This window comes from Streptomyces sp. NPDC055966 (genome assembly GCF_042269865.1).
Lineage (GTDB): Bacteria > Actinomycetota > Actinomycetes > Streptomycetales > Streptomycetaceae > Streptomyces.
The window spans coordinates 57,672-288,357 of record NZ_JBHJYK010000012.1 but is presented as its reverse complement, the minus strand read 5'-3'; the positions used below and the strand labels follow the sequence as shown (position 1 = coordinate 288,357).

Below are 230,686 nucleotides of genomic sequence, written 5' to 3'. Positions count from 1 at the left end.
TCGACTGGTCGGACAGCCCGAATGGCTCCGTGCTGCTCGGGCACTTGAACCGGGCCAATCCCCACTGGCAGGCGCTGCGTACCGGCGATGCCGTCCTTCTGGTGTTCACCGGTCCGCACGGGTACGTGTCGCCCGCGGTGTACGACGTGACGCCGGCCGCACCGACCTGGAACTTCACTTCGGTGCATGTGCACGGTGTGATAGAGAAGGTCTCCTCGCTGGAGGAGACGCTCGACGTCGTGCGGGCCACGGCACAGACTTTTGAAAGCCGTTTCGGTTCTGGATGGGATCAGTCAGAATCGATCGACTACTTCCGCAGTATCGTTTCCGGCGTCGGGGCGTTCCGCGTCACCGTGACAAGCGCCGAGGGCATGTTCAAGCTCAGTCAGGAGCAGCCCCCCGAGGTCCGCGAACGGGTAAAGCAGTCGTTCAGCCGGCGCGCCTGCAGTCGACACCAGGAAACCGCTGAGCTCATGGGCCGGCTTCCCCAGAACGGGCAGATGAACAGGGCAGGTGGATGAGCGGCATGACGCGTCCCACAGACCAGGGTCCGCGGATATCGACAAGGGTTGCGGAACTGCCGGGAAACAGCCTGGGGGAAATATTCCTCATGGCTCGTGAACGCCAGGGAATCGATATGGCGCTCGGCACTCCCGGATTCCCCGAGACCACGGTCGACATCATCGGGGCAGCCCACGACGCGATGCGCGCGGGGAAGAACCAGTACGTCTTTCCGCCGGGTGATCTGCGGCTGCGGGAGCGCATCGCCGCCGCGCTCCCGGTGCCGAGCGACCCGGAGACGGAGCTGACCGTCACCGTCGGAGGCACCGAGGCGCTGTTCCTGGCCCTGCACACGTTCATCGACCCCGGCGACGAGGTCGTCCTGCTCGATCCCGGCTACGAGCAGTTCAGGTCGACGGTCGCCTTCGCCGGCGGCGTGCCCCGGCACGTCCCGCTGCACGCGCCCGACTGGCGGTTCGACCCGGACGAGCTGGCGGCGGCCTTCACCGCGCGTACCCGGGTGGTCCTACTGAACTCGCCCGGCAATCCGACGGGCCGGGTGCTGACCCGTCAGGAGCTGGGCCGGATCGCCGAGTTGGCCGAGCGCTGGGATGCGACGGTCATCTGTGACGAGGTGTACTCCAGCTTCGTCTTCGACGGCCGGGAACACCTCTCCATCGCCCAGGTCCCCGGCCTCGCGGAGCGCAGTGTGCTGGTCGGCTCGCTGTCCAAGAGCCATGCGATCAGCGGGTGGCGGCTCGGCTTCCTGCGGGCGGACGCCACGCGCACCGCGGCGATGCGGCGCGTGCAGGAAATCACCACCAACGGCGCCCCGGGCCCGCTTCAGCTGGCCGTCGGCCACGCGGGCGATGCCGCGGACACGCAGGCGGCGTCCCAGGAGATGGGCCGCCGCCGCGACTTCGCCCTGGAGATCTTCACGGGCCTGGGCATGAAGATCTCGCCCCCGGAAGGGGGGTGCTTCCTGCTGGCGGACGTCGGCCCGCTCACCGGAGGCCGCGGTGACGGCCGCTCCTTCACCCTCGAACTCCTCGACGCGACCGGGGTCGTGGTCGTCCCCGCGGCGCCCTCCTTCGCCGATCCCGGCCGCGGGGCCCCGTACGTGCGCATCGCGTTCAACCGGCAGTTCGAGCTGCTGCACGAGGTGGAGCGCCGAGTCCGCGGCTTCCGGCCGTCCGGCCAGTGACGGGGGTTTCCCGATGACCGAAACCACGATCGACCAGTTGGGGCCGCTTCCCGGCATCCTGCGTCCCGGTCCCGAGGATGTCGTACGTGTGGTCGGCCACACCGGCGACCCGTTCTGGCTCGTACGCAGCTACACGCTGGGGCGGGCGGTTCTCACGGACAAGAGGTTCAGCCGGGCCGCCGCGCTGCGGCCCGGTGCCCCGGCGTTCAATGACGCCCAGCCCGCCGCGGATTCCATGATGAGCATGGACGGCAACCGGCACGCCCGGCTGCGGCGCCTGGTCAGCGGCGCGTTCTCCACCGGCCGGATGGCCAGGATGAGCGACTTCGTCACGGACCTGACGGACCGCCGGCTGGACGTGATCGCCGGGATCGGGAACGGCGCCGACCTGATCGAGCACCTCGCCCGGCCGCTGCCGCTGTCCGTGCTCACCACCATGCTCGGCATTCCCGAGGAGGACACCCCCCGCTTTCGCGGATGGGTGGACGTGCTCTTCGACCTGGAGGTCACCAGCCCCCGCGAGAAGGCCCGGCGGCGCATCGAACTCATCGAGTACATGCGGGAGTTGATGGACAGCAAGCGCCGCGAACCGCGCGACGACCTGCTCAGCGACCTGACCGTCGCGCAGGACGAGGGCGAGCTGTCCGAGAACGAGCTGCTCACCCTGGGGCTCACCCTGCTGATGGCGGGCTATGAGACCACCACCGGCCAGATCGGTCTCTCGCTGCTGGCGCTGCTGACCGACCGCAGCGCCTATCAGGTGCTCCTGGCTCATCCCGAGTACGTCAAGAACGCGACGGAGGAGCTGATCCGGCTCACCCCCGCCACTCCGCTGACCTTCGTGCGGATCGCCACCGAACCGGTGCGGCTGGGCGATGTCACCGTGCAGGAGGGTGAGGGGATCGTGGTAGCCCCGCTCCACGGCAACCGCGACGCCAGGGTGTTCGACGACCCGGAGTCCATGAACCTCGCCTCCGGGCACGACTCCCCGCCTCTCACGTTCGGCCACGGTGTGCACCGCTGTCTGGGGGCGCCGTTGGCGAGGCTTCAGCTGCGCATCGTCCTCGAACGGCTCCCGCCGCGCTTTCCCGCGCTGCGGCTCGCCGACGTTGCGGAGCCGGTCGTCTGGAAGGACGGCCTGGGCATACGCGGCCTGGCACGGCTGCTGGTCGACTCGGATTGAGGGAAGACATGTCAGTCACGGACACCCGCGCGTTCCCCGGACCTGATCCGACGGGCGGCATGCGGCACGAACCGATCGTCATCGTCGGGATGGCCTGCCGCTTTCCCGGAGGCGTGAGCTCTCCTGAGGACCTGTGGCAGGTGGTGGCCGACGGCGTCGACACCGTCGGCCCGTTCCCGCGCGACCGCGGCTGGGACCTCGACCGCCTCTTCCACCCCGACCCCGACCACCCCGGCACCGCCAGCACACGCGAGGGCGGATTCCTCTACGACGCCGCCGAGTTCGACCCCTCCCTCTTCGGCATCAGCCCCCGCGAAGCGGTCAGGATGGACCCCCAGCAGCGGCTCGTCCTGGAAACCAGCTGGGAGGCCATCGAGCGCGCCGGCATCGACCCCACGGCGCTGCGCGACACCCGCACCGGCACCTACTGCGGTGTCATGTACGCCGAGTACGGGACCCACAAGAAGGAAGCGTTCGCCATCACCGGCAGGCTGCCGAGCGTACTGTCGGGCCGCGTCGCTCACGCACTGGGCCTGGTGGGTCCCGCCGTCAGCGTCGACACCGCGTGCTCCTCCTCGCTGGTCGCCATCCACCTGGCCGCCCAGGCCCTGCGCAACGGCGACTGCGATCTGGCCCTGTCCGGCGGGGTCACCGTCATGGCCAACGCCGCGCCCTTCGTCGAGTTCAGCCGCCAGCACAGCCTGGCCCCCGACGGCCGCTGCAAGGCGTTCGCCGCCGCCGCGGACGGCACGGCCTGGTCCGAGGGCGTCGGCATGCTCCTCCTGGAGCGCCTCGGTGACGCCCGCCGCCAAGGCCACCCGGTCCTCGCCGTCATCCGGGGCTCGGCCCTCAACCACGACGGCGCCGGCAGTCGCCTCACCGCCCCCAACAGCCCCTCCCAGCAAGCTGTCATCCGCGCCGCACTCGCCGACGCCGGCCTGAGCCCCGACGCCGTCGACGCCATCGACGCCCACGGCACCGGCACCGTCCTCGGTGACCCCATCGAGGCCCATGCCCTCCTCGCCACCTACGGCGCCGGCCGCGCCCCCCGCCACCCCCTCCACCTGGGAACCGTCAAATCCAACTTCGGCCACACCCAGGCGGCCGCCGGAGTCGCCGGCGTCATCAAGATGACCCTGGCCATGCGGCACGGCCTCCTGCCCAAGACCCTCCACGCCGACCAGCCCTCGCCCCGTATCGACTGGTCCGAGGGAAGCCTCGCGCTCCTCACCCGGGCCCGGCCGTGGCCCGAGCGCGCCCGGCCGCGCCGAGCCGCCGTCTCCTCCTTCGGACTCAGCGGCACCAACGCCCACCTCATCCTCGAACAGCCGCCGCTCGAGTCCGCCGTGCCCGGCGGCTCGGACGCGGACAGCTCCTTTCCCTGGCTGCTGTCCGGTCAGACCGAGCAGGCCCTGCGGGCCCGGGCCGCCCAGCTGCACGACCACCTCACCGCCCACCAGGACCTGGCCGTCGCCGACATCGGCCACTCCCTGGCCACCACCCGCACCACCACACTCCCCCACCGCGCCGCCGTCCTCGTCACCGGGCGTACCGAGGTCCTGCACAGCCTGCGAGCGCTGGCCGACGGGGACACGACGCCCCAGGTCATCTCCCGTACGAGCACCACGAACGACTGCACGACCGCCTACCTCTTCCCCGGCCAGGGCAGCCAGTACCCGGGCCTCGGCCGCGACCTCCACGGCCGCTTCCCCGCCTTCGCCCGCGCCCTGGACGAGGCATGCGCCCATTTCGACGCGCACCTGGAACACGCCCTCAAGGACGTCCTGTTCGCCGAGTCCGGCACCCGCGTCTCCGCGCTGCTCGACCAGACCGCGTACACCCAACCCGCCCTCTTCGCCGTCGAAGTCGCGCTGTTCCGGCTGCTCGAGCACCACGGGGCCGCCCCCCACCTGCTGCTCGGCCACTCCATCGGCGAGCTCGCGGCCGCCCATGTGGCCGGTGTCCTCGACCTGGCGGACGCCTGCACCCTCGTCGCCCACCGGGGCCGCCTCATGCAGAGCGCCCCCGCGGGCGGCCGCATGGTGGCCGTCGAAGCGAGCGAGGAGGAGATCCGCCAGGCTCTCGTCCCCTACAGCGGCCTGCTGGATCTTGCCGCCGTCAACGGGCCGCGGAGCGTGGTCGTCTCGGGCGACGCGGAGGCCGCCGCGCAGCTCGCGCAGGCCTGGCAGGCCAAGGGGCGCACCGCCGAGCTGAAGGTCAGCCACGCCTTCCACTCCCCGCACATGGACGGCGTACTGGAGGAATTCCGGGACGTGGCCGCCGGACTGACCTACCGCGAACCCCGCATACCGGTCGTCTCCGATCTCACCGGCCGCCTCGCCACCGGGGCGATGCTGCGGGACCCGGACTACTGGGTGCGCCAACTGCGCGGCACCGTCCGCTTCCGCGACGGCATGCGCTTCCTGGAATCCCGTGGTGTCACCGAGTACGTCGAGTTGGGGCACGGGGTGCTGGCCGCCCTCGCGCGCCGCAACCAGGACCCCGACTCGCCAGGTGTCGTGACCCCGGTGCTGCGCCGTGGCCAGGACCCGGTCGGCAGCGTCAGCACCGCCCTCGCCCGGCTCGCCGTGAACGGCGCCCGCCTGGTGCCGGGTGAGTCCTTCCCCGGCGGCCGCCGGATCGCGCTGCCCACCTACCCCTTCCAGCGTCAGCGCTACTGGCTGAGCGCACCGGCCGCGGACCACGCCACCGGCCGGTCGCACCCGGTGCTCGACGAGGGGCTGGAACCAGCGGACGGCAGCGGGCTGGTGTTCACGGGGCGTCTCGACGCCGAGGACCTGCCGTGGCTGGCCGACCACTGCGTCGACGGGACCCCGGTGCTGCCCGCCGCGGGCATCGTGGAACTCGCGCTGAGTGCCGCCCGGCGGGCCGGTGCGCGCCAGGTGGCCGAACTGGACCTGGAAGAGGACCTGCCGGTCGCCGGGCCCACCGACATCCAGCTGATCGTCGGTGCCCCCGACGAGGCCGGCAGCCGTCCGCTCGCGGTCTACGCCCGTACGGCGGACACCCAGGGTGCCGCGTGGACCCGGCACGCCACCGGCACGCTGTCCGCCGCGCGCCCCGCGCAGGTGGCGGGAGTGACGTCATGGCCACCGGCCGGGGCCCGACAAGTCGCGGTCGACGACCTGTACGCACGGCTCGCGGAGGGCGGCCACGCCTACGGGTACGCCTTCCGCGGACTGCGCGAGCTGTGGCGCGACGGCGACGATCTCTACGCGGTGGTCGCGTCGCGGGCGAAGGGGAGCCGGGACGGCTTCCGGCTGCACCCCGCCGCCCTGGACTCGGCCCTGCACGCGCTGGCCGCCGCCGACGGGGGCGAACCCCGGGTCCTTGTGCCCCGCACCTGGCGCAACGTGACGCTTCATGGGCCCAGCAACGGCCCGTTCCGGGTCCGGCTGCGGCGTGGTGCGGACGGCTCCTGCGCGCTGCTCGTCGCCGACGACACGGGGGCCGCGGTACTGAGCGCGGACCAGCTCGTGCTGCGCGCGCCCGCGTCGCCCGACCGTGCAGCGCAGGACGACGCGCCGCTGCTCGCCCCGGTGTGGACCGAACTCGCCCTCGGCACACCGCTTCCGGGCGGCACCTGGGCCGCGGTGGGCACCGGGGCGGTGCCCGGCCTCATACCACCGGACGGCACCGCGGTACGCGTCCACGCCCACATCGACGAGCTGCTCCGCGCCGTCGACGCGGGCGCCGCGGTCCCCGAGGTCGTCGTCGCCTTCGTGACGGCCGCCCCGCCCGGCGATCCCGGGCCGGGGGCTTCGCAGGCCGTCCGGGAGAACCTGCTGGAGGTGCTGTACGCGGCCCAGCGCTTCCTGGGCGACGAGCGCTGGGACGCCTCCCGGCTGGTGGTGGTCACCCGGGGCGCGGTGGCCGTGGAGGCCAAGCAGGACCCCGACCTCCGGCCCGGTCACCGCGCCGTGTGGGGACTGATCCGGTCCGCGCAGGCCGAGCATCCGGGCCGGTTCGTCCTGCTCGACGAGGACGGGGTCGCCGCGTCCCGCGAGGCGTTCGCCGGCGCGCTCGCCACCGGCGAGAGCCAGTTGGCGCTGCGGGACGGGACCGTGTACCGGCCGGCCCTCGCCAGCGGGGGCGCCGCCCCGGCCCCCGGGGGTTCCTGGGATCCGTCGAGGGCGGTGCTGATCACCGGTGGGCTCGGCTGGCTGGGACGGATCACGGCCCGGCATCTGGTGGAGCGGCACGGGGTGCGGCAGCTGGTCCTGATGGGGCGCTCCGCCCCCGGGCCCGACGCGGAGCGCGTCATCGCCGACCTGCGGGACCTCGGCGCCCGGGTCCGTACGGTGGCCTGCGACGCCGCCGACCGCGAGGCGCTGGCCGGGGCTCTCGACAGGCTTGCCCGCTCCGGTGTCCGCATCGGCGGTGTCGTCCATGCCGCGGGTGTCCTTGAGGGCGGTCTGCTGACCGACCTGACGGCCGACGACATTGAGCGGTCGCTGCGGCCCAAGGCCGACGTGGCGTTCCATCTGCACGAACTGACCGCCGGCCTGGACCTGTCCGCGTTCGTCGTCTACTCCTCGGTGGCCGGCACGCTCAACTCGGCGGGGCAGGGCGCCTATGCCGCCGCGAACGGGTTCCTGGAAGGCCTCATGGAGCAGCGGCACGCCGCCGGCGAGCCCGGCGTGGCCATCGTGTGGGGCCAGTGGGACGTGTCGGGGGGCATGGGCGGCACCCTCACGAAGGCCCAGATCGACCGGATGGCCCGGGCCGGCATCCTGCTGATCCCCATCGAACAGGGCCTCGGCTTCCTGGATGCGGCGGTGCACGGCAGTGAGCCGGTGGCCGTGGCGGGACGCTGGGATCGCGACGCCCTGGCAGCGCAGCACCGCGGCGGCACCCTCCCGCGCATCCTGGAGTCGCTGCTGCCCGAGGGCGCGGGCGAGCCGGCGGGCGGTCAGCGGCCGCCGTCGGCCGCGCCGCCGCACGGCGACGCAGAGCCGGCGGGCACGGAAGCGGACGGAGCGGACACGATGCTGGACCGGCTCCTCGCCGAGGTCGCCGGAGTGCTCGGGCACGCCTCACCGGACGCGATCGACCCGAACGTGGCCTTCGACCATGCCGGCATGGACTCGCTGGGAGCGGTGGAGCTGCGCAACCGGCTGATGGCCGGCTTGGGGCTGCGCCTCCCGGCCACCTTCGTCTTCGACTGGCCGACGCCCCGGCTGCTGGCCGACGTCCTCGGCCAGCAGCTGCCGTCGGACGACCGGACCACCACCGAGAACGGAAACGGAACCCCGACGCCATGACCGAGCACACCCGCACCGCCGACCAGGCCGGGCCGACGAGCCCCTCCGACCTGGTGCGCGAGATCTATCTGGCGGGCCCTGAGGGCCGTAAGGGCCAACTCACCACCGATCTGACGGCGTTGGAGGACGCGGCCCGCCAGGTCCTGCCGCCCGAGGTGTTCGGCTTCGTGGCCGGCGGCTCCGGAACCGGGGCCACGGGACGCGCCAACCGGGACGCTTTCGACCAGTGGCGCCTGCTGCCCCGGATGCTCCGCGGCTGCACGCGGCGCGACCTGACCGTGGACCTGCTCGGCCAGTCCCTGCCCGCACCGCTGCTGTTGGCGCCGATCTCCGCGCAGACCAGCGTGCACCCCGAGGGTGAGATCGCCACGGTGCGGGGCGCGGCCGACGCGGGGCTGCCGTTCGTGCTGTCCTCCTACTCCTCGCACAGCCTGGAGGAGGTGGCCGCGACCGCCGGACCGGGGCCCCGCTGGTTCCAGCTGTACTGGCCCTCGGACGACGAACTGGCCGCGTCGCTGGTCCGCCGTGCCGAGGCGAGCGGGTACACGGCGCTGGTCCTCACCGTCGACAACCCTTCGGTCGGCTACCGGCCCGCGGACCTCGACCACGGGTACCTTCCGCTCGTACGCGGCACAGGTCTGGCCAACTACACCAGTGATCCCGTGTTCCGGGCGGCGCTGCCGCCGGATGCCGGCCCCGAGGCGGTCGTCCGGCACTGGGCGCAGGTCAACGGCAACCCGTCGCTGGTCTGGGAGCGGCTGAGCCGGCTGCGCGAATGGACCGGGCTTCCTGTCGTGGTCAAGGGAGTCCTGCGTCCCGACGACGCGCTCCTCGCGGTGGCCAACGGGGCGGACGGCGTGATCGTCTCCAATCACGGGGGACGTCAGCTGGACGGCGCGGCGGCTTCCCTCGACTGCCTGCCCGCGGTGCGTGCCGCGGTCGGTGGCAGCGTCCCCGTGCTGCTGGACTCCGGTGTCCGCACCGGCACCGACGTCGCCAAGGCGCTGGCCCTGGGCGCGGACGCCGTGCTGCTCGGTCGGCCGTATCTGTACGGGCTGACGCTCGACGGGCGGGCCGGTGTGCGGCATGTCCTGCGGTGTCTGCTCGCCGAGCTGGATGCGGCGCTGACGCAGCTCGGCTGCGCCAGCGCCCGCTCGCTGGGCCCGGAGATCCTGGTCGCGGCCGGGCCCTTGGGCGGGCCGCGGCCGACGGTACGTCAGGATCGTTGACGGTGCGTCAGGATCGTTAGGGGTTCACGATCTGTTCCAGGTCGCGGATGACCTCGGCGGGAGAGGGCTGGGCCGCCAGTTCCTCGCCGAGCCGTGCGGCGGCCTCCTTGAACGACGGCTCCTCCAGCAGCCGCACCACCTGCTCCCGCACCCGGCTGCCGTCCAGTTCCTCCGGGGCATCCCCCCGGAGCCACAGGCCGGCGCCGGACCGCTCCAGCCGCGGGCCGCGCTCGCCGATATCGGTCATGGCGCGGCCGATCACCAGCTGCGGCACCCCGTGGGCGATCGCCTCCAGGAATCCCGGCACACCGCCATGGTGGATCACGGCCGAGCACGACGGGACGACGGCGTGCAGCGGGACGAACTCCACCAGCCTGACATTGCCGGGCACCCGCTCCAGCTCCCGCTGGAACCGCTCGGGCAGCGTCACCACCAGCTCGATGTCCACATCCGCCAGCGCGTCCAGCATCCCCTGCATCTGCTGCAGGGAGGTCGCGGCCGTCGCCGGGTCCGTCGCCAGGCTCAGTCCGAAGGTGGCGAGGACCCGCGGCCTGTCCGGGTCGCGCCGGGCCCAGTCCGGCACGACCGACGGCCCGTTGTAGGGAACGTAGCGCAACGGCAGATGCGGCAACGGCGACTCCAGCCGCAGCGACCCGACCATCTGCTCGATCACGAACCGCCCCGTGACCATCTCCTCGCCGAACTCGCCCCCGACCTTCCGCGCCCACTGGCCCAGCCAGTCCGCCAACGGGTCCTCGCGGTCCTCGGGCCGCTGATCCTGACGCACCCTCAGGAAGTGCCGGCGGGCCCGGTCCTCGACGGCCAGCTCGGTGCGCATGCGCCCGTGCGGGGCGCCGATCGCCGTGGCCGCGACCGCGCCCGCGTGACTGAGCCAGTCCCACAGCACCAGATCCGGCTGCCACCAGCGGCAGTACTCCACCAGCTCCTCGACCATCGCGTCGTTGGAGGCCCGTGTGGTGGCGGCCAGGAATCGGCTGCCCCATCGCAGGCGCTCCCAGGTGAGCACCTCTTCGCGGTCCTCGCACACGTCGACGAGGATGTCGTTGTGCTCGCCGTGGGCTTCGACGAGCTTGTGGTAGAGCTCTGCTTGCTCGCGTTCCACTCTCTCGAAGACGGGCTCGTCGGGGCCGACGGGCACGGCTGGCAGCCCCGATGCGGTGACGGCGTCCGTCAGCTCCGGGCCGCTCGCGACGCGGACCTCGTGCCCCGCCGCCTGCAGCGCCCAGGCCAGCGGCACCATGTGCTGCAAGTGGGTTCGCCAGGGAAAGACTACGAACAGGACGCGCATGGCGCTTTCTCCTTCGGAGGTGACCTCGTCACGAGGTCGCCGGCGTGAGCTCAGGCGGTGATCAGTTCGAGCTTCGAGACCGCCAACAGGTCGTCCAGGCCCAGGAATTCGGGCCGCCCGTCCGGGTCCGCCCGCACGTCGGGGTAGCGGTCCAGGAGTATCCGCAGGCAGACACTGCTCTCCAGGCGGGCGAGCGGCGCGCCGATGCAGAAGTGGATTCCGCGGCCGAACCCGAGGTGCGGATTGGGGTCGCGGCCGGGGTCGAACTCGTCGGGACGCGCGAACACCCGCTCGTCCCGGCTGCCGGCGCCGAGCCAGAGCCGCACGAGGCTCTTCTTGGGTATTTTGACGCCGGCCAGCTCGGTGTCCTCGGCCGTCGCGCGGACGGAGGCCGCGAGCGGGCCGAGGAACCGCAGGGTCTCCTCGACGGCCCCCGGGATCAGGTCCTGGTTCGCCCGCAGCCGGGCGAACTGCTGCGGGTGGGCGTCCAGGCACAGCAGCAGGTTGGCGATCGTGGCGCTGGTGGTGAGGTGTCCTGCGACCAGCAGCTCCCTGGAGAAGTTCACCACCTGGGTGTCGCTGAGGCGCTCGCCGTCGACCTCCGCCTCGACCAGCTTGGTGAGCAGATCATCGCGCGGCGTGCTGCGCCGGTCGGCGGCGTGCGCGCGCAAGTACTCCATCAGCTCGGGCACTTGGCCCATGGCGGCCGCGACGTCGGCGTCGTCGCGGCGCGTGCCCGCGCCGTCCTTGACCGCGTCCTCGACGTTCACGTCCCCCGCGGCGGAGAGGATGGTGTCCACCCAGTGCTTGAACAGGTCCCGGTCGCTGCGCGGCACGCCGAGCATGTCGGCGATCACCATCACCGGCATCGGGTAGGCCAGGTCCCCGACCAGTTCCAGGCGCCCCTTGCCCGCCGCGTCGTCGAGCAGCTGACCGGTGACGTCGGCGATCCCCTGTTCGAGGCCGGCCACCAGCTTGGGGGTGAACGCACGGCTGACGATCTTGCGCAGTTTGGTGTGCTGGGGCGGGTCGGCCGCGCTCAGCGCGCCCTCGCTGTGGGCCTCGCCCTCGGGCGCCCCGAACAGCAGGGCTTCCACGTTGGACGAGTACGTCCGCGGGTCGCCGTAGACCTCCAGGATCTCGGCGTGACCGTAGACATGGACCACTCCGCTGTCATCGACCGTGACGGGCTGCTGGGGTCTGCGCCCCCACATCCAGAAGAACGCCGGGTTCACTCCCCAGCGGTCGGCCAGCTGCGTCATATCCATCCTTCTTTCGTTCGGTGCGGGCGCGGGTCCTAGTCGCCCATGGCCAGGCGCAGGCTCTTGGGCCGCAGGTCGGTCCAGTTCTCCTCGATGTGGGCCAGGCACTTCGGCCGGTCCTCCGGGCCGAAGGCGATCCGCCAGCCGTCGGGGACGTGCGCGAACGACGGCCACAGGGAGTGCTGTTCCTCGTCGTTCACCAGGACGTAAAACGTGCCGTTCTCGTCGTCGAAGGGGTTCGTGGTCATGCGGTCTCCTCAGTCACGGAGGTAGCGGTTGACGATGGCGCAGATCTCGGCCGCGGCCTTCGGTTCGGTCAGGCCGAAGTGCGTGGCGTCGATGTCGAAGGTGTGCAGTTCGCCGTCGACGTACGGCTCCCAGAGCCCGGGCCGCACTTCGGGGCTCTGCGTCGCGCTGAAGAACAGCACGCTGCCGCGGTAGGTGGGCGGAGTGAACTCCGCGACCATCCGGGAGTGTTCGACGATCACCGTGGCGCCGTTCTCGACGATGGTGCGGCGGTCGTCGTCGCGGACGTCGCCCGGCAGGTAGTCGTCCAGGAAGTCGCGCGCCTCGGAGCGGGTGAGGTGGGCATCCGCCAGCTGCCCGAACCCGCTGCTCGGCACGGCGTCGAGGAGCGCCACCAAGGACACCTCGCGGCCGCGCCGCTGGAGTTCGGCGCCGACGGCGTGGGCCAGGGAGCCGCCCAGCGAATGCCCTGCCAGCTGGTACGGGCCGTGCGGCTGCACGGCGAGGAGCTGCTCCGTGTAGTCGGTGACCATGGCGGCGAAGTCGGCCGGCAGCGGCGCGCCGTCGAAGCCGCGCGCCTGGATGCCGTACACCGGGCGGTCCCCGACCTGGGTGGCCAGCCCCAGGTAGGACCAGCACAGGCCGAATCCCGGGTGGAAGAGCCACAACGGCGTGCCGCTCCCGCCGGTCCGCAACGGCAGCAGGGTGTCGAAGGGGCCGCCGTCGTGGGCGTCGTGGAGGCCCCCGGTGAGGTGCTGCACCAGTTCGGCGACGGTCGGCGCCTGGAACACCGTGCGGATCGGGACCTCCGCGCTGAGCACCGTGCGGATCCGGCTGATGAGCCGGGTGGCCAGCAGCGAGTGGCCGCCCAGGGCGAAGAAGTCGTCGTCGATGCCGACCCGTTCCACTCCCAGGACCTGCGCGAACACGCCGGCCAGGAGCTCCTCCTGGGCGTTGCGCGGAGCGCGGTAGGCGGTGGGGCTGAGGAACTCGGGCACGGGCAGCCGACCGCGCTCGACCTTCCCGGTCACGGACAGCGGCAGCCGCTCCATGACCACGATCGCCGAGGGCACCATGTGCTCCGGCAGCCGTTGCCCGGCGAAGGAGCGCAAGGCGTCCGGATCGGGCCGCTCACCCTCGGTGAACGTGACGTAGGCGACGAGGTGCCTGCCGATGCCCGGCTGGTCCCTGGTGATCACGACGGCCTGCGCGACCCGCGGATGGTCGGCGAGCACCGCCTCGACCTCGCCGAGTTCGATCCGGAAGCCCCGGACCTTGACCTGGTTGTCGACGCGGCCCCGGAACAGCAGGCGGCCCTGCGGCGTCCAGGCCGCCAGGTCTCCGGTGCGGTACATCCGCTCGCCCGGCTCGCCGAAGGGGCAGGCCACGAAGCGTTCCGCGGTGAGGCCGTAGCGGTCCAGGTAGCCGCGGGCCAGCCGGTCGCCCGCGACGTACAGGTCGCCGACGCTCCCCACCGGTGCCGGCCGCAGCGCCGCGTCCAGCACGTACAGGCGGGTGTTGTCCATGGGGCGCCCGATGGGTACGGCCTCGCCGAGGTCGTCCGTGCCGGTGATGACGTGCATGGTGGTGGCCGCGGTGGTCTCGGTCGGGCCGTACCCGTTGACGATGGTCAGGCCGGCGCATGCGGCCATGACCCGTTCCAGGGCGGCCGGGGTCACCACGTCTCCGACCGTCCACACCTCGCGGGCGCCGCGGAACGCCTCGGGGGCCTCGTCGGCGAAGGCCATGAACTGGCCCGCGGGCATGATGAGTCCGGTGACCCCCTGTTCGGCGATCGCACGCGTGAGGCCGGCCGGGTCCAGTCGGCCGGACGGGAGGACGACGACGGCGCCGCCGCGCAGCAGGGCGGCCCACAGTTCGTAGGTGAAGGTGTCGAACGCCTGCGTGTGGTGCATGAGGACCCGCTCCAGGCGGCTCTCGTCATAACTGCGGTCCGCCAGCAGCACCGCCAGCGCCCGGTGGGAGACGCCCACCGCCTTGGGCCGGCCCGTGGAGCCGGAGGTGTAGACCACGTAGCAGAGTTGGTCCAGGTGCGCACCCGAGCCCGCCCCCAGGGGCTGTGCCGGGGCCGCCGCGATCTCCTGGGCGGCCCGGGGCTCGTCGATGACCAGGACCTGGCAGTCGCTGTCGGGCAGCGCGGCAGCGGTCCGCGTATCGGTCACCACGAGGTCGGGTCCCGCGTCGCTGAGCATGAAGGCGATCCGCTCGGCCGGGTAGGCCGGGTCGAGGGGCAGATACACGCCGCCCGCCTTCGCGATGGCCAGCACGGCGACGATGTACTCCGGTGAGCGCGGCAGGGCGAGCCCGACCGGCGACTCCTGGCCCACACCGCGCGCCGCGAGCACCCGCGCCAGCCGGTTGGCCCGCTCGTCGAGCTCCCGGTAGGTGAGGGTGGTGTCACCGTACACCACGGCGTCCGCGTCGGGGCGGCGGGCGGCGCGCTGCTCGAACCACGCGGCCACGGTGGCCCCGGGGCCGTCGACGGCGGTGTCGTTGAACTCGCTCAGTACGCGTTCACGCTCGGCCGGTGCCAGGGGGTCGATCCCGCTCACCGAGGTGGCGGGGTCTGCCGCGATGGCTTCCAGGATCCGCGTCAGGCGGTGCGCGAGGCGCTCCACGGTCGCGGAGTCGAAGGCGTGGTCGCGGTGGCCCAGCATCAGCTGGAGGTCCGGGTTGGCGGTGGCGAACAGGGCGAGCGGATAGTGCACGGCCGCTTCCCAGTCCATGCCGGTGATCGCGAAGCCGGCCGCGCTCAGCGTCTCGCCGAGGTCGTCCCCGTCGGCCGGGTAGGACTCGAAGACCACGACCGAGTCGAAGAGCACGGGCAGGTCGACGGCCCGGTGGATCTCGGCGAGGCCGAGGTGGTGGTGGTCCATCAGCGCGGCCTGCCGCTCCTGGAGGTCGGCCAGCAGCTCGGCCGCGCTCTGTCCGGCGCTCGTGCGCACCCGGACCGGAAGGGTGTTGATGAACAGGCCCACCATCTCGTCCATGCCCGCCACCTGCGGCGGGCGGCCCGAAACCGTGGCGCCGAACACCACGTCCTGGCGGCCCGTGTGGCTCGCGACGAGCAGGGCCCAGGCGCCCTGCACCAGGCTGTTGAGGGTGATGCCGAGTTCGGCGGCGCGGCGCGTCAGGCGGCGCGCCGTGTCGCGGTCCAGCTCGACCGGTGTCCTGCCGTGGGCGCCTCCTTCTTGCTGCCCGCCGCGCGGAGCCACCAGCGTCGGCTCGTCGAGCCCGGCCAGCTCGGCGCGCCAGGCCTGTGCCGCACTCTCCTTGTCCTGGTGCGCAAGCCACTCGAGGAAGTCGCGGTAGGGGCGCACCCGGTTCAGCGGTCCGGCGTCCCCGAAGGTGGCGTACAGGTCCAGCAGGCTCTTGAGCACGAGCGACGACGACCAGCCGTCGTACACGATGTGATGGACCGTCATCACCAGCTCGTGGTGCTCGGCCGCCCGCTGTACGAGGGTCAGGCGCAGCAGGGGCGGGGCGGCCGGGTCGAAGGGGGTGGCCCGGTCGCGCTCGCGCAGGTCGCGCAGCCGCTCCTCCTGCTCCCGCTCGGGAAGGCCGCTCCAGTCCAGGGCCTGCCAAGGGAGTTCGACGCGGTCGAGGAGCAGTTGGACGGGTTCGCCGGCTGCGGTGGTCACGAACGCGGTGCGCAGGCTGTCGTAGCGGTCGAGCAGTGCCTGCCCTGCCGCCCTCATCCGCGCCGGGGCCACCCGTCCGGTCAGGTGGAAGACCAGCTGCACCTGGTAGGCGTCGAACTCGGCGCCGTCCAGCTGGCTCTGGTACAGCAGACCGGACTGCAGCGAGGTCAGCGGCCACACGTCGGCCACGCCCGGGTAGCGCTCCTCCCACACGTCCAGGTCCCGCTGGCGCACCCGCACCAGCGCTACGTCCGACGGCGTCAGGCCGCCCGCTCGCGGAGCGGTGGCGTGCCCGGCCAGGCCTTCCAGGGCCGTGCGCCACCGGTCCGCGAGCTCGCGCACCGCTTCTTGGGACAGCACCCCTGTGGCGAAGGCGAAGTCGGCGGTCAGCCGCGGGCCCTGCGCGGTCTCGGCGCAGAAGGCGGTGATGTCCACCGCGGCCAGGGCCGGTGCGTTCGGCTCGGGCGCGAGGCCGTCCAGGCCGCCGGACATCGTCCAGGCCGCGGCGCCCTGCGCCGGGGCGGAGGCGGCCGTGCCGAGCCGGCCGAGGTAGTTGAAGGCGACCTGCCCGTCGCCGTACTCCTTGAGGATCTCGGCGGTCTTCGGGTTGAGGTGGCGCAGCAGGCCGTAGCCGATGCCCTTGTCCGGAATCGCGCGCAGCTGCTCCTTGACGGCCTTCACGGCGTATCCGGCGGTGCGGCCGCCCGCGACGGCGTCCGCCACGTCGATGCCCCCGATGTCGAGGCGGACAGGGTAGATGCTGGTGAACCAGCCGATGGTGCGGGTGAGGTCGGCGCCGGACACCGCGCCTTCCTCGCGGCCGTGTCCTTCGAGGCGGATCAGCGCCGGGTGTTCGTCGGTCCCGCGGGCCCGGTGCCACCCGGCCAGGGCCAGGGCGAGGGCGGTGAGCAGGCCGTCGTCGACGCCGCTGTGGAAGGCGGCGGGCAGGGTGGTCAGGAGCGCTTGGGTGGTCCCGGGGTCCAGGGTGACCCGCACCGTGTCCACGGTCGCCCGCACGTCGAGGTCCGGGTCCAGTGGCCGGGCACCGAGCGGCGGCTCGGGCTGGTCCAAAAGGTCCCGCCAATAGTCGAGTTCGGCGACCCGCTCGGGGCTACCGGCCGCCTGCACCAGGCCGTACGACCAGCTGCGCAGCGGGGTGGGCACCGCGGCCAGCCGTGGCGGCCTGCCCTGTCGCACGGCGTCCCAGGCCTGGGCGAGGTCGGACAGCAGGATGTGCCAGGAGACCCCGTCGGTCACCAGGTGGTGCAGGACGATGATCAGCTGCCCGGCGGTGTCCGGGCCCGCGTCGCACCAGATGAACCGGGCCATCCGGCCTGCCGCCGCGTCCAGTTCACGGGCGGCGGCGGCGAGCTCCGCCCGGGTCCGCTGCCGCCAGGCGGGGTCGGACCAGTCGCCGGCGCAGGGCCTGCGGCGCAGGAGCGACGCCACGTCGACGGTGCCGGGCGCGGCCGCCTCCAGGCCCTGCTCGCCGGCGTGGACGCGCAGGCGGGAGCGCAGCATGTCGTGGTGGTCGACGACCGCGGCGAGGGTGGCGACCAGTGCGGCCTCGTCGATGCCCGCCGGCAGCTCCACCGCCGTCGACATCGTGAACCCGTCGTGGTGGCCGATGTGTTCGCGTATCTGCCGCATCACGGGAAGCAGCGGCATCCAGCCGAGTCCGCCTCCGGTGGGCTCGCGGCGGTCGGTGTCCGACTGCCCGCCCACGGTGGCGGCCTCGGCGAGGGCGGCCACGGTGCGGTGCTTGAACATGAGCCGCGGCGTGATCACCACGCCCTGCTCGCGGGCCCGGGAGACGACCTGGATGGAGCGGATGCTGTCGCCGCCGACCACGAAGAAGTCGTCGTCGACGCCGACGCGGTCCCGCCCCAGGATCTCGGCGAAGATCGCGGCGAGCGTCCGCTCCGCCTCGGTGCGGGGAGCCTGGTAGTCGCTCGCCGCCGTGGTCGGTGGTGCGGGCAGAGCGGTCTTGTCGAGCTTGCCGTTGGGCGTCAGCGGCACGCTGTCGAGCTGCAGGAACACCGCGGGCACCATGAACTCCGGCAGCCTCTCCGACAAGAAGGCGCGCAGCTCGTCGGCGTCCGGGCGGCGGCCGCCCTGCGGGGCGGGCACCGCGTAGCCCACCAGGCGCTGCCGGCCGTCCTCGTCCCGGTGGGCGGTCACCACGGCCTGTCCGACGCCCGGGTGCGCTTCCATGACCGCGGTGATCTCGCCGGGCTCGATGCGCAGCCCGTTGATCTTGACCTGGTCGTCGCTGCGGCCGACGTAGTCGAGCTGCCCGTCCGTGCCCTGGCGCACGATGTCGCCGGTGCGATACATGCGCGTTCCTACGGGTCCGAACGGGTCGGCGACGAAGCGTTCGGCGGTGAGGCCGGGGCGGTTCAGATAGCCCCGGGCCAGGCTGGGGCCCGCGATGTACAGCTCGCCGGGGACGCCCGGTTCGACGGGGGCGAGCCACTCGTCGAGGACCCGCAGCGTGTTGCCGTCCACCGCGGTGCCGATGGGGGTGCGGCCGGTGCCCAGGGGGGCGCTGACCGCACCGCACACGGTGGTCTCGGCGGGGCCGTAGGCGTTGACGAACCGGCGTCCGGGCGCCCAGGCGGCGGCCAGCGCCGGCGGGCACGCCTCGCCGCCGACGGTGACGGTGCGCAGCCCGGTCAGGGTGCCGGGCGCGCCGGCGGGGAGCGCGGCGAGCACGCTGGGCGGCAGCATGACGTGCGTGATGCCGAGCCCGGCCAGGTTGCGGGCCAAGTCCTCGCCGACGAGGCGCTGTTCACGCGGGACCACCAGGGTGGCGCCGGTCGTGAGGGTTTGTACGTACTCCCACACGGCGGCGTCGAAGCTGGGCGCCGCCACCTGGATGACTCGGGAGTGCGGGCTCAGCGCGAGGCGGTCCTGGGTGGTGCGGCTGAGGGCCGCGATACCGGCGTGGGTGACGACGACGCCCTTGGGCCGCCCGGTCGAGCCGGAGGTGAAGATGAGGTACGCGGGATGCCCGGGGGCCGGCACGACGTCCGGGTCCGTGGCCGGGCCGTCCCGCCAGGCCTGGGCCATGTCGGGGGCGTCGACGGCCACCGCTTCGGTGCCCGGGCGCCGCGGCAGCCGCCTGGCGATGCCCGTCGTGGCCAGCAGGACGGCGGGGGCTGCGTCATCGAGCATGAACCGGATGCGATCGGACGGATAGTCGGGGTCGACGGGCAGATAGGCCGCGCCGGCCTTGAGGATGCCCAGCACCACGGCGACCTGGTCGGCGCCGCGCGGCAGGGCGACGGCGACCGCCTGCTCGGGGCCGATGCCCCGCGCGATCAGCCAGTGCGCGATCCGGTTCGCCCGCTCGTCCAGTTCCCGGTACGACCACACGTGGCCGTCGAACTCCACCGCCGGTGCCTGGGGGTCCCGCAGCAGCTGGTGCCTGAACAGTTCGGGGAAGGTTGCCGCCGCCACCTCGGTTCCGGTTGGCCGCTCACCCGTGAGCGGCGTGCCGCGCTCCTCGTCGGCGGGTTCGCCCGCCCCGCGGATGGGCTGCGCGGGGTCCTTGACGGCGGCGGCGAGCAGCCGCTGCCAGCGGGCGATGACCATCTCGATCGTCGAGGCGTCGAACAGCTCCGTGGAGTACTCGACGGCGATGTGGATGCCGGCCGGCGCGGTGCGGTCGCCGTACCGCTCGGTCAGGCTCAGCGTCGCGTCGTAGCGGGAGGTTCCCGTGCCCGCGCCCTCGCTCGTGACCCGCATCCCTGGCAGCTCGAAGTCGGCGTCCTCGGTGTTCTGCAGGATCAGGGCGACCTGGAAGAGCGGGTTGACCGACGCCGAGCGGCGCGGGTTGAGCTTTTCCACCAGGGCCTCGAAGGGGATGTCCTGGTGGGTGTACGCGGCCAGGCTCGTCCGGCGTGTGCGGTCGAGCAGTTCGGCGAAGGTCGGGTCGCCCGAGGTGTCGATGCGCATGACCTGCACATTGACGAAGAGGCCGATCAGGTCGTTCAGGCTCTGGTCGATCCGGCCCGCGATGCCGCTGCCGAGCGCGATGTCGGTGCCCGCGCCGAGCCGGGTGAACAGGGCGGCCATGGTCGCCTGGAGCACCATGAACGGGGTGGTGCCGGTGGCGCGGGCGAGCGCGACGATGTCCGCGTGCAGGGTCGCATCCAGGGTGAACTCGAGCAGGTCGCCGCTGCGGTCGAGCTCGGCGGGGCGCGGCCGGTCCGTCGGGAAGGTCACGGTCTCGGGCAGTCCCGCCAACTGCCGCGACCAGTAGCGGCACTGCCTGCTGAACAGGCTGTCCGGGTCGTCGTCACCGCCCAGGAGTTCTCGCTGCCACAGGGCGTAGTGCGCGTACTGCAGCGGCAGCGGTGCCCACCGGGGGGCTTCGCCCCGGGCGCGGGCTTCGTAGGCGGTGGCCAGGTCCTTGGCGAGGGGGGTCGCGGACCATCCGTCGGCCGCGATGTGGTGGATCACGAGGACCAGGGCGAACGCGTCGGGGCGGGTGCCGAACAGCGCGGCCTTGACCGGAATCTCGGCGGCGATGTCGAAGGGGTGGCGGGCGACCGCGTCGATGGCCTCGCCCAGCTCGTCCTCGCCGGCGACCGGGCGCACGGGCAGGGCGATGCGGGCCTCCTGCGGCCCGAGGATGTGCTGGTGGGGCCGCCCGTCGACCTCACGGTAGACGGTGCGCAGGATCTCGTGCCTGGTCACGAGGTCGTTGACCGTCTCCTCCAGGGCGCGCACGTTCAGCTCCCCGCTCAGCCGCAGGACGATCGGCATGTTGTAGGTCGCCGCGCGGCCCTCGAACTTGTGCAGGAACCACAGCCGTTGCTGGGAGAAGGAGAGCGGGATCCGCTCGGGCAGCTGTGCGGGCGGCGCCAACGGCGCGCGGGCGGCCCCTGCCCGGTCCAGGTACGGGATGAGTTCGGCGACGGTCGGGGCGGTGAAGAGGTGACGCAGCTCGAGCTCGGCGCGCAGCACCGACCGGATGCGGTTGACGAGCTTGATCGCCATGATCGAGTGGCCGCCGAGCGCGAAGAAGTCGTCGTCGACCCCCACCCGGTCGACGTGCAGGACCTCCGCGAACAGCTCGCACAACAGCTCCTCTTGAGGAGTGCGCGGTGCACCGCCCTCGGCGGTCGCGGCGAAGTGCGGTGCGGGCAGCGCCTTGCGGTCCAGCTTGCCGTTGGCGGTCAGCGGAACTTCGTCGAGGGTGACGACGGCGGTGGGCACCAGGTGGGCGGGCAGCCGCCGGCGCAGATGGCCGCGCAGGGTGGCGGCCAGGCCGGTGCCGTCGGCGCGCAGGGCGGCCGGCACCACGTAGGCGACGAGCTGCGCCTCGCCCTCCTCGGCGGTGTCACGGGCGATGACAACGGCCTGCGCGACATCGGGGTGCGTGGCCAACGCGCGCTCGATCTCGGCGGGTTCGACGCGGACACCGCGGATCTTGACCTGGTTGTCGTCGCGGCCGATGTACTCGAGTTGTCCGTCGGCCGTCCAGCGGGCCAGGTCTCCGGTGCGGTACATCCGCGCGCCCGCGGGGCCGTAGAGGTCGGCGACGAAGCGCTCGGCGGTCAGGACGGGCCGGTTCGCGTAGCCGCGCGCGATGTCCCCGGCGACGTACAACTCGCCTGTTACGCCGGGCGGGACCGGGGCAAGGCCGGGCCCGAGGACGTAGGTGCGCAGGTTTCCGATCGGCGTGCCGATCGGGACGCTGCCGGTGTCCCGGCGGGGCTGGTGCGCGGCGACGTCGTACGTCGTGGCGTAGAACGACTCGGTCTGCCCGTAGGCGTTGACGATGCGTACGCCGGGCCGCTCCCGCCGGATGGCGTCGACCAGCCCGGTCGGCAGCTTCTCCCCCGCGAAGACGAGGGTGGCCCGGTCCGGGAGGGCGGGTGTGCGGCCGCCCAGCGCGGCGAAGACGGAGGGGACCGTGCTGATCACGTTCGCCGTCGTCGTCTCGCGCTCGGCGAGCACGAGGGCGTTTCCCGCGACCTCGACCCGGCCGCCGCGCGCCAGCGTGGTGACGGTCTCGAAGACGGACACGTCGAAGTTGATCGAGGCGCCCGCGAGCATGCGGGTGTCCGCGTCCACGCCCACCCGCTCGGCGAGCCGCGTGACCCCGTTGACGACGTTGGCGTGGCTGACCACCACGCCCTTGGGGATGCCCGTGGAGCCGGAGGTGAACATCACGTAGGCGGCGTGCTGCGGCCGCAGTCCCTTCGCCCGCCCCGTGACCGGGCCGTCGGCGGCGAGGTCCACGTCGTCGAGGAGCAGGGTCGGCACCTCGGTGACGCCCGGCAGCCCGCCGGCGGCGGCGGGCCGGGTGAGCAGCAGCTGAGGCCGGGCGACGCTCAGCATGTGCTCCACCCGGGAGCCGGGGTGCTCCGGGTCGATGGGCAGATACGCGCCGCCGGCCTTCCAGATGCCGAGCAGGGTGGTGACGAGGTCGGCCGTGCGGGGCATCGCCAGGGCGACGACGGTCTCCGGGCCGACCCCACGGGCAGCCAGCGCGCTCGCGAGGCGGTCGGCGCGGGCGTTCAGCTCCGCGTAGGTCAGCGTGACGTCGCCGCAGGTGACCGCGGGCCGGTCCGGTGTCCGCGCGGCCTGCCGCTCGAACAGGTCGGCGATGGTCGCGTCGGGTGTCTCGGCGGCGGTCCGGTTGACGACGACGAGGACGCGTTCGCGCTCGGCGGGCTCCAGCAGGTCCACGCCGCTGAACGGCAGCTCCGGGTCCTCGGCGAGGCGAGCGAGGATCCGGCCCAGGCGCCGGGCGATGACAGCGGCCTGCTCCGGGGCCACGAGGTGGTGCTGGTACTGCAGGGCGAGGGTCAGATGCGGCTCGGCGGAGGCCATCACCACCAGCGGGTAGTGGGTGCTGCTGAGCGGGCTCAGCCCGGTCACCCGGATTCCGGCGGCCGCGTAGGCGTCGTCCAGTGCCGCGCTGTCGATGGGGTACGACTCGTAGACCACCAGGGTGTCGAAGAGCGTGCGCACACCGGTGAGCCGGTGCGTCTCCAGGAGGCCGAAGTGGTGGTGGTCCAAGAGCGCGCTCTGGCGTTCCTGGAGGCCGGTGAGCAGGGTGCGCAGGGAGTCGCCGGGGGCGCAGTCCAGGCGGACCGCAAGGGTGTTGATGAAGGCGCCGACCATCTCGGACACGCCCTCGACCTGCGGCGGGCGCCCCGAGACCGTGGCCCCGAAGGTCACGTTCCGCTGTCCGGTCAGGGCGGACAGGAGCATGCCCCACGCTCCTTGGACCAGCGTGTTGAGCGTCAGGCCCAGTTCACTGGCGCGGCGGGAGAGCCGGGCGGACTGCTCCGGGGTGAGCGGCACGTCCAGCTGTCCGACTCCGGCAGATTCGCCCGGCCCGGCGGGGGCGTCGGGAACCAGCAGCGTGGGCTCCTCGACGCCGTGCAGCTCCCGCTCCCAGGCACGGGCCGTCGCCGTGTGGTCCTGGTGGGAGAGCCAGGTCAGGAAGTCGCGGTAGGCGGGCGTCCTGCTCAGTTCCGAGGCGTCGCCGTGCGAGCGGTACAGGCGCAGCAGGTCCACCATCAGCAGGGGGACCGACCAGCCGTCGAAGAGGACGTGGTGGGCGATGAGGACCAGGTCGTGGCGGTCGGCTGCCAGTTTGACGAGCGAGAGCCGCACCAGCGGCGCCCTGGCCGGGTCGAGGTGGTCGCTGTGCTCCGCGGCGAGGAAGCGCCTGCGGTGCTCCTCCCGCCGGGGTTCGTCCAGGGCGGCCAGGTCCAGCTCCTGCCAGGGCAGTTCGACGCCGTCCTGGACGATCTGGAACCGGTCGCCCGCGCTGTCCGTGACGAACGCCGTCCGCAGCGTGGGATGGCGGTCCAGCAGCGCCTGCCCGGCCGCTCTCATCCGCTGCGGTTCGACCTCGCCCGTCAGATGGAACGTGAACTGCATCTGGTAGACGTCGACGGCCGTGCCGGCGAGTTCCGCGTGGAAGAGCAGTCCGTCCTGCATCGCGGTGACGGGCCAGACGTCGGTCATGCCCGGGTACTGCTCCTGCCAGCGGTCCAGCTCGCCCTGCCCCACCGTGACGAGGGGCACGTCCGAAGGCGTGAGGCCGCCGGCGTCCGGCTGCTCGACGTGCCGGGCCACGCCTTCCAGGGCGGTGCGCCACAGGTCGGCGAGTTCCCGTACGTCCGCCTCGGCCAGCAGCCCGGACGGGTAGTCCAGGCTCGCCTCCAGACGCGGGCCCTGATCGGTGTCGACGACATGCGCGCTGACGGCCAGCGCGGTGAGCGCGGACATGTCCCCGTCCAGCGCGGGCGTCAGCGTGACCGTGTCCTCGACCTGGGTGAAGCCGAGGCCGCGCAGGTCCTGGGGCATGTTGGCCGAGCCCGTGTAGCGGCCCAGGTAGTTGAAGACGATCTGCCCGGATCCGTGGCGTTCCAGGACCGCCCCGGTTTCGGCGTTCAGATAGCGCAGCATGCCGTAGCCGATGCCCTTGTCCGGGACGGCGAGCAGCTGCTCCTTGATGGTCTTGACCGCCGCACCCGTCGCCGTACCGCCCGCGAGCGCCTCGTCCAGGTCGACCCCGGACACGTCGAGGCGGACGGGGTACATGCTGGTGAACCACCCCATCGTGCGGGAGAGGTCGGCGCCGGGGACGGCGTCCTCCTCGCGCCCGTGGCCCTCCAGGCGGACCAGCGTCGAGGGCTCGTCGACGCCGCGCCGCCTGCGCCACAGGGCGACGGCGAGGGCCAGCCCTGTCAGCAGGCCGTCCTGGACGCCGCCGCGGTAGGCGGCGGGCAGGGCGGTCAGCAGGGACCGGGTGATCCCGGTGGGCAGGTCGAGCCGGACCCGCTCGACCGTGGCGATGGTGTCGACGGCCGGGTCGAACGGCCGGGCGCCCAGACTCGGGTCGGGTCCGCCGACCGTCCGGCGCCACAGGTCGAGCTCCGCCGCCCGCTCCCCGGCCGCGGCCTCGGCGAGCGCATGGGTCCAGCGGCGGACCGAGGTGCCGGTCCCGGGCAGCCGCGGGGTGTCGCCGGCGCGGATCTGCCGCCAGGCCGCGGCGAGGTCAGGCAGCAGGATGCGCCAGGACACGCCGTCGACGACGAGGTGGTGCAGCACCAGGCTGAGGCGTCCCGCGGTGCCCGCGCCCGCGTCGTACCACACGAACTGCGCCATCACGCCGCGCGCGCTGTCCAACCGGCCTGCCGCGGCGTCGAGTTCGCGCTGGGCCCGCTGCCGCCAGGCATCGTCCCAGGTGCCGTCGCAGGCCACCCGGTGAACGAGCGGGCGCACGTCGGTGGTACCGGGCACGGCCACCTCCAGCCCCGCCGCCGGGCCCGCGGCCCGCCGGGAGCGCAGGATGTCGTGGCGGTCGAAGGCCGCTGTCAGCGTGCGCAGCAGGCCGTCCCGGTCCATTCCCGCCGGCAGGTCCACCGTCATCGCCATGGTGAACCGGTCGGCGTTCCCGCCCAGTTCCTCCAGGTAGTGGCCGACGGGTGGCAGCGGTACGAAGCCGACGCCGCCGCCCGGCAGCTCCTCCAGTTCAGGTTGCGTGCGGCTCCCGCTGGTGGCGACACGCGCGAGTTCGGCCACGGTGCGGCACTCGAAGATCTGCCGGGGCGTGACCTCGATGCCCTGGGCCCTGGCCCGCGCGACGACCTGGATGGAACGGATGCTGTCTCCGCCGAGTGCGAAGAAGTCGTCGTCCACCCCGACCCGGTCCACCCCGACCACGTCGGCGTAGACCCGGGCGAGTATCTCTTCGCAGGGCGTGCCGGGGGCCCGGTAGGCCGAGCCGGTGAACTGCGGCGCCGGCAGCGCCTTGCGGTCCAGCTTGCCGTTGGGGGCCAGCGGCATCCGGTCCAGCAGGACGAACACTGACGGCACCATGAACTCAGGCAGCCTGGAGGACACGAACGTACGCAGGTCGCGGGGCGAGACCGTGGCCGTGAGGTCGATGTCGAGGTCGCCCAGGCTCGCCACCGCCGACGGCCCCGGCTCCCGCCCGGCGGTCGGCACCACGTAGCCCACCAGGTGGTCGCGGCCTTCGTGCCGGCAGGTGGTCACCAGGGCCTGGGCCACGGCGGGGTGCGCGGTAAGGGCGGTCTCCACCTCGCCCGGCTCGATGCGGAAGCCGCGTACCTTGACCTGCTCGTCGGCGCGGCCGACGCACTCCAGTTGGCCGTCGGCACCCCAGCGGGCGAGATCGCCGGTGCGGTACATGCGGGCGCCAGCCGGGCCGAAGGGGTCGGCCGTGAACCGTTCCGCGGTGAGCCGGGCCCTGCCGAGGTAGCCGCGCGCCACGTTTCCGGCGACGTACAGCTCCCCGACGACGCCCGGGGGCAGCGGCTGGAGGCCGGGGCCGAGCACGTACGCGCCCATGTTGGCCAGCGGGACGCCGATGGGCGCGGTGGCCGCCGGTGCCGTCCAGGTCTCGTCGGCGGTGAAGGCGGTGGCGTAGAACGACTCCGTCTGGCCATAGGCATTGACGACCCGCACGCCCGGAAGGGCGTCCTGGACCCGCTTCACCAGCGCGGCGGGAAGGGCCTCGCCGGCGAAGACCACCGTCTCGGCCCTGATCATCTCCCCCGCCTGGTCGAGGAGTTCGGCGAAGACCGAGGGGACGGTGCTGATGACACCGCCGGACCAGCCGCCCCGTTCGCCGATGACGAGGATGTCGCGGACCACTTCCAGGACGCCGCCCTTGGCCAGCGTGGTCACGGTTTCGAAGACGGACACGTCGAAGTTGACCGACGTACCGGCGAGCACGCGGGTGCCCGCGCCGATGCCGACGATGCCGGCCAGCCGCAGCACCCCGTTGACGACATCCCGGTGGGTGATCACCACTCCCTTCGGTGTGCCGGTCGACCCCGAGGTGTACATCACGTACGCGGCGTGCGCGGGCAGGCCGACAGCCGGGGGCGCTGCGGGGCCGGCCGCGTCGAAGTCCACCTCGTCGACGCACAGGCGGGGGATGTCCGCCGCCGGCAGCACCGTCGCGTGGGCGATGTCGGTCAGCACCAGGTCCGGGTCCGCGTCGGACAGGATGTGGCCCAGGCGGGCCCCGGGGTAGCGGAGGTCGATCGGCAGGTAGGCGGCGCCAGCCTTCCAGATCGCGAGCATGGCCACGATCAGGGAGGCCGAGCGCGGCAGCGCCAGGCCCACCAGGTGCTCCGGCCCGATCCCGCGGGCGGTCAGCTCCCGTGCCAGGCGCCCGGCCCGCGCGTCGAGCTCGGCGTAGCTCAGCTGCTGCTCGCCGTCGATCACGGCTGTCGCATTCGGGGTCGCCGTCACCTGACGCTCGATCAGGGCGGCGGCGGTCAGCTCGGGGGTGTCGGCTGCCGTGGCCTCGACGGCGCGCACGGCCGTCTTCCGTTCGCCGTCCGTCAGTACGTCCGCCAGCGCGACGGCACGGGACGGCTCGTCGAGCAGATCGCCGACCAGCCGCACCAGGCGATCCACCAATCCCTGCGCCGTGCTCCGGTCGAAGTGGTCCGTGGCGTATTCGAGGTAGATGGACAAGCCCGGTGTGCCGGGCTCGCTGAAGAAGCTGAACTCCAGGTCGAACTTGGCCATCGACGTCCACAGGGGGGCGATGCGCGCCAGCACGCCGCCCGGCAGGGCGAACTCCAGGCGGGCGCCGGTCGACCAGGTGAACATCACCTGGAACAGCGGGTGGTAGGCGCTGGAGCGCTCCGGGTTGAGGGCCTCCACGACCCGCTCGAACGGCACGTCCTGGTTGTCGTACGCCGCCAGCGCCCTCTGCCGCACCTGTGCGAGGAGCTGGTCGAAGGTGGGCCGGCCCGACAGATCGGTGCGCAGCACCCAGGTGTTGGCGAAGAAGCCCACCAGGTCGGCCAGTTCCGGGTCCGGGCGGCCGGCGACGGTGGACCCGAGCGCGATGTCCTCCCCCGCGCCCAGCTGGTGCAGCAGTACAGAGAGGGCGGCCTGGAACACCATCGGCACCGACGACCCGGTGCGCCTGGCCGCCTCCTCCGCCCTGGCCAGCAGCTTCTGGCCGACGGTGCCTGCCACGACATCGCCGCGGCGGCTCGGCAGCGGACCCCGCGGCCGGTCCATGGGCAGCCGGGTCGGCTGCTGCAGGTCCGTCAACGCGCCGCGCCAGTAGTCGAGTTGGGTGGCCAGGAGGCTGTCCGGATCGTTCTCGTCGCCCAGCAGTTCGCGCTGCCAGAGTGTGTAGTCGGCGTACTGGACGGCCAGTTCGGGCCAGTCCGGGTCACGGCCCTCGACCTGTGCGGTGTAGGCGGCGGTCAGGTCCCGCACGAGCGGGGCGATGGACTCGCCGTCGCAAGCCATGTGATGGATCAGCAGCAGCAGGTGGTGTTCCTCGGCGCCCGTGCGGAAGACGACCGCGCGTACCGGGATCTGTTCGAACGGGGTGAGGGTGGCCGCGGATGCCTCGCGCACCGCTTGGTCCAACTCGTCCTCGGCGACGTCGATCAGCCCGATGTCCAGCCGTACGTCCTCGGCCGGCACCACCTGCTGGGCGGGGACGCCGTCGGCGCTCTCCACGATCAGGGTCCGCAGACTCTCGTGGCGCGCCACCACGGCGCGCACGGCGGCGGTGAGTGCCGCGGTGTCAACCGCTCCCGTGAGCCGGATGAGGAACGGCACGGTGTAGATCGCCGACGGCCCCTCGATCCGGTCGATGAACCACAGGCGCTGCTGCGCGAAAGACAAGGGGATCATCACTCAGCACTCCTGTAAGTCCTGTCCACGGGCGTGGTCGATTCACCACTGATTGCGCATGCGAACATTTTTTGCGGCTGCTCGGATCCGGGGCAGCCCGGGGCGGGCAGCTGGTTGCCGGGCGGGCCCTGATGATCGGGCGGCGGCTGGTTCAATCGTCCGCCGCGGCCGCTTCGACGGAAATCTCCGGCACTCGTTTGCGAGCCAATGGAACACACATTAGGTAACCACGTCGACCTAATAACGTGTCAACCATGGCCGGGCTGGCCACCGGAGAGCGAAGATGTCCCGCCAACAGGACACCGAAGTCTGGGTTTCCGTTGACTCACCTCCCGGGGATGCGAGGTATGTTCGGCACACCTCCGGCACATTCCGCCGCACCGCCTTCCATTAATCTTTGTACTCCTTTCACCCTTTCAAAAAAAATAGGAGTTCACAGCATGCGGCTTGATATCTTGGGGCCAGTCCGTGTCGCTAACGAGAATTCCGTCGAGGTAATAGGGGCGCAGAAGGTCGAGATTCTCCTTGCGACTCTCGCCATCCGCTCCGGCCAGGTGGTCAGCGTCGACCAGCTCATCACCGAGATCTGGGGCGACGAGCCACCGCGCAGCGCCATAGCGAGCCTGTACGTCTACGTCTCGCAGGTGCGGAAACTTCTGCGCAGGCCCGGGGCGGCGGCGAGCCCCGTCGCCACCAGCCCTTCCGGATACATGCTGACGCTGGGGCCGGGCGAACTCGACTTCCACGACCTCACCCGTCTGGTGAAAGAAGGCCGGGTCCAGCTCAGGAACGGCGCGCACGAGGACGCGGCCCGCAGCTTCGAAGAGGCGCTCGCACTGTGCCGGGGGCCGCTGCCCACCGCGGCGCGCGGCCCCATCCTGCAGGGGTTCCAGGCCTGGTTGGACGAGATCCAACTGGAGTGCAGGGAGGGTCAGATGGAGGCGCGGATGGCCCTCGGGCACCACCGCGAGCTCGTCAGTGACCTCTATCTCCTCAGTACCGAGCACCCGCTGCGCGAGGTGTTCCACCGGCAGCTCATGCTGGCGCTGCATCGCAGCGACTGCCGGGGCGACGCCCTGCTCGCCTACCACCACGCCTGCCGGACCCTGCGGGAACAGCTGGGCGTCGAACCCGGTCCCGCGCTGAAGGACATCCAGCGTTCGATCCTGATGGACAACGGCCGCTGACGGGCGGGCTGAAGGCCGGCCGTCAGCGCGAACCGGAGCGGGCCACGATCTGTTCCAGGTCGCGGATGACCTCGGCGGGAGAGGGCTGGGCCGCCAGTTCCTCGCCGAGCCGTGCGGCGGCCTCCTTGAACGACGGCTCCTCCAGCAGCCGCACCACCTGCTCCCGCACCCGGCTGCCGTCCAGCTCCTCCGGGGCATCCCCCCGGAGCCACAGGCCGGCGCCGGACCGCTCCAGCCGCGGGCCGCGCTCGCCGATATCGGGAACGGCGCGGCCGATCACCAGCTGCGGCACCCCGTGGGCGATCGCCTCCAGGAATCCCGGCACACCGCCATGGTGGATCACGGCCGAGCACGACGGGACGACGGCGTGCAGCGGGACGAACTCCACCAGCCTGACATTGCCGGGCACCCGCTCCAGCTCCCGCTGGAACCGCTCGGGCAGCGTCACCACCAGCTCGATGTCCACATCCGCCAGCGCGTCCAGCATCCCCTGCATCTGTTCCAGAGAGATGGCCTGGTGCCTGTCCGCCTGCTCCAGGCTCAGTCCGAAGGTGGCGAGCACCCGCGGCCTGTCCGGGTCGCGCCGGGCCCAGTCCGGCACGACCGACGGCCCGTTGTAGGGAACGTAGCGCAACGGCAGATGCGGCAACGGCGACTCCAGCCGCAGCGACCCGACCATCTGCTCGATCACGAACCGCCCCGTGACCATCTCCTCGCCGAACTCGCCCCCGACCTTCCGCGCCCACTGGCCCAGCCAGTCCGCCAACGGGTCCTCGCGGTCCTCGGACCGCTGCTCCTGACGCACCCTCAGGAAGTGCCGGCGCATCCGGCCCACCACGTCGAGTTCGGTCAGCATGCGCCCGTGCGGGACGCCGATCGCCGTGGCCGCGACCGCGCCCGCGTGACTGAGCCAGTCCCACAGCACCAGATCCGGCTGCCACCAGCGGCAGTACTCCACCAGCTCCTCGACCATCGCGTCGTTCATGGCCGCCTGGGTCCGCTGCGTCATCCGGTAGGCCCACCGCAGGCGCTCCCAGGTGAGCTCCTCCTCGCGGTTCTCCGCCAGGTCGGCCAACAGGTCGCCGCGCTCGGCGAGTTCCTGGACCTTCGCCAGCACCTCAGGGACCAGCAGCGCGTCGAGCTTGGCCATGACCGGCTCGTCGGAGCCGACGGGCACGGCCGGCAGCCCCGATGCGGTGACGGCATCCGTCAGCTCCGGGCCGCTCGCGACGCGGACCTCGTGCCCCGCCGCCTGCAGCGCCCAGGCCAGCGGCACAAGCGCCTGGAAGTGCGACCGCCAGGGAATACAGGTGAACAGGACTCGCATGCCGATCAGCTCCTTCAGGAACTCCGCACCCAGCCGGACGCAGCGACCCTCACCCGGCCACCTTGGGCCGGTCTTGGCCCGCTCTTGATGTCCCGGGCCGGGCGGCCCCCTCGAAGTCCCCGCGCTCCTCGTCGGCCCCGCTCCCCCAAGACGCGCATTAGACCGGCTTAGGACGGGCCCCCGACGATGCGGACTCACCGATCACGAGGGGGCGTGGAGCGCATGAAGGGGATCATTCTGGCGGGCGGCAACGGCACCCGCCTGCAGCCCCTCACGTTCGCGGGTTCCAAACAACTCGCTCCTATCTACGACAAGCCGATGATCTACTACCCGCTCTCCGTGCTCATGCTGGCGGGCATCCGGGACATCCTCATCATCACGCGTCCCGCCGACCTCCCCGCTTTCCAGGCGCTGCTGGGCGACGGCCGCCAGCTGGGGCTGTCCCTCGACTACGCCACGCAGGACGAGCCGCGCGGCATCGCCGACGCCTTCCTCGTGGGGGAGAACCACATCCGCGGCGAGCAGTGCGCGCTGATCCTCGGCGACAATCTCTTCCACGGCGCCAACCTGCCCACCATGCTGCGGCGTACCGCGCTCAAGATGGGCGGCTGCGTGCTGTTCGGACACGAGGTGGCCGACCCGGAGCGGTTCGGAGTCGCCGAGATCGACGCGCGGGGCGAACTCGTCTCCATCGAGGAGAAGCCCCTCAAGCCGCGCTCGAACCTCGCCATCCCGGGGATCTACTTCTTCGACGCCCAGGTCGCGGACATCGCCAGAGACCTGGAGCCGTCCTCCCGGGGCGAACTGGAGATCACCGACCTGCTGCGCGTCTACCTGAAGATGGGCACCGCCGAACTGGTCTGGCTCGGCAGGGGCGTCACATGGCTGGACACCGGCACTCATGAATCCCTGCTCGAAGCGGGCACCTTCGTGAGGGACACGCAGCGCCGACAGGGCACCCGGCTGGGCTGCATCGAGGAGATCGCCATGCACATGGGATACATCGACCCGGACGACTGCCAAGCGCTGGGTGCGACCATGGGCAACTCGCCCTACGGCGAGTACGTCATGGAGCGGGCGCGCCTGTGCAAGGCGGGCGTGCTGCCTCCGCTTCCTTCGGAGGGGCTGTGAATCTGCTGGTCACCGGCGCCGCCGGTTTCATCGGCTCCGCGTATGTACGGATGCTGCTTGCGGGCGACACCGCACAGCGCGGCGGGGTGTCCCAGGTCACGGTGCTGGACAGCCTGACCTACGCCGGGAGCCTGGCCAACCTCGATCTCGGCGATCCCCGGCTGACGTTCGTCCGGGGCGACATCTGCGACGCCCCGCTCGTCGACAAGCTGATGCAACAGGCCGGCCAGGTGGTGCACTTCGCCGCCGAGTCCCATGTGGACCGCTCGATCGCCTCCGCCGACGCTTTCGTGCGCACCAACGTCACGGGCACCCAGACCCTGCTGGACGCCGCGCTGCGCCACGGCATCGACCGCTTCGTGCACGTGTCCACGGACGAGGTCTACGGCTCGGTCGAGAGCGGCTCGCGCACCGAGCAGGACCCCCTCGACCCCAACTCCCCCTATGCCGCCTCCAAGGCGGCCTCGGACCTGCTGGCCCTGTCGTACCACCGCACCCACAGCCTCGACGTGCGGGTCACCCGGTGCAGCAACAACTACGGGCCGCGGCAGTTCCCCGAGAAGATCATCCCGCTGTTCCTCACGACGCTGCTCGACGGCGGTGACGTCCCGCTGTACGGCGACGGGCTCAACCGGCGCGACTGGCTGCACGTCGAGGACCACTGCGCGGCCATCGAGCTGGTCCGCGCCGGCGGTGTCGCGGGCCGTGTCTACAACATCAGCGGCGGCATCGAGCTGAGCAACCGGGAACTGACCGCCCGGCTGCTCGCGGCATGCGGCGCGGACTGGGTACGCGTACGGCACGTACCGGACCGCAAGGGCCACGACAGGCGCTATGCGATCGACTGCACCAGGCTGCGGACCGAGTTGGGCTACAGCCCGCGGCACGACTTCGAATCCGGGCTGGCCGAGACCTTCGCCTGGTACCGCGACAACCGGGACTGGTGGGAGCCCCTCAAGCGCCGTCGGTCCGCGTGAGAGCGCGGACCGACGCGCACGCGGCGCCGGCCACGGGGCCGCGGGGCGGTCTGCCCGCATGACCGCGACTACTGCCCGCGGACCCCGTGCCGGCTCCGGTGCGGCGGCTACCCCGCCAGGATCTCCTCGGCCGCGCTGTCGAGCGTGACGAGCACCCACTCGTCGAGGTCGATCCCCGCGTGCGACGCGGCACTGTGCCACCGCCGCATACGGCCGACCGGAACGGCGAGCCGCTGGGTCGGTTCGGTGCCCTGGCTCTCGTCGGCGATCTCGTCGTCCTGCGCGAGACGCACCGCTTTGCGCAACTGCTTGGTGCTCCACTCGTGGGCCTCGCACTGGTCGAGCCAGTGCTCCTGCTCCGCCTCCGGCAGCGAGGCGACCTCGGCATGGTGCTGGAAGCTGAGCGAGGCCCGCCGCCGGTCTATGGCGAAACAGCGGGAGACCCAGGCGTAGTTACGCAGCGTCTGATACCGGAGGCCGACAGCGCGAATCCCCCGCTCGTATCGATCGCAGTAGTGGTCCTTCCCGTATATCAGCCAGTCACCGAGCCACCAGGAAGACGAATTCAGGATCCCGGAAAGCTTCCGCCCCGTGTTCTCCCAATTCTCGAAGGACAGACCGGCAGGGATTTGAAGGCCGACGTTCGTCGTCAACACCTGGCTGCGATGCGGGTTCTCGGCCGGAGCCCTATGATGCCCCACGTCCGTCTCGACATCATTCGGGCGATTTAACGCAGTTCTTTTCTCAGGCCGTACTGTAGCCATATTTCCCCCTGTAGGACGTGTTACGGGCCACGCACGAGTCAGGTGTCGAGCCTGCCGCAACACCTTAGTTCGACGGACAAGTACATCCCATGGCCGTGGACCGGGCAAGGGTTTACCTGCCATCGCCGGGCACCGTTCCCGGGCATGATCGGCCGGCCCGGGCAGACACCACACGAGCCACATCCGCATGACCTGCACCACCTCCGCTTTGCCCATGGAACCGCGCCGGAGCGCCGCAGTTCCAGCAACGTGCAGACGGACCGCGTGGTTCCTCGACCGGGGCGGCAGGACGAATCTTCCTCGCGCCAACCCGGGTTTCGCGGGGGGAGTTTGCAGCCGCACTCGGGGAGCCTCTAGTGATTGTCTAGTCGCCAGGACAGGACCGGGAGCGCCGGGAGGCCAAGTGCCTCTCTTTCACGTGCCATTGAGAACCGCGCAACGAGCCGAATCCATCGACGTAGAAGAAGGAGCATGGAGTGACGAGCACGCGCAGCCGCGGCGGCTGGATACGCCAGTACCACTCTCCGAGGGGCGATGCCCCGACCCTGGTCTGCTTCCCGCACGCGGGAGGCTCCGCCTCGGCGTACTTCGCCCTGTCGGCCGCCCTTTCCGAGGGAGCCGAGGTGCTGATCGTGCAGTACCCCGGCCGGCAGGACCGCCTGGACGAGCCCGCCCTGAAGGATCTGGGAGAGCTGGCGGACGGAGCCGTCGCGGCTCTGGGGCCTTGGTCGGACCGCCCGTTGACGTTGTTCGGGCACAGCATGGGGTCCGTCGTGGCCTACGAGGTCGCGCGCCGGCTGGAGCGGGGGCTGGGGCCCGGCCCGGCCGGGCTCATCGTCTCGGGCAACATGGCGCCGTCCGTCGAGCGGGACCAGGGCATCCACCTGATGGACGACGAACAGCTGATGGCGTGGATGTCGGAGCTCGCGGGCACGCCGCCGGCCGTGCTGGCGGACAAGGAGCTCCTGGCCACCGTCGTGCCCGCGCTGCGCGGTGACTTCACGGCGCTGGAGAGCTACCGCCACCCTGAAGGCAGCTCCGTCGCGTGCCCCATCAGCGGCTACGTGGGCGATCGCGATCCGCATGTACCGCGGGACGGCCTTCTGCGCTGGGCCGAGCACACGACGGCGGAATTCACCGTGCAGGTCTTCGAGGGCGGCCACTTCTACGTCGAGGACCAGGTGCGGAACGTGGCCCGGAGCATTCTGCGGGACCTGTCCGCGTTCGTCTCGCGGCCCCCGGTGCGCCACCCGCTCGCCTGAAAGCCCGGCCGCGCTCTTGGCCGGAACCCTCGCCTCCAGCGCGTCCGCCGCGCCGCCGAGCGGTGCCACCGTCGAACAAACGTAAGGATAAATCAGGCATAAGAACTCATATCGTCCACCGGGCGCCCGGGCCGCCTCGACCGATTAAGACATATCTCGATGGTTGACACGCGTTATATCGCGTGCCACAGTCCGAGGCAGGGTCCGGTCGCAGGTCCAGCCTGCGTCGCCGAGTGCCCCCCATGTCTACGATCCTCAGACCACAGGAGTGCTCTATGCCGGAAGCCATCCATGCCGAGGGACTGGTGAAACACTTCGGCGACGTACGGGCGGTGGACGGTGTCGACCTGGACGTCCCGCAAGGCACCGTGCTCGGCCTGCTGGGCCCCAACGGCGCGGGCAAAAGCACCACCGTACGGATCCTGACCACGCTGCTCATGCCGGACGCCGGGCACGCGACCGTGCTCGGTGCCGATGTCGTCAAGGACCCGGACGCGGTGCGTCGCTCGCTGGGCATGGCGGGGCAGTTCGCCGCGGTCGACGAGTACCTGACGGGCCGGGAGAACCTCCAATTGATCGGCCGGCTTTACCAGTTGAGGAAGCGCGACGCCGCGGACCGCGCCGCGCAGCTGTTGACGCTGCTGGACCTCACCGACGCCGCCGACCGGCCCGCCAAGACCTACTCCGGCGGCATGCGGCGCCGGCTCGACCTCGCGGCGGCCATGCTCATGAAGCCGCCGGTGATGGTCCTCGACGAGCCCACCTCGGGCCTGGACCCCACCAGCCGCCAGGTGCTGTGGGACATCATCCGCGCGATGGTCGCCGACGGTACGACGCTCCTGTTGACCACGCAGTACCTGGAAGAGGCCGACCAACTCGCGGACTCGATCTGCGTCATCGACCACGGCCGGGTCATCGCCTACGGCACGGGCGACGAACTCAAGGCGCGCGTCGGCAGCGATCGGGTCGAGCTGGTCCTGCCCGAGGGCGAGGACTTCACGGGCGCCAGCCTGGTGATGGCCTCGGAGGGCCAGGGCGACGTGTCCATCGACGAGCGGGCCCGCAAGCTGATCGTGCCGGTCTCCGGCGGTTCCCGCTCGCTCGGCTGCATCATTCGCAGGCTGGACGAACTGGGCGTCCCCTTCGATGACGTCGCCCTGCGCCGTCCGACCCTGGACGACGTATTCATCACCCTCACCGGTCGCTCCGCCGACACCGGTGAGTCAGCCGAGGACGTTCGAGTGAAGGAGTCCGTGAAGTGACCGTTCTGCCCCCGCCGCCCGCTGTCCGGCCGCCCACGGCGGGCGCCATCGGCCAATCGATCCGTGACTCGTTCATCATCGCCGGCAGCGGGCTGCTCCGGGTCAAGCGTGCCCCGGGCATGATCTTGTTCATGCTGATCCAGCCGACGATCTTCATCGTGATGTTCACCTTCGTGTTCGCCGGCTCGGTCAACATCGGCGGCACCACGGACCGTGCGGCCTTCCGCGAGTTCAACGTGGTCGGCATCATGGCCCAGACCGTCATCTTCTCGGTCATCGCGACCGCCGCGGGCGTCGCCGACGACATGCGCAAGGGACTCGTCGACCGGTTCCGCTCGCTGCCGATGGCACGCGGTGCGGTGCTCACCGGGCGCACGCTGTCCGACGCGGTGACGATCGGGCTCATCCTGATCGTGCTGGGCTGCGTCGGAGCGGCGGTCGGTTGGCGCTTCCACGAGGGCGTTCCCAAGATGCTGGCCGGCTTCGCGCTGATGTTCCTCCTGGGATACGCCTTCACCTGGGTCGGCGCGCTGACCGGACTGGCCGCGCGCTCCCCGGAGGCGGCCTCGTCGGCTCCCATGCTGTGGATCCTGCCGGTGTCGTTCATCTCCAACGCCTTCGTGGACCCCACTCGGATGTCGACGCCCTTGCGGTACATGGCCGAATGGAATCCGTTCAGCGCCACCGTGCAGGCCGCCCGCACGCTGTTCGGCAACCCGGGTACCGGCGCGCGAAGCGCATGGCCGATGCAGCACCCGATCGAGGCGTCGCTGATCTACTCGGTCATCATCATCGTCGTCTTCCGGACCTTGGCCGTGCGCAAGTACCGGCGCACCGCCAGTTCCTGACGAACCATCGACACGCGCACGAGGGGACGGCGCGAGGGACGGATCTGCGGATCCGAACCTCGCGCCGTCCCCTCGTGCGCGTGGAGGTGCGCGTTACGTCATCCGTCCGCGGCCGCCCCCTGCGCGTAGTACGGCACATAGGTGTCCAGGAGGTCGTCCAGATAGCTCTCCGCGCTGTGCAGCCCGGGGCGGAAGTCCGGAACATGGCTCCGCAGGCGGCTGACCGAGACGCGGGTGACGGCCGTGGCGCCGGGGACGTGGGTCCGGATCGCGCTCGTGCCCAGCCGTTTCTCGATGCCGTCCACGATCGCCTCGACGGGCTGCGGCAAGCCGGACGCCGCGTTGAGGACCTCGTCCCGCACTCCCTGGTCCAGCAGCCGCCCGATGACCTCGACGAGGTCCCGTACGTCCAGCAGGTCCCGGTGAACGCCCTGGCGCACGCGCACGGCGCCCGCCCGTACCTGCCGCGTCAGTCCGGGCAGCAGCTGGTGGGCACGCTGGTGCCGGCCCACCAGATGGCTCAGGCGCAGGATCAGATGAGGGAGTCCCGCATCGCGGACCGCCGACTCCAGCGCCAGCTTGTTCCTGCCGTAGCCCGCAGGCGGTGCCGCCAGATGGTCCTCTTCGGCGCAGAGGGCACCGGTAGCCCCGTACACCGCGAACGAGGCCGAGGAGAAGAACAGCACCGTGCGGTGCCGCCGCCCGCACTCGCGCAGGACCTCATGCACCAGGCGGGCCTCCCGGGCGAACTCCTCGGGTGCGACGGTCGCATGACTGGAGACGCCCGCCGCGATCGCGGTGACCTCCGGGAACCGGTCCGAGAAGGCCTCCGACAGAGACCGGGCGAGAAAGCCGTTGCCGATGATCTGCACGTGGCGCACCCCCTGCGGATCGAGAACGCATGCGGTGGATCATCGGAACCGCGCATGACGGACCGTCAGTTTCTGCAGGCCGACGGTCCCGTGGATCCGGATCCGCGGCCCGCCGGAACCGGCGGACCGCCCGGGCTTGTAGGACCGCCCCTTCAGCCCGGTCTCCATGTCCTTGAGGTCGACGGACGCGTGGCGCGGCACGATGATCCTGACGCGTCCCACGCCGACCCGCAGTTCGAGGTCGACGACCGAACTTTCGAGGTCCGCCCGGGACAGGTCCAGATACACCCGCGCGAGGGGTGTCGCGACGATGAGCTCCGCGGGCACCCGCCATCGGCCGCGCCGCAGGATCAGCTCGCCCACCGTGGCGATCGTGAAGCGGTCGTCCGGGTTCCGCGCCGGGAGCCCGGCCACGGCCACATCGAGCTGGCCCTGCGTCCTGGCGCGCAGCACCTGGTCCAGGCACTGGTCCAGCTGCTGGTGGGTGAGCTGCCCTTTGCCGTACGCGTCCTTCAATAACTGTGTGGCACGGTCTCGGTCATCGTCGTCGATGAGTGTGTTCGGGTCCTTCGGCCGGGAAGCCAAGACGTCAACTCCCATGTCACATCGCTGAATTGCCTGCGTGAATCGCCTGCGTGATTCCCGAGGCAGTCTCTCACGACAGGCGAGTGCGCGGGCCGCCCCGGGCCCGGGCGGCACGATCGGACGAATCAGCTCTCGTCCCTCGTGTCCCGCTTGCGCAGGCGCGGCGTGCGGGCCTTCGGGGCAGCGTCGACGATCTGCGCAAGCGCCGCGACGTCGGGGGCCGCGTACACCTGGTTGATGAGGACTCTGACCCCCAGTTTTCTGCTGATCCGGCCGGTGAGTCCGGATGCCAGCAGGGAATCGCCGCCCAGATCGAAGAAGTTGTCGCCGATACCCACCTGGGAGATGTGCAGGACATCGGCGATCAGGGCGCACAGTTCCTGTTCCGTCCGGGTGCGCGGCGGGGCGGAGTCCGCGCGTGCGACCACGGGCTCGGGCAGCGCGGCCCGGTCCAGCTTGCCGTTCTGATTGAGCGGAAGCGCCTCCAGCAAGGTGTAGGCGGACGGCAGCATGTACTGCGGCAGAACGTCCCGCAGACGCTCACGCACATCGTCGACGAGGGCGGTCGGGCCGGACCACCGGCACGGCGCCGGCGCCGTGCCGGCTGCGGGGCCCGGGTCCGTGCGGCGGCCGTCGTGGCGCCGGGCGTAGACGTTGTAGAGGACCGTGTCGTGCAGCAAGCTGCTGCCCTGTTCGCTCACGACCTCGAAGCCGTGCCCCTTGAGGAGCGCCTCGACCTCGGCCAACCTGCCGTCGACGTCGTGGAGTTCGATGGCGAGCTGCCGGATGCGCGGCCAGTGCTCGGGGCGGATGCCCTTGAGGACCTCGTGCTCGGCGCCCTCCACGTCGATCTTCATCAGGTCGATCCGGTCCATGCCCTCCTCCTCGACGATCTCCGAGAAGGTGCGCACGCGGCAGGTGAACGAGCGGCTCTCCAGGCGGGACTCGACGATCTCGTCGATCATGTCCCGCGCGGCGGCGCCGGACCGCGCGCCGTCGGCCGGCTTCGCCTTGTTGCGCAGGTAGGCGCGCACCAGATCGCGCGCCTCCGGCGCGGTCGCGGCACGGGTGGAGTTGACGGTGTTGTGCGGATAGAAGGTGAAAGTCTCCTCGTGCGCCGTCGCCCCCAGGCCGCAGTCGAACAGTCTGGCGCCGAGGCCGTGGAGCTCGGCGTTGCGGCGCAGCGAGTCGTGCAGTGGGGGCAGCGGTTCGAAGGCGTAGAGGCGGCCGTCCGGATTGCGGCCCGACGCGAACAGGGTGAACAGGCCGATGTTGGCGCCCACGTCGACGATCGTGTCGCCGTTGTCGATGGTGATGCCGCCGCGCAGATACTCCTCGCGCGTGAATATCTCGTCGTAGACGAAGTCCGTCTCGCTCGCGTTGTGGTGGAACACCGCCATCCCATTGGGCAGTTCGCGCACCGGCGGGCGGGCCTCGCCCTCGGTGCGTTCCAGGCGCAGCAGTGCGCGTACCGCCGATGCGCGGTCCGCGGCGGGCACGAGGTAGGCCACCAGGCGCTTGTCCCCGTCGCCGTGGTCGCGCACCACGACCCGCGCGTCCTGGACCGCAGGGTGTTCGGTGAGCCTGGCCTCGATCTCGCCGAGCTCGATCCGGAACCCGCGGACCTTCACCTGGTCGTCGTTGCGCCCCAGGTAGGCGAGGGTGTCGTCGGGCCGGCGCCGGACGAGGTCCCCCGAGCGGTACATGCGTGCGCCGGGCTCCGCGGCGAACGGGTCCGCGAGGAAGCGCTGGGCGGACAGTCCCGGCCGGTTCAGATAGCCGCGTGCCACGCCCGCGCCACCGACGTACAGCTCGCCGACGACACCGGCCGGCACGGGCCGCAGGTACCGGTCGAGCACATAGGTGCGCAGATCGGGCAGGCCGCGGCCGACCGGGCTGACGGCCCGGTCGGGGTCGGTCCCGGTCAGGAGGTGGTAGGTGGTGTGCACCGTGGTCTCGGTGATGCCGTACATGTTCACCAGCCGGGTGCCCCGGTTGACCGCGCGCCGCAGCCACGGCTTGAGCAGTGCCGGGTTCAGTGCCTCGCCGCCGAACACCACCACCCGCAGGGCGTGTTCCGCGCCGTCCTCGCCCTGCTCCGCGATCAGCTGGTGGAAGGCGGTCGGTGTCTGGTTCAGCACCGTCACCCGCGAGGCGCACAGCAGCCGGTACAGGTCCCTGGGGCTGCGCGCGACGTCCTGCGGCACTACGACGAGGGTGCCGCCGTGCAGCAGCGCGCCCCACATCTCCCACACCGAGAAGTCGAAGGCGAAGGAGTGCAGCAGCGCCCACACGTCCTGCGCGCCGAATTCGAAGTGTTCCCGCGTGGTGGTGAACAGCCGGACGACGCTGCGGTGTTCGACCGTGACACCCTTCGGGGTGCCCGTCGAACCCGACGTGTAGATGACGTACGCGCCGTGGTCCGGCCGGACTCCGGTGTCCGGCAGATCCTCGGCCGGCAGTCCGCTCCACCGGCCGGCGTCCGCGCGCACGTCGACCACCGGGACCGGCGGTACGCCGAGGTCCGGGTCCCAGGGCACGTCGGTCAGCACCAGGCGCGGCGCGCTGTCGCGCAGCACCAGGGCCGTCCGGGCGGCGGGGGAGGCCGGGTCGACCGGCACGTACGTGCCACCGGCCTTGAGTACGGCGAGCACGGCGATCACCAGCTGCTCGGTCCGGTCCAGGCGCAGCGCGACCGGGACCTCCGGCCCGATGCCCAGGCCGCGCAGATGGCGGGCCAGACGGTTGGCGCGTGCGTTCAGCTCCCGGTACGACAGGCTGCGGCCGCCCGCGGTGACGGCGACCGCGTCGGGGGTGGCGGCCGCCATGTCCTCGAACCATGTGTGAACGCACCGGTCTGGCGCCCGCGTCACCGGCGCCTCGTTCCGCTGCGCCAGGACCCGGCGGCGTATCTCGTCGTCCAGGACGGGCAGTTCGAGGGCGGAACACTTCTCGGCCCGGTCGCGGTGGAGGGCGTCGACAAGTCGCGTCACCGCGGTCACCAGGTAGTCGATGACGGACTCCGGGTCGTGGGGCAGTGCGGCCCGCCCCTCGACGGCGAAGCGTCCGGCGCGCTCGCCGATCGCCACCGTCACGGACTCGGCGCACTCGTCGTCCGTGGTGCTCCCGTGCGCGTGCGGGCCGCGGAAGTCGAGGGTCGCCTCGTACCGCGAGGAGTGGACTGAACGGCCGGGGCCGCGCAATTCCCGGTCCATGGTGTGCACCAGGTCCCGCACGCTCATCCCGGACAGGTCGATCCGCACCGGCCGGGTCTCGCCGGCGGTGGTGCTGTGGAACGTCACGTCCGCGCGTCCGCTGAAGATGGACACCGCGAGGGCCCAGCCCGCGTGGAAGAGCGCCGCCGGTCCGGTCCGCAGCTGCTCGGCGCACCGGCGGACGCGTTCGCCGACGAGGGGGTCGAGGATCCGGCTGCCAACGGGGAGCCCGGCGTGGCCGTCGGAAGTCGGCCGTGCCGGTTCCGCGGCGACCAGGTCCGCCAGCGGCGCCCGTACGTCCGCGGCGAGCCGTTCGAGTACGCGCCCGTACAGTGCGGCGACCTCGTGCGCGCGCTCCTGCTGGAGCAGCTCCCGCTGGAACTGCAGGTTGAGCCGCAGCTGGTCGCCGTCGGGATGGGCGAAGACCGTCACCGGGAAGTGGTTGAGGGAGTGCAGGCCGATGCCGGTGACGGCGAAGCCCGCGGCCTCGGCCGCCTCCGCCGCGGCTTCCCTGTCGAGCGGGAAGGACTCGTAGCCGATGACGGTGTCGAACAGCGTCGGCAGCCCGGCGGCGCTCTGGATCTCGCCGAGTCCGCAGGGCGGGCGGCCCAGCAGGGTGCCCTGCCCCCGCTGCAACCGCTCCAGCAGCTCGGCGGCGCTCTCCCCCGGGTCGCATCGCACCCGTACCGGCACGGTGTTGATGAACGTTCCGACCATGCGGTCCGCGTCGGGCAGTTCGGCGGGCCGCCCCGCCACCGCGGCTCCGAACACCACGTCCTGACGATCCGTCAGATGGCCGAGGACGACGGCCCAGGCCCCCTGGACCACGGTGTTGAGGGTGACTCCGAGGTGGGCGGCCCGGTCCGGCAGCGCGAGGGCCGCGGCGGCCGACAGGGGTACGTCGATACGGTCGCTGCCGGTCGCCGAACCGGCGGCAGCGGCGCCCGCCGTGAGCAGGGACGGCTCCGTCAGGCCCGCCAGCTCAGCCGCCCAGGCGCGGGCCGCCCGCGCCGTGTCCTGCCGGCCGAGCCAGGCGAGGTAGTCGCGGTAGCTGGGGGCCGGTGGCAGCGCGGCGGCGCCCTGATCGGCGTACAGGCGCATCAGGTCCTGTGCCAGCAGTGGCAGGCACCAGCCGTCGAGGGTGGCGTGGTGCGCCGACAGGATCAGCACATGCCGGTCCTCGGCCAGGGTCAGCAGCGACATGCGCAGCACCGGTGGCACCGCGAGGTCGAAGTGGAGCGCCACGTCGCTTTCCAGGAACTGCCGGTGGGCGCCCTCGCGCATGGCGTCGCCGAGGCCGCTCAGATCGAGGTACTGCCAGGGCAGCTCGACGCCGTCGACGACGAACTGGACGAGGGTGCCGTCGGGCCCCGGCGCGTAAGCGGCCCGCAGGCCGGGGTGCCGGTCGAGCAGGGCCTGGGCCGCGGCGCGCAGCCGTGCGGGGTCGACCGGCCCGGACAGCCGCAGGGTGTACTGGACCTGGTAGGTGTCGACCTCGGCGGACGTCTCGTGCTCCATCAGCGAGTGCACCAGCAGCCCCTGCGGAAGCGGCGCGAGCGGCCAGACGTCGGACAGGCCCGGCCACTGCTGCTGCCAGTCGTCCAGTTCCTGCTGGGTGACGCCGGGCAGGAGCACGTCCGACGGTGTCAGGCCGCCCGCGCCGGTCCGCACGGCATGCCGGGAGAGCGCGTCGAGCGCCCGGTCCCACAGGTCCGCCAGCTCCCGCGTCCGCGCGGCGGTGAGAACGTCCCCGGAGCCGGTGAACACGGCTTCGAGGCGCGGGCCCTGGGGGGTGTCGACCACGGCGGTGCGCACGGCGAGGTCGACCTCCGCGCCGGGCTCCGGTGCCACGGGCGCGGCCCACCCCTGGGCCGGGGTGAATCCCGCGCCGGACCCGTCCGCTGCCGGCGCCGGGAACCGGCCCAGGTACGCGAAGGAGATCCGGCCGCTCGCCGACCGCTCAAGGGCCGCTGCGGTCCGGGAGTCGAGGTGGCGCGAAAGGCCGTAGCCGATGCCCCGGTCGGGCAGGGCGCGCAGCCGCTCCTTGACGGCCTTGACCGCGGTGCCCGCGGCGGGTCCGCCCGCGAACGCCTCGTCCAGGTCGACTCCGGTCACGTCCAGGCGTACCCGGGTGGTACCGGTCAGCCGGCCGACGGTCCTGGACAGGTCCGCCCCGGCCACCTCGGCGGCCGCCCGGCCGTACTCGTCCAGGCGGATCAGCACGGAGGGCGCGCGCCACTTCGCCAGGGCCATCGCGAGCGCCGTAAGCAGACCTTCCTCGACCCCGCAGCGGAAGGCGGCCGGGAGAGCGTTCAGGAGGGTGTCGGTGAGGGCGGCCGGGAGCAGGAGCCGGGCCTCGGCCGGTGCGCGGTCCGCGCCGTCCGCGAGGTGGCGGCGCACGTCTGCAACCGGGTCCTCGGCGAGGTGGTGGCGCGGGCCGGCAGCCTCGTCGGACCCCTGGGTGGCGGCAAGCCATTCGTCCGCCTCGGCCACGCGCGCGGGCCGGTGCGCCTCTTCGGCCAGGGCGCGGGCCACGGTCGCCAACGGCGCGGTGACCGGGAGCGGTTCGAGGTCGTGCCCGGCCCGAAGCTGCTGCCCGGCCGCTGCGAGGTCGGCGAGGAGGACACGCCAGGAGTGGGCGTCGACCAGAAGGTGGGGCAGGACCATCAGCAGCCGCCCCGCCGTGCGGCTGCCCGCGTCGAACCAGGTGAACTGCGCCACGGGGCCGGCCGCCGGGTCCAACCGGGCGGCGGCGTCCTGGAGTTCGGCCCGCACCAGACGGTGCCACTCCTCGGCCCGGTCGGTGCCCGGCGCGGCGTGCCACGGGGCGTCCGCGGCGACCCGGTGGATCAGCGGGTCCGCGGCGACCGAGCCCGGCGGGGCCACGACGAACCCGTCCGGGTCGGCTGCCGGCACGCGGATCCGGAGCAGGTCGTGACGGTCGATCAGCGCGGCCAGGACGGCGGCCAGTGCGGCCCGGTCCAGGCCTTCGGGAAGGTCCAGGAGCATCGCCTGGCAGTGCTGTGCGGCGCCGTGCCCGAGGTCGTGCAGGAGGCGGGTCGCCGGGAGGTGCGGCACTGGCCCCGCTGCCGCGTCGGGGGCGGGCTCTGCCGCGCCGATCGCGTCGGCGAGGCCGGCCACCGTGCGGGACTCGAAGATCTGCCGGAAGGAGACCGCCACTCCTCGTGCCCGAGCCCGCGAGGCGACCCGCATGGCCTGGATGCTGTCGCCGCCCAGCGACAGGAAGTCGTCGTCGATGCCGACCCGGGCGAGGCTGAGGACCTCGGCGAAACAGCCGGCGAGCACCTCTTCGGCCGGGGAGCGGGGCGCACGGTAGTCGGCCGCGCGGAACTGCGGCCGGGGCAGTGCCGCCCGGTCCGCCTTGCCGTTCGGCGTCAGCGGCATCTCGTCGACGACTATGATGGTCGCGGGCACCATGGCCTCCGGCAGCCGCCGGGCCAGGAACGCCCGCAGTTCGGCGGCGCCGAGTCCGGGCCCCAGGGTGAGCTGCCCGGCCCCGCCGAAGGGTTCGGCCTCCTGGGTCCCGGCTGCGGACGCCGGCACCACGAAGCCGACGAGTTGCTGCCCGCCGGTCCCGTTCTCGTGGACAACGACGGCGGCCTGACGGACCCTCGGGTGCGTCGCGAGGACCGCCTCCACCTCGCCCAGTTCGATCCGCTGCCCCCGCAGCTTCACCTGATCGTCGCTGCGGCCCAGATACTCCAGCCAGCCGTCGGCCCCGGCCCGGGCCAGGTCGCCGGTGCGGTACATCCGCCCGCCTGCGGGGCCCAGCGGATCGGCCAGGAAGCGCGTCGCGGTCTGCGCCGGGCGCCCCAGGTATCCGCGGGCCAGCCCCGGGCCCGCCAGGTACAGGTCGCCGGCCTGCCCGTCGGGGACCGGCCGCAGGTCGGCGCCGAGCAGATACGCACGGGCGTCCGTCATCGCGGTGCCGATCGGCGCCGCGCTGTCGCCGAGCGGTCCGGCGAACGTGGCCCACACGGTGGCCTCGGTCGGCCCGTAGGCGTTGAACAGCCGCCGCCCGGCGCCCCATTCGGCCACCAGGGCAGGGGTGCTGGCCTCTCCTCCGACCACGAGGACCCGCAGGTGGCGCAGGGCCGCCGCGGTGCCCGTGGGCAGGGTGGCCAGGACGCTGGGCGGCAGGGTCGCGTGCGTCACCTCGCGCTCCGCGAGGAAGGCGGCGAGCTCCTCGCCCACCAGTTGCTCCTGCGGCGGCAGGACGAGCAGGGCCCCCGTGGTCAGCGCCGTCACCAGGTCCCACACGGACATGTCGAAGCTGAGCACCGCGTACTGCAGCACGCGGGCGCCCGTACCGTTGTCGAGTTCTCCTACGCGCACGGCCTCGGCCCGGAGCGCGGCGAGCCCCGAATGGGTCACCGTCACCCCCTTGGGCCGGCCGGTGGAGCCCGAGGTGTAGATGACGTAGGCGGCGTTGGCCACGCTCTGCGGCGCGACCCGGTCCGCGTCGGCCGGGTCCGACTCCGGCGCGGCGCGCCGGGCCGCCGCAGGCTCCGGCGCGTCCACGACCAGCACGTCCGCCGCGAGGTCCGCGGGCAGCCGCCCGGCGGCGGCCCGTGTGGTGAGCACGGCCGCGGGGGCGGCGTCGGCCGCCATGTACGCGATGCGCTGCTCGGGATGGCTCAGGTCCCAGGGCAGATAGGCCGCGCCGGCCTTCATGACGCCGAGCAGCGCCGCGATCTGCTCGGCCGAGCGTGGCATCGCCACGGCCACGGTCTGCTCCGGGCCGATCCCGCGGCCGATCAGCCAATGCGCGAACCTGTTCGCCGCCGCGTTCAGTTCCTGGTACGTCCAGACGGTGCCCGCGCTCTCGACGGCCGGGTGGTGCGGCGTCTCCCGTACGCGTGCCTCGAACAGCTCGGTGAAGGTGGCCGAAGGAACACCCGTCCCGGCGAACGGCGCGTCAGCGGACGATCCTCGGGGGTCGCTCACGAATTCTCCAGAGTCTCGGGACGGCATGAGGGGATCGAGGGCTACCTGGCTGAGCTCAACGAGACCGGCAGACTGCTGTACCCGTGCAGGAAGTTGGAGTGGATCGGCCTGGCCGGGCCGTTGGGCACAGCCTCCGCGACATGGGTGCGCAGGGCGGACAGCAGGGCGGCGATCTCCGCCCGGCCCAGGTAGGCGCCGGGGCAGAAGTGCGGTCCGTAGCCGAACGCCACATGCTTGTTGGGGGTGCGGCCCAGGTCGAACGAGCCGGGGTCGGCGAAGAGGCTCTCGTCGTAGTTGGCCGAACTGTTCCAGAGCGTGACGACGTCGTCGGCGCGCAACAGCCGCCCCCCGATCTCGACGTCCTCGCGGACCCGCCGGCCGAAGTGCATGGCGGGGCTGGCCCAGCGCAGCACCTCTTCGACCGCGCTCTCCACCGTGACGTCCCCGGACGTGAGGCGCCGCCACTGCTCCGGGTGCTCCATCAGCGCGCGCATGGCACTGATCATCGAGAGCCTGCTGGTCTCGTCGCCGCCGATGATGATGCTGTAGCAGTTGAAGATGATCTCCTGCTCGGTGAGCGGCTCCCCGTCGATCGTGCTGGTCGTCAGGACGCTCAGTACGTCGTCGCGCGGGTCCTTGCGGCGCACCGCTGCCAACTCCGCGAAGTAGAAGAGCAGTTCGTTGCGTGCGACGACCGCCTCTTCCGCGGAGCTACTCTCGTCCTCGGTGCTGAGCGCCTCCTTCGTCAGGACCAGCAGATCGTCGCGGTCCGCGGCGGGAACCCCCAGCAGGTCGGCGATGGTGGCCATCGGTATGTGCTCGGCGACGTCCTTGGCAAAGTCGCAGTCCCCGGCCTCGACCGCGCTGCGCACCAGCCGGTCGGCACGTGCGCGCACCCCGGCGACGACCGGTTCGAGCACCCGGGGCGCGAACGCCTTCAGCATCAAGTTGCGCAGTTCACGGTGGCGTCGGCCGTCCGTGACGGCGAGCATCTTGCCCGCCGCCGAGTCCCCGCCCTCCAGCAGCGTCGCCAGTACATTGCCGTACTCGGAGGTGAAGCGCTTGTTGTCCCGGTAGACCCCCATCACGTCCTCGTAGCGCGAGAGCACCCAGAAGCCGGGCACGGCGCGGCCCTCCACCTCGTGCCAGTGCACCGGGCTCTGCGACCGGAACCGGCGCCACATCTCCACGAGTTCGGCGTCGGGCGCGAGGAAGGTACGCGGGTCGGTGAGGTCGGTGCGTTCAACGGTCAGGGTGGTCACGATCGTTCTCCCGCCATTTCTCTCCCGATGTCCGGTCGCCAGGACATCCCTGACTGTCGATGAATTTGTCCGGAACGCGCGCACGGCGTGGCAGCGGCCTTGTCCGGCAACAGTCTGAATGAGAACATTGCCGCGCGGTTCAACGGCCGACCAATAGGCCGGTCAATTTCCCAGGACCGCCCATTTCGAACTCCGTGGAGTCTACGTGACCGAGAATCTCGACGGCTATTACTGCGTCACCGTGATACCCGAACCGGGCATCGCGGATACGAGTGAAGAGGCCTTTTCCCGGGCCGAATCCCAGGGGCTCATGATTCCGCTGGCACAGGTGTACCAAGCGAAGTCCTGGGTTTCAACGGGCGAGAACACGCCGCTGCTGCCTCAGGACGTGGTCAACGGTATAGGCCGGGACAATCTGCAAGCCATCGCCGAGGCGTCCGGAATCACGGTCGACGATGTCGTCGCCGAGGCGATCGAGAAGCTGCCGGCGCTGGTGGACGGAGCCTCTCCGGACGGAACTCTCAGCGTCGACCCCGAGAACCCGCCGACCGTCGCCCTGGGCGCCGCGAAGGTGCTCCTGGTGCGGATCTCCGCGTAGCACCGAAGCGGCGTGCCCCTAGGCGCCTATGCCGCCTATGCCGCGAGCGTGTTCAGGCACATGAGCAGGGTGCGGGCCTGGGCGCTGACGTAGTGGCTGTAGCGGGTGAACGCGGCGAGCTGATCGTGGGAGACCCAGCGGAACCCGGGCGGTTCCTGCACCGGCGCCTCGCTCTGCGTGGCCTCGACGACGAGGTACCGGCTCACCGCGTTGAGGAAGCGGCCCCCCTCCTCCGAGTGCAGCGCCGAGTAGCGGATGCGCGACGGCGGGGCGGACCTGACCAGGTCGAGGAAGGGCGGCTGCTCCCCCGCCGGCAGGTGCGCGTGGTTGCGCGGCACGCACTGCACCGTGGGTCCGAACTCAGCGTCGGAGAAGCCGGCTTCCGCGCGCGCGCTGACCAGGACGTGCGGCACACCGTCGAAGGTGCGCGTCAGGAAGGCGATGAGGCCCTGGTCGTTCGGTTCGAGCAGCGGCTGGGTCCACGCGCCCACCTCCCGGTTGCCCGCCCGCACCGACACCGCCATGACGCGGAAGTACCGTTCGTCGTCCCGGTGGATGGAGTATGCGTCACACGTCCAGCCCGGGATGTCGGCGAGCGAGACCGGCACCCCGGTGATGGGGGTCACCGATCGCCGCGCCGCGAGCCACGACAGCAGCTCGGTGTCGCAGTGCAGGGCGCGGGAACCGACGCCCCGGTACAGGCCGGCCAGGGCCGAGCGGGCGTCGAAGTTCACCGTGTTGTCGTGGCGCAGCAGTTCATGGATCTGCCCCAGGGTGAGCCAGCGGAAGTCCTCGTGGTCGGGGACCGGATCCGTCACCTCCACGACCATGTTCCGGTTGCGTTTGCGCCGGAACCACGAGCCGTGCTCGCTTTGCAGCACGTCCGACAGAACGCGGCCGCGGGAGCTGTCGGTGAAGTACTCCAGGTAGCGGACGTCCGCCCCTTTGTGGATCTTGGTGTAGTTGCTGTACGTGGCCTGCACGGTGGGCGAGATCTGCACCAGCCCGGGATTGCCCGGCTCCATCTTGGCCTGCATGAGAAAGTGCAGGACCCCGTCGAACTCCCGCGCGAGAACCCCCAGGATGCCGACCTCGGGCTGGGCGATGATGGGCTGGTGCCAGCTGCGGCGGTCGGGGTGCTCCCCCGTGCTGACGCGCAGCCCCTGCACGGTGAAGAACCGTCCGCTGCTGTGCACGAGGTTGCCGGTCTCCGGCGAGAAGGACCAGCCGTCGAGCTCGTCGAACGCGATGCGCCGCACCGTGAAGTCGACTTCCCTGCGGCGTCGTTGCACCCAGGCGGTGATGTCCGCCACGGACTCGCCGCGCCGTGCGGCCGCGGACCGCGTGATGCGCTCGGCCAGCGTGGCATCCGCGCGGTCCATGAGCTGCGGCCGGGCCTGACTGTCCATCACACTTTGCAACTCCGGCTCCTCACCCTGTCGATGATGCCGTCGGCATCGGTCTGCGCTGCGGCGAGTGTGGGCACTGCGGCTTGGGCCGATCTAGGCCCGCCCTTGCGGAGCGGGGCGGCGGCGGGACCCGGCGGGCGGGCAAGAGCGGCCCAAGGCCGGCTTTAGACGGTCCGCCGAGGGTTCTGGACATCCCGCTGCCGATGGAGGAGTTGGTGCTGTGCGCGTCCTCATCGTGTCCTGGCCCTGGAGGACTCACTTCCAACCGATGGTCCCGTTGGGCTGGGCGCTGCAGGCCGCAGGGCACGAGGTGCGTGTCGCCAGCAGCCCGGACCTGACCGAATCGCTGACCTCGTCGGGCCTGATGGCGGTTCCGGCCGGCCCGCCCGATGTGCTCAAGAGGCTGTACGAGCAGTTCACCGAGGAACAGGTGGCGCTCGTACGGACTTTGGAGCAGCTCGGATCGCGCGACGACTTCTTCTTCGACTTCGCCGTGGACTCCGAGGAGGCGCTGACCTGGGACCGGCTGCGCCTGCGGACCCGGTACTTCACGGAGATCCTCAAGGGCGTCAACGACTCGATGGTCGAGGAGCTGGTCGACTACTGCCGCTGGTGGAAGCCGGACCTGGTGATCTGGGAGTGGATGAGCCACGCGGGCGCGATCGTGGCCCGCGCGACCGGCGCGGCCAGCGCACGCATCCGCTCGGAGATCGATGTCGACGCCTGGTCGCGGCGAGCCTTCCTGCAGCTGCGCGCACAGCAGCCCCCCGAGGAGCGCGAGGACGCGCTGGCCGACTGGCTGGGGAGCTGGGCGGAGAAGTTCGGGACGTCGTACTCCGAGGAAATGGTGACCGGCCATTTCACCATCGAGCACATGCTGGAGTCCATGCGGATCGATTCGCATGTGCCGCACGTACCCCTGCGCTATGTCTCCTACCACGGGCCCGCCGTCGTACCCGCGTGGGCCCGCCGCGCCCCGAAGGAGCGGCGCGTGCTGGCCACCTTCGGGATCAGCCAGAAAAAGGGACGGGAATACCAGGCCGTCTCCGTCGCGCAGTTGCAGCAGATACTCGATTCCCTGGCCGATCTGGACATCGAACTGGTGGTGACGGCACCGGAAAAGGTCCAGAAACATCTGAAGCGGATTCCCTCGAACACGCGGCTGGCGGAGTTCGTCCCCTTGCACGCGGTGATTCCCACGTGTTCAGCTGTGATCCATCACGGCGGGATTCCCGCGTTCCTTGAGTCGATCGCCAACGGCGTTCCGCAACTCATGGTCGGCCGGGTCGTCGGTGACATCGACCTGCGCGCCCCACTGTTGGAGGAGGCCCGGGGCGGCCTCTACATATCAAGGCCGCACCTGTCAGGGGAGCGGGTCCGGGAGTGCCTGGTGCGGCTGCTGGAGGACCCGGCGTTCCGCGAAGGCGCCGAGCGGCTGCGCAGGGAACAGGCGACGCGGCCGACGCCCAGCGACCTCGTGTCCGAACTGGAGAAGCTCGCGGCACGCCACCGCTCCCACTGAACCGGTCTCGCCCTGCTCTCGGCACCCAGGAGGAACATCACCATGCTGTCGGAACGAATGGCGGAGCTGCGGGACATGGCAGCGGACATCTTCACCGTGGAACCCGAGGAAGTGGAACGGGCCACCAGTTTCGTCGACGACCTGGGCGCGGACTCGCTGCTGGCCGTCGAGCTGCTGAGCCGTATCGAGCAGCGCTACGACGTCATGATCGACGCGAACGACCTGGCGAAGATGACCGATCTGCCCTCCACGTACAAAGTCGTGGCCGACGCGGCGGGATGGTAGCCGTCGTGCACCGCGTGGTCATCACCGGTCTGGGGCCGGTGTCGAGCATCGGCACCGGAACGGACGACTTCTGCCATGCCGTGCGGGCGGGGAAGAGCGGCATCTCGCGGATCTCCTCGTTCGACGTGTCGGGGTTCGATAATCAAATGGCCGGTGAGGTGGCGGACTTCGACGCCGCGCGGCTGGTCACCCGGCTCAGCGTCGCCGACTGGGGACGCGCCTCGCTCTTCGCCGCGGCCGCCGCCCGGCTTGCGGCCGACGACGCCGGCATCCAGGACCTCGGCGATGACGCCGCTGTCCTCATGGGAACGACATCGGGCGAGATTCCGCACGTCGTGACGATGACCGAGTCCTGGCATCGGGGCGGTCCCGCGACCCCCGACCCGGCGCTCGCCACACAACTGCCGGCCGGCCGCCTGGCCCTGGCCGCCGCCCAGGAGATCGGTGCCACGGGCGAGACGATGACGTTCTCGGCCGCGTGCGCGGCGGCCAACTGCGCCATCGGATACGCGTACGACCTCGTCTCCTCGGGCGAGGTCCCTGTCGCCGTGTCGGGCGGCGCCGACGCGGTGAGCCGGTTCACCCATGCCGCGTTCAACCGCCTCGGCGCCCTCGCGAAGGACACCTGCCGGCCCTTCGACCGGGAACGGGACGGCATGCTGACGGCGGAGGGCGGTGCGGCGCTGGTCCTCGAGACCCTGGAAGGCGCGGTCGCACGAGGTGCCCGTGTCTACGCCGAGGTGCTCGGGTACGCGGTCAGTTGCGATGCCTACCATCCGTCGGCGCCGGAGCCGCGGAACATCGCGCGGACCATGCGCAGCGCGCTGCGGCGCTCCGGTGTGACACCGGACGAGGTCGACTACATCTGCGCGCACGGTACCGGCACGCAGCTCAACGACCGGGTGGAAGCACAGGCCGTCCGCGATGTGTACGGTGACGCGGCGCCCCCGGTCAGCTCCCTCAAGTCCATGCTCGGGCACACCATGGGGGCGGCCAGCGGCTTCGGCAGCATCGCCTGCGCCCTGGCGGTGAGCCGGGGTTTCCTCCCGCCGACCATCAACCACCGCCACGCGGATCCGCAGCTGGCCGGCCTCGATCCCGTCGCCGGCACCGCCCGCGACGCGACCGTTCGCGTGGCCCAGAACAACGCCTTCGGCTTCGGCGGCAACAACGCCATCGTCGTCTTCGGGAGCGCCCCATGCACATCGTGATCTCGGGCCGGGGAAGCGTTCGGCCGGATCCCGCCCCCCGGCCGAACACCCCGCCGTCCGGGCCGGCCTTCACCGTCGACTCCTTCGACGCGGAGGCGCTGCTCGGGCGCCGAACCGCCCAATACAACCACCGCAGCGCCCAGTTGGCGATGGTCGCCTGCGGCCGGGCGCTCGATGACGCGGGCCTTCAGGTGACCGACGAGAACCGTGACCGCATCGGCGTCACGCTGGGCACGGCGGCGGGCAGCGTCACGGGCATGGCCGAGTTCGGCACGGACACCTTCTCCCAGCCGCGTCCGCACATGGTGGCCGCCGCCAAGTCCTCCCACTGCGTGCTCAGCGCGCCGGCCGGAGCCGTGGCGATCGCCCATGGCCTGCGGGGCGCCAACGCGACGGTCGCCTCCGGGCCCGCGACCGGCCTCGCCGTGCTGCGCCACGCGGTGGTCATGCTGCGGGCCGGACACGTCGACGCGGTGGTCGCGGGCGCGTCGGAGGAGTTCACCGGGCCCACGTCCTGGCTCGCCCGGGCGGCCCGCGGCCCGCGGACCCAGGGCGAGGGCGCGGCCGCCTTCCTGCTGGAAAGCGGGGACCGCGCCCGGGCCGCCGGCCGGAAGGCACTCGCCGCGGTCGCCGCCGTGCGCGTACGGGCGGTGACCGGCTTCTCGGCCGAGCAGTTCACCGGCTTGCTCGAGCGAGCGCTGGACGAGGCGGGCGTGCGGGCACCGGAGGTCTCGGCGGTGGCCTTCCGCCACACCGGGGTCGACGCGGTGGACGAGGCCCAGCGCGGCGCATTTGCCGAGGCGCTGCCCGAGGCGGCCCAAATCACCGACGAGCAGCGGATCGGGGACTGCTACAGCGCCCACGCACTGCTCCAGCTCGCGGGGCTCCTGGACGAGGCGAGACTGCCTGCCGTGGTCGTCGCGGCGGACCCGGACGGCCTGTTGGCCGTCGCCGTGCTGACGGGCGTCCCGCAGTGAGCCGCGCAACTCACCGACGGCACACGGCAGGGAGCGACTGTGCAACGTCCTGAACCCATGGCGGACAACCTCTGCGAGTACCTCCTGGCTCCCGCCGCCCGCACCCCGGACAAGGCCGCCGTGGTGGAGTCCGACGAGAGCGGGACGCTCACCGAGGTCTCGTACCGGCAACTCGCCGCGCTCGTGGACGAGTACACCCGGGCCCTTGAGCCGCTCGGCCTCGAGGTCGGCGACCGGGTCGTCGTGGAGGCCCACACCTGCGCGACGGCGGTGGCGCTGCTGCTCGCCTGCGCCAGGCTGGGCCTGCCGTTCGTCCCGGTCAGTCCGCAGACCCCCGACAACCGTCTCCTGGCGATCCTGCGGTCGGTCGAACCGGCGCTCCACGCCCGGGCGGACGGCGTCGCCCGGCGTGACCTGCCGTGGGCCGGTGGCACCGCGAGCTTCGGGCGCGGCGGGCTGACGGCGCAGGGGACGCAGGCGCGTCGGACGCCGCGGCGCCGGCGCGCACTCGTCGTCGACACGGCCTACATCATCTTCACCTCAGGGTCGACGGGCCGTCCCAAGGGCGTGGTGATGAGTCACCGGGCGATCGTCACGTTCCTGCGGGCGGTGATCGCGGACGGGCTGGTCGGCGCCGCCGACCGGGTCGCCAGCACCTCTCCGCTCCAGTTCGACTTCGCGCTCTTCGGGATCGGTATCGCTCTGGGGAGCGGCGCGACGCTGGTGCCGGTGGGGCGCGAGTATCTCGACTCGCCACGGCGCATGGTCGGCTACCTCCGGGACGCCGGCGTCACCCAGGTCCACGGGGTGCCCTCGCTGTGGCGTCCGGTCCTGCGCCACGACCCGGAGCTGCTGAAGCGCCTTGAGACGGTGCGCTCGGTGGTCTTTGCCGGTGAGGCCTTCCCCCTCGCCGAACTGCGCCGGCTCCAGGAGCTGTTGGCCGGGGCCCGCCTGGTCAACGGCTACGGCGCGACCGAGTCGATGGCGGCCTCGTTCACCGACGTGCCCGACCCGCTGCCCGCGGACCAGCGGGCGCTGTCGATCGGGCACGCGCACTCCGGAGCCGAGATGACCCTGGTGGACCCGGCCGGGCGTGCGGTGACGCGGCCGGGGGTGGTCGGCGAGATCCACCTGCGCAGCCCCGCGTTGTTCAGCGGCTACTGGGACGATCCCCTGGCCACCGCGAAGGTGCTGGTGCCCGACCCGCTGGATCCGCGGCACGGGCAGAAGGTGCTGCGCACCGGCGATCTGGCCTACCTGGACGAGCACGACGAGCTGTACTTCGTCGGCCGCGCCGACACCCAGGTGCAGATCCGGGGCAACCGGGTCGAACTGGGCGATGTGGAAAGCGTGTTGACCCGGCTTCCGGCGGTGGCGTCGGCCGCGGCCACCGTTGTGCCGCGCGGCAGCGACACCGTACTGATGGCGGGGGTCGTGCTCGACGACACCGCGGCGCCGTTCGACGAGGACGCGGCGCTCGCCTTCTGCGCCGAGGAGTTGTCCGCCTACATGCGGCCGCGCCGGATCCGGCCCCTGGCCGACCTGCCCCTGACCGAGAACGGCAAGGTCGACCGGGCGCTGCTCGCACGCCTTGTGACCGGCGCCGGTCACGACGGGCGTACTGACATCGATGCGACACCGAGGAGCCCCGCATGACGTACACCCTGTCCCTGGACCGCCGCGTACGGCTGGCGGACATCGAGTCGATCGCCGCCGCGCAGGACCCCGGGCTGGCGGTGGACGTTGCCGTGCGCGAGCGGGTCGACGCCTCCCGGCGCACGCTGGAGAAGTTCGTGGCGAGCGGCCGGATCATCTACGGCGTCACCACCAGCATGGGCGGGTTCGTCGACTGGCTCGTCCCGGTCTCCATGGCGCGCCAGTTGCAGGAGAACCTGCTCAACGCGGTGGCGACCAACGTGGGCGCGCGCCTGGACGACGTCACCGTCCGCGCGATCATGGTGTCCCGCATCGCGTCCCTGTCCCGCGGCAACTCGGCCATCTCCCTGGCCAACCTCGACAGGTTCATCGCGGTGGTGAACGCGGGAATCGTCCCCCTCGTACCGGAGAAGGGGTCGCTCGGCACCAGCGGCGACCTCGGGCCGCTCGCCGCTATCGCGCTGGTCTGCATAGGCCAGTGGAAGGCCCGGCTGGGCGGCGAGGTGCTGCCGGGTGCCGAGGCGCTGCGCCGGGCCGGCATCGCTCCGATGGAGCTCAGTTACAAAGAGGGACTCGCCCTCATCAACGGCACATCGGGGATGGTCGGCCTCGGCTCCCTCAATGTGCGGCGGGCGCGCCGGCTCCTGCGGTCGTACCTGCTCGTCTCCGCGCTCTCCGTGGAGGCGCTGGGGGGCAAGACCAAGCCGTTCGACCCGCGGGTCCACGCGCTCAAGCCGCATCGCGGCCAGCAGGAGGTCGCGGACTTTCTGTGGCGGACCCTGGGCGACTCCCGGCTCGCGGTCGACGAACTCGACATCGAGCAGCTGCTCGCGGACGAGATCGCGGACACCGCGAAGGCCGGGTCCCAGTCGATCGAGGACGCCTACTCCGTGCGGTGCACGCCCCAGATCCTCGGACCGGTCCTGGACAGCCTGGCCACGATCGAGCGGACCGTCGAGGACGAGCTGAACTCCTCCAACGACAACCCGCTCGTCAACCCCGACGAGGCGGAGGTCTTCCACAACGGGCACTTTCACGGCCAGTACGTGTCGATGGCGATGGACCATCTGGTGATCGCCATGACGACCCTGATGAACCTCTCCAACCGCCGCATCGACCGGTACCTGGACAAGAGCAATAGCAACGGGCTGCCGCCCTTCCTGTGCCGGGAGGACCCGGGCCTTCGCCTCGGCCTGATGGGCGGTCAGTTCATGACCGCGTCCCTGACCGCGGAGACCCGGGCGATGGCGATGCCCATGTCCATCCAGTCCCTGACCACCACCGCGGACTTCCAGGACATCGTCTCGTTCGGGTTCGTCGCGGCCCGCCGCGCCCGGGAGGTGCTGGACAACGTGGCCCACGTGGTGGCGTTCGAGCTCCTGTGCGCCTGCCAGGCGGTCGACATTCGCGGCACCGACGGCCTGTCCTCGGCCACCCGCGTCCTGTACGAACGGACCCGGGAGCTGATCCCGTACCTCGACCGCGACTTCACCACCACGGAGTACGTGGAGGAGCTCGCCCAACGGCTGCTGACGCACCCGGACCTGGGCTGAGGATCGCCGTGCCCGCCTCAGCACCGAAAGCGACCATGTCCGCCCTGCCCGTGCCGTGGGAGTGGAGCGAACGGGCAGCCGACGGCACCCACGGCGTCCTGCGGCTCGCGGTGGATCTCGGCGCCGAGCACATGGCCGGCCACTACCCCGGCCACCCGATCCTGCCGGGAGTGGTCGTCATGGACTGGGTGCTGCAGGCCGTCGACAGCCTGCACGGCGGCGGCCTTCGGCTGCGCCGCATCGACCGGGCCCGCTTCGTCCGGCTCCTGCTGCCCGGCGACGTACTGGAACTCACCCTCCGGGTGCGTCCCCGCGAGCCTGACCGTGCGGGGGCCGGTGACGCGGGGATCGTCGCCGAGGCCCGGATCGTGCGCTCGGACGGACGGCCGGCCGTCGAACTCGACGCCGTCTTCCAACCGTTGGTGACCCATGCTTGACCATGCGCAGGTACGCGGCCTGCTGCGGCAGCGCCCGCCGATGATCCTGCTCGACACCGCCGGGCAGGTCTCGCCGACCTCGCTCGTCGCCACGAAGGCGGTCACCGGTTCCGAAGGCTGCTACCGGGACCTCGCGGACGGCACGCCCCTCACCGGCTTCGCGTACCCGCAGGCGCTCATGGTGGAGTCGTTCGGCCAGGCGTGCTCGGTGCTGTGGACGCTGGCCGGTCTCGGCCCGCCGGAGCGCATCCCTGTGCTGGTGTCGGTGAGCGGCCTGGCGTTCCACTCGGCGCCCCTGCCCGGTGACGTCCTGGAACACGAGGTCCGGCTCGTGCACCGCTCCGGCACCGCCTGCGAGTTCACGGGCCGGTCCCACGTGCGAAACGACACCGTGCTCGACGTCGGCTCCCTGCTGGTCGCCTCGCTGCCGGGCCCCTGACCCGCCCGAGACCGCACCCCGAACCCCACGACCGACCCCGACCGAAAGACGGAACATGCAGAACATCGACCACTCGGCCGTACACATCCGATCGATCGTCGCCGGCGTTCTGGACCTGGATCCGCACGCCATCGAGGACGACCAGGACTTCATCGACGTCTACCGGGCGGACTCCCTCAACCTGATCGAGGTCGTCGCCCAGGTCGAGAAGCACTACCAAGTGGAGCTCCCCTTGGACGAGTTGCACCGCGCGCGCTCCGTCGGCGGCCTGCGGGCCCTGCTCGTCAGGCTTCTGGACGACACCCGCGTCCCGGACTCGGCGGGTTAGAGGTCATCTCATTTGGGGCGTTCGATAGGCTCCGGGTGTGGGGATCGTTGAGCGGCTGGTGCCGGATGAGCTGTGGGAGTTGTTCCAGCGAGTGGTGCCGGAGGCGCCGAGTCGGCCTCAGGGAGGTGGCCGGCGCCGGCACGGTGACAGGGAGGTGCTGGCTGCGATCGTGTTCGTGGCCACGTCGGGCTGTACGTGGCAGCAGCTGCCGGCCGCCTCGTTCGGACCGTCGGGACCCACGGCTCACCGGCGTTTCACCGAGTGGTCGAAAGCCCGGGTGTGGGCGAAGCTCCATCGCCTGGTCCTCGACGAACTCGGCTCCCGGGGTGAACTGGACTGGTCTCGCTGTGCGATCGACTCGGTGAACATGCGGGCCCTGAAAAGGGGGGCCTGACAGGTCCGAATCCAGTAGATCGAGGCAAGTACGGTTCGAAGATCCACTTGATCACCGAGCGGACCGGATTGCCCATCTCCATCGGCATCTCCGGCGCCAACCTGCACGACAGCCAGGCCCTCGAACCGCTCGTTCGCGGCATCCCGCCCATCCGCTCCCGTCGCGGTCCGCGCCGACGACGGCCGGCCAAGCTCCACGGCGACAAGGGCTACGACTACGACCACCTGCGCCGATGGTTACGCCAGCGAGGCATCCGGCACCGCATCGCCCGCAAAGGCATCGAGTCCTCCCAGCGCCTGGGACGCCACCGCTGGACCATCGAACGCACCATGGCCTGGCTCGCCGGATGCCGCCGCCTGCACCGCCGCTATGAACGCAAGGCCGTCCACTTCTTGGCCTTCACCAGCATCGCCTGCACCCTGATCTGCTACCGCAGACTCACCAAATGAGATGACCTCTTAGGCCTGTCCGGGGCCCCGGTGGGCCTCCACCCGTCGTGCGGGTGGAGGCCGCCGCTCACAGTGCCACTCCGCCGTCGACGCGGAACACCTGGCCCGTGACGTATCCGGCCTGAGGCGAGAGCAAGTAGGAGACCATCCCCGCCACCTCTTCGGGTGTGCCGAAGCGGCGCAGCGGTATGCGGTCGAGGACGGCGCTCTTGGACACCGAGGCGACCATGTCGGTGTCGATGAAGCCGGGGGCCACGGCGTTGGCGCGCACGCCGAGCCGCGCGAACTCCTTCGCCATCGACTGGGTGAGCGCGATGATCCCGGCCTTGGACGCGGAATAGTTGGCCTGCCCGGCGCCGCCGACCACGCCCGCCGCCGACGACAGGGTGACGATCGCCCCGGCTCCGCGCCGAGCCATCGGACGGGCCACGGCGCGCAGCAGATTGGCGGTGCCGTCGAGGTTGGTCCGCAGCACCGTGTCCCACTCATCGTCGGACATCAGCATGAGCGGCCGGTCCCGGGTGATGCCCGCGGATGCCACGGCCGCCGCGACGGGGCCGAAGCCGGCCTCGACCTCGGCGACGAAGCCGCGCACCGCGACGCGGTCGGCGACGTCGACGCGCCGGACCAGCACCCGCCGCCCGGCGTCGCGGACCTCTTTGGCGGTCACGTCGGCCGCGGCCTCATCGGAGTGATAGCACAACGCCACGTCGAACCCGTCGCGCGCCAGCCGTATCGCGACGGCCCGCCCTATCCCCCGTGACCCGCCGGTCACCAGTGCCACCGGGCCCGCTTTCGCGGCCACTTCGGACATCCCCGCTCCTCTCCTGGGAGAAGCAACGAGCGTCGTCCGGGCTTCTATACGTCGCCTAGCGGAGGTCTTAAGAGGACGTTGGGGCCGCGCCACCGCCTATGCTGCCCGTATGACGGGGGTCGAGAGCGGGCTGCGCGGGAGCGCCCCTTCCTGATCGAATCGATCCTGCCCGCCGACGTGCTGGCCATCCAGACCTTCGCCCACGGGCTCGACTTCCCCCTGTCCCCGCAGGAGGAGGCGGTCATCGCCGCGGCCGGCCCCACGCGCCGCGCCGAGTTCACCAGTGTGCGGGCCTGCGCCCAAGACGCGCTCACCGCGCTCGGTGTGCTGCCCGCGCCGCGGCCGTGGCCCTCGTCCGCCGCGTCAGCGCCCTCGGCATCGACGCCGAGCCCAACGCCCCGCTCCCGGAGGGAACACTGGGCATCATCACCCGCCCCGAGGAGCGCACCGCCCTCGCCGGGCTGCCCGCGGCCGGGCTCTGCTGGGACCGCCTCCTGAGGCCTGCCTCGGCCTCGCCCCGGACGGCACCTTCACCGCCCGCGTCCTCGTCCCGGCGCCGCCCGAACTCGCTTGTCTGCACGGGCGTTGGGCCGCCGAGGGCGCTCACATGGTCACGGCGGTCGTGGTGGCGGCGGGCTGACGGGGAACCGGCGCCGTCGTCGCACCGGCCGGGCTCACGCCTGCTGCCTCAGCGCCGCCTGCCTCGCACCAGGTGGCGCAGGACGGACGCGCCGGCCGCCCCGGCCAGGAGTCCGCCCGCCAGGGGTGCGATGACGTGCGCCCAGGGATCGCGGATCGGCTTGTACGCGGCCCTGCCCTCTTTGATCTCGAGGAAGCCGAGTGGCCTCGCCTCTCCCCCGCCGCCGGCCGGGAGGTCCGCACCGGACTCCTTGGGGGCCTTGGCGCCGAAGCCGTAGCCGAACCCGACGCGCGCCACGGGGATCACGGTGACGCCCTGGCGCTCGACGGCTTCGCCGAACACGATGGCGCCGGGGGTCCGGACGCCGAGCTTGTCGGCGAACTGGTCCAGCAGAGCGGCGTGTTCGGCCGACGTGGCGTCCAGCGGCGCGTTCTCGGAAGCGGTCATCGGGTGCCGTCCTCGGCAGAGCCCAAAAGACCGACGGCGGCCGGGGCGGAGATCGGGTTCACGGCGATGGCGAAGCAGTCCACCACAGTGACGATACACGCGGCACCGGTCACGTCAGCGCTGCCGGGATGTCCGGCAGGACGGTCGTGCCGACGGGCCGGTCGGTGAGGACGGCCTTGAGGACGGCGCCGCGGTCGCGTCCGTCGACGACGTGGGCGCTGCGCACTCCGTTGCGTACGGCGTCCAGACAGCCGCGCATCTTGGGGAGCATCCCGGACGACAGGTGAGGCAGCAGGTCCTCCACCTCCTTCGCCGTGAGCCGCTCGTAGATCTCCTCGGTGTGCGGCCAGTTCGCGTGCAGGCCGGCGACATCGCTGACCAGGAGAAGCTTCGACGCTCGCAACGCGGCGGCGATGGCGGCCGCCACGGTGTCGGCGTTGACGTTGTAGACGTGGGCGTCCTCCGTGCTGCGGGCAATGGAGGACACGATCGGGATGAGGCCCTCCGCGAGCAGGCTCTCGATGAGGCGCGGGGCCACGTGGGCGATCGCTCCCACCCGGCCGATGTCGACGAGGCACCCGTCGATCTCGGGCCTGTGCCGTGCGGCGGTGAGCATGTCGGCGTCCTCGCCGGATATGCCCACGGCGAGCGGCTCGTGCTCGTTGATCAGGCCGACGAGTTCGCGCTGGACGACGCCGGTGAGCACCATGCGTACGACGTGCATGGCGGCCTCGGAGGTGACCCGCAGGCCGTTCTTGAACTCGGAGGCGATGTCCTGGCGTTCGAGCTCGGTGCTGATCTGCGGCCCGCCGCCGTGGACGACGACGGGGCGCAGTCCGGCTCCGTGCAGGCACACCACGTCGCGAGCGAAGCGGCGGCGCAGTTCGTCGTCGACCATGGTGCTGCCACCGAGCTTGATCACGGCGATCTCGCCGAGGCCGGCGTCGATGCCGGGCAGTTTTCCGGCCTCATCGGCGGCCACTTTCGTGATGCTCATGGGCGACTCCTGTGGTGGTCGGTCCGATGCCCTCAGGAATTCGGGGAATTCTCCGGCAGGCGCCCGGGCAGACTACCGTGAAATCGAAAGCGGCCACACGGCACGAGGCATTTCTGAAAACCTTCGCCCGGTGCCGGTGCGATGTCCTGTCCACAGGACATCCGCGTTTATCCGAAGGCTTTTCCCGGCTCCGGGCTTTGTCGCCACAGTTCCGGCCGCGGTCAGCCCCACTGCTCCGGCGCGAGGGAGGCGACCGGCTGGGGCTTGCCGATGACGGCGAGGGCGATGAGGAAGCTGATCTGGCCGACCACGATGGTCAGGGTGGCCAGGGCCTTGTCGGCGTAGAGCTCGTCGCTGACCCCCTCCTTGCCGACCGGGGCGGGCTGGAGCGTCGCCTCCACCAGGGCCAGGGCGGCGCGTTCGGCGTCGGTGAAGTACGGAGCGTCCTGACAGGAGGAGACGGCCGTGATGCGTTCCTCCGAGACGCCCGCCTTGCGCAGGAAATTGGTGTTCAGGATCGTCAGAAGGTGTTGTTCACGATCTGCCCGGCGCGCAGGTGCACCAGGTTCATGGTGGTGCGCGGCACCGATTGGTTTCCGGTGGCACGGAAGAGAGCGGCGCTGACGTCGTTCAGCGCGGGCACGAGCGCGTTCGGGTCGGGCACCCGGGATGTGAGTGGTCGACATGGCGGGCTTGTGACTGCGGGGCCGGAATTTGACGTCTCGTCAGTTCTCGGCGTAGCCGATCTCGAAGACGCTGGCAAACAGGAGCACGAGCGAGGAGTTGGCCGTGGCGGTCGTGGCGGGGCGGGCGTCCGCGGGTCGGCCACGGTGACTCCTCGCGTCCATCGGCGGCTTTCCGACGGCTTGGCCCGGCGGCCATCGCGAGCGTCTTCCGCCGCTGCCATCGCGGTCAGGGACACCCGCCGGCGGCCGGCTTGGAGTGTCGGCCGCCAGCGTTTCCCTGCGTAGCATGTCCCGGTGGCCGACGACGATTTCGAGTTGTTGAACTCCTTGGTCCCGCCCGGTGAGCGAGAGCACTTTCAACGGTTCACGGTCGCGGTCAACAACGCCACGCGCGTGATCGGTGCGCTCTCCTTGTGGGGCACCCTGTCGGTCGCCTCCGAAGACGTGGCCGATCCCGCCCAGCAAATGCGTGCCCCGGACATCCGCTGGCTCACTTCCGAGACCCAGCTCACCGAGAACATGGTCCTCTCCGCGCTCGGTGCGCTGGTCGCCTGCAAGATGGTCACCGTCATACGGGACGGCATCTGGACGGTCGCCGCCCCGCGCGGCGAGAAGGAAGCCCAGGTCGCGCGTGATCGCCTGTTGACTCACCTGCGTTCAGCCACCCGCGGTGGCGAACCGAGGCCCGTAGGCGCGCCCTGGCTGCCCCAGCCTCCGACCGGTCCATCGGGATCCTGAGCGTTGCGGGTCGGGCTGGTTGTATCCGGAGCAGCAGACGTGGAATCCCACGATGCCCACCTCCCGTGAGCGCGCGGCTTCCCCGGCCCGCTCAGTGACAGGTTGTGGGGGCTTCCGGTTTGGTGGTGCGTTCCATCAGGATGCGGAGGCGTGCTGCGGGCTTCGGCGGTTGTGGATGATGGCGACCACGGTGTCGGTGATGGGTAGCTCGACCCCGTGGCGCTGTCCGAGGTCGCTGAGCGGGCGGAGGCGTCCGGGTCCACGGGGAGTAGCCAGGCTCCTTCGGTGCCGGCGCGGTCGATTCCGGCCGAGGTGAGCTGGTAGCCCAGGCGGTGCTGGGCGATGATCGGGCCCCGCTCGCCGGCCACGAAGTGCGAGGTGGACTCACGCAAGATCAACTCGACGATCTCGGCGGGATTGCCGGTGGACGTACTCGACCTTGAGCACGCTGTGGAACGCCTCGCTCACGGCGTTATCGAAACAAGATCCAACTCTGTCCATGGACTGGGTGACGACCAGCTTGCGGCAGACCCGCTTGAACTTCCGGGAGCAGTACTCGCTGCCTGCCCCTGTCCGTGTGCATGATCACGCCGCGAACGTCGCCTCCACGGGTGGCCGCGGCCATGTTGAGTGAGGCCACTACCGGCTCGGCGTCGTGCCGGGTTCCCATCGCGTAGCCGAGCAGGCGCCGTGAGAACAAGTCGATGACGCGCGCCACGTATGTCTGAGAGTCTCCGGCGCCGCCGACAGGGCAGGGCCAGGAGGTGCCGTCGAGATCGATGCCCTGCGCACGAGCGAGGACCAACAGGACTCGCTCGATCGTGTGCGGCGATGAGCTCCTCGGGCATCCGATCAGCCCCCGCGGGGGGCCACCTTCACGGATTGAGGTCCAGCACGCGGACTGGCTCGCCGATCCATCGGCCGGGTGCCGTCGTGGCGATGATCGCTCCGTCGGGGCGGTCCGGAGTGGGCTGAGCGGCGTACTCGCAGTGAGCCGCGGCCCAGGTGCTCTGCTGGGCCATGGCGAGGGCTGCGGGCAGGTCCAGGTCCAGGACAGTGATGCCGGGCAGCGCGGCCAGGTGCTCGGCCGTCCCGGGCCGGGTGCGGTCGGCTTCGACCAGTGCGCACGCCGGGGCGTAGAGGCACCAGCCGGTCTCCGCGTGGGCGCGGTGGATCAACCGGGAGGCGAGGACATTGCCGCGGCCGGCGGCGGCCATCGCGGTGTCGTCCAGGACGATGTGCATGGCGTCGCTCACCGGGCGGCCGCCCGGGCGAGCCGGCGGTCCAGCTCGCTGTCGAGGTCCTGCTCTTCGGCGGGGCTGGGGGCGTAGCCGGTCCACTCCTTCAGAGCGGCGCGGGCCTGCTCGGCCCGCTCGGCCCGCTCGGCCGGGGTAAGCAGGCTCTCGGCAAGGCGGGCCAGGTAGGCACGCAGCGACAGGCCCTCGGCGGCCGCCAAGGCGGCGAGCCGGTCCCGGGCCTCCTCGGGGATACGAACGTTCGCGTCAGACATCAGCAGACTCCTCTCACCCCTCAAGGGTACGGGTACGTACCCGTACTCGTACCCGTCTCGGCTAGCCCGCCACGGTCGCGCTTCATTTGGCGGATGTGCGGTTGATCTGGTGAGGCTGAGCGTTCTGGTCGGCGGGCGGGTGAGTCAGTCAGTCGGCGGTCCCCGGCCGGTCCACGCGGTAGAGGTAGTGGATCTGGTCATCGACCGGGTTGTCCGGCTCCAGGTTTCCGACCCCGACCCGGCTCAGCCCTGCCCGCTCGAGCGCCCGCCACGAAGGGCGATTGGCTGCCGCCACCGGGACGAGAACACACGGGGCGGCTGGGTGTTCGGCCCAGGTTCGCATGATGACGGAGTGGATCATGGCCGTCCCGATGCCCTGGCCGGTCCGGCGGGGATCGCCGATCAGGTAGTCGACGGTCATCGCCCCGTCAGGTACAGGGACGATGGCTGCCAGCTCGGCGAGGTACTCGGGGTAGTCGCGCAGGCGTGAACGCTGTACGACACCGACCGGACGACCTTCGAGGAAGACGAGAAGGTCCTCCGAGGGCTCCTCGCCCCGGGCAGCGGGGCCGAAGTCGCGTGCCACCGCTTCCGCTGTGGTCTCGTGATTCCACCAACGCTTCACATGGGGCTGCTGGAGCCACGTCCACAGCAGCGGGAAGTCCTGCTCCTCAAGCGGACGCCACGTGATCTCCATGAGACCGCTCCCTGAATGCTCTCGATTCCTGGCAGGCTACGTGCTGCGCGTGCCCAAGGCTCCCGTGAATTGCTCGGTCACACTCGCTCCCCTCACCCGGCCGGTGCTGGAGCCAGTAGTCGGTGCGGAGGGCGAGTTCCTGGTGGCCGTCGACGGCCGGGACGGGGCGCGGCGACCTGCGGCAATGGCTGCACCACCAGCACATTGGCGTCCGCATCGCTCGCAAGGGAATCGACTCGGTCGAAGACGTGGTCGTTGACAGCACGGCGCGTGGTCAGGGAGTCACGGGTCTTCTCACCCAGGAAGCCCTGCGGATCGCCCGTTTCGCGATCGACGCGTAGGCGAGGTGGTCAGTGCCAGCCCGTTCCACGTAACGCATCGCCGTAACGGCGCCGATACCCAGGACGTTCGCGAGGACGACCCGGCGGTCTACGACGCCGTCTTCCAGCTCGACGGCGGCCCGGCGTACGGGCAGGAGGACACGCCGGAGCCGCTCCAGGACGCCTTCGCCGCGCTGATGGAGACCCTCGGCGAGGTCGCCGGAGACGGCGTCCACCCGGGGCTGTTCACCGAGACGTTCTGGGCGTGCCCTGCCGGGATCGCGACCCTGGACCCGGGCGGGAAGCTGCCGCCGCAGGACACCGAGCAGAGGTGGGAACTGCTGGTGGACCGGCTCGCCACGGTCTGACACACCATCCCGGCGGGCACGCGGCCGCGGCCCTCGGGCTCCGCCGCTGCCTGCCCGCGGCATCGCTTCCGGTCACTCGCGCAGCTGCCGGCCTCGACCCGGCCCAGCGAACTTTCAGCGCGCGCCGGCTCCAGCCTCCGGTACAACGCCGAGACGTTCCCGCCCTCCTGGGCCAGCACCGCCCACAAATCGTCGCTCACCGCGAACCCGCCCCGCCCGCCCCTCCGCCAGCCCGTCGCTCGCCCGCCGGCTCTCGAAGTAGTGGTCGAACAACCCGAGTACGCCCAGCACAGACAACGTCGTGCCGAGTCCGAGGGCCCAGCTCCTCCGGGACTTGCCATCGCCCGTCGGCTCGGATCCCCTGGCCGAGAGCGCGGCTGAGGCGGCGACCGCCCCGCCGACCACGATCATGCCCACGGCAGCCCCGATCGGGAAGGGGCCCGTGTGTATCCCCTGAACCGGCAATGGCTGGGCAACCAGCATCCACGAAACCCCCGGGCGAACAAACCTGGCCGTCGGTTCAGGATCGCTCGTCCGAGCAGTCCCTCATTGCCCTCGGCGGTCTTCTCGCTTCCTCCGGATCGCTCCCTCGCCCCAGGTTCAGGTCGTGTCCGGTTCGGGGTGTTCCGGCCAGTGCCCGGCCTCGTCGCCCGGGCCGACACCGATGTCGCCGTCGACCTGGCAGTCGCACGCACCGGTCCGCCCTCGGCTCCTCGGTGAAACGGCCGCAGCGACGCCACGGTGCGGACCAGCTCCTAGAAGGGTTCAGCGGCCCGCAGGAGACTCTGCGGAAGGTAGGGGGACTCGACGCGGATGGCCCAGCCGCGGCGGCGGGCGTGGCAGGCCAGGGCGAGGATGTCGAGGTTGAGGGAGGCATCCGGATCGTCGGCGCGGTCGGCGACCTGGTAGTGGTCGCGGTGGGCTTCGAGCGCGTCGGCCAGGGCCAGGTTGAAGCTCTCCTCGTCGCCCTCCACGAGCTGCGACAGCAGCACGGCCGGCGGCATGGCGAAGCCCCAGTCCTCGGCCTTCTCGGCCTGCTGCAACGCCCGCTGCGCGGCCGGTTCGGGGTCGGTGCCCTTGAGGTAGGCGTGGAGGGCCTCGCGGTAGGCGCTGAAGGCGGAGCCGTCCGGGCGGGCGAAGGCGGGGCCGGTGAGGACCAGCGGGGCGAGGTCCTCGCGTGCGCCGGTGACGAGGGCGAGGGCAGTGGCCCTCTGCCAGTTCCCGGCGCCGGCTTCCTCGTCGCGCTCGGCCGGATAGCGCAGCGTGCGACCGCCGACGGTCACCTCGGCCTCGGTGCCCGGTTCCGCAAGGGCGATGCGGAAGAGGGCCGCCCCCGACTGGGAGGCCAGCCGAAGGTTCGCGAGCTGCGCGTCCGTGAGGCCGTCGGGGTTCCCCGCGCGCCACTTGAAGAGGCGCTCCTGATCGCCCATGACGCTGCGCAGCCTCCAGACAGCGAGGGGTTCGTCGTCGACGGGGGTGAACGCCTCCTGGATGTGTTCCTCGTACATGGCCTCGATCCGCGGGTTCACCGTCCGCTCGCGGACCGGCCGTTCGACCACCAGCGGGCCCGCGGCGAGTGCGGCGACCGCGTCCGGCCGCCGGTCCCGGCCGAACCCCGCGACCCGCGGGCCGCGGGTCTCGAAGCCGGTGACCAGCGCGTGCGGCAGGTAGTCGGTGCGGACGGCGGGCGCCCAGCCCAGGGTCCGGTACGCGAGTGCGGCGAGGGCGATGGGGACGAGCGGGAGAAGGCTGCTCGGGGAGGCCGCGGGACCGTGCCGCGTGGTGTGCCTGGCCAGGAGGTCGGCCAGCGCGGCATCGAAGGTCTCCCGGTCCCCGGCGGCCAGGGCGCGCAACGTGTGCAGCGCCGCGCTGTCCGGCCTGTCGAGGAGGGGCTCGCCGGTCTCCCGGGCGCGGGTACGGACGCGGTTCAGGGCCGCGTCGACGGCGGCGAGCCTGGCCTGCGCGCTCGGAGGGTACTCCTCGTCGTCGCCGGTGTCGTCCAGGACCACGGCCGTCAGTCCTGTGGCGAGCTCGCCGACGGGCGTTCCCTGCGCCTGCCCGGCGAACTTCTGCCGTGCGAAATGGAAGGCCTCGCCGTGCCACTTGGCTTTGTCCCTGAGGACCGTCAGGCAGAGCGCGTCGATCCACTCCCCGGGCGTGACGCTCTCCTCGGGGGCGTCCTCACCCGGGTCGTAGCTCATGCCGAAGTTCACGTACTCCAGGAAGACCTGGAAGCCGCAGTGCGGGTGGTACGCCGCGTAGGCAACGGCGCCGGCCGCGGCTTCGGAGGAGTCCTTGAGGACGGCCCTGGCCTCCGGGGTGTCGAGGCCGGGTGTCTCGACGGAGAGGGCGCCCAGGTAGTCGAGGAACCCCTCGGCGATCGACTGCCATTCGTAGGTGGCCATCCGGCCGGCCCGCGACATGGACCGCACCTGGCCCCCGATGCGGTTCGTGAAGTCCTCGCGCGCTGCCGACACGACGGCCCCGCCTACCTGGTGACGCTCTATCCGCACTGCCCTGCTCCCTGATCGAAACTCTGCGACAGCCTAAGCGCGGGATCTGACAGGGCAGCGGCCGCGGCTGCGAGCCGCCCGGCTCGCGGGGACCGAAGTCGGTTCAGCGTTCTGCCGGTTCGGCTGTCCGTCCGGCTGTCGGTTCGGTTGTCAGTCCGGTTGTCAGTTCGGTTGTCAGGGCGCGGCGGTCGAGTTTGCCGTTGATGTTGAGGGGGAGGGTGGTGCGGTGGGTGAAGCGGTGGGGGACCATGTAGCGCGGGAGGCGGGTGGACAGGGCCTGGCGGAGTTGGGCGGGTGGGACGGGGGTGCCGGTGTAGGCGGCTTCGAGGCGGGTTTGGCCGTCGGGGCCGTGGAGGGCGACGACGGCGGCCTGTTCGATGCCCTCCTGGTCGCGCAGTACAGCCTCTGTTTCGCCGATCTCCACTCGTTGGCCCATGATCTTGACCTGTTGGTCGATGCGTCCGAGGTGGACCAGTGTTCCTCCGTCGAGGGTCTGGACGAGGTCGCCCGTGCGGTACCAGTCCTTGTCGCCGGGGATGTGGTGCCCGGAGGGGTCTGTGGGGTGCCCGGTCGGGGTGAGGAAGCGGCCGTTGTTGTCTGCCGGGTCGAGGTACCCGTTGAAGCGTTGTACTCCGCGTACGCACAGCTCGCCGGTCTCCGCGGGGTTGCCGGCCTCGTCGAGGACGAGACAGTCCAGGTGGGGGTAGACCGGGCCGATGGGCAGGGTGCCGTTGGCCGTGACCGGCCAGTCGGCGATGTGCTCGGGCAGCCTGTACTGGGTGCAGACGATGGTCACTTCGGTGGGGCCGTAGAGGTTCTCCAGGACGCTCTGTGGTGCGGCGGCGCGCCAGGCCCTGGCCTGTTGCGTGGTGAGCTGTTCGCCGCCGAACAGGCTCCAGCGCAGGGTGGGCATCGAACCGGGGGCGAGGCCGCCGGTGAGGTGGGCCATGGTGATGACCGACGGTACGGAGAACCAGTGGGTGATGCCTTCGCGGGAGACGAACCGGGCCGGTTTCGCCAGTTCCTGACGGGGCGGGACCACCAGCGTGGCACCCGAGCCCCAGGCTGCGAACAGTTCGAAGACGGACGGGTCGAACGCGAGGCCGATGTTCTGGGCCATGCGGCAGCCGGGGCCGAGTTCGTAGCGTTCGATCACGTAGCGCAGGAAGGCGTCGATGCTGCGGTGCGTCACCGGGACGCCCTTGGGTACGCCGGTGGAGCCGGAGGTGAACAGGAGGTAGGCGGTGTCCTCGGGGGTGACGGGGGCGGGCGGCGGGGCGTCGTGGGGTGGTGGCGCGGTGCGCAGGCGGGTCAGGAGGTCGTCGGACAGGGTGAGGTCCAGGGCGGCCGCGTGCGCGATGGCGGCCGAACGGGCCGGGGGGAAGGCCGAGTTGAGGGGGACCACGGCCGCGCCGAGGCGCAGGGCGGCGAGGTAGCCGGCGTAGGTCAGCGGCTGGGGTGTCGTGGTCAGGCCCACGCGGGCCGGGGCCGTGCCGCCGTGGAGGGCGAGGATCCCGGCGGCCAGGGTGCCTGCCAGGGCGTCGAGTTCGCGGTACGTGAACGTCTCGGCGCCCACCTTGAGCGCGGTGCGGCCGGGGTGTTCGCGGGCCGACCGCGCGAACCACTCGTGGAGCCCGAGGGGGGTCATCGCAGGTCCTTTCGGGTGTGCCGGGCCCGGAGCACGGCTGCTTCCTTGTCCGCGTCGATGCCGAGCGGGGTCTTCCCCTGGCGGTAGGGGGCGTCGGCCGGTCCGCGTGCGCGCAGCCAGGCCCAGGTGTCGGTGACCGTGTCGGCCAGCGGGCGGCAGCGCAGGCCGGCGGCGGTGGCGCGGGCCGTGGACGCCGACCAGACTCCGGCCATGGCCGGCTGGTCGGGGGCCCAGAACGGCAGCTCGGTCCAGGGTCCGACCTCGTGTTCCAGGAGGACGTCGTCGGCGGTCCAGGCGAGCCGGGCACCGGCGCCGGTCACGCGTGCGCAGGCGTCGAGGAGGGCGCCGAGGGTCTCGGTGCCCTGGGGGCCGGCGACGAGGTAGCGGCCCTCGTCGCCTGTCTCCAGCAGACGGATGCCGAACGCCGCGATGTCCCGTGCGTCGATCAGCTGGACGGGGCGGTCGGGGTGGCCGGGGGTGAGGACTTCGCCGCCGCGTGCCATGCGTTCGAGCCACCAGAGCAGTCGGCCGGGGGTCTCGTGGGGGCCGATGATGAGGCCGGGGTTGAGGATCACCGTGCGGCCGGTGAACTCGGCCTCGACGGCCCGTTCGCAGCCGGCCTTCAAGGCGTTGGCGGGTACGTCGTCGACGGCGGCGTCGGGCGCGCAGGGGTGGCGCGGCGAGTCCTCGTCGACGGGGCCTGCGGGCCAGTCGGCGTAGGCGTGGAAGGAGGAGACGAAGAGGTAGGCGTCGGCGTGGCCGCTGAGCGCGCGGGCCGACAGGCCGACGGTGCGGGGGTGTTGGCCGCCGGCGTCGATCACGGCGTCCCAGGGGCCCTGTCCGGCGAGCGCCGTGAGGTCGGCCGGGTTCTCGCGGTCGCCGCGGATGCTGCGGGTGCCGGGAAGGTCCGGGCCCGACTTTCCGCGGTTGAACACGGTGACCGTGTGGCCGCGTTCGACGGCGTCCGCCACGAAGGCCCGTCCGAGGAAGACCGAGCCGCCGATTACGAGAATGCGCATGTGGGTTCCTTGCCCGTGGAGGGATCGGCCGTCGCGAGAGCGGCGGCCGCCGCGTTGGTCACCGCGGCCAGCTGCGCCGCGGCCGGGTCGGTGTCGATCCCCGCGCCGAAGCCCGTGCGCCCGTCGGTGCTGATCTGAACGTAGGCGACGCAGCCGGCGCCGGAGGGGGTGGGGTGGGTGTGCAGGGAGTCGAGAGTGACGGTCCGGCCGGTGGCGGTGAGTGCGGCGGCGTGGGCCGCGGCGGGGGTGGGGCCGGTGCCGAGGAGGCGGGTGGCCCGGCCGGTGGAGTCGACGGCGAGGGCGTCGAGGGTGACGCCGTCGTCGGTCTCCTCGACGCGGAACTCCTTGATGTGCAGGGCGGCTTCCTGCCGGGTCAGGTAGCAGCTGTCGAAGAGGGCGCGCAGGTCGGCGGCGGTCAGCTCGGCGCCCTGGCCGTCGGCGATGCGCTGGACACGGCGGGCGAAGTCGACGCGCAGGGGGCGCGGCAGGTCGAGTCCGTGGACGGACTTGAGGAGGTGCGCCATGCCGGACTTGCCGGACTGGCTGTTGACCCGGACCACCGACGCGTAGGAACGGCCGATGTCACGCGGGTCGATGGGCAGGTACGGCACCTGCCACGGAACGGCGGCCGGGCCTGCGGCGGCTTCGGTGCGGCGGTCCATCTCGGCGAGGCCCTTGGCGATGGCGTCCTGGTGGGTGCCGGAGAAGGCGGTGTGCACGAGGTCGCCGGCGTACGGGTGGCGGGGCGGGACGGGCATACGGGTGGCGAATTCGACGGTTTCGCGGACCGCGTCGAGGTCGCTGAGGTCGAGCTGCGGGTCGGTGCCCTGGGTGAGGAGGTTGAGGGCGAGGGTGATCAGGCAGACGTTGCCGGTGCGTTCGCCGTTGCCGAAGAGGGTGCCCTCGACGCGGTCCGCCCCGGCGAGCAGGGCCAGTTCGGCGGAGGCTACGGCCGTACCCCGGTCGTTGTGCGGGTGGACGGAGAGGATCACGCCGTCGCGGCGGTCGAGGCTGGTGTGCATGTGCTCGACCTGGTCGGCGAAGACGTTCGGGGAGTCGGTCTCGACGGTGGTCGGGAGGTTGACGGTGACGGGGCGGTCGGGGCAGGCGTCCCACAGGCCGGTCACGGCGTTGCACACGTCGAGGGCGAAGTCCGGCTCGGTGACGTTGAAGGTCTCCGGCGAGTACTGGAAGCGCAGATCGGTACGGACGGCGTCGGCGCGGCGGGCGATGTGCCGCGCCGACTGCAGGGCCATGGCGCGTACCTCGTCGCGGGTCATGCCGAAGACCGTCTCGCGCCACAGGCAGGCGGTGGCGTTGCACAGGTGGATCATGGCCCGGTCGGCGCCTTCGAGTGCCTCGAAGGTGCGGTCGATCAGCTCGGGGCGGGCCGGGGTGAAGACCGAGACGGTGACGTCGTCGGGGATGCGGTCCTGCCGGACGAGTTCTCGTACGAAGGCGAAGTCGGTCTCGCTGGCGGAGGGGTAGCCGATCTCGATGTCCTTGAACCCGATGCGCACCAGCAGGTCGAACATCCGGTGTTTGCGGTCCGGGTCCATGGGGGTGGCGAGGGCCTGGTTGCCGTCGCGCAGGTCGACCGAGGCCCACAGCGGGGCCCGGGTCAGCGTCCGGGTGGGCCACGTGCGGGCGGCGGGGTCGACGGTGGGGCGGGGGCCGCGCGCATAGCGGGCGTAGGGCATGGCCGAGCCGCGCTGGGGGTTCCAGCGGGGCTGGCCGGGGACGAGGTGCGGGGTGCGCGCTGCGGGGGCGGCCGGGAGCGTTCGGTGTCGGTCGGTCACGGTCCTGGTCTCCTCAGGGGGCGGGCGGGGGCGTGCGGCCGGCGGCGGTGAGACGGGCGGCGAGGGCGCGGACCGTCGAGTGGCGGGCCAGTTCCGGCCAGCGCAGCCCGGTGTCGATGCGGGCCAGGCAGCGCAGCGCCGACATGGAGTCGCCGCCGAGGGCGAAGAAGTCGGCGTCGCGGCCGACGGGCCCGGTGTTCAGGACGTCGGCCCACACCGCGGCGATGTGTTCCTCCCAGGGGCCCCTCGGGGTGTCGTCGGCCGACGGGGGCGCGGTGGCGGGGGTGCGGGCGGCGAGGGCGGCGATCGCCTTGCGGTCGAGTTTGCCGTTGGCGTTGAGCGGCAGCGCGTCGAGGACGAGGACGGATGCCGGGACCATGAAGGCGGGCAGTGACCTGGCGAGGTGGGCGCGGAGTTCGGCGGCCTGGGGCGCGGTGCCGGGGTGGGGCACGGCGTGGCCGATCAGGCGTGGTCCGCCGGCCTCGGAGCGGGCCAGGACGACGGCTTCCTTGACGTCGGGGTGGGAGCGCAACACGGCCTCGATCTCGCCGAGTTCGATGCGCAGGCCGTTCACCTTGACCTGGAAGTCCTTGCGGCCGAGGAGTTCCAGGACGCCGTCGGGGCGGTGGCGGGCGAGGTCGCCGGTCCGGTAGAGGCGGTCGTGGACCCCGGCGTACGTCCAGTCCAGGAAGCGTTCGGCGGTGAGGTCGGGGCGGTCGAGGTAGCCGGCGGCGAGACCGGTGCCGGCGAGGTGGAGTTCGCCGGCCACGCCGGGGGGCACCGGGCGCAGGGCGTCGTCGAGCACGTAGGTGCGCTGGTTGGCCATGGGGCGGCCGTACGGGATGCTGGTCCAGGCGGGGTCGGTGGTGGTGACCTCGTAGAGGGTGGAGTGGATCGAGGCCTCGGTGGCCCCGCCCATGACGATGAAGCGGGCGTCGGGGGCGAGCGTGCGGACGCGGTCGGGCAGGGAGACGGGGACCCAGTCACCGCCGAGCATGACGAGGCGCAGGGCGTGGAGGGCGTCTTCGCCGGTGTGTTCCAGGTGCTCGACGAGGAGTTCGAGGAGGGCGGGGGCGGAGTTCCACACGGTGATGCCGTGCCGGGCGCACAGGTGTGCCCAGTGGGCGACGTCCTTGGCGTGGTCGGGTTCGGGGACGATCACGGTGCCGCCGGCCGCGGTGATGCCGAGGAACTCGTAGACGGACATGTCGAAGCTGGGTGAGGACAGGGCGAGGACCCGGTCCTTCGGGCCCACCTGGAAGCGGGAGTTGAGGTCCGCGAGGTTGTTGACGACGCCGCGGTGGCGCAGCGCGATGGGCTTGGGTGCTCCGGTGGAGCCGGAGGTGTGGATGACGTAGCAGAGGTCGTCGGGTCCGGCCGTGGCGGCGGGCGCCGGGGCGGGGACGGGGGCCGGGGCCGGGGCGTCGAGGAGGCCGTCCACGAGGAGGGTGGGCCGGGTCAGGCCGTGGGCCGGGGCGGGCAGGACGGCGGCCCGGACGGTGTCCGTGACGACGGCGGTGCAGGAGGTGCCGTCCAGCATCGCGGCCAGCCGCTGCTCGGGGTAGTCCGGGTCGAGCGGGACGTAGGCGGCGCCCGCCTTGAGGATGCCGAGGACGGCGGCGAGGAGTTCGGCGGAACGCTCCAGGCACAGGCCGACACGGGCGCCGGGGCCGGCACCGGCCGCGCGCAGCCGCTGCGCGAGGCCGCTCGCGGCGGCGTCGATCCGGGCATAGGTCCAGGCGCGCTCCCCCTGGGCGACGGCGGTGGCGTCCGGCTGGGCCGTGGCCCGGGCCTCGAACGCCCAGTGCAGGCAGGCGTCGTGCGGCAGGTCGGTGGCGGTGTCGTTCCAGTCGACCAGGATCCGCCGGGTCTCCTCGGGGCCGAGGAGGGCGAGCCGGGAGACGGGGACGGCCGGGTCGTGGGCCGCGTCGGCGGCCAGCGTGCACAGCTGGGACAGGGTGCGGGTGGCGGTGTCCGCGGTGAACAGCCTTGGGTCGTAACGGAGTTCGGCGTACCAGGTGCCGTCGTCCAGGGTGGTGGCCAGGTGCAGCTCGGCGCGCGGGGCGCTCGCCACGGTGGCGTGGTGGGCGAGCGCGACCAGGGGGGTGCCGAGGTCGGCGGGGAGCGCGAGGGCCTCGTCGGCGAGGGCGGCCAGGGTGGTGCCGGGGGTGACGTGGTGGCCGCGGATGCCGTCGGGGACGGCGAGCGCGATACGGTCCTGGCCGGTCAGCCGGTGCAGGAGCGCCGCGAAGCAGGCGGCGAGCAGTTCCGCGGTGAGGCCACCGGGGGTGGAGAAGGGCAGCGCGGCGCGGACCAGGTGGGTGGCCCGGGGTTCGGCGCCCGCCCGGCGCGGCCGGTCGGCGGGGACGAGGACGGGGGGCCAGTGGGCGTCGGCCGAGGCGGCCGAGGTGGTTGGGACGGCAGGGGCGGTCGGGGCGGTCGTCACAGGTCAGCTCCTGTCCGCAGGGCACTCGGGTGCGTGGCCCCGGCGGGCGGGTCGGCCGGGTGCGGGATCGAGGGGTGGGCGCCGGTGTTGAGGGCGGTGCCGGAATTCCGCCCGGCCGGCAGCGCGGAGACACGTCGGCTCCCGTCCACAGGGGCACTCGGGTACCCCGCCCCGGCCGGCGGGCAGGCCGGGTGCGGGATCGAGGGGTGGGCGCCGGTGTTGAGAGCGGTGCCGGAGCGCAGCCTGCTCGGCGACGGAGACACGCGTCGGCTCGCGTTCACAGGGCGGCTCCCGTCCATGGGGGGCCGGAGGGGACGGCTGCGGCGTACGGGAGCGGGTGGCGGGCGCACAGGGCGTGGACCTGGTCCCTGAGGTGGGCACGCTGGTGCGGGTCGATACGGAACTCGGTCTCGCTCAGCGGTGTCGTGGCGGTGAGGACGGCGTGCAGGAGGGCGGCGCACTGGGCCATGTGCTCGGGGCCGAGGCCGCGTTGGGCGAGGATGTTGCTGCCGAGCCGGATGCCGCTGGTCACCAGGGGCGGACGGGTGTCGTCGGGGATGCGGTTGCGGTTGACGAGGATCCCGCACTGTTCGAGGGCGCGCTCCGCCACGACGCCGGTGAGACCGGTCTCGCGCAGGTCGAGCAGGACCATGTGGTTGTCGGTGCCGCCGGTCAGGACGCGGTGTCCGAGGCGTTCCAGTTCGGCGGCGAGCGCGCGGGCTCCGGTGACGGTGCGGTGTGCGGTCCGGGCGAAGGCCGGTTCGGCGGCGAGGGCGAAGGCGCGGGCCTTGGCCGCTATCGCGGCGGGGGCGGGGGTGCCCTGGTTCTGCGGGAAGACCGCCCGCTGCATCAGCCGGGACAGCGGGGTGCGTCCGTCGGGGCCCGGCGCCTGGTGGTCCCGCCCGCTGAGGATCAGGCCGCCGCGCGGCCCGCCGAGCTGCTTGTACGTGCTGGTGGTGGTGAGGTGGGCGTGGTCGATCGGGCTCGGGTGCTCCCCCGCCGCGACCAGGCCGGCGATGTGCGAGATGTCCGCGAGGAGATAGGCCCCGACCGAGTCCGCGATGGCGCGGAACCGGGCGAAGTCGAGGGTGCGCGGGTAGGCGCTCGCCCCCGCGATGAGGACGGTGGGCCGGTGCTGCGCGGCGAGGTCGGCGACCTGGCCGTAGTCGATGCGGCCCGCGGCGTCCAGGCCGTAGGCGACGGCCCGGTAGTGGCGTCCGGTGACCGAGGCCGGGGAGCCGTGGGTGAGGTGGCCGCCGGAGTCCAGGCCGAGGCCGAGCAGGGTCCCGCCGGGCGGCATGAGCGCGGCGAGGACGGCGAGGTTGGCCGACGAGCACGAGTGCGGCTGGACGTTGGCGTACTGGGCCGCGAACAGCTTCCTGGCCCGGCGCACCGCGAGCCGTTCGACCTCGTCGAAGTGGGCGGCGCCGGGGTGGTAGCGGGCGCCCGGGTAGCCCTCGGCGGTGACGTTGGCGAGCGCGGAGCCCGCGGCGGCCAGCACCGACGGGTCGGCGACGGAGGCGGAGGCGACCATCGCCAGCGTGTTGTTCTGGTCGCGGACCTCGGCGTCCAGGAGAGCGGCCAGTTCGGGGTCCCCGCGGCGCAGGGCGCTCAGACCGGCACGGGCGAGCGCGGCGTGGGCGCCGTGGGCGCCGTCCTCGGCCTCCAGGACCGGCAGGGCGGATACGGGACTCAGGGGCACAGCTGCTCCTCGATGACGCGCCACAGCTCGGGCATGTGGTCCAGCAGGTAGAGGTGGCCGCCGGGCATCTCCAGCTCGGTGTGGTCGACGCTGGTGAAGTTCTTCCAGTCGGTGCTGGACTCGGCGGTCGCCACGGTGTCCGCCGTCCCGCGCAGCACGGTGAGCGGGACGGGCAGGGGTCCGGCGACGGGGTTGCGCGCGTCCCCGTACTCCTGGAGGAGGCGGATGTCGGCGCGGATCACCGGCAGGAGCAGGGCGCGCAGTTCGGGGTTGTCGAGGGCCTCGAAACCGCGCCGGGCGTCCTGTTTCAGCGAGGCGACGGCCTCCTCCTCGTCGTCGCTGAGGGCGGTGTAGCCGCGCTGTCTCGGGCTGCGGGCGCCGCTGACCAGGAGGCGGTCGGGCAGCGGGCCGCCGCTCTCGTGCAGGTGCCGGGCCGCCTCGAAGGCGAGGAGCCCGCCGAAGCTGTGTCCGAAGAGGGCGAACGGCTCTCCCCGGGCGGCCTCGACGGTCCGGCCGGCGATGTCGGTGACGGCCTCGGCGAAGGTCGGGTAGAAGGGTCTGGAGAACTGCTCCTCGCGGCCGGGCAGTTGGAGCGGGACCGCTTGGACGCGGTCGTTGGAAAGACCCTTCCACGGGCGGTAGAGGCCGGCTCCTGCTCCGGCGTAGGGCAGGCACATCACCCGCATCATCGAGAGCCCCTGTCGTCGGTGGTGGAGGTAGTGGCGGACGTACTGGCGGACGTACTGGCGGAGGTGGTGGTCGCGACGGCGGTCAGTTCGGCGAGCCGGCGCCGCACGGCGTCGGCCAGCGCCGGCAGCCGCTCGCTCCACAGGCCGCCGGCGGGCGCCTGGAGGACACCGGCGAGCCGGTTCCCGGGCAGTTCGCCGAGCTGGAACTGGATCTCGGCCTGTGCGCCGAGCGGGACCACGGGCACGGTGCGCAGCCGCACGGGTCCGGCGTCGTGGACGGGGCGCGGCCAGCTCTCGTACGCGAACAGCGCCTGGTAGAGCGGGAGTCGGCGGCCGGGCCTGCCGCGCACGGCGCCGATCAGCCGGTCCTGCGGCAGGTCCATGTGGAGCAGCCCGTCGGCGAAGGCCTCCCAGACACGGGTGCAGGCTCCGGGGTCGGCGGGGCGGCGGACGCGGACGGGCAGGGTGGTCAGCAGGCAGCCGATCGCGGCCGTCTGGTCCGGGGTGCGGCTGGAGACGGGGGTGCCGATGCAGAAGTCGTCGGCGCGGCTGAGGTCGTGCAGGGCCTGCGCGTACGCGGTGAGCAGGACGGCGATGGGCGGGCAGGCCAGGGCGCGGCCGGCCGCCTTGGCCGCCGCCGCGGCGCCGTCGGGGAAGGCGACGGGGTGGCCGACCGGACCGGCCTCGGCGAGTTCGCGCTGCGTGGGCCCGTCGTCGGCGCCGGGCAGGTCGGGCACGCCGGCCAGCGCGGTGCGCCAGTACGCGGTGAGTTCGGCCTCGGCCACCGGGTCGGGGGGTCGCGGCGGGGCCGGGGGCGCCGGTGCGGGCTCGGGGGCCCCGGCGGCGGCGCGGGCGTAGGCGGCGGCCAGGTCGGCGGTGAACACCTCGTGGGAGAGGCCGTCGTGGACCAGGTGGTGGGTGAGGACGTACAGGGTCGCGCCCGGGGCGCCGTCCCCGTCCGGGGACAGGCCGAGGACGACGTGGCGGCCGGCGGCGATGTCGAGCAGAGCGGTGCGGGCCAGCCGGGCGGCCGCGGTGTCGAAGTCGGCGCCGGGCGGGAGATCGGTCAGCGGCGGGACGAGGGGCGCCACGGGGGCGCACCTGAGGTCCCCGCCCGCCGGCGTGAACACCGAGTGCAGGGCGGGGTGGCGGGCGACGACACGGCCCGCGGCCTCGGTGAGCAGCGCGCGGTCCACCGTGCCGTCGATGCGTACGGCGCTGAGGACACGCCAGGCGGGCGAGCCGGGCGCGATGCGCTCGGCGAACCAGAACTGGCGCTCGGTGGCGGTGGCGGGGCGTCCCGTCGTGGCGGGTGCGGTGGTCATCGGCGTCACCGGACCGTGTAGCCGGCGTCGACGGTGAGGGTGGTGCCGGTGACGTGGCGGGAGCCGTCGCCGGCGAGCCAGAGGGCGGCGTCCGCGACGTCGGCGGGGTCGACCAGGCTGTTCATCGGCTGGTCGGCGGTGAACAGTTCGGCGTGCTCGGCGAGCGGGACGTCGAGGGCGCGGGCCACCTCGGAGAGCATGCGGCCGTCCATGGCGGGTTCGTCGCGGATGTTGCCGGGGCAGACCGCGTTGACGCGCACGTTGTGGGAGGCGTAGTCGAGGGCGGCGGCCTTGGTCAGTCCCACGAGGCCGTGCTTGGCGGCGACGTAGCCGGCGAAGTTGCGGTAGCCGACGAGGCCGGCCACGGAGGCGATGTTGACGATGGTTCCGGCGCGGCGTTCGACCATGGCGGGGGCGAAGACCTTGATGGCCCGCCAGGCCCCGCCGAGGTCGATGTCGATCATGAGCTGCCAGTCGGCCTCGTCGGTCTGGTCGACCGGGCGTCCGGAGGGCGCGACGACACCGGCGTTGTTGACGAGGACGTGCGGCGCGCCGAACCGGTCGTGGACCTCGTCGCGGAGCGCGGTGAGGGCGGCGAGGTCGCGGACGTCGGCGGCGAACGCCAGGGTGTCCGCGCCGCGTCTGCGGCAGGCGTCGGCGGTGTGGTCGAGCTGGCTGCGGGTGCCCAGCGGGTAGGGGACGCCGTCGACGGGCCCGGCCACGTCCAGCAGGACGAGGTCGGCACCGGCGTCGGCGAAGGCCAGGGCGATGGCGCGGCCGGCGCCGCGGGCGGCGCCGGTGACGACCGCGGTGCGCCCTTCCAGGGCGCCGGCCGGTGCGGGGGACGCGGTCATCGGACCCTCGCCTCGTTCCCGGGCTCGGACGGGTCGGCGGCGGGGTCGGGCGCGGTGGCCCGGTCCGTGGCCGCCGGGGTGTCGCCGGAGGGGTCCGCGGGACGCTCGTCCATCGCGTGCAGGGCCGGGCGGCGCCAGCTGACGGCGATGAGGACGAGGTAGACGAGGGAGAAGCCGAGCATCGGCCCGTGCAGCCCGGCGACGTCGACGAGCCAGCCCGCGGTGAGCACGCCGAGCGGCGCGGAGGTGAGGGCCATCGCGCCGGTGAGGCCGAAGACACGGCCGCGCAGTTCCTCGGGGACACGTTCCAGCATGACGGTGGAGAGCATCGGGTTGAGCGGGCCGCCGGCCACGCCGGTGAGGAAGCAGATCACGGTCACGCCGAGGGCGCCGGGTTCGAAGGAGAGCGTCGCGCGCAGTACGGCGACGACGGCGAAGCAGCCGAACAGGGTCAGGCGCCGGTGGGACAGGACGGTCCGGCTCAGGGGGCCGTACAGGAGGGTGCCGACGATGGAGCCGACGCCGACGGCGCCCAGGAACCAGCCCATCGCGGCGCTGCTGTGCAGCACCCGCTGTGCGTAGACGGGCAGGAAGAGCGGGGTGAAGGCGTCGTCGAGGAAGTTGGTGACGATGACGAAGGCGGTCATGGCGCTGATCACCGGCATGGTCCGCAGCAGGGCGAGTCCCTCGCGCAGCTGGCCGAGGAAGCCGGGGGCGACCGGACTGCCCTGTGCGGCGGGGGACTTGGCCGGTGCGGCGACGGGCACCCCGAGGGTGACGAGGGCCGCGGCGGCGAGGAAGCTCGCGGCGTCGACGTACATGCCGACGGCGGAGCCGGTGGCCGCGATCAGCACGCCGGCCAGCGGGGCACCGGCGACCAGGCCCAGGCGGGGCGCGGCCTGGTACCAGGAGTTGACGGTCTCCAGGCGGGCCCCGGCGGCCTCGATGACCGGTTTCAGCAGCGTCATGCGGGCCGCCGTGGCGGGGGTGGCGACCACCGTGCGGACGAACAGCAGCGCGAACAGGAGCGGGACGGGCAGCTTGCCGACGGCGTCCAGGAGGGGGACGAGGAAGACGAGCAGGCCGGCCAGGAGATCGGAGAGCACGCTGAGGCGACGGCCGCCGAACCGGTCCACGAGCACGCCGCCGACGGCACCCGCGAAGATCATCGGCAGGGCGCCGACGAACCCGGCGAGACCGGTGGTGGCGACGGAACCGGTGAGGTGGAGGACGAAGAGGGGGACGGTGACGATGGTGATCGCGTTGCCGAAGGCGGACAGGTACTGGGCCGTCAGGAGCGCGACGAGCGGTCCGCGGCGCCGGCCGGCGGCCGGTGCGGTCCGGGCGGGGGTGGTCTCGGTCATGCCTCCTCCCCCGGTGTCTCCGGCCGTCCGCCGGTGCCGCGCGCGGTGGCGCCCCGGCGTTCGCGTCGTTCCCGGCTGAGCCGGGCGAAGAGGCGTTCCATGCTTTCCTCGGTCACTCCTGTCACGCCCGGTACTCGGTCCGGGTCCTGGGGACGGTCCGCGGGGGCCACGAGGCGGGCCAGTTCGTCGGCGGCCGACTCGGCCGCCGCACGGACCGCGGCCTCGTCGACGGCGCCCGGGTTGAACAGCCAGCGCAGGACGGCCCGGCCGTCGTGCACCGACACCGCCACGTCGACGTCGACCTCGCGCTCGGTGTCCGGGTTGCCGGGGAACGCGGTCTGCGCGGACGCGGTGAAGGGGCCGCTGTCCGCGCCGACGGGGTCGGCCAGCTCGCCCAGGTGGTTGACGACGACACGGGGCCGCGCGACGGCCGAGAACTCCGCGCGCAGACCGGGGTCGGCGGCACAGCCGAGCAGGCCGAAGGTCTTGCCCGCGTCGGGGACGAGGTGCAGCGCGGCGGCGGTGGCGCGCAGGTCGTCGGCGGCGTCGGCGCCGGTGAGCGGGACCCGGAAGGGGTGGGCGGCGGAGTAGAAGCCGACGGCACGCTCCGGGTCCCAGTCGGGCAGCGCGGGCAGCGGGTCGCGGCCCAGGCCGATCAGCCAGACCGACGGCTGCTCGTGCGGTGCCCAGGGGCGCAGCGCACGGGCGACGGCGGTCAGCGCGGCGGGCAGCAGCGTGCCGCGTGCCTGCGGCGCCAGCGGCACGGAGACCTCCAGTGCCTGTTCGCCCTCGTAGGTGTTGGCGCCGCCCCGCCGCCAGCGGTAGGGGCCGGTGCCGGCGAGCTGGTCGCGCCAGTACGGGGCGTGCTCAGCCGGGTCCAACTCCCGTACGAAAGCGGCGTGTTCGGCGTACCCGGCGGTCTCCGCACGCGGTGCTCCGCCCTGGTAGAGGTCCGCCAGATCGCTGATCACGACGGTCCAGGACATGCCGTCGACGACGAGGTGGCTGGCGGTCAGCACGACACGGTCGGGCTCGCCGGGGGTGCCGGGCAGGTGGGCGACGGCGAACAGCGGGCCCTCGGCGCGGTCGAAGGCGGCACGCTGCGCCGCCATGATCTGCCCGGGGTCGGCGCCCGGCGCCTCGGCCGTCCAGTGCCAGCGCGCGCCGGGGACGAGCACCCGCCCCCGCACGGTGTCGGTGAGCGTGGGATGGGCACGGACGAGGTCCTGGGCCGCACGGTGCAGACGGTCCGCGTCGAGAGGCGCCGCGGCGGTGAGGACATGGCTGTGCGTGAAGTCCTCGACCCGGGCCAGGCCCCGGCTCAGGAGCATCTCCTGCTCGGGGCCGAGCGGCCCGACGGGCGGCGTGGGCCGCGGCGCGGCCGGTGCCTGGTGGAGCCGGGCGGCGAGCACGGAAGCCAGCCCGGCCGGGGTCGGCCGGGTGAAGACGTCCTTGAGGGCCACGGTGAAGCCGTCGGCGCGCAGCCGGTGGGCGAGGCGCACGGCGAGCATCGAGGTGCCGCCGCTGGTGAAGAAGGTGTCGTCCGGTGCGGCGGCGCCGGTGCCGAGGACCTCGCACCAGGCGGCGGTGACCCGCTCCAGCGTCCGCCGCGCCTCGGGGTCCGGCGCCCTGGTGCCGGGGTCCGTGGCGCCGAGCAGGGAGGCGACGGGGGCCGGGGGCGGCGGCAGCGGACGGCGCAGCGGCTCGTCGGGGCGGTACGCGAACTGCTCGACGAGCTGCAGCAGCCGCTCGGCCAGGGCGGCGACGGTGGCGTGTGCGAAGAGCGCCGTACGGTACTCGATGCGGCCGTAGACGATGTCGTCCACCCGCCACCAGGCAGTGGTGAGGTCCATGGTGGAGATGCCCTCGGGCACCGCGTTGGCGTAGACCTCCGCGCCGGGCAGCTCCAGCGCCCGGGAGCCGTCGATGTCCAGCTGCACCAGCATGGTCTGCAGCAGCGGGTACCGGTCGGCGGCCCGGTCCGGGGCGCTGGCCGCGACGATCTCGCCGAACGGCACCTCGCGGTGGTCGGCGACGGCGGCGGCCGCCGCCGCGGTGGCCGCCAGCACGTCCCGCGGCGTCGGCGCCTCGGGCAGCCGGATCCGCAGCGGGATGCTGGTCAGCAGGAACCCGATGAGCGTGTCGGCCCCGGGTTCGGCCCGGGTGGACGTGGGGATGCCGATCACCAGGTCGCGCTGGCCGGTGCGTTCGTACAGCAGCGCCGCGTAGGCCGCGGTCATGGCGGTCGCGGGGGTGGTGCGGGCCTCGCGCGCGCGGTCGAAGAAGGCCTTGCCGACCGTGCTGTCGAGCGTGAAGTTGTGGTGCTCGCCGGCGTGGTCGCCGGTCTGCGGGCTGTGGTCGTAGGGGAGGGCCAGGTGCTCGGGCACGCCGTCCAGGAAGGTGCGCCAGAACTCCCGGTGGCGTCGGCCGTGCGGGCCGGCGAAGTGTTCCCGCTGCCAGTGGGACCAGTCGCCGAACTGCACCGGCAGCTCGGGCAGGCGCGGCTCACGGTCTTCCGCGAACGCCCGGTAGAACTCCAGGAGTTCGTCGTTGAGCTGGACGTATGAGTGCTGGTCGACGAAGGAGTGCGGCATGGTCTCGACGATCTGGTGGTCGCCGTCGGCGACCTTGGCGACCGCGAGGCGCAGCACGGGGTCGGCGGCCAGGTCGAAGGGGCGGGCCACCTGGGCCGCGATGAACTCCTGGCGGCGGCGTTCGGCGTCCTCGGGCCCTCCGGGTGCGCCGCCCGCGGTGAGGTCGGTCCAGGTCAGGTCGGCACGGCGGTCGGGGTGGAGCCGAAGGACCGGGCGGCCGTCCGCGGACTCGGCGCCGCAGCGCAGGAGTTCGTGGCGCTGCGTCAGGGCGTCGGCGGCGCGGGTGAACAGGGCCTGGTCGAAGTCGCCCAGGATGCGCAGCCCGTAGCCCAGGGTGTAGGTGGTGGTGCCGGGGTCGAGCTGGTCGAGGATCCAGAGGCGTTCTTGGTCCATGCCGAGCGGGAAGCGGTCGCGGGGGCCGGGCCGGGGGCGCAGCGCGGGGCCGTCGGCGGCGGCCAGCCGGCCGGCGAGCGCGGCCCGCTGCTGGGGGCTGAGGCGGGCGAGGCGGGCGGCCAGGCGCTGGTCCGTGGGCGCGCTCATGCGGTGGTCTCCAGGGCCGGGGCGGTGATGTGCAGCAGGGCGGGCAGGGCCTCCAGGACGTCCGCGGCGGGCAGCCCGAAGTCGATCAGGCAGCCCACCTCGTCGGCGCCTGCCGCGGCCAGCTCGGCGAGGACCGCGCGGGCCTTGGCCGGGGTGCCGAGCAGCGAGGGCCCGGTGAGGAAGTCCAGGTAGGCGCTCTCCAGGAGCACTTCCTCGTCGGTGCCGGCCGTCTGGTTGCGGAAGGACCGCAGGTAGGCGTGCATCGCGGGGCGCAGATGGTCCTCCAGGCCGGGGCGGTCGCTGACAAAGGCGTGGGCCATGACGACGACGTCTCCGGTTCCGGGGTGGCCGGCGTCCTGCCAGGCCTGGCGGTAACGGGCGATGTTCTCGCGCAGGGCGGGCAGGGTCTGGCCGAGCAGGGCGGTCATCACGCCGTAGCCGGCGCGGGCGGCGTCCAGGAAGGTCTGCGGGGTGCCGGTGGCGGTCAGCCACACCGGCAGCTCCGCCTGGACGGGCCGGGGCCGGGTGGCGACCTCGGTGGTGGTGCCCGCGGTGGAGACGAACGGCAGGGCCGCGCCCCGCCACAGCGCGCGGACCTCCTCGATGGTGCGGGCGGTGGTCGTGCGGCGCCCGGCGTAGTCCTCGCGGGCCAGGACGAAGTCGTCCGGGTGCCAGCCGCTGGCGAAGGAGATGCCGGCGCGGCCGCCGGAGAGGCCGTCGACGACGGCCCAGTCCTCGGCGATGCGGGCCGCGTGGTGGAGCGGGGCGGCGACGCTGCCGGCGCGGATGCGCAGGTTGCGGGTGGTGGCGGCGACGGCGGCGGCGAGTACGGCGGGGTTGGGTGAGAACCCGCCGAAGTCGACGAAGTGGCGTTCCGGCAGCCACACCGCGTGCGCTCCGGCGGCGTCCGCGGCGGCCGCCGCCCGGAGCACGAACGTGTAGTACGCGGCGGCGTCGGCGTGATCGGTGCTGGCGAAGAAGTAGAGGCTGCGGCGCAGCCGTTCGGGGATCTCGGGCGGGCCGGACTCGGTCGCGGGGCCTTCGGCTCGGCGGGCCCGCAGGCCCGCGCCGAGGCGGCGGCGCTGCTCCGGGGTGAGCGCGTCGAGGCGCTTGGCGAGGTCACTCATGGTCGCTGGTTCCGTCCTCGCTCTCGATCTCCTCCAGCAGCCGCAGCAGCGCGTCGTCGTCGCGCTGGGCGACCAGTTCCTCGACGCGGGAGCTGAACCCGGCGAGGGAGGAGTGCTCGTACAGGTCCTGGAGCCGGATCTCCACCAGCAGGGCGTCGTTGACGACGCTGACCAGGTTGGCGGCGTGCAGGGAGGTGCCGCCGAGGTCGAAGAAGTTGTCGTCGGGGCGCAGGTCCCGCACGCCGAAGGCGTCCTGCCAGATGGTGCGGATCTCCCCGGCGGTGGTCGCCTGCGCGTCCTGCCGGTCGGCCGGTGCGGCCGGTGCCGGGATCGGCTCGGGTGCGGACCCGGGGGCGTCGACCCAGTGGCGGTCGTCGGCGAACGGGTAGGCGGGCAGGGGGAGGGCGTTCGCGGGCGGCGGCGGGCCGGTGAGGGCGTGGCCCGCGGTCCACAGCGCGGCGAGGGCCTCGCGCCACCGGGCGTTCTCGTCCGCGGCCGGTCCGCCGGACGCGTCGACGACGAGGACGTCCTGGCCGGCGGCGCGGGCGGCGCGGCGGACCTCGGCGGTGCCGGCGCGGGCCCGGTGCAGGCCGAGGACGGTGTCCGGCGCCGCGTCGAGCAGCGTGCGCACGGCGTCGGCGAACCGGACGGGCTTGCGCAACTGGCTTCCCCAGTAGGCCGGGTCGACCGCCTGGGCGTCGGTGAGCGGCGCGCCGGTGAGGCCGGAGACGATCGGCACGCCCGGTGCGCTGAGGCTCAGCGTGGCCACGAACTCCTCGAACTCGGCGGCGGCCCGGGCCATCGACCGGGAGTGGAAGGCACGGCCGGCCGGCAACCGCGTGGTCCGCACGCCGGCCCGGCGGCAGCGTTCCTCGAACGCGGCGACGGCGTCGACGGGGCCTCCGCACACGGTGTTGGCGGGCCCGTTGAGGACACAGACGTCGACCTCCAGGCCCTCGGCGAGGTGTACGGCCCTTTCCTCGTCGGCGCGTACCGCGGTCATGGCGCCGGGTTGCGCGGCGGCCATCAGGCGGCCGCGGCGCACGATCGCGGCGGCGGCGTCGGCGACGGTGAACACTCCGGCGTGCGTCGCGGCGGTCAGCTCGCCGACGCTGTGCCCGAGCAGCAGCCCGGGGACGAGGCCGTGCCGGGCGGCGTGGCGCAGGCCGGCCAGGCCGAGGACGAAGAGCAGGGGCTGGACGACCGCGGTGTCGAGCAGGCGTACGTCGTCGGCGGCCCAGCGCGGGGCGTCGGCGAGGTCGGGTCCTCCGGCCACGCGGACCGCGGCGGCGAGCTCGGCGAGATCGGCGGCGAACCGCCCGTCCGCCGCGGCGAGTTGGGCACCCGCGCCGGCCAGGTCGACGCCCTGGCCCGGCAGCACGACGGCGAGCAGCGGCTCGGCCGCGGCCTGACGGCCGCCACCGCCGTCGGCGGCGAGCGCCGTCAGGCCCGCGAGAAGCCGCTCGCGGGCGTCCGCGGGATCGGCGGGCAGGGCGAGCGCCCAGCGCTCCGGGAGGGCCCGGCGCCGGTGCCACAGGACGCCGGACAGTGTCCCGGCCGGTACGTCGGCGCCGGGTCCGGCCCACCAGGCGGCGAGGTCGGCGGCCTTGGCGCGCAGGGACCGCGGGTCCGCGGCGGAGAGCACGACGGTGTGCGGGGCCGGCGGCGTGTCGGGGGCGGTGTCGGCTTCGGGTGCGGCGGTGAGCAGCACGTGGCAGTTGGTGCCGCCGAGTCCGAAGGAGCTGACGGCGGCGGTGCGGGGGGCGGCGTCGGGCCAGGGCCGGGACCGGCGCGGCACGGTGAAGTCCGGGTCGCCGAGGTCGGCGTCGGGGCCGTCGCCGGGCTGGGACGGGGTGGGCGGCAGCACGCCCGTCTGCACGGCCAGGATCGCCTTGGCGAGGCCGATGACGCCGGCGGCGGTGTCGCAGTGGCCGATGTTCGGCTTGACCGAGCTGAGCACCAGCGGGCGCCCGCCGCGCCGGCCGTAGACCTCGGCGAGCGCGGCGAGTTCCACCTGGTCGCCGAGGACCGTGCCGGTGCCGTGCGTCTCGACGTAGGCGACGTCGCCGGGTTCGAGTCCGGCGACGGCGAGCGCCTCGCGCAGCACCTCGGCCTGGCCCTGGGGGCTGGGTGCGGTCAGGCTCATGCGGGCGGCGCCGTCGTTGTTGACGGCGCTGCCCACGAGGTGGGCGCGGGCCCGCTCGCCGGTGCCGGGCAGATCGCTCGCGCGGCGCAGCACGACGACACCCGCTCCGCTGGCGGGCACGGTGCCGGCGGCGCCGCGGGTGAAGGCCCGGCAGCGGCCGTCGGCGGAGGTGATGCCGCCCTCGACGAACTCGTAGGCGGGCTCGGCCGCGGGGTGGACCGTGGCGCCGCCCGCGATGGCGATGTCGCACTCGTGGGTGAGGAGGCTGCGGATGGCCTGGTGGACGGCGACCAGGGAGGTGGAGCAGGCGGTCTGCACGGTGACGGCGGGGCCGGTGAGGCCGAGGCGGTAGGCGAGGCCGGTGGCGAGGAAGTCGCGCGAGTTGCCGAGGGCGAGCTGCTCGGCCCCGAGGGCGCGCACCGTCTTCTCGTCCTTCAGGACGTGATCGCGGTAGTACGTCTCGCTGCCGCAGCCGACGAACACACCGACGCGGTCGGCGGTGCGCGCGGGGTCGACGCCGGCGTCCTCCAGGGCCTCCCAGGCCAGTTCGGTCAGGACGCGGTGCTGGGGGTCGATCGCGGCGGCCTCGGTGGGCAGCAGGCCGAAGAGCCCGGCGTCGAACCGGTCGAACCGGTCGATCTGGCCCGCGCGCAGGCGCCCGTCGGGGCCGGGGCCGGGCAGGGCCACGACGCCGCCGACGACGCCGTCCCAGAACGCGCCGGGGCCGGAGCTGCCCGTCACCCGCAGGGCCAGGCCGGTGACGGCGACCGCCTCCGGGGTGCCGGAGTCCTCGTACGGGTGGGTGTCGTGGTCGGGGGACTCGCTCACGCTTCCTCCTGGGGGGCGGGCCGGCCGACCGGCTGGGTGATGACGGCCGCGAGGCGGCGTGGGGTCGGGTTGCGGAAAATGTGCTTGAGCCGGGAGCCGGGGAAGCCGCTGGAGCGCTGGAGGGCGTTCAGCCGGACCGCGAGCAGCGAATTGCCGCCCAGCTCGAAGAAGTTGTCGTCCCGGCCGACCGGGACGCCGAGCAGTTGCTGCCACAGCTCGGCGATGCGCTCGGGCGCCTCCGGCTCGCCCGCCTCGGCGGCGGGCCGCGCGGGGGCGGCTGCGTGCTCCGGCGGCGTGCCGGTGGCGCGGGGCGGTGCGGGTGCGGGCAGGCGTGCCGCGTCGAGCTTGCCGTTGACCGTCAGCGGCAGCGCGGCCACCGGTGTGAGGGTGGCGGGCACCATGTAGTCGGGCAGCCGCTCGGCGAGCCACCGGCGCAGCTCCGGCAGGTCCGCGTCGCCGACGGCGGGGACGAGGTAGGCGTCGATCCGTGCGGTGGCGGCGTCGTGCGCGTCGCGGACCACGGCGGCGGCGCCGCTCACCGCCGGGTGGGCGAGCAACGCGCCGCTGATCTCGCCGAGTTCGATGCGGTGGCCGCGGATCTTGACCTGGTCGTCGAGGCGGCCGAGGTGTTCGAGCTGTCCGTCGGGCAGCAGCCGGCCGCGGTCGCCGGAGCGGTACAGGACCTCTTCGTCGATGCCGACGGCGGCGCCGGGCAGGAAGCGTTCGGCGGTCAGCTCGGGGCGGTCGAGGTATCCGGCGCTGACACCGTCGCCGGCCACGTGGATCTCGCCCGGCACCCCGGGCGCCACGGGACGGCCCGCCTCGTCGAGGACGTACAGGCGCCAGCCCGGCAGGGCCGGCCCGACCGAGCGGGTGCCGGCGAGGGCGTCCGCGCGGGACAGGTCGCGCCAGGTGCAGTGCACCGTGGTCTCGGTGATGCCGTACATGTTGACCACCCGGCACGCCCGCTGCGGGTAGCGGTCCAGCCAGGGCAGCAGCATCCGTGCGTCGAGCGGTTCACCGCCGAAGATCAGCAGGCGTACGGCGAGCGGCTGCGGCGCGGCCGCGTCGGCGGCGAGCAGTTGCGCGAAGGCGGAGGGCGTCTGGTTGAGGACGGTGACGCCCTCGGCGGCCAGCAGCGCGTGGAACGCCTCCGGGTCGCGGGCCGTCTCCTGCGGTACGACGACGAGGTGACCGCCGGTCAGCAGGCAGCCCCAGATCTCCCAGACGGAGAAGTCGAAGGCGAAGGAGTGGAAGAGCGACCAGACGTCGTCCGCGCCGAGGCCGAAGCCCTCGGGGCCCGCGGTGGCGGCGAGCAGCGCGGCGACGTTGCGGTGGCGCACCAGGACGCCCTTGGGGGTGCCGGTGGAGCCCGAGGTGTGGATGACGTACGCCACCCGCTGCGCGTCCGGTGCCGGCAGCGGGGTGTCGGCGCTGCGGGGGGCGGCATCGACGGGGAGGAGTTTCAGGCGTTCCGGGAGCGGGGCGGGTGCGCCGTCGGTCACGGCGGCGGCGATCTCGGTGTCCTCGGCGATGAAGGCGAGCCGTTCGGCCGGATAGTCCGGGTTGAGCGGTACGTAGGCCGCGCCGGCCTTGAGGACGGCGAGCAGCGCGACGACGAGGTCGGCGCCGCGGCGCAGGCTGACGCCGACCCGGTCCCCCGCGTGGACCCCGGACTCGGCCAGGGAGCGGGCCAGGGACGTTGCCCGGTCGTCGAGTTGACGGTACGTCAGACGCTGTCCGGGGCCGCAGCTGACGGCCGGGCGGTCCGGCTGCCGGGCGGCCTGGGCGGCGAACAGCGCCGCGAGGTCGCCCTCGGCGGGCGCCGGTGCGGGGGCGGCGGGCGCCGCACCGTCCGCGCGGGGATGCCCGGGGAGGGTGGGGAGGCGGTGCACGGGGGCGTCGGGGGATTCGGCCATGGCGAGGAGAGTGGCCTCCAGTTGGCGGCAGAAGCGTTCGGCCGCGGCGCCGTCCACCTCGGACGGGCGGTAGCGGAGCAGGCCGCGCCGGTCGCCGCCGAGGTCCTCGCGCAGGTAGAGGGCGAGGGGGAACTGGGCGGGCCCGAAGCCGGGGTCGGGCAGCGGGGTCGCCCGCACGCCGGCGCCCGGGCCGCCGTCGAACGGTGGCAGGGTGCGGCATGCGACGACGACCAGGCTGAACCCTGCGCGCTCGGTGGCGGGCAGGACGGCGGAGAGCGGCAGATCGGCGTCCCGGTAGGCGGTCATGGCCCGCCGGTGGGTGCGGCGTACGTAGTCGGCGACGCTCGGCGGTCCGCTCTCCTCGGCGTCCTCGGTGTCGACGGGGACCGGCACGGTGGCGTTGAAGTAGCCGACGGCGCCGGCGTGCCGGGAGGCGCGGCGGGAGACGACGGTGCCGAGCACGGGCCGTGCGGTGCCGCTGTTGCGGCTGAGGACCAGTCCGGCGGCGGCCAGTGTCAGCGACAGGCGGGTGACGCCGAGACGGGTGGCGAGCGCGCCCGCGGCGTCCCACACCACGTCGCCGATCCGCAGCGGCACGGCCTGCGCGTCCGGCGCGTCGCCCGGACCGTGCGCCGTACGCGCCCAGTCCATGGGGACGCGGACCCCGGCGGCCAGGTCACCGGTGAGCTCGGCGGCGCGCTCGCGGCGGGCCGCGGGCAGCTCCTGCCGGGTCCGCGCCCATGCGGCGAAGGACTGCTCGGGCAGGGGCGGGCGGTCACCGAGCAGCCACCGGGCGACGACCTCCATCGAGGTCTCGTCCACCACGAGGTGATGGGCCGTCAGGCACAGGTGGGCGACGTGCGGGGTGTGCCGTACGAGGACGGCCCGCACCAGGGGGCCGTCGTCGAGGTCGAACGGGCGGGTGGCCTCGCGGCGCATCCGGGCCCGGGCCAGCGGCCCGTCGGGATCGTAGGGGCCGTCGGTCACGAAGAGGCGCGCACGGCGGCGGGCCGGCACCAGCTCCGGGCCCCGCTCGCCGTCGGCCACCCGGCAGTCGAGCACCGGGTGGGCGGCGAGCAGGGCGTCGAACCGGGCGCGCAGCGCGTCCGCGTCGAGCGGCCCCTCGACCCGCACGAAGAGCGCGCAGACATAGGTGGACGCGGCCTGCGCGGCACGGTCGGCCAGGTACAGGTCGACCTGCCCGGGGGTGAGGGGCAGTGACACGGCGGCGGTCACGACGCGGCGGGGCCGAGGGACCGCGCGAGTGCGGCGGCGTCCGGCGCGTCCAGAACGTCCAGGTACTCGATCTCGCGACCGGTCAGCGCGGCGAGCCGGTCCGCGAGGAGTACCGCCTTGAGGGAATCCCCGCCGTTGGCGATAAAGCTCGCGTGCAGGTCGGCGTCCGCCCCCAGGAAATCCTTCCAGATTTCCTGTACATCCACCTCTGGACGCCCGCCGGGACCACCATCGGAAGCGATATCGGATATTCCGTCAACGGACATCTAAGAACCCCTGTCGATCGGCGCGGACCTGGTGCTGACCTCGGTTGTAGCACACCGTAGACACGCTCTTCGATTCTTTTGCCGAGGGCAACGCGAAAATCGTCAGACGCAGGTCAATCAATGTCATATCCCGGATAATTCCCGGCCTGCGCGGCGCAGACTATCCATTTCCTGAATCCCCTGCTGCACAATCGGAATTCAGGGTCTCCGCACCGCAGAGGACAGGACGCCGCATGCAGAATCCCGCGACTCCCGGGCAGCTCCGCTTCTTCGTGCTCGACATGCAACAGCCCCGGCCGGCGATCGTGCACCGCCTGGCCGTGTCCGGCGCGCACGGCACGGTGGACGCCGACCGGCTGGCCGGCGCCGTGCGTGCGGTGCTCCTCGCCCAGCCCGCGCTGCGCGTCTCCCTGCACATGACGGCCGACGGCCTGGTGCAGCGCGTCCATCCGGTGGCCGACGTGCCGTTCGACGTCCGGCCGCTGCCGGCCGACGACGGGGCGGCCGACCGGGCCCTGGCCGGGCAACTGGACGCTCTGGGCGCCCCGTTCGACCACGCCGGGGCGCCGCTGTGCCGGGTCGTGCTGCTGCACCGCGCCGACCGCGCGCATCTGCTCTTCGCGGTCCATCACGGCGTCTTCGACGACGGCTCCGCCCCGGCCCTCCTCGCCTCGCTGACCACCGCCCACGGCCTCGGCCCCGAACAGCTGCCCGCCGCGCAGTCGCCCTCCTTCGACCTGTCCGGGCACCACCTCGCGACACTGCGGGACTTCTGGACCACGACGCTCAAGGACGCGCCCGACAACTGCACCCTGCCGCAGCTCACGCCGGGGGCGGACCGCAACCGCGCCGAGGTCGCGACCCGGCTGCCCGACGACCTCACCGACCGGATGCGGCGCCGCACCGCGCTGACCGGGGCCAGCCCGTTCACCCAGGTCATGAGCGCCTTCGCCTGGGTCGCGGGCTGGTACGGCAGCACCGACGACGTGGTGATCGCCACGGTCAGCGGCGCGCACCGGGACGCCCAGGGCGTCTCCGTGGTCGGGTGTCTGCAGAACACGGTCCCGGTCCGCGTCGACCTCGCCGGCGCCACCACCGAGGACCTGCTGGAGCGCACCCTGGACGCGCTCTCCGACGCCGTCGACCACGCCGAGCTGCCCATCGAGGACATCCTGGCGGCGACCGGAGCCCCGCGGCACCCCGACGGCAAGCCGTTCACCCAACTGATCTGCACTCAGGGCGAGTTGGCCACCGAGGCGGTGGACGCGAGCGGGCTGCGCTGGCTGCTGGAGCCGCCGGTCTCGGACCAGGTCGAGTACGACCTGAGCGTGACCCTGCAGCACGCCCCCGACGGGGCACAGCACCTCGTCGTCGCCCACCCCGAGAGCGCGCTCGACGCCCGCGTGGCCGAGCGGTTCCTCGCGCATCTCGTCGCCGCCCTCGACGCGCTCGGTGCCGACGAGCACCGGCCGCTGACCGAGCACGACCTCCTCACCCCCGCGGAACGCGCCGAGCTGGCCGGGCTGTCCGCCCCCGCCCCGGCCGTCACCGGGATGCCGGTGCACCGTCTCGTCGAGGCCCGCGCCGCCGCCCGCCCGTCCGCCGCCGTGCGCACCGCCGAACGGGAGCTGGACCACGCCGAGGTGACCGCCCGTGCCCAGGGCCTCGCCGCCGCGCTCATCGAGGCCGGCGTCCGGCCCGGCGACCGCGTCGGGATCCACCTCGACCGCTCCCCCGACCTGGTGACCGCGATCCTGGCGACCTGGTGGGCGGGCGCCGCCTATGTGCCGCTCGACCCGGACCACCCCGCCGAGCGGTTGCGCTACGTCCTTCACGACGCCGAACCCGCCGCGCTCATCGCCACCGCCCCGCTGCTGCCCGGCATACCCACCGTGGCCCCCGACGCCCGTGCGGCGGCGCCCGCCGCCTGGCCGCGGACCGCGGCCGACGCACCCGCGTACGTGATGTACACCTCGGGGTCGACCGGCCGCCCCAAGGGTGCCGTGGTCCGCCACGACAGCCTGTGCGCCCTGTTCGCCGCCCTCGACACGCAGTTCGCGGGCGGTCCGTCCGTCGTGCTGGCCGCCACCGGGTACGCGTTCGACATCAGCCTCGTCGAGCTGGTGTGGCCCCTGACCTGCGGTCGCACCCTTCATCTGACCAGTCACCGCACCGTGGTGCAGGACCTGCCCGACCCGGCCGGCGCGTTCTACCAGTGCACCCCTTCGGCCGCCCGGCTGCACACCGCGTCCCCGCAGGGCCGCCGCTTCCTGTCCCGCCTCGGGGCGCTGCTGCTCGGCGGCGAGCCCCTGGACGCGGACCTCGCCGCCGACCTGGCCGGCCTCGTCCCCGGCCCCGTCCTCAACGGCTACGGTCCGACCGAGGCGACCGTCTACACGACGTTCTGGCGCGTCGTGCCGCACGCGCCCGTCCGCATCGGCCTGCCGCTGCCGGGCGTGCGCTGCCACGTCGTCGACCCGCACGGGCGCGACCTGCCGCCCGGCTGCCCCGGCGAACTGCTGATCTCCGGCACCGGTGTCGGCGACGGCTACTGGCGCCGCCCGGAGCTGACCGCCGAGCGCTTCCCCGTCCTGCCGGGGGCCATGGGCGCCACCGGCTACCGCAGCGGCGACCTGGTCTCCTTCTCCCCCGGCGCCGGCCTCGCCTTCCTGCACCGCGCCGACCAGCAGGTCAAGGTCCTCGGCCAGCGCGTCGAGACCGGCGAGATCGAGGCGACGCTGCGCCGTCAGACCGGCGTGCGGGACGCCGCCGTCGCGCTGCTCCCGGACCGTACCGGGGTGGTGGCCTTCGTCGTCCCGGACGGGGCCGAGGACGTCGAGAGCGGCCTCGTCCCCCGCGCCCTGCCCGCCGAGGCCGTGTCCGGACTGCGGCGTGAGACCGCGCGGTGGCTGACCGGGGCCATGCTGCCCACCGCCTGGTTCGCCGTCGCGGAGCTGCCCCGCTCCCCCAACGGCAAGCTCGACCGGCAGACCCTCGCCGGGTGGGCCGCGGACTCCGCCCCCGCCCCGCACCCGGCGGCGCCGGTGACGGGCAGCGCCGCGCAGGCCGTGACCGAGGTGTGGGAGCGGATCCTCGGCGCCCCGGTCACCGACGCCGGCGCCACCTTCTTCGCCCTCGGCGGCACCTCGTCCGGCGTCCTGCGCGCCCTCGCCCAACTCCGGCCCCGCTACCCGAGGTTGCACGTCGCCGATCTCTTCCGGCACACCACCGTGCGCGGCCTCGCGGACTTCCTCGACCACCTGGACGCCCCGGCCGAGGCCCCGCCGGCCGACACCGGCCGGGGAGCCCGCCGCGCCCGCGCCCTCAGCCGGTGGGCAGGAGCGGGCCGGCGCTGATCGCCGGCCCTCGCCACACCCGCGCCACGCAGTCCGTCCCCCTGGAGGAGCACGATGCCCCTGTCCCTGATGTGCCTGCCCTACGCCGGAGCGGGGGCCGGGGTCTTCCGGCCCTGGCAGGACGACCCCGGGCTGCCGTTCCGGGTCGTGCCGGTCCAGCTGCCGGGGCGCGACGAGTGGTTCGTCGAGGACCCCTGCTCCTCGATGCCGGACGCGGCCCGGGTGTGCGCCGACCAGATACGCCGCTCCGCCGCCGACGGGCCGTACGCCGTCTTCGGGCACAGCTTCGGTGCCCTGCTCGCCTACGAGACGGTCCGGCTGCTGGCCGCCGAGGGGGGACCGCTGCCCGAGCGGCTCGTCGTCAGCGGCGCGGCGGCGCCGGGACTGCCGCGTCCCCGTATGGACGGCGCCCTCCTGGACGACGAGGCCTTCGTCGCGAGGCTGCGCCACCTGGTCGGCTACGACCACGACGCCTGGCACGAGCCGGAACTGCGCGAGCTGCTGCTGCCCGCCCTCCGCGCCGACCTGGAGATCCAGGACGGCTACGTCCCCTCGCCCGGCCCGGCCCTCAAGGTCCCGTTGACGGTGCTGCGGGGCACCGAGGACTCCCTGGTCGGGCGCGCGGACGCGGCCCGCTGGGCGGAGTGCGCCGCCGCGGGCGCCGATCTCGTGGACGTCCCGGGCGGGCACATGTACTTCACCGAGGACTGGGCGCTGCTGTGGAAGACGCTGGGGTCGGTGCTGATCTGACGCCGGAAACGACGAAAGGCGCCCCGCCGGGAGGCGGGGCGCCTTTCGCTGTCGTGCGGTGGGTGCTCAGTAGCGGTAGTGGTCCGGCTTGTACGGGCCCTCGACCGGTACGCCGATGTAGTCGGCCTGCTCCGGGCGCAGGGTGGTGAGCTTGACGCCGAGGGCGTCGAGGTGGAGGCGGGCGACCTTCTCGTCGAGGTGCTTGGGCAGGGTGTGCACGCCCACGGGGTAGTCACCGGTCTTGGTGTAGAGCTCGATCTGGGCCAGGGTCTGGTCCGCGAACGAGTTCGACATCACGAAGGAGGGGTGGCCGGTGGCGTTGCCGAGGTTGAGCAGGCGGCCCTCGGACAGCACGATCACGGTCTTGCCGTCCGGGAAGGTCCAGGTGTGGACCTGCGGCTTGACCTCGTCCTTGACGATGCCGGGGGTCGCGGCGAGGCCGGCCATGTCGATCTCGTTGTCGAAGTGGCCGATGTTCCCGACGATGGCCTGGTGCTTCATCCTGGCGATGTCGGACGCCATGATGATGTCCTTGTTGCCGGTGGTGGTGACGAAGATGTCGGCGGTCTCGATCACCTCGTCGAGGGTCGTCACCTGGTAGCCGTCCATCGCCGCCTGGAGCGCGCAGATGGGGTCGATCTCGGTGACGATGACGCGGGCGCCCTGTCCGCGCAGGGATTCGGCGCAGCCCTTGCCGACGTCGCCGTAGCCGCACACGACCGCGGTCTTGCCGCCGATCAGGACGTCGGTTGCGCGGTTGATGCCGTCGACCAGCGAGTGGCGGCAGCCGTACTTGTTGTCGAACTTCGACTTGGTCACGGCATCGTTGACGTTGATCGCGGGGAACAGGAGTGCGCCCTCGCGGTGCATCTCGTAGAGGCGGTGGACGCCGGTGGTGGTCTCCTCGGTGACACCGCGGATGCCGGCGGCGATGGCCGACCAGTCCAGGGTGGTGGTCTCCAGCAGGGAGCGGACGACGGCGAGTTCCTCGTTGGCGGCCTCGGGGAGGTTGCCGGTCTTCTGGTACTCGACGCCCTTGTGGACGAGCAGGGTGGCGTCACCGCCGTCGTCGAGAATCATGTTGGGGCCGTCGCCGTCGGGCCACGTCAGGGCCTGCTCGGTGCACCACCAGTACTCCTGCAGCGTCTCGCCCTTCCAGGCGAAGACGGGGATGCCGGCGGCGGCGATCGCGGCGGCGGCGTGGTCCTGCGTGGAGTAGATGTTGCAGGACACCCAGCGGACCTGCGCGCCGAGCGCGACGAGGGTCTCGATGAGGACCGCGGTCTGTACGGTCATGTGCAGCGAGCCGGTGATCCTGGCGCCGGCCAGCGGCTGGGCGTCGGCGTACTCACGGCGGATCGCCATCAGGCCGGGCATCTCGTGCTCGGCCAGGGTGATCTCCTTGCGGCCGAACTCCGTGAGTCCCATGTCGGCGACCTTGTAGTCGGTGAAGTCAGCGTTCGGCTGAGAGGACATGCTCGGCGCTCCTAGTGCTGTGGGTGTGCTGGATGTTCTGGTGGATCTCAAGCGTCGCGAGGGACTTGTTGAGCGTGATGTAGTGCAGGCCGGGCGCACCCTCGTCGAGCAGCCGGGCGGCCATGGCGGTGGCGTGGTCGACACCGATGCGGTGCCCCGCGGCCGGGTCGTCCTTCGCCGCCTCCAGGCGGTGGGCCAGGTCCTCGGGGAAGCAGGCGCCGCTGAGCTGCGCGAAGCGGCTGATCTGCCGGACGTCGGTGGCAGGCATGATCTCGGGGATGACCGGGGTGTCGCAGCCGGCCGCGGCGACCCGGTCCCGCAGCCGCAGGTAGTCCTCCGGGTCGAAGAACATCTGGGTGATCGCGTAGTCCGCGCCCGCCCGGCACTTGGCGACGAAGTGCCTGATGTCGCTGTCCCAGTCGGGCGAGCGCGGATGGCGCTCGGGGAACGCCGCCACGCCGATGCCGAAGTCGCCCAACCCCCGTACGAGGGAGACGAGTTCATGGGCGTGGGTGAGGCCTTCCGGGTGCCGGACCCAGGGGGCGTTCGGGTCGCCCGGCGGATCGCCGCGCAGCGCGAGGACGTCCCGGACGCCCGCGTCCGCGTACTGGCCGACGATGTGGCGCAGTTCGGCGACCGAGTGGCCCACGGCCGTCAGATGGGCGACGGGCCGCAGGGTCGTCTGCGTCGCGATGCGCTTGGTCACCTCGACCGTACGGTCCCGCGACGAGCCGCCCGCGCCGTACGTCACGGACACGAACGTCGGCGACAGCGGCTCGATACGGCGGATCGCGTTCCACAGGGTGCGGGCGCCCGCCTCCGTCTTCGGGGGGAAGAACTCGAAGGAGAAGGAACGGGCCCCGCTCGCGAGGACGTCGCGCACCGTGCTCATCGGCGGCCTCCCGCGTTGAAGTAGCTCGCTTCCGGGTGGTGGACGACGATGGCGTCCGTGGACTGTTCGGGGTGCAGCTGGTACTCCTCGGAGAGGTGGACCCCGATCCGCTCGGGCCCCAGCAGTGCGGCGATCTTGGCCCGGTCCTCCAGGTCGGGGCAGGCCGGGTAGCCGAGCGAGTAGCGGCAGCCCTGGTACTCGGTGCGCAGCATGCCGTCGATGCCGGCCGGGTCGGCGCCGCCGATACCCCACTGCGCGCGGACCCGGGCGTGCCAGTACTCGGCCAGGGCCTCGGCCAACTGCACGGACAGGCCGTGCAGTTCGAGGTAGTCGCGGTAGGAGTCGGCGGCGAACAGCTCGGCGGTGGCCTCGCCGATCCTGGATCCCACGGTGACCATCTGGAGGGCCAGGACGTCGGTCTCGCCGGACTCCTCGGGGCGGAAGAAGTCGGCCAGGCACATGCGGCGGCCCCGCTGCTGGCGGGGGAAGGTGAAGCGGGTCCGTTCGCCGCCGTCCTCGTCCAGGACGATCAGGTCGTCGCCCTTGGACACACAGGGGAAGTAGCCGTGGACCACGGCCGCCTCCAGGAGGCCGTCCGTCTGCAGCCGGTCCAGCCAGCCGCGCAGCCGCGGCCGGCCCTCCGCCTCGATCGTCTCCTGGTCCTTCAGGCCCCACTGGCCCTTGAACAGGGCCGTCTCGTCCAGCCAGGACGCGTACTCGGCGAGCTGGATGCCCTTGACGACCCTCGTCCCGAAGAAGGGGGGCTCGGGCACCGGGTTGTCGACCGCCACGTCGCTGCGCCCGGCCGGCTCCGGCTCCCGCACCTCGATCAGCGGCGTCTCCCGCCTGGGCACGCGGCGCTGCTTGAGCTCGGGCAGCTTGGCTCCGGGGACGCCGCGCTTGACGCCGATGAGGGCGTCCATCAGGCGCAGGCCCTCGAAGGCGTCGCGGGCGTAGCGGACCTCGCCCTCGTAGATCTCGTGCAGGTCCTGCTCGACGTAGGCGCGGGTCAGGGCGGCCCCGCCGAGGATCACCGGGAAGCGCTCGGCGAGCCCGCGGCCGTTGAGCTCCTCCAGGTTCTCCTTCATGATCACGGTCGACTTGACCAGGAGGCCGGACATGCCGATCACGTCGGCCCGGTGCTCCTCGGCGGCCTCCAGGATCGCGGAGACGGGCTGCTTGATGCCGAGGTTGACCACGTTGTAGCCGTTGTTGGACAGGATGATGTCGACGAGGTTCTTGCCGATGTCGTGGACGTCGCCGCGCACCGTGGCCAGCACGATGGTGCCCTTGCCCTCCGCGTCCGACTTCTCCATGTGCGGCTCCAGGTAGGTCACCGCGCTCTTCATCACCTCGGCGGACTGGAGCACGAACGGCAGCTGCATCCGGCCGGAGCCGAACAGCTCACCGACGACCTTCATGCCGTCCAGGAGCGTGTCGTTGACGATGTCCAGGGCGGGCCGCGTGCCGAGGGCGTCGTCGAGGTCGGCCTCCAGGCCGTTCTTCTCGCCGTCGATGATGCGCCGCTTGAGCCGCTCCTCCAGCGGCAGCGCCGCCAGCTCCTCGGCCTTGCCCGCCTTCAGCGACTTCGCGGTGGCGCCCTCGAAGAGCTGCATCAGCTTCTGCAGCGGGTCGTAGCCCTCCGCGCGCCGGTCGTAGATCAGGTCCAGGGCGACCCTGACCTGCTCCTCGTCGAACCGCGCGATCGGCAGGATCTTGGCGGCGTGCACGATCGCCGAGTCCAGACCCGCCTTGACGCACTCGTCCAGGAACACCGAGTTGAGCACGATGCGGGCGGCCGGGTTCAGACCGAAGGAGATGTTCGACAGGCCCAGGGTGGTCTGGACGTCGGGGTGGCGGCGCTTGAGCTCGCGGATCGCCTCGATGGTGGCGATGCCGTCCCCGCGGGACTCCTCCTGACCGGTGCAGATCGTGAAGGTCAGGGTGTCGATGAGGATGTCCGACTCACGGATGCCCCAGTTCCCGGTCAGGTCGGCGATCAGCCGCTCGGCGATCTCCACCTTCTTCTCGGGGGTGCGGGCCTGCCCCTCCTCGTCGATGGTCAGCGCGATCAGCGCGGCGCCGTGTTCCCGGGCCAGCTCGGTGACCTTCGCGAAGCGGGACTCCGGGCCGTCGCCGTCCTCGTAGTTGACGGAGTTGATGACCGCGCGGCCGCCGAGCTTCTCCAGCCCGGCCCGGATCACGTCGACCTCGGTCGAGTCCAGGACGATGGGCAGCGTGGAGGCGGTGGCGAGGCGTCCCGCGAGCTCGTCCATGTCCGCGACGCCGTCGCGGCCCACGTAGTCCACGCACAGGTCGAGCAGGTGCGCGCCCTCGCGGATCTGCTCGCGGGCCAGCTCCACGCAGTCGTCCCAGCGGGCCTCCAGCATCGCCTCGCGGAACTTCTTCGAACCGTTGGCGTTCGTCCGCTCGCCGATCGCCAGGTACGACGTGTCCTGCCGGAACGGCACCGTCTGGTAGAGCGAGGCGGCGCCCGGCTCCGGCTGCGGTTCGCGGGCGGGCGGCGTCAGCCCGCGGACCCGCTCCACCACGGCACGCAGATGCTCCGGCGTCGTCCCGCAGCAGCCGCCCACCAGGGACAGGCCGTACTCGCGGACGAACCTCTCCTGCGCGTCCGCCAGTTCCGCCGCGGTCAGCGGGTAGTGGGCGCCGTCCTTGGTGAGGACCGGCAGGCCGGCGTTCGGCATCGCCGAGAGCGGGATGCGGGAGTGGCGGGAGAGGTGGCGCAGGTGCTCGCTCATCTCGGCCGGGCCGGTCGCGCAGTTCAGGCCGATCATGTCGATGCCGAGCGGCTCCAGGGCGGTCAGGGCCGCGCCGATCTCGGAGCCGAGGAGCATCGTGCCGGTCGTCTCCACGGTGACCGAGCAGATCAGCGGAACGTTCTTGCCCAGCGCGTCCAGCGCCCGGCGGGCGCCGATGACCGACGCCTTGGTCTGCAGCAGATCCTGCGTCGTCTCCACCAGCAGGGCGTCCGCGCCACCGGCGAGCAGTCCCTCTGCGTTGCGCTGGTAGGCGTCGCGCAGCGTGGTGTACGGGGCGTGGCCCAGCGTCGGCAGCTTGGTGCCCGGCCCCATCGAGCCGAGCACCCAGCGCTGCCGGCCGGTCGACGCGGTGAACTCGTCGGCGACCTCGCGCGCCACCCGTGCGCCCGCCTCCGACAGTTCGAAGACCCGGTCGACGATGTCGTACTCGCCGAGCGCCGCGTGGTTGGCACCGAAGGTGTTCGTCTCGACGCAGTCCACGCCCACCGCGAAATACGCCTCGTGGACCGAGCGCACGATGTCGGGGCGGGTGACGTTGAGGATCTCGTTGCACCCCTCCAGGTTCTGGAAGTCCTCCAGGGTGGGATCCTGCGCCTGCAGCATGGTGCCCATCGCACCGTCGGCCACCACGACTCGGGTGGCCAGGGCTTCGCGGAGGTCTGTCATGGCGTGCCGTCCAGGGCTTCCAGGGTGTGCAGAGCGGGGGCCAGTTCGCCGGCCGCGGCCGCGCCGTAGGCGCGTTCGGCCGTGGCCAGCAGGTCGTGCCGGTCCACGCGGTAGGTCTGCGAGCCGACCGTCGACAGGGCCGCCGACGCCACCACGCAGCCCAGGCGGGCCGCGGCGGTCAGCGGCAGGTCGTGGCCGAGCGCGGCGAGGAAACCGGCCCGGAAGGCGTCGCCCACCCCGGTCGGGTCGGTGATCGGCGCGTCGGGGACGGCGTCCACGATGAGCGGGGCGTGCCCCGCGCGGTCGATGCGCACTCCGGCGCTGCCCAGGGTGGTGACCCAGGCGCCGACCCGGGCGAGGACGTCGCCCCGGTCCCAGCCGGCGCGTTCGAGGAGCAGGGCGGCCTCGTACTCGTTGGTGAACAGCCAGCGGGCGCCGTCCACCAGATCGCGCACCTGTGGGCCGTCGAGGCGGGCGAGCTGCTGGGAGGGGTCGGCGGCGAAGGAGAGGCCGAGGTCACGGCACTCGCGGGTGTGGCGGAGCATCGCCTCCGGGTCGTCGGGGCCGACGAGGACCAGGTCGGGGCGCGGCCGCCCGTGGAAGGACCGCGCCAGGTCGATGTCGCGGGCCTCCTGCATGGCGCCCGCGTAGAAGGCGGCGATCTGGTTGGCGTCCTCGTCGGTGATGCACATGAAGCGGGCGGTGCCGCGCTCGGCCGAGACATGGACGGCGCCGGTGTCGACGCCGTGCTCCTTGAGCCAGACCTCGTACTCGGCGAAGTCGGCGCCGACGGCCCCGACGAGCAGCGGGTCGAGGCCGAGGCAGCCGAGGCCGAAGCAGATGTTGGCGGCGACCCCGCCCCGGCGCACGTCGAGCGCGTCGACCAGGAAGGACAGGGACACATGGGCGAGTTGGTCGGGGATGAGCTGGTCCGCGAACCGCCCGGGGAAGACCATCAGATGGTCCGTGGCAATGGATCCTGTCACCGCGATACGCACATGAACTCCTGAACTCCTGAACGCCTTTCGGGTGGCGGGCGCCGGACGGGCCGGGCCCCGCCACCCTCGGGACGCGTGATTCCTGGGGGTGGATTCGGACAGAGCGTCAGATGCCCGCGGCGGCCCGGAGCGCCTGGGCCCGGTCGGTGCGCTCCCAGGTGAAGTCGGGCAGCTCGCGGCCGAAGTGGCCGTAGGCCGCCGTCTGGGCGTAGACGGGCCGCAGCAGGTCGAGGTCACGGATGATCGCGGCGGGGCGCAGATCGAAGACCTGGGCGATGGCCTGCTCGATGGACTCCTGGGGGGCCTTCCCGGTGCCGAAGGTCTCGACGAACAGACCGACGGGCTCGGCCTTGCCGATGGCGTACGCGACCTGCACCTCGCAGCGTGAGGCCAGGCCCGCGGCGACCACGTTCTTGGCGACCCAGCGCATCGCGTACGCCGCCGAACGGTCCACCTTGGACGGGTCCTTGCCGGAGAACGCGCCGCCGCCGTGCCGGGCGTAGCCGCCGTAGGTGTCGATGATGATCTTGCGACCGGTCAGGCCCGCGTCGCCCATCGGGCCGCCGATCTCGAAGCGGCCGGTCGGGTTGACCAGCAGGCGGTAGCCCTCGGTCTCCAGCTTGATGCCGTCCTCGGCGAGCGCGGCGAGGACGTGCTCGACGACGTGTTCGCGCACGTCCGGGACCAGCAGCCCGTCCAGGTCGATGTCCGGGGCGTGCTGCGAGGAGACGACGACGGTGTCCAGACGGACCGGCCGGCTGCCCAGGTACTCGATGGTGACCTGGGTCTTGCCGTCGGGGCGCAGGTAGGGGACGGTGCCGTCCTTGCGGACCTCGGTGAGGCGCCGCGAGAGGCGGTGCGCCAGCTCGATCGGCAGCGGCATCAGGGTCGGCGTCTCGTCGGTGGCGTAGCCGAACATGATGCCCTGGTCGCCGGCGCCCTGGGCGGCCAGCTCGTCGCCGGTGCCCTCGACGCGGGACTCGTAGGCGGTGTCGACGCCCTGCGCGATGTCCGGCGACTGGGCGCCGATGGACACCGACACACCGCAGGAGGCGCCGTCGAAGCCCTTCGCGGAGGAGTCGTAGCCGATCTCCAGGATCTTGTCGCGGACGAGCGTGGCGATGTCCGCGTACGCGGTGGTCGTCACCTCGCCGGCGATGTGCACCTGACCGGTCGTGATCAGGGTCTCCACGGCGACGCGCGCGGCCGGGTCCTGGGCGAGCAGGGCGTCCAGGACGGTGTCGCTGATCTGGTCGGCGATCTTGTCGGGATGGCCCTCGGTCACGGACTCCGAGGTGAACAGACGGCGGGACATGTCTCTCCAGGAAGGTGGGTGGTGGCGGTGGATCGGTGGGTGGGTGCGTGCCGGACGGGGCACGGGCACGGCTCTCAGTCGGTGCCGCGGAAGATCGACGGGTCCGGAGCCTCGTGCTCCTCCCCCGCGAGCAGTGCGGGCCGTACGACCGCTCCGGCGAGGGAGCGGACGCGGGCGGGACCGGTCTGTGCCGGGACGTGCTCGGCGTCTTCAAGAGGCGCAAGAGTGTCAAGCGTGTCGATGCTCATCTCTGCCTGTCTCCGGGTGACTTCGGCGGCTTCGGCGGTTCGTGTCCCCGATCGGGGCTCACGCCGCGGGGACCGGTCGGCTCACCGGCCGGGCGGGCTCCGCGTCCTTGGCGAGCAGACAGTCCTCCAGGAAGCCGAGGGCCTTGAGGTGGTAGGTGCGGGCCGCCCAGCCGAGGCTCAGGTTGTGCCCGGCGTCCGGCTGGTGGGCGATCACGGTGGTGGGGGCGGCCAGCGGGCGGCGCAGGGCCGCCAGGGCGTCGTCGTCGAACAGCCACCACTGCTCCTGCTCGGCGAAGGTGAACCGGACCGGGACCCGTACCCGGCGGGCGATCCGCGGGTACATGCCGGGCCACAACGGCCCCTCGTGCGCCTCCAGTTCGGGCACCGGCGACACGAGGTGGCGGCCCTGCCGGAAGGCGTCCGGCGGGTAGAGCCGCAACGAGCCCCAGTGGCGGCGCCAGTCACCGTGGCCGTGCCGGCCCGGCAGCTGGTCGGTGCGTACGGCGAGGCGGCTGCCGAGGCCGGAGATGTCCAGGCCGATCAGGCCTAGGCCGCGCTCCTCGGCGGCCGCGGCCAGGGCGAGCTTGCCGCCGTTGGAGTGGGCCACGAGGAAGATGCCCGCGCCGGTGTCATGGGTGGCGGCGAAGTGGGCGAGGCCGTCGTGCAGGGTCGCCGCCTGCTCCGCCAGGTGCTGGCCGCGCGGCAGGTGGGGCGCCGAACTGCCGTAGCCGGGGCGGTCGACGGACAGGACCGTGTAGCCGAGGCCGGCGCCGAGGGAGAGCAGCGACAGTCCGGGGCGGGCCCGGCTGTCGAAGTAGCCGGCCCGCATGCCGCCGCCGTGCACCGCGACCACGACGGCCCGGGGCCGGCCGGAGGGCGGCTCGGCGATCAGTGCCGACAGCGGGATCCCGGCGGCGTCGAGGGTGATCTCGCGGGCCCGGAAGGCATCGGTGGTGGGCAGCTGGGCCATGGGATCAACAACTCCGGGCGGTAGGTGGTCCCCGGGTGCCGCCCTCATCTCCTGACCGTCGCCAGGCACCGGGCGAGGCGGCGGCGGACCAGGCGGCGGACGAAGTGGCCGACGGGGACGCCGGGTTCACCGGGGTGCGGCAGTGCGGCGCGCGCGGCGCCGGCCGGGGGTGCGCTGACGTCGGTCGCGCTCATCGTCGGTGTGCGTCGTCGCGCCAGCTGCGCGGTGTGCCGGCGCGGGTGCGCCGTTCGAGGCGCCGCCAGCGTGCGGTGCGGCGTGCGGGCTCGGGGCCCTCGGCGTGCTCCTGCTCCGGGCTGACGGCGGCCGCGCGGGCGAGCAGCACGGCGGTGAGCGCGGCGAGTTCGGTCGCGTCGGGGCTGCCCTTCTCGATGCGCAGGACGGGGCCGGTGAGGTCCATGGTGTCCGTGGTGTCCGTGGACGGTGGCATGGGCGTCGTCTCCGTGGTCGTGGGAACGGGTCGGGAAACGCGAACGCCGCACGAACTCGCCGGTCCCGACGGGGGATGGAGGAACCGGCGAGCTCGCGCGGCGAGCTCGGGTGGTGCGGTGGTGCGGTGGAGCGGGACGGTCGCCGGATCAGGCGGCCGTGGGGCCCAGCTGGCCGACGAAGCGGCCGGTGAACAGGTCCTGGCCCTTGAACTGGGAGACCATCTCGGCCGGGGCGACGAACGGGCCCTCGGGCGAGGGGAGCTGGCCGACGCCGCCCTCGCTGCCGAGCGGCAGGAGGATCATCGGGAAGCCCAGCGGCTGGTAGGTCTCCGTCGGCTCCTCGCCCTTGATCTGGGCGATGATGTTCTTGGCGACGACCTCGGCGTGCTGCATCGCGTAGCCGGCCATCTTGGCCTCGGCGACGTCGGTGATGTCGCCGACCGCGTAGACGTGGTCGTGGCCCTTGACGTTGAGCTTCTCGGTCACGGGGACCTGGCCCTGCTCGGTGAGGGCGGTGAGCTTGCCGTCGGCGAGGTAGTCGTTGTTGATGGTCGTGCCGAAGGCGCGGTACCAGACGTCGGCGGTGATCTCGTCACCGGCGGTGGTGGTGACGGTGAAGGAACCGGCCTGGCCGGAGGCGGTGGCCGGCTCGGCCGTCAGGCCGGTGCCGAGGCGGACCTCGATGCCCAGGGCGGCGAGCTGGCCGTGCAGGTCCTCGACGACCTCGGGCTTGAAGCCGGGGAGCAGCTCCTCGGCCGGGTCGACGATGGTCACCTTCTTGTCCGGCCAGACCTGCTTGATCTCACCGGCGAGTTCGAGGCCGACCGGGCCGGCGCCGAGGATGAGGACGTTGTCCGCCTGGAGCAGCTCCTTGTGCGAGGCACGGAAGTCCGCGAGCGCCGCCTCCACGGTGGCGGCGGCGGGGTTGGCCGGGTAGGCGTAGCTGGAGCCGGTGGCCAGGACCACGTAGTCGGCCGCGACGTGCTTGCCCGAGGCCAGGGTGACACCGGTGGGGTCCACCGAGACGGCGCGGTCCTGGATGACCTGGCCCTCGGTGAGCAGCGTCTTGAACGGGAAGAACATGTTGGGCGCCCACTCGGGCTGGGCCAGTGCGCGCAGCGACCCCGCCACGTTGGCGAAGGCGTCACGCGGGTCGATCAGGACGACCTCGGCCTCGGACTGAAGGGCCTTGGCCACCGCGGCGCCCCCGTAGCCTCCGCCGACAACGGCGACTTTACGACTCATGATTCACGCTCCACAAACCAAAGAAATTGCGTCGGGCACTGCTCAAAAACGCTAGTGATTCGTACTGCGAACCACAATGCAGAAGAACTTCAGGAACTACATATCCCCGTTAAGAACTGGAAGTTCCTGCTACGAACTTTCGATATTCGGGTGCTACGCTGCATTCGTGGCCAAGCGTGAAGACGACGACGGCACGATGGGGCTCGCGGCCGCACTGGTGCGGTCGTCGTTCCTGGTCAACGCCGTGTATGCCCAGGTGAGCCGTGAGCACGGCCTGACGCCGCAACAGGGTCAGCTGCTGTGCGTGTTGATGGCGCAGCCGTACGGAATGAGCGAGCTGTGCTCGATGCTCGGACTCGCCAAATCGAGTCTGACCGGTCTGGTGGACCGCACCGAGAACAACGGCCTGGTACGGCGCGAGAGCGATCCGCACGACAGCCGTGCGGTGCGCGCGGCACTCACCGCGCGCGGCGCACGCCTCGCCGACCGCTTCTACACCGACGCCTGCCGGCGCATCGGACAGCTGCCGGCCGGTCTCGACGCCGAGGGGCGGGACACTCTCGCCGCGCTGCTCGGCCGCGTCGTGCGGGACAACGACGGCCCCGTGGTCTTCGTCGAACCCGGCCACGGGGCTGCCGCGGTCCGCGGCTGAGGCACCCTCAGGCCGCGATCAGCCGCTGCGTGTAGGCGAGCGCGGCCGGCTCGAACTGCAGGGCGGCGTGCGAGCCCGCCGCGTGGACGTCCCGCCAGATGCGCTGCATCGGGTGGGAGGTGGCCTGCCCGCGGGTCCCGGTCACGTGGAACAGCCGGTCCACCGCGCCGACGAGCAGCTCCACCGCGAGTGTGGCGTCACGGTGGTTGCGCACGGCCGCGCCGTCCTCGGCGAGCCCGCCCCCGTCGGCGGTCGCGGCGACCCGCGCGAGCAGCAGCGCCGCCGCGTCGATCTCGCCCGCCGCGCGGGTGTAGGCGATACGGGCCGTCTCCCGGGCCGCCGCCCGGGCCCCGCTCGGCTGCTTGCCCAGGTGCTGCTCGACCAGGCGCAGCGCGGCGCGGGCCGCGCCGAGGACGGGCGCCGCGAAGGTCAGCCCGTTCACCGCGAACAGCGGCGCCGCATGCGCCGGGGACCCGGCCGGCGCCGGCAGGCTGCCCCGGCGCATGTCGTCCCAGACGAACGAGCGGTAGCGCGGCACGAACGCCCGCTCCACCAGTAGGGTGTGGCTTCCGGTGGCGCGCATGCCGAGCGTCGACCAGGACTCCTCGTGCGTGAAGGAGTCCCTGGGCACCGCGAACACCCGGATCGAGCGGTCGCCCTCGCGCGGCGGCGCCGAGCTGAGCAGCGCCCAGTCGGCGAACTCGACGCCGCTGACGTAGAGCCACCTGCCGGACAGCGACCAGCCGCCGTCCACCTCCTCGGCCTCGACGCCGGCCGCGACCATCGAGCTCACGAGGCGGGTGCCGGGGCCCTTCGCCCAGACCTCCTCGCGGCCCTCCTCCGGCAGGAAGGCGCTGAAGCGCCCGTTGTACGCCCACAGGGAGGCGAGCCAGGCGGCGGACGTGCAGCCCTCGCCGATCGCGGCGACGGCCCGGGTCACCGCCTCGAACGTGGCCCCGGCGCCGCCCTGCCCCGCCGGGGCGAAGGCGCTGGTGAACCCGGCCGCGGCCAGGGCCTCGACGGTGTCCGGGGCGAGGCGCCCGGCCGCGTCCGCGCTCTCGGCGCCACGGCCCGCCGCACCGGCCGCGGTGTCGAGCGCCCCGGCGTCGTGCCATGCCGACCCGCTGCTCACACCCGCTCCCTGATGTACTCGATCTCGCTGAAGTAGAGCTCGGCCCGCACGCCGTCCAGGTCGTCGAGGGCGGACGGCTCCTTGGGCCGCGCGAGGAAGGCGCGGAAGCTCTCCTCGTCCTCCCACTGCGCGTACTTGATGACGTGCTCGCCGGACAGACCCCGGTGCACGGCGTGCGACACGTAGCCCGGGGTGGTCGCCAGCTCCTCGGGGTCGTACGTCATCTCCTTGAGGACCTGCGTCTGGTCCTCGGGCTTCGACGTGACCACGATGACCACGGTGAAGCGCGGCTCGTCGAGGCTGATGCGGGGCTCGGGGTGCCAGGTGTGGACGACCTCGCAGGGGATGTTGTCCAGGCGGGAGACGCTCAGGGCGCTGCCGAGGCGGCCCTTGGTGGCCCGCTCGCTCATGAAGGCGTCGTAGGCCTCCTTGCTCTCCCACTGCGCGTAGTTGACCACCGAGCGGCCGTCGAGCCCCCGGTGGAAGTTGCCCGAGACCAGGCCCGGCTGAACGTTCGCCGGCGGCAGGCTGCGCCACTGGTCGAACAGCACCTGCTGCCCGTCGGGGCCCTCGGTGTGAAAGATGTTGAACAGCGTGAAGTAGCCGTCCTCCACCCTGATGAGACTCATGACTCTCCCTGGTTTCAGGCGACGTAGGGACGCGCGGTGCGGGCGTCCTTGAGGGCACAGGCCCACCACTGGAGCTTTTCAAGCATGGCCTTGGCCGGGACGGCGGCGTCGGGCGCGCGCAGCACACCGTCGTCGCCGATGTGCTGCCACACGCCGTGGAAGCTGACCGTGTCGCGGATCGTGGCCGCGTGCAGCTCCGCGAAGACCAGGCGCAGCTGCTCGACGGCCCGCAGCCCGCCGGACAGACCGCCGTAGGAGACGAACGCGACCGGCTTGGCCTGCCATTCGGCGCGGTGCCAGTCGATCAGGTTCTTCATCGGGGCGGTGAAGCTGTGGTTGTACTCCGGCGTGACCACGACGTACGCGTCCGCCGCGTCGAGGCGTGCGGCGACGGAGGCGAGCAGCTCGGCGGACTCGCCCCCGGGCTCCTGCGTCAGCGACAACGGCAGTTCCACGTCGGCCAGGTCGAGGACGTCGACGTCGTACATCGCGCAGGCCTCGGCCTCCTCGACGAACCAGCGCGCGACGGCCGGACCGGTGCGGCCCACACGGGACGAACCGATGATCACGGCAAGGCGCAGTGTTTCCTCGGACATGTTTTTCCTTCCTGTGAGCCCGAACCGGATACGGCGAGGGCAACGGCGGCACGGGTGCGGGGCGGGGCAGGCGCCCCGCACCCGTGCGGACGGCCCGTCGTCAGGCGTGGGCGCCGTGGCGGATGGCGCGCATCTGGGCCACCCACACGTCGGCGTCCTCGGCCCGCTGCCGGAAGGAGTCGGCCGAACCCTGGTGCGTGAAGACGTGGATCCGGTTCTCCTCGATCGCCTCAAGGGCGGCCTTGGCCACCTGCTCGGGCTCAAGGACCTCGGAGACCTCCTTCAGCTTGGCCAGCTGCTCGTTGCTGCTGACGCTGGCGGCCAGCATCGGGGTGTTGACCGCCTGGGGCATCAGACACGAGACGCCGAGACCGCGGTGGCCGTACTCGACGGCGAGGTACTCGGCGAACGCGACGGCGCCCATCTTGGCGACGGAGTACGGCGCCGCGCCGAACGCGGTGAGCACCCCGCAGGCCGCGATCGTCTGCACCAGGTGCCCCCGGCCGGCCTCCAGCATGGCCGGGACCACGGCGCGGGCCGCCCACACGTGCGACATCATGTTGACGTCGAGGGCGCGCTTCCAGTCCTCGTCCGATGCGTCGTAGCTGCCCGTCACGGTCAGCCCGGCGTTGGAGACGAAGATGTCGACGGAGCCGAACCGCTCCCGGGCGCGGTCGACCAGGGCCTGGATCGACGCCTCGTCGGCGACGTCGGCCACCACCGCGAGCGCCGGGGCGCCGATGCCGGCGGCGACCTTCTCGGCGCCCTCGGCGTCGATGTCGGAGACGACGACGCCCCGGGCGCCGGCGGCGGCCAGGGCCTCGGCGATCGCCTTGCCGATGCCGCTCGCGGCGCCGGTGACGACGGCGACACTGCCTTCGATCTTCATGTCACACGCTCCCGAACGGGTTGGTCATCACGTAACGCCACTCGCCCCGGGCGTTCTTCTTCAGGACGTCGAGGCCACGTCCGGTGCCGGTCATCTCGGGCTTCGAGGGCACCGTGATGCTCCAGTCGACGACGAGCGCGGCGGTGTCGCCGACGACGTAGCTCTCGGCGACCTTGGCCGACAGCTGCGGGTCCAGCTTGAGGAACTCGACGACGGCTGCGCGGTGTTCGTCGCCGCTGACGGCCTTGCCGGGCTCCCAGACGGCCGCGGCGCCCGGCGCGTAGACCGCCATGATCGCGTCGATGTCGCGGGCGGCGTAGGCGTCCAGGTACTTCTGGTTCATCTCGGCCGGGTCGGCGGCCTCGGTCTGCTCCGGGGTACCGGCGAGCGTCAACTGCCGTACCTCCAGCTCCTTCTGGAGGTAGGCGTCGCGGCCGGCCAGGAACTCCTTCATGTACGACTGCCCGAGGTGGCGGGCCAGGTCCTTGCGGGTCGCCCAGATCTCGTAGAACACGAAGAGGTTCGGGTCCTGCGCGTCCTGGTTGATCCAACTGCCCAGGCAGCCGGGCTCGGTGCGGGAGCGCTCGGCGAAGGAGACGAGCAGCGCGCCCAGCTCCGCCGCCTTCTCCGGCTTGGCGTGGGCGAAGCCCACCGCCGACTGGATCTCGTTCTGCATGATGGGCTCCTCAGCCGAGAAGGGTGCCGCCGGTGGCGTCCACGAACGAACCGGTCATCCAACGGGCCTCGTCCGAGGCGACGAACGCGACGATGTCGGCGACCTCGTCCACCTGGCCGACCCGGTCGAAGGCCGACAGCGCGGACATCTGCTTGACGGCCTCGGGGTCCTCGAACACCGGGTCGCCGTTGTTGGTGACGCCCGGGGCGACCGTGTTGATGGTGATGTTGCGGGGCGCCAGGACCGGCGCCATGTGCAGGGTGATCTGCTCCAGGGCACCCTTGCTCATCGCGTACGCGATCTGGATCGGGAACGCGGAGTGGGTGACGCCGGACGACACGTTGACGATGTGGCCGCCGTCGGGGATCAGCTCAAGGGCCTTCTGGATGAGGAGGAACGGCGCCTTGGCGTTGATGTTGTAGCAGTTGTCGAGGATCTCCTCGGTGACCGCGGCGGGGCCGGCGCCCGCGAAGCCGGTGGCGGCGGCGTTGTTGATCAGGATGTCGAGCCGGTCCGAGCCGGTGAGCTCGACCAGGCCCGCCCGGGTGCCGTCCAGGAGCTGCTCGATCGCGCCCGGCGTGCCGAGGCTGGCCTGCACGGTGAAGGCGCGGCCGCCGGCCTCCTCGATGAGCGCCACGGTCTCCTTCGCCGCGGTCTCGTTGCCGGAGTAGTTCACCGCGACGACGGCACCGTCCTGCGCGAGCCGCAGGGCGATGGCACGCCCGATGCCCCGGCTGGCGCCGGTGACGAGCGCCGTCTTGTTCTCAAGCCTGCTGGTCATGGAAAGTCCTTCGAGAGGAGGAGAAAGGTCGTGGGGTGGTGTGTGCCGGGCCGGGGGGCTAGCCGGCGTGCCTGGCGACGGCCTCGCGTACGGCCGGGGCGATCTCGCCGGCCCAGTGGCCGAGGGAGGTCAGGTCCGGGGTTCCGCCGCGGGGCGAGAAGAGCATGAAGCCCGACGCGCCGTGCTCGACGACCGCCGCGGTCAGCTCCTCGGTCCACTGCTCGACGCTGCCGCCGATCCAGCGGCCGTCGCCGTCGCGCGTCCTGGCCAGCGGCCGTTCGGTGATCTGGCCGGGGAAGTTGAAGACGGTGCGGACCTCGCGCGGGTCACGGCCCGCGGACCGCGCCGCCTCGTCGACGACCGGGCGGGACGCGCGGTAGCGCGCGCTCAGCCAGTCGGCCGCGTGGCCCGGGATCCAGCCGTCGGCCACCCGGCCGGTGGCGGCGAGGGACTTGGGGCCGACCGATCCGGTCCACACCGGGGGCGCCGCGACAGGGGCCGGTTCGATCTGCTCGACGTGGTAGTGGCGGCCCTTGAAGGTGACCGGCGGGCCGCCGCCGGACAGCTTCCTGACGAGGACGATCGCCTCCTCGAAGGCCTCCACGGCCTGGGCGGGGGTGAGCGGTTCGACGCCCATGTCGGCGATCCGCTCCCACAGCCCGCCGGCGCCCATGCCGAGCACCACCCGGCCCTCGGAGAGCGCGGACAGGGTCGTCACCGTCCGCGCCAGCATGGCCGGGGGCCGCGTCGGCAGATTGCTGACGTTGGCGAACCCCGCGAGGTGCTGGGTGCGGCCGACGACGAAGCCGACGGTGGCGTACGCGTCCAGGCGCTGCCCGATATAGGGGTGGTCCGACAGTGAGAAGAGGTCGAGCCGTTCCCGGTCGGCCAGTTGGGCCATCTGGAGCAGCACCGGCATGTCGCCGATGACGCTGTGTGCGCCGAAGCCGAAGACGACGTCGCGCGCGGACAGTGCCGTCCGTGTGGTCGGGGTTGCCAAGGGGGTGCCCTTCAATTCTCTTCGGGTGCAAGGGTGCAAGGGTGTACGGGTGTACGGGTGTACGGGTCAGTTCGTACGGGTGGCGTGGAACTCGTAGCGGCGGCCCGCTCCGGCCTCCGCCTGCCCCATGTACTCCAGGAGCGGCTCGATCTCCGCCTTGATGTGGACGAGCGCCTCCGCCTCCGAAGCCCACTCTGACAGCAGGAAGATCCCGTCGTCGTCCGCGCTGACATGGAAGTTGGCCGCGATCGCCCCGGGGTAGGCCCGGTCCTCGCCGACGGTCTTCTCCTCGGTGCCGAGGAGCCCGTCGACCCAGGCGCGCGCCGTCTCCCCGTCCCGCATGGCGAAGAAGGCGGCCGGGTAGCAGCCGACCGGCGGGAGCGGGTCGGGCAGCACGGTGGGCTGCACCCTGCGGTACAGCCGGAACGCGGCGGGATCGCCCGGCTCGTAGCCGAGGGCGTGCCAGTCCGGGCGCAGCGCCTCGAAGGCCGTGCGCGCGCTGTCCTCGGTGTCCGCCGTGAACTGGGCGTAGACCAGCAGCGATGTGCCGTCGGTGCCGTGGAACAGGGACACGGACGCGAGGCCCTCGGGCCACGGGGCGGACTCCCAGTGCGCGAGGACCGCGGCCCCGGCGTCCCGCAGGCGCTCGGGGTCACCGCCGGTGACCTCCTCCACCAGGGCGGTGGCGATGTCCGGGCGGCCTATCTCCGGCCGGACGTACGACGTGGTCGGCATCGTCGACTCCTCAGGTGTGCGCTGTCTTCTGCGGCCGGGTGCTCAGGCGGCCTTGCGGCCGATGACCAGGACGTCCTCGTGCAGCCCGTCGACCTCGACGGTCTCGGGCGTGAAGCCGGCCTCGCGCAGCCAGCCGTGCAGTTCGTCGGCGGAGTACTCATGGCCGCCGCGGGACCACACGAGCATGGTCAGACCGGCCAGGGCGCCGTGCATCGACGGCTGTTCGCCGCCCGCCATCGGGTCGTAGACGAACACGGCGCCGCCCGGCCGGAGCGCGTCGTAGGCCCGCTTGAGCAGGGCGATGCGGTCCTCGACGCCCCAGTTGTGCAGGACGTGACCGAAGACGAGGACGTCGGCCTGCGGCAGTTCGTCCTTGAAGAAGTCGCCGCCGTGGAAGGTGAGTTCGCTGTCGCCGAGCCGGGCCATGTGCCGGTCGAAGGCGGACCGCAGCGGCGGCAGGTCGAAGACCGCGCCCTTCAGGTGCGCGTTGTGCTTGACGACCTCGTGCGCGAAGTTGCCGCGGGCGCCGCCGATGTCGACGAAGGAGGTGTAGCCGCTCCAGTCGATGCGGCTGAGGGCCTGCGCGATCGGCGCGCTCAGCAGGTCCATGCTGTCCAGGAACCCGTCGGTGGCGTCGGCGTCCGCGTACAGCGTGTCGTACGGGTTGCCCGCGACCGCGGCCTGGTTCTGCGGCTTGCCGGTGCGCAGCGACTCGGCCAGGCCCTGCCACGCCGGGTTCAGCTCCTGCTCGCAGAAGTGCAGGTAGCCGCCGAGGTAGGCGGGGCGGCCCTTGACCAGGAACGCGTCGCTGACCGGGGCGTTGGTGAACGTGCCGTCGGCCGACTCCAGCAGGCCGAGGTGGACGAGTCCGGCGAGCAGGTCGTTCGCGCCGCGCTCGACGAGGCCGAGCCGCTTCGCCAGTTCGGCGGTCGTGACCGGGCCCTTGGACACTTCGGTGAACAGGTCGTACTCGACGGCCGCGAGCAGGATCCGCGACTGCCAGGAGCCGAGGATCAGACCCATGATCGGGCCGGGGTTCACGGAGTTGTCGGGCGTGTCGACTGCCATGGCAGTGAGCCTCCTTGAGGTGATGGAGCGGGTGGGTACCGAGGAAACGGGGGTCAGCCGGCGGTGGTGGCAGGGGCCGGGCGGCGTACGAGCGCGGCCGCGAGGCCCAGGGCGCCCACCGCGGTGACGAGCGCCAGCGCGGGCCGCGGGCCCGTGGCCCGGGTCAGCAGCAGGGCGACGAGCGGCAGCAGCAGTGCGGCCCCGAGCTGCACGAACGCCTGGTACAGCGCCACGGCCGCGCCCCTCTGCGCCGGGTCGAGGCCGGCCGTCGCCTGGGTGTTCAGGGCGACGAACGCCAGGCAGAACCCGGCCTCGACGAGCAGCTGGACCGGCAGCATGCCGAGGGCGTAGCCGCTGTGCGGGCGGGCCAGGTACAGGAGGTGGCCGAGCAGCGGGAAGAGCGCACCGAGGGTGACGAGACGGCGGCTGCCGTGGCGGGCGATGAGCCGGCCGGCGAACGGCACGCTCAGCGCCAGCGGCACGCAGGCGGGCAGCAGCGCGAGCGCCGAGCGCCAGGGCGACCAGCCGAACCCGTCCGCCATCTGGAAGACCATCACGACCAGCAGCGCCTGGTAGGTGCCGTTGAGGCAGGCGGCGCCGAGCGCGGAGCGCAGCAGCGGGCCCCGCTTCAGGAGCGCCGGGCTCGGCAGCCGCGCCGGGCCGCCGCCCTGCTCGCGCGGCAGTACGTACGCCCCCGCGACGAGCAGCGCCAGGGCCACCGGCGCGGGGAAGACGAAGACCCAGCGCCAGCCGGTCGCCAGCAGGCCGCCGGCCAGCAGCAGCCCGGCGGTGAAGCCGGCGGCGCCGAACAGCGAGTACACCGACAGGGCCCGCCGTCGCTGCGGGCCCTCGGGGAACAGGTCGTTGATGATGGCCAGGCCGGTCGGCGCGGTCAGGGCGGCGCAGCACCCCTTGACGACGCGGACGGCGACCAGCAGTGCGGGGCCGCCGGCCAGGCCGCCCGCCAGGGAGGCCAGGGCGAACAGCAGCATCGCGCCCAGGTAGGCCCGGCGGCGTCCGATGCGGGCGCACAGCACGGGGCCGAGCAGCAGCAGCGCGGCGAAGCCGAGCGCGAAGCCGCTCATCAGCCACTGGGCGCTCCACGGGGTGAGGCCGAACCGGGCGGCGAGCGTGGGCAGGGCGATGAGGAGGACGGACACTTCGATCGCGTCGAGCAGCATGTTGCCGGAGAGCACGAGGAGCCGGGACCACTGGCGGGCGTCCCATGCCTCCTGCGCCCGCGGGGCGGGCGCGTCGGTGGCGGCGGGCGCGGTCACCAGTGCAGCACCTGCCCCTCGGGCGTGCCGTTCTCCCCGAGGAAGGTGGCGGTGGGGCCGTCGTCGGGGAGGGTCGCGAGCAGGACCGGGATGCGCGCGCCCTGCTCGGTGGTGAGCCGGCCGTGGTGGCCGTTGATGTCGGTGGCCACGAAGCCCGGGGACGCCGCGTTGACCAGGATCCCGGTGCCGCGCAGCTCGTTGGCGTACGCCAGGGTGACCGCGTTCAGGGCGGTCTTGGACGACGCGTAGGACAGCAGCGTCGAGGGGAACTCGCCGGGCGGGTGCTCCCCCGTCTGGTCGACGTTCTCGGCGGCCGACCTCAGCGAGCCGATGGCGCTGGAGACGTTGACGATCCGGGCACCGGGCGCCTTGCGCAGCAGCGGCAGCAGGGCGTTGGTGACCGTGATGACGCCGAAGACGTTGGTCTCGTAGACCGTGCGCACCTGCTCGGCGGGGGTCTGGCTGGGCGGCTGCATGGGGCCGCCGATGCCGGCGTTGTTGACCAGGACGTGCACGGCGCCCGCCTCCTCGGCGAGCCGCTCGGCGGCGGCCTTGGCGGAGGTCTCGTCCGTGACGTCGAGGTGCAGGAACCGTACGTCGAGGCCGTCGGCGGACAGCTCGTCGGCGGCACGGCGGCCGCGCCGCTCGTCGCGGGCCCCGAGATAGACGGTGTGGCCGCACTCGGCGAGCTGCCGCACGATCGCGCGGCCGATCCCCTTGTTGGCTCCGGTGACGACGGCGACGCGCGCGGGGTGGGCGGACATGTAGGGCCTCTCACATGGGATGGGTGGGGACGGCCGCGCCTCAGCCGAGGAGGGTGCCGCCGGTGGCGTCGATGAAGGCGCCGGTGATCCAGCGGGCCTCGTCGGTGGTCAGGAAGGTGATGACGTCGGCGACGTCGCCGGCCTCGCCTACCCGGTTGAACGCCGAGAACTTCGACATCGCCTCGACGGCCTGCGGGTTGTCGAAGATGGCGCCGCCGTTGTCGGTGATGCCCGGGGCCACGCTGTTGATGGTGATGCCGCGCGGCGCGAGGATGCGGGCCAGCTGGAAGGTGAGCTGCTCGATCGCGCCCTTGGTCATGGCGTAGGCGACCTGGTCGGGCACGGAGGTGCGGGTGACGCCGGTGGTGAGGTTGACGATGCGGCCGCCGCTCGGCATCTGTCCGATGGCCCGCTGCACGATGAAGTACGGCGCCTTCGCGTTGACGGCGAAGTAGCGGTCGAACTCCTCGGGGGTGAGGTCCTCGGGCGCCGAACCCGTCGAGGTGACGGCCGCGTTGTTGACCAGGATGTCGAGGCGGGTGTCGCCGGTGCGCTCCTTCAGGCCGCGCTCCAGACCGAGGAAGAGTTCGTGCACGTCGCCGGGGACACCGAGTTCGGCGCGCACGGTGAAGGCGCTGCCGCCCTCCTTCTCGATGAGCTCGACGGTGTCGTCGGCGGCCTGCTCGTTGGCGGTGTAGTGCACGGCGACGAGCGCGCCCTCGCGGGCGAGCCGGATGGCGGTCGCCCTGCCGATGCCGCGACTCGAACCCGTCACGAGCGCCGTCTTGTCGGTGAGCCTGTCCACGGTTGACCTTCCGGGTTGGTGGGTGTGCGGGAGCCGTGCCGGTGGGGCGCTGCGCTCCGGGCGCGGCGGTTCGGTCACGTCGAGGCCGCTGATCATGCGGGCGAGGTGCCGGCGGACGGGCGCCTGGCCGAGGAGTTCGCCGAAGACGTCGCGCAGCGCGAGCACGTCCTCGGTGCCGAACAGCAGCCGGGCCTGCGCGTCGATGTTGGCCAGGGTGCGTGCCCCGGCCGGATGCCGTTCGGAGTGGTAGGTGTCGAGCAGCGCGGGCGCCGCCGCGCCGGTGGCGACCCGGGCCAGCTTCCAGCCGAGGTTCGCCGCGTCCTGCAGTCCGAGGTTGACGGCCTGGCCGCCGACCGGCATCTGGCGGTGCGCGGCGTCGCCGGCGAGCAGCAGCCGGCCGCGCCGGTACTCGGTGACCTGCCGGGAGACGGTGCCGAAGCGGTTCAGCCAGCGGGCCTCGCCGTGCCCGATGTCCTCACCGGTCACGGCGGCCCAGGCGGCGGCGACCTGCTCGAAGGTCACCTCGCCGGCCGGCTGCTCGCCGAAGCGGTGGACCATCAGCCGGGTGGTGCCGTCGGGCCTGCGGTAGGCGGTGGCGATGCCGCCGGGGAAGCGTTCGAGCCGCCGGTTGGCGATCTCGATCCCGGCGACGTCGGCGCGCAGCATCACCTTGTCGGCGTCGTGCCCGGCGGAGGTGAAGCCGCCGAGCTCACGCACCGTGCTGTGCTCGCCGTCGCAGCCGGCCAGGTAGGCGGCCTCGATGGTGTACGCGGCGCCGGGCGCGCCGTCGGCGGCGGGCCCGCGCACCTCGACGTGTACGCCGTCGTCGCCGGTGCGCAGCCCGGTCACCGTGTGGCCGCGCCGGATCTCGGCGCCCAACTCCACGGCGTGGGCCTGCAGTTCGGTCTCCAGGTGGTGCTGGAGGCACTCCCACTGACCGGCGTAGGGATGCGACGGGTCGGCCTCGGCGAGGTCGAGGCGCAGGCCGCCGAAGTGGCCGGGGCCGACCGGGGGCAGCTCGCCGAGCCGGGGCAGGAAGCCGCGGTCGGCGAAGATCTCCATGGTCCGCGCGTGCAGGATGGAGGCCCGTGACTCGCCGGTGGGCTCGGTCAGTTGCTCCAGCACGATGACGTTCGGGGCGTCCGCGCCGCCCGCCCGCAGCTCGGCCGCGAGGAACAGGCCGACCGGGCCCGCGCCGACGACGACCACATCGGTGCGGGTCATCGGCGCGCCCCGAGCGCCGGTCCGAACCAGCGGGTGAGCGAGGAGCGCAGGTCGCGGTGGCTGCCGGGCGCGGCCCAGGCGACGTAGCCGTCGGGACGCAGCAGTACGGCGCCGGTGCCCGCGAGCGGGCTGTCGGCGGGGACCGGGTCCGGGGTCGCGGTGACGATGTCGACGCGGTCGCGCCAGGGCTGCGCGCGGCGGCGCAGCACGGCGTAGTCGCCGAGGTCGAGCAGGACGCCGCGGCCCGTACGCAGGAGTTCGGTGCTGCTGGTGCGCCGCTCCCCCCGGGTCACCGGCAGGTGCGGCAGGCGCCGGCCGAGCAGCGGGCTGGATCCGCCGCCGACGTCGTAGCGGATGTCGAGGCCGCTGACCTTGGCCGCCAGGTGCCGGGTCACGCCGGGGAGCCGGACCAGTTCGGCCAGGACGTCGCGCAGCGGTGCGGACTCCTCGCCGCCGAGGATCAGCAGGCTCTGCGCCCGGGTGTTGGCGAGCAGGCCGCGGCCCACCTCGTGGCGCTCGGTGTGGTAGGTGTCGAGCAGTTCCTCGGGGGCGTCGCCGCGCAGCACCGCCGCCAGCTTCCAGCCGAGGTTGTGGGCGTCCTGCACGCTGGTGTTCATGCCCTGCCCGCCGGCCGGCAGATGCACGTGGGCGGAGTCGCCGGCCAGCAGGACGCGGCCGCGCCGATACTGCGTCACCTGCCGCGCGGCGTTGCCGAAGGCGCTGACCCACACCGGCTCGGCGTGGCTGATGTCGATGCCCGTGAGCCGCTTCCACACGTCGGCGACCTCGGCGAACCGCGGTGCCTCGGTGCGCTTTCGCGGGGCCACGCCGTGCTCGCCGACGATGATCCGGTGGATCCCTCCGGCGAGCTTGGCGACCATCACGAAGCCGCCGTCGATGTGCTCGCCGGTCATCCGCGGCTCCAGGTCGACCCCGCGCAGGTCGGCCAGGAGCATCTCGGTGGTGGTGGCCGTGCCCGGGAAGTCGAACCCGGCCGCCTTGCGGACCGCGCTGCGTCCGCCGTCGCAGCCCACGAGGTAGCGGGCGCGCAGCGTCTGTTCGCCCTCGGGGCCGCGCACGGTGACCTCGACGCACGCGTCGCTCTCCGCGTACGAGACGAACTCGTGCCCGCGGCGGATGTCGGCGCCGAGCTCGCCCGCCCAGGCCTCCAGGGCCTGCTCGGTCACCGACTGCGGCACCGTCTTGGCGGCCTCGTGGAAGGCGCCGAGGACGCCCATGTCCAGCGGGATGCCACCGAAGTGGCCCATGCCGCTGGTCTCGTAGTCCCCGAGCCGGCGCAGCAGGGCGCGCTGGTCGAAGACCTCCATCGTGCCGATGGTCAGCCCGATGCCCCGGGACTCGCCGGTGCGCTCGGGGTGCCGTTCGAGCACCGTGACGTCGATTCCCGCCAGGCGCAGTTCCCCGGCGAGCATCAGCCCGGCGGGTCCCGCTCCAACAACGACCACCGAAGCGTCCATGAACCTCTCCTTCTCAAAGCCAGTAGCGGAGCCGCGGACAGCGGCAGGCCCGCCGCGCCGTCGTACAGGCACGCCACGGGCAGCGAGCGCAGCGTGACGATCGGCTCCGCGGACGCGGACAGCGCGGCGGCGGCGGCGTGGTGCGGTCCGGCCGGCACGTTGCCCACGATCCAGCCGGCCGGGCCCGGCGGGGCGCCGGACCGGGGTGCGACTCCCAGGTAGTCGCGTGCGGGGCTGCGGGCGAGCCCGGTGCCGAGTCCCTTGAGATACGCCTCTTTACGGGTCCACAGCTGCGCGAAGACGTCGGGCCGGCGGGCTTCGGGGAAGTCCCTCAGCTCCTGCCATTCCGCCCGGTGCAGTGCGGGCCCGCACACCCGCACCGTCTCGGTCGTCGGCGTGCGCTGCACGTCCACGCCGAGGACGGTGGCCGCCGTGCCGATCAGCACGAGGCCGTGGCTGTGCGAGAGCGAGAAGTGGACCGGCAGCGGCGGGTCGCGCAGCACGGGCCGCATCGTGCGGTACGCGCGGGCCGGTGCGGGCTCCTGGCCCAGCCGCAGCCGCTCGGGCGGGTATCCGGTGGCCTCCGCGAGGACCCGGCGCAGCGCGATGTGCGCGGACAGGTACTGCACGCGGTCCGTGGGCCGTACGAACAGCTCCGCCCGCCGCAGCTCCGCGGCGTCCAGCTCGCGCACCGCGAGCCGGGCCGCCGCCGGGCTGTCCGGCGCCGGCGGGCGCAGCAGCCAGAGCGACAGCCGCGGCGGCTCGCGCAGGACCGGGATCCGCGGCGGCTGTGCGAACCGGTGCGGTGGACCGCCCGGTTCAGCCCCGGGCCTCGGCATAGGCCTTGGCGTGGCCCAGCGTTGCCAGGCTGTTGGTGCTGAGCGCGCTGTGCACGTACGCGCGGGCGTCGGCGACGGTGGCGTCCGCGCCGAGGACGCGGGCGATGTTCTCGGTGTTGATGGTCACCGTGTGCTGCGAGGACGCCCGGACGCCGGTGTCGGTCTCGGCGAACGTCCAGTAGCCGGTGTGCAGGGTCATCAGCGCCGGAAGTGTCACCTGCTTGTAGGCGATCTTGTGGTGCGGGAAGGTCACCCGGTACGACTTCGTGGTGTGCACGGAGCCGTCCTTGGCGCGGGTGTCCATCTCCAGCGTCTGCAGTCCGGGGGCTTCCTCGTCGAGGCGGACGGTGGCCACGTGCGGCAGCCGCTGCGACCACAGGTTCGCCTCGTTGATGAAGGCGTAGACGTCCTTGGCGGAGCCGGCGATCTCGACGGAGTCCTCGAAGGAGAACGTCAGGTCGGCCTCGGTCTCGGCGTGCACGCGCTCGACGTTGGTGCGCAGCGCCGCCAGTTCGGAGCGCGAGTTGCGGTCGACGGCCTCGTCGATCCACTTCAGGCCCTCGGGGTCGTCGTCGACGGCCCGGTAGTCGTGCAGCAGCCGGATCCGCGACTCGGTCGCGGAGAGGGGCTCGATGATCCAGGTGCCGCCCATGGACGCGACCGGCGGGGTGGACACCTCCTGGCGGAAGGTGATGCGCAGGTTCTCCGGGTCCAGGGTGCGGTGCGACGTCCAGTTCTTGGGCTCGCCGTTGGCGGTGGCCCAGATCTGGATGCGCTCCTCGCGCTCGCCGCGCTCGGCGTGCTCGACGTGGATGGTCGGCGGGAAGATCCGCGGCCAGTTCTCCACGTCGGCGATCAGCCGGAAGACCGTTGCGGCCGGCGCGGCCGCGGTGATCTCGTGCTCGACCTCACGGATGGTCATGGTCAACTCTCCTTGGGGTCCTAGAAGTTGCCGAGTCCGCCGCAGACGTTGAGCGCCTGCGCGGTGATGGAGGCCGCCGTGTCGGAGGCGAGGTAGCCGACCAGACCGGCGACCTCCTCGGGCGTCGAGTAGCGGCCGAGCGGGATCTTGGCCTGGAACTTCTCCAGGATGGCGTCCTCGGTGGTGTCGTACGCGGCCGCGTAGCCCTGGCGCACCCGCTGCGCCATCGGCGTCTCCACGTACCCCGGGCAGACCGCGTTGACGGTGATGCCGGTGGGGGCGAGCTCGTTGCCGAGCGCCTTGGTGAAGCCGACGACGCCGTGCTTGGACGCCGAGTACGGGGCACCGAGGACGACGCCCTGCTTGCCCGCGGTGGAGGCGATGTTGATGATCCGGCCGCGGTTCTTGTGGCGCATGCCGCCGGTGTTGAGCACCTCGCGGGTCAGCCGGAAGACGCTGTTGAGGTTGGTGTCGATGACGTCGTGCCACAGCTCGTCGGTGATGTCGGCGGTGACGCCGCCGCCGCTGCGGCCCGCGTTGTTGACCAGTACGTCCACGGTGCCGAAGGTGTCGACGGCGGCCTGCACGAAGGCGCGCACGCTGTCCGCGTCGCGCACGTCGAGGGTCGTGCCGTCCACCGCCAGGCCCTCGGCCTGGAGCTCCTTCACGGTCGCGGCGACGTCGTCGGCGCTGCGCGCGCCGATGAACACCTGGTGGCCCTGCTCGGCCAGGAGCCGGGCGGCGGCGAGGCCGATGCCGCTGGTGGCTCCGGTGACCAGGGCGGTCCGCTGCTGCTGATCTGACATGGGTGACGTCTCCAGTGGGAGGGAATGCGGGCCCGCCGGGCGGTGCGAGGGGGCACCGCCCGGCGGGAGATGGGCTGTGGGGGGCTGCGGAGCGGCGGCGGGTCAGACCAGCGCGGCGAGACCGCTGTTGACGGCGTCGATCAGCAGCCGCGGGGTGTTGGCGATGCTGAGGATCTCCTCGTCGAGGGAGATGCCGTACTCGCGCTCGATGCGCCCGCCGGTCTCCAGCAGGGCCAGCGACTCGTAGCCCAGCTGCTCGAAGTCGGTGTCGAGGATGTCTCCGTCGAGGCTGTAGGAGTCGTCCTCGCCCGCCGCCTCGATCAGGATGCGGCGCAGGTCGTCGACGGTGAAAGCCTGCTCGGCCATGGTGGTTCCTTTCCTGTTGCGCCGGCGGTGCCGGCCGGTGTGGTGGCGGTGGGGGTGTCAGTCGGCGGAGCGGACGACCAGCGCGGAGTTGAAGCCGCCCAGGCCCCGGCCGAGCACCAGCGCGACACGCACCTCGTGCGTGCGCGGGTGGCCGACCACCAGGTCCAGGCCGTAGCGGTCGGCCGGCCGGGTGTTCATGGTGGGCGGGATCAGGCCCTCTTCCATGGCGAGGAAGACCGTCGCCAGGTCGAGCGCCCCGGCGGCGGAGTACAGGGCACCCGTCGTGGTCTTGGGGACGGTGACGGGCACCTGCTCCCGGCCGAACACGGCGTTCAGCGCGTCGGCCTCGATGCGGTCGAGGTCGGGCACGGCCGCGCCGTCGGCGAAGACCACGTCCACGTCGCGGGCGCTCACCCCGGCGTCGGCCAGGGCGATCTCGATGGCCTTGCGCAGCGCCGGCGGCCGGCCGCTGCCGGGCTTCGGGTCGAAGGTCGCGCCGTAGCCGGCGATCTCCCCGTACACCTTGGCACCGCGCTCCCGGGCGGCGTCCTCGCTCTCCATGACGAGGATGGCGCCGCCCTCGCCCGGGACATGGCCCGAGGCCCGGTCGTCGAAGGGCACGTAGGCGGCGGCCGGGTCGGCCTGGGTGGTGACCCGGCCGCTGGTCAGCTGCGCCACCCAGCCCCACGGGCACAGGGAGGCGTCGACGGAGCCGGTGACGACGAGCGGGGTGCCCTTGCGCACGTGGCGGCGCGCCTGTGCGACACAGTCCAGACCGCCGGCCTGCTCGCTGACGACGACGCCGCTGGGGCCCTTCATGCCGTTGCGGATGGAGATCTGGCCGCTGTTGACGGCGTAGAACCAGGCGAACGACTGGTAGGCGCTGACGTACTCGCTGCCCTGGCTCCACAGCCGCTCCAGCTCGCGCTGGCCGAACTCGAAGCCGCCGGACGCGCTGGAGGTGACCACGCCCATGTCGAAGGCGGGCAGCTGGGCGGGGTCCACCCCGGCGTCCTGGATGGCCCAGTCCGCGGCGACGAGCGCGAGGCGCGTCATGCGGTCGGTCTGCGGCAGCAGCTTGCTGGGCAGGTGCTCGGAGGCCTCGAACCCGTGGATCTCACCGGCGAGCTGGGCCGGGTACTGGGCGGGGTCGAAGCGGGTGATGCGCCCGATGCCGCTCTTGCCGACGCGGGCGGCCTGCCAGTACTCCTCGGCACCGAGCCCGTTGGGTGCGACCACGCCGAGGCCGGTCACCACTACAGAGGCGCTCATGCGGCGGTCCTTTCCGGCCGGGCGAGGACCATCGCGCTCTGGAAGCCTCCAAAGCCACTGCCGACGGTCAGCACGGCGTCCGTCTGGTGGTCCCGCGCGGTGACGGGCACATAGTCGAGATCGCATTCGGGGTCGGGGGTGTGAAGGTTCGCCGTCGGCGGCACCACGTTGTGGGTCATCGCCAGCGTCGAGGCGGCGATCTCGATGGCCCCGATGGCGCCCAGGGAGTGGCCGACCATGGACTTGATGGAGCTGACCGGCGTGGCGTACGCGTGCTCGCCGAGGCTCTTCTTGAACGCGGCGGTCTCGTGGCGGTCGTTCTGCTTGGTGCCGGAGCCGTGCGCGTTGATGTAGTCGATGTCCTGGGCGTTCATCCGCGCCTCGTCGAGCGCGACGCGGATGGCCTCGGCCATCTCCGCGCCGTCGGGGCGCAGACCGGTCATGTGGTACGCGTTGGAGCGGGTGGCGTAGCCGGCGATCTCGGCGTAGATGCGGGCCCCGCGCCGGCGCGCGCTCTCCAGCTCCTCCAGGACGAAGAAGGCGGTGCCCTCGCCGAGGACGAAGCCGTTGCGGGTGCCGTCGAAGGGGCGGGAGGCGCGCTCCGGCTCGTCGTGGCGCGGCGTGGTGGCCCGGATCGCGTCGAAACACGCCATCGTGATCGGCGAGATCGGGGCGTCGGTGGCGCCTGCGACCAGCACGTCGAGGGAGCCCTCCCGGATCAGCTCGACGGCGTAGCCGATGGAGTCGATGCCGGACGTGCAGCCGGTGGACACCACGGCGTTGGCGCCCTCGGCGCCGACGGCCCAGGCCACTTCGGCGGCGAACGAGCTGGGCACCAGGTGGTTGTGCAGGTGCGGGACCGCGTACGTGTGGTCGACCAGGTTCAGCCGGCCGTCGTCGCTGACGACCCGGTACTCCTGGTCCAGGCCCATGGTCGCGCCGACGGCGGTGCCGACGGTGACGCCGACCCGGTGCGGGGCGTGGTCCGCGAGGTCGAGGCCGCTGTCGGCCACGGCGCCGCGGGCGGCGACGACGGCGAACTGGCCGGCCCGGTCCATCCGCCGGATCTCCTGCGGGCTCAGCCCGTGGGCCTCCGCGTCGAAGTCGACCTCGGCGGCGACCCGGGAGCGGAACGGCGACGGGTCGAAGAACGTGATGCCGCGGGTCGCGGTGCGGCCCTCGCTCAGCAGCGACCAGAAGGCGTCGCGGCCGACGCCTCCGGGGGCCAGGACCTCCAGGCCCGTGATGACTACGCGTCGGCCGCTCACCGCGGGCCCTCCCAGTGGTAGAAGCGGGTCGCCATGGCGTCGGCGGGCGAGCGCCAGGTCGCCGGGTCGTACGCCTCGATGAACGGCTTCAGGTCTTCGCTGATCCGCACGAAGCGCGGGTCGGTCTTCGCCTCCTCGATCTGCTCGCCGCCGTTGTCGGTGTCGAAGTCCTGGAGGTGGAAGTAGAGACCGCGGTAGTGGAAGAGCTGGCGGCGGCGCGTGCCCATCCGGTGCGGCATCTCGGTGGCATCGAACGCACGGAACAGATCGGCCACGTTGCCGCTCGTTCCGGGATCCATCCGTGCCACGATCAGGTTGCTGTGCATGCGATTGTTCTCCAAGTGGAAAGCCGTACGGCGGACTGGAGTTTCACGTGTCGTCGACGGTTCGACAGCGAGAGGGCCGGAACCGGACAGGAAAGAGGCGCGCTTTCGGTCCACCGGGTGCGGTGACAAAGCGCCGGACTCTGACATGTATCTTCTTCGGCGGCTCCCCCGTTTTCAAGGGGAATCACTACAGATCCAGGTGCAGAAACTGCAGGTTATTGCGGGGCGTTGCCGTGCTTGCGCGAGGGCAGGTCCGCGTGCTTGGCGCGCAGCATGGCGAGCGAACGGATGAGCACCGAGCGGGTCTCGCGCGGGTCGATGACGTCGTCGATGAGTCCGCGCTCGGCCGCGTAGTAGGGGTGCATGAGCTCGTTCTTGTACTCGTCGATGCGCTCCTTGCGCACGGCCTCGGGGTCCTCGGCGGCGTTGATCTCCCGCCGGAAGATGACGTTCGCCGCGCCCTCGGCGCCCATCACCGCGATCTCGTTGGTCGGCCAGGCCAGCGCCAGGTCGGCGCCGATGGAGCGGGAGTCCATGACGATGTACGCACCGCCGTAGGCCTTGCGCAGCACCAGGGAGATGCGCGGCACCGTGGCGTTGCAGTACGCGTACAGGAGCTTGGCGCCGCGCCGGATGACGCCGTTGTGCTCCTGGTCCACGCCGGGCAGGAAGCCGGGCACGTCGACCAGGGTGACCAGCGGGATGTTGAACGCGTCGCAGAACTGCACGAAGCGGGCGCCCTTCTCGGACGCGTCGATGTCGAGCACTCCGGCCATGGCGGCCGGCTGGTTGGCGACGATGCCGACGACGTGCCCGTCGAGGCGTGCGAAGGCGCAGACGATGTTCGTCGCCCAGGCCGGGTGCACCTCGAAGAAGTCGCCGTCGTCGACGACCTCCTCGATCACCTTGCGGATGTCGTACGCCTGCCCGGCACCGGCCGGGACCAGGTCGAGCAGCGCGTCGTTGACCCGGTCGACGGGGTCGCCGCAGCGCTCCACGGGCGACAGTTCGCGGTTGTTGGCGGGCAGCAGCGAGAGCAGGTAGCGCACGTCCTCGATGCACTCCTCCTCGGTGTCGTACGCCACGTGCGCCACGCCCGAGAGGGCCGAGTGGACGTCGGCGCCGCCCAGGCCGTTCTGCGAGATCTCCTCGCCGGTGACCGCCTTGACGACGTCGGGCCCGGTGATGAACATCTGCGAGGTCTCCCGGACCATGAACACGAAGTCCGTGAGCGCGGGCGAGTAGGCGGCGCCGCCCGCGCACGGGCCGAGCATCACGGAGATCTGCGGGATCACCCCGGAGGAACGGGTGTTGCGCTGGAAGATGCCGCCGTAGCCGGCGAGCGCGGTGACGCCCTCCTGGATTCGGGCGCCGGCCCCGTCGTTGAGCGAGACCAGGGGGGCGCCCGCCGCCTCGGCCAGGTCCATGATCTTGTGGATCTTCTGGGCGTGGGCCTCGCCGAGCGCGCCGCCGAAGATCCGGAAGTCGTGCGCGTAGACGAAGACGGTGCGGCCGTGCACGGTGCCCCAGCCGGTCACCACGCCGTCGCTGTACGGCCTCTTGTCCTCCAGCCCGAAGCCGCTGGCCCGGTGCCGGCGCAGCGGTTCCACCTCGTTGAACGAGCCCTTGTCGAGGAGCAGCGAGATCCGTTCCTGGGCGGTCAGCTTGCCCTTGGCGTGCTGGCGTTCGGTGGCCGCCGGGTCGGGGCCCTGCCGGGCGGTCTCCTTGATCTCGGCCAGTTCGTCGACGCGGGCCTGGATCGAGTCCTGCGGTGTGGCTGGTGTGGCTGGTGTGGCCATGGTGTTCCCCACCTCCATGGGTCGCGGTCGTTGGATCAGCGGTCGGCTCCGGGCTGGTACAGCCGGACGAAGTCCGCGACGCCGGCGCGGACGATCGCGTCGCGCTCGAAGTCGGCCAGCGGCAGGGCCCCGTGGAAGGAGCCCTGGACGACGCCGCCGGCGACCAGCTGGATGAAGCGCTCGGCGGCGTGCTCGGGGTCGTCGAAGGAGAGCAGTCCGCGCTCGGCGAGGCGGGCGAGGCGGCGGGCGAGTTCGCGGTTGGCCTGCCGGGGCCCCGCGGTGCGCCACATCTCGACCACCCCGGCCGGCCACGAGGCGACCTCCGCGGCCAGGTGCCGCACGATCGCGAAGTGCTCGGGGTAGGCGGCGAGCGGCGTCAGCCAGGCGTGGCCGAGCTCGACGAGGTCCTTCTCCAGATCGGTGATCTCGGCGAGGTGCTCCTCGGCGATGACGGTCAGCGAGGCGGCCACGGCGGCGGCGCCCTCCAGCAGGACGGCGAGCAGCACCTGCTCCTTGCCCTTGAAGTAGTGCGTGACCGTGGCCTCGTCGCGGCCGCACTCCATGGCGATGTCCAGGGCGCTGGTGTGGGTCCAGCCCTCACGGGCGAAGACCGCGCGGGCCGCCTGGACGATGTCCCTGCGCTCCTCCGCCGAGCCGGCCTGTACCGGAGTGGGGGTCGCCTGCTGAATCGTCATCGTGTGTTCCTCCGGGTGAGGTGCGGATCGTGTCGGGCTTACGGGAACGAGGCTCGGTGCGCAGTCGGGCGGCGAGCACGGCGACGGCGGCGAGCACTGTGGCGCCGCCGCCCGCCAGGAGCCCGGAGCGCGCGCCGAACCGTTCGCTGAGGGCGCCGACGAGCAGGGCGCCCAGGGGGGTGGTCCCCTGGAACACGAGCGTGTAGAGGGCCATGACCCGGCCCCGGTAGGCGGGGTCGGTGCCCAGTTGGATGTGGTGGTTGGCGGCCTGGGCGAAGAAGAGGCAGCCGAAGCCGGTGCACAGCAGCAGCACGGCGGCCCACCGGTAGGTGGGGGCGAGCCCGGCCGCGCACTCCAGGGCCCCGGCCCCGAGGGCCGCGCCGATGACGAGGGCGGCCGGGGGCCGTCCGCGCCGGCGTGTGGTGACGAACGCCGCGAGCAGCGAGCCCACCGCGAAGGCGGTGGTCAGCAGCCCGAACTCGGCGGCTTTCGCATGGAATTCGGTCTTGGCGAGCAGGGGCAGGGTGAGCTGGAAGTTGAAGCCCAGCATGCCGACGACGGCCACCAGGACCATCGCGAGCAGCAGGTCGCGGCGGGCCGTCAGGTGCCGTACGCCGTCCATGACGGGCGCCCGCGCGGGGCGCTGCGCCGAGCGGTGCAGCTCCGCGGGACGCATCGCGCGCAGGGCGGCGACGGTCGCCAGGTAGCTGACCGCGTTGAGCAGCATCACGGCCGCGGTGCCGAGCCGGCCGATCAGCAGGCCCGCGCACGCGGGTCCCGCCACCCGGGCGACGTTGAAGTACGCGGCACTGAGCGCGGACGCGTTGGGCAGCAGGTCGGCGCCGACGAGTTCGCTGACGAAGGACATCCGGGTGGGCACCTCGACCGCGTTGACGAGGCCGAGCCCGAGGGCGAACAGGCAGACGTGCCACAGGCCGGCCGCGCCGGTCAGCACGAGGACGGCGAGTGCGAGCGACAGGGCGCCCGAGGCGAGGTTGGCGGCCATGAGCAGGCGGCGCTTGTCGTGCCGGTCGGCCAGCGCGCCCGCGTAGAGGGTGAGCAGCAGCAGGGGCGCGAACTGCAGGGCGGTCACGACGCCGAGGGCGGCCGCGGAGTCGCCGGTCAAGGAGAGCACGAGCCAGTCCTGGGCGACGACCATCATCCAGGTGCCGGCGACGGAGACGAGTTGTCCCGCCGCGAACAGCCGGAAGTTGCGCACGGACAGGGACTGGAACGTGCCGGCGTTGGGTGATCTCATCTCATCCCTGGGCGAGGAGAATACGGGCGCACGGCAAGGGAATCTGCCATATATCTTCTTCACCCCCGGCCGGCCGGTCAATGATTCTCATGTCAGATCCCGGTCAGGCCATGTCAGGAATGAGCGGTTCCGTAGCGGGAGGTGAATTCGCGTCAGGGAAATGAAAAAGTCCCCCTGGGATTCATCGGATTCCGTCACGTATTACAGGTGACATTCCCCGGGCCTTGCGGCGCGGAGAATCGCGGAAATACCGTTCTCGGGTCCGAAGGCGTCTCCGACCGGAGGTCGCCGAGACTCAGGGGGGTATGCAGGATGTCCGTGGTGACGACCGTCTGTGTGGGAACCGGCTGTGTCCGGCGCGAGGCCGCGGGCCGGGCCAGGCGCCCGGCCGCGCCCGCCTGCCGCCTGTGCCCGGACTGCCATGAGCGCCTGGTGCGGGAGCTGAACCGGCTGCCGGAGCTGTACGAGGAGTGCGCACGCCGTCTCGACGGCAGCGGCGGCGAGCGGGCCGTGGAGAAGACCTCCGGCGGTCCGCTGCCCGGCATGCCCTTCAACCTCCGGGCGGCGGAGGCGCGGACCTCGATCCTCGCGGTGCTCAGCGCCTGGGCGAGCCTGGTGCTGGAGGAGCGGGACCTGGCCGGTCCGCGGCGGGCCGTCGGCCCGCTGGTGCAGTTCCTGACCCGGCACTGCGGCTGGCTCGCGGCGCACGACGCGGCGGGCGAGGTCTGCGCCGAGATCTCCCAACTGGTGCGCAGCGCACACAACGTGATCGACCCCGCGATGACCCGGCGCATACCGGTGGGCGACTGCGTCGAGCCTGGCTGCTCCGGCTCGCTCACCGCGCTCGTACGGCCCCGGCGTCCGCAGCTGCCGGCCACGATCGCCTGCGACGCCGACGAGGCGCATCACTGGGTGGGGCACGAGTGGCTGCAGCTCAGCCGCCGCCTCGCCGCGACCGGGGCGACGGCGGTGGAGGCGGCCCCCGCGCAGGCCGACGAGGCCGCGGACCGGGAGCCGGAGGTGCGCTGGATGACCGCGGCGGACATCTCCCGGCTGTGGGACATGCCGCCGGGCAGCGTCTACCGCCGCGCCAGCACGCAGAAGTGGCGCCGCCGCAGCCGTTCCGGCCGGACGTACTACCACGCCGGGGACGTCTACGAGACGCTGCACGGGCGGGACGCGGCGGCGTAGGCGCTCCGCCGGCAGTGCCGGACGGTGCACGTCGGTCGTCTGCGGCGCCGACGTGGCCGGTCGCGCCCGCGCGGCGGAGCCGCATATCGGTGGAGCCCCGCGCCCCTTCGGGGCGCTGCCGAACCGCCGCGGACTTCGCCGGACCCTCACCGGACGCCGCGAGGCCGCCCTTCGGCGACGACGGGAAGGTGACGACAGGCCCCGGCGCCGCCGGGGACGACACACAGGGCTCCTGACGATTCGTCAGGAGCCCTGTGTGCACGACGGGTGGTGGAGCAGGTGGTGGTTCAGTCCGCGATCTCGCAGATGGCGGCGCCGGAGGTGACGGACGCGCCGATCTCCAGGGACAGCCCCTTGACGGTGCCCGCCTTGTGCGCGTTCAGCGGCTGCTCCATCTTCATCGCCTCCAGGACGACGACCAGGTCGCCCTCCTCGACCTGCTGGCCCTCCTCGACGGCGACCTTGACGATCGTGCCCTGCATCGGGGAGGCGAGGGTGTCACCGGAGGCGGCCGGACCGGCCTTCCTGGCGGCACGCCGCTTCGGCCTGGCCCCGGCCGCGAGGCCCGTACGCGCCAGGGACATGCCCAGCGAGGACGGCAGCGAGACCGCGAGGCGCCTGCCCCCGACCTCGACGACCACGGTCTCGCGCCCGGCCTCGTCGTCCTCCGCGTCCGCCGGGGCGGCGAAGGCGGGGATGTCGTTGACGAACTCGGTCTCGATCCACCGGGTGTGGATCGTGAACGGCTCGCCGGAGCCCGTCAGTTCCGGCGCGAACGCCGGGTCGAGCACGACCTTGCGGTGGAAGGGCACGGCGGTGGCCATGCCCTCCACGTCGAACTCGGCCAGCGCGCGCGAGGCCCGCTCCAGCGCCTCCTTGCGGGTACGGCCGGTCACGATCAGCTTGGCGAGCAGCGAGTCCCACGCCGGGCCGATCACCGAGCCGGACTCCACACCCGCGTCCAGGCGCACGCCCGGACCCGCGGGCGGGCGGAAGACGGTGACGGTGCCGGGGGCGGGCAGGAAACCCCGGCCCGGGTCCTCGCCGTTGATCCGGAACTCGATGGAGTGACCGCGCAACTGCGGGTCGCCGTAACCGAGTTCCTCACCGTCGGCGATGCGGAACATCTCGCGCACCAGGTCGATGCCGGCGACCTCCTCGGTGACCGGGTGCTCGACCTGCAGCCGCGTGTTGACCTCCAGGAAGGAGATCGTGCCGTCGCCGCCGACCAGGAACTCGACCGTTCCCGCGCCGACGTAACGGGCCTCCTTCAGGATCGCCTTGGAGGCGCGGTACAGCTCCTCGACCTGGGCGTCGGTCAGGAACGGGGCCGGGGCCTCCTCCACCAGCTTCTGATGGCGGCGCTGCAGCGAGCAGTCGCGGGTCGAGACGACCACCACGTTGCCGTGCCGGTCGGCCAGGCACTGCGTCTCCACATGGCGCGGCTTGTCCAGGTAGCGCTCCACGAAGCACTCCCCGCGGCCGAACGCCGCAACCGCCTCGCGCACCGCGGACTCGTACAGCTCCGGCACCTCCTCCAGGGTGCGGGCCACCTTCAGGCCTCGGCCACCGCCGCCGAAGGCCGCCTTGATGGCGATCGGCAGGCCGTGCTCCTCGGCGAACGCGACGACCTCGTCCGCGCCGCTGACCGGGTCCGGCGTGCCGGCCACCAGCGGGGCACCGGCGCGCTGCGCGATGCTGCGCGCGGCGACCTTGTCACCCAGGTCCCGGATGGCCTGCGGGGGCGGGCCGATCCAGATCAGCCCGGCGTCCAGCACCGCCTGGGCGAACTCCGCGTTCTCCGACAGGAATCCGTAACCGGGGTGGACGGCGTCCGCGCCGGAGTCCGCGGCGGCCCGCAACACCTTGGCGATGTCCAGATAGCTGGTCGCCGGGGTGTCACCGCCCAGCGCGAAGGCCTCGTCCGCGGCGCGGACGTGCAGCGCGTCCCGGTCCGGGTCGGCATAGACGGCAACGCTCGCGATCCCGGCGTCCTGGCAGGCCCGGGCCACGCGGACAGCGATTTCGCCACGGTTGGCGATGAGCACCTTGCGCACGACGCGTCAACTCCCCCGAGTTTTCGGATACTTACGGCCGGTTCCGTCCTGTGGGCGTGGCTGCTGGGCGCTCACCACGCGTAGGCCTCGGGCGCCGGCTTGGCCCCGTTCGGGCCGGGCGGCGGGAACAGCTGGTCCAGCCTGGCCAGGGTGTCGGCGTCGAGCGTGATCGTCAGCGCGCGCAGCGAGCTGTCGAGCTGCCCGGCCGTGCGCGGGCCGATGATCGGGCCCGTCACCCCGTCCTGCGCGAGCAGCCAGGCCAGTCCGACGTGCGCGGGGTCCTCGCCGATCTCGGCGCACAGCTTCTCGTAGGCCTCGACGGTGTCGCGGTGCTGGGCGAGCAGGCCGGCCGAGTGCCCGGTGCTGCCGCGGGCCGCGCCGCCCTCCTTCAGCTTGCGCAGGACGCCGCCGAGCACACCGCCGTTCAGCGGCCCCCAGGGGATCAGGCCGATGCCGTAGTGGCGTGCCGCGGGCAGCACTTCGAGCTCGACCCAGCGGGTCATCAGGTTGTACCTCGACTGCTCGCTGACCAGGCCGAGGAAGTGCCGCGACCGTGCGGCCTCCTGCGCCTGGGCGAGGTGCCAGCCGGCGAAGTTGGACGATCCGAAGTAGAGCACCTTGCCCTGCTGGCGCAGGACGCTGAACGCCTCCCAGATCTCCTCCCACGGCGTGCTCCGGTCGACGTGGTGCATCTGGTACACGTCGATGTAGTCGGTCCCCAGGCGGGCCAGCGACGCCTCGCAGGCACGCCGGATGTTCAGCGCCGACAGGTACGACTCGTTGGGCCAGCCGCCCGTCGGGAGATAGACCTTGGTGGCCAGCACGGTCTTCTCGCGCCGCCCGCCCCCGCCGCCGAACCAGCGGCCGATGATCGGCTCGGTGGGCTGCTCGCCCGGACGCGTGCCGTACACGTTGGCCGTGTCGAAGAAGTTGATGCCGCGCTCGTGCGCCCGGTCCATGATCGTGTGGCTGTCAGCCTCGGAGGTCTGCGTCCCGAAGTTCATCGTGCCGAGTACGAGCCGGGACACGGACAGTCCGCTGCGGCCGAGGTTGGTGTATTCCACGCGTGCCAGTCCTTACGGGTAGTGCTGGATCTGCGACCGCACACCGTGCCGGTGCGGTCGGGGCTTCGGGTGCCGCGCGAGTCCGGGCGGGTCGCGGGCGGCGGGCAGCGGGATCAGGCCGCTGCCGCCAGGTCGGCGTACCACTCGTTCATGCGCGCGGCGTCCGCGTCCCATCCTGGACCCGCCGGCCGGCCCAGGTCCGCCCAGAGGGGTGTGCTGTCGAACCAGTGGTCGGTGGCCAGCATGTCCAGGGCGCGGGTGAAGGCCCCGTCCTCGGTGGGCAGGGCCCGGGCCTGCGCGAGACCCAGGGTGCAGCGGGCCCGCGGCAGCGACGTGCCGGCGGCCACCGCGCGCAACAGCTCGCAGGCCGTGACCGGTTCGGGGTACGCGGCGTGGTAGGCGGACGACGACAGCCGCTCGCGCGGGGCGTGGCCGAGCGCCACGAGCAGCGCGGCCAGTTCGGCCACGGCGATGACGGAGAGCCGGGCGTCCCAGCCGGTCGGGGTGCCGGGCAGCGTGCGCAGAAGCCGCCGCAGCCCGGGCACGACCCATGTGTCACCGGGCCCGTACACCAGGTACGGCCGTACGACGATGCCCCCGGCGGCCAGGACGGCGTCCTCGGCCTCGGCCCGGGTCCGCGACGTGGGCGACAGCGGCTTGCGCGGGAGCTGTTCGGGGCGGGCGCGGCGGAAGATGCCGCGCCCGTACACGGAGGCGGTGCTGAGGTACACGATGCGGGACACCCCGGCGCGCTGCGCGTCGGCGACGAGCGCGGCGGTTCCCCGGGCGTTGACGGCCTCGTTGGCCTCGGGGCTACCGCCGATCTGCGAGGCGCAGTGCAGCACGACGTCGACGCCGTCGCACAGGCCGCGCAGGGAGTCCGGGTCCGCCAGGTCCGCCCGGACGATCCGGGCCCGGTCCGCGCCGGGTGCCCGGGGCGGCCTGCGGTGTGAGGTCAGGGTCAACTGCCCAGCCAGGCGGGCCGCTTCGCGGGCGACATGGGTTCCGATGAACCCGCCCGCTCCGGTGACCAGGAAGTTCGGCACGTGGGCGCTCCGATCGCGTCGAGGGTCAGTGGTTGCGGGTCCGCAGGGTGAGGCGGGCGTCGAAGACGGGCCCGCCGCTTTGCAGTCCGCGCACCCGGACCTGGACGTCGCCGGCCGCGTCGACCCCGGTCGGCTCGGCCTCCACCACGCAGGGCTCGTCGAGTTCGGCGTACCGCTCGAAGGAGCTGTCCAGGCCGATGACGAGGGTGTCGGGCATGCCGGTGACGGCGTGGGCGGCCTGCCGGGCGGCCTCCAGGAGCACCATGCCGGGGACGTGGTCCACGGGGTGGTCGAAGAAGATCGGGTGGTTGCAGTCGACGCGCAGCTCCCACCGGTTGCCGGCGCCGTCCGGGAGCTCGGACAGGACCACGTGCTGCGGGTCGGTGCGCCCGACCAGGGCCGGGTCGATCGGCAGCCCGGGCAGGCGGTCGCAGCGGGTGGGCCGCTCGCCGCGCAGGCGCCGGTAGACGTTCGGCCGTATGCAGCTCATGGTCGCTCCGGCGGTGGCCAGGGCCGCGCCGTCGACCATCGCGGTCACCTCGTACCGCATGCCGGCGAAGCTCTCGCCCCGCCGCACGATGTCGTGGCACACCGCGTGCAGTTCGACCTCGGTCGGGACGGGCGTGGCGACGAACAGGGGCGCCGTGGCCGCGAAGAACATCGACCCCATGAGGAACTGGTTGCCGAACTCGACCCCGAACTCGGCGTGCGCGAGCAGGGCCCCCGTCTGGCGAACCGATTCGGCAAGGAGCATCGGGTCCTGGTAGCCGTCCGACTGGGCGAAGAGCGCGTGCCCGCGCGGCCACTGGGATCCCACCACGAAGGCATGGGGCGCGTCCGCTGTCCGCCAGCCGGTGAGCAGGACTTCGGAGACGGCGGCCCGGTGCACGTACTGGCGCGGGACGGTGGTGGTGAACGCAGTGAGCGCGGAGTCGAGCATCGCGGTCATGGCTGGCACTCCTGTCGGTAGTCGGGCAGGAGGGAGCTGACGTGTGGCAACAGCCCCCGGTCCACACTCCCAACAAAATACAGACAGGTCTGTAGGGGAAATCAAGTAAAAAGTTGGAGCCGGGCGCGCCGCAGAACGGAAGGCCCGAATCCGGAGAGAGCGGAAGGCGGGAATCCGCTCCTCTCGCACGCCCTGTGCGAGGAGACCATCACGCAACGAGATCGAATAACAAACAATTTTGACTGTTCTTGGCCAACATACAGCAGCGGAGACCCCGCGTCGCGAACGCGTGACAAATCATCACTTTCCTACGATCGTACGAGGTCAGACGTCATGAACCGAGCTGGAGCAGGCCATCCCGGCCACATTGACAATCAGACAAGTCTGTTTGGTATGTTCCCGGAGCACCTGAACTTCGACACGAGCATTTGAAGTCGGCCGACACCGGCACGCTCAAGGAGGACCAGTTGAACCAGCAGGTAGCCGACCTGTCCGACTCCCTCACCGTGCGGCACCACACCGTGCCCCAGCACGCCCACCCGGCCGCGCCGCGGCTGCACGTCCCGGTCGAGCACCCCGCCCTGCGCATCCTGGTCGTCGAGAACGAGGAGCGCTCCGCGAAGGCCCTGGTGCAGGACCTGATCCGGCGCGGGTACCGCGCCGACAGCGTGAACACCGGGAGCCAGGCCCTGCGCGTGCACCGCCAGGCCGACCTGATCCTGCTCGACCTCGACCTCACCGACCTCGACGGTCTGGAGGTCTGCCGCAGCATCCGCGCGATGAGCGACACGCCGATCATCGCCGTCACGGAGCGCGGCAGCGAGCTCGACCGCGTCCTCGGGCTGCAGGCGGGCTCGGACGACTACATGGTCAAGCCCTACGGATTCCACGAACTGCTCGCCCGCATAGGGGCGGTGATGCGTCGGGTACGGCCGTCCCCGACGGCCCGCACGATCGAGCACGGCCCCCTGCGCATCGACGCCGACGTCCGCAAGGTCACCCTGCACGGCCGCCCCGTCAGCCTCACGCGCAAGGAGTTCGACCTGCTGCACGCCCTCGCGATCCAGCCAGGCGCTGTGGTCTCCCGGCGGCAGCTCATGACCCAGGTCTGGGATGACGCCTGGTCGCACAAGGGACGTACCATCGACACGCACGTCAGCAGCGTGCGTGGCAAGCTCGGATCAAGCCATTGGATCGTTACGGTCCGCGGTGTCGGTTTCCGTCTCGGCGGCCCGTGACGGGGTGCCGTACCCACGCCCTGGTGCCGGCGGCGAGAGCCGTCGGCACCAGGGCGTTCGCCGGAACTGTGTGAGGTGTCCGGCTTTCCTCCCGTGCACCACTGGTGAGTCCCGCACATCCAAGTAGAATGCAGACTTGTCTGTATCGATAGTTGGCTAGTGGCGAGGACCGGGCATGGCGAAACAGGAACGCGGAACGCGGTCGAGGCAGGCGATCCTGGCGGCCGCCGCCGAGGTGTTCGACCTGCGCGGATATGACGCCGCGAGTACGAACGAGATCCTGGCGCGCAGCGGTCTGACCCGTGGCGCCCTGTACCACCACTTCCGTTCCAAGGAGTCGATCGCGGCGGCGCTGTTCGATGCGCACAGCGGAGCCCTCGCCGCCCCCGAGCGGTCCACCAAGCTCCAGTCGATCATCGACCTGACCTTCGCCTTCGCGGCTCAGCTCCAGCATGATCCGGTGCTGCGGGCCAGCGTGCGCCTGGCGGTGGAGAAGACGTCGTTCCCGCGCCCGGCCAACACCCCCTACGAGCAGTCGACGGCGGTCATCCACGACCTGCTCGACCAGGCCCGGCTACAGGGCGAGACCCTGCCCGGCGTGGACCTGGCCGACGCCACGACCGTCATCATCGGCGCGTTCACCGGCCTGCAGGCGATGTCGCTCGTCTACACGGAGCGGGAGGACCTGCCCCAGCGCCTCGGCGCGATGTGGCGTTTCCTGCTCCCGGGCCTGGTCACGCCCGGCCTGATCGGCACCTTGCGCGTCACCCCACCACCCGCGGCCGTCGTCGCCGACGACCAGGCCCGGGCCGAGGCGGCAGCGGCCGCCTCGTAGGCCGTGTCGGGTCCGTGCCAGGTCGGCGGCGGGCCGGCGGGGCGGTGCTACTGGCCCGGTGCGCCCGCGACGGCGGCCGGCGAAAGTTCCGCCTCGCGGTCGGTGTCGCCCTGCGGGGCCTGCGTGAAGAGCGGCAGCAGCGTGTCCCATATCCGCTCGGCGCGCTCCTCGCCCCACCAGAGATTGTCGGCGTAGCCGAGGGACTCCAGGCCCGCGGTGACCACGACCGCCAGGTCCGCGAGCCCCGACCGGTCGGGGCTCGCGGGCGCCTGCGTCATCATCTCGGCGCGCACCCGGTCCAGCACTTCTTCCCGCAGCCGCGGCGGATCCTCGGTGCCGTCGGGCGCCAACCGCAGCCCCGCACGCACCAGTTGATCGTCCGTCAGGGCCTTGCCGAGGGCGATGCTGAAGCGCGCCGGGGCCTCCACGCCGCGCTGGGCGAAACTCTCGTCGGCCAGTGCGAGGACACGCTCCCGGGCCTGCGCGTGGACCTCCCCCACCAACTCCGCGATGGAGCGGAAGTGGTGGTAGAGCGCGCCGCGGGTCACGCCTGCGGTGTTGCAAATGTTGACCAGTCCCGCGTCGGCGAGCCGGCGGGTCGCGATGAGTTCCACGGTGGCGCGCACGAGCGCCTGACGGGAAGTTTGCGACCGCTTCTGCATCGCGTATGCCCCTTGCCTGATACGACAGCCCTCAGAACAGCGGTGAGCAGACGCAGACGGGCGCCTCCTCCCGCGGCAACCATACAACCATGCCTGTTTCTTTGGGCACCCGCTGACAGCCTCAAGTAGCAGATTCTCCAGGAGATGGCCGGTTACCGCTGGTGAGCGCCCTGCACAGGGAAGGTCCGCCCACCCGACCTGCTCGACCGACAAACAGGTCTGTTTGTTTTTTTCCGGGGAACACGCGCGTGCCCGTGGGGCACGCGCGTGTTCCCCGGGGTGGTGTCAGTTGCGGCCCTGCGCGGGCAGGGCGCAGGCGGGCTCGGCGGCCGGCACAGGGCGCCGCCCGGCCGCGGCGCGGACGCCGGTGAGCTGCAGGACCAGGGCGAGGAAGGCCGCCCCGGCCGCGCACAGCGGGAGCGTGGCGCCGCCGAGTCCGGTGGAGAAGGCGAGACCGCCGAGACCCGAGCCGACCGCGCTGCCGAGGTAGAGCGCGGACTCGTTCAGGGCGACGGCGACCGGGCCGCCGCGGTCGCCGCGGGCGAGGAGCAGATCGTTCTGCTGCGGCACCTGGAGCGCCCAGCCCACGGCGCCCCACAGGGCGATGGGCAGCAGCGCGAGCAGGGGGTCGACGCCGGCGGCGGGGCGCATGACGGCGAGGGCGAGGGTGAGCAGTGCCAGGATGCCGATCACCAGCGTCTGGGGGCGGCGCACCCGGTCGACGAGCGGGCCGATCAGCAGGCTGCCGAGGACGCCGCCGATGCCCCAGGCCCACAGGTAGGGCGTGATGTCGTCGACGCCGCCCATGGCGTGCGTCTTCATGACGGGGGCGATGTAGGTGTAGAGGCCGAGGCTGCCGAGGGCGGCCAGGAAGGAGACGCCGACGACGGAGGCGACCCGCGGGTCGGTGACCACCTGGGCGCGCCGGCGCAGCGACACCGCCTCGCCGGCGGGGAGCTGCGGGAGTCGCAGGGCGAGTCCGGCGAAGGAGACCAGGCCGAGGGCTGCCACCAGCCACAGGGTGGCGCGCCAGCTGGTGTGCTGGGCGATGAAGACGCCGAGGGGCACGCCGATCACGGTGCCGGAGCTCATGCCGCCCATGATCATGGCGAGCGCGCGGCCGCGCCGCTTCTCGTCCACGAGGGAGGCGGCGGCCGATGCGGCGAGTGCCAGGTACAGGCCTGCGCCGACACCGGCGAAGGCCCGTGCCACCAGCAGCGCCCCGAGTGAACCGGCGAGCGCGCTGGCCGCGTTGGCCGCGGCGAACACGGCGAGCGAGGCCAGCAGTCCGGTGCGGACGCGGGAGGCGGAGAGCAGGGTGGCGAAGATCGGGGAGGCGATGGCGTAGGCGAGGGTGAAGGTGGTGACCATCTGTCCCGTGGCCGATACGGACGCCCCGAAGTCGTCGGCGATGACGGGCAGCAGACCGGCCGTGACGTAGGCGTCGAGGCCGAGCGCGAAGGCGCCGAGCCCGAGGAGGTAGACGAGTTTCACTGGAACCTCAATGTTCGATGATCGCAGTTCATTAGTACATGATGGCGGCGCGGTCCGTCCTGGCAAGCGGGCCCGGTGGATTTCGGCCGTCCGGATAACCTCGGCCGGTTGTGCGACTCTTGGGACGTGCGCCGTTACTTCCACCCCGACACCGACGACATCCGGCTGCCCGCCGTGCTCTTCGCGCTGAGCGACGCCACCCGGCTCGGCATCGCCCTCGCGCTGGCGGACGGAAAGGAGCGCACCGCCGGTGAACTGGGCGGCGGTACGGCCAAGTCGACGATGACCCACCACCTGAAGATCCTCAGGGAGGCCGGGGTGCTGTACGTCCGCTCCGAGGGGACGCGCTGCTACAACTCCCTGCGTCTGGCCGATGTGGAGAGCCGGTACCCCGGCCTGCTCGACCATCTGCTCGGCGCCGCCGAGCGGGACGGCTACGGCGCGCCCGGTGCCCGCCGCCCCGAGCAGGGCGCGACGGCGGGCACCGGTGGCCGCTCAGCGCGGGCCGCCGCGACCGGCGAGTACCGTGCTCACAGGTCCAGCGCGACGTCGTAGGCGGCGAGCCAGTCGTTGACGCCGAGGGCCAGCTCCAGGCCCGAGCGGTCGTACTGGGCGCTCGTCTCGCCGAGCGGGCTGTCCAGCAGCCGCTTGGCCGCGGCCCGGTCCAGCAGCGGCAGGACGGGCGAGGAGGAGTCGTCCAGCACGCCGGCCAGGGCCCGGCGCAGGCCCTGCTCGTAGGCCGGGTCCTGGGTCGTGGGGTACGGGCTCTTGACGCGCTGCACGATCGAGTCCGGCAGCAGGTCCTTCGTCGCGGCCCGCAGCAGGCTCTTCTCCCGGCCGTCGAAGGACTTCAGCGCCCACGGCACGTTGAACACGTACTCCACGAGCCGGTGGTCGCAGAACGGCACGCGGACCTCCAGACCGACGGCCATGCTCATCCGGTCCTTGCGGTCCAGCAGCGTCTGCACGAACCGGGTCAGGTTGACGTAACTCATCTGCCGCATACGGCGGTCGACGGCGTTCTCGCCCGGCAGCCCGGGCGTCTCGCCCACGGCCTGCGCGTAGCTGTCGCGCAGGAAGCCCGGCATGTCCAGCTTGTGCAGCAGGCCCGGGTCGAACAGCGACTTGCCGTCGAAGTACTTGCCGGTCGCGGAGGTCAGCCAGGGGAACGTCTGCGCCTCGACGGCCTCCTGGTCGAAGAACCAGCGGTAGCCGCCGAACACCTCGTCGGCGGACTCGCCGGACAGGGCCACCGTCGAACGCGCCCGCACCGACTGGAAGAGCCGGTACAGCGACGGCCACATGTCGCCCCAGTAGGCCGGCGGCAGGTCCAGCGCCCCCAGCACCTTCGCCCGCAGCTGCGGGTCCGCGAGCTCGGCGCTGTCGAGCACGATCTCGCTGTGGTCGGCACCGATGTGCCGCACCAGGTCGTGCACGAACGGGGTGTCGGAGGTGCCGCGCACCGGGTCGGCGACGAACGCGCCGCCGTGCTCGGCGAAGTCGACCGAGAAGGAGCGCACGGGGCCCTCGCCGCGCTCCAGCAGCTTCTTGTGGGCCAGCGCCGTGATGGCCGAGGAGTCCAGGCCCCCGGAGAGCAGCGAGCACAGCGGCACGTCGGCGACGGTCTGCCGGCCCACGATGTCGTCGAGCAGCTCGCGGACCGTGGCGATCGTGGTGTCGCGGTCGTGGGTGTGCTCACGGGCCTGCAGGGCCCAGTACGTCCGCTTCGCGACGCCCGCGCGGGAGACGCGGACCAGCTGGCCCGGCCGTACCTCGTGCATCCCGGAGAAGACGGCGTGCTCGGGCGTCTTCACCATCTCCAGGACCTCGCGCAGGCCCTCGGCGCTCACCTTCCGGGGCACCGCCGGATGGCCGAGTATCGCCTTCGGCTCCGAGCCGAACACCACGCCGTCCGGGGTGGGGAAGTAGTACAGCGGCTTCACGCCCATACGGTCGCGGACCAGCAGCAGGCTCTGCTCGCGCACGTCCCAGACGGCGAAGGCGTACATGCCGTTGAGCCGGTCGACCAGGCCCTCGCCCCACTCCAGATAGCCGCGCAGGACGACCTCGGTGTCGCTGCGGGTGCGGAACCGGTGGCCGCGGGAGACCAGTTCCTCGCGCAGCTCCTGGAAGTTGTACACCTCACCGCTGTAGGTCAGGCAGGCCAGGACCCGGCCGTCAGCCTCGGCCGTCATGGGCTGCCGGCCGCCGTCCAGGTCGATGATGGACAGCCTGCGGTGCCCGAGCGCGGCGTGCTCGTCGGCCCACATGCCCTCGGCGTCCGGGCCGCGGCAGGCCATGGTCCGCGTGACGGCCTCCAGGGTCTGCCGCTCCTGGCGCACGTCGCGGGCGAAGTCCACCCAGCCGGCTATTCCACACATGTTCGCTCTCCTTGTCGGATGGTCAGGTCGTCGGGGAAGGGGGGTAGGGGCAAGGGGTAGGGGGCAGGGGTGCCGGCGCGGGCGGTTCAGCCCAGGCGTTCCCAGTCGGACTCCTGGAGCAGGGTCCGGCCGCCGGGGAAGTAGGACACCGGCCCGGTGGTGCGGGCCTCGCGCTCCGCGGTGTTCAGCAGCCGCTGCAGAGCCAGCGCGTCGGACAGCCCCGGGAAGGGCTGCGCGGGAGGGGCGCCGTCGGTGACGAAACGGGCCACGTCCGCGGCCATCCGGCCCAGCTTCACCACGGTCTTCTCGTGCTCCGCCACCGGGCGGGAGCCGGTGTCGAGGGCGAGCAGCTCCTCGTCGCCGGCGGACGTGCGGTGCCACACGCGCAGCCGGTCGGCCCACCGGTCGTCCCGGCGGCGCAGCTCCACCCGGGCACCGGTCTCCTGCTCGAACCGGCGGATCGCCTCCTGCACCCAGCCGTCCGGCAGCAGCCAGGAGAACCCCAGCCGCAGCGCCGGGCGTTCCGGCTCCGGGAACAGGGCCCGGCTCAGGTGCGGCAGGAGTTCCCGCAGCCGGTCCCGGAGCCGGACCCCGTCCGGACTCAGGGACACCTGCCGGGTCGTCCGCAGGAAGAGCGGGACGCCGAGCTGTTCCTCCAGCCGCCGTACCGAGCGGGTGAGCGTCGGCTGGTTGCTGCCCAGCTGGTCCGCCGCGGACGTGAAGCTCAGCGTGTCCGCGACGGCGAGGAACGCCTGCAGATGCTTGAGGTTGAGATCCCAGATGCGGGTCCCCGTCTCCGGCCCGTGCCGTTGCCGGGTGTCCGTCGCCATGGCCGCCACTAGCGTGCTCCGCTACCGGCTGCCTCCCGGACGGCGCAGGCCCGGGAGGTGACCGCGGCGGTGAAGCGGACCTCGCCGCCCTGTACGGCCGTGATCCGGGAGTGCCGCTCCCCCGGCTCGCCGTGCTCGTCGTGCTCCGCACCGGGCGGCCCCGCGGTGATCGTGCAGTGGCTGTCGAGCTCGACGTACCGGTGGAAGGTGCAGTCCAGGGCGGTGACGTCCGCGCCGTCCACGCTCTGGTGCACCGCCTCCAGCAGCACCATGCCGGGAACATGGTCGACGGGGTGGTCGAAGTACAGCGGGTGGGTGGTGTCGACCCGGAGCTGCCGGCCGTCGGCACCGCGCGGGGCGAGCACCAGGTCCCGGACGAGATCCCGGCCGGCCCGCGTGCGCAGGTCCGGGTCCGGCACCGGAACGGCTCGTGCCATGGCCCGCCCGGCATCGGCGTGTTCGCCGCGCAGCCGCCGGTAGACGGCCGGCGCCTGCACCGTGAACCGGGTGTCGGCGGTGGCCACGGGCACCCCGCCCCAGTACACCTGGGCGTGCAGCGAGAGGGCGGCGGCACGGGTGCCGCGGCGGACGACGTCGAAGCAGCGGACGTCCAGCGTCAGTTCCCGGCCGCGGTCCATGCCCCCGTAGGCCGCGTCGGCCACCCGGTAGCCGAACCGCTCCCAGATGAGCTGGTGTCCGAGCGGTACGTCGTAGACGTCGTGGCAGAGCAGCGGAAAGGTCTGCCGGACGGTCTCGCACAGCAGCAGCGGGTCGAAGACCTTCCCGACGCGGTAGAAGTCATGGGCGCCGGGCCGGCGCGCCCGTATGAAGAAGCGGTCACGGCCCGTGGAGCGCCAATGAGTGAGGTAGACCTCTTCGGCGTGGTTCTTGTGCACATGCCGGGGCGTCACCGGCGTCAGGCCGTCCGCGGTCTTGCGGGTGGCGGGACGCCGGCCGATTCCGTCGCATGCGGACATGCTGTTCCCCCTTGGTCTTCCGCCGGGGCCATGGTCGCGCCCCGGCGAGGTGATAGTTGCATGTGTAACATAGAGATCGTTCTGTTTGTAAGTTTGCGTGGGCTTGACGAAGGGCGGATGACAGGTCGATGACAGGCAGACAAAGCAGCGCCCGCGCCACGCAGACCCGGGCCTCGATCATTCGCGCGGCGGCCGAGGTGTTCGACGAGTGCGGCTACCACGGCGCCGGCATCAACCGGATCCTGACCAGGGCGAAGGTCACGTCCGGGGCGATGTACTTCCACTTCGCGTCGAAGGAGGAACTGGCGCGGGCGGTCATGCTGGAGCAGGCGAAGGACCTCGAACTGCCCGAGGAACCGGCAGGGCTGCAGCAGTTGGTGGACGTCACGTTCGCCCTCGCCCGGGAACTGCAGCACAACACGCTGCTGCGGGCGGGCGTCCGCCTCGCCGTGGAGCCGAGAGGGCCGGCGCTCCAGGACGACTCCGCCTACAGCTGGTGGGTGGACCGCTTCAGCGGTGAACTGGCCGTGGCGCGGCAGCAGGGCGAACTGCGGGAGGACGCAGACGAGTCGGAGTTCGCCGAGGTGCTCGTGTCCGCCTTCACCGGCACGCAGCTGAGATCCCAGATCTCCGCCGGCTGGGCCGACCTCCCCGACCGTGTCGCCTCCCTGTGGCGCTATCTGCTGCCCGGGCTCGCCTGCGCCCAGGCCCTGCCGCGGATCGTCGTCGGGAGCGAGCGGGGCCTGCCCCGTCCGTGAGGAACCCGCCGGACGCGGGGAATCTGCCGGGGGTGAGGAACCTGCCGGTTGCGAGGAAGCCGACCGGTGCGAGCAAGCGAGGAGACACGGAAGTGATACGGACGTGACGCAGAGGACGCGACGCCGGGTGGTGGTCACCGGCGCCACCGGCTTCATCGGCTCCCGGGTGGCGGAGCTGCTGCTGCAGAACCCGGCGGCCTGGCACGTCCGCGCCGTGACACGCAGGCCGCCCGAGGCGCTGATCGCGGCGGGCGCCGAGTGGTTCCGGGCCGACCTGGCGGCGCCGGACACCCTGCACGACGTGTGCGACGGCGCGGACGCGCTGCTCCACCTGGCCTCCCGCGTCGGCGGCGACGCGGAGATGTGCACCGCGGTCAACACGCACGGCACGGCCCGGCTCATGGCCGAGGCGACCCGGTCCGGCGTGCCGCGGGTGACACAGCTGTCGACGGCCGCCGTCTACGGCCCCGGACCGCACCGGGGACCGGAGGTCGGCGACGTGGAACCGTCCCCGGTCTCGGCGGCCAGCGCGACCCGGCTCGCCGGGGAGCGGGCCGCCCTGGACGCCGGCGCGGTGGTGCTGCGTCCCGGGCTGGTCCTGGGCGCCGGGGACCGGTGGGTGGTGCCCGCCCTGGCCGAACTGCTGCGCGCCGTCCCCGGCCGCTGGGACGCGGGGCGCGGACTGCTGTCCGTGGTCGCCGTGGAGGACCTGGCCCGGCTGATCACCGCGACTCTGGACGCCCCCGGCCTGACCGGACCCTCCGTCCACCACGCCAGCCACCCGCGTCCGGTGCGCTCGGGCGCTCTGCTGGACGCCCTGACCGGACACGGGATCCTGCCCGGCGCCGCCGACCAGGACCTGAGCTGGCCCGGCTGCCTGGAGCGCCTCGCCGCCTCCGGCAGCCGGGTGAGCCGGCGCCAGTTCGAACTCCTCGCCCAGGACAACTGGTTCGGCAGCGAACGCGTGTGGCACCTGGCCGGCCTGCCGTACGACCCTGACCCCCTGCACCCCATCGAGGCCTGGGCCCCGTGGTACCGCGCCCATGTCCGCACGACCGCGCCCGCCGGACACTAGAGTCGGACCGACGGACGACACACGGGGGCAGTGATGACAGGTCAGTGGGAGACACTCGGCGAGACCGGCGGCATCGAGGCGTACGTGCACCGCCCGGCGGGTGAGGTGCGAGGCGCCGTGGTGGTCTGCTCCGAGCTGTACGGAGTCAACGCCTACGTCCGCGAGACCTGCGCGCAGCTGGCGGCGGCCGGCTACGCCGCGCTGGCGCCCGACTACTACTGGCGCAACGCCCGCCGCACCGCGCTCGGTTACTCCGCCGAGGAGCGCGAGGACGGTCTGGTGCTGATGCGCGCGCTGGACCGGGACGAGCTGGTGGCCGACGCTGCTGCGGCGCTGGCGGCGGCGCGCGCCGAGGCCGGGGGGCGCGGCGTGGCGTTCCTCGGCCTGAGCATGGGCGGTCACATCGCGATGCGGGCGGCGACCGAGCTGAGCTTCGAGCTGGCCGCGGTCTTCTACCCCGGCTGGCTGCTGAACAGCGGCTTCCCACTGGTCGGCCCCGTGCCCCCACTGGAGACCAGCGAACGCGTCGCCGCGGGCGGCGCCTTCGTGCTGGGCTTCCGCGGCGAACTGGACCACATCATCCCGGCCGAGGAATGGCAGCAGGCCGAGCAGCGGCTCACCAAGGCCGAGGTGCCGCACGAACTGGTCACCTACCCGGGCGCCCGCCACGGCTTCGCCTGCGCCGACCGCCCCGAGGACTACGACCCGCAGGCCGGCGCCGACGCCTGGCGGAAGGTGTACGCCGCCTTGGCCTCACACCTGTGAACGCGCGCCCTCCCCGCTCGTTCGATGCGCTCGGGGACGCCCGGACGGTGCTGGACGCCGTACCTGGACGGACGTGTGCGCCGCGACCGGGTGTGACCGGTGGTCCCGCGCCCGGGGCGGTTCAGCGGACCCAGGTGCCGGTGAGGTCCTGGACGGCCGAGCCGTCGAGGTCCGCGAGTGTGGTGGCGACGAAGTCGCGGGCCCATGCCGAGGTCTGGATCCGGAAGGCCGGGCGGTCGGCGGTCAGGGCGTCGACGATCGGGGCGGCGGCCTCGGCCGGGGACTGGGCGGAGCCGAAGGACTGCTGGGTGCGGGCGATGTACGCCTCAAGGGCCGGGGCGTAGGGTCCGGCCGCGGCGAGCAGGGCGGGCACGTCCAGGCCGAGGTTGGCGACGAACTCGCTCGCCACGGCGCCCGGTTCGACCACGGTGACGTCGACGCCCACGGTGGCGGCGACGGGGGCGAGGGACTCCATGAAGCCCTCGACGGCGAACTTGGCCGCGCAGTAGGCCTCGTTGAAGGGCTGGCCGAGGACGCCGCCGACGCTCGTGACGGTGATCACGCGGCCCCGGGCGGCGCGCAGGTGCGGCAGGGCGGCGCGCGTGGTGGCCACCACGCCGAAGAAGTTGACCTCCATGGCGGCGCGGACGTCGTCGAGGCCCATCTGTTCGATGGTGCCGACTTGGGCGGCGCCGGCGTTGTTGACGAGTGCGTCGAGGCGGCCGTGCTCGGCGATCACCTCTTCCAGGCAGGCGTCGATGCTCCCGGGGTCGACCACGTCGAGGCGCTTGACCTGGATCAGGTCGGCGACGCCGTTCTCGGCGGCGGCCTTGAGCAGGGCCTGGGCCTTGCCGGTGTCGCGCATGGTCGCGACGGTCGTCCAGCCCGACCGGGCGGCGCCGAGGGCGGCGGCCAGGCCGATGCCGGAGGACGTGCCGGTGATCAGAACCGTCTTCGGGGAGGTCATCAGGGTCTCCTTGCCCGTCGGTGGGACGCGCTGTCGGCGATAACCGGGGAGTTCCCCGGTTAACTGCAACGCTAACCGGGGAACTCCCCGGTTGTCCAGCTAGACTGGCCGCCAGACGAAGGGAGCAGCCTTGACCACCCAGCCGAGCCCGCTGCGCGCCGATGCCCGCCGCAACCGCGAGCGCATCCTCGAAGCGGCCGTGCGCGCCTTCTCCGAGAAGGGCGCGGACGTTCCGATCGACACGATCGCCAAGGCCGCGGGCGTCGGCTCGGCCACGCTCTACCGCCACTTCCCCACGCGCGAGGCACTGGTCGAGGCGGCTTACCGCAACGAGCTGGCCCGGGTCTGCGACAGCGCCGCCGAACTGCTCGCCGACCACCCGCCGGACCGGGCGATGCGCCTGTGGATGGACAGGTTCATCGACTACCTGGCCGCCAAGCAGGGCATGGCGGAAGCCCTGCGGGCCGCGGTCGCCTCCGGCGCGGACCCCTTCGCCGAGAGCCTCGACAAGCTCAGCACCGCGATCGGCACCCTGCTGTACGCCGGCACGGAAGCCGGGCTCCTGCGCTCGGACGTCGAGCCCATCGACGTCGGCCTCAGCCTCAGCGGCGTCGCACTGATCGCCAGCACCCCGGCCCAACGCGACCGGGCCGGCCGCCTCCTCGACCTGCTCCTCGACGGGCTCCGCTACGGAGCGGGCTGACAAGACGTGTGCGCCGGGCACGGGACTGCCGGGCGAGCGCGCGGGCCGCGTCGGGGAACGGTTCGCTCCGGCGTCGGAGAGGTCCGGGTGCGTCAGCAACCGCTCGGCCTGCCCGCCGGCCGTCCAAGTGACCGGATTCGCACCTCAGTTCAGGCGAAGCTTGCCCAATGGGTGGGGCTATGTGATCAAATCTACCGATGCGTACCCCCCACACACCGACGCATCACCCTGCCCAGTCCGACGGACCTCGCACCGAACGGGTTCCGCAGGGCCGTAATCCGTACGACGAACTGGCGGCACTCGCGGACCATCCGCTGGACGGCTTCCTCACCGAGGACCACGTGCCGGCGCCGCGGGACGAAGACTCCGAGGAGCCCTGGGCCCCGCCCAACCACCGGCGCGGCAGCCGCCGCCGCAATCGCGCCACCGGGCTGCCCACCATGGTCAGACTGCTCGCCTGGACACTCACCCTCGCCTGCCTGGTCACCCTCGCCGACCGCTGGGCGTTGCTCTACGCCGAGCACAAGGCCTCCGAGCGGCTCAAGGACGAGCTGCATCTCGCCGCCGCCCCCGAGGTACGGATCGGCGGGTTTCCCTTCCTGACGCAGCTGGCCCGGCAGCGACTGGACTCGGTCCGGGTCACCGTCGCGGACATCCCGGCCCAGCGGGTCACCCTCACCCAGGTCACCGCCACCGCGGAGGACATACGTATCGACGGCGACGGCCCCACCGCGGTGCGCGGTGCGCTCGTTCGGCAGATGCGCGGCCAGGTCCTGCTGTCCTTCGGCGACATGAACCGCGAACTCGGTGCCTCGCAGGTGGCCTTCACCGCCCGTGGCCCCGGGCTCGTCCGGGCGCACGGTGCGCTCCGCATCGCCGGCCGCGAACTGCGCGTACAGGCCGACGCCCGCATCCGGCGCGACGGGGAGCGCGGCATCGCCACGTCCGTGGACGGCATGCAGGTCGGCATCGGCGACCTCGCGACGTACCGGCCGGGCACCGGGCCCGCCGAGGGCCTCCATCTCACCGATGCCTCGGCGCGCCGGCTCACCCGAGAGGCGGAGAAGATCAAGGCCATGCTGTCCGTGCCGGAGATCGTGCACCGCCTGGGCGTCCCCGACGGCGCGGTGCGCGCCGCGCTGCACGACGAGGACAAGCTGCATCAACTCACCGGCGCGCCGCGCTTCCTGCACGATCTGACGCGCGTGAACCTCGTGGACACGGCGCTCGCCCACCCCGCGCTCCTGCAGCGGCTCGGCCTCGACCTGTCCCTGCTGACCGCACTGACCAAGCTCACCCGCCCCGAGATCGCCGACCGCTTCTCCTTCGCCTTCCGGCTCCCGGAACCGCCCTCGGGTGCCCTGCGCCTGCGCGATGTGACGGTGGACAAGGACGGAATCCGGGCCGACGTGTCGGGGACGGGTCTGCTGCTGGGCCGGTGAGCCCGCCCCCTGTTCCCGGACACGGGTCGCGGCGGCCCTGCCGGGGCCGCACACGTCCCCGCCGGTGGGCGGCGGCGGGGATCCGCGCACAGGTACGCACGAGATGGGCGCCTCGCACCACCTGGCCGTGAAGTCCGCGAAGGCCGTGCAGACCGCGGAGCGGCTCCCCGCCCCCGGCGGACGAAACGCCGCCGTGGTTCTTCACGGCGCACCCGAGAAGCGCGAACATGCTGCACCATGGAAATTCTGCTCGTGGTGAGCGCGTTCAACAGCCTCTCCCAGCGGGTGTACGCGGAACTCTCGGACCAGGGCCACCGGGTGGACATCGTCCTCGCCACGCACGGCGACGATCCGGTCCGCGCCGCCGTACGCGAACGGCGTCCGGAGCTGATCGTCGCCCCGATGCTGAGGACGGCCCTGCCCGAGGACGTGTGGCGGGAGCACACCTGCCTGGTCGTGCATCCCGGGCCGCCCGGCGACCGTGGTCCCTCCTCGCTCGACTGGGCGATCGCCGAGGGAGCCCCGCGGTGGGGTGTCACGGTGCTCCAGGCCGAGGCGGCCATGGACGCCGGGGACATCTGGGCGGCGGAGCCGTTCACCGTGGCGCCCGTCGGCAAGAGCGACCTGTACCGGAACGAGGTCTCCGACGCCGCCGTGTCCGCCGTCCTGCTGGCCGTGCGCCGCTACGCCGCCGGCGGATACGGGCCCCGCCCGCAGACCGACGGCTCCGACACCCCCCTGCACATCGTCCGGCGCGGCTTCTTCCGGCAGGAGCGGCGCCGCATCGACTGGTCGGGCGACAGCACCGAGGCCGTGCTCCGCAAGCTGCGCGGCGCCGACTCGCAGCCGGGCGTCCTGGACGAACTCCTGGGCCGCGAGGTGTTCCTGCACGGCGGTCACCCCGAGGACCGGCTGCGCGGCCGCCCCGGCGAGCTCCTCGCGACCCGGGCGGGCGCCGTCTGCCGCGCCACCCGCGACGGTGCCGTCTGGATCCCGGAGCTGCGCCCGCGCAAGGGCTCCGGCGACCCGGCACCCTTCCGGCGCCCCGCCGCCTCCGTCCTCGCCTCGTTCGCCGGGCCGCACGAGCTCGACCTCGCGGAGGACGCCGTCCCGTTCGAACTGCCCGCGCACCGCCGCACCTGGACCGACATCCGATACCGGCAGCGCGGCGAAGTCGGCTTCCTGAGCTTCTCCTTCCCGGGCGGTGCGATGAGCACCGACCAGTGCCGCAGGCTCCTCACCGCATACGAGCACGCGCTGGCCCGCCCCACCTCCGTGCTGGTGCTCGGCTCCGACCGCGACTTCTTCTCCAACGGCATACACCTGAACGTCATCGAGGCGGCCGCCGACCCCGCCGAGGAGTCCTGGCGGAACATCAACGCCATGGACGACCTCGTCGAGGCGGTGCTGCGCACCACCGACCGGCTGGTGGTCGCCGCGCTCGCCGGCAACGCCGCCGCCGGCGGCGCCATGCTCGCGCTCGCCGCCGACCAGGTGTGGTGCCGTACCGGCGCCGTGCTCAATCCGCACTACCGGCGGATGGGCCTGTACGGCTCCGAGTTCTGGACGTACACGCTCCCGCGCCGCGTCGGAGCCGACACGGCCGGCCGGCTCATGCGGGAGGCCCTGCCCCTGAGCGCCGCGTCGGCCGCACGACTCGCCCTGGCGGACCGGCTCCTGACCACCGCGCCGGGCGGGTTCGCGACCGAGGTCGAGCGGCTGGCCACCGCTCTCGCCGCCGCACCGGACCTACGGCACCGCATCGCCGCCAAGACCGCGGCACGCCGCACGGACGAGGAGGTACGGCCGCTCGCGGCCTACCGGCGTGACGAACTCGCCCGCGTGCACGCCGCCTTCTTCGACCCCGAGGCCCCGTACCACGCCCTGCGCTCGGCCTTCGTACGCAAAGAGCCCACCGCTTCCGCCCGCCCCCTGGCAACGCCGGCGGGCGCCGTCCGGTGAACGGATCACCGAACCGAATTACCGACGCGGCCGTCGCCTTCGGCAAGATGGGCGCATGACCGAGATCCGCACCCCCCGTCTCCTCCTCCGCAGCTGGCACGACGACGACCTCGTGCCGATGGCGGACATCAACGCGGACCCCCGGGTCATGCACTGGATCGACGACGGCTCGGTGCGCGACCTGGACGACACGGCCGAGGACATCGAGCGGTGGGAGGAGGAGTGGGACGAGGAGGGCTTCGGACTCTTCGCCGTCGAACTGCTGGCCTCCGGCGAGCTGATCGGCTTCACGGGACTGTCCGTGCCCGAGTTCCTGCCGGAGGTGATGCCCGCCGTGGCGATCAGCTGGCGGCTCGGCTCACAGTTCTGGGGCCAGGGATACGCGTCCGAAGCCGCCCACGCCACGCTGGAGTTCGCTCTCCAGGACCGCGGCCTGGACCGCGTCATCAGCATCAACCGGGTGGGTGACAACGCCTCCGAGAACGTCATCCGCAAGCTCGGCATGGTGCCCGAGCGGGAGACGGCGCACCCGGTGTACGGCTACCCGCTGCGGGTTCACGCCATCGATCTCACCGAGTTCCAGGCATGAACCCGCCCTCCCGCCAAGGCCGGTGAGGTTCACGTCGGTACAGACGCGAGCGGGAGGCGGGCGTGTGTGGCCTCGGGCCCCGAGGCTGTTGACGATCGTGGACGTCCGGAACCGGCGCCGCTGGCGGGCAGCCGGACGGAGAGCTGGGCCGGTCCGGTCCCGAACAGGGCGTGCCGGACAGCAGCGCGCCGAGCAGGGCAGCCGCCAGGCCGCTGGGGATCATGAGGCTGGCTGGCAGGCTTGGTACCAACTAGGTACCATCAGAGAATGCCATCACTGAACGTGTCCTTCTCCGACGAGGAACTGGAAGGCGTCCGCGCCGCCGCCACCGCGGAGGGCAAGAGCCTGAAGCAGTACCTGCACGATCTCGGCGTACGCGAGATGCATCGCAAGCGATTCGTCGCCGGTGCCGCCACCTGGGCCGACAGGCTGCGCGGCGAGTTCGACGAGGCGTTCCCCGACGAGGTTCCGCCCTCCCGGCGTGGCGGCGGAGCTGCGGCTGCCTGATGGTTCTGTACATCGATGTCTCCTGGCTGCTCGACGTCCAGGAGACGGCCCTCGGGCACGAGGACGTGACGGTGACCGACTACTCGGCGCTGGTGGCGACCGTCGCGCGGCACAAGACCAAGATGCCGACGCTTGAGACGTCCGATCCGGACACCGCCTGGCGGGCGGCCGCGCTTTTGCACACGATCGTGCGCCTTGAACCGCTTCCACACCGTAATAGCCTCTTTGCGGCTTTCGTGGCCGCTCAGTACATGGACCAGTCCGGCGAGGGCATCGACCCGCCCTACGGCGCCCTGTCCGATCTGGTCCGCAAGATCCGGGACACCCGCCTGAGTGTCTACGCCGTCGCCGACACCTTGCGCTCCTGGAAGATCTGAGGCCCGCGTTCACCCGCACCGCCGATCAGCGCCACGTCAGCGCCGCGTCAGCCGGGCCTGGCATCGTCGTACTCGTGAACGGCACCGCGGAACAGCGCGGGGGCCGGGAGCGAGGAGAGGTGCCCGGAGCGGCTCATCGGGGACCGGGGCAGCAGCCCGAGGTCGGACCCACACCAGGTCCACGCAGGTTCAAATCCTGCCCTCTCCGCCACACACCGCGGTGGGTTCACAGGGGGTTCAGCGGGGTGATGCCCGTGCCCTTGTACAGATCGGGGTGCAGGGACAGGACCGTGACCGGGGCACCGGCCTTGACCGCGTGCCAGGCGATGGCGGCCGCGTGGGCCACCGGCCAGTCCGCGTTCTTCCAGTCCATCGCCTCCGCCGCGTGTGCCGCGGTGAACGGGGTGTGCTCCGCGAAACGCAGGGATGCAGCGTGTCTGCCCGCGCCCCGGACCTGGCGTTCGGCGGCCAGGACGGACAGCGACGGGACGATGACGCGGCCGGTGCCGCGTGAGGCCTCGATGTAGAGGCCGGTGAAGAAGGGATCCGCGCGGTACAGGGCGGCGAGTGCGGTGTGGTCCAGGACGGCCGTCAGGCTCACGCGGCGGCGCCGCCCTGATGGGCGCGGATCGTCGCCCAGGCGTCCTGGCCGGTCCGCTGGACCTGCTCGGTGTACTCGATGCCGAGCTCACGGGCGGCCTCGACGGCCCGCTGCTCCCGTTCGGCCACCGTGAGCTCCCGGGTGGCCAGTTCTTCCAGCAGCTCGGTGATCGTGGTGCCGCGTTCGGCAGCGAGGATGCGCAGGCGGTCGCGGACTTCCTCGCTGGTCTTGATGCTCGTCGGCTTGCTCACGGCACCGATTCTACCGCCGGTAGAACCTGAGGGGCGGGGCCGGGCTCAGTTCTTCAGCCGGTGCGGATGCGCCGGGTACACACCGAGGATTCGCACCTCGGAGGAGAAGAAGCGCAGTTCGTGCAGGGCGAGGGCGACCCGTTCCTCGTCCGGGTGTCCCTCGATCTCGGCGTAGAAGCGGCTGGCGCCCAGCCCCGCGCCCATCTGGTAGCTCTCGATCTTGGTGAGGTTCACGCCGCCGCTCGCGAAACCTCCGAGCGCCTTGTACAGAGCGCTGGGGATGTTGCGCACACAGAAGAACAGGCTCGTCATCGTCGGCTCCCCCGGGTACGGAGCCGGCGAGGCGTCCCGGGACAGGACGACGAACCGCGTGGTGTTGTCCGGGTCGTCCTCGACGCCGGAGCGCAGCACGTCCAAACCGTGGAGCGCGGCCGCGGCGGGCGGGGCGAGCGCCGCGTGCCGCGGATCGCCCAGCTCTGCCACCTCGCGCGCCGCTCCGGCCGTGTCGTCGCTGACGAGGGTGCGCCAGCCGCCCTCCCGCAGCACCTTGCGGCACTGTCCGAGCGCGTGCACGTGGCTGCGTACGCACTCGACGTCGGCCGCCGTCGCGCCGGGCACCCCCATCAGGTCGAAGCGGATGGCGAGGAAGTACTCGGCGACGATGAACAGGCCCGACTCCGGCAGCAGATGGTGCACGTCGGCGACGCGGCCCGCCGCGGAGTTGTCCACCGGGATCACGGCGACGTCGGCCGCGCCCAGCGTCACGGCGTCCAGGGCCTGCTCGAAGCCGGTGCAGGGCAGTTCGCCGCTCTCGGGGTACAGTGCGCGCGCGGCGGTGGCCGAGTTGGATCCGGGTTCACCCTGATATGCGACGGTCGTCACCGTGTTCAGCCTTCCTGAGGGACGTCCTGGTGGGCGGCAGGAGCTCCGTCCCGTACCGCGCCTGATGCAGTATCGGTGTACGGGCGCTGATCAGTCGCACCAGGTGGGTCCGGGCACTGTCTCAGGGAGTGGTCGTCTCGGTGAGCTCGGCGTCAGGGCGCGGATGTCGCTATGACCACGGAGCCGGAGCCGCACTGGGATCTCGGGGTCTTCGCGCCCGGCTTCTTCGGGGCGATGGTGCGCGGGTCGACCGCCTCCCCCGGGGCTCCCTCGCGGTACAGGCCCTCGGGCAGGCTGTCACGGTCATGGGGCAGCAGGAAGAACACCCGGCGCTTGTACAGGCCGCTGTCGGGGTCCGGGGAGGCGCCCTCGTCCAGCAGCGCGTACCCCACCATGCGCCCGTCGCGTGCGTACGGCGGCTTGGTGTTGCGTCGCCTGGTCTTGTCGAGCGCCTGACGGACGTAGTCGAGCCGTTCGAGGTTCTCCAGCCACACCACCTCGGCCTCGTGGATGAGGTCGCTCTCGGTCAACAGCGAACTCATGGCTGCAGCCTCTCCTTCAATGGGCGTACTCCCCCGGCCATCGGACATGGCCGGGCGTCTGTACCCGGGGCCCGTCCACCATCGTAAAGCGCACGACGACCACGGTGTAGGGCGTGTGGGGGCGAGAGCCGACGCAAGTCGGCCCTCATGGGTGCTCCAGCAGGGCGATGCCCGGATAGTACTTCCGGCCGTTCGACTTGATCATGTCGGTCGGTGAGGCCACGCCCACCTCCTGGCGGACACGGTTGGCGAAGGCACGGGGCGTGGCGGGCCGGATGCCCTCCCCGGCGTTGCACCACGAGCTGTACTCCGAGTACAGCAGCCCCTGTTCCACCCTCAGGTCCTTGCCGCAATCGCCGTCGCGCGTGCAGCACTCGGCCAGGAAACGGCCGATGTGGTCCTCGGTGGTGGCATAGGCCGTCGTGGCGAAACGGACCCGGTCGGGGCCCTCCAGCGGGTCCCTGGTGAGCAGATAGCGCTGCGCGCCCCGGATGAGCCACTGCAGGATCCCCGGGCCCTCGTCGCGGACGAGTTCGAAGGCGAGGTTGTCGATCCTGCGGTGCGCCGGGACGGTCCGGGTGAAGGGCAGCAGGCGGATGCGCCGCCAGAACGCGAAGCCGCCCGTGGAGACTTCGGGACGGTGGTTGCCCAGCAGCCACAGGTGGTGGGTCGGGGTGAACGAGAAGTAGTCCTGCCGCATGCGGCGCGCCTTGATCTTGTCACCGCCCGTCAGGAGCCGGACACGCGCTTCGTCGAACTTGTCGTTCGGCTTCAGCTCGCTGCACACGACCAGGCGGCGGCCGTGCAGTTCGGTCAGTTCGGTGGAGTGCTCGGAAAACGCGCCACGGTCCATCAGAAAGCCCGGCGGGGCCGCGTCCGCGTAGTCGCCGAGGATCTGGATCATGATGTCGAGCAGCACGGACTTGCCGTTCTTGCCCTCACCGTGCAGGAAGGGAAGAACCTGCGCTCCCACGTCACCGGTGATGGAGTACCCGAGCAGCAGATGCAGGAAGTCGATCATCTCCCGGCCCTCGTCGTCGTCACCGAAGGTGTCGGCGAGGAACCGGTGCCAGCGAGGGGTCTCCATCTCCTGGGGGGCGACGCTGGTGGCACGGGAGTGGAAGTCACGTGTGGGGTCGGCCTTGCGCAGGCGCCCGCTGTGCAGGTCGACCACCCCGACGGGCGTGCACAGGGCGTAGGGGTCCCCGTCCAGCTGGTCGGGGTCGACGGAGATGTCCGGTGAGGCCTTCGCCTGGGTCAGCAGGGCCTTCAGACCCGTGGTGGACAGCGTACGGCGCTTGTGCTGGGCGAGTTCCCGGTCGCTGAAGACCCCGCGCGGGTCGGTGCCGGGCATGTCCTCGGCCATCTCCCCCGCGGCCCACAGCGCGGCCTTCTCCCCTCCCCCGCGCTTCCACCGGTATCCGTCCCAGGCGAACCAGCCCAGGCCCTCCACATGGCGGAACTGGTCGCAGTGCTGCTGCACGAAGAGGCGGGCGTTCCCGCGGTCCGAGAGGGACGGGGGCATCAGCGGTGCAGGGTCGGCACCCCCGTGCCCCGGGGACGGCACGGAGACGTTCACGTATCCCTGTGCGGGCAGCCGGGCGTGACCGGCGACCGGATCCGCCGCCTGCAGGTCGAGCATCTGCTGAGCGGCGGCCTGCGGGTCGAAACGCGGCGAGCCATCGGCGCTGCTGCTCATGGACGTCCTTTGAGGTGGAGAGGGCGGACGGACCCTACGGCAAGGGCGTCGTCGACGATCTTTTCATTGCGGGACTGCTGCCAGGGGCGGGCGTACTGGGCGACACGGAGGAGCCGGTCACGAATGGCGGCGTGCTCCAGATGGCCCGCCCCGACCAGTCCGCCGGCCGTGTAGGCCGCGCGGTTCAGCTTCTCCGTGAACCCGGTCCCCTGCGGGGCAGTGGCGCACTCCGCGACCAGGGCGATCAGCGGATCGATGAGCTGCTGGGCCCCGGCCACGCTCCCCCGCCGCCCGGCCGGGGCCGGAGCCCGGAGCGGCGCGGACACGACGGCAGGAGCAGGGGCGGGAACAGACGTCGTACGGGCCTCGATCACATGTCCCGTACGACGCAGTTCACGCCGGAGCCACTCGGGCAGTACGGCCGGGCGGCGGGCCGTCCCCACCGCGCGGTAGACGCCCTGCGGCGTCCTCGTCCCCGGAGCGACGATGTAACCGCCGTCGGCTCGCACGTCCACCTGCCAGGCGAGCGCGGTGTGCCGGGCGGAACCGGTCGAACACCTGTAACGGACGGAGCTGTCGGGGTTGCGGTACCAGACGTGCAGCCCGCCCGAAGGGGTGCGCACCCGCAGCGTGTCCGCGTCCTCGGCGGGCGAGTTCTCCCCCCGGTACGCCGCCAGCAGGGCCAACGTGTCGAAGCCGGAGGCCAGTCCGTCGAGTCGTACCTGTTCGGGAATGGGGATACCCGGGAGCAGATGTCCCCGGTCGGGGACCGGTGCCTGGTGCGCGTCGACGTCGATGACGACGAGACCTGCGGGACCGCAGGCCACACCCACCCCCGCTGCGGGCGTGGCGGCCCACCAGCGCTCGACGAGGCCGGGGTCGGCGGTGGCGGCGTGGAAGCCGTGACAAGGGCGTCCTGCGGGCAGACAGGGGCACGACGCCGGTTCGTGCCTGCTGGCCGTGCAGGCAGGGCAGTTCCTGACAGGGGTCTTCCGCCCCGGGGCCAGAGGATGGACCGGCCAGCCCTGGGCTGCACACCACCGCGCGACAGCGTGCGAGGACCCGGGCACGACTGGCGCCGCACTGTCGCGGCCCTCACCTTCGCGCGGCACGGGAATCGTCCTCGTCACTCTGTCTGCCTGATCATTTCGCGCATCTGGCACTTCGCACATCTGGCGTGGGGTCTTCGCCCCGCCAGGGACCGAAGGGACTCTGATGCGCAAAAAGTGTACGGCCCACCCTACTGAAAAAGGGGCTGAAGGGACTGAAGAGCACAGTCAATTTGGACCTGTTGAGGGCGGAGCGGAGCTGTCCGGCGCGCGGCCGCCGGGCGGTCCTCGGCCGGGCTCGGCCTGACCCCGGAGCGAGGAGGGACCGAAGGGGCCAGGGACCAAAGCGCAGGGTCTGTGGAGTTGGTCAGCCCCTGGCCGGATGAACAACATCACCGCAGGTCAGAGCCCTGAACCCCTACGAATCAGGGACTGTAGGGACTGAACTCGGCAATTATGAGCTGTACTTGTATATGTGTGTTTGTATGCGCGCGCGCATCTGAACACATCTCTTCTCTACGTCATAATTGCGCTTTTCAGTCCCTACAGTCCCTCTCGCAGCTCGCAACATGCCTCTGACCTGCGTAAATACCAGGGACTGAGGGTCAGGGACCGAAAGAGCCGCAGTCCCTTCAGTCCCCCGGTACAGGCCCTGTGGGCCCTTTGGTCCCTGGTAACGAGCAGTTCGAGGCCGCTGCCGCGAAACGTCCACCCCGTGGGCCAGCGCCGGATGCAGCCGTGCCGGCGCTCCTGCGACGCAACCGGCTCGGTGGCGACCCACCACCGGTACGACTCCCCCAGGGCCAGGACCGCGTCGTCGCGGGCGGCTGAGAGTCCGGACGTTCGTGCCGGACCACATCGACGGTGTGTACCTGCATATCCACGGCGGTGGTTGGACGTTCGGCTCTGCGGACGGGCAGGACGAGAGGCTGTGGCGGCTGGCCGTGGTGAGTGTGGAGTACCGCCTGGCGCCGGAGCACCCGTTCCCCGCCGGACCCGGCCGCGGCCGAGTTCCACACTCAACGGCTCCTGATCTTCCCGCCGGGGATGGCGGCGGAAACGGCACCGCGACCCGAAGGTCTCACTGCTGTTCGCCAATCTGGTCGGCCTGCCTCCTGCCCGGATCGTCGTCGGTACCGAGGATCCGCTGCCGGACGACTCGCTCTTTCTGGCGGCGCGTTGGCAGGCGGCAGGGGTGCCGGTGCAACTCGGCGTCGTCGCCGGCGCGATGCACGGCTTCACCCTGTTCCCACTGGCCGTCACCGAGCGGGAACTGCGGCGGGAGCGGGACTTCCTGGCCACCGCGTGACGATCACGTCGTAATGGCGGCCTCATGAAAACGCACTGCCCGACTCCATGCACTGGTGGGAGAGTTGCGCGCGGCAGCGCCGCGGCTGTTGACGGTCGCGGCGCTCGCCGCACGGTTCGAGACCAGCACGCGCACGGTGCAGCGTGCCCTTCAGGCACTGATGGAGGCCGGTGTCCCGGTGCCCCTCTGGGCGAAACGGGGGTTGGTCGATCGACCCGGAGAAGACTCTCCCCCGATCCGTTTCACCGCCGCCGAAGCCTCGGCATTGGTCACCGCGCTCGCCCTGGCCGATGCCTCGGCCCCCTACGCCAGTGCGGCCCGCACCGCATCCCAGAAGATCGCGGCCTCCATGGCCGGTCCCGCCTCCGCAGCGGCCCAGGAGCTCGCCGCCCGGATCGTCGCGCTGCCGGGCAGGCCCTCGCCACCAGCATGGTGCTGCAGCTGTCCTACGCCGACGCGGCAGGGCAGGAGAGCGACCGCGTAGTGGAACCGGCCGGGACTGCTCACCGCCGCCGGCAGGTGGTATCTCATCGCCTGGTGCCACACACGGCGGGCCGGCCGAGGCTTCCGACTGGACCGAATCACGGCCGCGGCTCCTACCGGCGAGCAGGCCCCGCCCCATGACCTGGCCGACCTGCCGCTCGGCTCGGCCGCCGCCGCTGCGACGCAGCCCGCTGCGCTGGCTTCACTCATGCCCTGGTCATGAGGACCCGAAGGCACGGTCATCGATCGGGCTTCCATCTATTACGCCGTAATAGATGGAAGCCCGATCGATGACCGTGGCCCCGCTCCCCCAAGTCACGTCTCCCGCCCACGTCCGTTCCTGTGCTACCCGGACGCCGACGCCGGCCCTCGACCTATTACGGCGTAATAGGTCGAGGGAGGTCACGTCCGATCCCGACCACTGGAGGCGCGGTGGCTGAGCCTGTCCGTGTGCGCAGACTGACCGACCAGGAGGGGCAGATGCTGCAGCAGATCGTGCGCCGGGGCAGCACCTATTCGGTGCGATATCGACGCGCGAACGTGTCCGCCCACAAGGGCGCCGACATCCGCCGCCGGGCGACGAAGAACAAGGTCGAGTTGTGCTTCACCATCGCCACCTCCAACCACCCGAACCACACCGTGCAGACCCGGAACCTGCACGCCTGCCTGCGCTGGGGCGGGCGATCACTCAAAGCAGCGTGACGAAGTGGTACTGGATCACGACACCCTCACTGTGTCTGCCGGCATTCCGGGTCAAGGAATCCCCGAGCGATGGCATTGAAGGCATGCGGCGCCGTCACGGGCAAGAGATGCCCCGCGTGCGGAACCACGGACAGGAGGGCTCCCGGGATTGCCACCGCGGTCCGTCGGGCATCCGGCAGACTGGCGCGATCCCGCTTTCCGCACAGCACAAGCGTGGGAACGGCGATCCGCGGAAGTACGCAGGAGAGGTCACTCGTCTGCAGAGCATCCAGCACGTCGATCCACCCATCGCGATCGGGCAGGTCGGAGACCGCGCGGACCAGCCAGCCGGGGCGATGCCGTTCGATCCGAAGCCGCCGCTGTGACATCGTGCCCGGTGCGATCTCAGGCCCCCCGGACAGAATCAACCGGGCAACGAGGTCCGGGTTCTCAACTGCGACCCGCGCGGCCACGATCGCCCCAAGAGAGTGGCCGCACAGGTGAACCGACCGTAGCTGTCGGGCAATCTCGGTGACGGATTCGACCGCCGCCGTCAAGCTGAACGGGCCCGGCGAGCCGCCGAACCCCGGCAGATCAGGTGCAACGACGTGAAAGCCATCAGACAACGCTCCCAGCTGACGTCGCCACATCCGACCGCCTTGCCCGGCACCGTGCACCAAGACCAGCGCCGACCGATCGACCTCGCCAGCCTCCAGAACATGCGTCCTCATGATCACAAGATCGCAGCCCCACAGGCGCCAGACCAGCCCCAACCGCAGCCCGGTGAACCAATCCGGTCAGAGCACTGGCCGGTCACAACGCGGATCGGCATCACGCCCTCCGCCGTGGAGTGCATGCCCTCCGATGGCGAACTGTTCGGAGCGCTGCTGTACGCGGAGAAGAACGTCCAGGCGCTTCGAAGGCAGTCCCCCGACGTTCAGCGGGCCGCGGCGCTGAAGCGCGTGCGGTTGTGGGGGAGTACCTGCGTGAGCAGACCAAGGTCCATCAGATGCCGACGGTGGATTCGTTGATGCGCCTGGAAGTTCCACGCGCTGCCTGCCTATTACGCCGTAATAGGTCTCGCCAGGTCTCGTACACGGCGGCACGCACCTCACGGATGCTGAAGCTGCACGGCCGGTCGGCGCAGCAGCCCGCCCGGCGGGCGATCGAGCCTGACGATGCGGCGGTCGAGGTAGGAACCGAAGCCGCAAGGGCGAGTCGACGGGCTTCGGCGACCGGCGCCGCGCGCCTTTGGCAGGGCAGTGCCGTCGAGGGAACCCGCCCTCCGGCTATTACGCCGTAATAGGTCTGACGCCTTCGATGAGAGGGGCGGGCGGTGGGGGAGTGGGGGCGTGGGGGAGTGGCCCGGCTGCTGGTGAACCTCGCTGAGCTATTACGCCGTAATAGGTCAGCGGGACTCACCCTTTGGGGCCGAGTCCGGTACGAGACCCGATACGCATGATCCACTTCCGACACACGACCTCATCGTCTGCAACCAGAAGGGCAGTGTCGGGCCGGCGCGGGCCTCACCCCTTCGTCGGGCGGACCCGGCTGCGTGAACCGGGCATATCAAGTCGCGCACGCGTCATGCTCGAACAGTTCGATTCTTCGCTCAGAACGATTCTCCGGGAAACGGCTTCGACGGCGGCGGAGTGATTTTCGCGCCTGAGCGCTTACCAGGCAGAGGTGCTGATGCCGAGCGACCGCGATCACTCGGCCGTGTGTGACGGGCGTGATGGCAGGATGTGAGGATGACGGCGGATCAGCCCTGGGCAGGGCTCCACGGTGACCTGCTCGCAGCGAAGACATTGGTGTACGACCCGAGTGGCTTCGCTTGCTCACGGCCGATCCCCGAACCGGAGAGTGCCGAATACGCGGCTCACGGGTTCACGATCGACGGGTTGTCGGTCAGGTTCCGCGTGGCCAAGACCACCCCGACGAAGGTCGGCCAGTTCGTCACCGTGTGGCAGCGGTCCGCAGAAGGCCCGATCCGGCCCTTCGACGCCGAGGACGGGGTTGACCTCTTCGTCGTCAGTAGCCGTGACAGCGGCTGCTTCGGACAGTTCGTGTTCCCGCGAGAGGTGTTGTGCGAGCGCGGCATCGTGTCCAGGAACGGTTCCGGCGGGAAGCGAGGGTTCCGCGTCTACCCGCCATGGGTGACCACGACCAATCGTCAGGCACGCAGCACTCAGGCGTGGCAGGTGAACTACTTCCTGTATCTCGGGGAGGACCGGGCTGTCGAGGTGGAGCGCGGCAAAGCCCTCTACCACCCGTAGGCACGACCCACGTCCAACCGGTTCTACGCGTCGGCAGAAGAGCGGTGCGGGCGCGTGCGGAACTCACGGATGACGAGCGGGAGTTGATCGAGCAGTTGCCATGGTTGTGACGCGGGCGTCTTCGAGGCCTTGGCGGACAGGATGATCGTGGAGGCGCCCGCCGGGACGGTGTGCCAGACCATGGCGAGCCGGTCCACCAGCAACTCCACCCCCGGCTCGGCGTCCTCGGGCAGCAGGCGGCCCGCGCGGGTCAGGGTGGCCAGCCCGTGCAGCGACGCCCAGAACTCCTCGGTGAACAACCCCGGGGTGTCCTCACGCGCGTACGCCAGGCCGCCGTCGAGCTGGAACTTGGCGTCGTAGTCCGCCGGGTGGCGACCGCGTCCCAGCCCTGCTGCTCGGCGAGTTCGCGGGCCGCCGCCACGATGAGGCGCTCGACTGTACCGACATGATTTGACCCTAGCATCGCTAGACAATCGAGCGGCAGTAGTACTAGCGTTGCCTCATCAGCTAGCAGTGATAGATCCGAGGAGGGGTCGTCATGCTCAACGCACTTGAGGTGTTCACCACCGTGGTCGTCGGCCTGATGGTGGGGGTGGAGTTCTCCGTCGCCTTCGTCATGAACCGGATCTTCAACGCCCTCCCCGAGGACAGTGACCAACTCGCCCGCGCCCACGGGGGCCGGATGCTCGGCGCCCTGATGCCGTTCTGGTACATCGGCTCGCTCGTCCTCAGCGCGGTCTGGGCCGTCGCCGGATGGCACCACCATGGCACCGGACTCGTCGTCACCGCCGCCGGCCTGCTGATCCTCAGCGTGGTCATGTCGCTGCTGCTGCTCGTCCCGATCAACAACCGGGGCAAGACGTGGACCCCCGAGAACCGGCCCGAGGACTGGAAGGAGCAGATGAACCGCTGGGACCGCTACCACTACGTCCGCGTCGCCGTCATCATCGCCGCCTTCACCCTGCTGGTCGCCGCCCTCGCCTGAGCCCGCGGGCCGACACCGCGCCGGTGGCGGACACGGGCACCAGCGAGGCCCTTGAGCGTCCGTCAGATCTCCTCGTGCATCCGGTACGGCGGTGGCCGGCCTCGGTGCCGTGGGACAACAACCGATAGTGAGAGGAAGTACCGAAGATGGCCAAGCTGCAGAGCCTGGACCCGAATACGCCGATGTTCGCGCAGTTCAAGGAGAAGACCGGGCCCATCGTCCTCGCCAACACCTTCGTCGTCCCGAAGGAGAGGACTGAAGCGTTCCTGGCCCTCTTTCGGAGGCAGGCGGCGTTCATGAAGGCTCAGCCGGGATTCGTCTCCCTGCAGATGCACCAGGGAACGGCGGACAGTCAGCTTCTGATGAACGTCGCGGTCTGGGAATCGACCGAGGCTCTCGCCACGGCGTTCGGCAGCCCGGAGTTCCAGCGCATGGTGGCCGAGTCCCCCGACGACATCGTGTCGTACCCGCACATCTTCGAGCAGATCGACGTATGACACAGCAGTTGTAGAGGCAGGACCGTGTCCCCCTTTGCGGCCCTTCCCCTCCGGGATGACGACCTCGATGCCGCGCCTGCCGGCAGAGTGGTGCAAGAGGGGGAGGCGGGGGAGGGGGACCGGGGCCGAGACGGCTACGGCTCTTACTGGCCTGCCGGCTTCACGGTCAGGTCACCGTTCGTCGTCGACAGATCCAGGCTGTACTTGCCTGACGGGTCATTCTTGAACGCCACGCTCTTGTCACCGTGGGAGTCGTCCGCCGAGATCCGGTACCTGGCGGGCGGTGCCGTGACCGTGAGGCTGCCGCTGGTCGTGCGGACTTTGATGTTCTGCGGGGTGGCCGTGCGGATCGTCACCTCGCCGTTCGATGTCTGTGTGTCGATGCCGCCGCCCTTGACGTCCTTGACGTCGACGTCGCCGTTGGACGTGCGCAGCTTCACAGGGCCCGTCGCGTCGGCCACCGCGATCTCACCGTTGCTCGTGTGCACGTCGACCGTGCCGACATCGGTCAGGGTGAGGCCACCGTTGGACGTGCCTCCCGTCACCGGAAGGCCGGCAGGCACTTTGACGACGTAGTCGACACCGCAGTCCTCGCCGCAGCCGGAGAGGGTCAGGACGCCGTTCCTGACCTGGAAGGACGTGCCACTCGGCTTGTCACCACGGTAGTTGACCTTGCGGTGCACGGAGGTCGTGGAGGCGTCGGCCGAGGCGTCCACCTTCACATTTCCGTTCTTGCTGTCGAGACGGATCGAGGTGACCTTCTGGGGCACCTTGGCGTCGTCCTCGAAGGTCTTCTCCTGGCCGAGAGCCGAGCACGCGGACAGCCCGCTGACTGTGAGAGCGGTCAGGGCCACTGCCGTAAGGACACGTGTCTGTGCGCTTCGCATGAAAGTCCCCCGTGTGAAGCGAGTTGAATCGTTGATCAGTCACGACGATCCTACGGAGCCACACCCCCGCTTTCACTGGGGGAAACCCCCCGGAACCAGCACCCGAGAGCGACGGGGACGTGGTCGACAAGCTCACGGACAGGTCGTAAGCGGAGGGAGGTGGGGGCCCACTGTGCCGTTACGGATTCCTGGGTCGTCGCCCTTGCCGCTGGGGCAAGCGGAACGTTCCTGAGAACGTGCCTCATGTACGTGACGTCAATGAGGCACGCTCTCCAGGACGTCAGGTCGCGGCGCGGCGCAGCGGGACGACGACCCTCTCGCCCAGGCGCTTGGGGTCGAGGCGGTAGTACTTGATGTGACCGATGCGCTCGGTCTCCTCCAGCCAGCCGGCCTCGATGACCTGCTTGCGGGTGCGGGAGAAGACGGGCGGGGCCATGCCGACGAGCTTGGCCAGGTTGGCGGCGGTCTCCAGGATCGCGCCGGACCGGTCGGTCGGGTGGAGGGCGTACAGCATGACGACGAGACGCTGGTTGGCGCTCATGCCCGCCGTCTTCTCAAGCAGTTCGAGGTTCTTCTGCTTGTCGTCGCTGCTGATCACTGGGCCTCCCACCGTGCAGGGATGTTGTCGTTGAATCCGGGGATGTCGGGCGGGTTGCACGTCTTTACGGCTTCACGCTGCTCGATCCCTGTGCCGTGGAAGGCGATGTACGGGCTGATCCGGTACAGATTGTAGTTGCCGATGCGGCCACGCACGACCAGGATGCGGTGTTTGGCCAACTTCCTGTTGATCTTTCCCACGGCATCTGTGGACATCCCTACACGTTTGGCGATGTCCGCACCGGTGGCGCGCAGCGGCTCCATTCCCTCGGGTGACACACCGATCCACCAGAGGATGAGGAACTTCTGACTGGGTGTGAACGCCTTGGACTCGGTGATCGCCTCGACGCGCGCCTTGTCGACTTGGGTGTGCCTCCCGGAGAAGGCGTATGGCGCATAGGGGACCGGCTCGCCCGTGTCGGCGTCGACCAGTCTGCGAAGTGCTCCCAACGGGCCCTCCGTGTATGGGGGGTGTTTGGCGGTCAATGAGGGACGACCCCTGAGGCCGACCAGATGAACCTAACGTACATGAGCAGGAAGTCAATTAAGTCCGCCTGTCGGCCGTGTCGACTGTCGTCGCGCTCAACACCCGTACCCCTCCGACGCGGACGCTCCCCGGCCCGGCTCATGTACGTCACGTCAATCTGCCACGGCTGTAGGGACTGGGTACTCAGTTCCTACGATCGTGGTGGCAGTTCCTACGATCGTGGTGGCAGTCGACAGGATCGTGGTGCTCAGTTCCCTGGAACCGGGTGTACGTCCGAGGGATCTTGGTACCCGGTTCCGTCGATCGCCCTCCGCTGTTGCAGGAACTGCCTGGCAGTTCCTGGGATCTGGGTCACCTCATGTGTTTATGCAGGTCAAGTGGCGTTTGCCGAGTGCGCTCTCTTACCCTTGTCATCAGTCGTCAAGCCCGTCCCCGGATCATCCGGTTTGATGCCCAACAGTGGGACCCACCGGCCTCAGCCCCGCGGAGGGTGAGCCACGTCCGTCCCGCGCTCCACCCCTGGGCGAGCCATGGTCGAGCGCACGGTCGGCGGCGGGGCCGCGCACCCACGACCCCGCCGCTTCCCGGCGCGTACGGCCTTCGTCACGACGAAAGGGATTCGCGCCGGGAAGTGGTGGGGCAGCGGGGTCCAGGGGCCGGCGAAGGCCCCTGGTACCACGCAGCCCCGCCACTGGCTCCGACGAGCGAGGCCGGGACGCCGACGGGTGGGATGCACGGACGAGGTGGTGCGAGGGGTCTGTGACCCGCACCCGGCAACGGACACGGCAGGAGAGGTCTGCGCGCGGGCTGCCCGACCCATGGGCTCGGGGCCGTTGACGCCGTTGCCGGGGTCTGAGGCGGGGTCTGAGCCGGGTTCTGACGGTCCCCCAGAGATCGCCAACTAACGTGTCGGTGCTTGTAAGAATCGCGGACGTTAGTAAGGTGTCGTCCATGAGTTCGCCAGCCACTTCCAGCGACCGCGAGAAGGTCGTCTCCAAGCTGCCGGGATGGCTCCGGCAGAACCTCAAAGTCAGGGCTGCCCAGCACGGGATCGAGATCCAGGCGGCCGTCGAGCAGGGCATCCGGGACTGGTGCACCCTCGCCTCCACACCGCCCGCCGTCGACACCTCCCGCTCCGACTCGTTCTCCACCTTCCTGCCGCCCGGCCAGTGGGACGAGTTCCGTCAGATCGCCGCCGAACGCCGGGTGTCGCTCATCCAGGGCCTGGCACAGTCCGTCCAGCTGTGGCTCGACTCCAACCCCGCGCCGGACGTGGAACGCCCCGAGAACACCCGTCGCATCATCGTGTGCAACCAGAAGGGCGGCGTGGGCAAGACGGCGATCACGGCGGGTGTCGGTGAGGCACTCGCCGAGGACGCCAACAGCCTGCACGCCGTCCGGGTCGCCAAGGCGCTCGCCGAGGCCCTGCGGGCGAGTGACGCCCACTCCGACGATGCGCCGGGCGGTGAGGACCCCCTGAACATCGAGAGCCTGCCCGGGCTCGGGCTGCGGGTCCTGCTCGTCGACTTCGACCCGCAGTGCCACCTCACCAACCAACTCGGGGCGGCACCCCTCCCGATGAACGGCGACAGCCTCACCAACCACATGGCGGGCGACCCCAAGGGCGACCTGCGTGACCTCATCGTCTCCATCGACGACGAGACGTTCGACGGCCGGCTCCACCTGCTGCCCGCCTGCAACGACGCCTTCCTGCTCGACGTCCGCCTCTCCGCCGTACGCGCGAGGGAAGCCGCGCTGGAGCGTGCGCTCGCCCCGCTCGAAGCCGATTACGACGTGATCCTCGTCGACTGCCCGCCGAGCCTCGGCCTGAGCATGGACGCCGCCGCGTACTACGGCCGCCGGCGCGACGGCGAGAAGCTCGGCCAGTCCGGTGCGCTGATCGTGGTGCAGGCCGAGGACAGCTCCGCGGATGCCTACGAACTGCTCACCACCCAGATCGACGATCTGCGCGGCGACCTCCAGGTCGACATCGACTACCTGGGCATCGTGGTGAACCTCTACGACTCGCGCCGCGGGTTCATCGCCACCTCCTCGCTCCAGGGATGGATCGACATAAAGGATCCCCGGGTCGTCGGACTCATCGGCGATCTCAAGGAACAGAAGGAAGCAGTGCGGATGAAGCGGCCCCTGCTGTCCTACGCCCCCAAGTCACAGCAGGCGATCGGGATGCGCGCGCTGGCCAGGGAGATCGTATGAGCAAGGCCGATCAGCTGGGAGCCGGACGCTTCGGCGGGGGAGTGCGCCCGGTCAGCGCGCGCCGCCAGGCCGTGGCCGCCGCCACCGGGGTGCCCACCGAAGGGGTCGCCCCGCCCACCGAGCTCCCGCCGCACCGAGTGAGCCTGAACCCGGACAACCCCCGCTCCACCCTCGGTGATCTGACCGACCTCACGGGCAGCCTGAAGACGCACGGCCAGAAGCAGGCGATCACGGTCATGAACCGCGACGCCTACATCAAGGCCAACCCCGAGCGCGAGGCCGACCTCGAACCCGACACCACCCACGTCGTGATCGACGGCAGCAGCCGTCTCGCCGCCGCCCGTGAAGCACGGCTGGCCGCCGTGAAGGTGATGGTGAGCGACGACCAGGGCGCCAACTCCGAGGAGCTCCTGGAGTCCGCCCTCGTCGCCAACATCCACCGGAACGACCTCGGAGAACTCGACGAGGCACGGGCCCTGCGGCGGCTGCTGGCCATCCACGGCAGCCAGACCGCGCTGTCCAAGCGGCTCCACCGCTCCCAGGGCTGGGTGTCACAGCGCCTCGCCCTGCTCAACCTGACCCCCGAACTGCAGAGCCGCGTCGGTGACGAGCCCATCGACCTGCTGCGGGCCGTGGCCAACAAGCCGCCTGCGAACCAGGTGACGGCGCTGCGGGAACTCAAGGAGGAGCGGGCCCGGCGGGAGGAGGAGAAGCGCAGCCGGAAGAAGGCACCGGAGAGTTCCGAAAGTCCGCAGAGTCTGCCGAGTCCGCAGATCCGGGACAGCCGGGAGGCGGAGAGCGGGGCGCCGGAGCCGGAGGGTGAAGTGCCGGGTGCGGAGGCGGAGGCGCCGGTGGTGGCCGCCCTGGAGCAGCCGGACGAGTCCGAGGACCAGTACGACGACACGGCGGGCGACGCCGAGCCGGACGTACCGGCACCCGCCGCCGATGAGGCGGATGCGCAGCAGCCGGTACCGGAGCCGCGGGCGGAAGCGTCCGTCCCCCGGCTGCGGGCGGACAACCAGACCGGCACCCGGGTGCGCACGGTGCCGTACAACGAACCCGGCACGCTCGCCATGCTCCTGGACAGGAACATCGAGAACGACGACACCTTCTTCGACCTGCTCCGGTTCCTGAGCAAGAAGGGACGGGAACGGGATCCCGCCCGGCTTGCGGAGCTGGCGCGGTCCTTCGCCGAACGAGCCGCCGGACAAGCCGCCGTACAGGGTGAGTGATCTGTAGGGAACGAGCACGAGGGCCGCACCCCGTGAGGGGCCGGCCCCTGCTCCGGTGCTAGCTTCCTTCTCCGTGACGGAGCACCAGGACGAGACCAGGGCGGCCTACGACGGGGTCGTCGAGCTCTATGCGTCGAAGTTCGCCAATCGGCTGGAGACGCACCCGTTCTCGCGGAACATGATCGGCACCTTCGCCGAGCTGGTGCGCGCGACGGGGAACCCGCGGGCCGCCGATGTCGGGTGCGGGCCCGGTCATCTGACGGCCATGCTGCACGACCTGGGGCTGGACGCCTTCGGGCTCGACCTCTCGCCGGGCATGGTCGACCATGCCCGGCGGGCCCATCCGGCGCTGCGGTTCGACGAGGCGCGGATGGAGGCCCTGCCGGTCGAGGACGGCGCGCTCGGCGGCGTGCTGGCCCACTACTCGATGATCCACACCCCGCCCGGGGAGCTGCCCGCGCTCCTTGCTGAGCAGGTGCGTGTCCTGGCGCCGGGCGGCCTGCTCCTGGTCTCGTTCTTCGCGACCGACGGACCGGAGCCGGTCCGCTTCGACCACAAGGTGACGCCCGCCTACAGCTGGCCGGCGGACCGGTTCGCCGAGTTGCTGGCCGGGGCCGGGCTCGTCCCGTTCGCCCGGCTGCTCCACGATCCGGCCACCGAACGGGGCTTCCTCGACGCCCACTTGCTGGCCCGCGTCCCCGGCCTCACAGGGCAGCCGGCGGGCCGGTGACGGTGGTGAGCCGGAGCTTGGTCTCGTCCTCGCTGCCGGGCACGGCGGTCATGATGACGATCTTGAGTTCGGAGTCGCCGTCGGTCAGGACGTCGCAGTCCACCGTGACCGGGCCCACCGAGGGGTGGTCGACGGTCTTGTGGTCCTCGCGGTGCGCGGCCACCTCTCCGGTCGCCCACAGCTCGGCGAACCTGCTGCTGCCCGCGTTCAGATCGCGGATCAGCGAGGCCAGGCGGCTGTCCCGGGGGAAGCGGCCGGTGGCGCGGCGCAGGTCGGAGACGACGGCTGCGTCGATGGCGTCGGGGTCCTCCTCGGTCACCGGCCACAGCGCGATGGGGGTCCCCCCGCCTGGGCGGAGCCGGGAGTGGGGGAGGGCGGGGCCGTTGTCCACCGGGAACCTGTCGCGGGCGAAGTTGCGCAGCCGCGGCGGCGCGGCGGAGGGGTCGCCCAGCAGGGCGGCCCACCCGCGGTTCCACCACACCAGTTGCCAGTCCGCCGCGAACACGGCGACCGCCACGTCCCCGAGGCGGGCGAGCACCCGCTGCACGCCGGGCGGGAGATGGTCGGAGATCGTGCCGTCCGCCGGTGGTACGAGCCGGGCCAGCCGGTAGAGGTGGTCCCGCTCGGCGGTGGACAACTGCAGGGCGCGGGCCAGGGACGCCACCACCGATGCCGAGGGTGTCGTGGCCCGCCCCTGTTCCAGGCGCACGACGTAGTCGACCGACACCCCGGCCAGGTCGGCCAGTTCCTCGCGGCGCAGCCCGGCCGTCCGGCGCCCGCGGGCCACCGGCAGCCCGGCGGCCGACGGGGGCAGTCGGTCCCGCCACGTGCGGATCATCTCGCCCAGTCCGGTTCCGGGTGTCGCCGACATGATGTCCATCCTCCCGCATCCCGGGTCGTGCAGAGGGGCGCGAGGGTGGTACCGGTCGTCCTACCGTCGGAGCGTCCCTGGTCCGGCTCCGGCGCCCGGACCAGCATCGAGTGCATGACGATCACCTTCATCACCGGAGCCAACAAGGGTCTCGGCCGCGAGACCGCCCGCCGTCTGATCGAGTGCGGCCACACCGTGCTCGTCGGGGCGCGGGGCCGCGAGCAGGGCGAGGAGGCCGCCGCCGCGCTCGGCGCACGCCACGTCCCCATCGACGTGACCGACGACGCGTCCGTGGCCGCCGCGGTCGCGGACGTCGCCGCGCACGAGGGCAGGATCGACGTCCTGATCAACAACGCCGGGGTGCACGGCCCCGTAGGCGACCCCGGCGACCTCACCGCCGCCGACGCCCGCGCCGTCCTCGACGTCAACGTCATCGGTGTCGTGCGCACCACCACCGCGTTCCTGCCGCTGCTGCGCCGCTCGGACGACCCTGTGATCGTCAACGTCAGCAGCGGGATGGGCTCCCTCGCCCTCACCCACGACCCCGGCCGGCCCGAGTCACACGTCGTCGCGCCCCTGTACACCGCCTCCAAGGCAGCGCTCACGATGCTGACCACGCAGTACGCCAAGGGACTCCAGGGCATTCGTGTCAACGCCGCCGACCCCGGCTACACCGCGACCGACCTCAACGGTCACAGCGGCCCCCAGACCGTCACCGAGGGCACGGACGCGATCGTCCGCCTCGCCACCGAGAAGCCCGGCGCGGGCACCGGACGCCTCGTCTCCCGCCACGGGGAGACCGCCTGGTCCTGACACCGCCCGTGCCGGATAAAGAGGGTGGGGCGCGGACATGGTCTTGTGCCCGGGAGTGGCGGAGAATCGTGGGTATAGATCAGTGACGAGTTGGGTCTTCATTTCTCCAGGCTGGATATGCGAAACGCATGAAGGGGCGTGCGGAAATACTATTCCGCATTGCGATCTCCGGCTGATACCTTCGGGATCGTCGGTTCCGATCAGTCAGTGCGGTTTTCTGCCGGGAGGGATGGTCCTTGTCACCCAAAGCTGTGGCCGAAATAGCGTCCTGGGGGGACGTGGCGGATTCCATTGAATTCGTTCCCGCCGAGTACTCCAGCAAGACCCGGCCCGAGTCTGCGGCGCAGGAAATGCTGAGGTGTGATGCCGTTGACATCGATACGCTGGTCGGTGCGGGCTTGCCCTTCGATTACCGGTCGGGCGTGCGCTATTTCGACCTGAATGATCTGTACAACCTCGGCATGTATTCCGGCCGGTCGAACACGCAGCCGGAGCTTGCGTTTCGTATGCTGTTCCGGTTCGCCGGCCGTTCTGTCGAGGATCTGCTGGTCCCGAAGTCATGGGATTTCCGGGTCCAGTTGGAGTGCGCCGAGTGCGACGGGGTCGCACCGTGGCGGTTCGAGGCGCCCGATGTCGTCCGGTTCGGGGGGCGCCTCGCCGATGTGTCGGCGCCGCAGGCGAGCGCGGGGACGGCCGAGTACGCGGCGACCGTCACGACGACGGGCGTCCGCAGCCCGCTCGTCTCCACCGCGCTGCGGCAGCTGACCCGCGACTACCTGGAGGCCGGCTACCGCTGGCAGATGGTCCCTGTCGCCATGCAGGCCGACTACGAGTTGGTCCATCGGCTGGGTGCGACGAGCTGTATCGCGGCGAGTCTGCTCCTGGCCGAGCGCTTCAGGGCGGCCGGGTACCGGGCGGAGGCGAAGCGGGGCTGGTTCTGCGGCGTGCTCGGCGGCGCCCTCGATCTGCCGCACGCGTGCGTGGAGGTCGAGGACGACGACGGCGTGTACAAGACCGTCGACATCGCCAAGGCCCAGCTGGCCGCACGTCTGTCCCCGAACACCCGGGATTTCCAGGAGCTGTGCATCGGGTCGATCTACAACAAGGTGATTCCGTCCACCGCGTCCGGTAACGCGCCCCTTGCTTACCACGAGTGTGGATCAGCGTCGCCGGTTCAGGTGCGCGCGGATATTCAATCGGCGCTTGGAAGGACGAGTGAAAATGGCGGTACGTGAAGTAGAACCGGTCGTGCTCGATCTGGGCCGGTTGGAGAATCTGGCCGAATCCGGCTACTACAACCCGTACACGATGTTCGACTGGCCCGAGTCCATCGAGCCGGAACTGCCGTGGATGTCGGAGAACCTGACCACACTGGCCGGCACGCCGATGTGGGACGAGCTGACCCGCGAGCAGCAGATCGCGCTGACCAAGTACGAGTCGATCAACTTCTTCAGCCTCAACATTCACGGCATCCGTGAGCTGATGAGCGAAGTGGTGATGCGGATCCACGAGCCGACCTATGCGAACGTCTCGGAGTTCCTGCACCACTTCATCGGTGAAGAGAACGAACACATGTGGTTCTTCTCGAAGTTCTGTCTGCGCTACGGCGGAAAGCTGTATCCGGCGCAGCCGTCGCTGAAGGCGGGCTCCGTCGACCACCTTTCGAAGGTGGCCCGCGAGATGATCGTGTTCGCGCGCATCCTGATCTTCGAGGAGATCGTCGACTACTACAACGCGAACATGGCGACGGACCAGTCGCTGCCGCACATCGCCCGTGAGATCAACCGGGTGCACCACGTGGACGAGAGCCGGCACGTCGCGTTCGGCCGGATGGTCTTCACCGGCCTGCTCGACCAGGTGGTCAGGCGGGACCCGGACGAGGTTCCGGTGGTCGCCGCGTACCTGGAGGACTACCTGCAGTACAGCATCGCCACCCTCTACAACCCGGCGGCGTACCGGGACGCGGGCATCCCGGACGCGCTTGCGCTGCGGCGGCGCGCCCTGACACACCCCGCACGGGTGGAGGCGCACGACCAGGTACTGAAGCGGACGAGGAGGTTCCTCTCCAAGTCGGGCGTGGGACGGGAGGCGATCAAGTGACGACCGAGCCGATGCAGGCCGTCCGGGAATTCATCCTGGAGCGCAATCCCAAACTCGACCAGTTGTCCGACGAGCTGGACCTGATCGACAGCCGGGCCATCAACTCGCTGGCGTTCATCGAATTCATCTTCCTGCTGGAGGAGCTGACCGGTGAGCCGATCGATCCCGAGGACCTGAACCTGGACGACTTCCGCACGCTCAAGGCACTCGAAACCCGATTCTTCACGAAGGAAGCGGCATGACGACAGCGACCAGCAACGGGCTGGAAGTCCTCGACGGCACCCAGCTGCGCCTGCTGCGGGCGATCGACGCGGTGTTCCTGCGGCTGGCCGGGGACTGGCAGGCCCCCGAGTTCCGGTTCCCGTTCCTGATGCGGTGCAAGGACCTCGACACCTTCGACTACTACGACAACTTCCCGCACCTGGGCCTCGCCGCGACCCGGCTCGACCCGGCGCGCCTGTCCGCGGAGCTGGCCACCACGTCCCGGCCGGTCGAGCGGATGCCGGCCGAGGTGATGGAGACGACCGCGTTCGCCCTGCCCTCGGCGGCCTGCTACTCCATCTACGTCGACCTGGCCGGCTCCGAACTGCCCGCCGACGGCGTGCTGCGCACCACCGTCGGCACCTGCTTCCGCAACGAGGACCACTACGAGGGCCTGCGGCGCCTGCTCGGATTCTCCATGCGCGAGATCGTCTGCATCGGACCGGAGCACGCGGCCAAGAGCCATCTGGTCCGGGCCAAGGAAGCCGTGGTGGCGCTGTGCGCCGAGCTCGGGCTCGAACTCCGCATCGAGGCTGCCACCGACCCGTTCTTCGACAAGAACAGCGGCAAGGCCAAGATGCAGCGCCTCTTCCCGGTCAAGGAGGAGTTCGTCGTCGGCGGGCTCGCGATCGGCTCGGTCAACTACCACCGGAACTTCTTCGGCGACCGCTGCGGGATCCGGGCCGGCGACGACACGGCGCACACCAGCTGCCTCGCCTTCGGCCTGGAACGCTGGGTGCACACCCTGACCGACCGGTTCGGCAGCGCCGACGCCGCGGCGTCCGCGGTCGAGAGCCTGAACTGATGCGTGCCACCGCGGCCGGGGTGCTCGGCCTGGAGGTGAGCCTGCTGCAGTCCGGGATGGGCGGTGTCGCGGGAGCGGAGCTGGCCTGCGCGGTGTCCAACGCCGGGGCGGCGGGCTGCGCGGGCGGCTACAAGCTGGTCGGCGGCGCGCTGTCGGCCATGCTCGGCCGGCTCACCCGGGGCACCGACCGTCCCGTCGGCGTGAACCTGATCCCGGAGGTGGTCGGGCCGGACGAGCTCGACCGGCAGGTGACGCAGGTGCTCGACGAGACACCCGAGCGCGTGCACCTGTCCTTCTTCGGGATGCCCGACGACGCGGTGTTCGAGCGTGTCCGCGCCGCGGGACGTCAACTCGTCGTACAGATCGGGACGGTGGAGGACGGGCTGCACGCGGCCGCGCACGGCGCGGTCGTGGTGGCACAGGGCATCGAGGCGGGCGGACACCTCCTCGGCACGTCGCGGCGGGACGCGCTGGTGGCCGCGCTGCGCGACCGGCTGCCCGACGCCTGTCTGGTCGCCTCGGGCGGCATCGGCTCACCCCAGGAGGCCGCACGGGCACTGGCCGCCGGCGCCGACGGGGTGCTGCTCGGCACCGCCTTCGTCGTCGCCCACGAATCGCGGGCCCACGCCCGTTTCAAGTCGGCGGTGACCGGCGCCGACGAGACCGACACCGTGATCACCGACGTGTACGAGATCGGGTGGCCGGGCCGGCGGCACCGCGTGCTCGCCACGACCGTCACCGCCGACCCGGAGCAGCCCGCGAAGTTCATCGGCAAAACGGTGGTCGAGGGCAAGCCGTACCTGGTGCCCCGCTTCAGCGCGGCGGTGCCCACCGAGGCGACCAGCGGCCGCATCGAGGAGATGGCGCTGTACTGCGGCCGGTCCTGCGGCGCGATCTCCGACGAAGTCCCGGCGGCCGAGGTCGTCGCCATGTTCGCACCGGTCCTCGCGGGGACCGAAGTCGTCAAGACCAAAGAGAGGGCGGAAAGTCATGTCGGCCGATGAAGCGCACGGCGACTACTACCACGACCTGAGCTATCGCGAGGGCGCACCACGGATCCGCACCAGGGAGGGCGTCGAACTCTACTGCGAGTCCGCGGGTGAGGGCATCGCCATCACGACGCTCAACAACTTCTTCTTCACCGCTCCGTTCTGGCGGGACTACACCGACGAACTCGCCAAGCACTACCGCGTCGTGAGCTACGACCTGTGCAACCACGGCCACTCCACGCGGCTGGAGCAGGAGCCGACCTGGGAGGAGCACGCGGCCGACCTGGTCGGGCTGCTCGACGGGCTGGGGATCGACTCGACGTACCTGCTCGCCTCGTCGGCCTCCACCCAGCTCGCCCGTGACGTGGCCCTCGCGTACCCGGACCGGGTCCGGGGCCTGGTGCTGGCCGGACCGGTCGTCGGCCCGCAGATGCGGCGTCACCGGATGCTCCAGCGGGCCTGGCTGCGGACGTTGAACAGCCATGACATACCCGTGCTGTTCAGCCACATGTACCCCGAGTTCGTCAGCACGGCGATGATCGAGGAGTACGGCGCGCCGGGCTTCCTCGGCCTGCGGGAGAGCTTCCTGGTCATGTCGACGCCCGAGGAGCTCAACAACGGCCTGACGCTGGCCCAGCAGGGCGACGCCAGCTCCGAGCTGCTGACCCGCATCCAGGCGCCGACGCTGATCGCCCTCGGCGACGACGACATTCTGCTCGGCCCGACGGCGGGCCACGAGCTGGCCGCGCTGTTCCCCAACGGCCGCTGCGCGATCATGCCGAAGGCCGGCCATGTGCCCTTCCTCGACGACCCGGAGGGCTTCCAGGAGCTCGTACGGAAGTTCATCGACGAAGCGGAAGCGAATGTCTGACACGGCCGTGGCGGTACGGCAGCGGATCCGCGAGCTGCTGGTCGATGTGTTCGGCGGCCCCTCCTTCGTCAGCGGAGTGCACGACGCCGTGTCGCTCCGCGAGGCCGGGGTCCCTTCCACCGCGCTGGTCGCCCTGCTGGTCGCGATGGAGGACGCGTTCGGTTTTGAATGGGACGACGACGTCCGGCCGGAGGTGTTGCGCTCGATCGATTCGCTGGCAGGCCACGTCGTGGCGCTGCGCAACTAGGGCGCCACGGTGACCGCCCAGCCGGCCGTGCCCTGGGGCGTGGCACCGGGAATGTCCGTGCGGACGTCTTCGGTGCCGCCGCCCCACGGGCCGGCCGAGCAGTTCACAGCCGGTCGCCGTGCGGCCGCCGCGGCACTGGCCGCGGCCGGGTCGACCGAGCGGACGGTGCCGCGGGCCAAGGACGGCAGGCCGCTGTTCCCCCGAGGGTTCGCCGGTTCGATCTCCCACAGCGGCCGGCTCGCGGTCGCCGCGGTGGTCCCCGGTGCCGAGGCGGTCGGCGTCGACATCGAGCCCACGGTCATCACCCCCCGTGTGGCCGCGTTCTGCCTGCGGGAACAGGAACGGCGCCGGCTGCTCGCCCCCGTCGGGTCCTACACCGCGCGCGACCTGTTCGCCGCCAAGGAAGCCGCGTTCAAGGCGATGAACTGCCTCGGCACGCTGGGGGAGTTCCTGTTCTGGCAGATCCGCCTCAGCCAGTGCGACGGCGCGTTGACCGCGACGTACCGCGGCGAATCGGTCCCCCTGTGGATTCGCGCGGAGGCGGATCTCTCGTTCGCCGTGGCGATACGGCGCTGACGTTCACTGTCCTCACCTGGAGACCTTCATGACCGGCACACCCCTGCCCGAGGGGGGCGCACGCTTCCAGCGCACGCTGACCACCCCGAAGATCGTGTTCATCGTCATCGCCGCGGCCGCCCCCCTGGCCGCGATGCTGTTCACCGTCCCGCTCGCCTTCGCCATCGGCACCGGCCCCGGCGTGCCGGCGATGTTCCTCTTCGCGGGCCTGACCCTGCTGTGCTTCTCCGCCGGCTACGCCGCCATCGCACGGCGGATCAGCCACATGGGCGGCTTCTACACCCACATCGCACACGGCCTCGGCAAGCGTGCGGCGGGCGGGGCGGGACTGCTCGCGGTGCTCGCCTACAACGCCGCCACGGTCGGGGTCCTCGGCGCCTTCGCCTACTTCACCCGGAACGTGGCCGCATCCCACGGGCTGGACCTGCCCTGGCAGGTGTGGGCGGGACTCGGCCTGCTCCTGGTCGCCCTGCTCGGCTACCGGGAGGCCGAGATCAGCGCCCGGCTGCTGTCCGTCTGCATGGTGTGCGAGATCGCCATCCTGGTCGCGCTGGACATCGCCGTCCTGGCCCGCCACGGCGGCGCGGCGCTGCCTTCCGCCTCCTTCGCCCCGCACGACGTGTTCGCCCCCGGGCTCGGCGTCTCCGTGATGTTCGGCTTCGCCTCCTTCCTCGGCTTCGAATCCGCCGCCCTGTACGGCGAGGAGGCCAAGGCACCGCACCGCAGCGTGCCCCGCGCCACCGTCATCGCCGTGCTGGCCGTCGCCTCGTTCTACGCCCTGACCAGCTGGGTCGCCGTCGGCGCCCTCGGGCCCGGGCGGGTACGCGCCGAGGCCGGCAGCCACCTCGGCGACCTGTTCTTCCGGCTCAGCGACGGCTACCTGGGGCGCCCGGCCACCGTCACCATGCAAGTCCTGCTGTGCACCAGCCTGTTCGCCTCCTGGCTGGCGCTGCACAACGCCGCCAACCGGTACATGTACGCCCTGAGCCGCGACGGGCTGCTGCCGGCCGCCCTCCACGCACCGCACGCGGGGCACGGCTCCGTGCACCGGTCCAGTGTGGTCCAGACCGTCTTCAGCACGGTGGTGGTCATCCTGTTCGCGGCCGCGGGTCTCGACCCGTACGTGAACATGTCGACCACCATGCTCGGTCTGGGCACCCTCGGCATCATCCTGCTGCAGGCCGTGGCCTCGGTGGCCGTGATCGGCTACTTCCGGCATCGCGGTGAGGGACGCTGGCAGACCGTCGTCGCGCCGGCGCTGGGCGCCCTGGGGCTGATCACCGCGGCGGTTCTGGTGGTGTGGAACTTCGACGTGCTGACCGGGACCACCGACCCCGTCGTCACCGACCTGCCGTGGCTCCTGCTGATGGTCGGTGGCCTCGGCTTCGCCCTTGTCTCCTGGCTGCGCTCGGCCCGCCCGGACCGGTTCGCGCGCCTGGGCGGCGTCACCGTGTCCGTGCCGGCGCCGCCGCCCACTGCCCCGGCCGGGGAGCCCTCCGGCAGCCTCTCCCAGGCGGCGCCGTGACACCGGCCCGACCCGGGAGCCGCGCAGTGAAAGGACCAGCTCCAATGGCTCGTGAACCCGAAACGCATGCAGACATACCCTTCGGTCCCGAAGACACACCGTGGCAGAAGACCTTCAGCGGCCTGCGGGTCGTCGGCGGCCGCCCCTACGGCACACCCCCGTCCTCCGACCCCCGGGCGGCCTACATCGGCGTTCCCGAAGTACCCCATCACAAGGTGCAGTTACCGCCCACCGGACTGGATCCGGAGCAGTACACCGAGGCCGAGGCGCTGTTTCGCAGGCACATCGACACCCAGACACGCAACTTCGCCGGCTACCAGGTCACCAGCGCCCTCGACTACGAAGAACGCCTGGGGCACTACCTCAACCGGCACCTGAACAACGTCGGAGACCCCTACCAGTCCAGCTCGTACACGCTCAACTCCAAGGTGCTCGAACGGGCCGTGCTCGACTACTTCGCCTCACTGTGGCACGCGAAGTGGCCGCACGACCCGCAGGACCCCGAGTCGTACTGGGGCTACGTCCTGACCATGGGCTCCAGCGAGGGGAACCTGTACGGCCTGTGGAACGCCCGGGACTACCTGTCGGGCAAGCCCCTGCGCACACACCACCGCGAGCCGGGCCGTGCGGCCTCGGAGCAGGCGCCGCGCGGCGAAGGCCCGCACGCCCTCCATCCGGTGGCGTTCTTCTCCGAGGACACCCACTACTCGCTGACCAAGGCCGTACGGGCGCTGGACATCGACACCTTCCACGCCCTGGGCTCCACGCGCTACCCCGACGAGAACCCCCTCGCACCGGGAACGCCCTGGCCGCGGGAGGTGCCCTCCACCGAGCACGGCGCCATCGACGTCGGTCAACTCGCCGTCCTGGTACGGTTCTTCGCCAGCCGCGGCTACCCGATCCTGGTCAGCCTCAACTACGGGTCCACCTTCAAGGGCGCGTACGACGACGTCGAGGCGGTCGCCCGCACGGTGCGCGGCATCTGCGCCGAGTACGGGCTGGACAGCCGGCGCGTCCACCGCGGCCGCGGTGAGGGCGGCGACCACGACGAGCGGTCGGGGTACTGGCTGCACGTCGACGGGGCACTCGGCGCCGGTTACGCGCCCTACCTGGAGATGGCCCGGGACGTCGGCATGGTGGAGCAGGCACCGCCGACCTTCGACTTCCGCCTCTGCGACGTGCACTCGCTGACCATGAGCGGCCACAAATGGATGGGGACGCCGTGGGCGTGCGGGGTGTTCATGACCCGCACCGGACTGCAGATGGCCCCGCCCAAGGCATCGGAGTACATCGGCGCCACGGACACCACCTTCGCGGGCTCACGCAACGGCTTCTCCTCGCTGCTGATGTGGGACTACCTGGCCCGTCACTCCTACGACGACCAGGCCCGGCTCGCGGCCGAGTGCGACGCCCTGGCCGCCTACACGCACGAGCAACTGCTCGCACTGCAGGAGCAGTTGGGCCATGATCTGTGGGTGGCGCGCAGCCCGCAGTCGCTGACCGTACGGTTTCGCCGGCCGCACGCGGACATCGTCCGCCGCTACTCCCTCTCCAGCGAGACCGTGCACGTCGACGGCGCCGCGCGCACCTACGTCCACCTGTACGCGATGCGCCACCTCACCCGGCAGCTCGTCGACGAACTCGTCGACGAGCTGCGCCGGCCGGGCGCCTTCCCCCTCGCGGCCCCACAACCGACGACATCCGCGGTCTGACCGGGGCCACCGGGAAGGCCTCCGAAGCCAGTCCACCCACAACGGCGAAGGCGGTCCACGTGCTCCCCAGGCATGTGGGCCCCTTCTTTTCCGCAGCCGGCTCACGTCGTCGAGGCGTCCCGAGCCGTCACCGAGGAGAGACATGTCCGCTCAGCCACACGACTTCCGGTTCACCGCACAGGAGCTGGCGGAGTTCCACCGGACCGGATACGCGGGCCCCTTCACGCTGTACGAGCCCGACGAGATCGAGCGGCAGTGGGCCCGGACCCGTCAGGACCTCCTCGACCGCAGCGGCGCGGTGTACCGGGACGAGTCCGACGGCTCGGGGGCGGCGAACCTGTGCAACTACGACCGGCACCTCGACAACGCCTTCCTCGCCGACCACATCACCCAGCCGCGCATCGTGGACCGGGTCGCCTCGGTGCTCGGCCCGGACGTGCTGTGCTGGCGCTCCGACTTCTTCCCCAAGTACGCGGGGAACGAGGGCACGGACTGGCACCAGGCCGCCACCTTCGCCAACGCGTGCGGCCGCCCCCAGATCCAGTGGCCGCGGGGCGCCGGCCCGGGCGGCTGCCTCACCGTGTGGTGCGCCTTCACCGACGCCACCGCCGACATGGGCGGCCTGCAGTTCATCCCCGGCACCCACCGCACCATGCACTACGACGAGACCAAGCGGATGCGCTACGACCCCGAGCGGAACGTCTCCCTGGTGAAGAACGGCGTCCGGCGCGGCTTCTTCGGCTACGACTACCGCGAGCTCCAGATCGACCCGGACTGGCAGCCGGACGAGTCGAAGGCCGTGTCCGTGGACGTGCGGGCCGGGCAGTTCGTCATCTTCTGGTCGCGCCTCATGCACGCCTCGCATCCGCACACCGGCCGCACCAGGCGGATGCGCATGGCCTTCTCGGCGCGCTACGTCCCCACCTCCGTGCGGGTCTACCCCGGCGTCTCGGTGGTCGAGGAGTACGGCGGCCGGGCGAGCCTGGACCGGTACGCAACGGTGCTGGTCAGCGGCGAGGAGCGGTACGGCCACAACCGGGTCGCCCGGCACACCACCAAGGGCCACCCGTTCCGGCGCCGGCCGTGACGCGCCGAGGCGACGGTGCCGCCCCGGGGGAGGGGCGGCGCCGTCGCCTCGGCAGTGCGGCCCCGGTCAGGGCAGGGCCACGACCTGGGCGGCGTGGGTCAGGCCGGCGCCGAATCCGACGAGCAGGGCCAGGCCGCCGCTGGGCACCGCCCCCTGGGACAGCAGGTGGTCCAGGGCCAGCGGGATCGACGCGGCCGAGGTGTTCCCGGCGGTCTCGACGTCCTTGGCGACGACCGTGTGCGGGGCGAGGCCCAGGGACCTGGCGGCGGCGTCGATGATGCGCGCATTGGCCTGGTGGGGGACGAACGCGGCGAGGTCGGCGACCTCGACGCCCGCTTCCGCCAGGGCCTGTCGGGAGATCTCCGGCACGACCCGGGTCGCCCAGCGGAACACCTCGGGTCCGGCCATCCGCAGATACGGCCAGGGGGCCTGCCCGTCCCGGACGTCCAGCCAGCTGCGGTCATGGGCGATCACGTGGTGCCGCTCGCCGTCGGACCCCCAGACCACCGGGCCGATGCCGGGTTCCCGGGACGGGCCCACCACCACCGCCCCCGCACCGTCGCCGAAGAGGAACGCGGTGCCGCGGTCCGTCGGGTCGACGATGTCGCTCATCTTCTCGGAGCCGACCACGACGACGTTGCGGGCGTCACCGGAGCGGACCAGCGCGTCGGCGAGGCCCAGGGCGTAGGAGAAGCCGGAGCAGGCGGCGCCGACGTCCAGGCTGCCCGCGCCGCGGGCGCCCAGCAGACCGGCGACGCGCGGTGCCGCGGCCGGCGCCTGCTCCAGGAAGGACATGGTCGCCACCAGCACCATGCCGACGTCGGAGGGCTGGATGCCCGCCTGGGCCACCGCCTTGCGGGCCGCCTCCGCCGCCATCGTGACGACCGTCTCGTCCTCTCCCGCGAACCGCCGCGAGGCGATCCCCGAGCGGCGGCGGATCCACTCGTCGCTGGAGTCGATACGGGTGCAGATCTCGTCGTTGCCCACCACCCGGGTCGGCCGGTACACGCCGGTCCCGAGGATGCGCGCCCCGGGCGAGCGCTCGGGCAGCCGCAGGGCGCCCATCACGCCTGCACCCCGGCCGGCGTCGCGGCGGGCACGCCCACGACGGGCAGGCCGCCGTCCTCGTAGCGCCGCTTGCACGCCCGGCGCTGCACCTTCCCGCTGGACGTCTTCGGCACGGCCCCGCGCCGTACGACGAGCACGTCGTCCGGGGTGATCCGGTTCCGTTCCCGTACGGCGTCGTGGACCCGGCGGGAGATCTCCTCGGCGCCCAGGGAGTTGAGGAGCCGGCCGTCGGCCTCGACGACCACCACGAGCCGCTCGCGCGCCCCGTCCTCGACGGAGAAGGCCGCCGCGCAGTTCGGGTGCGCGCCCGGTACGGCCAGTTCGGCGGAGAGCTCGATGTCCTGCGGGTAGTGGTTGCGCCCCTTGCGGATGATGACGTCCTTCAGGCGCCCGGTGACGAACAGCTCGCCGTCGCGCAGGAAGCCGAGGTCACCCGTGCGCAGATGCGGTGTGCCGGACAGCTCCGGGTCCGCGGTCCGGGCCCGGAACGTCTCCTCGGTCGCCTCGGCGCGGCCGTGGTACCCGCCCGCCACGCACGGGCCGTCGACCCATATCTCGCCCACCTGCCCGTCGACCAGGAGCCGGCGCGTGGCCGGATCCACGATCCGTACCCGGGTGCGGCCGACCGTGCTGCCGCTGCCGACCAGGGGAACGGCGTCGGCGGCGCGGTCGCCGACGGGCTGCGCGGTGCCGTTGCGCAGGGCCTCGGCGGACAGCCACAGGACGGTGGGCTCGCGGTCCTGGCGGGCGCCGGTCGCCTTCAGCGTGTTCTCCGCCAGGCCGTAACCGGGGCACATGGCCCGCGGGTCGAAGCCGTGCGGAGCGAACGCGTCGGCGAACGAGCGGATGGTGGCCCAGCGCACCGGCTCGGCGCCGTTGGCCGCCACCCGCCAGCGGGAGAGGTCGCCGACGGCACCGGTCTTGCCCTCCGCGGCGGCCCGTACGCACAACTCGTAGGCGAAGCTGGGCGCGGCGGCGTGTGTGCCGCCGAACCGGGCGAGCGCCTCCAGCCAGCGGGCCGGGCGCCGGATGAAGGCCTCCGGGGCCATCAGATACGACGGGATGCCCGCCCACAGCGGCATGACGACACCGAAGAGCATCCCCATGTCATGGAAGAGCGGCAGCCAGTTGACGACGGTGCCGTCCGCCTCGCACGGCCACAGCTCGTCGGTCTCGACCACGTTGGCGAGGAAGTTGGCGTGGCTGACCCTGACACCCTTGGGGTCGCCGGTGGAGCCGGACGTGTACTGGAGCAGCGCGATGTCCTCGGGACCCGGAAGGGCCGGTCCGACGGCGTCCGGGTCGTAGCGCAGCGTGTCGGTGGCGACCAGCGTCAGACCGTCCAACTCCGGCATGTCACCGAAGCGTTCGCGCACCTCGTGCGCGACCTCCGCGGTGGTGAGCACGGTCGAGGTCCCGGCGTCGTCGGCGATCCGGCGCAGCCGCTCGACCTCCTCGCGGCGCCGCGGCACCTGGACCGGCGCGCTGGCCACGCGCGCGTACATGCAGCCCAGCAGGGTCCGGACGAACTCCAGGCCGGAGGGGTAGAGCAGCAGGGCGCTGTGCCCCGAGAGCCCCTCGGCCGCGAAGGCGGCCGCCCGCGTGCGGGCGGCGCCGTGCAGGCCCCCGTAGGTGAGTGTCTCGTGGGGGTCCTCGCCGTTGCGCAGGAAGACATAGGCGGTCTGGTCGGGCTGCTGCTCGCCGCGCAGCCGCAGGGCGTGCGCCAGCGTGTCCACGTCCGCGGTCGGACGCGGTCCTGTGATGGTCACGGGTCGGAACTCCTCATGGATGAGGGGACTTCGAGCGGGGTGAGGTCGTCGGGGCCGGTGCCCGCGCTAGCGCGCCATGGGCACCGGGGCCAGCATCTGTTCCAGGGCCGCCAGCACGTTCTTCGTCGCCGCCGCGGCGGCCGGGACGATGTCGGCCATGAGGAGATATCCGTGCACCAGGCCCGGAGCGGGCACGTGGTGCACCTCGACGCCGTCGGCGGCCAGCCGCACCGCCAGCTCGACACCTTCGTCGTGCAGCGGGTCGAACTCGGCCGTGCCGATCACCGTGGGCGGCAGCCCGCGGTGATCGGCGCCCAGCAGGTCGATCGCCGGGTCCGTGCGGTGCGCGGGGTCCGGCACGTACTGGTCGTAGTACCAGCGCAGGTCGTCGACCTCCGAGAGATACCCCGAGCCGTATGTGCGGACGGACTGCGACCGTAGCTCCGGATCGGCCGGCGGGTACACCATCAGCTGCGCGGCGAACCGAATGCCGCCGTGGTCGCGGTGGTGCATCGAGATCCCCATGGCCAGGGCCCCGCCCGCACTGTCCCCGGCGATCACGTGGTGGCGGCCGGGGAAGGTGCGGTCCGCCCACTCGGACGCGGCGATGCCGTCCCGGAGCGGGCCGGGGTGCGGATGCTCCGGCGCGCGGCGGTAGTCGACGGAGACGACGACCGCGCCGAGTACGGCGGCGACACGACGGCAGACCGGGTCGTGCGTGTCGACATCGCCGACCGTCCAGCCGCCCCCGTGCAGGTACGTCACGAGACGCCCCCGGTCGGTGGGCGGCAGATACGTCCGGACGCCGAACTCGCCGTCGCCGCCGTCGATCAGCTGGTCCTTCGTCTCGATGCCGGCGTCCCGCGCGGACGTGCCGCGCACCTGGGCGGCCTGCGCGGCGTAGCGGTCGCGCAGGCGTGCCACGGGGAGCGCGCGCGCCGGTTCGGGCCGGCCGCCCGCCTGCCATTGGATCAAGGCGTGGACGAAACGGTCCATGGCCAAGAGGGCTCTCCTTGAGTCACACCAGCGGAGGATTCAACGGTTTGAATCCGCGCAGCCGGCTGTACATGTGGTACGGGTACGGCGCGGTGACCGAGCTGGCCTTGTCGAGCCGGGACAACTGCTCGGTGTCCAGCTGCCAGCCGATCGCGCCGAGGTTGTCCCGCAGCTGTTCCTCGTTGCGCGCACCGATGATGACCGTCGCCACGGTCGGCCGGGTCAGCAGCCAGTTGAGCGCCACTTGAGGCACGGTGCGGCCGGTCTCCGCGGCGACGTCGTCGAGCACGTCGACCAGGTCGTAGAGCCGCTCGTCGTCGATGGGCGGCGCGGCCGCGGCCGTACGGTGCAGCCGGCTCGCCTCGGGCAGCGGCTGCCCGCGGCGGATCTTCCCGGTCAGCCGGCCCCAGCCCAGCGGGCTCCACACCACCGCGCCGATGCCCTGGTCGTGGGCGAGCGGCATGAGCTCCCACTCGTAGTCACGGCCGGCCAGCGAGTAGTAGACCTGGTGCGCCACGTACTTGGGGAAGCCGCCCCGGTCCGCGGCGGCCAGCGACTTCATCAGCTGCCAGCCGGCGAAGTTCGAGGCTCCCACGTAGCGGATCTTGCCGGCGCGGACCAGGTCGTCCAGGGCCGCGAGCGTCTCCTCGACCGGGGTGCCCGCGTCGAAGACGTGCAGCTGGAACAGGTCGATGTGGTCCACGCGCAGCCGGCGCAGCGAGCCCTCGACCGCCTTGATCAGCCGGGACCGGCCCGTGCCCATCTCGCCGGGCCCGGGGCCGGTGGGGGTGCCCGTCTTGGTGGACACCAGCACCCGGTCCCGGCGTCCCGCGATCGCCGCGCCGAGCAGTTCCTCCGACGTGCCCTCCGAGTACACGTCCGCGGTGTCGAACATCGTCACACCCGCGTCCAGACAGATGTCGACCATGTCCCGCGCCTGCCGTGCGTCGGTGTCGCCCCAGGCGCTGAACAGGCTGCCGCGGCCGCCGAACGTGGCCGCGCCGAGACTCAGGACCGGAACGTGCAGGCCGGAGGCTCCGAGCCGTCGGTATTCCATGACCGTCTCCTCTCCACGGACCGCGCGGTCACCAGTCGATGAGCGTGAGGGACACGGCGAACCCGCCGCCCATGCCGAGCATCAGGACCTTCTCGCCCCGGCGCAGCGCCCCGGAGCGGGCCGCCTTGTCGAGGGTGAGCGGGACCGACGCGGAGCCGACGTTGCCGAACTCGCCGACCGTGCGGTGCAGCGTGGCGCCCGGCAGGTCGAGCTTCGACCACAGGTCGTCGAGCATGACCCCGTTGGCCTGGTGCGGGACGAGGTGGGCGATGTCGGCCGGCTGCACCTCGCAGTCGTGCAGGAACTGCTTCACGAGCCCGGGCACCGTGTTGACGATGAAGTCCCGGACGGTGCGCCCCTCCATCGAGAAGTACTGCAGACCGGCGGCGTGCGCCTCCGGGTCGTGCGGCCGCCTGCTGCCGCCCGCCGGCACGACGACGAGGTCGGACATGTCGCTGTACATGTGGAACGTCGTCGTGCGGATCCCGCGGTCGGCGTCGCCCGGGCCGATGACCGCGGCGCCGGCGCCGTCGCCGAACAGGATCACGGTCTTCTTGTCGGCCGGATCGAGGATCTGCGAGTACAGGTCGGCACCGATGACCAGCCCGTAGCCGCCGGACCTGGCGATGATCCCGTGGGCCACGTCGAGGGCGAAGGAGAAGCCGGCGCAGACCGCGTTCAGGTCGAACGCCGAGACGCCGGGCGTGGCCCCGCCGAGGTTCTGGTGCACGAACACCGCGGTGGCCGGCTGCTTGTGGTCCGGGGTCGAGGTCGCGACGACGATGGTGGACAGCTGGTCCGCCGTGATCCCCGCGGCGTCGAGGGCCCGGCGCGCGGCGCCGGTGGCGAGGTCCGAGGTGGCCTGCCCCGGCGCGGCCCAGCGGCGCTCGCGGATGGCGGTCTTGCGTACGATCCAGGCGTCGTCGACCCCGGCGGGCGTACCGACCTCGGTGTTGGAGACCACACGGTCCGGGACGTACGACCCGGTGCCGAGTATCGCGACAGGTGCTGAAGGCACAGGCATCGGCGGACTCATTCCGTGACGTCGGCGGGCAGGGCGAAGTCCGTGGTGGCCTCGGACCACTCCGGCACCGACTCGATCTCCAGCACCGCCACGGTCAGCGAGTAGCCGCCGCCGGCGCTGACCAGGAGCACCAGGTCGCCCTCGCGGACGTGCTTCTTCTCCACGATCCGCGCCACGCCCGCGAGCAGGTCGCCCGCACCCAGGTGCCCGGTGTAGCGGCCCCAGTCCATCAGCGAGCGGTCGGCCGTGATGCCCAGCGGCTGGAGGAACTGGGCGTCCATCAGACCGTGCCCCATGTTGGGCATCAGGATCTTGGCGAAGTCGTCCAGCTTGTGCCCGGTCTTGTCGAGCACGGAGCGGACGATGTCCTGCAGCGCCACCTCGGCGCGCTGCATCACCGACTCCTTGCCGACCTTGGCCAGGTACGACTTCTTGGGCGCGCGCAGATCGTCGACCTTGGGCTGCGGGGCGGTGGTGAACGGGTGGTTGCCGCGGTGCAGCGGCTCCAGCGAGGCGTCGGTGTACGACTCGATGGCGTGGACGCGGGCGAAGCCGCCGGCGGTGGAGAGCACCATGGCCGTGGCCCCGTCGCCGACGACGATGCCGTACGCGCCCCGCCAGCGGTCCATGCCGGGCAGGCAGAACCGGTCCGACGTGGTGACCATGGCGCTCGTCCCGCGGCCGGCCTGCAGCTGGGACATCGCCAGGTCCATCGCGACCATGCCGCCGTTCGACAGCTGCTGCACGTTCACCGCGAACGCGCCGCCGGTGACGCCCAGTTCGCGCTGGATGTACGGGGCGGAGGTCCAGCAGTAGTCACGGCCCTGGTGGTACACCGACGCGTGCACGAGCACGTCGAGCCGGCCGCCGACCACGTGCGCGGCACGGTCGAGCGCGCGCCGCGCCGCGTATGTCGCCATGTCGGGAACCGAGGTCTCGTCCGCGACGACCGGCAGGCAGAGCATTTTGTTCTCTTCGAAATCCTCGGCAGCGTACTTGCCGTCGGCCACGGCTTCTCTGGCCGATTCGGCGGGCGGAATCCAGGCGGCTGCCGACGTGATGTAGACAGGAGCGGTCATTCTTCATTTCCTCCGAGTTCGATGCCCGCGGATAGAATTCCTCCGCCGGAATACAGTTCACGCTACCAGCGCCGCCCCGATGGTCCGCATATTAAATTCTCACGCCTCGTACTCAATAATTCATCGGGCGGGGTCACAGGGGGATGTTGCCCCGGTGCAGCCGCGGCGCCGGGACCGATTCGTTGCGCAGCGCGCGCAGGGCCCTGGCGATGTGCGTACGCGTGGACGACGGGGTGATCACCGCGTCGATGAAGCCGTGCTCGGCCGCCACGTACGGCGTGCAGTAGCGGTCCTGGTACTCCTGCTCCAGTTCCGCCCGGACCGCCTCGACGTCGCCGCCCTCGGCCTGCACCTGCGCCAGCCGGCGGCGGTGCACGATGCTCGTCGCGCCCGGCGCACCCATGATCGCGATCTCCGCGGTGGGCCAGGCCAGGTTGACGTCGGCGCCGAGGTGCTTGGAGCCCAGCACGTCGTACCCGGCGCCGTACGCCTTGCGCGTGATCACGGTGACCATGGGCACCGTCGCCTCCGCGTAGGCGTAGATCAGCTTCGCGCCGCGCCGGATGATCCCGCTCCACTCCTGGGCGGTGCCGGGCAGGAAGCCGGGCACGTCCACGAACGTCAGGACCGGCACGTTGAACGCGTTGCAGGTCCGCACGAAGCGCGCGGCCTTCTCGGCGGCGTCGATGTCCAGACAGCCGGCGAAGTGCAGCGGCTGGTTGGCGACGATGCCGACGCTGTGGCCCTCGACACGGGCGAAGCCCACGAGGATGTTGCGCGCGAACAGCTCCTGGACCTCCAGGAACTCGCCGTCGTCGACCACACCCTCGATCGCCTCGTGCATGTCGTACGGCTCGGTCGGCGAGTCCGGGATGAGCGAGTTCAGCTTCTTCTCAAGGTCCAGCGGGGCGCGGTCGACCAGCGGTTTGCCCGTCCAGTCCATGGCGTCGAAGACCGGGGCCTCGCAGGCGTTGTTGTCGGGCAGGTGCGACAGCAGCACCCTGACGTAGGAGATGGCGTCCTCCTCGTCGGTGCCCAGGTAGTGCACGTTTCCCGACTTCGTGCTGTGTGTCCTGCCGCCGCCGAGGTCCTCGAAGCCGACGTCCTCGCCGGTGACCGTCTTCACCACGTCGGGGCCCGTGATGAACATGTGCGAGGTCTGGTCGACCATGACCACGAAGTCGGTGAGCGCGGGGGAGTAGGAGGCGCCGCCCGCGCAGTACCCCATGATCAGCGAGATCTGCGGGATCTGGCCCGACGCCTGCACGTTGCGCTGGAAGATCTCCCCGTACATCGCCTGGGACTCCACACCCTCCTGGATGCGGGCGCCGCCCCCGTCGTTGATGCCGATGAGCGGCCGTCCCGTCTTCATCGCCAGTTCCATGATCTTGAGGATCCGGCGGCCGTGGACCTTGCCGAGCGAGCCTCCCTTGTAGCTCGCGTCCTGGCTGAAGACGCAGACGGTGCGGCCGTCGATCTCCCCGTACCCGGTGATCACGCCGTCGCCGTACTCGCCGTCCGCGTCCGCCTCCGACTCGGGGCGCGCGAACGTGTCGATCTCGACGAACGAACCCGGGTCCAGAAGGAGATCTATGCGCTCCTGAGCGGTCAGTCTGCCCTTGGAATGCTGTTTCTCGGCCATCCGGACCGAACGTGCGCCAATGGCTTCACGGCGTCGATGCAGATCGTCGACCGCATCTCGCATGGTGCCCATTCTGCCCCCTCTATCGGGTCATCAATGGTCCCCAGTCCTGACGGGGATTCGGATGATATATCTGAGGGGTGGGCGCGGGCCCGCGAAAATGAATTACCAATACGAATGCGTGAGGAATTCACAGAGCGCCGTGCATGTTCAACTGCCCACGGAAGACAGTTGAACGGTCAGCTCGACTCCGCGTCCGGTGTCCGCGCTGTCTGTGCCAGGGCCTGTGCGAGCAGACCGTCGACGAAGGCGCGCAGACCCTGCGCGAAGGTGTCCTGCCCGGCCAGTGCCCCCCACCGGCCGGCGACGGCGGCCAGGTGCGGGTGCCGGAGCGGGCCGGCGGCGCCTCCGAAGTAGGCGTTGAGGAGCGTGGGGTCCCGCTCGTCCATCTCGCGGTGGCGGGTGTGTGTGCGCACGAGGATCTCGCCGACCGTGTAGTACCAGATGCTGCGGAAGATCCGGACGGACTCCTCCGGGGGGCACCCGGCGTCGACGACCCCGGCCAGGATCGTCTCGACCAGCCACAGGAACGAGTCGCCGAGCCGGGCGATGAACCCGTCGGTGGTGAGGACCTCCGCCGCCCAGGGCCACGCCGCCAGGCCGTCGTGGATCGCGACACCGGCCGTGACGATCCGCTCCCGCGGCTCGCTCGGCAGCTCGGGGTGCGGAATCTGCTCCGCGTACTCGTGGATCAGCAGGAACAACAGGTCCTGCTTGTCCCGCACATGCGAGTACAGGGTCGTCGCCCCGACGCCGATCTCGGACGCGAGCCGGCGGATCGTGAGCTTCTCCCAGCCGTACTCGTCGATGAGCCCGCGGGCCGCGGCCAGGATCTGCTTGCGGGAGGTCACGGGGGGTCGGCCGACGGGCCGGCGTGATGTGTTCGATCGGGGCATCGCCCCATCATGCCCCGCCGCGACACCCGGTGTACGACCTGTGCGGTCGACACCCCGCCGTCCTCGCTGCTAATTTCGGAACACGTTCGGAAACTCAATCGGCACAACCATGCGCAGAGGGGCTGGGTGCGGTGGCAAGTACGCAAGTAGCGAGTGAGAAGACGATGGTCGCGAGCGGCGCGCGGCCCGGGACCACCCTCGCCGCGGTGTCCGTCGTGCAGTTCATGGTGTCGCTGGACCTGACGGTGGTGAACGTCGGACTTCCCCGGATCGGCAGCGGCCTCGGCTTCAGCGAGGTGGGCCTGACCTGGGTGATCCACGCCTACGCCCTCACCTTCGGCGGGCTGCTCCTGCTGGGCGGCAAGATCGCCGACCTGTACGGGCACAAGCGCGTGATGCTGTTCGGGCTCGGGCTGTTCGGCCTCGCCTCGCTCGTCGGCGGCCTCGCGCAGGCCCCCGCCCAGCTGGTGGCCGCCCGCGCCGCGCAGGGCATCGGGGCCGCGGCCCTGGCGCCGGCCGCGCTCGCGCTGCTGGCCTCGACGTTCCCCGGTGGCAAGCAGCGGGTGAAGGCCTTCGGCGTCTGGAGCGCGGTGAACGCCTCCGGCGGCGCCGTCGGCGTCCTGGTCGGCGGTCTGCTCACCGAGTACGCGGGCTGGCAGTGGGTGATGTACATCAACCTGCCGATGGCCGCCGTCGCGCTGGCCCTGGCCTGGCGCGGCATCGCCGCGGACCAGCCCGCCGCGCGCCGCGGCCGCCCGGACGTGCTCGGCGCCGTGCTGGCCACGGCGGGCGCCGCGCTGCTCGTGTTCGGCGTCATCCGCACCGACCGGTACGCCTGGACCTCGCCGGTCACCGTGTCGACCCTGGTGGTCGCCGCCGCCCTGCTGGTCGCGTTCGTCTACGTCGAGAAGACCACCCGCCGGGACCCGCTGATCCGGCTCGGCCTGTTCGCCAGTCGCTCGGTCGCGGGGGCCAACACCTTCACGTTCCTGTTCGGCGGCGCCATGGCCTCGGCCCTGTACTTCGTCTCCCTCTACCTGCAGCGGGTGCTGGGCGGCAGCCCGGCCAAGAGCGGCGCCGAGTTCCTCCCGTTCATGGTGGGGGTGGTCGCCGGCTCCACCCTCGCCGTCAAGTTCGGCTACAAGTTCGCCCCCCGGAACGTGCTGATCACCGGTGGCACGCTGGCCGCGCTCGGCTACGCCTGGTTCGGCCTGATGCGTGCCGACGGCTCGTTCCTGGTCGACGTCCTCGGCCCGTCCGTCCTCGCCAGCGTCGGCATCGGCCTGTGCCTCGCGCCGGCCGTCTCCATCGCCACCGGGGACGTCGCTCCCCACGAAGCGGGCATCGCCTCCGGCATGCTCAACAGCACCCGCCAGATCGGCGCCTCGCTGGGGCTCGCCGCCCTCGGCACCGCGGCAGCCGACCGCAGCGGAAAGTCCGTCACTCCTCAAGCCCTCGACGACGGATACGCGCTCGGGATGACGGCCGGTGCTGTCATCCTGGTCGTGGCGGTCCTCATCGCGGTCTTCGTCCTGCCCCGGCCCGACCGCGGCGGCGCCGACGGAGCGGGCGCCGGCTGACGCCACGTGCCCGCCCGGCGTGGTACCCCTAGGTCGGCACACGGCGAACGCGGCCCCTGACGGTGAAGGTTCTCGGAAGCCTTGACCGTGTACAGGGGCCGCGTTCGTGTGACACCGCGGGCGGCGGGGCCGGTGTCGTCCGAGCAGGGCGGACGCGCGTTCGAGAGGTCGTCGCCGGGGCCGCGGCGGGCCGCCATGCAGACGACGTACATATTTCAGCCAGTCGGTTTCCCCAGAATGGCGAGCGTCGTGGAACTACATAGGGGGACCGCGTGGGAATCGATGTATTGGTGTCCGACGACCGGCATCTGTCCCGTTTCGCGCTCGCTGCCTTGCTGGAGCGACACGAGGGGGTACACGTCGTCGGGTCCGCGGAAAGCAACTTCGCCGCCCTGGAGTTCGCCGAACTGCACAGGCCGGACGTATCCATCATCAGCTTCGAGGGCGAGGACGGCGAAGCGATCTCCATTGCCGAGAAGATTGCGGATCTCGGCTGCCGGAGCATGCTGCTGGCCACCGCGGTGACGCGTTCGGTCGTCCGCCAGGCTTTCGCCACCGGAATCGGCGGGATTGTCGAGCGGAGCGTGTCTCCGCGTCAGTTCGTCGAGGCCATTCACCGGGTGCACCAGGGTGAGCGGGTCTTCGACGCGGAGTTGACGGTCGCCGCGCTGAACAACAGCGACTGCCCTTTGAACAGGCGTGAGTTCACCGTCCTTGAGTACGTCGCCCGGGGCGACACGGTCGTCGAGATCGCGGCAGGGATGCACCTCTCTCAGGGAACCGTACGCAACTACCTCTCCTCCATGGTCGCGAAGCTGGGCGCGCGCAACCGGATCGACGCACTGCGCATTGCCCGGGATTCACGCTGGATCTGATCGGGCGAGGACCCGGCACGAGTGTTCAACTGCTCGTCGGGAATCAGTTGAACTCACCCGCCCCACCACGGTTCCACGATCGACGGCGCCGATCAATTCACGTGCCCGCGGCGGTGCCTGGCCGGCACTCCGGGACTAGTGCGCCCAACCGATCTGTGTTTCTAATGGACGAGCCTTCGTCGGACAGTCGTGGGTAGGACCGTGCCGCGCGAATTGATGCGCTCAGGATGGGGTCTGCGATGCCTGCGTCGATCAAGTGGAATACAGCGGCACTTCTGCCGGGATCCGGTTTCGCGGAGCCTTCCGAAGAAACGTTCCGCAGTGCCCTGGCCGGCCTTTCCGACGCTCCCGCCGTTTCCTTGGCCCCGGTGACCTGGTGAAGGTACTTCAGGAGGTGAATCACCCATGGTGACCACGGGATCCCCCCTGCGCATACAGCTTCTCGGACCGGTGCGCGCGTGGTGGAACGAGGCGGAGGTCGCGCTCGGCCCGCCCAAGCAGCGGGCCGTGCTGGCCCTGCTGGCCAGCCGCGCGGGCGATGTCGTGGGCGTCGAGAACATCGTGGACGCCGTGTGGGGCAGCGACCTCCCGCACACGGCCGCGGGCGGTGTGCACACCTATGTGGCCGGGCTGCGGCGGGCGTTGGAGCCCGGGCGCCGCAAGCGGGCGGCCGGCCTGCTGCTCACCTCCGAGTCGGGCGGGTACTGCCTGCGGGTGGACCCCACGGCCGTGGACGCCGTGGTCTTCGCCCGCAGCCTCGGCGACGCGCGCAGGTCACGCGGCCGGGGCGACGTCGAGGCGACACTGCGGCTGTACGAGCAGGCCCTCGCCGGCTGGCGCGGCGAGGCGTTCTCCCGGGTCCCCGGCCCCTTCGCCGCGATGGAGCGCGACCGGCTGCGGGACCTGAGGCTGACGGCGGTGGAGGAGTGGGCCGAGGACATGCTGGCGGCGGGCCGGCACGCCGAGCTGGTCACCGAACTGCCGGCGACGGTGTCCGAGGAACCGCTGCGCGAGAAGCTGCGCTGGCTGCTGATGCTGGCGCTCTACCGCAGCGGGCGCCGGGTGCACGCGCTGTGGACGTACGACGAGACCCGGGAACTGCTGTTCAGGGAACTCGGCATAGAGCCCGGTGCCGATCTGCGCACCCTCCACCAGCAGATCCTGTCCGGGCACCCCGAGCTGAGCGCGCCCGGCGCCGATCCCGCGTCCCTGCTGCTCGCGGGCCGGGAGACCGCCTTCCACGGCGCGCCCAAGCCGGCCCAGCTCCCGCCGCTGGCACGTGAGTTCGTGGGTCGTGCGACAGAACTCGCGCGGCTGGAGGAGTGGGTCGACAGCGAGCTCTCGCACGGCGGCGCCTGGACACCGGTCGCGGTGGTCGACGGCCCGGCCGGCGCCGGCAAGTCGGCGCTGGTGCTGCGGCTGGCCCACCGGCTCACCGACCGCTTCCCCGACGGCCAGCTGTACGTGGACCTGTGCGGCACCGGGCCGCAGGGCCGGCCGGTCAGCGCCGACGACGCGCTCGGCCAGCTCCTGGGCGGCCTCGGTGTCGACGGCTCGCGGATGCCGTCGGGCGTGGCCGCCCGCGCGTCCCTCTACCGCAGCCTGCTGCACGGCCGGCGGATGCTGGTGATCTTCGACGACGCCCACGACGCGGATGAGCTGCGACCGCTCATCCCCCGGGGCTCGTCCTGCGTCCTCGTGACGAGCCGGCAGCGCTTCAGCGGGCTCGCGGCGCGGGACGGCGCGCACCTGGTCACGATCGGGCCGCTGACCGAGGAGGAGGGCACGCGGCTGCTGATCCGGCTCAGCGGGGGACGCATCGAGGGGCCCGGTCCGGTCACCGAGCGCCTGATGGCGCTGTGCGGCGGGCTTCCGCTGGCGCTGCGCATCGTCGCCGGGCAACTGGCGGTCAATCCCGACGTGCCGCTCGACGCGCTCGTCGAGCAGTACGCGACCGCACCCGGCCGGCTCGAACGGCTCACGGTGCAAGGCGGCGCGGCGGCCGGCCTGCCCCGTGTCTTCGAGGCGTCGTAACGGCCGCTGCCCGAGGCCGCGGCGCGGACGTCGCGCCGTACCGGCCCGCACACCGGTTCGGCGCCGGCGGACAGCGCCGCGGCCCTCGCGCGCCCGGACCGGCGCGCCGCCCGAAGGCCGCCCCACGCGTACCGCTTCCACGGCCTCGTCGGCATCCACCCTCTGCGGAGTCCGCGCTCGAAGCCCGCTCTACGCCCGCTTGAGCCTCCCCTAATAAAACGGAGCAGTCGGTTTCTTTCCGGGTATCGTCGTGTCATGAAGCCAGAACCGGAGATGCCTCAGGAGGCGCTGATGCTCGACGCGTTAACGGCAGGCAGGCCCACGGCGCCCGTGTCCGGCGCCTTCGACCAGCCCGTGTCGGAACTGGTGCCCATCGCGTCCTTGGTGACGTCGGATTCGCCGCGTATCGCGGGGGAGGACGCGGAGCACGTCGAGGCGCTGGCCGAGATGCGCAATCAACTGCCGCCCATCGTGGTCCACCGGCCGACCATGCGGATCGTCGACGGCGTGCACCGGCTGCGGGCGGCGGTGCTGCGCGGCGAGGACTCCATCGAGGTCCGGTACGTGGAGGGTTCGGCCGAGGACGCGTTCGTCCTGGCCGTCCGGCTCAACGCCGAACACGGCATGCCGCTCTCGCGCCGGGACCGGCTCTCGGCGGCCGAGCGCATCATCGACAGCCACGCCCACTGGTCGGACCGGCGCATCGCGGAGGTGACCGGCCTCGCGCCGGCCACGGTCTCCTCGCTGCGCAGGCGTTCAACTGCCCACGTCGACCAGTTGAACGCGCGCACCGGACGCGACGGCCGGTCCCGGCCGGTCAACAGCGCGGCCGGCCGGCGCCGCGCGGGCCAGGTCATCGCGGAACGCCCGAACGCCTCGCTGCGCGAGATCGCCCAGGAAGCCGGTATCGCGCTCGCGACCGCCCGGGACGTCCGGCTGCGCATCCGGGAAGGAAAGGACCCGGTGCCGCCCAAACTGCGGGAAGCCGCGCAGGAAAGCAATCTGCCGGGCGCGCGTGCGGTGCGCAAGCGGCCGGTGGCGCAGGAACCCGAACGTGTTGTCCGGGCCCGGCCGGAACCGGCCCTCATCTCGGACGCCGGACGGCTCGTGAACCTGCGCAAAGATCCCTCGCTGCGCTTTTCCGAGGCGGGCAGGGCGCTGCTCCAGCTCCTTGCGACCAACGCGCTCGACGACGAGAAGTGGAGGTGGCTGATGGGGGCGGTGCCGGAACACCGGAACGCCGACATCGCCCGGGCCGCCAGGCACTGCGGCGAGCGTTGGCTCAGTTTCGCCGAAGGTCTGGAACACGGCGGCGGCGCGCGCACGGGCCGGGCCGTGTGAACCGGGGCGTGTCTTGCGCCGTTCAGTTCCTGCTGGGTACCGTTTTCCGAAATCCCCCGGGCGAGTTCGCCGGTGAAGCGCAATACTTCATCGGCGAACTCGTTTATTCATGCCGCGCCCGATGCGATGTCGGCCGTATTCGTCGGACCGGATTCCGAGGACCGGATTCCGAGGACCGGATTCCGAGAAATTCCGCACACCTCGTGGCCCCCTCTTCCCGGCCCTCACGGAGGCTCCCGCCCCCTCCTCCCCGGGCAGGCCCGGAGGCCGGGGCGGGCTCTGCGGATCACCGTCCCGGCCGGAGACGGACTGATAGCATACGAACTCGACGGTTTCTTTTTGCTCCGGGCGGCGTGGGGGGCTCGGGCCAGGGCGAGGAGGTGTGACGTGGCGCAGCAGGAACGGGCGTTCCGCACGCGACGTACGATCCTGACCGCTGCCGCCGAGGTCTTCGACGAACTCGGCTACGAGGCGGCCACCATGTCGGAGATCCTGGGTCGGTCCGGTGTCACCAAGGGTGCGCTGTACTTCCACTTCCCCTCCAAGGAGCAGCTCGCCAAAGAGGTGCTCCAGGAGAACGTGCAGGTCGTCCCGGACGTCCCGGAGCAGCGGCTGAAGCTGCAGGAGGCCGTGGACCGGGGCATGCTGCTCGCTCATCTGATGGTGCGCGATCCGGTACTGCGCGGCGGCGTCCGGCTCGCCCTGGAGCAGGCCGGGCACGGCAAGGTGGACCGCAGCGTGCCGTTCCTCGCCTGGTCCCTGGCGAGCCGGCAGATGTTCGAACAGGCCAAGCAGCAGGGGGAGTTGCAGCCCCACATCGACCCCGGGGCGCTCGCGGACGTGTTCGTCGGGGCGTTCGCGGGTGTTCAGCTGATGTCGCAGGCGCTGACGGGGCGCGCGGATCTGGACGAACGCGTCGCCTCGCTGTACCGCGTCCTGATGGCGGGCGTCGCCGTCCCGAGCGTCCTGGTCCAGCTGGACGTCGCCGAGGACCGCGGGGCCCGGGTGAACCAGGCCATCGAGCAGGAGCGGCAGGCCAGGGGGGAGACCCCGCCCGACCACACGGCACGCCTCGTCGGGCACGGCTGACGTACGACAGGATCGACCCGCACGGCAATTCCGAGTCACGGCGCGAGTCCACGCAAGGACGGAGTGCAGCAATGGTGGTATCGACCTGCCCCTACGCCGTAGATCTGACGGGCAGCCATCTGGCGGAGGAGGCCGCGGAGCTCCGGGGACACGGTCCCGCGGCGCGGGTCGAGTTGCCCGACGGCGTCCTCGCCTGGGCCGTGACGCGGCACGCGTACGCCAAGCGGCTGCTGGTGGACCCCCGGATATCCCGGGACGCCCGCCGGCACTGGCCGAGCTTCGCCGACGGGCGGATCGGCGAGGACTGGCCCCTGTACCACTGGGTCAGCGCGGAGAACATGCTCTCGGCCTACGGGCAGGAGCACTCCCGGCTGCGCAGGCTGATCGCGGGGGCGTTCACGGCGCGCCGCAGCGCGGCCATGCGGCCCCGCGTCGAGACCCTGACGGCCGCCCTGGTGGACTCCCTCGCGGCCCGGCCGGCCGGCCGGACCGTGGACCTGATCACCGAGTTCGCGCTCGAACTGCCCGTCCAGGTGATCTGCGAGCTGTTCGGGGTCTTCGACGAGGGCGACCGGCAGGCACTGCGCCACGGGCTCAGCGAGTCCATGCGCACCTCGGCCACGGCCGAGGAGGTGCGGGCGGCCCAGGCGAGCCTGCACGAGGTGCTGGTCCGGCTCGTGGCCGTCAAGCGGCTCGCGCCGGCCGACGACCTGGCCTCCGCCCTGATCGCGGCGCGGGACCAGGACGGGACCCGGCTGAGCGAGGGCGAACTCGTCGACACGCTGCTGCTGATGATCGGTGCCGGCCACGAGACCACGGTCAACCTCCTCGGCAACGCGATCGTCGAACTCCTCTCCCACCCCGACCAGTTGCAGCATGTGCGGGGCGGCGCCGCCGGCTGGGACGCGGTGGTCGAGGAGACGCTCAGGATGCGCGGGCCCGCGGCGTTCGTCCCGTTGCGGTTCGCGGTCGAGGACATCGACCTCGGCGAAGGGGTGGTCATCCGCCAGGGCGACCCCGTGCTGATCTCCTTCGCGGCCACCGGCCTCGACCCGGACGAACACGGCCCCGACGCCGAGGAGTTCGACGTGCTGCGCGGCGAGCGACGTGATCACCTCGCCTTCGGACACGGCGCGCACCACTGCCTGGGCGCCTCACTGGCCCGGCTCGAAGCGCGCGTCGCCCTGCCCGCGCTGTTCGAGCGCTTCCCCCGCATGCGCCTCGCGCGGCCGGCGGCGGAGCTGGAGGCGACCGTCTCCTTCATCACCAACGGCTACCGCAGCGTGCCCGCGGTGCTCACCCCGGAGCCCGGCCGATGATCGCGGTCACCGGCGCCACCGGGACGGTGGGGGGCCTGGTGGCCCGGCTGCTCGCCGACGACCGTCCCGTACGGCTGCTCGCGCGCGACCCCGCGCGGGCCGCGGAGCTGGGGATCCCCGGCGAGGCCGTGGCGGCCGACTTCGACGACCCCGCCTCGCTCGTCGCCGCACTGGCGGGCGCGCACGCGCTGTTCGTGGTCACGGCGAACCCGCTGCGGCCCGAACACGACCCGAACCTCCTGACCGCCGCGCGCGAGAGCGGCGTACGGCACGTCGTGAAGCTCTCCGCCCTGGCCGTGGCCGACGAACGGGCCGACGACCTGATCACCCGGTGGCAGCGGCGGAACGAGGACCTCGTGCGGGCCTGCGGCCTGCCGTGGACGATCCTGCGGCCCCGGTCCTTCATGTCCAACTCCCTGGCCTGGGCCTCGTCGATCCGTACGCGCGGCGTCGTCCAGGCCGCCGACGGCACCTCACGCAACGCGTGCGTCGCCCCCGAGGACATCGCGGCCGTCGCCGCGCTGGCCCTGACCGGCGGCGCGGGCGAGGGCATGACCTACCCGCTGACGGGCCCGGAGGCACTGTCCGCGGCCGAACAGACCGCCGTACTGGCCGAGGTGCTCGGCCGCCCGGTGCGGTTCGTGGGAACGACCCCGGAGCAGGCGTACGAGGCCTGGTCCAGGCGGTACCCCGAGCCCGTCGCCCAGGCCCTGCTGCACAGCGCGCGCCGGCAGCGGGACGGTGCCAAGGAGCTCGTCGACCCCACGGTCGAAAAGCTCCTCGGCCGCCCGGCGCTGACCTACCGCGACTGGGCACACCAGCACCGGCACGACTTTCTCTGACCCGCCCTCCCGCCTCGCCCGCCCGGACCCCGGGCGGGCCGCACGTCCGGGCCGACGCCGACGGAAGGATGCCCATGTCCAGCCCTCCCTGCGAAGTGCTGATCGTCGGCGGCGGTCCGGTCGGCATGCTGCTCGCCGCCGAACTCGGCGCGTACGGCGTCGCCACGACCGTCGTCGAAGCGCGGCGGACCACGTCCGACGAGCCCAGGGCCGGCACGCTGCACGCCCGGACCGTCCAGTCCCTCGCCCGGCGCGGGCTCGCCGTCGGCGCCGCCGACGCGGCGGGCGCGGGCGGCGAGCCGTTCCACTTCGCGGGCCTGCCCGGGCTGTCCATCACCGCCCCGGCCGCGGAACCGGCGGTCCTCGTCAAGCGGGCCCAGGCGGATCTGGAGCGCCACTTCGAGGCCGTGGCCCGCGAGCGCGGGGTGCGGGTGCTGCGGGGGCACCGCGCGGTGCGGATCGATCAGGATCCCGGCGGCGTCCAGGTCGTCGTCGCGGCGGACGGCAGCACATGCCGGCTGCGGGCCTCCTACGTGGTGGGCGCCGACGGAGCCCGCAGCACCGTCCGCGAGCTGTGCGGCTTCGCCGCCGTCACCCATCCCGCGACCGTCTCCGCCCTGATGGGCCAGATACGGTTCACCGACCCGGCCGGCGTCCCGCTCGGGTGGCAGCGCACCGAACGCGGCTGGACCTCCGCCAAGTGCGACGGACAGGGCCGCGGCCGGCTGCTCACCCTGGACTGCCGCGGGCCGCACCCCGACCGCGCCGGCGCGCCCACCCTGGAGGAGCTGAGCGCCGAGGCCGCCCGGATCGTGGGCCGGCCCGTGCCGCTCGCCGATCCGGTGCACCTGTCCCGGTTCAGCGACTTCTCCCGGCTGGTGACCGGCTACCGCCAGGGCCGGATCTTCCTGGCGGGCGACAGCGCGCACGTGCACTTCCCCGTCGGCGGGCAGGGACTGAACACCGGCCTGCTGGACGCCCTCAACCTGGGCTGGAAACTGGCCCACGCGCTGCGCGGCCGCGCGGGGAAGGACCTGCTGGACACCTACGACCGTGAACGCAGGCCCGCCGGACAGCGCGTGGTGGACAACACCCGGGCGCAGCTCGCGCTGATGCGCCCCGGCCCCGAACTCGACCCGCTGCGCGCCCTGATGGCCGATCTGCTGCCGCTGCCCGAGGTCGCGAGGCGGCTGGGCGGGATGGTCAGCGCCCAGGACACGGAGTACCGCGACGGGGCCGCCGCGCAGTCGGTCTGGGAGGGGCGGTTCCTGCCCAACCAGCCGCTGGCCGCGGGCGGCACCGACCTGATCGCCCTGCTGGGAGAGGGCCGGCCGGTGCTCCTGCTGGGCGACGGCGCCGACCGGCCGGGCGGCGCGGAGGGCTGGGCCCACGTGCTGCGCACCGCCAGGGCCGCCGGGCCGCTGCCGGACGCCGACGCCGTGGTGGTGCGCCCGGACGGATATGTGCTGTGGGCCTCCGACGGCGGGGAACTCGCCGGGACGCTGCGGCAGTGGTTCGGTGAGCCGCGCGAGGAGTTCTCCCGCCCCGCTGTCGCCGGTGCCGACCGCTCAGCCGACCTCAGCCGGTGTCTGATGGGCTACCAGCTGGAGTTCCTGTGACCCCTCGGAAGAAGCCCTGAGGATCGACTGTTGCAGCCGCTGCACCGGCGCACTCGGCTCCAGCCCCAGGTCCCGCACGAGATGGCTGCGCAGCCGTTGGTAGACCCGCAGCGCCTCGCCGGGGCGGCCGGCCCGGTACAGCGCCAGCATGAACTGGCCGTACAGGCTCTCGTGCAGGTCGTACTGGTCGACCAGGACGGTGAGTTCGGGCAGCAGTTCGCGGTGCCGGCCGAGGATCAGGTCCGCCTCGATCCGCCGGTCGAGCGCGCACAGCCGGGCCTCCTCCAGCCGGCGGGCCTGCGCGTGGAGATGCCGGCCCGGCTCCACGTCGACGAGCGCGGGCCCCGTCCACAGGGCGAGGGCCGTGTGCAGCAGGCGGGCCGCGTTGCTGTGGTCGCCGGCTTCCATCGCCCGGTAGCCCTCGTTGCTCAGGCGCTCGAACTCGCGGAAGTCCAGCGTGCCGTCGGCCGTGTCGAGCAGATAGCCGCCCGGCAGGGTGACCAGCACGTCCTTGGCCGTGCGCACGGGCGCGCCGCCCGCTGTCCCGGGAAGGGCGGAGTCGATCAGCTCCCGCAGCCGCAGCACGTACGTCTGCAGCGTGGTGCGGGCGCTGCGCGGCGGGTGGGCGCCCCACAGCTCTTCCACCAGGACAGCGGGCGGCACGAGCTGGCCCGCCTTCAGGGCGAGCAGGGCGAGGACCTGACGCGGCTTCGGAGCGGTCGGGACGATCCGCGTACTGCCCAGCCGTGCCGCAAAGCCGCCGAGTACTTCAATCTCCATGTCTCTCCCCAGGTCCGTAGGCGCAAGGCCCGTAAGGGGCGCGCGTTGTCTGGCGTGTCTCAGGGAACTCGGGACTTGCTTGACCACCAAATTAAACAGCACGCCCGGTTCGTTTTCCAGAGGGCGGGAAGGATTCGTGCAAGCGGTCCGCGCCTACGGCGCGCCCGGGGGTCCGTTTTGGCCCCATCCTGCGAAACTTCACACGCCAAGCTGACAAACCGCATCGACGGTTTGTTAATCTTGGCGGAGTTGACGGGCGAGTTCTGCGAGACCGGCAGGGTCGCTCCGTACGGGGGCGTCATCTCCATGCTCCCACCACGGGTTCATGGAGCGGCTCGGGAGCTACGGAGCACCTCGATGGTCAAGCAGGAACGTGCCGTTCGGACCCGCAACGCGCTGATCACGGCGGCGGCCGAAGACTTCAGCCGGATGGGCTACAGCCCTTCCTCACTCCTGTCCATCAGCCGTCACGCCGGCGTGACGAGCGGGGCGCTGCACTTCCACTTCCCGACCAAGGTCGCCCTCGCCTCCGCGGTCATGACGGCCGCGGTCCAGCGCCTGCACGGGATCGTGGAGCGGTGCGAGAAGCGGATGCCCGAGGGTGCCGTGCTGCAGCTCCTGATCGACGCGGGCCATGAGCTGGTCCAGCAGCTGCGCGACGACGTGGTGCTGCGCGCCGGGTTCGACCTGGAGGGGGACCCCGGGTGCCCGCAGGGCGTCGGCGAGGTGCGCGCCCACTGGTACCGGTGGGTGCAGGCGACCCTGGAAAGCGCGCAGGAGGCGGGGGAGTTGCGCCAGGGTCTGTCGGTCGAGCACGTGGCGAGCGCGGTGTTCGTGTGCACCGTGGGGATCCAGATGCTCGGCCGGCGGGACGCGAAGTGGGTCTCGCGCCGCACGCTGACCAGGTTCTGGTACCTGGTGCTGCCGCGCATCGCGGAGGGCGAGGACGGTCTGGACGCCGCGGGGTCCGGCTGAGGCCGCGCGCCGTCGTACGGATCAAACCGTACCGGCCGCTCGGTCCGTATGGGGCTTTCGTCGTGTCGGCCGAATGATGAATACGCCGTTAAGAGTCCGCTGAATTGCATTGCAGGCCGGAAGCGGGATTTCCGCTTCCGGAAACAGTGAGGCGAACGGCGCAGATTTTCCTCGGGGAGCACCTGAACTAAACCGGTGAGCCCGTATATTTCATGGGGCGCCCTTTCGAACCACGCAGTCAACCATCCTTGATCCGTCGGGAAGAGGGGATCCCATGACCCTGCTCGTTCGCCAGCAAGAGCCCACCCGCGCTCCCGCCTGGCAGGGAGTCGAGGACCTGCCGCAGCTCACCACCACCGTTCCGCGTGAGTACGTGCACCGCGCCTCACTCGCCGAGGTCTTCCTCACCGGATGCCGCCAACTGGGCGGCACCCACTTCGAGTTGACGGGGCAGTGGCCGCGCGCCCACACCTTCTTCACCAACGGTGACGGGACGCAGCACGACCCCATGCAGGCCGCCGAAACCATTCGCCAGGTCGGTCTGTTCCTCGCCCACTCGGAGTTCGGTGTGCAGCTGGGCCATCATTTCCTGCTGCGGGACATGGAGTTCTCCGTGTGCCCGGACAACCTGGACATAGGGGAGCGGCCCAGCGAGCTCATACTCGACGCCGCCTGCACCGACGTGAAGTGGCGAGGGAACCGCCTCGTCCAGTTCGCCATGAGCATCACCATCGAGCGCGAGGGACGTCTCGCGGCCCGCGGCAGCGGGCACTTCACCTGCGTCGCCCCGGCCGCGTACCGCCGTCTGCGCGGGTCGCGCACCGAGGACGGCGCCGCGGCGCAGCCCCGTCCGCTGCCCGTCGAGCCCTGGCGGGTGGGCCGCTGCGCCGCCTCCGACGTCGTGCTGTCGGCCACCGACCAGCCGGGCCGCTGGCTGCTCAGCCCCGACCCCCGCCACCCCATCCTGTTCGACCACGGCGGCGACCACGTGCCCGGCATGGTGCTGATCGAGGCCGCGCGCCAGGCGGCCTGCGGGCTCGTGGAAGCCGGCGCGTTCCTCCCGGTGCGGGCCGCCACCGAGTTCCACCAGTACGCCGAGTTCGGCACACCGTGCTGGATCGACGCCGTCCTGACGCCGCCGGCACAGCCGGGCATGCTCAGTGTGCACGTCCGGGGACTTCAGGACGGCAACGAGGTGTTCAGCACCCGGCTGGACGGGATGTGCCCGCAGAACGGCGAATCCACCGACAGGCCGGCCGGGGAAGAACAGCGTATTGATGCCTGACGGTCGCATCGGTTCGGGTATTCCGGTTCGGTGCATTCCGGTTCGGCGTATTCCGGTTCGGTGCATTCCGGTTTCGGGATTCGGGCTGTGACAGGTTCTTCTGAGCCTGTCACAGCCCGAAGTTCCGTACCGGGCATTCCGGTTCGGGTGCGGAGGTCACCGACGGGGCGCTGCCGGCGCCGAGCGTCGCGGTGAGTCCGGCGTCGACGGGAAGGACGACCCCCGTGATCCAGCGCGACCTGGGGCCGGCGAGGAACAGGACGGCGTCACCCACGTCCCAGCCGGTGCCCTCGGTGGCGAGCGGGGCGGCGAGCCTGCGCTGTTCGCGGTCGCCGTCGTCGACGCCCTGGGAGTGGACCATCGGGGTGTAGACATAGCCGGGGGCGAGCGCGTTCACGCGGATGCCCTCGGGCCCGTGCTGGGCGGCCATGGTCCGGGTGAGGCCGACGACCGCGGCCTTGGTCGTGGGGTAGGCCACCGTCGGGTGGCCGCCGGTGAGGCCGACCGCCGAGGACATGTTGATGATCGACCCGCCGCCGGCGACGCGCATGCGCGGGATGGCGGCACGGGACATCAGCACCATGGAGTTCAGGTTCAGGCGCAGGCACCGGTCCCAGGCGTCGAGGTCCACGTCGACCACGGTTCCGGGCGGGCCGGCGACGCCGACGTTGTTGACCAGCACATCGAGCCGGCCGAAGGCGTCCACCGTCTGCCGGACCACCCCGGCGCAGGCGTCCGGGTCGGTCACGTCGGCGGTGAGCGCGAGCACGTCCCCGCCCCGCTCGGCGACGAGCCGCCGGGTCTCCGTCATGTTCTCGGGCGCGGAGTCGACCACGACCACGTGCGCCCCGGCCTCGGCGAGCAGTACCGCGGCGGCCCGGCCGTTGCCGATGCCCGGCGCGCGGGAGCCGCCGCCGGTGACGATCGCGACCTTGCCCCGCAGACCGAAGTCGATGCTCATAGTGGACTCCCCTTCCGGCCGGCCGGCGGCTCACACCTGCCGGGCGCGGCCGGCCCAGTAGCGCTCGCGCAGGGCGCGCTTGAGGACTTTCCCGTTGGCGCTGCGCGGCAGCGAGTCGACGAACTCCACCCGCTTGGGCGCCCGGATGCCGCCCAGCGTCTTCCTGCACAGCGCGATCAGCTCGTCCTCGCGGATCCGGGCGCCCGGGTTGCGCTCGACCACCGCGGTGACCGCCTCTCCCCAGTCGTCGTGCGGCACACCGATGACGGCACAGTCCTGCACGGCCGGGTGACTCCAGATCACCTGCTCGATCTCGCTCGGGTAGATGTTCAGACCCCCGGAGATGATCATGTCCTTCTTGCGGTCGGTGATGAACAGATAGCCGTCCGCGTCGAAGTGGCCGATGTCGCCGGTGTGCAGCCATCCGCCGACGACGGTCTCGGCCGTCCTGTCGGGCGCCGCGTAGTAGCCCTTCATGACGAGGTCACCGCGGACACAGATCTCCCCGGACTGCCCCGCGGCGACGGCGCGTCCGTCCTCGTCCTGGATCTCCACGGTCACCAGCGGGTACGGCCGGCCGCACGAGGTCAGCCGGGAGTCGGGAGCCACGTTCCCGGCGACGAAGTGTTCCTCGGGGCGCATGAAGCAGACCCCGGCGAACGCCTCCACCTGGCCGTAGCACTCCATCAGGACCGGGCCGAACAGGCCGATGGCGCGCCGCAGTTTCTCGGCCGACATGGGGGCCGCGGCGTAGAGCAGGTAGCGCAGCGAGGACAGGTCCCGCCCGGTGAGTCCGGGTGTCTCCATCAAACGGTAGACGACCGTGGGCGCGAGGAAGATCTCGGTGACCCGGTGCCGCTCGATCGCGTCGAGGATCGCCGCCGGTTCGGCCCTGGGCAGCAGCACCACCGTGCCGCCGCGTGCCGTGGCGGCGAGGCTGATGACGCCGGACGCGTGGGCCATGGGCAGCGCGGCCAGGTTCACGATCGGGTCGTCGCCGCGATACTGGAACGACATCATCAGGTGGGCCAGACACGTCGACAGGGACCGGTGCGTGTTCATCACACCCTTCGGCGCACCGGTCGTCCCGCCGGTGGACGAGATGGCCACCACGTCGTCCATCTCGTGGTGCACGCGGGGTTTCGTGTCGGGCAGACCGGCGGTCCACTCGGCCAGCGCGGGGTTGCCGTCCGCCGCGTCGTCGAGACACACGTACTGCGCGACCTTCGGCAGCGAGGGCGCCAGCTCGGCCACGACCGGCGCCATCGAGGGGTGGTAGAACAGCACCTCGCAGTCGAACGCGTCGATCACGCGCCGCAGGTCGGCGGGGGGAGTGGTCGGGTTCAGCGGTACCCAGGCCAGCCCGGCCCGCCAGATGCCCAGCACGCCGATCCAGCCCCGCGCGTCGTTCGGGGACAGCACACCGGCCTTGGCCTCGCGGGTGAACCCCGACCGCAGCAGGGCGTGCGCGATCCGGCACGACAGCTTCCCCGCCTCGTCGAAGGTCCAGGTCCGCTCGCCGGACACGTACGCGACCGAGTCCGGGCTGTGCCGCCAGCCCCGGTCGAAGAAGTCGATGATCGCCATCAGGCCCCCAAGATCGTGATGGTGGCGACCGCTTCCTCGCCGGCGTAGAAGCCGCCGCTGTTGTCGGCGATCGCGATCCGTGCGCCGGGCACCTGCCGGACCCCGGCCTCTCCGCGCAGCTGACCGACCAGCTCGTACACCTGGGCCAGGCCGGTCGCCCCGAGGGGATGCCCCTTCGACTCCAGGCCGCCCGACGGGTTGACCGGCAGCCGTCCGCCCAGCGCGGTCACCCCGGCCTCGGCGGCCGCGCCGCCGGCACCGGGCTCGAACAGTCCGAGCAGTTCGGTCTGCTGGATCTCCCCGAACGCCGTCGCGTCGTGCAGCTCGGCCACGTCGATGTCCTGCGGGCCCAGGCCGGCCTGCTCGTAGGCGCGCAGCGCGGCCAGCCTGCTGATGTGCTGGTCCCACGCGGCCGGCGGGTGCGTCACGCCCGTGCCGACCACGCTCGCCAGGACCCGTACCCGCGCACCGCGCGAGGCCAGTCGGCGCAGCCCGCGCTCTCCGCACACCACCGCGGCCGCCGCCCCGTCGGTGATCGGCGCGCACATCGGCACGGTGAGCGGGAACGCCAGCGCGCGGGCGGACAGGACGTCCTCGACGGTGAACTCCTTGCGGTAGTGCGCCTTCTCGTTGTGCACGGAGTGCCGGTGGTTCTTGGCCGAGGCCGCGGCGAGCTGCCGCTGCGTGGTGCCGAACCGGTGCATGTGCGCACGGGCCCAGGCCGCGTAGACGTCCATGAAGATGCTGCGCTTGCCGGCGTGGGCGGCATCGGCCGTACCGCCGAACGCGGTCAGGGTCGCGGCCAGCGCCGCCGGGTCCGACACGTCGTAGGCACCGTCGAAGACCGCCATCGCGCGGTCGCGGTCCTCGACGTTCATCTTCTCCGCGCCGACCGCCAGCACGATGTCGGCGGCGCCGGCGCGGACCTGACCGACCGCCAGGTGCAGTGCGGTGGCGCCGGTGGCGCAGGCGTTCTCGACGTTGAACATGGGGATGCGCTCGAACCCCATGCCGCGTAGGGCGACCTGGCCGCCGATCATGAGCTGGCCCTGGAGGGCGCCCTGGGTGGTGTTGCCGAAGAACGCCGCCTGAACATCGCGCGGCTCCAACCCCGCGTCGGCCAGGGCCTCCCGGACCGCTTCGGCCGCCAGACCGGGCACGTCACGGTCGGTGTGACGGCCGAACTTCGTCATCCCCACCCCGGCGATCCACACCTGCTCCGCCACGGGTCAGCTCCTTTGCGCCTGAAGGAATCTCGTCGGCCGTGCCGGCGCGAGGGCGGCGGCACGCAAAAAGATGTCGCACACGCGGAATTCGCGTCAATATTCGTTTTTCACATCATCCTGGGAAAAACCCTCAGGGGCAGCCGACCACCTGGGCCGCGTACGACAGGCCCGCGCCGAAGCCGAGCAGGAGGACGGGGGCGCCGCCCGCGACCTCGCCGCGCTCCACGAGCTTGGACAGGGCCATGGGGATGCTGGCGGCGGAGGTGTTGCCGGAGTCGACGACATCGCGCGCGACGACGGCGCCGGTGGCGCCGAGATGCCTGGTCACGGCCTCGATGATCCGCAGATTCGCCTGGTGCGTGACGACGGCGGCCAGCTCGGACGGTTCGATCCCGGCCCGCTCGCAGGCCCGGCGGGCCACCGGAGCGAGGGAGGTCATCGCCCAGCGGTAGACGACGTGTCCGTCCTGCCGGAACAGCGCGGGCGGCCCGGCCGGACCGGTGGTCTCCAGCGTGATGGCCGAGCCCCGCTGCGGCTGCGAGCCCCACACCACCGGGCCGACGGTGCCCGTGGCGCCGCCCTCGGCAGCCGTGACGACCGCGGCGCCGGCGCCGTCGCCGAAGATGACGCAGGTGGACCGGTCCTGCCAGTCGAGGAAGTCGCTCATCTTGTCCGCGCCGATGACCAGCGCGGTACGGCTGCTGCCGCCGCGCACGGCCAGATCGGCGCCCGCGAGGGCGTAACTGAAGCCCGCGCAGGCGGCGTTGAGGTCGAAGACGGCCGCGGCGGGGATCTCCAGCTGGCGGGCGACCCGGGCGGCGATGCTCGGCATACGGTCCACGGCGGTGCAGGTCGCGACGGTCACCAGGTCGATGTCGGCGGCATCCACCCCGGCCCGGGCGACGGCCTTCGCGGCGGCGCCGATCGCCATGTCGGCGACGCTCTCGTCCGCGGCGGCGATGTGGCGGGTGGCGATGCCGACGCGGGACCTGATCCACTCGTCGGAGGTGTCGACCCGGGCGGCCAGGTCGTCGTTGGTGAGCACGCGCGTCGGCTGGTGGTGGGCGATCGAGACGATCCGGCTGCCGGGCAGGGTGGCGGGCACGAGTCCTCCAGAGGGTCGGTTCCGGGGAAGCGAGGGGTCAGGGCCTGCGGCTCGGTCAGGCAACGTCCCGCCGCGCGTGCGGAAGCGGCTCGGGTCCCGCCGCGGCCAGGGCGTCGGCGATCGTCGCCAGCACGTCGGTCACCGCCGAGTGGAGGAAGAAGTGCTCGCCGGGCAGGACGACCAGGCGCGAGGCGGCGCCGGTCTGCCGCAGCCACCGGTGCAGCTGGTCGCTCGCCACCAGGGGGTCGGCGGCGCCGCCGAACACGGTCAGCGGCACCGTGAGCGGCTGCTGCGCGTGGTACTGGTAGGTCTCCAGCAGCGAGAAGTCGGCGCGCAGCGCGGGCAGGATCAGCTCCATCAGCCCGGGGTCGTCCAGCAGTTCGGCCGGCGTGCCGCCGAGGAAGCGCAGTTCCTCCAGCACGTCGGCGTCCGGCGCCGCGTGGATCGGCTGCCGGGTGCGCGGCAGGTCGGGGGCGGCCGAGCCGGAGACGAACAGGTGCGCCGGCTGGGGCAGGCCCCGCGCGCGCAGGGTCCTGGCGAGCTCGAAGGCGATCAGGCCGCCCATGCTGTGGCCGAACAGCGCGTACGGCCGCTCCAGGTGGCCCGCGAGGGCGTCGGCCAGCATCTCGGTCATCAACGGCATCCTGCTGACCGGGGTCTCGCCCCAGCGGGCGCCGCGGCCGGGAAGCTCCAGCGGGTGCACCCGGACATGACCGGGGGCCAGATCGCGCCAGGTCCGGTACGCCGAGGCGGCGCCGCCCGCGTACGGGAGGCAGAAGAGCCGGACCCCGGCCTCGTCCCGCGGCTCCGCCTGGGCGAACCATGGGTTGCGCATGGTGTGCTTCTCCTTCGTCTCGCCGTGGTCCGCCGCGGTGCGGGCGCGGCGGGACGCAGTCGGTCGGTTCAGTCGGTCAGTCGGTCAGGGCGAGGGCGCCCGACGGGCAGGTCGCCACCGCCGCCCGCGCGGCGTCGGCGGCCTCGCGCCCGCACTCACCGGCCGTGAGCAGCACGACGGTCCCGTCGTGCTCGGACTGGTCGAAGAGACCGGGTGCGGTCAGCGCGCACATGCCCGCGCCGACGCAGCGTTCGGTGTCAGCCTGGATCTGCAAGGTCGTACCCCCGTGCCGTGGGTGTGCGCGGACGTCAGACGGCCACGCCGCCGTCGATCTGGAAGGTCGTGCCGGTGATGTACGCGGCCCGGTCCGAGAGCAGGAACGAGACCAGGTCGGCGACCTCGTGCGGCTCGCCGAACCGCCCGAGCGGGATGCGCTGCCTGAACCGCTCGCGGACCTCGGCCGGCAGCGCCGCGACGGGATCGGTGGCGACGAAGCCGGGCACGACCACGTTCGCCCGGATCCCGTACCGCCCGACCTCGCGGGCCAGGGACTTGGTGAACCCGATGATCCCGGCCTTGGACGCGGCGTAGTTGGTCTGCCCGGCGTTGCCGTACAGACCGGCGATGGAGGACATCGTCACGATCGCGCCGCGCCTGCGCTCGATCATCCCGTTGATGACGGTGCGGCAGACGTAGTAGGTGCCGTCGAGGTTGACCCGCTGCACGTCCGCCCAGTCGTCGTCCTCCATCGCCGCCAGCGGGCCGTCGCGCAGCACGGCGGCCGAGGTGACCACCGCGTCGAGGGGACCGAGCGCGTCCTCGGCCCCGTCGACGAGTTCCTCCACCGCGACGCTGTCGCCGACGTCGGTCCGGCGGATGTACGACCGCCGGCCCAGCGCGCCGATCTCCTTTCCGAGGCTCTGCGCGGCGGCCGCGTCGGAGGCGTAGCACACCGCCACGTCGAAGCCGTCCTCAGCGAGCCGCAGCGCGACGGCGCGGCCGATCCCGCGTGAACCGCCCGCCACCAGGGCCACCGGGGCGCCCTGGTCCGTCCGGGCCGCGTCGATTCCGCTCATGCTCTCTCAGCTCTCCTGGTTCTCTTGGTCCGCGTCCGCCGCGAGCAGGCGGCGCAGCTCCGCCTCCACGTCGTCGTCGGACAGGCCCGCGAGCAGTTCCAGGCCGTCGTCCGGTTCCGCCTCGTCGCGGCTGAGGACCTCGATGGCGTCCTCGGGGCGCCGCGCCGCGCCGGGGCCCGCCGCCAGCAGGTCCGCGGTGCGCGCGACGGTGGGGTGCTCGAAGAAGGCCCGCAGGTCGAGTTCCGTGCCGAGGCGGTTCTTCAGCCGGGTGCCGACCTGGACCGCGGCCAGGGAGTGGCCGCCGAGGGCGAAGAAGTCGTCGTCGACGCCGACCCGGTCCACGCCGAGGATCTCCTGCCACACCTCGGCGATCTCCCGCTCCCGGGGGGTGCGGGCGGCGACGTACGGCGTGTCCAGGTCCGGGCGGGGATGGCTGCCGCCGGGCGGCGCGAACTGCCCCATCTCCTGTTCGAGCAGCTCGGGGGTGAGGGAGCGGGCCAGGTCGCGTACGGCCGTGAACTCCCGGTGGGAGACGACGAGATGGGCGGGCAGGTGCGGGGCGGCGAGCAGCCGGGCGAAGACGTCCTTGCCCTGCTGCTCGGTGATGCCCTCGGCGAGGGTGCGCAGGACCCCGCCGGCCCTCTCGCCGGGGCGGTCCTCGCCGGCCGCGTCCCGGCCGGGCGCCGGCTGCTCGACGGCACGCGTGATCTGCTCGCGCAGGCCCTCCAGGTCGTTGATCCGCTTGATGGTGAAGTCGCCGATCCGGGCCAGCAGCCGGCCGTCCGGGTCGAGGATCTCGATGTCGCAGGTGCTGGTCTCGCCCGCGGAGTCCGCGGCCCCCTTCACCTCGACATAGGCGTGCACGGTGCCGGTCAGGCCGTGGAAGACGCGCAGGCTGCGGTAGCTGAACGGCAGGTAGTAGGTGTCGGGCGCGTGGACCCGGGCGGTGCCGCCGGCCGCGTCGAGCAGTGCCGGGTGCAGCAGGTAGTGCTCCAGGTCGCCGTGGTACTCCTCGTCGAGGTGCAGGGTCGCCATCACGTGCCTGGGACCGACCTGGATCTCCCGCATGCACTTCCAGCGCGGCCCGAAGGAGAACTCGATCGGGCCGCCCTTCTCGAACCGGTCCAGCCGCAGCCCGAGTTTGATCGACTCGTCGGTGTCGAGGACCTCCGTCACCGCGCAGGCGGCCCGCAGCGCGGCCAGGTCGCGCACGGTGTCCGCGGCCGGCTCGTGGAAGGCGACGGTGCCGCGCGCGTGGTCGGTCCACGCCGCGGCCCCGGGGGCGCCGGTGCGGCTCTGCACCGCGAAGTGCCAGCCGCCGTCGCGTTCCTCGATCGTGGTGAAGACCTCGCGGCTCTGCCCGTCGGGGACGACGACCGGGATCATGTACTGCACGTCACCGATCTCGATGTCCCGCCCCGCGGCCTGCTCGGCGACGGCGGCCCGGACCAGCTCCAGGTAGGCGGTGCCCGGCACCAGACCGTGGCCCTGGATGCGGTGGTCGGCGACGATCCAGCTGTCGTCGGTGCTGAACACCGTGGCGTAGGTGCGGGACGTGGCGCCGGAGCGGACCAGGCGCCGCAGCAGCGGGTGGCCGTGCAGCGGGGTGCCGGAGTCGAGGCCGAACCGGGAGCCGAGGCCGGCGGCCATGCCGACGTCCCGCCAGGTGTCCCAGCCGACGGCGGTGACGGGCAGCCCGTCCGCCCGGCGCCGGTGCTGCGCCCACGCGTCGAGGAAGGCGTTGGCGGCGGCGTAGTCGCTCTGGCCGGGGCCGCCGAGGACGGCGGTCACGGAGGAGCACAGCAGCATGAAGTCCAGCTCGTCCGCGCGGCAGACCCGGTCGAGGACGATCAGGCCGTGCGTCTTGGCGGCGAGGACCTGGCCGGCGTCGGCCGCGGTCCTGGTGACGATCATGCCCTGCGAGGGCAGGCCGGCGGCGTGCACGACGCCGTTCAGCGGGCCCGCCGCCGCGCGCAGTTCGCCCACGGCGCGCAGCATCTGCTCCTCGTCGGTGACGTCGGCGCGGAGCACCACGACACGGGCGCCGAGGGATTCGAGGTGCCGCAGCCGCCGGATCCGGGTGCTGGTGGGGTCGGCCTCCTCGTGGGCGGCGAGGTGGGCGTCCCAGTCGGCGGGCGCCGGGAACGCGGAGCGGCCCAGCAGGCCGAGGACCGGCCGGTCGGCCGCGGCCGCGATGTGCTCGGCCATGGCGAGGCCGAGGCCGCCGAGGCCGCCGGTGACGAGGTAGACGCCACCGTCGCGCAGTCCGGTGCGCCCGCCGTCACCGGGGTCCGTCCGGTCGATCCAATCCACCCGGTCGAAGCCGCGCGCCCACACATGCCGCCCGCGCAGGGCGAGTTCGGTGCCGGTGTCCGTGCCGGTGAGGACGGCGTGCACGGCGGGTACGGCGTCCTCGCCCGGGGCGTCCGGGTCGGTGCCGGTGATGTCCAGGACCCGGCAGGCGGTACCGGCGGTCTCCTGGGGGATCACGGTGGCCGCGCCGAGCAGCAGGGCGTGCTCGGGCCGCAGCGGTTCGTCGCCGGTGACGTCGTACACGCCGCGGCACAGCACGTCGAGGACGGCCGGGGCGGGCAGGTGCCCGGCGCCCAGGGCCTGGGCGAGGGCGAGGAGGCTGTCGAAGCCGGTGCGGCGCGCGGCGTCCAGCCGCTCCCGGGTGGGCTCCGTGCCGTCGAAGGGGCCGTCGGCGGGGCCGTCGGCGGTGCTCCACAGGTGGACGAAGCGGAAGGACCGCCCGTCCCCGGCCGTGAGGGGAGGCGCGGCCAGGGACGAGACGAGTGCGGACAGGTGGTCACGGTCGGCGGGGTCCAGGGTCCAGGAGTCCTCGCCGGTGCGTTCCAGACCGTCGCCCGCGCGGACGCGCACGACGCGGTCGCCGGCGGCCGCGAGGCGCCCGGCGAGGCTGTCGCCGAGGGCGAGTCCGGCGCCGAGGACCACCCAGGTGTCGCCGGTGGCCGCGGCCCTGCCCGGGGCGGGCAGGGCGAGCCGCTGCCAGCCGGGGGTGTAGAACCAGCCGTCCGCGCCGGCGGCGGGAGCCGCGGTGCGGGGGGCTGCGGCGGGCTCCACCCAGTAGCGGCGCCGCTGGAAGGCGTAGCCGGGCAGCCGCACCGGGCGGCCGCCGTCCGGGCCCTGGACCGCGGCCCAGTCGACGGCGACACCGGCGCTCCACGCGGCGCCGAGCCCCGTCAGCAGGTGGGCGTCGTCCGGGACGTGCTCGCCGGGGTGCCGCAGGGAGCCGACGGCACTGCGGGCCTGACCCCAACCACGGTGCGCACGGGCGAAGTTGGCGAGGTTCTGGCCGGGTCCGACCTCCAGCAGGACGAGGCCGGGGTCGGCGAGCAGGACGTCGAGGGCGTCGCCGAACCGCACCGTCTGACGCAGATGGGCGCCCCAGTACTCGGGGCTGGTCGCCTGCTCGGCGGTGAGCCAGGTGCCGGTGACGTTCGACAGCACCGGGGTCCGCGGGGCGTGCAGGGTGACGCCGCGGACCGCCTCGGTGAAGGGGGTGACGGCGCCGTCCATGTCGGGGGAGTGGAAGGCGTGCGAGGTGTGCAGCCGGCGGCAGCCCACACCCTCGTCCCCGAGCCGCCGTTCGAGGGCGTCGACGGCCTCGGGGGTGCCGGAGACCACGGTGAGCGCCGTGGAGTTGACGGCGGCGAGCGCGAGACCCTCGCCGAGGCGGGCGGTGGTCTCCTCCTCGGACAGGAAGACGCTGAGCATGGCGCCGTGCGGCATGCTCTGGACCAGCCGGCCCCGGGTGGCGACCAGCCGTACGGCGTCCTGGAGCGAGAACACGCCCGCGAGGCACGCGGCGACGTACTCGCCGACGCTGTGCCCGACCATGGCGCGCGGCTCGACGCCCCAGGACTGCCACTGCCGGGCCAGGGCGAACTCCACGCAGAACAGCGCGGGTTGGGCGAGCCGGGTCTGCCGCAGCCGTTCCGCGGCCTCGGGACCCTCCGCGTCGAGCACCAGGGCGCGCAGGTCCTCCCCGAGGTGCGGGGCGAACAGCTCCGCGCAGCGGTCGAACTCGGCGGTGAAGACGGGCCGGCGGCCGTACAGGCCGCGGGCCATGCCGGGGTACTGGGCGCCCTGCCCGGGGAAGAGGAAGGCGACCGGGGCGGCGTCGGGCGCGGCGGCCGGGGCCGGGGCCTGCGCGAGCCTCCGCAGCGCGGCGACGGCCTCCCCGGTGGTACGGGCGACGGCGGCGCCGCGGTGCGGGAACTGGGCCCGGCGCCGGGCCAGGGTGTGGGCGACGGCGTCGAGGGGGGTGCCGGCGTCGGCCTCCAGGTGGTCGGCGAGCCGGGCGGCCGCCGCGGCGAGCGCGGGCGCGGACTTCGCGGACAGCGGCAGCAGCCGGGCCGGGGCCTCGGCCGCGGCCGTGCCGTCGGGCTCGGCCGGCTGCTCGGCGGGGGGCTCCTCCAGGACGACGTGGACGTTCGTGCCGCCGATGCCGAAGGAGCTGACCCCGGCCCGGCGCGGGGTGTCCGTGCGCGGCCAGGCACGCAGGTCGGTGTTGACGTAGAACGGGCTGCTGTCCAGCTCCAGGCCGGGGTTGGCCCGCTCCCAGTGCAGCGTCGGCGGGATCGCCTCGTGCCTGAGGGCGAGGGCCGCCTTGATCAGGCCGGTGACACCGGCGGCGGCGTCGAGGTGGCCGACGTTGCTCTTCACCGAGCCGATCGCGCACGTGCCCCGGGCGTCGGTGCCCGCGCGGTAGGCGCGGGTGAGGGCGGCGATCTCGATCGGGTCGCCCAGAGGGGTGCCGGTGCCGTGGGTCTCCACGTAGCCGACGGTGGCGGGGTCGACGTCGGCCAGGGCCAGTGCCTCGGCGACGACGTCGGCCTGGCCGTCGACGCTCGGCGCGGTGTAACCGGCCTTCAGGGAGCCGTCGTTGTTGACGGCGCTGGCGAGGACGACCGCGTCGACGCGGTCGCCCGCGGCCCGCGCGTCGGCGAGGCGGCGCAGGACGACGAGGCCGGCGCCGTTGCCGGGCACGGTGCCCTCGGCGTCCGCGTCGAAGGCGCGGCAGGTGCCGTCCGGGGAGAGGATGCCGCCGGGCTCGTACAGATAGCCGCCGCGCAGCGGGGAGCTGACGGACACGCCGCCGGCCAGGGCGATGTCGCACTCGCCGCTCACGAGGCTCTGGCAGGCGAGGTGCACCGCGGTCAGCGAGGTGGAGCAGGCCGTCTGGACGGTGACCGCCGGACCCGTCAGGCCCAGCTTGTACGCGGCGCGCGTGGCCAGGAAGTCCTTGTCCGAGGCGAGCATCACCTGGTACATGCCGGACTCGTCCAGGACCCGCTGGTTGTTCATGAGGTTGAACAGCAGGTACGTGTTGAGGCCGGCGCCCGCGAAGACGCCGATCCGGCCCTCGAAGCGGGCCGGGTCGACACCGGCGGACTCCAGGGCGTGCCAGGCGCATTCGAGGAAGACCCGGTGCTGGGGGTCGAGGAGTTCGGCCTCGCGGGGGCTGTAGCCGAAGAAGCCCTCGTCGAACAGGTCGGCGCCGTCCAGCACGCCCTTGGCCCGGACGTAGTCGTCGCGGGCCGGGAGCGCGGGGTCGACGCCGGACGCGGTGAGTTCCTCGTCGGACAGGACGCTGATGCCTTCGCGGCCCTCGGCGAGGTTGGTCCAGAAGGTCTCCACGTCGTCCGCACCGGGGAAGCGGCCGGCCATGCCGATGATGGCGACGCGATCGACGTCCTCGTGCTGGTCCTGGTCCTGCTGCTGGTCGTGCTGCTGGTCCTGGTGTGGCTGTGACACGTGGATCACCTGTCTCGGCGGGTGGAAGCCCGGCGTTCGGCCGCCTGCTGCCGCCGGTTGCGGGACTGACGTCGGTTCTGTGCGCGCTCCCGGGCGCCCTGCGTGGCGCTCCGGGGCTCGCCGCCACTGCCGCCGAGGCGGGCGGCGAGGGATTCGATCGTGGGGTGCTGGAACAGCTCGACCATGGTCAGCTCGTGGCCGAGCGTGGCCGCGAGGCGGGTGCGGAACTCGGCCATGAGCAGGGAGTGCCCGCCGAGGTCGAAGAAGGTGTCCCGCCTCCCGACGCGTTCGACGCCGAGCAGGTCGCGCCACAGCTCGGCGAGCGCGTGCTCCAGGCCGTCCTGCGGTGCGACGAACCGGGCGCCGAGGCCGGCCCGGTCGGTGCGCGGCTCGGGCAGGGCCTTGCGGTCGGTCTTGCCGCTCGGGGTGAGCGGCAGCGCGTCGAGCACCGTGAAGGAGGCCGGCACCATGTACTCCGGCAGCTGCTCGCGCAGGTGGGCGGCGAGGTCCCCGGCCCCGGGCACGGCGGCGCCGGCCGCGGTGACGTAGGCGGCCAGCCGCACATCGCCCGGGGCGTGCTCGCGGGCCACCACGACCGCCTCGCGCACCTCGGGGTGCCGGGTCAGCACGGCCTCGATCTCGCCGAGTTCGAGGCGCTGGCCGCGCAGCTTGACCTGGTGGTCGAGGCGGCCGAGGAACTCCAGCGCGCCGTCCGCGCGGTGCCGGGCGAGGTCCCCGGTGCGGTAGATGCGGGCCCCGGGGACGAAGGGGTCGTCCGTGAAGCGCTCGGCGGTCAGCTCGGGGCGGTTCAGATAGCCGCGGGCCAGGCCCCGGCCGCCGATGCACAGTTCGCCGGGGACACCGGCCGGCACGGGGCGGCCGTGGCGGTCCAGGACGTACATGCGGATGTTGGCGATGGGGCGCCCGATGGGCACCGGGCGGGTGTCGGCCTGCGGCCGGCAGTGCCAGGCGGTGACGTCGATGGCCGCCTCGGTGGGCCCGTACAGGTTGTGCAGCTCGGCCCCGTGCAGGTCCAGGAAGCGGTCCTGCAGGTCACGGGGGAGTTCCTCGCCGCTGCAGAAGACGCGCCGCAGACCGGCGGATCGTGCGGGGGACTCGGTGAGGAAGAGCTGCAGCATGGACGGCACGAAGTGGATCGTGGTGATCCGCTCGGCGGCGATGGTGTCGGCCAGGTAGGCGCTGTCACGGTGCCCCTCGGGCCGGGCCATGACCAGCGCGGCGCCGGTCATCAGCGGCCAGAAGAACTCCCACACCGACACGTCGAAGGAGAACGGCGTCTTCTGCAGCACCCGGTCGGTGGCGTCCAGACCGTAGGCCTCCTGCATCCACAGCAGCCGGTTGCGCAGGGCGGCGTGGACGTTCATCACACCCTTGGGGCGGCCCGTCGAGCCGGAGGTGAAGATGACGTAGCACAGGTCCTCGCCGTCCACGGGCACGCCGGGGTCGTCCGGGGACTGTACGGCCAGTTCGGCGGCGAGGTCCGCCACGCCCAGCACGGGGCACTCCAGGGCGGGCAGCCGGTCGGCCAGGGTGCCGTGGGTGAGCACCACGCGGGGCCGGGCGTCCTCGGCGATGGCGGCCAGCCGGGCGGGCGGCAGGCCGGTGTCGAGGGGGACGTACGCACCGCCGGCCTTGAGCACCGCGAGGAGGGTGACGACGAGGTCGAGGGAGCGTTCCATGGCGACGCCGACGAGGACGTCCCGGCCCACCCCGCGCCCGCGCAGCAGACGGGCGAGACGGTTGGCCCGCTCGTTCAGCTCGGCGTAGGTGAGGGACGTGCCGGCGTGGCGCACGGCCTCGGCGCCGGGGGTGCGGCGCACCTGCTCCTCGATGCACTCGTGCACCAGACCGTCGGGCCACTGCCGTTCGGTGGCGTTCCACTCCTCGACGACGCGCCGGCGTTCGGCCGCGTCGAGGAGGTCCAGGTCGCCGACGGGCACGTCCGGGCGGGCGGTGACCTGTTCGACCAGGCGGCGGAAGTGACCGGCGAGGCCGACGACGGTGGACTCGTCGAACAGGTCGCGGTCGTACTCGAACCAGCCGGTGACACCGCCGTCGGTGTCGAACGCCTGCAGTTCCAGATCGAATCGGGCGCCGACGCTGCGCACCGGGAGCCGGGTGAGGCGGGCACCGGCCATGGCGAGGGTGGGCACCGGTTCCCTGCCGTAGCTGAAGCTGACCTGGTACACCGGCGGCCGGCTGAGGTCGCGGGCGGTGTTGAGGTCGGTGACGATCAGCTCGAAGGGGACGTCCTGGTGGGCGTAGGCGCCCAGGCATGCGTCGCGGACGCGGGTGAGGACGGTCTCGAATCCGGCGTCGCCGCCGACGCCGACCCGGATGGGCAGGGTGTTGACGAAGTAGCCGATGAGCGGCTCGACCTCGGCGCTCGAACGCAGGGCGGTGGGCACGCCGACGACGATGTCGTCCTGGCCGGTGTAGCGGTGCAGCAGGATCTGGAAGACGGCGAGCAGCGCCATGTACGGGGTGGCGCCGTGCCGGCCGGCCAGCGCGGCCAGCTCGCCGATCAGGGCGGGCGGCAGGTCGATCGGCACGGAGCCGCCGTTGAAGCCCTGCACGGGCGGGCGGGGCCGGTCGGTGGGCAGGTCGAGGACGGCGGGGGCGCCGGCGAGGTGCTCGCGCCAGTACGCCCGGCCCCGCTCCCAGCCGCCGCCGTCCAGCTGCTGGTGCTGCCAGGCGGCGAAGTCGCCGTACTGGACGGCGAGTTCGGGCAGCTGCGCGGGGCGGTCGGCGGCGCCGGCCTCGTACAGCTCGGACAGTTCGTTCAGGAAGACCGCGAGGGACCAGCGGTCGGAGACGAGGTGGTGCATCGCGACGACGAGCACGGACCGGTCGGGGCCGGTGCGCAGCAGCCGGACCCGCAGCAGGGGACCGGTGCCGATGTCGAAGGGCTCGGCGAGGGCGTCCTCGATCCACCGCCGGTGGTCGGCGTCGGTGTACCGCGGACCGCTGAGATCGGTCTCCGGCACGTCGATGTCCAGGTGGTGGCGGACGACCTGGACGGGGACGCCGTCGCGTGAGCGGAAGGTGGTGCGCAGCGCCTCGTGCCGGCGGACGACCCCGGCGACGGCGGCGCGCAGCAGGCCGGTGTCGAGGGGGCCTTCGACCCGGACCGCGCCGGGCACGAGGTAGCCGGGGTTGCCGGGCCGGAGCTGTTCGAGGAACCAGGTGCCGCGCTGCAGGACCGCGAGCGGGAAGGTGTCCTCGGCCTGGCGCTGCGCGAGCAGGGCGTCGAAGCGGGCGCGCTCCTCGGGCGTGAGCGCGGCCAGCCGTTGGGCGAGGTCGTCGGTCACGGGCGTTCCTCCGGGCCGGGCACGGATGCGGTGGGGTCGGTGAGTTCGTCGAGCAGCGCCTTGGCGGCGTCGTCGGCCGCCCGGGGCACCCGCCGGATCGCAGCGGGTGCCCCGGAGCCGTCCTGCACGGTGCCCGTCAGGGAGGTGCCGCCGGTCGCGGCCAGCTCCTTGACGATCCTCCTGGCGACGCCGGCGATGGTCGCGCCGCCGAGGAAGTCGGTGATCTGCAGGGTGAGTCCGAGCCTGCTCTGGAGCTCGTTGCGCAGTTCGACGGCCATGAGGGAGTCCAGGCCGAAGCCGGTCAGCGGCTCGTCCGCGCCGATGTGGGCGGAGGTGGAGCCGAGGACGTCCTTGACGCTGAGCACGAACTGGGCGCACAGGGTGTCCAGGCGCTCGGACTCGCTCAGCTCCATCAGCTCGGCGGCGGTGGGGATGCGGCTCGCGCGGCGCCGGGTGCGCGAGGAGCGGCGGCCGGCGCGGGAGGCCCTGCCGCGCGAGCCGTCCGCGCCGAAGGCGTCCGAACCCGTGTCGTCGGCGCCCGCCTCGTCGGCGGCCGTCGGTGCGCTGCCGTCCCAGGGGCGCGGCGGCTGCCAGCAGCGGACCGGGTCGAAGGGGTAGGTGGGCAGCTGCGTCCTGGCCCGGGCGTAGTCACGGTCGAAGCCGGCCCAGTCGACGGGGGCGCCGGCCGCGTACAGCTCGGCGACCGTGGGCAGCAGGACCTCCCAGTCGTCCTGCTTCGGCCGCAGGCTGGGCAGCAGCAGGTCGTCGTGGCCGGGCGGCAGGGCGTCGCTGATCACCCCGAGCAGGGTCGGGGCGGGGCCGACCTCGACGAAGGTCCGGTAGCCCATGGACCGCAGGGTGCGCACACCGTCGGTGAACCGTACGGTGCCGCGCACGTGCCGGCACCAGTAGTCGGGGTCCGGCGCCTGGTCCCACGGCCACAGCTCGCCGGTGACGTTGGAGACCAGCGGGATGCGCGGCGCGGTGAAGGCGAGCTTCTGCGCGGCCCGGCGCAGCGGCTCCAGGACCGGGTCCATCAGCGGGGAGTGCCCGGCGGAGGCGATGCGCAGCTGCTTGGCCTTGACGCCGCGGGCGCTGAAGGCGGCGCACACGGCCTCGACGAGCTCGCGCTCGCCGGAGACCGCGATGTTCGCCGGGCCGTTGACCGCGGCGACGGCGATCCGGCCGGGGTGCGCGGCCAGCTCGGCGGCGACCTCCTCCTCGGAGGCGAAGATCGCGGCCATGGTCCCGGGCAGGCAGAACTCCTCGATGATGCGGGCGCGTTCCACCGCGAAGGCCAGGCCGTCCTCCAAAGACATCGCGCCCGCGACACAGGCGGCGACGCACTCGCCGAAGCTGTGGCCGAGGACGGCGGCGGGGGTGATGCCCCAGGAGCGCCACAGCTGTGCCATGGCGTACTCGACGACGAAGGTGGCGGGCTGGGCGTAGGCGGTGTCGTTGATCCGCGTGTCGTCGGGGGCGTCGGGGAACAGGACGTCCAGCAGCGGCCGTTCGAGCAGCGGGCGCAGGATCTCGGCGCACCGGTCGACGGCGCGCCGGAAGGTGGGCTGGGTGTCGTACAGGCCGCGGGCCATGCCGGGCCGCTGGGCGCCCTGGCCGGTGAAGAGGAAGACGACCTCGGAGCTGTCGGCCTCGCCCTGGACCAGGCCGGGCGCGCTGTCGCCGGCGGCGAAGGCGGCGAGCTGCCCGGCGACCTCCTGGCGGGTGGCGCCGACGGCGGCGAGCCGGTGGCGGAAGTGGGAGCGGCCGGTGCCCGCCGAGTGGGCCAGGTCCGCGAGCGAGGCGTCGTCGTCGCCCGCGAGCCGCTCGGCGTAGCGGGCGGCGAGGGCGGCGAGCGCGGTCTCGCTGCGGGCGGACAGCGCGAGGACGGAGGCGGGCCTGCGGTCGTCCGCGGCGGCCGGCGCGGACGCGGCCGGGGCCTGCTCCAGGATCAGGTGGACGTTGGTGCCGCTCAGCCCGAAGCTGCTCACCGCGGCCGTGCGGGGGCCGCCGGTCCGCGGCCAGGGGGTGAGCCGGGTGGGCACCTGGAAGGTGGTGCCGTCGAAGGAGATGTTGGAGTTCAGCCGGGAGAAGTGCAGGTTCGGCGGGATCTCGGCGTGCTCCAGGCACATCGCGGCCTTGATGAGACCGGCGATGCCGGCGGCGGCCTCCAGGTGCCCGATGTTGGTCTTGACCGCGCCGAGGTAGACCGGCGCGCCCTTCTCGCGGCCGTACACGTCGGCCAGGGCCTCGGCCTCGATGGGGTCGCCGAGGCGGGTGCCGGTGCCGTGGGTCTCGACGTAGCCGACCTGGTCGGCGCTCACCCCGGCGGCGGCCAGGGCGCGGCGGAACACATCGCGCTGGGCGGCGCCGTTGGGCGCGGTGATGCCGGCGCTGCGGCCGTCCTGGTTGACCGCGCCGCCGCGGACGACGGCGAGGACGCGGTCCTTGTCGCGCAGGGCGTCGGAGAGCCGCTTGAGGACGACGACGCCGCAGCCCTCGCCGCGCACATAGCCGTCGGCACTGTCGGAGAAGGTCATCGCGCGGCCCTGCCGGGACACCGAGCCGAACTGCGACTGGGAGATCATCAGCAGTGGCGACAGCACCACGTTGACGCCGCCGGCCAGGGCCATGTCGCACTCGCCCAGGCGCAGGCTCTGGCAGGCCTGGTGGACGGCCACGAGCGAGGCGGAGCAGGCGGAGTCGACGGTCAGGTTGGGGCCGCGCAGGTCGAGGAGGTAGGCGATGCGGGCCGGGATGAAGGACTGGGCGGCGCCGGAGCTGGTGTAGGCGCTGACGTCGTCGGGGTGGCGCAGCTGCGCGGTGATGTAGTCCCAGGAGGCGGCGCCCATGAACACGCCGGTGCGGCTGCCGGCGAGGCCGGAGGGGGCCTGGCCCGCGTTCTCCAGCGCCTCCCAGCACACTTGCAGGCTCAGCCGCTGGGCCGGGTCCATCGCCAGGGCCTCGCGCCGGGAGATGCCGAAGAAGTCGTGGTCGAACAGCTCGATGCCGTCGAGGAACGCGCCGGAGCGGGTGTAGATCTTGCCCGGCTTGCCGGCCTCCTCGTCGTAGAACGCCTCGTGGTCCCACCGTCCGGCGGGGATGTCGCCCACGGCGTCGGTGCCCTCGGCGAGCAGCCGCCAGTAGGAGGCGGTGTCGGTGACGCCGCCGGGGAAGCGGCAGCCGGTGCCGACGATGGCGACGGGTTCGCTGCGGGCCCGCTCGTACTCCTCGACCTGGCGCTGGAGGCGGTCCATCGTCAGGTAGGCGCGCTTGAGCGTCTCGGCCGCGGTCAGTTCCTGTCCCGGTGTCATCGCCGGTCCCCCTCGTCGATCTGGGTGGTCTTGGCCATCAGGAGTGCTTCGAGTTCCGTGGCGGACAGCGCGTCGAGATCCGTCGGGCCGTCCGCGGCGAGCGGGCCCGCGCCGTCGGGGGTCCGCGCCGGCGCGGCCGGCGCGCGGGACGCGGCGGGTGCGTCCGGTTCGTCCGGCCGCTGCCCGTCCGGGACCCGGCCGGGCTCCAGCTCGATCTCCATGCGGTCGGCCAGGTACGGCACGAGGGCGTCGACGGTCGGGAAGCGCCAGGTGATGGTGGAGGGCAGCTGGATGTGCAGCGAGGACTCCAGGGACTTGCGCAGCTCCAGGGAGAGCAGCGAGTCGAGGCCCATGCTGGTGAGGGGGGCGCCGGTGTCGATCCTGGCGGGTTCGGCGCCGACGACGCGGGCGGTGACGGCCCGGCAGTGCTCGGTCAGTACGGCCCTGCGGCGGCGGCCGGGCTCGACCGCGAGCATCTGGCGGCGCACCTCGTCGCGCGCTCCCGCGGCGCCCCGGGCGTCCTCGCCGGGCTCGTCGAGGAGGGTGCGCAGCAGGCCGCCGCCGTGGTGGCCGCGGAGCTTCTCGCGGTCCAGCGGCAGGACGCACACCTGGGTGGCGTCGGCGCCCAGGATCCGGTCGAGGGCGGCGATGCCCTGCTCGGGGCTGATGCTCTCGATGCCCCGGGCGGCCAGCGCGCCGCCGCGCTCGGGCCGGGCGGCGAGGCCGATCCGCGACCAGGGGCCCCAGTCGATGCTCAGCGCGGGCAGGCCCAGGGAGCGCCGGTGGTGGGCCAGGGTGTCGAGGAAGGCGCTCGCGGCGGCGTAGTTGCCCTGGCTGGCCGAGCCGAGGACGGCGGCGGCCGAGGAGTACAGGACGAAGAAGTCCAGCTCGCGCTCCACGGTGGCCCGGTGCAGGTGCCAGGCCGCGGCCGACTTCGGGCCCGCGACGGCGCGGAACCTCTCCTCGTCGAGACCGGTGAGCAGACCGTCGTCGAGGACGCCCGCGGCGTGCACGATCCCCGCGAGCGGCGGCAGGGAGCCGTCGACACGGGCCAGCAGGTCCTCGACGGCGCGCCGCTCGGACACGTCGGCGGCGAGGACGGTCACCTCGGCCCGGGCCCGCAGGTCTTCGAGGACCGGCTCGGCGTCCGGGCCGGGTGCGCCGCGGCCGACCAGGACCAGGTGGCGGGCGCCCCGGGCGACGAGGTAGCGGGCCGTCTCCAGGCCGAGTGCGCCGAGCCCGCCGGTGATCAGGTAGGTGCCGAAGGGGCGTACCGGCGCGGCGCCCGGAGCGGTGGTGACGGTCTCGTCGGCGGCCGGCACGAGCACGAGCTTGCCGGTGTGGCGGGCCTTGGCCATCGCGGTGAAGGCGGCGGGGGCGTCGCCGAAGCCGTGGACGGTGACGGGCAGGGCGGTGAAGTCGCCGTGCTCGAAGCCCTGGACGACGTCGGCGAACAGCGCGGCGATCTCGCCCGGCTCCTCGCGGATGGTGCGTTCCAGGTCGACGGCGAGGAAGGCGCGGTTGTCCTTGAAGAACTCCAGGCCGATGTGGCTGTTGTCGTAGATGTCGCGCTTGCCGATCTCCACGAAGCGTCCGCCGGGCGCGAGCAGCCCCAGGGACCGTACGAGGGTCTCGCCGGAGGTGGAGTTGAGGACCACGTCGACGCCGCGGCCGCCGGTGAGGGCGGTGATCTCGGCGGCGAAGTCGAGGGTGCGCGAGTCCATGACGTGCTGGACGCCGAGGCCGCGCAGCATCTCGCGCTTGGCGGGGGTGCCGGCGGTGGCGAACACCCGGGCGCCGCGGCGGCGGGCGACCTGGAGCGCGGCGAGGCCGACGCCGCCGGTCGCGGAGTGGATGAGCACACTGTCGCCCGCGCGCAGCCGGCCGAGGTGTTCGAGGCCGTACACGGCGGTGAGGAAGGCGATGGGCACGGCGGCGGCCTGCTCGTCGTCGAGGGCCGCCGGGGCCGGGGCCACCAGGTGTGCGTCGAGGGTGACGAAGGCCGCCATGGCGCCGGGGCCGGCGGCGATGACCCGGTCGCCGACCCGGTGCCCGCGCACGCCGTCGCCGACGGCGGTGATCCGGCCGGCGCACTCGGCGCCGAGCGGCACGACGCCTTCGGCGCCGGGGTAGGAGTCGAGGGCCTTGAGGACGTCGCTGAAGTTCAGGCCCGCGGCGGTGACCTCGATCTCGATCTGGCCGGGACCGGGCGGGGTGCGGTGCCACCAGGTCGGGCGCAGGCCGGCCAGGGTGCCGGGGCGGAGGGCCAGCAGACGGTGGTTGCCGTCGCGGGCGGCGTCGAAGTGCCAGGCGGGACGCCGGTCCTCGGCGGGCCGGCCGGCGGGGGCCCAGGGCTGGAGCGCGGGCGTCAGGCGTCCCTCGCCGCGCAGGGCGACCTGGTCGTCGTCGCCGGGGCGCAGCACCTCGTCGAGCAGGTGGGCGCCCTCGGCCGCCGGGCGGGCCGGGTCCAGGTCGACGACGGTGGTGCGCAGCTCGGTGTGCTCCAGGCCGATCACCCGGGACAGACCCCACAACGGGGCCTGTCCCACGGCCAGTTCGTCCCCGTCGGCGGCGCGCTGGGCGCCGCGGGTGACCAGGACCAGGCGGGGGGCGGGGTCCTGGCCGGCGCGGGCGAGTTCCTGCACGAGGTGCAGTACCGGCAGGCAGACGCCGCCGTCCTCGCCGGGGCCGGCGTCCAGGGCCCACGCGTGGACGATGCCGTCCGGGCGGACGCCCGCGTCGGCCAGGTCGGCCAGCAGCGCGGTGAGGTCCTCGCGGCGCTCGGGGTCGAGTTCGTAGCGTTCCGCGCCCGCCTTGCGGTAGGCGGGGCCCGCGGTGACGGTGAGGCAGGTGGCGCCGCGCGAACGCAGTGCGGTCGCGAGGCCGGCGGCGGTGGTGCCGGTGTCGGCGAACAGCAGCCAGGTGCCCGGCTGTTGCCCGGTCGCGGGGGAGTCGGCGGGGGCGGGGCGCCAGGCGATGTCGAGCAGCGTCTCACCGAGCGGGTCGGCGGCCTCGGTGCGCTCCAGGCGCTCCAGGGTGATGCCGGTGACCTCGCCGACGGCGGTGCCCGCGTCGTCGTACAGGACGACGGTGGCGCCGGTGATCCGCTCGGCGCCGGGTCGCGCGGTGACGGCGGCGTGGGCCCAGCGGGGTTCGGCGCGGTCGGTGAAGAGGGCGAAGCCGCCGACGGCGACCGGCAGGTAGGTGGCGTCGAGGGGGGTCTCCTGCGCGTCGAGGGCGGCGGCGAGGACCTGGAGGGCGCTGTCGAGCACGGCCGGGTGCACGGGGTGCTCGCCGCGGTCGGCGGTCAGCGCGGTCCGCTCGCGCAGCCGGGCGACGGCCTCGGCCCGGCCCCGCCACAGCTCCTCGACGCCCTGGAACGCGGGGCCGTACGCCAGTCCGGCGCGGCGCAGCGCGGTGTAGTGGTCGTCGGCCGCGCCGGCGGTGGCGCAGCGCGCCCGCACGGCGGCGAGCGGTTCGGCACCGGTGCCCGGGGCGGCGCGGCGGAAGCCCGCCCGCGCGGCCTCGGTCCACTCCTCGTCGGCGCCGGACCGGGTGAACAGCCGCACCGTGCCGGTGTCGGCGGTGCCGGGCAGCAGGACGAGCTGGAGCGTGCTGTCCTCGGCCTGCTCGGGCACCACGGTGAGCCGGGTGAGGGCGACGTCGTCGAGGGCGGCGCCGTCACCGAGGTGCGCGCGGGCCGCGGCGAGCGCGGCGTCCAGCACCAGGGCGGCGGGCAGGACGGGGCTGCCGCCGACCTGATGGTCCGTCAGGTAGGGGAACTCCGCGAGGCCGACGGGCGCCGACCAGTGGACGGTGTGCGGCGTCAGCGCCGACACGGTGCACTCGCGCAGGACCGGGTGGCCGCGGTGCGCGGCCGGCCGGCCGGGCCGC

The 230,686-nt window shown here is 72.2% G+C and carries 180 protein-coding genes, 1 tRNA gene and 7 pseudogenes (2 of these 188 only partly in view); 75 read left to right on the top strand and 113 right to left on the bottom strand.

Annotated elements, in window-relative coordinates; translation table 11 throughout:
• The 5 genes from ACFC8N_RS26040 to ACFC8N_RS26020 form a co-directional block, all read left to right on the top strand.
• Positions 1-521 carry the 3' portion of an FMN-binding negative transcriptional regulator gene (locus ACFC8N_RS26040; RefSeq protein WP_376290186.1) on the top strand. The gene continues 151 nt to the left of window position 1, outside the view, so only the last 521 of its 672 coding nucleotides appear in the window; its start codon lies off the left edge, out of view; the stop codon is at positions 519-521.
• Between the two features lie 116 nt (positions 522-637).
• Positions 638-1,705 (top strand): pyridoxal phosphate-dependent aminotransferase, encoded by a 1,068-nt coding sequence (locus ACFC8N_RS26035; protein ID WP_376290184.1) that lies wholly within the window; start codon positions 638-640, stop codon positions 1,703-1,705.
• A 13-nt stretch (positions 1,706-1,718) separates the two neighbouring features.
• On the top strand, positions 1,719-2,888 hold the full coding sequence (locus tag ACFC8N_RS26030; RefSeq protein WP_376290181.1) for a cytochrome P450: 1,170 nt from the start codon (positions 1,719-1,721) through the stop codon (positions 2,886-2,888).
• An 8-nt stretch (positions 2,889-2,896) separates the two neighbouring features.
• Complete coding sequence (locus ACFC8N_RS26025; protein ID WP_376290178.1) at positions 2,897-8,173, top strand: type I polyketide synthase; 5,277 nt, start codon at positions 2,897-2,899, stop codon at positions 8,171-8,173.
• A complete protein-coding gene (locus tag ACFC8N_RS26020; RefSeq protein ID WP_376290175.1) occupies positions 8,170-9,402 on the top strand; it encodes an alpha-hydroxy-acid oxidizing protein in 1,233 nt (410 codons plus the stop codon). The genes ACFC8N_RS26025 and ACFC8N_RS26020 overlap by 4 nt, the downstream gene beginning before the upstream one ends.
• Before the next feature lie 16 nt (positions 9,403-9,418).
• On the opposite strand, the gene ACFC8N_RS26015 is transcribed toward ACFC8N_RS26020, so the two are convergent.
• From ACFC8N_RS26015 to ACFC8N_RS26000, 4 genes are read right to left on the bottom strand one after another with little or no spacing between them, the layout of a single operon-like run.
• A complete protein-coding gene (locus ACFC8N_RS26015) occupies positions 9,419-10,711 on the bottom strand; it encodes an activator-dependent family glycosyltransferase (protein ID WP_376290172.1) in 1,293 nt (430 codons plus the stop codon).
• A 50-nt stretch (positions 10,712-10,761) separates the two neighbouring features.
• Positions 10,762-11,973, bottom strand: coding sequence for a cytochrome P450 (locus ACFC8N_RS26010; protein ID WP_376290171.1), 1,212 nt, complete (start codon positions 11,971-11,973; stop codon positions 10,762-10,764).
• Between the two features lie 35 nt (positions 11,974-12,008).
• Entirely contained in the window at positions 12,009-12,221 is a 213-nt protein-coding gene (locus ACFC8N_RS26005) for an MbtH family protein (protein WP_376290168.1), read from the bottom strand.
• Between the two features lie 9 nt (positions 12,222-12,230).
• Positions 12,231-28,559 carry an amino acid adenylation domain-containing protein gene (locus ACFC8N_RS26000; protein WP_376290165.1) on the bottom strand — a complete coding sequence of 5,443 codons (16,329 nt, stop codon included), beginning with the start codon at positions 28,557-28,559 and terminating at the stop codon, positions 12,231-12,233.
• Between the two features lie 440 nt (positions 28,560-28,999).
• Here ACFC8N_RS26000 and ACFC8N_RS25995 point away from each other — a divergent pair, with 440 nt between their 5' ends.
• Positions 29,000-29,746 carry a BTAD domain-containing putative transcriptional regulator gene (locus ACFC8N_RS25995; protein WP_376290162.1) on the top strand — a complete coding sequence of 249 codons (747 nt, stop codon included), beginning with the start codon at positions 29,000-29,002 and terminating at the stop codon, positions 29,744-29,746.
• 22 nt (positions 29,747-29,768) lie between these two features.
• Here the strand turns inward: ACFC8N_RS25995 and ACFC8N_RS25990 are convergent, their stop codons facing one another.
• A complete protein-coding gene (locus ACFC8N_RS25990; protein ID WP_376290159.1) occupies positions 29,769-31,073 on the bottom strand; it encodes an activator-dependent family glycosyltransferase in 1,305 nt (434 codons plus the stop codon).
• Between the two features lie 222 nt (positions 31,074-31,295).
• On the opposite strand from ACFC8N_RS25990, the gene rfbA reads away from it, so the two are divergent.
• Positions 31,296-32,204, top strand: coding sequence for a glucose-1-phosphate thymidylyltransferase RfbA (rfbA, locus tag ACFC8N_RS25985; protein WP_376290157.1), 909 nt, complete (start codon positions 31,296-31,298; stop codon positions 32,202-32,204).
• Positions 32,201-33,181: a dTDP-glucose 4,6-dehydratase gene (gene rfbB / locus ACFC8N_RS25980; RefSeq protein ID WP_376290154.1), complete on the top strand. Its 981-nt coding sequence runs from the start codon at positions 32,201-32,203 to the stop codon at positions 33,179-33,181. The genes rfbA and rfbB overlap by 4 nt, the downstream gene beginning before the upstream one ends.
• A 107-nt stretch (positions 33,182-33,288) precedes the next feature.
• Here the strand turns inward: rfbB and ACFC8N_RS25975 are convergent, their stop codons facing one another.
• A complete protein-coding gene (locus ACFC8N_RS25975) occupies positions 33,289-33,837 on the bottom strand; it encodes an LmbU family transcriptional regulator (RefSeq protein ID WP_376290152.1) in 549 nt (182 codons plus the stop codon).
• Positions 33,838-34,421: 584 nt separating this feature from the next.
• Here ACFC8N_RS25975 and ACFC8N_RS25970 point away from each other — a divergent pair.
• The 3 genes from ACFC8N_RS25970 (at position 34,422) to ACFC8N_RS25960 (ending at position 37,317) form a co-directional block, all read left to right on the top strand.
• On the top strand, positions 34,422-35,207 hold the full coding sequence (locus ACFC8N_RS25970) for a thioesterase II family protein (protein WP_376290149.1): 786 nt from the start codon (positions 34,422-34,424) through the stop codon (positions 35,205-35,207).
• A gap of 275 nt (positions 35,208-35,482) precedes the next feature.
• Complete coding sequence (locus ACFC8N_RS25965) at positions 35,483-36,469, top strand: ATP-binding cassette domain-containing protein (protein ID WP_376290146.1); 987 nt, start codon at positions 35,483-35,485, stop codon at positions 36,467-36,469.
• Positions 36,466-37,317, top strand: coding sequence for an ABC transporter permease (locus ACFC8N_RS25960; RefSeq protein ID WP_376290143.1), 852 nt, complete (start codon positions 36,466-36,468; stop codon positions 37,315-37,317). The genes ACFC8N_RS25965 and ACFC8N_RS25960 overlap by 4 nt, the downstream gene beginning before the upstream one ends.
• 98 nt (positions 37,318-37,415) lie before the next feature.
• Here the strand turns inward: ACFC8N_RS25960 and ACFC8N_RS25955 are convergent, their stop codons facing one another.
• The 4 genes from ACFC8N_RS25955 to ACFC8N_RS25940 all read right to left on the bottom strand — a co-directional run bounded on the left by ACFC8N_RS25955 (position 37,416) and on the right by ACFC8N_RS25940 (position 48,219).
• Positions 37,416-38,189, bottom strand: a complete 774-nt coding sequence (locus tag ACFC8N_RS25955; RefSeq protein ID WP_376290141.1) for an NAD-dependent epimerase/dehydratase family protein — start codon at positions 38,187-38,189, stop codon at positions 37,416-37,418.
• A gap of 39 nt (positions 38,190-38,228) precedes the next feature.
• On the bottom strand, positions 38,229-38,774 hold the full coding sequence (locus ACFC8N_RS25950; protein ID WP_376290138.1) for a DUF1707 domain-containing protein: 546 nt from the start codon (positions 38,772-38,774) through the stop codon (positions 38,229-38,231).
• Positions 38,775-38,899: 125 nt separating this feature from the next.
• Positions 38,900-46,957: an amino acid adenylation domain-containing protein gene (locus ACFC8N_RS25945; protein ID WP_376290136.1), complete on the bottom strand. Its 8,058-nt coding sequence runs from the start codon at positions 46,955-46,957 to the stop codon at positions 38,900-38,902.
• Positions 46,958-46,998: 41 nt separating this feature from the next.
• Entirely contained in the window at positions 46,999-48,219 is a 1,221-nt protein-coding gene (locus tag ACFC8N_RS25940) for a cytochrome P450 (RefSeq protein ID WP_376290134.1), read from the bottom strand.
• Positions 48,220-48,424: 205 nt separating this feature from the next.
• Between ACFC8N_RS25940 and ACFC8N_RS25935 the strand changes: the two genes are divergently transcribed.
• A complete protein-coding gene (locus tag ACFC8N_RS25935; protein ID WP_376290132.1) occupies positions 48,425-48,817 on the top strand; it encodes a YidB family protein in 393 nt (130 codons plus the stop codon).
• 35 nt (positions 48,818-48,852) lie between these two features.
• Here the strand turns inward: ACFC8N_RS25935 and ACFC8N_RS25930 are convergent, their stop codons facing one another.
• Entirely contained in the window at positions 48,853-50,226 is a 1,374-nt protein-coding gene (locus ACFC8N_RS25930) for an NDP-hexose 2,3-dehydratase family protein (RefSeq protein ID WP_376290246.1), read from the bottom strand.
• 220 nt (positions 50,227-50,446) lie between these two features.
• Here ACFC8N_RS25930 and ACFC8N_RS25925 point away from each other — a divergent pair, with 220 nt between their 5' ends.
• The 10 genes from ACFC8N_RS25925 (at position 50,447) to ACFC8N_RS25880 (ending at position 59,477) form a co-directional block, all read left to right on the top strand.
• Complete coding sequence (locus ACFC8N_RS25925) at positions 50,447-51,748, top strand: activator-dependent family glycosyltransferase (protein ID WP_376290129.1); 1,302 nt, start codon at positions 50,447-50,449, stop codon at positions 51,746-51,748.
• 42 nt (positions 51,749-51,790) lie between these two features.
• On the top strand, positions 51,791-52,033 hold the full coding sequence (locus tag ACFC8N_RS25920; RefSeq protein WP_376290126.1) for an acyl carrier protein: 243 nt from the start codon (positions 51,791-51,793) through the stop codon (positions 52,031-52,033).
• A 5-nt stretch (positions 52,034-52,038) separates the two neighbouring features.
• Positions 52,039-53,244 carry a beta-ketoacyl-[acyl-carrier-protein] synthase family protein gene (locus tag ACFC8N_RS25915; protein WP_376290123.1) on the top strand — a complete coding sequence of 402 codons (1,206 nt, stop codon included), beginning with the start codon at positions 52,039-52,041 and terminating at the stop codon, positions 53,242-53,244.
• Entirely contained in the window at positions 53,232-54,221 is a 990-nt protein-coding gene (locus ACFC8N_RS25910) for a beta-ketoacyl synthase N-terminal-like domain-containing protein (RefSeq protein WP_376290120.1), read from the top strand. Before ACFC8N_RS25915 ends, ACFC8N_RS25910 begins: the two co-directional genes overlap by 13 nt.
• Positions 54,222-54,278: 57 nt before the next feature.
• Complete coding sequence (locus ACFC8N_RS25905; RefSeq protein WP_376290118.1) at positions 54,279-55,877, top strand: AMP-binding protein; 1,599 nt, start codon at positions 54,279-54,281, stop codon at positions 55,875-55,877.
• Positions 55,874-57,430: a phenylalanine aminomutase (D-beta-phenylalanine forming) gene (locus tag ACFC8N_RS25900; protein ID WP_376290117.1), complete on the top strand. Its 1,557-nt coding sequence runs from the start codon at positions 55,874-55,876 to the stop codon at positions 57,428-57,430. The genes ACFC8N_RS25905 and ACFC8N_RS25900 overlap by 4 nt, the downstream gene beginning before the upstream one ends.
• 35 nt (positions 57,431-57,465) lie before the next feature.
• Positions 57,466-57,867 (top strand): hypothetical protein, encoded by a 402-nt coding sequence (locus ACFC8N_RS25895; RefSeq protein ID WP_376290114.1) that lies wholly within the window; start codon positions 57,466-57,468, stop codon positions 57,865-57,867.
• Complete coding sequence (locus ACFC8N_RS25890) at positions 57,860-58,306, top strand: 3-hydroxyacyl-ACP dehydratase FabZ family protein (protein ID WP_376290112.1); 447 nt, start codon at positions 57,860-57,862, stop codon at positions 58,304-58,306. Before ACFC8N_RS25895 ends, ACFC8N_RS25890 begins: the two co-directional genes overlap by 8 nt.
• A gap of 55 nt (positions 58,307-58,361) precedes the next feature.
• Positions 58,362-58,634 carry an acyl carrier protein gene (locus ACFC8N_RS25885; protein WP_376290110.1) on the top strand — a complete coding sequence of 91 codons (273 nt, stop codon included), beginning with the start codon at positions 58,362-58,364 and terminating at the stop codon, positions 58,632-58,634.
• A gap of 43 nt (positions 58,635-58,677) precedes the next feature.
• Positions 58,678-59,477, top strand: a protein-coding gene (locus tag ACFC8N_RS25880) for an IS5 family transposase (protein WP_376290244.1) whose coding sequence is annotated in 2 segments (ribosomal slippage) — positions 58,678-59,013 and positions 59,016-59,477 — 798 coding nt in all. Because the reading frame shifts where the segments join, the coding sequence is not laid out codon by codon here.
• Between the two features lie 67 nt (positions 59,478-59,544).
• Here the strand turns inward: ACFC8N_RS25880 and fabG (ACFC8N_RS25875) are convergent.
• Positions 59,545-60,291: a 3-oxoacyl-ACP reductase FabG gene (fabG, locus tag ACFC8N_RS25875; protein ID WP_376290108.1), complete on the bottom strand. Its 747-nt coding sequence runs from the start codon at positions 60,289-60,291 to the stop codon at positions 59,545-59,547.
• A gap of 177 nt (positions 60,292-60,468) precedes the next feature.
• Here fabG (ACFC8N_RS25875) and ACFC8N_RS25870 point away from each other — a divergent pair, with 177 nt between their 5' ends.
• Positions 60,469-60,789, top strand: coding sequence for a hypothetical protein (locus ACFC8N_RS25870; RefSeq protein ID WP_376290106.1), 321 nt, complete (start codon positions 60,469-60,471; stop codon positions 60,787-60,789).
• Between the two features lie 190 nt (positions 60,790-60,979).
• On the opposite strand, the gene ACFC8N_RS25865 is transcribed toward ACFC8N_RS25870, so the two are convergent.
• From ACFC8N_RS25865 to ACFC8N_RS25850, 4 genes and pseudogenes are all read right to left on the bottom strand, one after another.
• A complete protein-coding gene (locus ACFC8N_RS25865; protein ID WP_376290104.1) occupies positions 60,980-61,378 on the bottom strand; it encodes a GerW family sporulation protein in 399 nt (132 codons plus the stop codon).
• A gap of 109 nt (positions 61,379-61,487) precedes the next feature.
• The gene (argB, locus tag ACFC8N_RS25860; RefSeq protein WP_376290102.1) at positions 61,488-62,375 is read right to left on the bottom strand and encodes an acetylglutamate kinase; all 888 of its coding nucleotides are present in this window, start codon (positions 62,373-62,375) and stop codon (positions 61,488-61,490) included.
• A gap of 221 nt (positions 62,376-62,596) precedes the next feature.
• A pseudogene (locus ACFC8N_RS25855) lies at positions 62,597-63,039 on the bottom strand (carboxymuconolactone decarboxylase family protein).
• A 61-nt stretch (positions 63,040-63,100) separates the two neighbouring features.
• Positions 63,101-63,223 carry a hypothetical protein gene (locus ACFC8N_RS25850; RefSeq protein WP_376290099.1) on the bottom strand — a complete coding sequence of 41 codons (123 nt, stop codon included), beginning with the start codon at positions 63,221-63,223 and terminating at the stop codon, positions 63,101-63,103.
• A 132-nt stretch (positions 63,224-63,355) separates the two neighbouring features.
• Between ACFC8N_RS25850 and ACFC8N_RS25845 the strand changes: the two genes are divergently transcribed.
• Positions 63,356-63,799, top strand: coding sequence for a hypothetical protein (locus ACFC8N_RS25845; protein ID WP_376290097.1), 444 nt, complete (start codon positions 63,356-63,358; stop codon positions 63,797-63,799).
• Here ACFC8N_RS25845 and ACFC8N_RS25840 read toward each other — a convergent pair.
• The 5 genes and pseudogenes from ACFC8N_RS25840 to ACFC8N_RS25820 all read right to left on the bottom strand — a co-directional run.
• Positions 63,709-64,221: pseudogene (locus ACFC8N_RS25840) on the bottom strand (coenzyme F420-0:L-glutamate ligase); the annotation flags it as partial. The gene ACFC8N_RS25845 and the pseudogene ACFC8N_RS25840 overlap by 91 nt on opposite strands.
• 50 nt (positions 64,222-64,271) lie before the next feature.
• A complete protein-coding gene (locus tag ACFC8N_RS25835; protein WP_376290095.1) occupies positions 64,272-64,604 on the bottom strand; it encodes a DDE-type integrase/transposase/recombinase in 333 nt (110 codons plus the stop codon).
• Between the two features lie 70 nt (positions 64,605-64,674).
• Positions 64,675-65,043 carry a hypothetical protein gene (locus ACFC8N_RS25830; protein WP_376290242.1) on the bottom strand — a complete coding sequence of 123 codons (369 nt, stop codon included), beginning with the start codon at positions 65,041-65,043 and terminating at the stop codon, positions 64,675-64,677.
• Positions 65,044-65,051: 8 nt separating this feature from the next.
• Entirely contained in the window at positions 65,052-65,309 is a 258-nt protein-coding gene (locus tag ACFC8N_RS25825) for a hypothetical protein (protein WP_376290092.1), read from the bottom strand.
• A 148-nt stretch (positions 65,310-65,457) separates the two neighbouring features.
• Entirely contained in the window at positions 65,458-66,006 is a 549-nt protein-coding gene (locus ACFC8N_RS25820) for a GNAT family N-acetyltransferase (RefSeq protein WP_376290089.1), read from the bottom strand.
• A 418-nt stretch (positions 66,007-66,424) separates the two neighbouring features.
• Between ACFC8N_RS25820 and ACFC8N_RS25815 the strand changes: the two are divergent.
• Positions 66,425-66,694 (top strand): annotated as a pseudogene (locus tag ACFC8N_RS25815) (WHG domain-containing protein); the annotation flags it as partial.
• A gap of 755 nt (positions 66,695-67,449) precedes the next feature.
• Here ACFC8N_RS25815 and ACFC8N_RS25810 read toward each other — a convergent pair.
• The 16 genes from ACFC8N_RS25810 to ACFC8N_RS25735 form a co-directional block, all read right to left on the bottom strand.
• Entirely contained in the window at positions 67,450-69,207 is a 1,758-nt protein-coding gene (locus ACFC8N_RS25810) for an immunity 49 family protein (RefSeq protein ID WP_376290086.1), read from the bottom strand.
• A 103-nt stretch (positions 69,208-69,310) separates the two neighbouring features.
• Positions 69,311-70,855 (bottom strand): AMP-binding protein, encoded by a 1,545-nt coding sequence (locus tag ACFC8N_RS25805; protein ID WP_376290085.1) that lies wholly within the window; start codon positions 70,853-70,855, stop codon positions 69,311-69,313.
• Positions 70,852-71,874 carry an NAD-dependent epimerase/dehydratase family protein gene (locus ACFC8N_RS25800; protein WP_376290081.1) on the bottom strand — a complete coding sequence of 341 codons (1,023 nt, stop codon included), beginning with the start codon at positions 71,872-71,874 and terminating at the stop codon, positions 70,852-70,854. The genes ACFC8N_RS25805 and ACFC8N_RS25800 overlap by 4 nt, the downstream gene beginning before the upstream one ends.
• The gene (locus ACFC8N_RS25795; RefSeq protein ID WP_376290239.1) at positions 71,859-73,574 is read right to left on the bottom strand and encodes a 2-isopropylmalate synthase; all 1,716 of its coding nucleotides are present in this window, start codon (positions 73,572-73,574) and stop codon (positions 71,859-71,861) included. Before ACFC8N_RS25795 ends, ACFC8N_RS25800 begins: the two co-directional genes overlap by 16 nt.
• 112 nt (positions 73,575-73,686) lie before the next feature.
• Entirely contained in the window at positions 73,687-76,119 is a 2,433-nt protein-coding gene (locus ACFC8N_RS25790) for an amino acid adenylation domain-containing protein (protein ID WP_376290078.1), read from the bottom strand.
• Entirely contained in the window at positions 76,116-76,400 is a 285-nt protein-coding gene (locus ACFC8N_RS25785) for a hypothetical protein (RefSeq protein WP_362822052.1), read from the bottom strand. Before ACFC8N_RS25785 ends, ACFC8N_RS25790 begins: the two co-directional genes overlap by 4 nt.
• Positions 76,397-77,734 (bottom strand): serine hydroxymethyltransferase, encoded by a 1,338-nt coding sequence (gene glyA, locus ACFC8N_RS25780; protein WP_376290237.1) that lies wholly within the window; start codon positions 77,732-77,734, stop codon positions 76,397-76,399. The genes ACFC8N_RS25785 and glyA overlap by 4 nt, the downstream gene beginning before the upstream one ends.
• 77 nt (positions 77,735-77,811) lie before the next feature.
• The gene (locus ACFC8N_RS25775) at positions 77,812-78,498 is read right to left on the bottom strand and encodes a thioesterase II family protein (RefSeq protein WP_376290076.1); all 687 of its coding nucleotides are present in this window, start codon (positions 78,496-78,498) and stop codon (positions 77,812-77,814) included.
• 8 nt (positions 78,499-78,506) lie between these two features.
• Positions 78,507-79,835 (bottom strand): condensation domain-containing protein, encoded by a 1,329-nt coding sequence (locus ACFC8N_RS25770; RefSeq protein WP_376290074.1) that lies wholly within the window; start codon positions 79,833-79,835, stop codon positions 78,507-78,509.
• A gap of 5 nt (positions 79,836-79,840) precedes the next feature.
• Entirely contained in the window at positions 79,841-80,689 is an 849-nt protein-coding gene (locus tag ACFC8N_RS25765; RefSeq protein ID WP_356030324.1) for an SDR family oxidoreductase, read from the bottom strand.
• The gene (locus ACFC8N_RS25760) at positions 80,686-82,053 is read right to left on the bottom strand and encodes an MFS transporter (RefSeq protein WP_356030326.1); all 1,368 of its coding nucleotides are present in this window, start codon (positions 82,051-82,053) and stop codon (positions 80,686-80,688) included. The genes ACFC8N_RS25765 and ACFC8N_RS25760 overlap by 4 nt, the downstream gene beginning before the upstream one ends.
• Positions 82,050-85,187: a condensation domain-containing protein gene (locus ACFC8N_RS25755; protein ID WP_376290071.1), complete on the bottom strand. Its 3,138-nt coding sequence runs from the start codon at positions 85,185-85,187 to the stop codon at positions 82,050-82,052. Before ACFC8N_RS25755 ends, ACFC8N_RS25760 begins: the two co-directional genes overlap by 4 nt.
• The gene (locus ACFC8N_RS25750) at positions 85,184-86,314 is read right to left on the bottom strand and encodes a MupA/Atu3671 family FMN-dependent luciferase-like monooxygenase (RefSeq protein ID WP_376290069.1); all 1,131 of its coding nucleotides are present in this window, start codon (positions 86,312-86,314) and stop codon (positions 85,184-85,186) included. The genes ACFC8N_RS25755 and ACFC8N_RS25750 overlap by 4 nt, the downstream gene beginning before the upstream one ends.
• The gene (locus ACFC8N_RS25745) at positions 86,307-89,288 is read right to left on the bottom strand and encodes a type I polyketide synthase (protein ID WP_376290066.1); all 2,982 of its coding nucleotides are present in this window, start codon (positions 89,286-89,288) and stop codon (positions 86,307-86,309) included. The genes ACFC8N_RS25750 and ACFC8N_RS25745 overlap by 8 nt, the downstream gene beginning before the upstream one ends.
• Positions 89,285-92,443 (bottom strand): amino acid adenylation domain-containing protein, encoded by a 3,159-nt coding sequence (locus ACFC8N_RS25740; protein ID WP_376290065.1) that lies wholly within the window; start codon positions 92,441-92,443, stop codon positions 89,285-89,287. Before ACFC8N_RS25740 ends, ACFC8N_RS25745 begins: the two co-directional genes overlap by 4 nt.
• A complete protein-coding gene (locus tag ACFC8N_RS25735) occupies positions 92,440-92,649 on the bottom strand; it encodes an acyl carrier protein (protein WP_376290064.1) in 210 nt (69 codons plus the stop codon). The genes ACFC8N_RS25740 and ACFC8N_RS25735 overlap by 4 nt, the downstream gene beginning before the upstream one ends.
• Before the next feature lie 293 nt (positions 92,650-92,942).
• Here ACFC8N_RS25735 and ACFC8N_RS25730 point away from each other — a divergent pair, with 293 nt between their 5' ends.
• Together ACFC8N_RS25730 and ACFC8N_RS25725 are read left to right on the top strand one after the other, a co-directional pair.
• Entirely contained in the window at positions 92,943-96,065 is a 3,123-nt protein-coding gene (locus ACFC8N_RS25730; RefSeq protein ID WP_376290062.1) for an amino acid adenylation domain-containing protein, read from the top strand.
• Between the two features lie 54 nt (positions 96,066-96,119).
• Positions 96,120-96,815, top strand: a complete 696-nt coding sequence (locus ACFC8N_RS25725; protein WP_376290060.1) for a thioesterase II family protein — start codon at positions 96,120-96,122, stop codon at positions 96,813-96,815.
• A gap of 66 nt (positions 96,816-96,881) precedes the next feature.
• Here the strand turns inward: ACFC8N_RS25725 and ahcY are convergent, their stop codons facing one another.
• The 10 genes from ahcY to ACFC8N_RS25675 form a co-directional block, all read right to left on the bottom strand.
• A complete protein-coding gene (ahcY, locus tag ACFC8N_RS25720; RefSeq protein ID WP_362822063.1) occupies positions 96,882-98,291 on the bottom strand; it encodes an adenosylhomocysteinase in 1,410 nt (469 codons plus the stop codon).
• Positions 98,269-99,183, bottom strand: coding sequence for a methylenetetrahydrofolate reductase [NAD(P)H] (gene metF, locus ACFC8N_RS25715; RefSeq protein WP_356030340.1), 915 nt, complete (start codon positions 99,181-99,183; stop codon positions 98,269-98,271). Before metF ends, ahcY begins: the two co-directional genes overlap by 23 nt.
• On the bottom strand, positions 99,180-102,632 hold the full coding sequence (metH, locus tag ACFC8N_RS25710) for a methionine synthase (protein ID WP_376290056.1): 3,453 nt from the start codon (positions 102,630-102,632) through the stop codon (positions 99,180-99,182). Before metH ends, metF begins: the two co-directional genes overlap by 4 nt.
• Positions 102,629-103,630 (bottom strand): carbohydrate kinase family protein, encoded by a 1,002-nt coding sequence (locus tag ACFC8N_RS25705; RefSeq protein WP_356030343.1) that lies wholly within the window; start codon positions 103,628-103,630, stop codon positions 102,629-102,631. The genes metH and ACFC8N_RS25705 overlap by 4 nt, the downstream gene beginning before the upstream one ends.
• A gap of 106 nt (positions 103,631-103,736) precedes the next feature.
• On the bottom strand, positions 103,737-104,945 hold the full coding sequence (gene metK / locus ACFC8N_RS25700; protein ID WP_376290054.1) for a methionine adenosyltransferase: 1,209 nt from the start codon (positions 104,943-104,945) through the stop codon (positions 103,737-103,739).
• Between the two features lie 74 nt (positions 104,946-105,019).
• Entirely contained in the window at positions 105,020-105,193 is a 174-nt protein-coding gene (locus tag ACFC8N_RS25695; RefSeq protein ID WP_356030345.1) for a hypothetical protein, read from the bottom strand.
• 58 nt (positions 105,194-105,251) lie between these two features.
• Positions 105,252-106,163, bottom strand: a complete 912-nt coding sequence (locus tag ACFC8N_RS25690) for a serine aminopeptidase domain-containing protein (protein ID WP_376290051.1) — start codon at positions 106,161-106,163, stop codon at positions 105,252-105,254.
• Between the two features lie 44 nt (positions 106,164-106,207).
• Positions 106,208-106,357: a hypothetical protein gene (locus ACFC8N_RS25685; protein WP_356030348.1), complete on the bottom strand. Its 150-nt coding sequence runs from the start codon at positions 106,355-106,357 to the stop codon at positions 106,208-106,210.
• Positions 106,354-106,611: an acyl-CoA carboxylase epsilon subunit gene (locus tag ACFC8N_RS25680; protein ID WP_376290048.1), complete on the bottom strand. Its 258-nt coding sequence runs from the start codon at positions 106,609-106,611 to the stop codon at positions 106,354-106,356. The genes ACFC8N_RS25685 and ACFC8N_RS25680 overlap by 4 nt, the downstream gene beginning before the upstream one ends.
• 148 nt (positions 106,612-106,759) lie before the next feature.
• Positions 106,760-107,857, bottom strand: coding sequence for an FAD-dependent oxidoreductase (locus ACFC8N_RS25675; RefSeq protein ID WP_356030350.1), 1,098 nt, complete (start codon positions 107,855-107,857; stop codon positions 106,760-106,762).
• Positions 107,858-108,053: 196 nt separating this feature from the next.
• Between ACFC8N_RS25675 and ACFC8N_RS25670 the strand changes: the two genes are divergently transcribed.
• Positions 108,054-108,509: a MarR family winged helix-turn-helix transcriptional regulator gene (locus ACFC8N_RS25670; RefSeq protein WP_356030428.1), complete on the top strand. Its 456-nt coding sequence runs from the start codon at positions 108,054-108,056 to the stop codon at positions 108,507-108,509.
• A gap of 7 nt (positions 108,510-108,516) precedes the next feature.
• Here the strand turns inward: ACFC8N_RS25670 and ACFC8N_RS25665 are convergent, their stop codons facing one another.
• From ACFC8N_RS25665 to ACFC8N_RS25555, 23 genes are all read right to left on the bottom strand, one after another.
• A complete protein-coding gene (locus tag ACFC8N_RS25665; protein WP_362822069.1) occupies positions 108,517-109,641 on the bottom strand; it encodes an acyl-CoA dehydrogenase family protein in 1,125 nt (374 codons plus the stop codon).
• Positions 109,638-110,270, bottom strand: a complete 633-nt coding sequence (locus ACFC8N_RS25660) for an antibiotic biosynthesis monooxygenase family protein (RefSeq protein ID WP_356030352.1) — start codon at positions 110,268-110,270, stop codon at positions 109,638-109,640. Before ACFC8N_RS25660 ends, ACFC8N_RS25665 begins: the two co-directional genes overlap by 4 nt.
• Positions 110,271-110,284: 14 nt before the next feature.
• Positions 110,285-110,866, bottom strand: coding sequence for an NAD(P)H-dependent oxidoreductase (locus ACFC8N_RS25655; RefSeq protein ID WP_356030354.1), 582 nt, complete (start codon positions 110,864-110,866; stop codon positions 110,285-110,287).
• 100 nt (positions 110,867-110,966) lie between these two features.
• Positions 110,967-111,755, bottom strand: a complete 789-nt coding sequence (locus ACFC8N_RS25650) for an SDR family oxidoreductase (RefSeq protein ID WP_356030355.1) — start codon at positions 111,753-111,755, stop codon at positions 110,967-110,969.
• Position 111,756: 1 nt separating this feature from the next.
• Positions 111,757-112,431, bottom strand: a complete 675-nt coding sequence (locus ACFC8N_RS25645) for an antibiotic biosynthesis monooxygenase (protein ID WP_376290044.1) — start codon at positions 112,429-112,431, stop codon at positions 111,757-111,759.
• 10 nt (positions 112,432-112,441) lie between these two features.
• Entirely contained in the window at positions 112,442-113,212 is a 771-nt protein-coding gene (locus ACFC8N_RS25640) for an SDR family oxidoreductase (RefSeq protein ID WP_356030358.1), read from the bottom strand.
• Positions 113,213-113,270: 58 nt separating this feature from the next.
• Positions 113,271-114,212 (bottom strand): LLM class flavin-dependent oxidoreductase, encoded by a 942-nt coding sequence (locus ACFC8N_RS25635; protein WP_356030360.1) that lies wholly within the window; start codon positions 114,210-114,212, stop codon positions 113,271-113,273.
• A 66-nt stretch (positions 114,213-114,278) separates the two neighbouring features.
• Complete coding sequence (locus ACFC8N_RS25630) at positions 114,279-114,947, bottom strand: hypothetical protein (RefSeq protein ID WP_376290040.1); 669 nt, start codon at positions 114,945-114,947, stop codon at positions 114,279-114,281.
• Between the two features lie 42 nt (positions 114,948-114,989).
• Entirely contained in the window at positions 114,990-116,015 is a 1,026-nt protein-coding gene (locus tag ACFC8N_RS25625) for a methyltransferase (protein WP_356030362.1), read from the bottom strand.
• Between the two features lie 53 nt (positions 116,016-116,068).
• Complete coding sequence (locus ACFC8N_RS25620; protein ID WP_376290037.1) at positions 116,069-117,292, bottom strand: MFS transporter; 1,224 nt, start codon at positions 117,290-117,292, stop codon at positions 116,069-116,071.
• A complete protein-coding gene (locus ACFC8N_RS25615; protein ID WP_362822075.1) occupies positions 117,289-118,056 on the bottom strand; it encodes an SDR family oxidoreductase in 768 nt (255 codons plus the stop codon). Before ACFC8N_RS25615 ends, ACFC8N_RS25620 begins: the two co-directional genes overlap by 4 nt.
• A 40-nt stretch (positions 118,057-118,096) precedes the next feature.
• Positions 118,097-120,085 carry an SDR family oxidoreductase gene (locus ACFC8N_RS25610; RefSeq protein WP_376290035.1) on the bottom strand — a complete coding sequence of 663 codons (1,989 nt, stop codon included), beginning with the start codon at positions 120,083-120,085 and terminating at the stop codon, positions 118,097-118,099.
• Positions 120,082-121,563 (bottom strand): FAD-dependent monooxygenase, encoded by a 1,482-nt coding sequence (locus ACFC8N_RS25605; RefSeq protein WP_376290032.1) that lies wholly within the window; start codon positions 121,561-121,563, stop codon positions 120,082-120,084. The genes ACFC8N_RS25610 and ACFC8N_RS25605 overlap by 4 nt, the downstream gene beginning before the upstream one ends.
• Positions 121,518-122,402, bottom strand: coding sequence for a 4'-phosphopantetheinyl transferase superfamily protein (locus ACFC8N_RS25600; protein ID WP_356030370.1), 885 nt, complete (start codon positions 122,400-122,402; stop codon positions 121,518-121,520). The genes ACFC8N_RS25605 and ACFC8N_RS25600 overlap by 46 nt, the downstream gene beginning before the upstream one ends.
• On the bottom strand, positions 122,383-123,324 hold the full coding sequence (locus ACFC8N_RS25595) for an aromatase/cyclase (protein ID WP_356030372.1): 942 nt from the start codon (positions 123,322-123,324) through the stop codon (positions 122,383-122,385). Before ACFC8N_RS25595 ends, ACFC8N_RS25600 begins: the two co-directional genes overlap by 20 nt.
• Positions 123,325-123,344: 20 nt before the next feature.
• Positions 123,345-124,130: a 3-oxoacyl-ACP reductase FabG gene (gene fabG, locus ACFC8N_RS25590; protein WP_356030373.1), complete on the bottom strand. Its 786-nt coding sequence runs from the start codon at positions 124,128-124,130 to the stop codon at positions 123,345-123,347.
• Between the two features lie 102 nt (positions 124,131-124,232).
• Positions 124,233-124,496, bottom strand: a complete 264-nt coding sequence (locus tag ACFC8N_RS25585) for an acyl carrier protein (RefSeq protein ID WP_356030375.1) — start codon at positions 124,494-124,496, stop codon at positions 124,233-124,235.
• Between the two features lie 57 nt (positions 124,497-124,553).
• A complete protein-coding gene (locus tag ACFC8N_RS25580; protein WP_356030376.1) occupies positions 124,554-125,768 on the bottom strand; it encodes a ketosynthase chain-length factor in 1,215 nt (404 codons plus the stop codon).
• Complete coding sequence (locus tag ACFC8N_RS25575; protein ID WP_356030378.1) at positions 125,765-127,036, bottom strand: beta-ketoacyl-[acyl-carrier-protein] synthase family protein; 1,272 nt, start codon at positions 127,034-127,036, stop codon at positions 125,765-125,767. Before ACFC8N_RS25575 ends, ACFC8N_RS25580 begins: the two co-directional genes overlap by 4 nt.
• Positions 127,033-127,362: a TcmI family type II polyketide cyclase gene (locus ACFC8N_RS25570; protein ID WP_356030379.1), complete on the bottom strand. Its 330-nt coding sequence runs from the start codon at positions 127,360-127,362 to the stop codon at positions 127,033-127,035. Before ACFC8N_RS25570 ends, ACFC8N_RS25575 begins: the two co-directional genes overlap by 4 nt.
• Positions 127,363-127,577: 215 nt before the next feature.
• Entirely contained in the window at positions 127,578-129,161 is a 1,584-nt protein-coding gene (locus ACFC8N_RS25565) for an acyl-CoA carboxylase subunit beta (RefSeq protein ID WP_376290028.1), read from the bottom strand.
• Positions 129,162-129,196: 35 nt separating this feature from the next.
• Complete coding sequence (locus ACFC8N_RS25560; protein WP_376290026.1) at positions 129,197-129,856, bottom strand: TetR/AcrR family transcriptional regulator; 660 nt, start codon at positions 129,854-129,856, stop codon at positions 129,197-129,199.
• Positions 129,759-131,114, bottom strand: coding sequence for an MFS transporter (locus ACFC8N_RS25555; protein ID WP_376290024.1), 1,356 nt, complete (start codon positions 131,112-131,114; stop codon positions 129,759-129,761). Before ACFC8N_RS25555 ends, ACFC8N_RS25560 begins: the two co-directional genes overlap by 98 nt.
• A 321-nt stretch (positions 131,115-131,435) precedes the next feature.
• On the opposite strand from ACFC8N_RS25555, the gene ACFC8N_RS25550 reads away from it, so the two are divergent.
• Entirely contained in the window at positions 131,436-132,305 is an 870-nt protein-coding gene (locus ACFC8N_RS25550; protein ID WP_376290022.1) for a hypothetical protein, read from the top strand.
• Between the two features lie 287 nt (positions 132,306-132,592).
• Here the strand turns inward: ACFC8N_RS25550 and ACFC8N_RS25545 are convergent, their stop codons facing one another.
• The 4 genes from ACFC8N_RS25545 to ACFC8N_RS25530 form a co-directional block, all read right to left on the bottom strand.
• Positions 132,593-134,362: an acetyl/propionyl/methylcrotonyl-CoA carboxylase subunit alpha gene (locus ACFC8N_RS25545; protein ID WP_376290020.1), complete on the bottom strand. Its 1,770-nt coding sequence runs from the start codon at positions 134,360-134,362 to the stop codon at positions 132,593-132,595.
• Between the two features lie 71 nt (positions 134,363-134,433).
• Positions 134,434-135,426, bottom strand: coding sequence for an aldo/keto reductase (locus tag ACFC8N_RS25540; protein WP_356030388.1), 993 nt, complete (start codon positions 135,424-135,426; stop codon positions 134,434-134,436).
• A 113-nt stretch (positions 135,427-135,539) separates the two neighbouring features.
• A complete protein-coding gene (locus tag ACFC8N_RS25535) occupies positions 135,540-136,472 on the bottom strand; it encodes an NAD-dependent epimerase/dehydratase family protein (RefSeq protein WP_376290018.1) in 933 nt (310 codons plus the stop codon).
• A 25-nt stretch (positions 136,473-136,497) separates the two neighbouring features.
• Positions 136,498-137,421: a ScbA/BarX family gamma-butyrolactone biosynthesis protein gene (locus tag ACFC8N_RS25530; protein WP_376290016.1), complete on the bottom strand. Its 924-nt coding sequence runs from the start codon at positions 137,419-137,421 to the stop codon at positions 136,498-136,500.
• Positions 137,422-137,888: 467 nt separating this feature from the next.
• On the opposite strand from ACFC8N_RS25530, the gene ACFC8N_RS25525 reads away from it, so the two are divergent.
• On the top strand, positions 137,889-138,659 hold the full coding sequence (locus ACFC8N_RS25525) for a response regulator transcription factor (protein ID WP_356030391.1): 771 nt from the start codon (positions 137,889-137,891) through the stop codon (positions 138,657-138,659).
• Between the two features lie 175 nt (positions 138,660-138,834).
• Positions 138,835-139,494 (top strand): ScbR family autoregulator-binding transcription factor, encoded by a 660-nt coding sequence (locus tag ACFC8N_RS25520; RefSeq protein WP_356030393.1) that lies wholly within the window; start codon positions 138,835-138,837, stop codon positions 139,492-139,494.
• 47 nt (positions 139,495-139,541) lie between these two features.
• Here ACFC8N_RS25520 and ACFC8N_RS25515 read toward each other — a convergent pair whose 3' ends face one another.
• Entirely contained in the window at positions 139,542-140,156 is a 615-nt protein-coding gene (locus ACFC8N_RS25515) for a TetR family transcriptional regulator (RefSeq protein ID WP_362822084.1), read from the bottom strand.
• Between the two features lie 285 nt (positions 140,157-140,441).
• On the bottom strand, positions 140,442-141,650 hold the full coding sequence (locus ACFC8N_RS25510) for an MFS transporter (protein WP_376290012.1): 1,209 nt from the start codon (positions 141,648-141,650) through the stop codon (positions 140,442-140,444).
• A gap of 108 nt (positions 141,651-141,758) precedes the next feature.
• Between ACFC8N_RS25510 and ACFC8N_RS25505 the strand changes: the two genes are divergently transcribed.
• Positions 141,759-142,205 carry an ArsR/SmtB family transcription factor gene (locus ACFC8N_RS25505; RefSeq protein ID WP_376290010.1) on the top strand — a complete coding sequence of 149 codons (447 nt, stop codon included), beginning with the start codon at positions 141,759-141,761 and terminating at the stop codon, positions 142,203-142,205.
• Here ACFC8N_RS25505 and asnB read toward each other — a convergent pair.
• From asnB to ACFC8N_RS25490, 3 genes are all read right to left on the bottom strand, one after another.
• The gene (gene asnB, locus ACFC8N_RS25500) at positions 142,181-144,031 is read right to left on the bottom strand and encodes an asparagine synthase (glutamine-hydrolyzing) (RefSeq protein ID WP_362822087.1); all 1,851 of its coding nucleotides are present in this window, start codon (positions 144,029-144,031) and stop codon (positions 142,181-142,183) included. The two genes, ACFC8N_RS25505 and asnB, sit on opposite strands and share 25 nt — an antisense overlap.
• Positions 144,032-144,117: 86 nt before the next feature.
• Positions 144,118-144,861, bottom strand: a complete 744-nt coding sequence (locus ACFC8N_RS25495; RefSeq protein ID WP_376290008.1) for a LysR family transcriptional regulator — start codon at positions 144,859-144,861, stop codon at positions 144,118-144,120.
• Between the two features lie 8 nt (positions 144,862-144,869).
• Positions 144,870-145,838 (bottom strand): ScbA/BarX family gamma-butyrolactone biosynthesis protein, encoded by a 969-nt coding sequence (locus ACFC8N_RS25490; RefSeq protein ID WP_376290005.1) that lies wholly within the window; start codon positions 145,836-145,838, stop codon positions 144,870-144,872.
• Positions 145,839-145,966: 128 nt separating this feature from the next.
• On the opposite strand from ACFC8N_RS25490, the gene ACFC8N_RS25485 reads away from it, so the two are divergent.
• The 3 genes from ACFC8N_RS25485 (at position 145,967) to ACFC8N_RS25475 (ending at position 148,436) form a co-directional block, all read left to right on the top strand.
• A complete protein-coding gene (locus tag ACFC8N_RS25485; protein ID WP_376290003.1) occupies positions 145,967-146,596 on the top strand; it encodes a ScbR family autoregulator-binding transcription factor in 630 nt (209 codons plus the stop codon).
• Between the two features lie 103 nt (positions 146,597-146,699).
• Entirely contained in the window at positions 146,700-147,671 is a 972-nt protein-coding gene (locus ACFC8N_RS25480; protein ID WP_376290000.1) for an NAD-dependent epimerase/dehydratase family protein, read from the top strand.
• 33 nt (positions 147,672-147,704) lie between these two features.
• Positions 147,705-148,436, top strand: a complete 732-nt coding sequence (locus ACFC8N_RS25475) for a dienelactone hydrolase family protein (protein WP_356030411.1) — start codon at positions 147,705-147,707, stop codon at positions 148,434-148,436.
• 121 nt (positions 148,437-148,557) lie between these two features.
• Here the strand turns inward: ACFC8N_RS25475 and ACFC8N_RS25470 are convergent, their stop codons facing one another.
• Positions 148,558-149,403 (bottom strand): SDR family NAD(P)-dependent oxidoreductase, encoded by an 846-nt coding sequence (locus tag ACFC8N_RS25470; RefSeq protein ID WP_356030413.1) that lies wholly within the window; start codon positions 149,401-149,403, stop codon positions 148,558-148,560.
• A gap of 130 nt (positions 149,404-149,533) precedes the next feature.
• Here ACFC8N_RS25470 and ACFC8N_RS25465 point away from each other — a divergent pair, with 130 nt between their 5' ends.
• The 7 genes from ACFC8N_RS25465 to ACFC8N_RS25435 all read left to right on the top strand — a co-directional run bounded on the left by ACFC8N_RS25465 (position 149,534) and on the right by ACFC8N_RS25435 (position 155,194).
• Positions 149,534-150,106 carry a TetR/AcrR family transcriptional regulator gene (locus ACFC8N_RS25465; protein ID WP_362822094.1) on the top strand — a complete coding sequence of 191 codons (573 nt, stop codon included), beginning with the start codon at positions 149,534-149,536 and terminating at the stop codon, positions 150,104-150,106.
• 197 nt (positions 150,107-150,303) lie between these two features.
• On the top strand, positions 150,304-151,548 hold the full coding sequence (locus tag ACFC8N_RS25460; RefSeq protein WP_362822095.1) for a DUF2993 domain-containing protein: 1,245 nt from the start codon (positions 150,304-150,306) through the stop codon (positions 151,546-151,548).
• Between the two features lie 237 nt (positions 151,549-151,785).
• A complete protein-coding gene (locus tag ACFC8N_RS25455; RefSeq protein WP_376289996.1) occupies positions 151,786-153,510 on the top strand; it encodes an enoyl-CoA hydratase-related protein in 1,725 nt (574 codons plus the stop codon).
• A 55-nt stretch (positions 153,511-153,565) separates the two neighbouring features.
• On the top strand, positions 153,566-154,099 hold the full coding sequence (locus tag ACFC8N_RS25450; protein ID WP_356030417.1) for a GNAT family N-acetyltransferase: 534 nt from the start codon (positions 153,566-153,568) through the stop codon (positions 154,097-154,099).
• A gap of 267 nt (positions 154,100-154,366) precedes the next feature.
• Positions 154,367-154,606, top strand: a complete 240-nt coding sequence (locus tag ACFC8N_RS25445) for a hypothetical protein (protein WP_356030418.1) — start codon at positions 154,367-154,369, stop codon at positions 154,604-154,606.
• A complete protein-coding gene (locus ACFC8N_RS25440) occupies positions 154,606-154,983 on the top strand; it encodes a toxin Doc (RefSeq protein WP_358659995.1) in 378 nt (125 codons plus the stop codon). Before ACFC8N_RS25445 ends, ACFC8N_RS25440 begins: the two co-directional genes overlap by 1 nt.
• 113 nt (positions 154,984-155,096) lie before the next feature.
• Positions 155,097-155,194, top strand: a tRNA-Cys gene (locus tag ACFC8N_RS25435).
• Positions 155,195-155,209: 15 nt separating this feature from the next.
• On the opposite strand, the gene ACFC8N_RS25430 is transcribed toward ACFC8N_RS25435, so the two are convergent.
• The 6 genes from ACFC8N_RS25430 to ACFC8N_RS25405 form a co-directional block, all read right to left on the bottom strand.
• The gene (locus tag ACFC8N_RS25430) at positions 155,210-155,584 is read right to left on the bottom strand and encodes a PIN domain-containing protein (protein ID WP_356030420.1); all 375 of its coding nucleotides are present in this window, start codon (positions 155,582-155,584) and stop codon (positions 155,210-155,212) included.
• Positions 155,581-155,835 carry a hypothetical protein gene (locus ACFC8N_RS25425; RefSeq protein ID WP_376289992.1) on the bottom strand — a complete coding sequence of 85 codons (255 nt, stop codon included), beginning with the start codon at positions 155,833-155,835 and terminating at the stop codon, positions 155,581-155,583. Before ACFC8N_RS25425 ends, ACFC8N_RS25430 begins: the two co-directional genes overlap by 4 nt.
• A 45-nt stretch (positions 155,836-155,880) precedes the next feature.
• Positions 155,881-156,717, bottom strand: a complete 837-nt coding sequence (locus ACFC8N_RS25420; protein ID WP_356030422.1) for a prephenate dehydratase — start codon at positions 156,715-156,717, stop codon at positions 155,881-155,883.
• 152 nt (positions 156,718-156,869) lie between these two features.
• On the bottom strand, positions 156,870-157,259 hold the full coding sequence (locus ACFC8N_RS25415) for a DUF6009 family protein (RefSeq protein ID WP_356030423.1): 390 nt from the start codon (positions 157,257-157,259) through the stop codon (positions 156,870-156,872).
• 145 nt (positions 157,260-157,404) lie between these two features.
• Positions 157,405-158,958: a phage/plasmid primase, P4 family gene (locus tag ACFC8N_RS25410; RefSeq protein ID WP_356030424.1), complete on the bottom strand. Its 1,554-nt coding sequence runs from the start codon at positions 158,956-158,958 to the stop codon at positions 157,405-157,407.
• Positions 158,955-160,130, bottom strand: a complete 1,176-nt coding sequence (locus ACFC8N_RS25405) for a bifunctional DNA primase/polymerase (RefSeq protein WP_376289987.1) — start codon at positions 160,128-160,130, stop codon at positions 158,955-158,957. Before ACFC8N_RS25405 ends, ACFC8N_RS25410 begins: the two co-directional genes overlap by 4 nt.
• Before the next feature lie 722 nt (positions 160,131-160,852).
• Between ACFC8N_RS25405 and ACFC8N_RS25400 the strand changes: the two are divergent.
• The 3 pseudogenes from ACFC8N_RS25400 to ACFC8N_RS25390 form a co-directional block, all read left to right on the top strand.
• Positions 160,853-160,945, top strand: a pseudogene (locus ACFC8N_RS25400) (alpha/beta hydrolase); the annotation flags it as partial.
• A 146-nt stretch (positions 160,946-161,091) separates the two neighbouring features.
• Positions 161,092-161,190: pseudogene (locus tag ACFC8N_RS25395) on the top strand (alpha/beta hydrolase); the annotation flags it as partial.
• A 178-nt stretch (positions 161,191-161,368) separates the two neighbouring features.
• Positions 161,369-161,485 (top strand): annotated as a pseudogene (locus ACFC8N_RS25390) (transcriptional regulator); the annotation flags it as partial.
• 134 nt (positions 161,486-161,619) lie between these two features.
• Here ACFC8N_RS25390 and ACFC8N_RS25385 read toward each other — a convergent pair.
• Positions 161,620-161,847: a hypothetical protein gene (locus tag ACFC8N_RS25385; RefSeq protein ID WP_376289985.1), complete on the bottom strand. Its 228-nt coding sequence runs from the start codon at positions 161,845-161,847 to the stop codon at positions 161,620-161,622.
• Between ACFC8N_RS25385 and ACFC8N_RS25380 the strand changes: the two genes are divergently transcribed.
• Together ACFC8N_RS25380 and ACFC8N_RS25375 are read left to right on the top strand one after the other, a co-directional pair.
• Complete coding sequence (locus tag ACFC8N_RS25380; protein WP_376290234.1) at positions 161,816-162,022, top strand: WYL domain-containing protein; 207 nt, start codon at positions 161,816-161,818, stop codon at positions 162,020-162,022. The genes ACFC8N_RS25385 and ACFC8N_RS25380 overlap by 32 nt on opposite strands.
• A 227-nt stretch (positions 162,023-162,249) precedes the next feature.
• Positions 162,250-162,501 carry a hypothetical protein gene (locus ACFC8N_RS25375; RefSeq protein ID WP_376290252.1) on the top strand — a complete coding sequence of 84 codons (252 nt, stop codon included), beginning with the start codon at positions 162,250-162,252 and terminating at the stop codon, positions 162,499-162,501.
• Positions 162,502-162,527: 26 nt separating this feature from the next.
• Here the strand turns inward: ACFC8N_RS25375 and ACFC8N_RS25370 are convergent, their stop codons facing one another.
• Positions 162,528-163,211, bottom strand: coding sequence for an alpha/beta fold hydrolase (locus ACFC8N_RS25370; protein WP_376289982.1), 684 nt, complete (start codon positions 163,209-163,211; stop codon positions 162,528-162,530).
• 1,020 nt (positions 163,212-164,231) lie between these two features.
• Between ACFC8N_RS25370 and ACFC8N_RS25365 the strand changes: the two genes are divergently transcribed.
• Positions 164,232-164,756 carry a MepB family protein gene (locus tag ACFC8N_RS25365; protein WP_376289979.1) on the top strand — a complete coding sequence of 175 codons (525 nt, stop codon included), beginning with the start codon at positions 164,232-164,234 and terminating at the stop codon, positions 164,754-164,756.
• Positions 164,757-164,932: 176 nt separating this feature from the next.
• On the opposite strand, the pseudogene ACFC8N_RS25360 reads toward ACFC8N_RS25365, so the two are convergent.
• Positions 164,933-165,169: pseudogene (locus ACFC8N_RS25360) on the bottom strand (TetR-like C-terminal domain-containing protein); the annotation flags it as partial.
• A 125-nt stretch (positions 165,170-165,294) separates the two neighbouring features.
• Between ACFC8N_RS25360 and ACFC8N_RS25355 the strand changes: the two are divergent.
• Both ACFC8N_RS25355 and ACFC8N_RS25350 read left to right on the top strand, forming a co-directional pair.
• Positions 165,295-165,741 carry an anthrone oxygenase family protein gene (locus ACFC8N_RS25355; protein WP_376289976.1) on the top strand — a complete coding sequence of 149 codons (447 nt, stop codon included), beginning with the start codon at positions 165,295-165,297 and terminating at the stop codon, positions 165,739-165,741.
• A gap of 146 nt (positions 165,742-165,887) precedes the next feature.
• Positions 165,888-166,238, top strand: a complete 351-nt coding sequence (locus ACFC8N_RS25350; protein ID WP_376289974.1) for an antibiotic biosynthesis monooxygenase family protein — start codon at positions 165,888-165,890, stop codon at positions 166,236-166,238.
• 143 nt (positions 166,239-166,381) lie between these two features.
• Here ACFC8N_RS25350 and ACFC8N_RS25345 read toward each other — a convergent pair whose 3' ends face one another.
• The 3 genes from ACFC8N_RS25345 to ACFC8N_RS25335 all read right to left on the bottom strand — a co-directional run bounded on the left by ACFC8N_RS25345 (position 166,382) and on the right by ACFC8N_RS25335 (position 168,172).
• A complete protein-coding gene (locus ACFC8N_RS25345) occupies positions 166,382-167,092 on the bottom strand; it encodes a DUF4097 domain-containing protein (protein ID WP_376289971.1) in 711 nt (236 codons plus the stop codon).
• 313 nt (positions 167,093-167,405) lie between these two features.
• Positions 167,406-167,720 carry a replication initiation protein, RepL2 gene (locus ACFC8N_RS25340; protein WP_356029720.1) on the bottom strand — a complete coding sequence of 105 codons (315 nt, stop codon included), beginning with the start codon at positions 167,718-167,720 and terminating at the stop codon, positions 167,406-167,408.
• Complete coding sequence (locus ACFC8N_RS25335; RefSeq protein WP_071377350.1) at positions 167,720-168,172, bottom strand: MarR family transcriptional regulator; 453 nt, start codon at positions 168,170-168,172, stop codon at positions 167,720-167,722. The genes ACFC8N_RS25340 and ACFC8N_RS25335 overlap by 1 nt, the downstream gene beginning before the upstream one ends.
• Before the next feature lie 988 nt (positions 168,173-169,160).
• On the opposite strand from ACFC8N_RS25335, the gene ACFC8N_RS25330 reads away from it, so the two are divergent.
• From ACFC8N_RS25330 to ACFC8N_RS25320, 3 genes are all read left to right on the top strand, one after another.
• Positions 169,161-170,426 (top strand): ParA family protein, encoded by a 1,266-nt coding sequence (locus ACFC8N_RS25330; protein ID WP_376289969.1) that lies wholly within the window; start codon positions 169,161-169,163, stop codon positions 170,424-170,426.
• Complete coding sequence (locus tag ACFC8N_RS25325) at positions 170,423-171,658, top strand: ParB/RepB/Spo0J family partition protein (RefSeq protein ID WP_376289967.1); 1,236 nt, start codon at positions 170,423-170,425, stop codon at positions 171,656-171,658. The genes ACFC8N_RS25330 and ACFC8N_RS25325 overlap by 4 nt, the downstream gene beginning before the upstream one ends.
• A 73-nt stretch (positions 171,659-171,731) precedes the next feature.
• A complete protein-coding gene (locus ACFC8N_RS25320) occupies positions 171,732-172,388 on the top strand; it encodes a class I SAM-dependent methyltransferase (RefSeq protein WP_376289964.1) in 657 nt (218 codons plus the stop codon).
• On the opposite strand, the gene ACFC8N_RS25315 is transcribed toward ACFC8N_RS25320, so the two are convergent.
• The gene (locus tag ACFC8N_RS25315; RefSeq protein WP_376289961.1) at positions 172,363-173,259 is read right to left on the bottom strand and encodes a helix-turn-helix transcriptional regulator; all 897 of its coding nucleotides are present in this window, start codon (positions 173,257-173,259) and stop codon (positions 172,363-172,365) included. The two genes, ACFC8N_RS25320 and ACFC8N_RS25315, sit on opposite strands and share 26 nt — an antisense overlap.
• Positions 173,260-173,373: 114 nt before the next feature.
• On the opposite strand from ACFC8N_RS25315, the gene ACFC8N_RS25310 reads away from it, so the two are divergent.
• The 12 genes from ACFC8N_RS25310 to ACFC8N_RS25255 all read left to right on the top strand — a co-directional run bounded on the left by ACFC8N_RS25310 (position 173,374) and on the right by ACFC8N_RS25255 (position 184,245).
• Positions 173,374-174,072 carry an SDR family NAD(P)-dependent oxidoreductase gene (locus ACFC8N_RS25310; RefSeq protein WP_356029701.1) on the top strand — a complete coding sequence of 233 codons (699 nt, stop codon included), beginning with the start codon at positions 173,374-173,376 and terminating at the stop codon, positions 174,070-174,072.
• Between the two features lie 278 nt (positions 174,073-174,350).
• Positions 174,351-175,307, top strand: coding sequence for a hypothetical protein (locus ACFC8N_RS25305; RefSeq protein ID WP_362822247.1), 957 nt, complete (start codon positions 174,351-174,353; stop codon positions 175,305-175,307).
• On the top strand, positions 175,294-176,172 hold the full coding sequence (locus tag ACFC8N_RS25300; protein WP_356029697.1) for a diiron oxygenase: 879 nt from the start codon (positions 175,294-175,296) through the stop codon (positions 176,170-176,172). The genes ACFC8N_RS25305 and ACFC8N_RS25300 overlap by 14 nt, the downstream gene beginning before the upstream one ends.
• Positions 176,169-176,414, top strand: coding sequence for an acyl carrier protein (locus tag ACFC8N_RS25295; protein WP_356029696.1), 246 nt, complete (start codon positions 176,169-176,171; stop codon positions 176,412-176,414). The genes ACFC8N_RS25300 and ACFC8N_RS25295 overlap by 4 nt, the downstream gene beginning before the upstream one ends.
• Positions 176,411-177,238: a hypothetical protein gene (locus ACFC8N_RS25290; RefSeq protein ID WP_356029694.1), complete on the top strand. Its 828-nt coding sequence runs from the start codon at positions 176,411-176,413 to the stop codon at positions 177,236-177,238. The genes ACFC8N_RS25295 and ACFC8N_RS25290 overlap by 4 nt, the downstream gene beginning before the upstream one ends.
• A complete protein-coding gene (locus ACFC8N_RS25285; RefSeq protein ID WP_376289956.1) occupies positions 177,238-178,242 on the top strand; it encodes an NAD(P)H-dependent flavin oxidoreductase in 1,005 nt (334 codons plus the stop codon). The genes ACFC8N_RS25290 and ACFC8N_RS25285 overlap by 1 nt, the downstream gene beginning before the upstream one ends.
• Positions 178,229-179,098: an alpha/beta hydrolase gene (locus ACFC8N_RS25280; RefSeq protein WP_356029692.1), complete on the top strand. Its 870-nt coding sequence runs from the start codon at positions 178,229-178,231 to the stop codon at positions 179,096-179,098. The genes ACFC8N_RS25285 and ACFC8N_RS25280 overlap by 14 nt, the downstream gene beginning before the upstream one ends.
• Positions 179,091-179,345, top strand: a complete 255-nt coding sequence (locus ACFC8N_RS25275) for a hypothetical protein (RefSeq protein ID WP_356029690.1) — start codon at positions 179,091-179,093, stop codon at positions 179,343-179,345. The genes ACFC8N_RS25280 and ACFC8N_RS25275 overlap by 8 nt, the downstream gene beginning before the upstream one ends.
• 9 nt (positions 179,346-179,354) lie before the next feature.
• Positions 179,355-179,921 carry a 4'-phosphopantetheinyl transferase superfamily protein gene (locus ACFC8N_RS25270; protein ID WP_376289953.1) on the top strand — a complete coding sequence of 189 codons (567 nt, stop codon included), beginning with the start codon at positions 179,355-179,357 and terminating at the stop codon, positions 179,919-179,921.
• 28 nt (positions 179,922-179,949) lie between these two features.
• Entirely contained in the window at positions 179,950-181,446 is a 1,497-nt protein-coding gene (locus ACFC8N_RS25265) for an APC family permease (protein ID WP_376289951.1), read from the top strand.
• 44 nt (positions 181,447-181,490) lie between these two features.
• Entirely contained in the window at positions 181,491-183,158 is a 1,668-nt protein-coding gene (locus tag ACFC8N_RS25260) for a pyridoxal-dependent decarboxylase (RefSeq protein WP_356029686.1), read from the top strand.
• A 142-nt stretch (positions 183,159-183,300) separates the two neighbouring features.
• Entirely contained in the window at positions 183,301-184,245 is a 945-nt protein-coding gene (locus ACFC8N_RS25255; RefSeq protein ID WP_362822252.1) for a chlorinating enzyme, read from the top strand.
• A gap of 66 nt (positions 184,246-184,311) precedes the next feature.
• On the opposite strand, the gene ACFC8N_RS25250 is transcribed toward ACFC8N_RS25255, so the two are convergent.
• The 8 genes from ACFC8N_RS25250 to ACFC8N_RS25215 form a co-directional block, all read right to left on the bottom strand.
• Positions 184,312-185,310 (bottom strand): beta-ketoacyl-ACP synthase III, encoded by a 999-nt coding sequence (locus tag ACFC8N_RS25250; protein WP_362822253.1) that lies wholly within the window; start codon positions 185,308-185,310, stop codon positions 184,312-184,314.
• A complete protein-coding gene (locus ACFC8N_RS25245; protein WP_356029681.1) occupies positions 185,310-187,082 on the bottom strand; it encodes a fatty acyl-AMP ligase in 1,773 nt (590 codons plus the stop codon). The genes ACFC8N_RS25250 and ACFC8N_RS25245 overlap by 1 nt, the downstream gene beginning before the upstream one ends.
• 66 nt (positions 187,083-187,148) lie before the next feature.
• Entirely contained in the window at positions 187,149-188,078 is a 930-nt protein-coding gene (locus ACFC8N_RS25240) for an alpha/beta hydrolase (protein WP_356029719.1), read from the bottom strand.
• Between the two features lie 22 nt (positions 188,079-188,100).
• Positions 188,101-189,135, bottom strand: a complete 1,035-nt coding sequence (locus ACFC8N_RS25235; RefSeq protein ID WP_356029679.1) for an aldo/keto reductase — start codon at positions 189,133-189,135, stop codon at positions 188,101-188,103.
• 28 nt (positions 189,136-189,163) lie between these two features.
• The gene (locus tag ACFC8N_RS25230; RefSeq protein WP_356029677.1) at positions 189,164-190,159 is read right to left on the bottom strand and encodes a ketoacyl-ACP synthase III; all 996 of its coding nucleotides are present in this window, start codon (positions 190,157-190,159) and stop codon (positions 189,164-189,166) included.
• Between the two features lie 8 nt (positions 190,160-190,167).
• Complete coding sequence (locus ACFC8N_RS25225) at positions 190,168-191,238, bottom strand: ketoacyl-ACP synthase III family protein (protein WP_356029676.1); 1,071 nt, start codon at positions 191,236-191,238, stop codon at positions 190,168-190,170.
• A gap of 133 nt (positions 191,239-191,371) precedes the next feature.
• Positions 191,372-192,952, bottom strand: coding sequence for an acyl-CoA carboxylase subunit beta (locus ACFC8N_RS25220; protein WP_356029675.1), 1,581 nt, complete (start codon positions 192,950-192,952; stop codon positions 191,372-191,374).
• A 167-nt stretch (positions 192,953-193,119) separates the two neighbouring features.
• Complete coding sequence (locus ACFC8N_RS25215) at positions 193,120-193,791, bottom strand: TetR/AcrR family transcriptional regulator (protein ID WP_376289945.1); 672 nt, start codon at positions 193,789-193,791, stop codon at positions 193,120-193,122.
• Positions 193,792-194,000: 209 nt separating this feature from the next.
• On the opposite strand from ACFC8N_RS25215, the gene ACFC8N_RS25210 reads away from it, so the two are divergent.
• From ACFC8N_RS25210 to ACFC8N_RS25175, 8 genes are all read left to right on the top strand, one after another.
• Positions 194,001-195,416 (top strand): MFS transporter, encoded by a 1,416-nt coding sequence (locus tag ACFC8N_RS25210; RefSeq protein WP_376289942.1) that lies wholly within the window; start codon positions 194,001-194,003, stop codon positions 195,414-195,416.
• A gap of 272 nt (positions 195,417-195,688) precedes the next feature.
• Complete coding sequence (locus ACFC8N_RS25205; RefSeq protein ID WP_356029670.1) at positions 195,689-196,291, top strand: response regulator transcription factor; 603 nt, start codon at positions 195,689-195,691, stop codon at positions 196,289-196,291.
• 405 nt (positions 196,292-196,696) lie between these two features.
• Positions 196,697-198,325: a BTAD domain-containing putative transcriptional regulator gene (locus ACFC8N_RS25200; RefSeq protein WP_376289939.1), complete on the top strand. Its 1,629-nt coding sequence runs from the start codon at positions 196,697-196,699 to the stop codon at positions 198,323-198,325.
• A 255-nt stretch (positions 198,326-198,580) separates the two neighbouring features.
• Entirely contained in the window at positions 198,581-199,666 is a 1,086-nt protein-coding gene (locus ACFC8N_RS25195) for a ParB N-terminal domain-containing protein (RefSeq protein ID WP_356029667.1), read from the top strand.
• 387 nt (positions 199,667-200,053) lie between these two features.
• Positions 200,054-200,755 (top strand): ScbR family autoregulator-binding transcription factor, encoded by a 702-nt coding sequence (locus ACFC8N_RS25190; RefSeq protein ID WP_356029665.1) that lies wholly within the window; start codon positions 200,054-200,056, stop codon positions 200,753-200,755.
• A 71-nt stretch (positions 200,756-200,826) separates the two neighbouring features.
• A complete protein-coding gene (locus ACFC8N_RS25185) occupies positions 200,827-202,074 on the top strand; it encodes a cytochrome P450 (protein WP_356029664.1) in 1,248 nt (415 codons plus the stop codon).
• Positions 202,071-202,916 carry an SDR family oxidoreductase gene (locus tag ACFC8N_RS25180; protein ID WP_362822259.1) on the top strand — a complete coding sequence of 282 codons (846 nt, stop codon included), beginning with the start codon at positions 202,071-202,073 and terminating at the stop codon, positions 202,914-202,916. Before ACFC8N_RS25185 ends, ACFC8N_RS25180 begins: the two co-directional genes overlap by 4 nt.
• Positions 202,917-202,990: 74 nt before the next feature.
• Entirely contained in the window at positions 202,991-204,535 is a 1,545-nt protein-coding gene (locus ACFC8N_RS25175; RefSeq protein ID WP_376289934.1) for an FAD-dependent monooxygenase, read from the top strand.
• On the opposite strand, the gene ACFC8N_RS25170 is transcribed toward ACFC8N_RS25175, so the two are convergent.
• The gene (locus tag ACFC8N_RS25170) at positions 204,485-205,315 is read right to left on the bottom strand and encodes an AfsR/SARP family transcriptional regulator (protein ID WP_356029660.1); all 831 of its coding nucleotides are present in this window, start codon (positions 205,313-205,315) and stop codon (positions 204,485-204,487) included. The two genes, ACFC8N_RS25175 and ACFC8N_RS25170, sit on opposite strands and share 51 nt — an antisense overlap.
• 357 nt (positions 205,316-205,672) lie before the next feature.
• Here ACFC8N_RS25170 and ACFC8N_RS25165 point away from each other — a divergent pair, with 357 nt between their 5' ends.
• Together ACFC8N_RS25165 and ACFC8N_RS25160 are read left to right on the top strand one after the other, a co-directional pair.
• Positions 205,673-206,290 (top strand): ScbR family autoregulator-binding transcription factor, encoded by a 618-nt coding sequence (locus tag ACFC8N_RS25165; protein WP_356029658.1) that lies wholly within the window; start codon positions 205,673-205,675, stop codon positions 206,288-206,290.
• 274 nt (positions 206,291-206,564) lie between these two features.
• The gene (locus tag ACFC8N_RS25160) at positions 206,565-207,575 is read left to right on the top strand and encodes a ScbA/BarX family gamma-butyrolactone biosynthesis protein (protein ID WP_376289930.1); all 1,011 of its coding nucleotides are present in this window, start codon (positions 206,565-206,567) and stop codon (positions 207,573-207,575) included.
• Positions 207,576-207,684: 109 nt separating this feature from the next.
• Here the strand turns inward: ACFC8N_RS25160 and ACFC8N_RS25155 are convergent, their stop codons facing one another.
• The 11 genes from ACFC8N_RS25155 to ACFC8N_RS25105 form a co-directional block, all read right to left on the bottom strand.
• Positions 207,685-208,536: an SDR family oxidoreductase gene (locus tag ACFC8N_RS25155; RefSeq protein WP_356029655.1), complete on the bottom strand. Its 852-nt coding sequence runs from the start codon at positions 208,534-208,536 to the stop codon at positions 207,685-207,687.
• Between the two features lie 30 nt (positions 208,537-208,566).
• Positions 208,567-210,123 (bottom strand): AMP-binding protein, encoded by a 1,557-nt coding sequence (locus tag ACFC8N_RS25150; RefSeq protein ID WP_362822262.1) that lies wholly within the window; start codon positions 210,121-210,123, stop codon positions 208,567-208,569.
• Positions 210,123-211,349 carry a thiolase family protein gene (locus tag ACFC8N_RS25145; RefSeq protein ID WP_356029653.1) on the bottom strand — a complete coding sequence of 409 codons (1,227 nt, stop codon included), beginning with the start codon at positions 211,347-211,349 and terminating at the stop codon, positions 210,123-210,125. Before ACFC8N_RS25145 ends, ACFC8N_RS25150 begins: the two co-directional genes overlap by 1 nt.
• Positions 211,350-211,479: 130 nt before the next feature.
• A complete protein-coding gene (locus ACFC8N_RS25140) occupies positions 211,480-212,442 on the bottom strand; it encodes a beta-ketoacyl-ACP synthase III (protein ID WP_376290232.1) in 963 nt (320 codons plus the stop codon).
• A gap of 67 nt (positions 212,443-212,509) precedes the next feature.
• Positions 212,510-213,289: a thioesterase II family protein gene (locus ACFC8N_RS25135; protein ID WP_376289927.1), complete on the bottom strand. Its 780-nt coding sequence runs from the start codon at positions 213,287-213,289 to the stop codon at positions 212,510-212,512.
• A 76-nt stretch (positions 213,290-213,365) separates the two neighbouring features.
• The gene (locus tag ACFC8N_RS25130) at positions 213,366-213,563 is read right to left on the bottom strand and encodes a (4Fe-4S)-binding protein (protein ID WP_356029651.1); all 198 of its coding nucleotides are present in this window, start codon (positions 213,561-213,563) and stop codon (positions 213,366-213,368) included.
• 34 nt (positions 213,564-213,597) lie between these two features.
• On the bottom strand, positions 213,598-214,365 hold the full coding sequence (gene fabG / locus ACFC8N_RS25125; protein WP_362822265.1) for a 3-oxoacyl-ACP reductase FabG: 768 nt from the start codon (positions 214,363-214,365) through the stop codon (positions 213,598-213,600).
• Between the two features lie 6 nt (positions 214,366-214,371).
• The gene (locus ACFC8N_RS25120) at positions 214,372-220,146 is read right to left on the bottom strand and encodes an SDR family NAD(P)-dependent oxidoreductase (protein ID WP_376289924.1); all 5,775 of its coding nucleotides are present in this window, start codon (positions 220,144-220,146) and stop codon (positions 214,372-214,374) included.
• Positions 220,147-220,151: 5 nt separating this feature from the next.
• The gene (locus ACFC8N_RS25115) at positions 220,152-223,478 is read right to left on the bottom strand and encodes an amino acid adenylation domain-containing protein (protein ID WP_376289921.1); all 3,327 of its coding nucleotides are present in this window, start codon (positions 223,476-223,478) and stop codon (positions 220,152-220,154) included.
• A complete protein-coding gene (locus ACFC8N_RS25110; RefSeq protein ID WP_376289919.1) occupies positions 223,475-226,792 on the bottom strand; it encodes a type I polyketide synthase in 3,318 nt (1,105 codons plus the stop codon). The genes ACFC8N_RS25115 and ACFC8N_RS25110 overlap by 4 nt, the downstream gene beginning before the upstream one ends.
• Positions 226,789-230,686, bottom strand: partial view of an SDR family NAD(P)-dependent oxidoreductase gene (locus ACFC8N_RS25105; protein ID WP_376289917.1) — the 3' end only. The gene runs 4,772 nt beyond the window's last position; the window shows 3,898 of its 8,670 coding nt (coding positions 4,773-8,670); its start codon lies off the right edge, out of view; its stop codon occupies positions 226,789-226,791. The genes ACFC8N_RS25110 and ACFC8N_RS25105 overlap by 4 nt, the downstream gene beginning before the upstream one ends.

Coding starts and splice junctions, on each gene's coding strand:
- ACFC8N_RS25280 (WP_356029692.1), top strand. CDS start 178,229: ATGTCGGCCGATGAAGCGCACGGCGACTACTACCACGACCTGAGCTAT.
- ACFC8N_RS25990 (WP_376290159.1), bottom strand. CDS start 31,073: ATGCGAGTCCTGTTCACCTGTATTCCCTGGCGGTCGCACTTCCAGGCG.
- ACFC8N_RS26020 (WP_376290175.1), top strand. CDS start 8,170: ATGACCGAGCACACCCGCACCGCCGACCAGGCCGGGCCGACGAGCCCC.
- ACFC8N_RS25685 (WP_356030348.1), bottom strand. CDS start 106,357: ATGAGCGCGACCGACGTCAGCGCACCCCCGGCCGGCGCCGCGCGCGCC.
- ACFC8N_RS25690 (WP_376290051.1), bottom strand. CDS start 106,163: ATGGCCCAGCTGCCCACCACCGATGCCTTCCGGGCCCGCGAGATCACC.
- ACFC8N_RS25885 (WP_376290110.1), top strand. CDS start 58,362: ATGCAGAACATCGACCACTCGGCCGTACACATCCGATCGATCGTCGCC.
- ACFC8N_RS25315 (WP_376289961.1), bottom strand. CDS start 173,259: ATGTCGGCGACACCCGGAACCGGACTGGGCGAGATGATCCGCACGTGG.
- ACFC8N_RS25750 (WP_376290069.1), bottom strand. CDS start 86,314: ATGAGTGACCTCGCCAAGCGCCTCGACGCGCTCACCCCGGAGCAGCGC.
- ACFC8N_RS25830 (WP_376290242.1), bottom strand. CDS start 65,043: ATGCACATCGTCCTGGACGACACCGCGATGGCCGCCGCCGGCCGCGGC.
- metH (WP_376290056.1), bottom strand. CDS start 102,632: ATGACAGACCTCCGCGAAGCCCTGGCCACCCGAGTCGTGGTGGCCGAC.
- ACFC8N_RS25195 (WP_356029667.1), top strand. CDS start 198,581: ATGAAGCCAGAACCGGAGATGCCTCAGGAGGCGCTGATGCTCGACGCG.
- ACFC8N_RS25820 (WP_376290089.1), bottom strand. CDS start 66,006: ATGGAGATCACGTGGCGTCCGCTTGAGGAGCAGGACTTCCCGCTGCTG.
- ACFC8N_RS26015 (WP_376290172.1), bottom strand. CDS start 10,711: ATGCGCGTCCTGTTCGTAGTCTTTCCCTGGCGAACCCACTTGCAGCAC.
- ACFC8N_RS25285 (WP_376289956.1), top strand. CDS start 177,238: ATGCGTGCCACCGCGGCCGGGGTGCTCGGCCTGGAGGTGAGCCTGCTG.
- ACFC8N_RS25675 (WP_356030350.1), bottom strand. CDS start 107,857: ATGAGTCGTAAAGTCGCCGTTGTCGGCGGAGGCTACGGGGGCGCCGCG.
- ACFC8N_RS25175 (WP_376289934.1), top strand. CDS start 202,991: ATGTCCAGCCCTCCCTGCGAAGTGCTGATCGTCGGCGGCGGTCCGGTC.
- argB (WP_376290102.1), bottom strand. CDS start 62,375: ATGAGCATCACGAAAGTGGCCGCCGATGAGGCCGGAAAACTGCCCGGC.
- ACFC8N_RS25110 (WP_376289919.1), bottom strand. CDS start 226,792: ATGACACCGGGACAGGAACTGACCGCGGCCGAGACGCTCAAGCGCGCC.
- ACFC8N_RS25755 (WP_376290071.1), bottom strand. CDS start 85,187: ATGAGCGCGCCCACGGACCAGCGCCTGGCCGCCCGCCTCGCCCGCCTC.
- ACFC8N_RS25355 (WP_376289976.1), top strand. CDS start 165,295: ATGCTCAACGCACTTGAGGTGTTCACCACCGTGGTCGTCGGCCTGATG.
- fabG (WP_356030373.1), bottom strand. CDS start 124,130: ATGTCAGATCAGCAGCAGCGGACCGCCCTGGTCACCGGAGCCACCAGC.
- ACFC8N_RS25570 (WP_356030379.1), bottom strand. CDS start 127,362: ATGCACAGCAACCTGATCGTGGCACGGATGGATCCCGGAACGAGCGGC.
- ACFC8N_RS25275 (WP_356029690.1), top strand. CDS start 179,091: ATGTCTGACACGGCCGTGGCGGTACGGCAGCGGATCCGCGAGCTGCTG.
- ACFC8N_RS25150 (WP_362822262.1), bottom strand. CDS start 210,123: ATGGCGATCATCGACTTCTTCGACCGGGGCTGGCGGCACAGCCCGGAC.
- ACFC8N_RS25255 (WP_362822252.1), top strand. CDS start 183,301: ATGTCCGCTCAGCCACACGACTTCCGGTTCACCGCACAGGAGCTGGCG.
- ACFC8N_RS25805 (WP_376290085.1), bottom strand. CDS start 70,855: ATGACCCCCCTCGGGCTCCACGAGTGGTTCGCGCGGTCGGCCCGCGAA.
- ACFC8N_RS25155 (WP_356029655.1), bottom strand. CDS start 208,536: ATGAGCATCGACTTCGGTCTGCGGGGCAAGGTCGCGATCGTCACCGGC.
- ACFC8N_RS25930 (WP_376290246.1), bottom strand. CDS start 50,226: ATGGACAGTCAGGCCCGGCCGCAGCTCATGGACCGCGCGGATGCCACG.
- ACFC8N_RS25800 (WP_376290081.1), bottom strand. CDS start 71,874: ATGCGCATTCTCGTAATCGGCGGCTCGGTCTTCCTCGGACGGGCCTTC.
- ACFC8N_RS25490 (WP_376290005.1), bottom strand. CDS start 145,838: ATGTCCGCATGCGACGGAATCGGCCGGCGTCCCGCCACCCGCAAGACC.
- ACFC8N_RS25260 (WP_356029686.1), top strand. CDS start 181,491: ATGGCTCGTGAACCCGAAACGCATGCAGACATACCCTTCGGTCCCGAA.
- ACFC8N_RS25610 (WP_376290035.1), bottom strand. CDS start 120,085: ATGACCCGCACCGATGTGGTCGTCGTCGGCGCGGGCCCGGTCGGCCTG.
- ACFC8N_RS25265 (WP_376289951.1), top strand. CDS start 179,950: ATGACCGGCACACCCCTGCCCGAGGGGGGCGCACGCTTCCAGCGCACG.
- ACFC8N_RS25350 (WP_376289974.1), top strand. CDS start 165,888: ATGGCCAAGCTGCAGAGCCTGGACCCGAATACGCCGATGTTCGCGCAG.
- ACFC8N_RS25515 (WP_362822084.1), bottom strand. CDS start 140,156: ATGCAGAAGCGGTCGCAAACTTCCCGTCAGGCGCTCGTGCGCGCCACC.
- ahcY (WP_362822063.1), bottom strand. CDS start 98,291: ATGTCCTCTCAGCCGAACGCTGACTTCACCGACTACAAGGTCGCCGAC.
- ACFC8N_RS25495 (WP_376290008.1), bottom strand. CDS start 144,861: ATGGCGACGGACACCCGGCAACGGCACGGGCCGGAGACGGGGACCCGC.
- ACFC8N_RS25165 (WP_356029658.1), top strand. CDS start 205,673: ATGGTCAAGCAGGAACGTGCCGTTCGGACCCGCAACGCGCTGATCACG.
- ACFC8N_RS26030 (WP_376290181.1), top strand. CDS start 1,719: ATGACCGAAACCACGATCGACCAGTTGGGGCCGCTTCCCGGCATCCTG.
- ACFC8N_RS25890 (WP_376290112.1), top strand. CDS start 57,860: ATGCTTGACCATGCGCAGGTACGCGGCCTGCTGCGGCAGCGCCCGCCG.
- ACFC8N_RS25650 (WP_356030355.1), bottom strand. CDS start 111,755: ATGAAGATCGAAGGCAGTGTCGCCGTCGTCACCGGCGCCGCGAGCGGC.
- ACFC8N_RS26005 (WP_376290168.1), bottom strand. CDS start 12,221: ATGACCACGAACCCCTTCGACGACGAGAACGGCACGTTTTACGTCCTG.
- ACFC8N_RS25240 (WP_356029719.1), bottom strand. CDS start 188,078: ATGGACCGTTTCGTCCACGCCTTGATCCAATGGCAGGCGGGCGGCCGG.
- ACFC8N_RS26000 (WP_376290165.1), bottom strand. CDS start 28,559: ATGATCCCCTTGTCTTTCGCGCAGCAGCGCCTGTGGTTCATCGACCGG.
- ACFC8N_RS25370 (WP_376289982.1), bottom strand. CDS start 163,211: ATGAGGACGCATGTTCTGGAGGCTGGCGAGGTCGATCGGTCGGCGCTG.
- ACFC8N_RS25760 (WP_356030326.1), bottom strand. CDS start 82,053: ATGACCGAGACCACCCCCGCCCGGACCGCACCGGCCGCCGGCCGGCGC.
- ACFC8N_RS25460 (WP_362822095.1), top strand. CDS start 150,304: ATGCGTACCCCCCACACACCGACGCATCACCCTGCCCAGTCCGACGGA.
- ACFC8N_RS25200 (WP_376289939.1), top strand. CDS start 196,697: ATGGTGACCACGGGATCCCCCCTGCGCATACAGCTTCTCGGACCGGTG.
- ACFC8N_RS25670 (WP_356030428.1), top strand. CDS start 108,054: ATGGGGCTCGCGGCCGCACTGGTGCGGTCGTCGTTCCTGGTCAACGCC.
- ACFC8N_RS25385 (WP_376289985.1), bottom strand. CDS start 161,847: ATGAGATACCACCTGCCGGCGGCGGTGAGCAGTCCCGGCCGGTTCCAC.
- ACFC8N_RS25730 (WP_376290062.1), top strand. CDS start 92,943: ATGCAGAATCCCGCGACTCCCGGGCAGCTCCGCTTCTTCGTGCTCGAC.
- ACFC8N_RS25470 (WP_356030413.1), bottom strand. CDS start 149,403: ATGACCTCCCCGAAGACGGTTCTGATCACCGGCACGTCCTCCGGCATC.
- ACFC8N_RS25160 (WP_376289930.1), top strand. CDS start 206,565: ATGACCCTGCTCGTTCGCCAGCAAGAGCCCACCCGCGCTCCCGCCTGG.
- ACFC8N_RS25660 (WP_356030352.1), bottom strand. CDS start 110,270: ATGAGTCTCATCAGGGTGGAGGACGGCTACTTCACGCTGTTCAACATC.
- ACFC8N_RS25630 (WP_376290040.1), bottom strand. CDS start 114,947: ATGCCGACCACGTCGTACGTCCGGCCGGAGATAGGCCGCCCGGACATC.
- ACFC8N_RS25415 (WP_356030423.1), bottom strand. CDS start 157,259: ATGAGTTCGCTGTTGACCGAGAGCGACCTCATCCACGAGGCCGAGGTG.
- ACFC8N_RS25765 (WP_356030324.1), bottom strand. CDS start 80,689: ATGACCGCGTCCCCCGCACCGGCCGGCGCCCTGGAAGGGCGCACCGCG.
- ACFC8N_RS25910 (WP_376290120.1), top strand. CDS start 53,232: ATGCACATCGTGATCTCGGGCCGGGGAAGCGTTCGGCCGGATCCCGCC.
- ACFC8N_RS25770 (WP_376290074.1), bottom strand. CDS start 79,835: ATGACCACCGCACCCGCCACGACGGGACGCCCCGCCACCGCCACCGAG.
- fabG (WP_362822265.1), bottom strand. CDS start 214,365: ATGAGCGGAATCGACGCGGCCCGGACGGACCAGGGCGCCCCGGTGGCC.
- metF (WP_356030340.1), bottom strand. CDS start 99,183: ATGAGCACGGTGCGCGACGTCCTCGCGAGCGGGGCCCGTTCCTTCTCC.
- ACFC8N_RS25560 (WP_376290026.1), bottom strand. CDS start 129,856: ATGACGATTCAGCAGGCGACCCCCACTCCGGTACAGGCCGGCTCGGCG.
- ACFC8N_RS25775 (WP_376290076.1), bottom strand. CDS start 78,498: ATGTGCCTGCCCTACGCCGGAGCAGGAGCCGGCCTCTACCGCCCGTGG.
- ACFC8N_RS25475 (WP_356030411.1), top strand. CDS start 147,705: ATGACAGGTCAGTGGGAGACACTCGGCGAGACCGGCGGCATCGAGGCG.
- ACFC8N_RS25595 (WP_356030372.1), bottom strand. CDS start 123,324: ATGACCATCCGTGAGGTCGAGCACGAGATCACCGCGGCCGCGCCGGCC.
- ACFC8N_RS25865 (WP_376290104.1), bottom strand. CDS start 61,378: ATGACCGCTTCCGAGAACGCGCCGCTGGACGCCACGTCGGCCGAACAC.
- ACFC8N_RS25250 (WP_362822253.1), bottom strand. CDS start 185,310: ATGGGCGCCCTGCGGCTGCCCGAGCGCTCGCCCGGGGCGCGCATCCTC.
- ACFC8N_RS25310 (WP_356029701.1), top strand. CDS start 173,374: ATGACGATCACCTTCATCACCGGAGCCAACAAGGGTCTCGGCCGCGAG.
- asnB (WP_362822087.1), bottom strand. CDS start 144,031: ATGTGTGGAATAGCCGGCTGGGTGGACTTCGCCCGCGACGTGCGCCAG.
- ACFC8N_RS25795 (WP_376290239.1), bottom strand. CDS start 73,574: ATGCCCTACGCCCGCTATGCGCGCGGCCCCCGCCCCACCGTCGACCCC.
- ACFC8N_RS25230 (WP_356029677.1), bottom strand. CDS start 190,159: ATGCCTGTGCCTTCAGCACCTGTCGCGATACTCGGCACCGGGTCGTAC.
- ACFC8N_RS25585 (WP_356030375.1), bottom strand. CDS start 124,496: ATGGCCGAGCAGGCTTTCACCGTCGACGACCTGCGCCGCATCCTGATC.
- ACFC8N_RS25530 (WP_376290016.1), bottom strand. CDS start 137,421: ATGACCGCGATGCTCGACTCCGCGCTCACTGCGTTCACCACCACCGTC.
- ACFC8N_RS25290 (WP_356029694.1), top strand. CDS start 176,411: ATGACGACAGCGACCAGCAACGGGCTGGAAGTCCTCGACGGCACCCAG.
- ACFC8N_RS26025 (WP_376290178.1), top strand. CDS start 2,897: ATGTCAGTCACGGACACCCGCGCGTTCCCCGGACCTGATCCGACGGGC.
- ACFC8N_RS25325 (WP_376289967.1), top strand. CDS start 170,423: ATGAGCAAGGCCGATCAGCTGGGAGCCGGACGCTTCGGCGGGGGAGTG.
- ACFC8N_RS25210 (WP_376289942.1), top strand. CDS start 194,001: ATGGTCGCGAGCGGCGCGCGGCCCGGGACCACCCTCGCCGCGGTGTCC.
- ACFC8N_RS25365 (WP_376289979.1), top strand. CDS start 164,232: ATGACGGCGGATCAGCCCTGGGCAGGGCTCCACGGTGACCTGCTCGCA.
- ACFC8N_RS26035 (WP_376290184.1), top strand. CDS start 638: ATGGCGCTCGGCACTCCCGGATTCCCCGAGACCACGGTCGACATCATC.
- ACFC8N_RS25410 (WP_356030424.1), bottom strand. CDS start 158,958: ATGAGCAGCAGCGCCGATGGCTCGCCGCGTTTCGACCCGCAGGCCGCC.
- ACFC8N_RS25920 (WP_376290126.1), top strand. CDS start 51,791: ATGCTGTCGGAACGAATGGCGGAGCTGCGGGACATGGCAGCGGACATC.
- ACFC8N_RS25615 (WP_362822075.1), bottom strand. CDS start 118,056: ATGTCCGCCCACCCCGCGCGCGTCGCCGTCGTCACCGGAGCCAACAAG.
- ACFC8N_RS25485 (WP_376290003.1), top strand. CDS start 145,967: ATGACAGGCAGACAAAGCAGCGCCCGCGCCACGCAGACCCGGGCCTCG.
- ACFC8N_RS25555 (WP_376290024.1), bottom strand. CDS start 131,114: ATGAGATCACCCAACGCCGGCACGTTCCAGTCCCTGTCCGTGCGCAAC.
- ACFC8N_RS25520 (WP_356030393.1), top strand. CDS start 138,835: ATGGCGAAACAGGAACGCGGAACGCGGTCGAGGCAGGCGATCCTGGCG.
- ACFC8N_RS25655 (WP_356030354.1), bottom strand. CDS start 110,866: ATGTCCGAGGAAACACTGCGCCTTGCCGTGATCATCGGTTCGTCCCGT.
- ACFC8N_RS25135 (WP_376289927.1), bottom strand. CDS start 213,289: ATGCGCAACCCATGGTTCGCCCAGGCGGAGCCGCGGGACGAGGCCGGG.
- ACFC8N_RS25180 (WP_362822259.1), top strand. CDS start 202,071: ATGATCGCGGTCACCGGCGCCACCGGGACGGTGGGGGGCCTGGTGGCC.
- metK (WP_376290054.1), bottom strand. CDS start 104,945: ATGTCCCGCCGTCTGTTCACCTCGGAGTCCGTGACCGAGGGCCATCCC.
- ACFC8N_RS26010 (WP_376290171.1), bottom strand. CDS start 11,973: ATGACGCAGCTGGCCGACCGCTGGGGAGTGAACCCGGCGTTCTTCTGG.
- ACFC8N_RS25225 (WP_356029676.1), bottom strand. CDS start 191,238: ATGACCGCTCCTGTCTACATCACGTCGGCAGCCGCCTGGATTCCGCCC.
- rfbA (WP_376290157.1), top strand. CDS start 31,296: ATGAAGGGGATCATTCTGGCGGGCGGCAACGGCACCCGCCTGCAGCCC.
- ACFC8N_RS25900 (WP_376290117.1), top strand. CDS start 55,874: ATGACGTACACCCTGTCCCTGGACCGCCGCGTACGGCTGGCGGACATC.
- ACFC8N_RS25565 (WP_376290028.1), bottom strand. CDS start 129,161: ATGGCCACACCAGCCACACCAGCCACACCGCAGGACTCGATCCAGGCC.
- ACFC8N_RS25905 (WP_376290118.1), top strand. CDS start 54,279: ATGGCGGACAACCTCTGCGAGTACCTCCTGGCTCCCGCCGCCCGCACC.
- ACFC8N_RS25645 (WP_376290044.1), bottom strand. CDS start 112,431: ATGCAGAACGAGATCCAGTCGGCGGTGGGCTTCGCCCACGCCAAGCCG.
- ACFC8N_RS25625 (WP_356030362.1), bottom strand. CDS start 116,015: ATGGCAGTCGACACGCCCGACAACTCCGTGAACCCCGGCCCGATCATG.
- fabG (WP_376290108.1), bottom strand. CDS start 60,291: ATGTCCGAAGTGGCCGCGAAAGCGGGCCCGGTGGCACTGGTGACCGGC.
- ACFC8N_RS25220 (WP_356029675.1), bottom strand. CDS start 192,952: ATGGGCACCATGCGAGATGCGGTCGACGATCTGCATCGACGCCGTGAA.
- ACFC8N_RS25300 (WP_356029697.1), top strand. CDS start 175,294: ATGGCGGTACGTGAAGTAGAACCGGTCGTGCTCGATCTGGGCCGGTTG.
- ACFC8N_RS25185 (WP_356029664.1), top strand. CDS start 200,827: ATGGTGGTATCGACCTGCCCCTACGCCGTAGATCTGACGGGCAGCCAT.
- ACFC8N_RS25605 (WP_376290032.1), bottom strand. CDS start 121,563: ATGGACGCTTCGGTGGTCGTTGTTGGAGCGGGACCCGCCGGGCTGATG.
- ACFC8N_RS25170 (WP_356029660.1), bottom strand. CDS start 205,315: ATGGAGATTGAAGTACTCGGCGGCTTTGCGGCACGGCTGGGCAGTACG.
- ACFC8N_RS25440 (WP_358659995.1), top strand. CDS start 154,606: ATGGTTCTGTACATCGATGTCTCCTGGCTGCTCGACGTCCAGGAGACG.
- ACFC8N_RS25235 (WP_356029679.1), bottom strand. CDS start 189,135: ATGGAATACCGACGGCTCGGAGCCTCCGGCCTGCACGTTCCGGTCCTG.
- ACFC8N_RS25640 (WP_356030358.1), bottom strand. CDS start 113,212: ATGACCAGCAGGCTTGAGAACAAGACGGCGCTCGTCACCGGCGCCAGC.
- ACFC8N_RS25995 (WP_376290162.1), top strand. CDS start 29,000: ATGCGGCTTGATATCTTGGGGCCAGTCCGTGTCGCTAACGAGAATTCC.
- ACFC8N_RS25445 (WP_356030418.1), top strand. CDS start 154,367: ATGCCATCACTGAACGTGTCCTTCTCCGACGAGGAACTGGAAGGCGTC.
- ACFC8N_RS25405 (WP_376289987.1), bottom strand. CDS start 160,130: ATGTGCGAAGTGCCAGATGCGCGAAATGATCAGGCAGACAGAGTGACG.
- ACFC8N_RS25850 (WP_376290099.1), bottom strand. CDS start 63,223: ATGGACGCGAGGAGTCACCGTGGCCGACCCGCGGACGCCCGCCCCGCC.
- ACFC8N_RS25455 (WP_376289996.1), top strand. CDS start 151,786: ATGGAAATTCTGCTCGTGGTGAGCGCGTTCAACAGCCTCTCCCAGCGG.
- ACFC8N_RS25695 (WP_356030345.1), bottom strand. CDS start 105,193: ATGAGCATCGACACGCTTGACACTCTTGCGCCTCTTGAAGACGCCGAG.
- ACFC8N_RS25450 (WP_356030417.1), top strand. CDS start 153,566: ATGACCGAGATCCGCACCCCCCGTCTCCTCCTCCGCAGCTGGCACGAC.
- ACFC8N_RS25825 (WP_376290092.1), bottom strand. CDS start 65,309: ATGTCTGACGCGAACGTTCGTATCCCCGAGGAGGCCCGGGACCGGCTC.
- ACFC8N_RS25680 (WP_376290048.1), bottom strand. CDS start 106,611: ATGCCACCGTCCACGGACACCACGGACACCATGGACCTCACCGGCCCC.
- ACFC8N_RS25330 (WP_376289969.1), top strand. CDS start 169,161: ATGAGTTCGCCAGCCACTTCCAGCGACCGCGAGAAGGTCGTCTCCAAG.
- ACFC8N_RS25725 (WP_376290060.1), top strand. CDS start 96,120: ATGCCCCTGTCCCTGATGTGCCTGCCCTACGCCGGAGCGGGGGCCGGG.
- ACFC8N_RS25965 (WP_376290146.1), top strand. CDS start 35,483: ATGCCGGAAGCCATCCATGCCGAGGGACTGGTGAAACACTTCGGCGAC.
- ACFC8N_RS25600 (WP_356030370.1), bottom strand. CDS start 122,402: ATGCCGAGGCCCGGGGCTGAACCGGGCGGTCCACCGCACCGGTTCGCA.
- ACFC8N_RS25895 (WP_376290114.1), top strand. CDS start 57,466: ATGTCCGCCCTGCCCGTGCCGTGGGAGTGGAGCGAACGGGCAGCCGAC.
- ACFC8N_RS25580 (WP_356030376.1), bottom strand. CDS start 125,768: ATGAGCGCCTCTGTAGTGGTGACCGGCCTCGGCGTGGTCGCACCCAAC.